The 230,686-nt window shown below is 54.9% G+C and carries 187 protein-coding genes, 2 tRNA genes, 1 pseudogene, 1 CRISPR repeat array and 1 riboswitch (2 of these 192 only partly in view); of the genes and pseudogenes, 95 read left to right on the forward strand and 95 right to left on the reverse strand.

Annotated elements, in window-relative coordinates; all coding sequences use genetic code 11:
• Both LHF31_RS00505 and LHF31_RS00510 read right to left on the reverse strand, forming a co-directional pair.
• A protein-coding gene (locus LHF31_RS00505; protein ID WP_298010714.1) for an extracellular solute-binding protein crosses the window boundary here: on the reverse strand, nucleotides 1-551 show its beginning. The gene continues 787 nt to the left of window position 1, outside the view; 551 of the gene's 1,338 nt are visible here — the first part of the coding sequence; its start codon is at nucleotides 549-551; its stop codon lies beyond the left edge, outside the window.
• A gap of 71 nt (nucleotides 552-622) precedes the next feature.
• Entirely contained in the window at nucleotides 623-1,816 is a 1,194-nt protein-coding gene (locus LHF31_RS00510; RefSeq protein WP_298010711.1) for an ROK family transcriptional regulator, read from the reverse strand.
• A gap of 228 nt (nucleotides 1,817-2,044) precedes the next feature.
• Between LHF31_RS00510 and LHF31_RS00515 the strand changes: the two genes are divergently transcribed.
• The 4 genes from LHF31_RS00515 (at nucleotide 2,045) to LHF31_RS00530 (ending at nucleotide 7,343) form a co-directional block, all read left to right on the forward strand.
• Nucleotides 2,045-4,426 (forward strand): ATP-binding protein, encoded by a 2,382-nt coding sequence (locus tag LHF31_RS00515; protein WP_298010708.1) that lies wholly within the window; start codon nucleotides 2,045-2,047, stop codon nucleotides 4,424-4,426.
• A complete protein-coding gene (locus tag LHF31_RS00520; RefSeq protein WP_298010705.1) occupies nucleotides 4,423-5,268 on the forward strand; it encodes a LysM peptidoglycan-binding domain-containing protein in 846 nt (281 codons plus the stop codon). The genes LHF31_RS00515 and LHF31_RS00520 overlap by 4 nt, the downstream gene beginning before the upstream one ends.
• Nucleotides 5,269-5,280: 12 nt before the next feature.
• Nucleotides 5,281-6,351, forward strand: coding sequence for an LCP family protein (locus tag LHF31_RS00525; protein ID WP_298010702.1), 1,071 nt, complete (start codon nucleotides 5,281-5,283; stop codon nucleotides 6,349-6,351).
• Nucleotides 6,352-6,434: 83 nt separating this feature from the next.
• Complete coding sequence (locus tag LHF31_RS00530) at nucleotides 6,435-7,343, forward strand: site-specific integrase (protein ID WP_303773137.1); 909 nt, start codon at nucleotides 6,435-6,437, stop codon at nucleotides 7,341-7,343.
• Here LHF31_RS00530 and tilS read toward each other — a convergent pair.
• Entirely contained in the window at nucleotides 7,340-8,770 is a 1,431-nt protein-coding gene (gene tilS, locus LHF31_RS00535) for a tRNA lysidine(34) synthetase TilS (protein ID WP_298005104.1), read from the reverse strand. The two genes, LHF31_RS00530 and tilS, sit on opposite strands and share 4 nt — an antisense overlap.
• Nucleotides 8,771-8,867: 97 nt before the next feature.
• Between tilS and LHF31_RS00540 the strand changes: the two genes are divergently transcribed.
• From LHF31_RS00540 to LHF31_RS00595, 12 genes and pseudogenes are all read left to right on the forward strand, one after another.
• Complete coding sequence (locus LHF31_RS00540; protein WP_303773139.1) at nucleotides 8,868-12,131, forward strand: ATP-binding protein; 3,264 nt, start codon at nucleotides 8,868-8,870, stop codon at nucleotides 12,129-12,131.
• A gap of 115 nt (nucleotides 12,132-12,246) precedes the next feature.
• Nucleotides 12,247-12,633 carry a response regulator gene (locus LHF31_RS00545; RefSeq protein WP_298003301.1) on the forward strand — a complete coding sequence of 129 codons (387 nt, stop codon included), beginning with the start codon at nucleotides 12,247-12,249 and terminating at the stop codon, nucleotides 12,631-12,633.
• Nucleotides 12,630-13,646 (forward strand): ABC transporter ATP-binding protein, encoded by a 1,017-nt coding sequence (locus LHF31_RS00550; RefSeq protein ID WP_298003298.1) that lies wholly within the window; start codon nucleotides 12,630-12,632, stop codon nucleotides 13,644-13,646. Before LHF31_RS00545 ends, LHF31_RS00550 begins: the two co-directional genes overlap by 4 nt.
• Nucleotides 13,647-13,763: 117 nt before the next feature.
• Nucleotides 13,764-15,935 (forward strand): ABC transporter substrate-binding protein, encoded by a 2,172-nt coding sequence (locus LHF31_RS00555; protein WP_298003296.1) that lies wholly within the window; start codon nucleotides 13,764-13,766, stop codon nucleotides 15,933-15,935.
• Nucleotides 15,936-15,998: 63 nt separating this feature from the next.
• Nucleotides 15,999-16,997, forward strand: a complete 999-nt coding sequence (locus LHF31_RS00560) for an ABC transporter permease (RefSeq protein ID WP_298003293.1) — start codon at nucleotides 15,999-16,001, stop codon at nucleotides 16,995-16,997.
• Between the two features lie 20 nt (nucleotides 16,998-17,017).
• Complete coding sequence (locus tag LHF31_RS00565; RefSeq protein WP_303773141.1) at nucleotides 17,018-18,148, forward strand: ABC transporter permease; 1,131 nt, start codon at nucleotides 17,018-17,020, stop codon at nucleotides 18,146-18,148.
• 10 nt (nucleotides 18,149-18,158) lie between these two features.
• Nucleotides 18,159-19,187, forward strand: a complete 1,029-nt coding sequence (locus tag LHF31_RS00570; RefSeq protein ID WP_298003285.1) for an ABC transporter ATP-binding protein — start codon at nucleotides 18,159-18,161, stop codon at nucleotides 19,185-19,187.
• Between the two features lies 1 nt (nucleotide 19,188).
• Entirely contained in the window at nucleotides 19,189-19,551 is a 363-nt protein-coding gene (locus tag LHF31_RS00575) for a DUF4870 domain-containing protein (RefSeq protein ID WP_298003282.1), read from the forward strand.
• 23 nt (nucleotides 19,552-19,574) lie between these two features.
• Nucleotides 19,575-20,912: an alpha-glucosidase/alpha-galactosidase gene (locus LHF31_RS00580; RefSeq protein WP_298003279.1), complete on the forward strand. Its 1,338-nt coding sequence runs from the start codon at nucleotides 19,575-19,577 to the stop codon at nucleotides 20,910-20,912.
• A 29-nt stretch (nucleotides 20,913-20,941) separates the two neighbouring features.
• Nucleotides 20,942-22,342 carry an alpha-glucosidase/alpha-galactosidase gene (locus tag LHF31_RS00585; protein WP_303773143.1) on the forward strand — a complete coding sequence of 467 codons (1,401 nt, stop codon included), beginning with the start codon at nucleotides 20,942-20,944 and terminating at the stop codon, nucleotides 22,340-22,342.
• 141 nt (nucleotides 22,343-22,483) lie between these two features.
• The gene (locus LHF31_RS00590) at nucleotides 22,484-23,989 is read left to right on the forward strand and encodes an SH3 domain-containing protein (protein ID WP_298006438.1); all 1,506 of its coding nucleotides are present in this window, start codon (nucleotides 22,484-22,486) and stop codon (nucleotides 23,987-23,989) included.
• A gap of 70 nt (nucleotides 23,990-24,059) precedes the next feature.
• Nucleotides 24,060-24,281: pseudogene (locus LHF31_RS00595) on the forward strand (response regulator transcription factor); the annotation flags it as partial.
• A 55-nt stretch (nucleotides 24,282-24,336) separates the two neighbouring features.
• Here LHF31_RS00595 and glyS read toward each other — a convergent pair.
• The 4 genes from glyS to LHF31_RS00620 all read right to left on the reverse strand — a co-directional run bounded on the left by glyS (nucleotide 24,337) and on the right by LHF31_RS00620 (nucleotide 32,566).
• Entirely contained in the window at nucleotides 24,337-27,333 is a 2,997-nt protein-coding gene (gene glyS, locus LHF31_RS00600; protein WP_298006433.1) for a glycine--tRNA ligase subunit beta, read from the reverse strand.
• 63 nt (nucleotides 27,334-27,396) lie between these two features.
• Nucleotides 27,397-27,882, reverse strand: a complete 486-nt coding sequence (locus tag LHF31_RS00610; protein WP_298006430.1) for a LysM domain-containing protein — start codon at nucleotides 27,880-27,882, stop codon at nucleotides 27,397-27,399.
• Nucleotides 27,883-27,986: 104 nt separating this feature from the next.
• Nucleotides 27,987-29,888 carry a DNA primase gene (dnaG, locus tag LHF31_RS00615; RefSeq protein WP_298006426.1) on the reverse strand — a complete coding sequence of 634 codons (1,902 nt, stop codon included), beginning with the start codon at nucleotides 29,886-29,888 and terminating at the stop codon, nucleotides 27,987-27,989.
• Nucleotides 29,885-32,566, reverse strand: a complete 2,682-nt coding sequence (locus LHF31_RS00620; RefSeq protein WP_298006423.1) for a right-handed parallel beta-helix repeat-containing protein — start codon at nucleotides 32,564-32,566, stop codon at nucleotides 29,885-29,887. The genes dnaG and LHF31_RS00620 overlap by 4 nt, the downstream gene beginning before the upstream one ends.
• A 286-nt stretch (nucleotides 32,567-32,852) precedes the next feature.
• On the opposite strand from LHF31_RS00620, the gene LHF31_RS00625 reads away from it, so the two are divergent.
• From LHF31_RS00625 to recO, 8 genes are all read left to right on the forward strand, one after another.
• Nucleotides 32,853-33,296: a copper chaperone PCu(A)C gene (locus LHF31_RS00625; protein WP_298006420.1), complete on the forward strand. Its 444-nt coding sequence runs from the start codon at nucleotides 32,853-32,855 to the stop codon at nucleotides 33,294-33,296.
• 3 nt (nucleotides 33,297-33,299) lie between these two features.
• Nucleotides 33,300-33,878: an RNA 2',3'-cyclic phosphodiesterase gene (thpR, locus tag LHF31_RS00630; RefSeq protein ID WP_298006417.1), complete on the forward strand. Its 579-nt coding sequence runs from the start codon at nucleotides 33,300-33,302 to the stop codon at nucleotides 33,876-33,878.
• Between the two features lie 94 nt (nucleotides 33,879-33,972).
• A complete protein-coding gene (gene rsfS, locus LHF31_RS00635; protein ID WP_298006415.1) occupies nucleotides 33,973-34,290 on the forward strand; it encodes a ribosome silencing factor in 318 nt (105 codons plus the stop codon).
• Between the two features lie 68 nt (nucleotides 34,291-34,358).
• A tRNA-Gln gene (locus LHF31_RS00640) sits at nucleotides 34,359-34,429 on the forward strand.
• A gap of 139 nt (nucleotides 34,430-34,568) precedes the next feature.
• The gene (gene glmU / locus LHF31_RS00645) at nucleotides 34,569-35,927 is read left to right on the forward strand and encodes a bifunctional UDP-N-acetylglucosamine diphosphorylase/glucosamine-1-phosphate N-acetyltransferase GlmU (RefSeq protein ID WP_298006412.1); all 1,359 of its coding nucleotides are present in this window, start codon (nucleotides 34,569-34,571) and stop codon (nucleotides 35,925-35,927) included.
• Nucleotides 35,928-35,931: 4 nt separating this feature from the next.
• Nucleotides 35,932-37,227, forward strand: a complete 1,296-nt coding sequence (locus tag LHF31_RS00650; RefSeq protein WP_303773153.1) for a hemolysin family protein — start codon at nucleotides 35,932-35,934, stop codon at nucleotides 37,225-37,227.
• Entirely contained in the window at nucleotides 37,211-37,627 is a 417-nt protein-coding gene (gene cdd, locus LHF31_RS00655; RefSeq protein WP_298006406.1) for a cytidine deaminase, read from the forward strand. Before LHF31_RS00650 ends, cdd begins: the two co-directional genes overlap by 17 nt.
• A gap of 16 nt (nucleotides 37,628-37,643) precedes the next feature.
• The gene (gene recO, locus LHF31_RS00660) at nucleotides 37,644-38,420 is read left to right on the forward strand and encodes a DNA repair protein RecO (protein ID WP_298006403.1); all 777 of its coding nucleotides are present in this window, start codon (nucleotides 37,644-37,646) and stop codon (nucleotides 38,418-38,420) included.
• 10 nt (nucleotides 38,421-38,430) lie between these two features.
• Here recO and LHF31_RS00665 read toward each other — a convergent pair whose 3' ends face one another.
• Complete coding sequence (locus LHF31_RS00665; protein WP_298006401.1) at nucleotides 38,431-38,958, reverse strand: polyhydroxyalkanoate synthesis regulator DNA-binding domain-containing protein; 528 nt, start codon at nucleotides 38,956-38,958, stop codon at nucleotides 38,431-38,433.
• Nucleotides 38,959-39,294, reverse strand: a complete 336-nt coding sequence (locus LHF31_RS00670) for a phasin family protein (RefSeq protein ID WP_298006398.1) — start codon at nucleotides 39,292-39,294, stop codon at nucleotides 38,959-38,961. It abuts the gene before it with no gap.
• Between the two features lie 116 nt (nucleotides 39,295-39,410).
• Between LHF31_RS00670 and LHF31_RS00675 the strand changes: the two genes are divergently transcribed.
• Nucleotides 39,411-43,685, forward strand: coding sequence for a GAF domain-containing protein (locus LHF31_RS00675; protein ID WP_298006396.1), 4,275 nt, complete (start codon nucleotides 39,411-39,413; stop codon nucleotides 43,683-43,685).
• Nucleotides 43,686-43,808: 123 nt separating this feature from the next.
• Complete coding sequence (locus LHF31_RS00680; protein ID WP_298006393.1) at nucleotides 43,809-44,240, forward strand: YccF domain-containing protein; 432 nt, start codon at nucleotides 43,809-43,811, stop codon at nucleotides 44,238-44,240.
• Between the two features lie 77 nt (nucleotides 44,241-44,317).
• On the opposite strand, the gene arsB is transcribed toward LHF31_RS00680, so the two are convergent.
• From arsB to LHF31_RS00695, 3 genes are all read right to left on the reverse strand, one after another.
• Nucleotides 44,318-45,400, reverse strand: a complete 1,083-nt coding sequence (gene arsB, locus LHF31_RS00685; RefSeq protein ID WP_298006390.1) for an ACR3 family arsenite efflux transporter — start codon at nucleotides 45,398-45,400, stop codon at nucleotides 44,318-44,320.
• Nucleotides 45,401-45,442: 42 nt separating this feature from the next.
• Nucleotides 45,443-45,820, reverse strand: a complete 378-nt coding sequence (locus tag LHF31_RS00690) for a metalloregulator ArsR/SmtB family transcription factor (protein ID WP_298006386.1) — start codon at nucleotides 45,818-45,820, stop codon at nucleotides 45,443-45,445.
• A gap of 151 nt (nucleotides 45,821-45,971) precedes the next feature.
• A complete protein-coding gene (locus tag LHF31_RS00695) occupies nucleotides 45,972-46,469 on the reverse strand; it encodes a rubrerythrin family protein (protein WP_298006383.1) in 498 nt (165 codons plus the stop codon).
• Nucleotides 46,470-46,625: 156 nt separating this feature from the next.
• On the opposite strand from LHF31_RS00695, the gene LHF31_RS00700 reads away from it, so the two are divergent.
• Entirely contained in the window at nucleotides 46,626-47,555 is a 930-nt protein-coding gene (locus tag LHF31_RS00700) for an NAD-dependent epimerase/dehydratase family protein (RefSeq protein WP_298006380.1), read from the forward strand.
• A gap of 9 nt (nucleotides 47,556-47,564) precedes the next feature.
• On the opposite strand, the gene guaB is transcribed toward LHF31_RS00700, so the two are convergent.
• A complete protein-coding gene (gene guaB / locus LHF31_RS00705; RefSeq protein ID WP_298006377.1) occupies nucleotides 47,565-49,004 on the reverse strand; it encodes an IMP dehydrogenase in 1,440 nt (479 codons plus the stop codon).
• 47 nt (nucleotides 49,005-49,051) lie between these two features.
• Here guaB and LHF31_RS00710 point away from each other — a divergent pair, with 47 nt between their 5' ends.
• The 9 genes from LHF31_RS00710 to LHF31_RS00750 are packed head-to-tail and all read left to right on the forward strand — an operon-like array spanning nucleotide 49,052 to nucleotide 57,416.
• Entirely contained in the window at nucleotides 49,052-49,645 is a 594-nt protein-coding gene (locus LHF31_RS00710) for a DNA-3-methyladenine glycosylase (RefSeq protein WP_298006374.1), read from the forward strand.
• Between the two features lie 7 nt (nucleotides 49,646-49,652).
• Nucleotides 49,653-50,615, forward strand: a complete 963-nt coding sequence (locus LHF31_RS00715; RefSeq protein WP_303773157.1) for a NeuD/PglB/VioB family sugar acetyltransferase — start codon at nucleotides 49,653-49,655, stop codon at nucleotides 50,613-50,615.
• Nucleotides 50,578-51,003, forward strand: coding sequence for a polymer-forming cytoskeletal protein (locus LHF31_RS00720; RefSeq protein ID WP_298005113.1), 426 nt, complete (start codon nucleotides 50,578-50,580; stop codon nucleotides 51,001-51,003). The genes LHF31_RS00715 and LHF31_RS00720 overlap by 38 nt, the downstream gene beginning before the upstream one ends.
• Nucleotides 51,004-51,008: 5 nt before the next feature.
• The gene (locus tag LHF31_RS00725; protein ID WP_298005116.1) at nucleotides 51,009-51,764 is read left to right on the forward strand and encodes a CPBP family intramembrane glutamic endopeptidase; all 756 of its coding nucleotides are present in this window, start codon (nucleotides 51,009-51,011) and stop codon (nucleotides 51,762-51,764) included.
• Complete coding sequence (locus tag LHF31_RS00730; protein ID WP_298005119.1) at nucleotides 51,761-53,413, forward strand: YbaK/EbsC family protein; 1,653 nt, start codon at nucleotides 51,761-51,763, stop codon at nucleotides 53,411-53,413. Before LHF31_RS00725 ends, LHF31_RS00730 begins: the two co-directional genes overlap by 4 nt.
• Before the next feature lies 1 nt (nucleotide 53,414).
• Nucleotides 53,415-54,392 (forward strand): hypothetical protein, encoded by a 978-nt coding sequence (locus LHF31_RS00735; protein WP_303773160.1) that lies wholly within the window; start codon nucleotides 53,415-53,417, stop codon nucleotides 54,390-54,392.
• Between the two features lie 50 nt (nucleotides 54,393-54,442).
• A complete protein-coding gene (locus tag LHF31_RS00740; RefSeq protein WP_303773161.1) occupies nucleotides 54,443-55,624 on the forward strand; it encodes a DegT/DnrJ/EryC1/StrS aminotransferase family protein in 1,182 nt (393 codons plus the stop codon).
• Nucleotides 55,625-55,627: 3 nt separating this feature from the next.
• Nucleotides 55,628-56,536: a PH domain-containing protein gene (locus LHF31_RS00745; protein WP_298007901.1), complete on the forward strand. Its 909-nt coding sequence runs from the start codon at nucleotides 55,628-55,630 to the stop codon at nucleotides 56,534-56,536.
• Between the two features lie 7 nt (nucleotides 56,537-56,543).
• Nucleotides 56,544-57,416 (forward strand): DUF92 domain-containing protein, encoded by an 873-nt coding sequence (locus LHF31_RS00750; RefSeq protein WP_298007903.1) that lies wholly within the window; start codon nucleotides 56,544-56,546, stop codon nucleotides 57,414-57,416.
• Between the two features lie 77 nt (nucleotides 57,417-57,493).
• Here LHF31_RS00750 and LHF31_RS00755 read toward each other — a convergent pair whose 3' ends face one another.
• The 14 genes from LHF31_RS00755 to LHF31_RS00820 are packed head-to-tail and all read right to left on the reverse strand — an operon-like array spanning nucleotide 57,494 to nucleotide 71,790.
• On the reverse strand, nucleotides 57,494-58,942 hold the full coding sequence (locus LHF31_RS00755) for an NADH-quinone oxidoreductase subunit N (protein WP_303773165.1): 1,449 nt from the start codon (nucleotides 58,940-58,942) through the stop codon (nucleotides 57,494-57,496).
• Nucleotides 58,943-58,952: 10 nt separating this feature from the next.
• On the reverse strand, nucleotides 58,953-60,452 hold the full coding sequence (locus LHF31_RS00760; protein ID WP_298007275.1) for a NuoM family protein: 1,500 nt from the start codon (nucleotides 60,450-60,452) through the stop codon (nucleotides 58,953-58,955).
• A gap of 9 nt (nucleotides 60,453-60,461) precedes the next feature.
• Nucleotides 60,462-62,459 carry an NADH-quinone oxidoreductase subunit L gene (gene nuoL / locus LHF31_RS00765; protein WP_298007273.1) on the reverse strand — a complete coding sequence of 666 codons (1,998 nt, stop codon included), beginning with the start codon at nucleotides 62,457-62,459 and terminating at the stop codon, nucleotides 60,462-60,464.
• Between the two features lie 19 nt (nucleotides 62,460-62,478).
• Nucleotides 62,479-62,781 carry an NADH-quinone oxidoreductase subunit NuoK gene (nuoK, locus tag LHF31_RS00770; protein ID WP_298007271.1) on the reverse strand — a complete coding sequence of 101 codons (303 nt, stop codon included), beginning with the start codon at nucleotides 62,779-62,781 and terminating at the stop codon, nucleotides 62,479-62,481.
• Nucleotide 62,782: 1 nt separating this feature from the next.
• The gene (locus tag LHF31_RS00775) at nucleotides 62,783-63,322 is read right to left on the reverse strand and encodes an NADH-quinone oxidoreductase subunit J (RefSeq protein WP_298007269.1); all 540 of its coding nucleotides are present in this window, start codon (nucleotides 63,320-63,322) and stop codon (nucleotides 62,783-62,785) included.
• Between the two features lie 30 nt (nucleotides 63,323-63,352).
• The gene (nuoI, locus tag LHF31_RS00780) at nucleotides 63,353-63,844 is read right to left on the reverse strand and encodes an NADH-quinone oxidoreductase subunit NuoI (RefSeq protein ID WP_298007267.1); all 492 of its coding nucleotides are present in this window, start codon (nucleotides 63,842-63,844) and stop codon (nucleotides 63,353-63,355) included.
• A gap of 14 nt (nucleotides 63,845-63,858) precedes the next feature.
• Complete coding sequence (nuoH, locus tag LHF31_RS00785) at nucleotides 63,859-64,872, reverse strand: NADH-quinone oxidoreductase subunit NuoH (protein ID WP_298007265.1); 1,014 nt, start codon at nucleotides 64,870-64,872, stop codon at nucleotides 63,859-63,861.
• A 5-nt stretch (nucleotides 64,873-64,877) separates the two neighbouring features.
• Entirely contained in the window at nucleotides 64,878-67,367 is a 2,490-nt protein-coding gene (gene nuoG / locus LHF31_RS00790) for an NADH-quinone oxidoreductase subunit NuoG (protein WP_303773169.1), read from the reverse strand.
• Between the two features lie 16 nt (nucleotides 67,368-67,383).
• Entirely contained in the window at nucleotides 67,384-68,661 is a 1,278-nt protein-coding gene (gene nuoF, locus LHF31_RS00795) for an NADH-quinone oxidoreductase subunit NuoF (RefSeq protein WP_298002837.1), read from the reverse strand.
• The gene (gene nuoE, locus LHF31_RS00800; protein ID WP_298002840.1) at nucleotides 68,658-69,179 is read right to left on the reverse strand and encodes an NAD(P)H-dependent oxidoreductase subunit E; all 522 of its coding nucleotides are present in this window, start codon (nucleotides 69,177-69,179) and stop codon (nucleotides 68,658-68,660) included. The genes nuoF and nuoE overlap by 4 nt, the downstream gene beginning before the upstream one ends.
• Nucleotides 69,176-70,405 carry an NADH dehydrogenase (quinone) subunit D gene (gene nuoD, locus LHF31_RS00805; RefSeq protein WP_298002843.1) on the reverse strand — a complete coding sequence of 410 codons (1,230 nt, stop codon included), beginning with the start codon at nucleotides 70,403-70,405 and terminating at the stop codon, nucleotides 69,176-69,178. Before nuoD ends, nuoE begins: the two co-directional genes overlap by 4 nt.
• A 16-nt stretch (nucleotides 70,406-70,421) precedes the next feature.
• Nucleotides 70,422-70,934 carry an NADH-quinone oxidoreductase subunit C gene (locus LHF31_RS00810; protein ID WP_298002846.1) on the reverse strand — a complete coding sequence of 171 codons (513 nt, stop codon included), beginning with the start codon at nucleotides 70,932-70,934 and terminating at the stop codon, nucleotides 70,422-70,424.
• A 26-nt stretch (nucleotides 70,935-70,960) separates the two neighbouring features.
• Nucleotides 70,961-71,443, reverse strand: coding sequence for an NADH-quinone oxidoreductase subunit B (locus tag LHF31_RS00815; protein WP_298002849.1), 483 nt, complete (start codon nucleotides 71,441-71,443; stop codon nucleotides 70,961-70,963).
• Nucleotides 71,434-71,790: an NADH-quinone oxidoreductase subunit A gene (locus LHF31_RS00820; RefSeq protein WP_298002850.1), complete on the reverse strand. Its 357-nt coding sequence runs from the start codon at nucleotides 71,788-71,790 to the stop codon at nucleotides 71,434-71,436. The genes LHF31_RS00815 and LHF31_RS00820 overlap by 10 nt, the downstream gene beginning before the upstream one ends.
• Nucleotides 71,791-72,070: 280 nt before the next feature.
• Between LHF31_RS00820 and LHF31_RS00825 the strand changes: the two genes are divergently transcribed.
• Genes LHF31_RS00825 through LHF31_RS00835 form a run of 3 tightly spaced genes read left to right on the forward strand, consistent with a single transcriptional unit; the run spans nucleotide 72,071 to nucleotide 75,613 of the window.
• Complete coding sequence (locus LHF31_RS00825) at nucleotides 72,071-73,177, forward strand: Gfo/Idh/MocA family protein (RefSeq protein ID WP_298002853.1); 1,107 nt, start codon at nucleotides 72,071-72,073, stop codon at nucleotides 73,175-73,177.
• A 58-nt stretch (nucleotides 73,178-73,235) separates the two neighbouring features.
• Entirely contained in the window at nucleotides 73,236-74,408 is a 1,173-nt protein-coding gene (locus LHF31_RS00830; protein ID WP_303773174.1) for an MFS transporter, read from the forward strand.
• Nucleotides 74,405-75,613, forward strand: coding sequence for an MFS transporter (locus LHF31_RS00835; protein ID WP_303773175.1), 1,209 nt, complete (start codon nucleotides 74,405-74,407; stop codon nucleotides 75,611-75,613). Before LHF31_RS00830 ends, LHF31_RS00835 begins: the two co-directional genes overlap by 4 nt.
• On the opposite strand, the gene lysX is transcribed toward LHF31_RS00835, so the two are convergent.
• Genes lysX through LHF31_RS00860 form a run of 5 tightly spaced genes read right to left on the reverse strand, consistent with a single transcriptional unit; the run spans nucleotide 75,583 to nucleotide 80,613 of the window.
• Nucleotides 75,583-76,440 carry a lysine biosynthesis protein LysX gene (lysX, locus tag LHF31_RS00840; protein WP_369685042.1) on the reverse strand — a complete coding sequence of 286 codons (858 nt, stop codon included), beginning with the start codon at nucleotides 76,438-76,440 and terminating at the stop codon, nucleotides 75,583-75,585. The two genes, LHF31_RS00835 and lysX, sit on opposite strands and share 31 nt — an antisense overlap.
• A complete protein-coding gene (locus tag LHF31_RS00845) occupies nucleotides 76,440-77,465 on the reverse strand; it encodes an isocitrate/isopropylmalate dehydrogenase family protein (RefSeq protein WP_303773178.1) in 1,026 nt (341 codons plus the stop codon). The genes lysX and LHF31_RS00845 overlap by 1 nt, the downstream gene beginning before the upstream one ends.
• Complete coding sequence (locus LHF31_RS00850; RefSeq protein WP_303773179.1) at nucleotides 77,462-77,956, reverse strand: 3-isopropylmalate dehydratase small subunit; 495 nt, start codon at nucleotides 77,954-77,956, stop codon at nucleotides 77,462-77,464. Before LHF31_RS00850 ends, LHF31_RS00845 begins: the two co-directional genes overlap by 4 nt.
• Before the next feature lie 12 nt (nucleotides 77,957-77,968).
• Nucleotides 77,969-79,216: a 3-isopropylmalate dehydratase large subunit gene (locus tag LHF31_RS00855; protein ID WP_303773180.1), complete on the reverse strand. Its 1,248-nt coding sequence runs from the start codon at nucleotides 79,214-79,216 to the stop codon at nucleotides 77,969-77,971.
• An 11-nt stretch (nucleotides 79,217-79,227) separates the two neighbouring features.
• Entirely contained in the window at nucleotides 79,228-80,613 is a 1,386-nt protein-coding gene (locus tag LHF31_RS00860; RefSeq protein ID WP_303773181.1) for an Lrp/AsnC ligand binding domain-containing protein, read from the reverse strand.
• 329 nt (nucleotides 80,614-80,942) lie between these two features.
• Between LHF31_RS00860 and surE the strand changes: the two genes are divergently transcribed.
• The 3 genes from surE to LHF31_RS00875 all read left to right on the forward strand — a co-directional run bounded on the left by surE (nucleotide 80,943) and on the right by LHF31_RS00875 (nucleotide 83,326).
• Entirely contained in the window at nucleotides 80,943-81,731 is a 789-nt protein-coding gene (gene surE, locus LHF31_RS00865; protein WP_303773183.1) for a 5'/3'-nucleotidase SurE, read from the forward strand.
• Nucleotides 81,732-81,954: 223 nt separating this feature from the next.
• Nucleotides 81,955-82,164 carry a cold-shock protein gene (locus LHF31_RS00870; RefSeq protein ID WP_298002881.1) on the forward strand — a complete coding sequence of 70 codons (210 nt, stop codon included), beginning with the start codon at nucleotides 81,955-81,957 and terminating at the stop codon, nucleotides 82,162-82,164.
• A 181-nt stretch (nucleotides 82,165-82,345) separates the two neighbouring features.
• Nucleotides 82,346-83,326 (forward strand): NAD-dependent epimerase/dehydratase family protein, encoded by a 981-nt coding sequence (locus LHF31_RS00875; protein WP_303773186.1) that lies wholly within the window; start codon nucleotides 82,346-82,348, stop codon nucleotides 83,324-83,326.
• 73 nt (nucleotides 83,327-83,399) lie between these two features.
• On the opposite strand, the gene LHF31_RS00880 is transcribed toward LHF31_RS00875, so the two are convergent.
• The 5 genes from LHF31_RS00880 to LHF31_RS00900 all read right to left on the reverse strand — a co-directional run bounded on the left by LHF31_RS00880 (nucleotide 83,400) and on the right by LHF31_RS00900 (nucleotide 89,405).
• Nucleotides 83,400-84,605, reverse strand: a complete 1,206-nt coding sequence (locus tag LHF31_RS00880) for an ABC transporter permease (protein WP_303773188.1) — start codon at nucleotides 84,603-84,605, stop codon at nucleotides 83,400-83,402.
• 9 nt (nucleotides 84,606-84,614) lie between these two features.
• The gene (locus LHF31_RS00885; RefSeq protein WP_298004858.1) at nucleotides 84,615-85,883 is read right to left on the reverse strand and encodes an ABC transporter permease; all 1,269 of its coding nucleotides are present in this window, start codon (nucleotides 85,881-85,883) and stop codon (nucleotides 84,615-84,617) included.
• A gap of 10 nt (nucleotides 85,884-85,893) precedes the next feature.
• Entirely contained in the window at nucleotides 85,894-86,838 is a 945-nt protein-coding gene (locus tag LHF31_RS00890; RefSeq protein WP_298004861.1) for an ATP-binding cassette domain-containing protein, read from the reverse strand.
• 69 nt (nucleotides 86,839-86,907) lie between these two features.
• On the reverse strand, nucleotides 86,908-87,897 hold the full coding sequence (locus LHF31_RS00895) for a CPBP family glutamic-type intramembrane protease (RefSeq protein WP_303773191.1): 990 nt from the start codon (nucleotides 87,895-87,897) through the stop codon (nucleotides 86,908-86,910).
• A 29-nt stretch (nucleotides 87,898-87,926) separates the two neighbouring features.
• Entirely contained in the window at nucleotides 87,927-89,405 is a 1,479-nt protein-coding gene (locus LHF31_RS00900; protein ID WP_298004867.1) for a hypothetical protein, read from the reverse strand.
• A gap of 149 nt (nucleotides 89,406-89,554) precedes the next feature.
• Between LHF31_RS00900 and LHF31_RS00905 the strand changes: the two genes are divergently transcribed.
• The 7 genes from LHF31_RS00905 (at nucleotide 89,555) to LHF31_RS00935 (ending at nucleotide 97,565) form a co-directional block, all read left to right on the forward strand.
• Nucleotides 89,555-90,700, forward strand: coding sequence for an ROK family transcriptional regulator (locus LHF31_RS00905; RefSeq protein WP_298004870.1), 1,146 nt, complete (start codon nucleotides 89,555-89,557; stop codon nucleotides 90,698-90,700).
• Between the two features lie 4 nt (nucleotides 90,701-90,704).
• Nucleotides 90,705-92,111, forward strand: coding sequence for an ROK family protein (locus tag LHF31_RS00910; RefSeq protein ID WP_298004873.1), 1,407 nt, complete (start codon nucleotides 90,705-90,707; stop codon nucleotides 92,109-92,111).
• Nucleotides 92,108-92,995, forward strand: a complete 888-nt coding sequence (locus tag LHF31_RS00915) for a PIG-L deacetylase family protein (protein WP_298004876.1) — start codon at nucleotides 92,108-92,110, stop codon at nucleotides 92,993-92,995. The genes LHF31_RS00910 and LHF31_RS00915 overlap by 4 nt, the downstream gene beginning before the upstream one ends.
• Before the next feature lie 65 nt (nucleotides 92,996-93,060).
• The gene (locus tag LHF31_RS00920; protein WP_298004879.1) at nucleotides 93,061-94,428 is read left to right on the forward strand and encodes an ABC transporter substrate-binding protein; all 1,368 of its coding nucleotides are present in this window, start codon (nucleotides 93,061-93,063) and stop codon (nucleotides 94,426-94,428) included.
• 76 nt (nucleotides 94,429-94,504) lie between these two features.
• Nucleotides 94,505-95,659, forward strand: coding sequence for a carbohydrate ABC transporter permease (locus tag LHF31_RS00925; protein ID WP_298004882.1), 1,155 nt, complete (start codon nucleotides 94,505-94,507; stop codon nucleotides 95,657-95,659).
• A gap of 10 nt (nucleotides 95,660-95,669) precedes the next feature.
• Nucleotides 95,670-96,512 (forward strand): carbohydrate ABC transporter permease, encoded by an 843-nt coding sequence (locus tag LHF31_RS00930; RefSeq protein ID WP_298004885.1) that lies wholly within the window; start codon nucleotides 95,670-95,672, stop codon nucleotides 96,510-96,512.
• Nucleotides 96,513-96,530: 18 nt separating this feature from the next.
• Nucleotides 96,531-97,565, forward strand: a complete 1,035-nt coding sequence (locus tag LHF31_RS00935) for an SIS domain-containing protein (protein ID WP_298004887.1) — start codon at nucleotides 96,531-96,533, stop codon at nucleotides 97,563-97,565.
• Nucleotides 97,566-97,592: 27 nt separating this feature from the next.
• Here LHF31_RS00935 and LHF31_RS00940 read toward each other — a convergent pair whose 3' ends face one another.
• Entirely contained in the window at nucleotides 97,593-97,964 is a 372-nt protein-coding gene (locus LHF31_RS00940) for a NifB/NifX family molybdenum-iron cluster-binding protein (RefSeq protein ID WP_298004890.1), read from the reverse strand.
• Nucleotides 97,965-98,206: 242 nt separating this feature from the next.
• Between LHF31_RS00940 and LHF31_RS00945 the strand changes: the two genes are divergently transcribed.
• Nucleotides 98,207-98,911 carry an AAA family ATPase gene (locus tag LHF31_RS00945; RefSeq protein WP_298004893.1) on the forward strand — a complete coding sequence of 235 codons (705 nt, stop codon included), beginning with the start codon at nucleotides 98,207-98,209 and terminating at the stop codon, nucleotides 98,909-98,911.
• Nucleotides 98,912-98,990: 79 nt separating this feature from the next.
• Here LHF31_RS00945 and LHF31_RS00950 read toward each other — a convergent pair whose 3' ends face one another.
• A complete protein-coding gene (locus tag LHF31_RS00950) occupies nucleotides 98,991-110,456 on the reverse strand; it encodes a sortase (protein WP_303773196.1) in 11,466 nt (3,821 codons plus the stop codon).
• A gap of 128 nt (nucleotides 110,457-110,584) precedes the next feature.
• Nucleotides 110,585-112,678 (reverse strand): beta-galactosidase trimerization domain-containing protein, encoded by a 2,094-nt coding sequence (locus LHF31_RS00955; protein ID WP_298002894.1) that lies wholly within the window; start codon nucleotides 112,676-112,678, stop codon nucleotides 110,585-110,587.
• A 107-nt stretch (nucleotides 112,679-112,785) separates the two neighbouring features.
• Here LHF31_RS00955 and larA point away from each other — a divergent pair, with 107 nt between their 5' ends.
• Nucleotides 112,786-114,102: a nickel-dependent lactate racemase gene (larA, locus tag LHF31_RS00960; protein ID WP_303773198.1), complete on the forward strand. Its 1,317-nt coding sequence runs from the start codon at nucleotides 112,786-112,788 to the stop codon at nucleotides 114,100-114,102.
• A 73-nt stretch (nucleotides 114,103-114,175) separates the two neighbouring features.
• Here larA and LHF31_RS00965 read toward each other — a convergent pair whose 3' ends face one another.
• A complete protein-coding gene (locus LHF31_RS00965) occupies nucleotides 114,176-114,904 on the reverse strand; it encodes an endonuclease/exonuclease/phosphatase family protein (protein WP_298008635.1) in 729 nt (242 codons plus the stop codon).
• Nucleotides 114,905-115,072: 168 nt separating this feature from the next.
• Between LHF31_RS00965 and LHF31_RS00970 the strand changes: the two genes are divergently transcribed.
• Nucleotides 115,073-117,256: a hypothetical protein gene (locus LHF31_RS00970; protein WP_298008608.1), complete on the forward strand. Its 2,184-nt coding sequence runs from the start codon at nucleotides 115,073-115,075 to the stop codon at nucleotides 117,254-117,256.
• 188 nt (nucleotides 117,257-117,444) lie between these two features.
• Here LHF31_RS00970 and LHF31_RS00975 read toward each other — a convergent pair whose 3' ends face one another.
• The 6 genes from LHF31_RS00975 to LHF31_RS01000 all read right to left on the reverse strand — a co-directional run bounded on the left by LHF31_RS00975 (nucleotide 117,445) and on the right by LHF31_RS01000 (nucleotide 122,686).
• Complete coding sequence (locus tag LHF31_RS00975) at nucleotides 117,445-117,897, reverse strand: hypothetical protein (RefSeq protein WP_298008610.1); 453 nt, start codon at nucleotides 117,895-117,897, stop codon at nucleotides 117,445-117,447.
• Between the two features lie 22 nt (nucleotides 117,898-117,919).
• Nucleotides 117,920-118,438 carry a DUF4405 domain-containing protein gene (locus tag LHF31_RS00980; protein WP_298008613.1) on the reverse strand — a complete coding sequence of 173 codons (519 nt, stop codon included), beginning with the start codon at nucleotides 118,436-118,438 and terminating at the stop codon, nucleotides 117,920-117,922.
• A gap of 127 nt (nucleotides 118,439-118,565) precedes the next feature.
• Nucleotides 118,566-119,261 (reverse strand): hypothetical protein, encoded by a 696-nt coding sequence (locus LHF31_RS00985; protein WP_298008616.1) that lies wholly within the window; start codon nucleotides 119,259-119,261, stop codon nucleotides 118,566-118,568.
• A 19-nt stretch (nucleotides 119,262-119,280) separates the two neighbouring features.
• Entirely contained in the window at nucleotides 119,281-120,516 is a 1,236-nt protein-coding gene (locus tag LHF31_RS00990; protein WP_298008619.1) for an ABC transporter permease, read from the reverse strand.
• Nucleotides 120,513-121,268 (reverse strand): ABC transporter ATP-binding protein, encoded by a 756-nt coding sequence (locus LHF31_RS00995; protein WP_298008622.1) that lies wholly within the window; start codon nucleotides 121,266-121,268, stop codon nucleotides 120,513-120,515. The genes LHF31_RS00990 and LHF31_RS00995 overlap by 4 nt, the downstream gene beginning before the upstream one ends.
• Nucleotides 121,265-122,686, reverse strand: coding sequence for an efflux RND transporter periplasmic adaptor subunit (locus LHF31_RS01000; protein ID WP_303773201.1), 1,422 nt, complete (start codon nucleotides 122,684-122,686; stop codon nucleotides 121,265-121,267). The genes LHF31_RS00995 and LHF31_RS01000 overlap by 4 nt, the downstream gene beginning before the upstream one ends.
• Nucleotides 122,687-122,880: 194 nt before the next feature.
• Here LHF31_RS01000 and LHF31_RS01005 point away from each other — a divergent pair, with 194 nt between their 5' ends.
• The 5 genes from LHF31_RS01005 to LHF31_RS01025 are packed head-to-tail and all read left to right on the forward strand — an operon-like array spanning nucleotide 122,881 to nucleotide 127,442.
• Nucleotides 122,881-123,570 carry a response regulator transcription factor gene (locus LHF31_RS01005; RefSeq protein WP_298008628.1) on the forward strand — a complete coding sequence of 230 codons (690 nt, stop codon included), beginning with the start codon at nucleotides 122,881-122,883 and terminating at the stop codon, nucleotides 123,568-123,570.
• Between the two features lie 6 nt (nucleotides 123,571-123,576).
• Nucleotides 123,577-124,983 (forward strand): cell wall metabolism sensor histidine kinase WalK, encoded by a 1,407-nt coding sequence (locus tag LHF31_RS01010; protein ID WP_298008632.1) that lies wholly within the window; start codon nucleotides 123,577-123,579, stop codon nucleotides 124,981-124,983.
• Nucleotides 124,984-125,031: 48 nt separating this feature from the next.
• Nucleotides 125,032-125,919, forward strand: coding sequence for a DMT family transporter (locus LHF31_RS01015; RefSeq protein ID WP_303773202.1), 888 nt, complete (start codon nucleotides 125,032-125,034; stop codon nucleotides 125,917-125,919).
• Nucleotides 125,920-125,928: 9 nt separating this feature from the next.
• Nucleotides 125,929-126,456, forward strand: a complete 528-nt coding sequence (locus LHF31_RS01020) for a hypothetical protein (RefSeq protein WP_298006026.1) — start codon at nucleotides 125,929-125,931, stop codon at nucleotides 126,454-126,456.
• Complete coding sequence (locus tag LHF31_RS01025) at nucleotides 126,453-127,442, forward strand: LCP family protein (protein ID WP_298006029.1); 990 nt, start codon at nucleotides 126,453-126,455, stop codon at nucleotides 127,440-127,442. The genes LHF31_RS01020 and LHF31_RS01025 overlap by 4 nt, the downstream gene beginning before the upstream one ends.
• 16 nt (nucleotides 127,443-127,458) lie before the next feature.
• On the opposite strand, the gene LHF31_RS01030 is transcribed toward LHF31_RS01025, so the two are convergent.
• Nucleotides 127,459-128,214, reverse strand: a complete 756-nt coding sequence (locus LHF31_RS01030; protein WP_298006033.1) for a PIG-L deacetylase family protein — start codon at nucleotides 128,212-128,214, stop codon at nucleotides 127,459-127,461.
• 151 nt (nucleotides 128,215-128,365) lie between these two features.
• On the opposite strand from LHF31_RS01030, the gene LHF31_RS01035 reads away from it, so the two are divergent.
• Entirely contained in the window at nucleotides 128,366-129,451 is a 1,086-nt protein-coding gene (locus tag LHF31_RS01035) for a trypsin-like peptidase domain-containing protein (protein ID WP_298006037.1), read from the forward strand.
• Nucleotides 129,452-129,521: 70 nt separating this feature from the next.
• Complete coding sequence (locus LHF31_RS01040; protein ID WP_298006040.1) at nucleotides 129,522-130,475, forward strand: hypothetical protein; 954 nt, start codon at nucleotides 129,522-129,524, stop codon at nucleotides 130,473-130,475.
• A gap of 17 nt (nucleotides 130,476-130,492) precedes the next feature.
• On the opposite strand, the gene LHF31_RS01045 is transcribed toward LHF31_RS01040, so the two are convergent.
• From LHF31_RS01045 to LHF31_RS01100, 12 genes are all read right to left on the reverse strand, one after another.
• Nucleotides 130,493-132,148, reverse strand: a complete 1,656-nt coding sequence (locus LHF31_RS01045; RefSeq protein ID WP_303773204.1) for a VCBS repeat-containing protein — start codon at nucleotides 132,146-132,148, stop codon at nucleotides 130,493-130,495.
• Nucleotides 132,145-132,750, reverse strand: coding sequence for a class IV adenylate cyclase (gene cyaB / locus LHF31_RS01050; RefSeq protein WP_303773206.1), 606 nt, complete (start codon nucleotides 132,748-132,750; stop codon nucleotides 132,145-132,147). The genes LHF31_RS01045 and cyaB overlap by 4 nt, the downstream gene beginning before the upstream one ends.
• A 97-nt stretch (nucleotides 132,751-132,847) precedes the next feature.
• Nucleotides 132,848-133,270, reverse strand: a complete 423-nt coding sequence (locus tag LHF31_RS01055) for a hypothetical protein (protein ID WP_303773208.1) — start codon at nucleotides 133,268-133,270, stop codon at nucleotides 132,848-132,850.
• 14 nt (nucleotides 133,271-133,284) lie between these two features.
• On the reverse strand, nucleotides 133,285-135,498 hold the full coding sequence (locus LHF31_RS01060) for a glycosyltransferase family 39 protein (protein WP_303773209.1): 2,214 nt from the start codon (nucleotides 135,496-135,498) through the stop codon (nucleotides 133,285-133,287).
• A gap of 21 nt (nucleotides 135,499-135,519) precedes the next feature.
• Complete coding sequence (locus tag LHF31_RS01065; RefSeq protein ID WP_303773210.1) at nucleotides 135,520-136,350, reverse strand: NAD+ synthase; 831 nt, start codon at nucleotides 136,348-136,350, stop codon at nucleotides 135,520-135,522.
• A gap of 3 nt (nucleotides 136,351-136,353) precedes the next feature.
• Nucleotides 136,354-137,223, reverse strand: coding sequence for a nitrilase-related carbon-nitrogen hydrolase (locus tag LHF31_RS01070; protein ID WP_303773212.1), 870 nt, complete (start codon nucleotides 137,221-137,223; stop codon nucleotides 136,354-136,356).
• Complete coding sequence (locus tag LHF31_RS01075) at nucleotides 137,220-137,945, reverse strand: prolipoprotein diacylglyceryl transferase (RefSeq protein WP_303773213.1); 726 nt, start codon at nucleotides 137,943-137,945, stop codon at nucleotides 137,220-137,222. The genes LHF31_RS01070 and LHF31_RS01075 overlap by 4 nt, the downstream gene beginning before the upstream one ends.
• Before the next feature lie 170 nt (nucleotides 137,946-138,115).
• Nucleotides 138,116-139,435, reverse strand: coding sequence for an ABC transporter permease (locus LHF31_RS01080; protein WP_303773214.1), 1,320 nt, complete (start codon nucleotides 139,433-139,435; stop codon nucleotides 138,116-138,118).
• A 26-nt stretch (nucleotides 139,436-139,461) separates the two neighbouring features.
• Nucleotides 139,462-140,904, reverse strand: coding sequence for a COG1361 S-layer family protein (locus tag LHF31_RS01085; RefSeq protein ID WP_303773216.1), 1,443 nt, complete (start codon nucleotides 140,902-140,904; stop codon nucleotides 139,462-139,464).
• Nucleotides 140,905-140,938: 34 nt separating this feature from the next.
• Nucleotides 140,939-141,658: an ABC transporter ATP-binding protein gene (locus LHF31_RS01090; RefSeq protein WP_303773217.1), complete on the reverse strand. Its 720-nt coding sequence runs from the start codon at nucleotides 141,656-141,658 to the stop codon at nucleotides 140,939-140,941.
• A gap of 15 nt (nucleotides 141,659-141,673) precedes the next feature.
• A complete protein-coding gene (locus tag LHF31_RS01095; protein WP_303773219.1) occupies nucleotides 141,674-142,462 on the reverse strand; it encodes a Yip1 family protein in 789 nt (262 codons plus the stop codon).
• A gap of 201 nt (nucleotides 142,463-142,663) precedes the next feature.
• Nucleotides 142,664-143,185 (reverse strand): hypothetical protein, encoded by a 522-nt coding sequence (locus LHF31_RS01100; protein WP_303773220.1) that lies wholly within the window; start codon nucleotides 143,183-143,185, stop codon nucleotides 142,664-142,666.
• A 145-nt stretch (nucleotides 143,186-143,330) separates the two neighbouring features.
• On the opposite strand from LHF31_RS01100, the gene tyrS reads away from it, so the two are divergent.
• The 5 genes from tyrS (at nucleotide 143,331) to LHF31_RS01125 (ending at nucleotide 149,172) form a co-directional block, all read left to right on the forward strand.
• Complete coding sequence (gene tyrS, locus LHF31_RS01105) at nucleotides 143,331-144,611, forward strand: tyrosine--tRNA ligase (RefSeq protein ID WP_303773222.1); 1,281 nt, start codon at nucleotides 143,331-143,333, stop codon at nucleotides 144,609-144,611.
• Nucleotides 144,612-144,693: 82 nt separating this feature from the next.
• On the forward strand, nucleotides 144,694-145,719 hold the full coding sequence (locus LHF31_RS01110) for a class I SAM-dependent methyltransferase (RefSeq protein WP_303773224.1): 1,026 nt from the start codon (nucleotides 144,694-144,696) through the stop codon (nucleotides 145,717-145,719).
• 138 nt (nucleotides 145,720-145,857) lie between these two features.
• Nucleotides 145,858-147,258: an efflux RND transporter periplasmic adaptor subunit gene (locus tag LHF31_RS01115; RefSeq protein ID WP_298007682.1), complete on the forward strand. Its 1,401-nt coding sequence runs from the start codon at nucleotides 145,858-145,860 to the stop codon at nucleotides 147,256-147,258.
• Between the two features lies 1 nt (nucleotide 147,259).
• Entirely contained in the window at nucleotides 147,260-147,949 is a 690-nt protein-coding gene (locus tag LHF31_RS01120; RefSeq protein ID WP_298007680.1) for an ABC transporter ATP-binding protein, read from the forward strand.
• The gene (locus tag LHF31_RS01125; RefSeq protein ID WP_298007678.1) at nucleotides 147,946-149,172 is read left to right on the forward strand and encodes an ABC transporter permease; all 1,227 of its coding nucleotides are present in this window, start codon (nucleotides 147,946-147,948) and stop codon (nucleotides 149,170-149,172) included. The genes LHF31_RS01120 and LHF31_RS01125 overlap by 4 nt, the downstream gene beginning before the upstream one ends.
• Nucleotides 149,173-149,279: 107 nt before the next feature.
• Here LHF31_RS01125 and LHF31_RS01130 read toward each other — a convergent pair whose 3' ends face one another.
• Nucleotides 149,280-150,059, reverse strand: a complete 780-nt coding sequence (locus LHF31_RS01130) for an inositol monophosphatase family protein (RefSeq protein WP_298007676.1) — start codon at nucleotides 150,057-150,059, stop codon at nucleotides 149,280-149,282.
• Between the two features lie 300 nt (nucleotides 150,060-150,359).
• On the opposite strand from LHF31_RS01130, the gene LHF31_RS01135 reads away from it, so the two are divergent.
• Complete coding sequence (locus tag LHF31_RS01135) at nucleotides 150,360-152,084, forward strand: ABC transporter permease subunit (RefSeq protein ID WP_303773227.1); 1,725 nt, start codon at nucleotides 150,360-150,362, stop codon at nucleotides 152,082-152,084.
• 4 nt (nucleotides 152,085-152,088) lie between these two features.
• A complete protein-coding gene (locus LHF31_RS01140) occupies nucleotides 152,089-153,402 on the forward strand; it encodes a nitrate/sulfonate/bicarbonate ABC transporter ATP-binding protein (protein ID WP_303773229.1) in 1,314 nt (437 codons plus the stop codon).
• A 62-nt stretch (nucleotides 153,403-153,464) separates the two neighbouring features.
• On the opposite strand, the gene LHF31_RS01145 is transcribed toward LHF31_RS01140, so the two are convergent.
• Both LHF31_RS01145 and LHF31_RS01150 read right to left on the reverse strand, forming a co-directional pair.
• Entirely contained in the window at nucleotides 153,465-154,517 is a 1,053-nt protein-coding gene (locus LHF31_RS01145) for an NBR1-Ig-like domain-containing protein (protein ID WP_298007320.1), read from the reverse strand.
• Between the two features lie 155 nt (nucleotides 154,518-154,672).
• Nucleotides 154,673-155,368: a 1-acyl-sn-glycerol-3-phosphate acyltransferase gene (locus tag LHF31_RS01150; RefSeq protein WP_298007323.1), complete on the reverse strand. Its 696-nt coding sequence runs from the start codon at nucleotides 155,366-155,368 to the stop codon at nucleotides 154,673-154,675.
• Between the two features lie 354 nt (nucleotides 155,369-155,722).
• Here LHF31_RS01150 and LHF31_RS01155 point away from each other — a divergent pair, with 354 nt between their 5' ends.
• The 6 genes from LHF31_RS01155 (at nucleotide 155,723) to LHF31_RS01180 (ending at nucleotide 165,346) form a co-directional block, all read left to right on the forward strand.
• Nucleotides 155,723-156,064, forward strand: coding sequence for a metalloregulator ArsR/SmtB family transcription factor (locus tag LHF31_RS01155; RefSeq protein WP_298007326.1), 342 nt, complete (start codon nucleotides 155,723-155,725; stop codon nucleotides 156,062-156,064).
• A gap of 14 nt (nucleotides 156,065-156,078) precedes the next feature.
• On the forward strand, nucleotides 156,079-158,271 hold the full coding sequence (locus LHF31_RS01160; protein WP_298007328.1) for a cation-translocating P-type ATPase: 2,193 nt from the start codon (nucleotides 156,079-156,081) through the stop codon (nucleotides 158,269-158,271).
• A 280-nt stretch (nucleotides 158,272-158,551) separates the two neighbouring features.
• Nucleotides 158,552-162,385 carry an ExeM/NucH family extracellular endonuclease gene (locus LHF31_RS01165; RefSeq protein WP_298007331.1) on the forward strand — a complete coding sequence of 1,278 codons (3,834 nt, stop codon included), beginning with the start codon at nucleotides 158,552-158,554 and terminating at the stop codon, nucleotides 162,383-162,385.
• Between the two features lie 117 nt (nucleotides 162,386-162,502).
• A riboswitch (FMN riboswitch) is annotated at nucleotides 162,503-162,625 on the forward strand.
• A gap of 112 nt (nucleotides 162,626-162,737) precedes the next feature.
• Nucleotides 162,738-163,556, forward strand: a complete 819-nt coding sequence (locus LHF31_RS01170; RefSeq protein ID WP_298007333.1) for an ABC transporter permease — start codon at nucleotides 162,738-162,740, stop codon at nucleotides 163,554-163,556.
• 5 nt (nucleotides 163,557-163,561) lie between these two features.
• Nucleotides 163,562-164,539, forward strand: coding sequence for an ABC transporter substrate-binding protein (locus LHF31_RS01175; protein ID WP_298007335.1), 978 nt, complete (start codon nucleotides 163,562-163,564; stop codon nucleotides 164,537-164,539).
• A 12-nt stretch (nucleotides 164,540-164,551) separates the two neighbouring features.
• Complete coding sequence (locus LHF31_RS01180) at nucleotides 164,552-165,346, forward strand: ABC transporter ATP-binding protein (protein WP_298007337.1); 795 nt, start codon at nucleotides 164,552-164,554, stop codon at nucleotides 165,344-165,346.
• Between the two features lie 61 nt (nucleotides 165,347-165,407).
• Here the strand turns inward: LHF31_RS01180 and LHF31_RS01185 are convergent, their stop codons facing one another.
• The 19 genes from LHF31_RS01185 to LHF31_RS01275 all read right to left on the reverse strand — a co-directional run bounded on the left by LHF31_RS01185 (nucleotide 165,408) and on the right by LHF31_RS01275 (nucleotide 189,894).
• A complete protein-coding gene (locus LHF31_RS01185; protein ID WP_298007339.1) occupies nucleotides 165,408-165,845 on the reverse strand; it encodes a GNAT family N-acetyltransferase in 438 nt (145 codons plus the stop codon).
• On the reverse strand, nucleotides 165,835-167,235 hold the full coding sequence (locus LHF31_RS01190) for a hemolysin family protein (RefSeq protein WP_303773232.1): 1,401 nt from the start codon (nucleotides 167,233-167,235) through the stop codon (nucleotides 165,835-165,837). The genes LHF31_RS01185 and LHF31_RS01190 overlap by 11 nt, the downstream gene beginning before the upstream one ends.
• Nucleotides 167,232-168,077, reverse strand: a complete 846-nt coding sequence (gene amrB, locus LHF31_RS01195; RefSeq protein WP_298007343.1) for an AmmeMemoRadiSam system protein B — start codon at nucleotides 168,075-168,077, stop codon at nucleotides 167,232-167,234. The genes LHF31_RS01190 and amrB overlap by 4 nt, the downstream gene beginning before the upstream one ends.
• 10 nt (nucleotides 168,078-168,087) lie before the next feature.
• Nucleotides 168,088-169,299 (reverse strand): M23 family metallopeptidase, encoded by a 1,212-nt coding sequence (locus LHF31_RS01200; RefSeq protein ID WP_298007345.1) that lies wholly within the window; start codon nucleotides 169,297-169,299, stop codon nucleotides 168,088-168,090.
• A gap of 166 nt (nucleotides 169,300-169,465) precedes the next feature.
• The gene (locus LHF31_RS01205; protein WP_298007347.1) at nucleotides 169,466-170,362 is read right to left on the reverse strand and encodes an ABC transporter permease; all 897 of its coding nucleotides are present in this window, start codon (nucleotides 170,360-170,362) and stop codon (nucleotides 169,466-169,468) included.
• Complete coding sequence (locus LHF31_RS01210) at nucleotides 170,359-171,396, reverse strand: ABC transporter permease (RefSeq protein ID WP_298007349.1); 1,038 nt, start codon at nucleotides 171,394-171,396, stop codon at nucleotides 170,359-170,361. The genes LHF31_RS01205 and LHF31_RS01210 overlap by 4 nt, the downstream gene beginning before the upstream one ends.
• On the reverse strand, nucleotides 171,393-172,925 hold the full coding sequence (locus LHF31_RS01215; protein ID WP_303773233.1) for an ABC transporter ATP-binding protein: 1,533 nt from the start codon (nucleotides 172,923-172,925) through the stop codon (nucleotides 171,393-171,395). The genes LHF31_RS01210 and LHF31_RS01215 overlap by 4 nt, the downstream gene beginning before the upstream one ends.
• 89 nt (nucleotides 172,926-173,014) lie before the next feature.
• Complete coding sequence (locus LHF31_RS01220; protein ID WP_298002605.1) at nucleotides 173,015-174,049, reverse strand: BMP family ABC transporter substrate-binding protein; 1,035 nt, start codon at nucleotides 174,047-174,049, stop codon at nucleotides 173,015-173,017.
• Between the two features lie 250 nt (nucleotides 174,050-174,299).
• Complete coding sequence (locus tag LHF31_RS01225) at nucleotides 174,300-176,462, reverse strand: DNA polymerase domain-containing protein (protein WP_298002603.1); 2,163 nt, start codon at nucleotides 176,460-176,462, stop codon at nucleotides 174,300-174,302.
• Nucleotides 176,452-176,739: a hypothetical protein gene (locus LHF31_RS01230; RefSeq protein ID WP_298002600.1), complete on the reverse strand. Its 288-nt coding sequence runs from the start codon at nucleotides 176,737-176,739 to the stop codon at nucleotides 176,452-176,454. The genes LHF31_RS01225 and LHF31_RS01230 overlap by 11 nt, the downstream gene beginning before the upstream one ends.
• Nucleotides 176,740-176,747: 8 nt before the next feature.
• Entirely contained in the window at nucleotides 176,748-177,287 is a 540-nt protein-coding gene (locus tag LHF31_RS01235) for a hypothetical protein (protein ID WP_298002597.1), read from the reverse strand.
• Between the two features lie 72 nt (nucleotides 177,288-177,359).
• Nucleotides 177,360-177,776 (reverse strand): response regulator transcription factor, encoded by a 417-nt coding sequence (locus LHF31_RS01240; RefSeq protein ID WP_298002594.1) that lies wholly within the window; start codon nucleotides 177,774-177,776, stop codon nucleotides 177,360-177,362.
• Nucleotides 177,777-177,974: 198 nt separating this feature from the next.
• Nucleotides 177,975-181,445, reverse strand: coding sequence for a hypothetical protein (locus LHF31_RS01245; RefSeq protein ID WP_303773239.1), 3,471 nt, complete (start codon nucleotides 181,443-181,445; stop codon nucleotides 177,975-177,977).
• Between the two features lie 21 nt (nucleotides 181,446-181,466).
• Entirely contained in the window at nucleotides 181,467-182,255 is a 789-nt protein-coding gene (locus LHF31_RS01250) for a glycoside hydrolase family 16 protein (protein ID WP_298006585.1), read from the reverse strand.
• Nucleotides 182,239-183,078: a glycoside hydrolase family 16 protein gene (locus LHF31_RS01255; RefSeq protein ID WP_298006588.1), complete on the reverse strand. Its 840-nt coding sequence runs from the start codon at nucleotides 183,076-183,078 to the stop codon at nucleotides 182,239-182,241. Before LHF31_RS01255 ends, LHF31_RS01250 begins: the two co-directional genes overlap by 17 nt.
• Before the next feature lie 19 nt (nucleotides 183,079-183,097).
• On the reverse strand, nucleotides 183,098-183,943 hold the full coding sequence (locus LHF31_RS01260; protein WP_298006591.1) for a carbohydrate ABC transporter permease: 846 nt from the start codon (nucleotides 183,941-183,943) through the stop codon (nucleotides 183,098-183,100).
• Nucleotides 183,940-184,866: a carbohydrate ABC transporter permease gene (locus LHF31_RS01265; RefSeq protein WP_298006594.1), complete on the reverse strand. Its 927-nt coding sequence runs from the start codon at nucleotides 184,864-184,866 to the stop codon at nucleotides 183,940-183,942. The genes LHF31_RS01260 and LHF31_RS01265 overlap by 4 nt, the downstream gene beginning before the upstream one ends.
• 72 nt (nucleotides 184,867-184,938) lie before the next feature.
• Entirely contained in the window at nucleotides 184,939-186,279 is a 1,341-nt protein-coding gene (locus LHF31_RS01270) for an ABC transporter substrate-binding protein (protein ID WP_303773242.1), read from the reverse strand.
• Between the two features lie 165 nt (nucleotides 186,280-186,444).
• Nucleotides 186,445-189,894 (reverse strand): substrate-binding domain-containing protein, encoded by a 3,450-nt coding sequence (locus tag LHF31_RS01275; RefSeq protein ID WP_303773244.1) that lies wholly within the window; start codon nucleotides 189,892-189,894, stop codon nucleotides 186,445-186,447.
• 411 nt (nucleotides 189,895-190,305) lie between these two features.
• On the opposite strand from LHF31_RS01275, the gene LHF31_RS01280 reads away from it, so the two are divergent.
• The 14 genes from LHF31_RS01280 to LHF31_RS01345 all read left to right on the forward strand — a co-directional run bounded on the left by LHF31_RS01280 (nucleotide 190,306) and on the right by LHF31_RS01345 (nucleotide 205,144).
• Nucleotides 190,306-190,887: a DICT sensory domain-containing protein gene (locus tag LHF31_RS01280; RefSeq protein ID WP_298009925.1), complete on the forward strand. Its 582-nt coding sequence runs from the start codon at nucleotides 190,306-190,308 to the stop codon at nucleotides 190,885-190,887.
• 4 nt (nucleotides 190,888-190,891) lie between these two features.
• Complete coding sequence (locus tag LHF31_RS01285; protein ID WP_303773246.1) at nucleotides 190,892-192,337, forward strand: NAD(P)/FAD-dependent oxidoreductase; 1,446 nt, start codon at nucleotides 190,892-190,894, stop codon at nucleotides 192,335-192,337.
• 83 nt (nucleotides 192,338-192,420) lie between these two features.
• Complete coding sequence (locus tag LHF31_RS01290; RefSeq protein WP_298009931.1) at nucleotides 192,421-193,320, forward strand: CRISPR-associated ring nuclease; 900 nt, start codon at nucleotides 192,421-192,423, stop codon at nucleotides 193,318-193,320.
• A gap of 126 nt (nucleotides 193,321-193,446) precedes the next feature.
• Nucleotides 193,447-195,969 carry a type III-A CRISPR-associated protein Cas10/Csm1 gene (gene cas10 / locus LHF31_RS01295; protein ID WP_298009934.1) on the forward strand — a complete coding sequence of 841 codons (2,523 nt, stop codon included), beginning with the start codon at nucleotides 193,447-193,449 and terminating at the stop codon, nucleotides 195,967-195,969.
• A 13-nt stretch (nucleotides 195,970-195,982) separates the two neighbouring features.
• A complete protein-coding gene (csm2, locus tag LHF31_RS01300; protein WP_298009937.1) occupies nucleotides 195,983-196,414 on the forward strand; it encodes a type III-A CRISPR-associated protein Csm2 in 432 nt (143 codons plus the stop codon).
• A 30-nt stretch (nucleotides 196,415-196,444) separates the two neighbouring features.
• Nucleotides 196,445-197,257, forward strand: a complete 813-nt coding sequence (csm3, locus tag LHF31_RS01305; protein WP_298009940.1) for a type III-A CRISPR-associated RAMP protein Csm3 — start codon at nucleotides 196,445-196,447, stop codon at nucleotides 197,255-197,257.
• Between the two features lie 9 nt (nucleotides 197,258-197,266).
• Complete coding sequence (csm4, locus tag LHF31_RS01310) at nucleotides 197,267-198,385, forward strand: type III-A CRISPR-associated RAMP protein Csm4 (RefSeq protein WP_298009943.1); 1,119 nt, start codon at nucleotides 197,267-197,269, stop codon at nucleotides 198,383-198,385.
• On the forward strand, nucleotides 198,378-199,517 hold the full coding sequence (csm5, locus tag LHF31_RS01315) for a type III-A CRISPR-associated RAMP protein Csm5 (protein ID WP_298009946.1): 1,140 nt from the start codon (nucleotides 198,378-198,380) through the stop codon (nucleotides 199,515-199,517). The genes csm4 and csm5 overlap by 8 nt, the downstream gene beginning before the upstream one ends.
• 2 nt (nucleotides 199,518-199,519) lie before the next feature.
• Complete coding sequence (gene csx2, locus LHF31_RS01320) at nucleotides 199,520-200,857, forward strand: TIGR02221 family CRISPR-associated protein (RefSeq protein ID WP_298009948.1); 1,338 nt, start codon at nucleotides 199,520-199,522, stop codon at nucleotides 200,855-200,857.
• Nucleotides 200,858-200,867: 10 nt separating this feature from the next.
• A complete protein-coding gene (gene csx15, locus LHF31_RS01325; protein ID WP_298009951.1) occupies nucleotides 200,868-201,272 on the forward strand; it encodes a CRISPR-associated protein Csx15 in 405 nt (134 codons plus the stop codon).
• The gene (cas6, locus tag LHF31_RS01330) at nucleotides 201,269-202,126 is read left to right on the forward strand and encodes a CRISPR-associated endoribonuclease Cas6 (protein ID WP_298009954.1); all 858 of its coding nucleotides are present in this window, start codon (nucleotides 201,269-201,271) and stop codon (nucleotides 202,124-202,126) included. Before csx15 ends, cas6 begins: the two co-directional genes overlap by 4 nt.
• A gap of 30 nt (nucleotides 202,127-202,156) precedes the next feature.
• On the forward strand, nucleotides 202,157-203,170 hold the full coding sequence (cas1, locus tag LHF31_RS01335; protein WP_303773252.1) for a CRISPR-associated endonuclease Cas1: 1,014 nt from the start codon (nucleotides 202,157-202,159) through the stop codon (nucleotides 203,168-203,170).
• Nucleotides 203,170-203,460, forward strand: a complete 291-nt coding sequence (gene cas2 / locus LHF31_RS01340; protein WP_303773254.1) for a CRISPR-associated endonuclease Cas2 — start codon at nucleotides 203,170-203,172, stop codon at nucleotides 203,458-203,460. Before cas1 ends, cas2 begins: the two co-directional genes overlap by 1 nt.
• A gap of 214 nt (nucleotides 203,461-203,674) precedes the next feature.
• Nucleotides 203,675-204,743: a CRISPR direct-repeat array (repeat unit 36 nt; unit sequence GTCTGAATCAAAGAAGACCCGAAAGGGTATTAAGAC).
• Between the two features lie 269 nt (nucleotides 204,744-205,012).
• Nucleotides 205,013-205,144 (forward strand): hypothetical protein, encoded by a 132-nt coding sequence (locus tag LHF31_RS01345; RefSeq protein ID WP_298010032.1) that lies wholly within the window; start codon nucleotides 205,013-205,015, stop codon nucleotides 205,142-205,144.
• A gap of 122 nt (nucleotides 205,145-205,266) precedes the next feature.
• Here LHF31_RS01345 and LHF31_RS01350 read toward each other — a convergent pair whose 3' ends face one another.
• Together LHF31_RS01350 and LHF31_RS01355 are read right to left on the reverse strand one after the other, a co-directional pair.
• Nucleotides 205,267-206,676 carry a class II fructose-bisphosphate aldolase gene (locus LHF31_RS01350; protein ID WP_298010035.1) on the reverse strand — a complete coding sequence of 470 codons (1,410 nt, stop codon included), beginning with the start codon at nucleotides 206,674-206,676 and terminating at the stop codon, nucleotides 205,267-205,269.
• A gap of 4 nt (nucleotides 206,677-206,680) precedes the next feature.
• A complete protein-coding gene (locus tag LHF31_RS01355) occupies nucleotides 206,681-207,682 on the reverse strand; it encodes an aldo/keto reductase (protein WP_298010038.1) in 1,002 nt (333 codons plus the stop codon).
• Nucleotides 207,683-207,845: 163 nt separating this feature from the next.
• Between LHF31_RS01355 and LHF31_RS01360 the strand changes: the two genes are divergently transcribed.
• Complete coding sequence (locus tag LHF31_RS01360) at nucleotides 207,846-208,637, forward strand: kanamycin nucleotidyltransferase C-terminal domain-containing protein (protein ID WP_298010041.1); 792 nt, start codon at nucleotides 207,846-207,848, stop codon at nucleotides 208,635-208,637.
• Here the strand turns inward: LHF31_RS01360 and gatB are convergent.
• The gene (gene gatB, locus LHF31_RS01365; protein WP_298010044.1) at nucleotides 208,616-210,085 is read right to left on the reverse strand and encodes an Asp-tRNA(Asn)/Glu-tRNA(Gln) amidotransferase subunit GatB; all 1,470 of its coding nucleotides are present in this window, start codon (nucleotides 210,083-210,085) and stop codon (nucleotides 208,616-208,618) included. The genes LHF31_RS01360 and gatB overlap by 22 nt on opposite strands.
• A 52-nt stretch (nucleotides 210,086-210,137) precedes the next feature.
• Nucleotides 210,138-211,208 (reverse strand): redox-regulated ATPase YchF, encoded by a 1,071-nt coding sequence (ychF, locus tag LHF31_RS01370; RefSeq protein ID WP_298010047.1) that lies wholly within the window; start codon nucleotides 211,206-211,208, stop codon nucleotides 210,138-210,140.
• Nucleotides 211,209-211,262: 54 nt separating this feature from the next.
• Here ychF and LHF31_RS01375 point away from each other — a divergent pair.
• A tRNA-Leu gene (locus LHF31_RS01375) sits at nucleotides 211,263-211,344 on the forward strand.
• A 79-nt stretch (nucleotides 211,345-211,423) separates the two neighbouring features.
• Here the strand turns inward: LHF31_RS01375 and LHF31_RS01380 are convergent.
• On the reverse strand, nucleotides 211,424-212,062 hold the full coding sequence (locus LHF31_RS01380; protein WP_298010050.1) for a sulfite oxidase-like oxidoreductase: 639 nt from the start codon (nucleotides 212,060-212,062) through the stop codon (nucleotides 211,424-211,426).
• 144 nt (nucleotides 212,063-212,206) lie between these two features.
• Here LHF31_RS01380 and LHF31_RS01385 point away from each other — a divergent pair, with 144 nt between their 5' ends.
• Both LHF31_RS01385 and LHF31_RS01390 read left to right on the forward strand, forming a co-directional pair.
• Nucleotides 212,207-213,895 (forward strand): GAF domain-containing sensor histidine kinase, encoded by a 1,689-nt coding sequence (locus LHF31_RS01385; RefSeq protein WP_298010053.1) that lies wholly within the window; start codon nucleotides 212,207-212,209, stop codon nucleotides 213,893-213,895.
• Entirely contained in the window at nucleotides 213,896-214,603 is a 708-nt protein-coding gene (locus LHF31_RS01390) for a ubiquinone/menaquinone biosynthesis methyltransferase (RefSeq protein WP_298010056.1), read from the forward strand. It abuts the gene before it with no gap.
• Here the strand turns inward: LHF31_RS01390 and LHF31_RS01395 are convergent.
• The 8 genes from LHF31_RS01395 to LHF31_RS01430 all read right to left on the reverse strand — a co-directional run bounded on the left by LHF31_RS01395 (nucleotide 214,600) and on the right by LHF31_RS01430 (nucleotide 222,143).
• Nucleotides 214,600-215,046 (reverse strand): CBS domain-containing protein, encoded by a 447-nt coding sequence (locus LHF31_RS01395; protein ID WP_303773260.1) that lies wholly within the window; start codon nucleotides 215,044-215,046, stop codon nucleotides 214,600-214,602. The genes LHF31_RS01390 and LHF31_RS01395 overlap by 4 nt on opposite strands.
• A gap of 144 nt (nucleotides 215,047-215,190) precedes the next feature.
• A complete protein-coding gene (locus LHF31_RS01400) occupies nucleotides 215,191-215,712 on the reverse strand; it encodes a cytochrome c (protein ID WP_298007816.1) in 522 nt (173 codons plus the stop codon).
• Entirely contained in the window at nucleotides 215,700-216,239 is a 540-nt protein-coding gene (locus LHF31_RS01405; RefSeq protein ID WP_298007814.1) for a quinol:electron acceptor oxidoreductase subunit ActD, read from the reverse strand. The genes LHF31_RS01400 and LHF31_RS01405 overlap by 13 nt, the downstream gene beginning before the upstream one ends.
• A 12-nt stretch (nucleotides 216,240-216,251) precedes the next feature.
• Nucleotides 216,252-217,691 carry an NrfD/PsrC family molybdoenzyme membrane anchor subunit gene (nrfD, locus tag LHF31_RS01410; protein ID WP_298007812.1) on the reverse strand — a complete coding sequence of 480 codons (1,440 nt, stop codon included), beginning with the start codon at nucleotides 217,689-217,691 and terminating at the stop codon, nucleotides 216,252-216,254.
• Nucleotides 217,681-218,403 carry a 4Fe-4S dicluster domain-containing protein gene (locus tag LHF31_RS01415; RefSeq protein ID WP_303773261.1) on the reverse strand — a complete coding sequence of 241 codons (723 nt, stop codon included), beginning with the start codon at nucleotides 218,401-218,403 and terminating at the stop codon, nucleotides 217,681-217,683. Before LHF31_RS01415 ends, nrfD begins: the two co-directional genes overlap by 11 nt.
• A 30-nt stretch (nucleotides 218,404-218,433) precedes the next feature.
• On the reverse strand, nucleotides 218,434-220,560 hold the full coding sequence (locus LHF31_RS01420) for a molybdopterin-dependent oxidoreductase (RefSeq protein ID WP_298009093.1): 2,127 nt from the start codon (nucleotides 220,558-220,560) through the stop codon (nucleotides 218,434-218,436).
• Nucleotides 220,561-220,580: 20 nt separating this feature from the next.
• Nucleotides 220,581-221,123, reverse strand: coding sequence for a cytochrome c3 family protein (locus LHF31_RS01425; RefSeq protein WP_298009095.1), 543 nt, complete (start codon nucleotides 221,121-221,123; stop codon nucleotides 220,581-220,583).
• Between the two features lie 42 nt (nucleotides 221,124-221,165).
• Nucleotides 221,166-222,143, reverse strand: coding sequence for a c-type cytochrome (locus LHF31_RS01430; RefSeq protein ID WP_303773262.1), 978 nt, complete (start codon nucleotides 222,141-222,143; stop codon nucleotides 221,166-221,168).
• Between the two features lie 201 nt (nucleotides 222,144-222,344).
• On the opposite strand from LHF31_RS01430, the gene LHF31_RS01435 reads away from it, so the two are divergent.
• The 5 genes from LHF31_RS01435 to LHF31_RS01455 form a co-directional block, all read left to right on the forward strand.
• Nucleotides 222,345-223,574 carry a class I SAM-dependent RNA methyltransferase gene (locus tag LHF31_RS01435; RefSeq protein WP_298007744.1) on the forward strand — a complete coding sequence of 410 codons (1,230 nt, stop codon included), beginning with the start codon at nucleotides 222,345-222,347 and terminating at the stop codon, nucleotides 223,572-223,574.
• A 52-nt stretch (nucleotides 223,575-223,626) separates the two neighbouring features.
• Nucleotides 223,627-224,931 (forward strand): cyclopropane-fatty-acyl-phospholipid synthase family protein, encoded by a 1,305-nt coding sequence (locus tag LHF31_RS01440; protein ID WP_298007742.1) that lies wholly within the window; start codon nucleotides 223,627-223,629, stop codon nucleotides 224,929-224,931.
• Nucleotides 224,932-225,217: 286 nt separating this feature from the next.
• Nucleotides 225,218-228,556: a S8 family serine peptidase gene (locus LHF31_RS01445; RefSeq protein ID WP_298007740.1), complete on the forward strand. Its 3,339-nt coding sequence runs from the start codon at nucleotides 225,218-225,220 to the stop codon at nucleotides 228,554-228,556.
• An 86-nt stretch (nucleotides 228,557-228,642) separates the two neighbouring features.
• Complete coding sequence (hutI, locus tag LHF31_RS01450) at nucleotides 228,643-229,890, forward strand: imidazolonepropionase (RefSeq protein WP_298007738.1); 1,248 nt, start codon at nucleotides 228,643-228,645, stop codon at nucleotides 229,888-229,890.
• Nucleotides 229,887-230,686 carry the 5' end (the start) of a tubulin-like doman-containing protein gene (locus LHF31_RS01455; protein WP_298007735.1) on the forward strand. The gene runs 1,564 nt beyond the window's last position, so 800 of the gene's 2,364 nt are visible here — the first part of the coding sequence; the start codon lies at nucleotides 229,887-229,889; its stop codon lies beyond the right edge, outside the window. The genes hutI and LHF31_RS01455 overlap by 4 nt, the downstream gene beginning before the upstream one ends.

Genomic DNA, 230,686 nt, shown 5'->3' on the forward strand with positions numbered 1-230,686 from the left:
ACGCTTACGCCAGCCTTCTCAAAATACTCTTTGTTGTAGAACACGCCCACCAGTTCAGCGGTGATCGGCACGCCGTATAAATTCCCCTCGCCCATGGTTTTTCCGTCAGGGGTAAAGGAATTCCGCGCCACGATACCGGGGGAAAGTTTTTTGTCCCAGCCGTACTTCTTCGCGTAGGGGGTCAGATCCACCAGCAGATTGGCAGCGACCAGAGCGCCCATATCGGAATAACCCTGATTGATTTGAGCAACATCGGGACCATCTGCGGCGCTCAGTCCCAGTTTCGCCCGGGATTTCATCTGGTCAAAGGTCATGGTCTCGCGCTCCACCTTCACGCCGGGATGCGCCGCCTCAAATTCAGCGATCAATTGTTTGGCAACTTCATCTTCCGTCGGACTGACCAGAATATCCCACACCTTCAGCGTAACCTGTTGGGGTTGCTCTGGTTTGGCGGGCTCCGCAGGCTGTTGAGTGGTAGCCGCGGGAGAGCATCCCGCCAGCATTCCAAACACCAGCAAAACGACCAGCAGTGAACAAACAAACCGACTCATGTTTTCCTCCTCTTGTTTCAAACGTAAAATAGAACCGCTTTCCCTAAACCCCTCTCCCGCAGACCCGGGGATCAGGAAAACTTTTGAAGCAAATAATAGTTGGCGGTCACTCGCAACAGTTTGACTACAGCGCCTAACACTCCTGCCCGATATCCCAATCGGGATGGAATCAACACCGGTTGAACGGGAATCACCCCTTCCAAACGCTTCAGGACAGGATCAATCAACAAATCAGCAGAGTTTGAAACGCCGCCGCCCAGCAGGATTAATTCTGGATCCACTACCAGCTGGATGGCAGCAATGGCTTGCGCCAGCCAGTCTACCGTCTCTTCTACCACTTCCATTGCCCAGAGTTCCTGAGCACGAGCGGCTTCAAAGACATCCTCGGCGGTTAAAGATGCAATCATCTCCGCCGGGCGCCTGCCAGTGAGTTTTTGACGGGCACGCTCGGCAATCCCGGTGCCTGAAGCCAGCTGTTCCAGCGCCCCAAATCCGTCCACGGGCTTACCCAAAAAAGAACGGTCTGGAACGAGGTACCCGATTTCCCCCGCCATGAAGTGCGCTCCGGCGTAAAGGCAACCATTTACAATCACACCGGCGCCAATGCCGGTTCCCACTGTAATCAGCACAAGGGTATTGACATCCTGTCCAGCGCCATACCACAGTTCTCCCAGGGCAGCGAGATTCACATCATTCTCCACCACCACGGGCAGACCAAAATAACGCTCCAAACGCGGGCGAAGAGGAAAATCATTCCAGTTCAGAGCGGGCGCCAGCCCCACTTCGCCGCTTTCTGGATGAACCACCCCGGGAACGCCTACGCCCAACCCAAGCAAGTGCTTTCCAGAAGAGGTGGCAATCGAACTGAGATTTTCCAGTAATTTCACCAGCAGGGCATAACTGTCTTCTCCATGGGTCATATGCCCGGTTACATTGACCTCATGGAGGATATTTCCCGCCAAATCGGCAATGGCGCCGTGGACTTTTGTCCCGCCCAGATCCACTCCAACCACCAGATGCCCTGAGGCGTTAAATTCCAGCAATTCCCCCCGGCGTCCTCCCGTTGCCAGGCTGGTTTGAGAGGGGCAAATGAGATCTTCGGCAAGCAAATCATCCACCAGCCGCATTACCGTGGGGAGAGAGATTCCCAGCCGGTTGGCAATCTCCACCCGGGAGATAGGGGCATACTGGCGAATCACCTCCAGGACCGCAGAGCGGTTGATGGCTCGCATTTCACTGGCTGTAATTGTGGCAATCGTACGCATGGCAGAAAATTAAGAAACTAATTAATGATTAATAAGTATTGTAGCCCTTCAAAACAAAAAGTCAAGATGTTTTTGGGATTCTTCCGGAACTGGTTTACCTCTCTTCCGGGTTTTCAAAATCCAGTCTGGCACAATCCTTGCATGATGAGATTCAGAAATGTGTCCAATTTCAATACAAAAATAAGGAACGCAGGGAACGATGCTATAATTTTTAAAAGTCAAACCTCCATGAACACAATCTCTCAATCGCTCCTTGGTTTGTTGATTACCCCGCCAGGTAACCTGATTTATCACCTGGTGCTGGCATTTGTTGTATTTGCCACCCTGCAGGTCGCATTGATTGCCCGGCGGAGTCACGCTCCAGAGGGCAGCGGACGCCTGCTGTTGGGGTTAAATCTGCTCCTGTTGGGGCAATTGGGGTTGTTTGTAGCCAGTGGACTGGCCTGGCAGGGGATAATTTCAGCCACCATTTTTCTGCCAGTGCTGGATCGGGTTATCCTGTTCTGGAGCGTGGCGTGGCTTGGCTGGCTCTGGCTTTTCCCAACCCCATCGCGCCTGGGAGAAATCCTTGTTGGTGTTCTCAATCTGGCGGCAGTGTTTATGTTTTTGCTGTTCTACACCACCTGGCTCCAGGAAGGCAACGGCACTCCCTTTAACGGCTCATGGCAGGATTGGAGCGTTACTCTGGCTATTCTCCTTCTGCTGGTTGCCATGATCATCGGATTAATCTTCCAGCGTAGGGGCAACTGGGGAGTTGGGATCGCCATGTTTGCCCTGATGGGACTGGGAGCGCTTGCCCAATTGTATTTACCCCCAACAGGGGAGCACTTTTCCGGGTATTTACGTCTGGGATTTCTGGCAGGATTGCCGCTATTGCCCAGTCTGCTGGTTCATGTCCAGGTTCAGAGTCAGGTGACTGAATGGGAAGCGGCAGAGCCATATCCAGAAGAACACCTCTCCCCTGCCCATCAGCATGCGCTGGACATTCGCATCATTCATTCCTGGCTGGATTTGAGCCTTTTACAGGACAAAGAAAAACTGCACAGCGGGGTCGCGCGAGCCGTAGCCCAAACCATGCTGGCAGATTTATGTTACGTCGCCCGCATCCCCGACAATGAATTTGCCCCCATCCCGCTCACGGGTGGGTACGACATGGTCAAAGACGAACCCATTCCCCCAACCTATATCGAGCGCACCAAAATCCCTGCCATCACCGCCTCGCTCACAAAAGGGAAGGGACTGCGCGTCAACTTCAGCGAATTTGAACTGCCTGAACTGGATGCGCTTGCTCAAACTCTGGGACTGGAGCGGGCAGGAAACTTCCTGTTGATTCCTCTGGAACACAATCACCAACCCTGGGGTGGACTTTTCCTGCTCACGCCATATTCCGGCAGGGTATGGACAGCCGATGACAGTACTTACCTTGCTACCGAAACCGAAGAGATTGTGCGGTTGCTCCTCGAACGAGAAAAATCATCGCGCGGAGATGATGAACTCCAGCGCCTGCGACAGCAGAATACCCTGCTACAACAGGAACTGGAACAGTTACGCCAGTCTCACCAGAAGATCCTTGAGGAAGTACAATCTCTAAGGAAATCCGCCTCTCCCGAAAGTGCCGGGGCTTCGGCACAGATCGAAACCCTGCTGAAACATCAACGGGAGATGGAAAAAGTGCTGGAAGAACTGCGGGCTGAAAACCGCCGATTGAACGAAGCATTGCGTAGCGCCCAGGCATCGCCGGTTTCGTCGCCCTCCAGTGCTTCCACTCAACTGGAAAAGGAATTGCGCCTTACGCTGGAAGAGGTGGCGCATTTACAAAACCAGTTAGCCAGATCCAATCAGCGCATTCTGGAACTGGAGCGGCGGCTCAGCCTGTCTACCAGCGCCACCCAGGATGATACCGAAGCCATTGCCGTGCTGATTCAAGAACTGCGCCGTCCGATGTCGGCAGTAATGGGGTACACGGATTTACTCCTCGCCGAAACGGTTGGCATCCTGGGCGGGTTACAGCGCAAGTTTCTGGAAAAAGTGCGCAATGCTGCGGAACAAATGCGCACCCTGCTGGATGATCTCATCCAGTTAACCCTGCTCAACCGCGGACCGCTGGAACTGGTCCAGCAGACAGTGGAACTGGATCAGGTACTGGATAATGCCCTGCAAGAACTGGGCTCATTCTTGACCGAGAAGGAACTGCAAATCTCCATTGAATTGCCTGAACATCTACCGCCCGTCTATGCTGACCGGGACGCGCTACACCAGATACTGATCGAACTTCTGAAGAATGCCATTCAGGTCACGCCGCCCCAGAAAGATATCCGGCTGAAGGCAATTCTCCAGCAAGAGGACAGCAGTCATTTTGTGGTGCTTCAGGTGAGCGACCGCGGCGGGGGGATAGCCCCAAAAGATCTACCCAGAGTCTTTGCGCACCGAAAGGACGTTGTTCTTCCCGGCATTGCCGATAGCGGCGTAGGGCTTTCCATTACCAAAACCCTTGTAGAAGCCCATGGAGGGCGCATCTGGGTAGAAAGCAATTTGGAACAGGGAAGCACCACGTTCAGCGTCCTGCTCCCGCTCCATGCGGCAGGGACAAAGGGGAATCCTGAAGAATGAGCAGTCTCAGGCAACTGGTTTCAGGTTTACTTACCGGATTGCTCTCCACCGTGCTGGTGCTGGGAGCACTTTCTCTTTCGGTGATTGAGGGGGGAAATATCATTTTTCTTCCCACCCCAACCGAAACGGCTGTACCGGTAACCCTGCAACCCGGCGAACCCAGCCCCACCCCATACCCTACGGCTACCCCGCTTCCTCCAACCCAGTGCCCCCCGCCCTCTGGATGGGTGCCTTTGACCGTTCAGGGCGGTGACACCCTCATGGATCTGGCTGCTCAGTTTCAAGTTTCCGTAGAAGATTTGAGCAAAGCCAACTGCCTGTTTACTTCACAGTTGACGCCCGGCACGGTGATCTTTGTTCCGCCCCTGCCTACCCCAACTGCCACGCGAGCCTCCGAACCTGAACGTCCCACCGCCACCGAGCCCCAACCCACCGTAAAGGTGTGCGGACCGCCTCCCGGATGGGTGATTTATATCGTCAAACCCGGAGATACCCTTTACCGGCTCAGCCGCATTCTGGGCGTTACGGTGGCAGATCTGCAACTGGCAAATTGCCTGAGCAACCCCAGCGCCATTCAGGCAGGCATGCCCCTTTACGTGCCGTTCCTGCCCATCACGCCAACCTTGACCCCTACACGCACATCCACGAAAACGTCTATACCGCCCAGCACAACCCCGGTACCTCCTTCCCCAACCTTCACCCACACCCCGGTGCCGCCCTCCTTCACCCCTGTTCCACCCAGCCCAACCTTCACCTCTGAACCGCCTACAGCGACTTATACCCCGTCTCCCATCCCCACCGATACGCCTGTCCCCAGCGAGACACCCTCATCCACTCCCTGAACGAGAGATTTTGTGAAGAAAGTACTGGTATTCACCCTCATTCTCATCTTTATCACCCAGGCCTGCGGCCTGCCCATACAGTCTGTTGAAATGGCTTCTTCCACGCCCATGGTCCCCGGGAAACCTTACCAGTTGATCACCCCCGCCCTGGATGCCACGGCTACCCCCACGCCCTTCCAACCTCTTCCCATTACCCCCACTCCAATTCCCACCGCCACCCCAACCCCGGAACCCACCCCCACCCTGGGTATTGAAGCCCCCAACGTGCAGATGACGCGTTCTCCCTTTGGCATTCCCGAAGGAGGAGTCATCTCCAGCGATGTGGTGAACATCCTGATCCTTGGCTCAGATGCCCGTCCCGGCGGGGGATTTCGCACCGATGTCATCGTCCTGGTTTCCATTCACCGCGACGATAACACCATCCGCATGGTGTCTTTCCCCCGGGATCTGTATGTAGATATTCCCGGATGGATGACGAACCGAATCAACACAGCGTTTGCCGCAGGCGGCTTTCATACGCTGGCATCCACCTTCGAATACAACTTTGGCGTGCGTCCCACCTATTACGTGATGACCAATATGCAAGCCTTTGTCAGCATCATTGACAGTATGGGCGGCATCAGCGTCAAAGTTCGGAAGTCGCTCTCGGATAAGTGCGATTTACCGTGGGCTGATGGGCGAGGGTACTGCACCATTGAGGCGCCTGCAACGGTTCCCATGGACGGCAAAACGGCTCTGTGGTACGTGCGCTCACGGTATTCTTCCAGCGATTTCGACCGCCTGCGACGGGCTCAGGAAGTGCTTTACGGGATTTTCCAGAAACTGATGAGTCTGGATGGCATCAGCCGCGCTCCGGAAATTTACGCCGCCTATGTGAATTCTGTGGAAACCAATCTCACCCTGGATTCCCTGCTTACCCTGGTCCCTGTTGCCCAGGAAGTCATGCAAAATCCGGAACGCATCCGCCGGTACACACTCACCCCTGCCGAAGCCGCCCCATATATCACGCCGGAAGGTGCATGGGTTTTATGGCCCAACCTGTATGCCATTCGTGCCATTGTGTACGAAGCGGTGTACCGCTGAAAATTCATCCTTTGGGAAATTTGACAAAAAATCATCCCCGGGGTAGACTAATCTCACCTATACGCAAAGGTTAAGGAGTCCCCATGATACCGGAAACCACTTCCTCCCCGGTTGCCCACCTGACAGTCCATACGCCGCTCATGCCGGCGATTTTAACATGGGAAATTTTCCTGAAAGACCAGGGAAGGTCGCCTCATACCATCAAAGCCTTCATGGGGGACCTGAATTTGCTGGCATCGTTTTTGCCTCCGGATAAAACCCTTGGCTCGATCACCACACAAGATTTAAACCATTTCCTCCAGTGGCTGGAAAAAGGACGCGGCGTTCCCTGCAGTCCAAAGAGTCTGGCAAGGCGTATCACCTCCATCAAAGCCTTTTTCCGGTGGCTTCAACGCAGTGGGGTGCTCCTGAACGATCCCGCCTTACGGGTGATCCAGCAGTCCGTCATCAGCCCATTGCCGGAAGTGCTTACCCCTGAAGAAGTAGATGCCGTTCTGGAAGTAGCACGCACCTGGCGTACTCGCTCCAAACCCGATGCACGCCCTTACACCCTGGTCAAACTTCTGCTGGAAACCGCCATCAAGAAGAGCGAATGTCTTGCCATCACCCGCAATCACATCGATCCGGAAGGCAAAGAGGGTCCGGTCCTGTATGTGCGCTATGCCAGCCCCTCGAACCGTTATAAAGAGCGCAATCTTCCCCTCTCTTCGGAATGGATTGAGGCTTATCAGGAATATCTGGCTCAATATCAGCCTGCCGAGCATATCTTCCCGTGGTCTCCACGGCGTCTGGAATACATACTGGAAGATTTAAGCGAGGCGGCGGGAATTTCCAAACATCTCTCATTCGACATGTGCCGCTGGACCAGCGCCCTGATGGATTGGAAAAACGGGGTAGAAGGGGATCAAATTCGCCAGAAACTGGGGGTTTCCAAGATTCAATGGCGTGAAATTTCCATGAAATTGCGCCAGCTGGCAGAGCAGGGTGGTTAACTTCCCTCTCGCCTCACCTTCAGGTGGTAAATCTTTCCCGTCCCGGGAGTGATTCTATAACGGTGATCCAGCCGAAACCCCGGAATCCAGACCACCTCTCCACGGGCACAGACCAGGGGCCAGCCGTTTCGTAAGCGCCGGGGAAGCCCTGCATCTACCCAGAAATCGGAAATTTTGCGTGATTTTCCCCCCATCCCCAGAGGTTGAAAGCGCTCTCCACGGTGATAGGGACGCACCTCAAACACATCACCGGTTAAATCGCCATCCACAAAGGCTTCCCATCGGCTGACATCATCCCAGGAATCAGGCAAAGCCTTCACTGCCTGAATTTCCACCACCCAATGATTGGGTAAATTCACCCTGCCAGGAACGGAAAGGCTCAATAGCCCGCCATGCAGTATTTGCGGAAATTCGGCAGAAATCTTCTTCGAAAGGGTTTCGTCTTCCAGAATAAGACGCTCTCCCTCCAGACGCATTCCCAGTCCCGCCATGAGATGAATGTGGCGCGATTGAGTCGGCTGACGGATAAACTGCAAAGCCCGTTCCACGGTCTCAAAATCCACATCGCGAATCGCCGGGCGAAGCAAGGGCAAAGCCCAGCGGATCACCCCTCGCTGAAGCCCGGGCGAGAGTTTTTTCAAGCGTTCCCCTGTAAACACAATCTGTGTAGATGACTGCTCCAGCACACACTGATTCCATGCCTGCTGGAATGCATCCTCCAGAATTTCTTCTTCATCTGCCAGAAGCATCGCCGTACGCCAGATGGCTTCTTCGATGCGTGGATTGATGCGCTGCAGAAGAGGCAGAATTTCATAGCGCAGGCGGTTACGGGTATAGCGCAGATCTTGATTGGACGGATCCTCAATCCACACCAGATGACGTTCCCGACAGTACGCCAGCACTTCTTCCCGCCAGATGGAGAGCATGGGACGCACCAGCGGGATGGTAGTCGAAAATTGATTCAGAAAGCCCCGATAGGGCATGCCCATTAACCCCCTGCGCCCGGTACCGCGAATCAGATGCATGAGCACTGTCTCCACCTGATCGCTTGCCGTATGGGCAACAGCAACCGCCTGCGCACCGGTACGCTGAGCCAGCCCAAAGAGAAAAGCGTAGCGGGCTTCTCGCGCGGCTTCTTCAATGGACATGCGTTTTTCCTTTGCCAAAGCCTGCACATCCCCCTGCCCGATTTCCACCCGAAGCCCTCTCTGCTCGCCCTGGTCTCGCACCCAACCGGCTTCACGGGCAGATTCTGGACGCAACTGATGATCAAAATGCGCCACAATCAGGTGAAAACCGGCGCGATGAAGCACATCCATCAGGCAGACGCTATCGGCTCCCCCGGAAACGCCCAGAACCAGTGGCACTTCTGGGGAAATCTGACATACCCTTTGCGCGTTTAGAAGTACTTTTTCCTCAAGGGACATAACAGAAATGATTATATACCGTTTCCCTTAACCTTGAATTTAAGAATGCTATAATCAACTTGATCAAGCGGTATCCATTCTGTCCCAGGTCGAGCCTATGCAACCGCCCGTCATTGGAATCCTGATTTACCCGGGAGACCCTTTCTGGATCCAGACTTATGAAGCCATCCAGCGTGCGAACGAGAAAGTAGGCGCTGAATTCAAAGTATTTAACTTTGCGGAAAACTTTAAAGCGGTTCGCTCGTATGATCCTTATGCCGTTGCGGAGGAAATTCTGGCGCATCGGCTGGATGCCTTCATTTCCACCATCCTTCCTCAGGCAACCACACAGACCCTGTTGAATGCCGGATTACCCATTATCCAGTTGGGTGAAACCACACTGCGTCACCCTCTGCTGGTCACCCCCATCGGATTGCGTGAGGCTGCAAACCTTGCAGGGGAATTTATCGGTAAACAGTTGAATGGTAAAGGGCGGGTGCTGTTCATCGGGGCTTTTATGGAAGACCCGCTTGAAGAAGACCGCGGCGAGAGCCGTCTGGAAGGCTTCAGCATTGCCATGAAGCAATTCCCCGAGATTCAATTCGAAGTCATTGGAGCATACTGGAGTTATGCTCCCGCCTGTGAGGCTTTGCGAGAAGCATTTCAGCACGTGCGCGGACCCGTAGATGCCATCTTTGGCGCCTCGGATTGGGTGGCACTGGCGGCGCGAGATGTCGGACATGAGATGGGCATCTTTGCTCCGCATACTCTTCTGGTAGGGCTTAACGGCGATCCTCTGGCACTGGAAGCCATTGCCAATGGAACCATGACTGCCACTGTGGAAACCTGCGCTGAAGACTTTGGAACGCGTGCGTTACTCATCGCTCGAGACGCCGCCAGCGGAAAACCCTTCCCACCCCACATTTTCCATACTATTCGACTCATCACAGCGGAAAACGTTGCCGCTACGGCAACCCGGAAACTGATTGCCATTGCAGGACTGCCGAACCGGCTGGTCGGTTTCAACCGCGAAAACGAAGTTTTTCGCTTTCATCATCTCGAAACCAGCGCCCGGATCATCCAAAAAATTGGCGCCATTCTCGATCAGGATCAACTGGTCAGCACCATTGCCGATTTGATTCGGGAATCGTACGGCTTTAACGATGTACAGGTGTATCTTCTCCGGCAGGACACGCAAAGTCTGCAACCTCTGATTGGCAGTGAGGCACACATCTCACTCGAACACAGCGGACTGCCCGGAGAGGCATTAAGACGCAATGAAGCCATTTTGATCCCCGATTTTTCATTCAGTCAGCGTTATCAGGCTGACCCCAGTCATCCATGGATACGCTCGCGGGTGCTCCTTCCCATTCATATCGCTCAGGAAGCAATTGGCGTGCTGGACTTGCGCAGGGACCAGCCGACCCCCTCGTTAATTCAACAACAGCAGGGATTACAACTGCTGGCAGATATGCTGGGAATCGCCATTCAAAATGCGCGTCTTTATCAGGAAGCCCGCAACGCCCAGAACACCGCTGAGCGAGCCAATCAGTTAAAAACCCGCCTGCTGGCAAATGTAGGACATGAGATGCGCACCCCGCTCAATGTGATTTTAGGCTATGCGCAATCAGCCCTCACCCGCCACAAGCGCAGTGGACATCACGACGAAGAACTGGAGCGGGATTTGCAAACCATTTCTCAAAGCGGAGAGCACCTTCTGCGCATGATCAACGATTTGCTCGACCTTTCCCGGGCAGAAATCGGTGCTTTGAACATGTACTTCGAGTGGATTGACCCTCGTCCGATCATCCTGGAAGCCTTTGAGACGTTTGCCCGCTCGGATGAGCATCATCCTTCTATCCGATGGCGGGTGGAAGTTCCCGAACGCCTGCCCATCGTACAGGTAGATTCGGCACGGTTGAAGCAAATTCTGTTAAACCTGCTTAGCAATGCGCGCAAATTCACCCACGCGGGAGAGATTGTATTAAGCGCGCAAATTGAACCGCCTTTTTTGCGCATCTCCGTGGCAGATACAGGCGAAGGCATTTCGCTGGAACAGCAAGAACGATTGTTTGAGCCTTTCAGCGCCAGCATGGGAAAGCGCCGTCCCAGCGGCATTGGGCTGGGGTTGAGCATTACCCGTCACCTGATTGCCCTGCACGGGGGAACGATGACGCTGGAAAGCCAACCCGGCAAGGGAAGTACATTTTACATTTATCTGCCCCTGCCAGGTTTAAGCGGCAAAGCCAGCCAGCACCACGAAAAACAAAACCACCTCCCGCCAGCCATGTTCATTTTGAGCACACGGGGAGAAATTTCACCCACCATCCGGGAAATTTGCGCTAACCAGAATTTCGTTCCGGCGTTCATACGTTCCCCCAAAGACCTGGAAGTTCACCTTGAGCATTATCACCCGGTAGCCCTGGCGTGGGATCTGGACTGTGCCAGCACCGAAGACTGGATGCTGTATCAGTGGTTGCACACCCAGGTGGATATGGGAGATCTCCCCTTTCTGCTCTTCCACCATTCCCCGACAGAAACCGGACTGGTGCAGGTGCTGACCAAACCCACCCGTTCCGAAACCCTGCTGGAATGGATTACCGCCCTTGCTCCCAGCCAGCCAGGCAGGCGCGCTTTCCTGATCGTGGATGATGATGCCCAGGCTCGAATGACATATCGCCGTCTCATTGAAACGTATTTTCCTCAAACCGCGGTTCTGGAAGCCTCCAGCGGAGAAGAGGCAATCCAGTGTCTGCAATCACAGACCCCTGCATTGATTCTGCTGGATTTGCTGATGCCGGGGATGAGCGGTTTTGAATTACTGGAACGATTACGCCGCCAGCCTCATACCCGCACTGTGCCGGTGATTGTCATCAGCGGCAAGTTGTTAACCCACGCCGACATTCAGCGGTTGAATTATCCTTACGTCTCGTTCCAGAGTAAGGAAATTCTCACCCCGGAAGAGTGGAAAGAGGTGCTCCAGGAGATTCTGGGACATCCCCACAACGGAGAAAACTCCAGCCCGCTCATCCGGCAGGCACTCGCATTCATTCACCAGAATTACATGCTCCCCATCAGCCGCAAAGACATTGCCCGGTCCGTCAACCTGAGCGAGAATTACTTTACCTCGCTGTTCCGGGAGGAAATGCACCTGACACCATGGGAGTACCTGACCCGTTTGCGCATCCGGATTGCCTGCCGTCTGCTGCAGGAAACCTCATTGAATATCAAAGCCATTGCTTTGCAGGTGGGATTCAGCGATCCTGGCTACTTTACGCGCGTCTTCACCAGATTGATGGGAGACACCCCCCAGAATTATCGCCGGGATGCCTCACGTCAGCCTTTCGCGCGAACGGTGAATTTTCCTAAACTATCAACTTAAAATCCAATTCTGGCGGCAACAATTTTCCTATACTGAAACTGGTAATCTATTACCCCCTGATTTTCTTTTGTATCTCAGGGACAGGCGCTAAAGGTTCCATTCTGGAGGAACATAGATGAAGCCTGCCGTTCTCATTCTGGATGATGACCATCCAACGCTTGAACTGTACACACGGGAACTTTCCGATGAATATGTGGTATTTCCCTGTTCTTCCATCCCAGAAGCCATTCCTCTCCTCACCCAGGAGCATCTTGCGGCAATTGTCTTTGAACCGGCAATGGAGAATGGCGAAGGCTGGGATTTCCTCCAGAAACTGGCAGAATTTTGCATTCCACGGCATATTCCCATCATTTTCTGCAGTACACAGGACGAACACCGTGCCGAAATTCCCCCGGCGGCAGGGAAGTTTCTGGTTAAACCTGTCCTGCCCAATCAACTGGCACAGACGCTTAAGCAAATCCTTCACCAATCTTCTCCTAAATCTAAGGAAATCAGCGCATGAATGGGACTTCAACCACTGACTCGCTTCCTTTGCTGGAAATCAAAGACCTGCGAACGTACTTCTTCCTGGAAAAAGGCACTGTCCGTGCCGTAGACGGCGTTAACCTGTCGCTTCAACGAAAGACCACACTTGGGCTGGTCGGCGAAAGCGGTTGCGGGAAGAGTATCACCGCCATGTCCATCATGCGATTGATTCAGGAACCGCCCGGGAAAATTGTCTCGGGGGAAATTCTGTTGCGCTCCCGCACTTTTGGGCAGGTTCTCGATCTTGCCAAACTGGACCGGCACTCTCAGACAATGCGCGCCATCCGCGGTGGAGAGATTGCCATGGTCTTTCAAGAGCCAATGACGTCTTTGAATCCACTCTACACCATTGGCGACCAGATTGCTGAAGCGGTACAACTTCACCAAAAGGTAAGCAAAAAAGAAGCACTGGAACGTGCGCTGGAGATGCTGGTTAAAGTCCAGATTGCCATGCCCAAGCAACGCCTGCGGGAATATCCCCATCAACTATCGGGGGGCATGCGCCAACGGGTAATGATCGCCATGGCGCTGTCCTGCAATCCTTCCATTTTGATTGCGGATGAGCCCACTACCGCGCTGGACGTGACCGTCCAGGCACAAATCCTCGACTTGATGCGCCAGTTGCAGGAGGATATTGACTCATCCATCATCATGATTACCCACAATCTGGGTGTGGTTTCCCAGATGGCGCATTTTGTGGCCGTGATGTACCTGGGTAAGGTAGTGGAATATGGAACAACCAACGATATCTTCCACCGCAGTCTGCACCCATACACAGTAGGGTTGTTAAATTCTGTGCCCGTTTTGGGAAGAAAAGGGAAGAAAGTCCTCGTCCCCATCGAAGGCATCGTCCCCAGTCCCATGAACATCCCCCCGGGCTGTCCATTCGCCAGCCGCTGTCCCAAAGTCATGCCTAAGTGCCGCGAGGTCAATCCTGAATTGCAGGAAAAAGAGAGCGGGCACTGGGTTTCGTGCTGGCTTTATGAGTAACAACCGGAAAAATCCAGCGTGCGAGGAGGTGATGAAGTCGGAAGAAACCAGAAATTTGAACTGCTTAAGCACCTTTCACCTGTCAAGTTCTTTCGTTCTAAAGGAGAGAGTAAGGATATGAAAAAGAGCATTTTAACACTCGTTTCCCTGCTGGTGATCGCAGCCATGTTGATTTCCTGCGCACCACAGGCAACCCCCACCCCTGAGAAAGTGGTGGAAACGGTCGTCGTTGAGAAAGAGAAAGAAGTCGTCAAGACGGTCGAGGTAGAGAAACTGGTCCTCGCCGGTCCCATCCCCTATCCGGATGCACCCTTGATGGCAGGCATGCGCGAACCCAAGAAATTCGAGATCAACGAAATCGTTGAATTCAAGAAACTGGATAAGTACTGCGAGCCTGACTGGGTGGCCGATCTGGTAAAGGCTGGGAAACTGCCGCCGGTAGAAGAACGTCTGCCCAAAGAGCCGTTTGTGTACAAAGCCGGCTTCATGTCAGATGGGCTGGGCAAGTACGGCGGTGTGTGGCGCGGCGTGTGGGCAGCCCCTACCGAGGGCTGGAACTGGGCGGCTGGCGTGAGCCAGGGATGGTTCGGTATTGAAGCCATTGTTCAGGAAGAGCCGTTGATGACCGGTCCCATGTTCCTGACCAAGAACGTTGAGCCCATCCCGCAACTGGCGAAATCGTGGGAATGGTCGGCGGATGGCACTGAACTGATCATGCGCTTTGTAGAAGGTGCCAAGTGGTCGGATGGCGTGGAATTCACCACCGAAGACATCATGTTCCTGTGGGAAGACAACATCCTCGACCCCAATGTGAACTCTTGGACTCAGGCATCCTTCTGGACCATCGAGGGCAAGCCGATCAAACTCGAAGCACTGGATAAATACACCGTCAAGTGGACCTTCCCGGTGCCCTACCCGCTCTCAATGCTCTACAACATGACCAACCTGATCTTCTCGCCGGGTCCCGCGCACATTCTCAAACCTCTGCACCCGAAATATGGCGGCAAGGATTACCAGTCCTACCGCGATGCCCTGCCCCCCAACAAACTGCCTATCGTTACCATGGGTCCCTGGGTGCCGGTGGAATACAAGACCGACGAGTTCATGGTCATGCGCCGCAATCCGTACTACTGGAAGGTGGACGAGAACGGCTGCCAGTTACCCTACCTGGATGAGGTACAGTGGACCTACTCCAAGACAGGTGTCACCCGCACCCTCAACACCATTGCCGGTACGGCGGATCATTCCAACGTAGAGAACCCCGAAACCTTTGATGAGACAGTCAAGCAAGCCAGCAACCCCAACGCGCCCTTCCGCGTGGAGTGGGGACCTGAAACCCTGGGCTTCTGGCTGGAAGTCAACCAAGCCAAATATACTGGGGTGAAGGATGAACGCGATGCGGCTGTGCGCGACCTGCTGCGCGATGTACGCTTCCGCCGCGCCCTTACCCAGGCGATTGACCGCGATGGTCTGGCGCGTTCGCTGACCAACGGCCCATTCTTCCGCCCCTGGCCCGGCGGTCTGTTCCCCGGTTCCGACTTCTTCAACAAGGAATCGGTGGTGTACTATCCGTTCTCGCCCGATACCAGCCGCGCGTTGCTGAGCGAAATTGGGCTGAAGGACACCGATAACGATGGTATTCTCAACTGGACCGAAGGTCCAATGGCGGGCAAGAACGTCGAAATCAGCATGACCACATGGGAAGACATCTCCGCCGGCGCTACCCTCGGACAGGCGCTGACCCTGCTCTTCCAGGACATTGGCATTAAGGTGAACTTCCGCATCCTGACCAACACAGCCATGGCCGACGCCAATACCAATGGCGAATGGGAAATGCGCATTTCCCGCCCGGGTCAGGCGTTCGCGACACCGAACGTGCGTTGTAAGGAAATTGCCCCCGTCGTCAAAGAATTCTCCTGGCACCGCGAAGGAAGCCAGCCCGAAGAATATGCGGACTATGAGAAGAAGATGGTGGAAATTGCCAACGCCTTCTGTCTGGAACGCGACCCGCAAAAGATGCAGGACCTGATGTTTGAGTACAACAAACTCCACACCGAAAATGTGTACACCATCGGTCTGGTGGTGGGTCGCTACGGGCTGATGCTGAACAAGTACTTCAAGAACGTTCCCATCGGCACACCGCCCTTCCTGTATCAGTGGGACTTCAACAACTTCCTGCCCGAGCAAATCTGGCTGGATGAGCCCGACCGCTGGGTGCTGGGTCAGAAGGAAATTTACCCCAAGAAACTGCCGGGTGTAGATTTCCCCTATCCCGATTTTAGCCAGTAACCTGTAGTTTCCGGGGGGAGGGCAATCCCCTCCCCCCTCATCCTCCTCTGGACTGGAGCCGGTATGATCAGTTACATCTTGCGCCGCCTGTTGCTTTCCATCCCTCTATTACTGGGAATCAGCATTGTTTCCTTTGCTATCATTCAACTGCCACCAGGAGACTTTGCCACCACCTATCAGAACTTCCTGATCAATCAGGCAAACATGTCGCCCGTAGATGCAGAAAAGGCGGCAAACGAGTACCGAAAAATCTACGGTCTGGATCGCCCTGTCTATGAGCAGTATCTCAACTGGATTAAGGGGATCGTCACTGAAGGAAAGTTCGGGTATTCCTTCGCCTATAAGCAAGATGTAGGGCAATTGATTGCCGAACGTCTCCCCCGGACGCTCTTTCTGGCACTCTCTGCCCATCTCATTTCTACCATCTTTGGTATTGTCATCGGCATTTATTCTGCCACGCACAAATACAGCATCGGCGATTACGCAGCCACGGTGTTTGCTTTTATTGGCACAGCGGCGCCGCGGTTTTTTCTGGCAATCATTGCAGTGTATTTCCTGGTCATTGAATTGAAATCTCCTTACGTCAATCGTTTTGTTTCCCCTGAATATTCCTTTGCACCGCTCTCGTGGGCAAAGTTTGTGGACATCCTGAAATATTCCTGGCCCGTCATCGTCATTGCAGGGTTTGGCGGCATTGCCCGCAACATGCGGGTCATGCGCGGGAATTTGCTGGACGTGCTGAACATGCAGTACGTCACCACAGCGCGTTCCAAAGGGCTGAGGGAAGATGTGGTCATCAACAAGCATGCCGTGCCAAACGCACTGCACCCTATCATCATGTATCAGGGTACCGTATTACCTTACATGCTTCAGGGAGAACTGGAAGCCGCCATCGTGCTCAACATGCCTTCGCTGGCACCCATGTTTTACAGTTCGCTGGTTAATCAGGATATTTATGTTTCGGGAGGCTTCCTGCTTATTTACAGCGTCCTGCTGGTGCTCGGCAATTTGATTGCCGATGTCGTACTGGCACTGGTTGATCCGCGCATCCGGTTGAGTTGAGAAAACTTGCGGAGGTTCACATGGCAAACAAAAAACTAAAATCCGCTTCAGCCGTTATCCTGCGCGCCAGAGAACATGAGTCCTATGGAACACTGGTCTGGCGGCGCTTCCGCAAGAGCAAAATCGCCATTTTGGGCGGTTTGATGGTGATCATGTTGATTGTCCTGGCGATTTTTTCCGATTTCTTTGCACCATACGACCCCGTTAGACTCAACATGCGCAGCGGGTACATTCCCCCTCATCGGGTACATTTTATTGATGCCGAGGGTAAATTTCATCTCCGTCCATTCATTTATGGATGGAAACAGGTGCTGGATGAGAACATGTTCCCTAAATGGGTAGAAGACACCTCCAAAGCCTACCCCATTTACTTTTTTGTCCGTGGCTGGGAGTATAAACTGCTGGGCTTTATCCCCATGAACATTCACCTGTATGGCTTGAAAGATCCTGAGGGGATGATCTTTCTGCTCGGCTCGGACAAATTTGGGCGCGATATCTTCTCCCGCTCCTGTCTGGCAGGGCGGATTTCGCTCTCCATGTCCCTGTTCGGTACCATTATCAGTGTGGCAGTGGGCTCTGTGCTGGGGGTCATCTCAGGTTACTTTGGCGGTGCTGTCGACACGTACATGCAACGATTTGTGGAGTTTGTGCAATCCTTCCCCCAGTTGCCATTATGGATGGCGCTGGCAGCAATCATTCCCGACACATGGGATCAGTTTGCTGTCTTTGTGGTCATGTCTTCTATCTTTGCCCTGCTTTCATGGACTCTGCTGGCGCGTGAGGTGCGCGGAAAAGTCCTGTCTCTGCGGGAGACCGATTTCGTCCTTGCCGCTCGAGAAATGGGCGCCTCAGACTGGCGCATCATCTTCCATCACCTGTACCCCAACACACTCAGCCATACCATTGTCGTGCTCACCCTCACCATTCCGACCATCATTCTGGCAGAAAGTTTCCTGAGTTTCCTGGGAATTGGCATTCAGGAACCTCTGGTTTCCTGGGGAGTGATGATGCGCGAAGCACAGACCATCCAGACACTGGGCTTCAATATCTGGATTATCTCTCCGGTGTTCTTCATATTCATAGCGGTGCTGGGGTGGAACTTCCTCGGCGATGGTTTAAGAGACGCCGCAGACCCCTATACCATCCTCTAGAGGCAATCATATGACAATCAGTTCGTTTTCGGACCCAATTCTCGAAGTTAAGAACCTGAAAATGTACTTTCCCATCCGCGGAGGGTTTTTCCAGACCATTAAGGGGTACGTCAAAGCGGTGGACGGCATCAGTTTTTCCGTTCGGGAAAATGAAGTGCTCGGGCTGGTTGGGGAAAGTGGATGTGGAAAAACAACAGCGGGGCGCACCATCCTGAGGTTGTATGACCCCACCGATGGGGAAATCTGGTTCCGCAAGAAAGACGGGGAACGGGTAGAAATTTCTAAATACACCCAAAAACAAATGATGCCCCTGCGCCGTGAAATGCGCATGATCTTTCAAGACCCGTTCAGTTCACTCAATCCGCGCCGCACGGTTAAGGAAATCATCGGCGAACCGCTCATCATCCACAACATTGCCAGGGGAAGAGAACTGGAAGATCGGGTGGCGTATTTGATGACTGCCGTGGGTCTCGACCCCGCTTACATGGATCGCTACCCGCACGAGTTCTCGGGCGGACAACGCCAGCGCATCGGGATTGCCCGTACCCTTTCTCTCAGCCCGCGCCTGATCGTTGCCGACGAACCCGTATCTGCGCTGGATGTGTCCATTCAGGCTCAGGTTCTAAATCTGCTGCAGAATCTGAAAGAAGATCTGGGTTTGACCCTTATCTTTGTGGCGCATGATTTGTCGGTCGTGGAACACATTTCGGACCGCATTGCCGTGATGTATGTGGGAAAAATCGTGGAACTCTCCGAAACCGAAAATGTGCTCTACCACCCCCTCCATCCCTACACTGAAGCACTGGTTTCCGCCATCCCTCCTGCCGACCCCGATATCAAAATGCACCGCATTCCTCTCCAGGGGGACGTACCCAGCCCTGCCAATCCGCCCAAGGGTTGCGTGTTCCACCCACGCTGTCGGTACGCCCGAGACATTTGCAGTCAACAGGAACCCACCTTGCGAGAAGTAGAACCCGGACATTTTGCTTCATGTCACTTTGCCGGAGAATTGAGTCTACGAGGAATTGGAGGAGAATGACATGGACCGGTCACGCATCACTGCCTTTCTCAGTTATTTCGTGCTCTTTTTGGGAAGCCTTTACGTGTTGATCTTTGAACGCCATGATGACTACGCCCGCTACCATGCCCTGCAGGCTCTCGGTCTGGTGTTCTTTGCGGCAGGAGTTTTTTTGGGTTGGGCAGTTCTGGGCTTTCTGGTAGCCTGGATTCCCCTGGTGGGACCTGTGTTGAGCATTTCCATGTTTGCGCTGGTAATTGCAGCATGGATTTTTGCGGTAGTTGCATGGGTGATCGGCATGGCAAACGCCGTACGCGGGTTGATTGCTCCCCTCCCGCTGATCGGACGCTGGGCGGAAAAACTGCCCTTTGGGCAAATTGCATAACTGGATAATGAAAGGATGACTGCATGGCAAAAATTGTACTGATTGGCGCCGGAAGCACCGTCTTCACCCGCAACCTTTGCAACGATATTCTGCTCACCCCGGCGCTTCAAGAAAGTGACATCGTCCTGATGGACATTAACGCCGAGCGATTAAACGCGGCTTACAAACTGGTAGAAGCCTTAATCCAGCAGAGAAAGTTGAAAGCCCACGTTGAGGCGACCCTGGACCGCCGGGAAGCCCTTACCGGCGCGGATTACGTCATCACCACTTTTCAACAAGGGGGATTAGACGCATATCGGCTGGATATTGAAATTCCTCTGAAATACGGCGTTGGACAGTGCGTAGGAGATACGCTGGGACCGGGTGGCGTCTTCCGGGCGTTGCGCACTATTCCGGTCCTGCTCGATATTTGCGATGAGATGGACGATCTCGCTCCAGACGCTTTGCTTCTCAACTACGTCAACCCCATGGCGGCAAATTGCTGGGCAGTGAGCGCCGGTTCAGGACGTCCTTTTGTAGGGTTATGTCACTCGGTACAGGGCACCAGCGAGATGCTGGCACAGTGGGTTCAGGTACCTTATGAGGAAGTGAACTTCCTCTGCGCCGGAATCAATCACCAGGCTTTCTTCCTGGAATTTCGCCGTGGGAAGGAAGACCTTTACCCGGCGCTGTGGAAAGCCATCGAAAAACCTGAAATTTACGAGACCGAACCGGTACGATGCGAATTAATGAAGTATTTTGGTTACTTTGTCACCGAATCCAGCGGACATGCCAGTGAGTACGTGCCCTACTTCCGCAAATCCGTGGAGATGATTGAAAAAGATCTGGTGCCGCGCTTCAAGAGTCCACAGGACTTCTGGTTTGACTTCGGGCGCACCGGTGGCTACCTGCGCCATTGCGAGCGCACCGCTCAAACGTTCCAGCAGGAATTTCAGGAACTGCTCGACGGCGTGCGCACCTTGAGCACTCAGCGAAGTCATGAATATGGTTCGTATATCATCGAAGCCATCGAGACCAACAAACCTGTCAAAATCAACGGCAATGTACCTAACTTTGGGCTGATTACCAACCTGCCGCATGGATGCACGGTAGAAGTGCCCTGTCTGGTAGATGCCAGCGGCATTCAACCGGTCAGCATTGGCGATTTACCCCCTCAACTGGCGGCATTAAACCGCACAAACGTCAATGTACAGGAATTAATTGTGGAAGCCGCCCTCTCTGGCGAAGTGGATGCCGTGTATCATGCCGTGATGCTGGATCCGCTGACCGCGGCAGTGTGCACCCTGCCGCAAATCCATGCCATGGTTCGGGAAATGCTTGAAGCCCAAAAGCCATGGCTGCCACAATTTTCAATCCAATAATTGAACTCAAAAAGAGAAAGGAGACTCGTATGCCCAAAATTGCTTTTATCGGAGCCGGAAGCACGGTCTTTGCTAAAAACCTGCTGGGAGATATCCTCAGTTTTCCGGAACTCGCCAACTCCACCATCGCTTTGATGGATATTGACGAGACTCGCCTGAATACCACCCGGCTGGTCGCAGAACGAATTGCCCGCTCACTGGGAGCCCATCCCACCATAGAAGCCACTACCGACCGACGCAAAGCCATAGCAGGGGCAGATTATGTGATCACCATGTTCCAGATTGGCGGTTACCGCCCCAGCACAGTGATTGACTTTGAAATTCCCAAAAAGTACGGCCTGCGCCAGACCATTGCTGATACCCTGGGCATTGGCGGGATCATGCGCGCCCTGCGCACGATCCCTGTCCTGCTGGATCTGGCAAAAGAGATGGAAGAACTGTGCCCGCATGCCCTCCTGCTTAACTACGTCAATCCCATGGCAATGAACATGTGGGCACTCAACCGCGCCAGCAAGATTCGCAATGTGGGCTTATGCCACTCTGTACAGGGGACGGCAATGCAAATTGCCCATGATATTGGCGTGCCTATCGAGGAAATCAACTACCTGTGCGCAGGCATCAACCACATGGCGTTTTATCTGAAATTTGAGCGCAAAACCCCTCAGGGGGTGGAAGACCTGTACCCGCGCATCCACCAGGTGTACAAAGAAGGACGCGTGCCCGACTGGAACCGCGTGCGCTACGAAATGCTCAAACGACTGGGGTATTTTGTCACCGAGTCCAGTGAGCACTTCAGTGAATATGTGCCGTGGTTTATCAAACGCGATCGTCCCGACCTCATCGAGAAGTTCAACATTCCGCTGGATGAATACATCCGCCGTTGTGAGGTACAAATTGCGGGCTGGGAAGCCACCAAGGACGTGGTGGAGAACCCCGGTTTACCCATCAACATCCCGTTGATTCAGGAAAAACTGCGCGCGGCAGGCGCCACCGATTGGGATATCCAGTGGGTGACCGAGATTGCTTCCAAATTTGACCAGATCGAGAAATCTCACGAATACGGCTCTTACATCATCCACTCTCTGGAAACGGGCATTCCACGGGTAATTTACGGGAACGTGGAAAACCGCGGCTTGATTGACAACCTGCCGCAAGGTTGCACCGTCGAAGTACCCTGTCTGGTGGATAAGAACGGCATCCAGCCCACCAAGATTGGCATGCTCCCGCCGCACCTTGCCGCGCTGATGCAAACCAATATCAACGTGCAAGCCCTGACGGTGGAAGCCGCCCTGACCGGCAAACGCGAGCATATCTACCATGCCGCCATGCTCGATCCGCACACCGCCGCCGAACTGGATCTGGATCAGATCTGGAACCTGGTAGATGATCTGATCGAAGCCCACGGCGATATGTTACCCAAATTCCACTAGCCAACCCCCTTACTCCCCCCACGCGGAGTACTGTCCAAGCGGCGGTACTCCGCATTTTTTCCCAACAGGATGGAATACAGGTAAAATAAACTTCAATATGCCACATCCTGTCACAGGATGAAACATGAAACAGGGACTCTCATGACGCATTGCCATCCTGTTGCCCGCATGATATTGAAATCCCCACCCCACCAGGGTTACCCCCTTCAAAGCAAGGTGACGGTCTGGCTTCTGGGCATCATCCTCCTGCCCGTTTTGCTCTCTGGGTTGACTGCCTGCTCACAAGCCAACCCGCTTTCCGCTATGTTAATGACCCCTGTCATGCCTGTAGAAAGCCCCGTGGTGGATCTCCAGCCTTCGCCTGAGGTTGAAACTGGTTCAGGCGCCACTCCATTCCCTTCGCCATCCCCCACGCCATCCCCCACTCCATCCCCGATGGAATGGGTATGGACGGCAAACTCCATCAGCGGCGACCTGCTGGTGATTGACCCTGCCAGCAACAGCATTGCGGTGATTATTCCCACCGGGCATCAGCCGGACATTATTGCCCCTGGCGAAGGCGCCGTGTGGGCGCTTGACCGCACTACTGACCAGGTCCTGCGTTTCAACCAGACCACTTATCAGATGGAAGCAGTTATTTCCATTCCTCAGGGGGAAACCACCGCACTGGCATGTGGCGAGGGGGGCGTTTGGGTGGGCATAGAAGAACGTCCCCTTACCAGTGTGCTGCGTCCTTATGAAGAATACATCCCCAATGGTGGAGTTATTCGCATTGACCCGGGTACCAGTCAGGTAAACGGGTATGCTGAAGTAGGGAGCGTTATTCGATTAACCACCGGACTGGGGTACGTCTGGGCGATTACCCGCAATACTGTGGATACCCCGTTGTACCGCATCAACCCGCAAACCCTGCAACGGGATGAGATTTCCCTGCATGGTACCCACGACTGGCTCCTGGAAGATGCCATTTTTGCCGATGATGAGAGCCTGTGGATGTTTTCTCAGGGATTCGCCCGCCTGTATCGCATGAACCCGGAAGGCAGGCTGTACAGTATCTTCTCTCTGCGCCAGCAAAAGCCCATTGGCTACGCCGATTTGCGGTCCGCCTACGGTTCATTATGGCTTGCCACACCGTGGGGAGATATCCTTCAATTCGATCCCTCCACCGGCGCGGAGCGGTCCCGAACATCCCTGCGCGTGCCTTTGCAGTCCATCACTGCTGCCGCGGGTTCGATTTGGGTACACGCCCCGGCGGATGGCGCGGTGTACCGACTGGACGCACAGAACGGTGAGGTTCAGGCGCGCATCGAAACGGGCGAGAAACTTCCCCCAACCCCGGTAGTCACCGCAACTCCCATCCAGCGGGCAACCCGCCCCTGCGAGGATGCCCCATACTCCCGGCTCCAGGTGGGGATGCGGGCATTTACTCTGAAAGAACCTGACCTTCCCCAGCGCCTGCACAAAGAACCCGGCAAAGAGAGCGAACGGGTTGGCTGGATCCAGCCCGGCGAGACCGTGACCATTCTGGAAGGACCGACCTGCGCTGAAGGCTGGGTGTGGTGGAAAGTACGAACCGAGCGCGGCGGGTACACAGGCTGGGCGGCAGAGGGAGATGAGAACGAATACTTCCTGAACCCTCTGCGGTAAACAAAGCCGATTTGCGAAGCAAACCCATCTCAAGAAGGGTCAGGCGAAGCCATCCGCGCTGCGGCACGCTGAGAAGCCCAACCCCTGCACCACACTGACTGAACGTGAGCAGGAAGTGCTGAAGTGCATTGCTCATTCCATGAGCAATGCCGAAATTGCCGCTCATCTGGTGGTAAGCGAAAAAACGGTTAAAGGACATGTGAGCAATATTTTGAGCAAACTTCACCTTGCCGATCGAACGCAAGCAGCAATTTATGCATGGAAAGAAGAACTGGTACGCAAGGAAGAATGAAAAAAGGGCTGGGGAGTAATTCGTCCCAGCCCCTTCATTTCCCGTAAACCCGGATTTAGAACCCTTCCAGTTTGGAAAAATCTGCCACCCCACAGGCAAGTGCAGCAATGCGCTGAAGCAATCCCAGACGGTTGGCACGCAAATCGGCATCCTCCGCCATAACCAGCACGGTATCGAAGAAACGATTGATGGCGGGGATCATCGGCAGGAAAGCGGCGAAGAAATCATCCACCGAGCCTGACTGCCGGGGGGCGGCTTCGGCTTGCAACAGGGCATCGTAAAGCGCCCGCTCCTCTACCTCAACAAACCGCTCGGGGCGAACCGGAACCTGTTCTTTCTGATCCCGGGTGATGCGCACACAACGGGCATAAGCCGGAAGAATGACATTCCAGTCTTGACGCTGTACCCAGGCTGTCAATGCCTGAGCGGCTCGGAAGGCTCCATACGGATTGTGGGCTTGTTCCGCCATGACCGCATCCACCACATCATACCGGAAGCCGTAATCTTCAATGAGATGGGTGCGCAAACGCCCATAGATAAATTCCAGGCAGGCATTCTGGCTTTCTTCAGTAGCCTGAATGGGCAATCCCTGCGCAGCCAGCACCAGCCCATGGCGAAGATCGAAAGGAATCTGACGTCCAATCAACACCTGAACCAGACCCAATGCGGCACGACGTTGCGCAAAAGGATCTTTGGTGCCGCTGGGAGCCAGTCCGGCGGCAAATAACCCGGAAAGAGTATCCAGCCGGTCGGCTACGCTCAACAAAATGCCCGGCAGGGTTTCGGGGAGAGCATCCCCCGCATAGCGGGGCAGATAATGCTCAAAGATGGCATCGGCAACACCTTTGGGTTCGCCGGAATGTTCGGCGTAATACCGTCCCATAATCCCCTGCAGGGAGGTCATCTCAATCACCATGTGGGTGACCAGATCGGCTTTGAGCAAATATGCAGCACGGCGGGCAGTAGCCAGGTCCGTTGAGTTTAACCCGAAGAACGGTGCCAGTTTGTCTACAAGCGCTTCAACCCGGCGAGATTTGTCGAGCATCGAACCCAGTTTATACTGGAAGGTTAAAGTGCCCAAACGCGGTAGACGTTCTTCCAGAGTGTACTTTAAGTCTTCCTGAATGAAGAAAGAAGCATCGGCAAAGCGCGCCCCAATCACCTGCGCATTGCCATCGGCGACGACATCCAGATGCTGATCATCTCCATTGCGCACGGCAATAAAGTAAGGCAACAGCCCGCCCTGAGGAGCATACACCGGGAAATAGCGCTGGTGCTTCTTCATCACCGAAATCAAAACCTCCACGGGCAGTTTGAGGTATTCAGGATCAAAATTACCCCGAAGCGCGGTGGGGGCTTCGACCAGTTGGGTCACCTCATCGAGCAAACCTTCATCCAGTTGTGGCAAGCCACCCACTTCGGTCATCAAACGCTGAACCTGCCCGGCAATTGAGGCGCGGCGCTCTTCCGGGTCAAGGAGAATACCCTGAGACCGCAAGGCACTTTGATAATCCGAGGCGGATTTCAGGGTAAAGGTTTCGGGCTGGTAAAAACGCAATCCGCGGGTGATACGATCAGCGCGCAATCCGGCATACTCGAACGGCACCAGCGTATCCCCTAACAATGCCACCAGCCAGCGGATAGGGCGGGAGAACGCCACCTGACTGGCATTCCAGCGCATGGTTTTTTCAAAGCGCAGGGAGGCAATCAAACCGGGCAGGGCTTCGCCGAGCACATCCACGGCGGAACGCCCCTTCTCAAACACCTCAGCCACCACATATTGTCCGCCGTCCATTTCCTGGATTTTGAGGGCAGACACATCCAGACCGCGACTACGGGCAAATCCCTCAGCGGCTTTGGTGGGTTGGCCCTGAGCATCAAAGGCACGGGCAGCAGGCGGTCCTTTTACCACGGTTGTGCGGTCAGGTTGAGCCGGAGATAAATCTTCTACCAGCACTGCCAGCCGGCGGGGTGTTCCCCAAACGCGCACATCGCCATGGCTCAGGCGCAGTTCCTCCAGCAGAGCCGGCACTTTCTCCCGTAACTGCTCCAGCGCGGTCTGCAAATCGGCGGCAGGAAGTTCCTCGGTGCCAATCTCCAGAAGGAACAGTTCCGGCTGGCTAACCCCGCCGGTCTGTACCGCCGGGGCAGATTCTGCCTGAGGCGTTGTGTCTTCTTTGAGCCACGGGAACCCCAGACGTTCGCGCTGTTCCACGTAGGCAACGGCGATTCGGCGGGCGAGGTCACGCATGCGCCCAAAGAGCGCCTGCCGTTCGGTCACCCCGACTGCGCCCCGGGTATCCAGGACGTTAAAGGTGTGGGAACACTTCAGCACATAATCATGAGCAGGCAACACCAACCCTTGCTCGAGCGCAGCATTGGCTTCGGCTTCGTAGAGATTGTACATTTGCCAGAGACGATCTACGTTGGCAACCTCAAAAGAATATTTGCTGTGTTCGTACTCTCCCTGAAGGTTGACATCGCCATACGTGCGGCTGGGGCTCCACTGAATATCGCGGAAATGACGGACCCGCTGGAGCGCCATGGCAATCCGTTCCAACCCGTAAGTAATCTCTACCGATACCGGCTCGAGGACAAAACCGCCCGCCTGCTGGAAGTAGGTGAACTGAGTAATTTCCTGACCGTCCAGCCAGACTTCCCAACCCAGTCCCCACGCACCCAGTGCTGGCGACTCCCAGTTATCCTCGACAAAGCGGATATCGTGTTCGCGCGGATTGATACCCAGCGCCATCAACGATTCGAGGTACAGTTCCTGAGGATTACCCGGATCGGGTTTGAGAATAACCTGAAACTGGTAATGCTGGTTAAGACGGTTGGGATTTTCGCCATAGCGTCCGTCATCGGGACGAACCGACGGTTCCACATATGCCACATTCCAGGGTTCCGGACCCAGCACCCTTAAGTAGGTGGCTGGATTCATGGTGCCTGCGCCAACCTGCTGATTGTAGGGTTGCCAGATAAGACAACCCTTCCTGGACCAGTAATCCTGAAGTTTGAGAATAATTTCTTGAAAAGTCAGCGTTCGATCCATGCCTGCTCCACAACAAAAAATTGCATCCGGATTATACCAGAGGGGAAACTCTGGAAGTTGTTATCAGTTTACGCGACGAATAAATCCCGCCCAGAGTGTCCAGATCAACCCGACGGCGCACACCACCACCATCCCAACCAGTAAAGGACGACGGTTGGTTTCCACAAAGCCATTTACCGCCTGCAAAACAGGATGAGGCGTGGCGGTTGGTGTCAGCGTGGGCATTGGTGTCCTGGTAGGAGAAAGCGTGCGTGTCGGGGTGACAGGTGTAGGGGTACGCGTTGGACGGGGAACAGTGGGGGTAATGGTAGGGGTTACCGTCGCTGTTGGCGCTAAACGGATGATGAGGCGCTGTCCAGGGAAAATCAGGTTTGCCGTTGGGGCTAAACCGTTCAGTGCGCGAATCTCCGCCATACTGACCCCGTAGACTTCTGCAAGGGTGGCCAGGGTCTCGCCTTCCTGTACGATATGGACAATTGAGCCATCCGGCTGTGGGGTAGCGGTGACAATCCCTTGCTGGAATCCCTCCGCATACACAGGAGAGGTCAAAAAGGAAATCCCCAATATGAATAAAACAGTAACCATCCACAAGCGCAAGCGCATGTGCACGATTATAAGCGGAAACGCCTCAATTGGGAAAAGGTCAATGGATTTCAGGGCAAAATCATCGGTTGTCTTTGAGCCTGGTGGATGTAGCGGAGAATCTCGGTAGATTGATTCATACTCTCCAGCAAGCCCGACTGCAATTCCCCATCCGCTTGACCTTCGGCGGCAAGAAATCGAATTTGATCCATTGTTTCTCGAACGTGCAATTCGCGCAGGCGCAGGAGGGTGCGCACCAGTTGTTCAAAGGCTTCCTGCGAGGAAATTTCCTTCTCCCCCAGGGGCTTCAGGTATTCATTCAGTTTTTCCTGAAGGGGTTCGGGGACGAACTGCCGGATGTACTCATCCACTTCGTACTCATCCTGATTCAGTGCATCCAGAATCAATCGTGCCAGTTGCTGATGCTCGGCTTGCTCAAAATCCATGATTCTAAAAGGCGCCAGCCGATTTTGCTGGAGGAATCGATCCAGATCCGGAAGCAGGTCGAGAAAATGCAACAATAGACGCAAAATTTGTTCTTCCAGAGCGCGCATCGGAGGCACCGGAGCCATTGTGGGCGGCTGGCTGGCAGATGGACGAGCCTCCGCGCGTCTGCGGGTGGAAGCACGCTCCGTCCTGGTCATGCTGAGGCCAGCAAAGGCTCGCTCATCTACACGCAAGAGACGAGCCAGGCGCTGACGGTAATCTTCCCGCTCAATGGGACTGGCGACATCCTCAATGAGAGGAAGCACCTGAGCGGCAATCTGGCTTTTGACCTTGGGATCATCCAGATTTTGCCCTGCCGCCAGCGTTTCCATAACGTGAATCACCACCGGACGGGCACTGGCAATCAGGTTTTTCCATGCCTCCGGGTCGCTTAATACCAGATCATCGGGGTCTTTACCTTCCGGCAAAGTTGCCACGCGCAAATCGGCCTGCAGACGGGCTTCGTGGCGCAATAAACCACGGGCATCAAAAACCACTTCGGTGGACTGATCCATTGCCTGGCGGGCAACCTCCAGCCCGCGCAGAGTGGCTTTCTGCCCGGCAGTATCGGGATCAAGCGCCAGCACAATACGGCGGGTAAAACGCTTGAGCAGGCGCAGTTGGTCCTCCGTCAAAGCCGTACCCATGGGCGAAACAGCGTTTTCAAATCCCGCCTGATGGAGTGCAATCACGTCCAGATACCCCTCGACAATGACTGCCTGATCCATCTGACGGATGGCTTTCCGCGCCCTATCCAGCCCATAGAGCAGTTTCCCCTTATCAAACAGTGGCGTTTGCGGAGAGTTGAGGAACTTGGGTAAATCCTGCGGGTTGAGAATGCGCGCACCAAAGCCGGTCATCCTGCCATTGACATCACGGATCGGGATCATGATGCGATGACGGAATCGGTCAAACACACGTCCCTCTTCCGATTCGCTGAGCAATCCCGCCTGGCGGAGATCCTCGATGGAATACTGTTTTGCAGTGAAGTACTTAAGGGCATGATCCCATCCTTCAGGAGCATAGCCCAACCCAAAGGCTTCGATGGTTGCCCGGGATAAGCCTCGCTGAAAAAGATAATTCAAAGCCGGTTTTCCCGTGGGAGTTTCCAGTAAATGGAAGCGATAAAACGTGACCGCTTCTTCCAGCAAAGCGCGCAGGCGTTCGTACTCCTCCCGCTCTTCTTCTTTCTGCGGGGTGATGGCTTCCAGTTTTACCCCCGCTTTTTCTGCCAGGAACTGCAAGGCTTGAGGAAAGTCCCAGCCTTCTTTCTTCATCACAAAGCGGAAAATATCTCCGCCTTCGTTACAGGCTCCGAAACAGCGCCAGGTTCCTGTTTCTGGAAAAACAACGAAGGAAGGCGTACGCGTATTGGGGTGGAATGGACAAAAACCCGTATAGTTCTTTCCGGCGCGGCGCAACTGCACCGTTTCGCTGACTAAATCAACAATGTCAATGCGGGATTTAATTTCATCAATCGCGGTCATGGTTCTGAATCATTCCGGTTGTCTTTCCGCAAGAACAAATACCACAAAAAGCCCAGCCCCACCCCTCCGCCAAAGAGCAGTCCCAGCACCAGACTGATCCAGTCGGATGCATTTTGCTCTGGCAAAGAAGATTCCTGCGAGGATGTCGGAGAAGGTGTGGCAGAATTCTCCGGTTGAACAGAAGACGGTGTACCGGTGATTTCCCCCGTGGTGGTTGCAGTCGCCTCACCCGTTTCTTCCGGGAATAGAGGAGTAGATTGTTCAGGGGGAAGATATCCGCCCTCTGGAGTAGGAAGCACAGTGCCCTGATCGGGCGGTAAATACCCTTCAACGGTAGGCGTAGGCGCTCCGGGGGTACCTGCAGTCAGAGTCAGGGTGCGGGTAGGTGTGCGCGCAGTGCCTGTGCCCGGGGTAGCGGTGCGGGTAGGGGTGAGCGAGAGAACGCGCGTGGGGGTGTTTACCGGTCGAGTGGTGGCGGCGCGGGTGGGAGACGGGAACGGGCGGAATGTGGCAGTAAACGTGGGAACAGGCGTCCAGGTGCGGGTACGGGTAGGAGTAAAGGTGGGCGTAGGCGTATTTGGAACAATCGAAAGGATGTCTGAGTACACATACCCGCCATCCGGTCGCATCACTTTGATACGGTAATAATTCATCACGCCATTGGTACGCCCGCCATCCACAAAGGTGTAATCACTGCCGCTCGTTGCTGAACCTCTGCGGGGGATTAAATCGGAAATGGGGTCAAATGGACCGCTGGCAGACAGGGAACGCAGGACATAAAAACCGCTGATATCGGCTTCGGTGGTGGTGGACCACTGCACCGTCACAGTTCGATCGCTTGCCAGCAGGCGGAAGGTGGCGGGAATGGGCAGACCCACCATGAATGGCGTAAATCCCAGTTCGGTAAATGAGGGTTTTCCACTGGTATCTATGGCAACACGGATTTCATCCTGCTCCATATCGCAGGTAGTGGACTGCCCACTGACACCGCCTGCACCGCTTCCTGCGGGGTTTTGCCCGGTGGTATCCCATCCGGCGGTCAACACGCCAGATGGATCCAGCCACCAGAGGGGGAATTTGCTGGCATTTGAGGACAGTTCACAGTACTGTGTGGATTCAATCACCGCAATACACGCCGCAGAGCGGTTGTACTTGAAGGACAATTCCAGAGTACCGGAGGGCGCAGTGTTCTCCGCAAGGAAGACATCAAAAGCATACCCGCAAGGGTTGGGACTGCCTGTACTGAAAGAGAAGGATGGAATGCTGGAAGGAACATCCGCACCGTGGTTGACCACGTACACATCCACATCACTGCCATCGGAGGAACGCTGAAGTGCAATTTGATTATCGAAAAGGTAGGTTTTTGAGGCTGTCACCGTCAGGCGGGTAGCCCGTACTCCTGCCGAAGTGCTGTTCCGGGCAATCGGCGCGCCCAGGCGGCGGGCAGGATCCAGCGTGCAGTGCGTCTCACTGGCAGACGGTATCACGCCATCGCCCCAGTAATTGTGATTGGCAAGGCGGCTGGCAACCGGCGCTGAAGCGCCTGCCGCGCATTCTACCGCTGAACCACTTCGGTTCTGATGAAGGTTGTTTGCCACCAGCAAAAGCGGCGCTGAACTGGCGCTCCCCCAGTAAAGTGCGTACCCGCTGTTACCAGTGATGTGGTTGTAACGCACGGTAAGAGAAACGCCCACATTTGCTACTGAAATAGCGTCTGCTCCATTCAGTAAATCATTGCTCTCAATCAAGACCGCATCGGTGGTGTTCACCAGAATCAAAGTACGGCTAGGTGATGTACAGGTGCCGTCGTTGATGGTTAAACCGCGCAGGGTTACTCCGGCAGTTACCTCCAGCAAAGGACTGGCGCAGAGACCATCCTCTGCCGTCAGGACAGCGTTTGCCCCACCCTCCAGGGTCATGGGTTTGTTCAGGGTTACACTTTGCTCTTTGAGCATCACCGTACCCAGCACAACAATACGCCCGCCGGCAGGCAGTGCATCGATGGCATCCCGCAAGCCCGTACCCAATCCGCCCACAAAATCGCCCGCGCTGTTCAGGAAACAGGGAGATTGAGTACAGGCAGAAGGAGACCCCGCCAGATACGCCGTCGAACCCGACCATGCCAGCACATTCATCTGGGAGGTGAAGGCTTGACCGGTGCGCGCCCAGGTGCCCGTGCCGGTTGTGTCCTCAAACACACGCATCAACACGCTTCCCGGAGCATTAGCCGTGCGAGCAATACGAAAATGGAGATTCAACGTATCGAAAAAATACCCGGCATTCATCTGCGTTTGTACCGCAACCGCCAGGGAGTAACCGGTCGGAGGAAGCGGATCTTCAGCACAACCGGCTGAAGTGACGTTGGTGTATGAAAGACCGGTAAAACCGCCCGTGCTGTCCACCTGCACAGACGAAGCATCCAGCCAGTTGACAGGCAAATACACACAGACCTTGACATTGGGATTGCTGGAGGCAGGCGCATACTGCCCAACCTCAAAATTCAGGCGGTAACTCAGGCGCTGTCCGGCGGCACACCCCCCTGAGGGACACCCGGAGGGAGCCAGCAAGACCAGCGAGGTAGAGGATTGTTGCGGTGGACTGGCATGTGTCAGCGATGCTCGAAGGAGCATCATTCCCAGTAAAACCAGACCCACCGCCCAGATACGTTTGAAAGGCATAACCTTTTTTCCCTGTGTGTGAGAACTCTATTTTCCTATTGTACCCGGGATTAAGAATGGCGAAAGGAGGTTTTCTGGCACGAAATCGGTTGTAGCACCTTATGAAAACAGATGATCAACCGGATGATACGTTCGACTGGATGGCATCATGACAAAACTATCACCTCTCAATCACAATGGTAAACAATGATGAGGAAACTGTGAACAAATCTTTAAGGAAACTTGACGAAGTGTGTTTGTTCGTTAAAATGAAAACAGATCAATTGCTAAAGGAGTCATTGCCACGATGGGACAACGTCCTGTAAAAATCATCCCGATATTGTTATTGATGACATTCCTTTTCCTGAGCGCGTGTTCTTCCCGTCAGTCCAGCCTGACGGTTAAAGAGCCCTGGGCACGGCTGGGAATTTCCGGTGGAAACAGCGCCATTTATCTGAAAATCGAGAACTCCACCGGAGAAGATGACGCCCTGGTCAGCGCCTCCTGCGATGCGGCAATGATGACCGAACTGCACATGACCCAGATGATGGATGATGGCACCATGAAGATGGAGCCGCAGGAAAAAATCCCTCTGCCCGCCGGGCAAACCGTGGAGTTGAAACCAGGCGGATTGCACATCATGCTGATGAACCTGAAAAAGGATCTGAAAACAGGTGACACATTGACTCTGAAATTGAAATTTGAGAAAAGCGGAACCATTGAAGTCAAAGTGCCCGTGAGAGAACCGTGATCCATGAATGCGATTCGCGCTTTCATTGCCATTGATTTGCCTGAAGATCTGCGCCATCAACTGGGAGACATCATTAATTCTCTTAAGAAGAAAACGCCGCGAGCAGTGCGGTGGGTACCTCCTGAAAACATTCATCTGACCCTGAAGTTCCTCGGGAATGTCTCCCCAACCAACCTGAACACCCTGACGCAGATGCTCCGTCAGGAAGCCTTGCGACACACGCCCATGCAGTTCTCGGTGGGCGGGCTGGGCGCATTCCCCTCCAGACAACGTCCCCGCGTGATCTGGGTAGGCGTGCATGCCCCACCCGCATTGATCGAGTTACAGCGCTGTGTAGATCAGGAAACCGAAGCCCTCGGTTACCCGATGGAGGAGCGCGAGTTCAGTCCACATCTTACTCTGGGAAGGGTAGCCCAGAATGTCACACCCCAGGAATTACGCCAGATTGCCGAGGCATTGTATTACACCCAGGTGGGAGAATTGGGCGTGGTGAGGGTTACTGAAATCCGCCTGTACCGCAGTGATTTACAACCTGGCGGCTCGGTGTACACACCGCTTTTTACTGCCCCCTTAAAACGATAGGAAAACGAAGTTCTCAAATTGTGCTAGAATCATACTCAATCAAAATTTTTGCTACGCGAGGTGAAATCTGGACGCACTGGAAGTTGCCCGCGCAATGGTGCGCGCACTGGAAGAAAAAAAAGGCGAACAAATTGTCTTGATGGACATCCATGAAATTGCCGTTTTTGCCGATTATTTTATTTTATGCAACGGCACCAGCAACCGCATGATTGAAAGTCTGGTCGAAAGTGTCTCTGAAGCCGCACACAAGCAGTTCCATCTGGAAGTCAAGGTAGAAGGATTACCCGATGACGGCTGGATGGTTGTAGACCTGGGGGATGTGGTGATTCATCTGTTTTCTCCCGATCAACGAGAATATTACCGGCTGGAACAACTGTGGGATAAAGGCAAAGTTTTATTGCGCCTGCAATAGTTTTTTCAATCAATCGAAGCATTTTCATTGCCAATCGCCAAAAAACCGGGTAAAATCAACCCTGCAATTGGGGCGTGGTGCAATGGCAGCACACCAGACTTTGGATCTGTGGATCTTGGTTCGAATCCAGGCGCCCCAGCACATTTTTTTAACCCATCCGGTTTTCCAGACAGCAATCTACTGGAAAACCGGATTATAATTTTAATGAAGAGGCACCCTCCCCAACCGCATCTTCGGGCGAGGGTGAAATACTCTCTGGTAATGGAGAACGAAAACGCATGAAGGTTTTACCTATTATTCTTGCCGCTGGTCAGGGGGTGCGCATGCGATCCCGCCTGCCCAAAGTACTGCACCCGCTGGCGGGACGCCCGTTAATTCACCATGCCCTGCGGATTGTGCAACAGGTTGCCGATGTCGCTCCGGTTGTGGTCATTGGTCATCAGGCTGAACAGGTGCGCGCCGCGCTGGATGAATCGGTGCGCACCGCCTTACAGGAAGAACAACTGGGCACCGGTCACGCGGTGATGTCTGCCGAGGCACTGGCGCGCGGCGCAAGCGATCTGGTGTTAATTACCTATGGGGATATGCCCCTCTTACGCCCCGAAACCCTGCGGGCATTGATTGAGGTGCAGAAAAACAATCCCGGTCCGCTTTCCCTGCTGACAGTCGAAATGGAAGATCCGCACGGTTTTGGGCGCATCATCCGAGACGAAGAGGGACGGGTAACTGCCATCGTCGAGGAAGCGGTTGCCACCCCGGAACAGCGTGCCATCCGTGAACTGAACACCGGCGTGTACTGCATCCGCAACGAGTGGCTGTGGGGTGCCCTGCGCAAGATTCAGCGCTCTCCCAAGGGGGAATACTACCTGACCGATCTGGTAGAGATTGCCGTTTCGGAGGGATTGGAAGTGCAAGCCGTGTGCCTGGCGGATTCTGAAGAAGCCTTGGGCATCAATACCCGCGTGCACCTTGCTGAAGCCGAAGCCGTCCTGCGCAAACGCATCGCCCGCCACTGGATGGAAGCCGGCGTGACCATTGTGGATCCTGATTCTACTTATATTGAAGCCGATGTGACCATTGGTATGGATACGGTCATTTACCCCAACACCTACCTGCGCGGAAAAACCAGCGTCGGAGAAAACTGCGTGCTGGGACCGGATACCATCATTGAGGACAGTCAAATCGGTAACAACTGCACAGTTTTAGCATCCGTCATCGAAAGTTCTCTGCTGGAAGAGGATGTGCGCATGGGTCCCTTCTGCCATCTGCGTCCCAAAGCCCATCTTGCCAGAGGGGTTAAGATGGGGAATTTTGGCGAGGTCAAAGCCTCTTACCTGGGACCCGGGGTGCACATGGGGCATTTTTCGTACATTGGCGATGCCGTCATTGGCGCGCACACCAACATCGGTGCGGGAACCATCACCTGCAACTTCGATGGGAAGAACAAGCACCGCACTGAAATTGGCGAAGATGCCTTTATCGGATCAGACACCATGCTGGTGGCACCAGTGAGAATTGGAGCGCGCGCCCGCACTGGCGCTGGCTCGGTAGTAACCCATGACGTGCCCGATGACGAAACAGTGATTGGCGTGCCCGCTCGACCCTTCAAGAAATCCTCGAAAGAGAGTGAACATTAAGGCAATGATGCTTCCTGAGGAAATCCTTTTTCTAGTTGGAGTCATTCTTCTGGATCTGCTCTTTGCGGCAGTGCGGGGAAGCGTGGTCAATGCCCGCCTGCCTTCTTTAATGGAAATGGGCGAGGAACAGCCCGAAAAGGTGCGCGACAGCATGGCTGTTCTGCAAAAACCGCGTCTGCGCACCACCGTTCGGGTGATGCTCTTCTGGTCACATCTTTTCATTTTCTTCCTCGGGCTGATGCTCATGCAGAATCTCTTCCCGCACTCAGGGGTGGGTATCTGGCTGGCAGGACTCTTTTTGATTGGGCTGGTGGTGCTTTTCCTGGAACATCTCATTGAAGGCAGCGTGCTGGAACACGCTGAGGAATGGGCAATGCGATTCACCCCCCTTCTCCGTTTTCTGGATGGACTGTTCAGCCCCTTGACCATTCCCCTGCTCCATCTGCTCGGCTCCCCACAGGCTCTTCAGCAACGCTTTATCTCGGTAACCGAAAGTGAACTGCGTACATGGGTTAAAGAAGGGGAACCGCAGGGAAGCCTGGATCAGGACGAGCGGGAAATGATTTATTCCATCTTCCATTTTGGCGATAAACTGGTGCGCGAGATCATGATTCCACGCATTGATATGTCAGCCGTGGAAATTCAGGCTTCGCTGGAAGAGGTGATTCAAATCCTCACCCGTACCGGGCATTCGCGTTTACCGGTGTATGAAGAAACTGTGGACAATATCGTGGGTTTGCTGTATGCCAAAGACCTCTTAAAAGTGCGATCAGAAGAAGGACAAACTCTTGAAAGGTTGCGGCATCTTTTACGTCCCGCTTACTTTGTCCCGGAAGCAAAGTACGTCAAGGATTTGCTGGAAGAGATGCAGGAACGCCGTATCCATATGGCGATTGTGGTGGATGAATACGGCGGCGTAGCCGGACTGGTGACGCTGGAAGATATCGTGGAAGAGATTGTCGGCGAGATCCGCGACGAATACGATCAGAGTGAGGAACAGCCCTACCAGAAACTTTCAGACGATGAATATCTGTTTCAGGCGCGCATTGATCTGGACGATTTTAATGAGATCATGGGAACGCAGATTGAAAAAGACCTGGCGGATACCATCGGAGGGCTGATGTATGGTCTGATTGGACAGGTGCCTGCGGGAGGGGAAACCGTCCAGATTGAAGATGTCCTGTTGAAAGTGGAGCAGGTCACCGGCAGGCGCATTCGCACGGTGCGGGCAACCCGCATTCATCCTTTGACTGACGAGCATCCCCCAAGCGGAGAAAATAGCCATGAAACTGAGCGATGAACAAAAGCAAACTCTAATTCAAGCCGCGCTTCAGGTTCGGCGCTGGGCTTACGTACCTTACTCGAACTATCGGGTAGGAGCGGCGTTGTTAACTGAGTCGGGAAAAATTTACGATGGGGTTAATGTGGAAAATGCCGCCTATCCAGCAACGATATGCGCGGAACGCACCGCCGTTTTTAAAGCGGTATCGGAAGGAGAACGCCATTTCGTTGCCATTGTTGTGGCGACCGAGAACGGCGGAACCCCCTGTGGGTCCTGCCGACAGGTGCTGGCGGAGTTTGGGCTGGATATTCAGGTGATTGTGGTGGATGCTCAGGGTACCATTCACCTGGAAACCACAGTGAACGAATTACTACCCGGAGCCTTTACCTCCAAACAACTGCCTCCACACGAGTCCTGATTGCTTTTCCGGCAAAATGCCTGCTCCCCCGCGAACTCTTTCTACCGAAGCCGTAGTGTTGCGCCATTCCGACTGGGGAGAAGCCGATCGGGTACTGGTGCTGTTCACCCGCGAACAGGGAAAAGTGCGTGCGCTGGCGAAAGGCGCACGCAAGATGCTCTCCCGTAAAGCAGGACACCTGGAACCATTCACCCATGTGAAAGTCCTGCTGGCGCTGGGGAAGGATTTCTGGATCGTCACGCAGGCAGAAACGCTGAACGCCTTTCTCTCAATTCGGTCTGACCTGTTACGCACCGCTTACGCCGCTCTGGTCATTGAATTGCTGGACCGCTTCACCTCAGACGACGGGGAAAACCCTGCCCTCTTTCAACTGCTGGTAAATACCCTCTCACGCATTGCCAGCCTGGAGGATCCGTTCATTGCCGTTCAATACTATCACCTGCGACTGCTGGATTTAACAGGATTTCGTCCCCAACTCTTCAACTGTTTACGCTGTGGAAAAGAAATTCAACCGGAGAATCAATTCTTTGATTTTCAGGAAGGGGGCGTGATCTGTCCCCGCTGCGCACCACAGGTTCCCACTGCGAGAAGTGTCAGCCTCAACACCCTGAAATACCTGCGCCACCTGCAGCGTTCCCCATTTGAGACAGCCCAACGGGCTGATCCAGCGCCATCCGAACGGAATGAAATGGAAACCCTGTTAGAGGGGTATTTCACCTATCTGCTGGAGCGCAGGCTCAACACCCCTCATTTTTTAAACGAAATTCGCCGCGAAATTGCCTCACGGAGGTAAAGATTTTTCTTTACAACTTCTGTGAGGAATGTTGCAAACGCTGAAGTTCCTCTTCCAGTTGGCGCAATTGTTCCCGTAACTGATCCAGCCTTTCGCCAGGGGAATAAGACGAAGGTTCTGAAGGTTGCTCTGCCCGAAACGGTTCAGCAAACCATCGGGTTAAAAATTTTTCCGCTTCGGCGGCAGACATTTCTCCCTGCTCCACCCATTGACGAATGCGACGTCGCACTGCAAGGTTGAGAAACCCTTCGGGATCAAATGCCGCCAGCAAACGCTCGCGTAACGAATCCAGGGTTTCTTCCCCGGAACGTAACAGACGCAGTAAGACCACCTGGGGAAATAATTCCCCTACCCGCTTCTGTTCCTCCAGCAGGATTTGCATGAATACCAGCGAAGTGATATCCCGCCCGCTATCGTGATCAATCACCTGAACGTCTTCGCCCGATCGCACCATGTGGGCGATCTGTTCGAGGGTAACATAGCAGCGGTTGGCACTGTCGTAGAGTTTGCGATTGCTGTAACGTTTAATAATGGACATTTACGAACCGCCCTGCGCTTTTTTCAGTTCTTCGATTTGACGGCTCAATTCAGCAATACGCGCAGTCAGGGCTTCAATATCGGCTTTGGTCACTCCCTCGCCTGCGGCCTGTTTTTCCATTTGCTGTTTGCGTTCCCTCTCCAGGCGCTCTCGCCGATCCATCACCTCTTTGACCAGTTTCCGGGCATCGGATTCTGCCATTTCTCCGCGCTCTACCAGGCGATCTACAAAGTGGGTGAGTTCATCCTGCGCCAGTGAAGCCGCGCCTACCGCTGCCAGCAGAATGGTGCGGGTAACATCATACAGAGTGCCGCGAGATTTCTTTTCCTCAGACATGATTCACCTCCATTTCGGAATAACGCAATGCGTCATATTCATTATAACGCAATGCGTCATTTCGTCAAGTATGATACAATCAATGCTATCAAGAGGATTCTCCTCATTTTTATAGAATGAAAATCCGAACACTGTATCTCATTCTGGGTGCAATCTTTCTGGGGGTCATTGTCGCGCTGGCAGACTCCTCCTTTCGCAGTTACTCCGAAATCCAACGTTACCGCGAAGTCATCGTCACGGGGGAAATTGCAACCAGCCGGGCGCTCCTTGAGGCTATACGCGAAGAGGTCATACACGAAGACTGGAATACAGCGGGTGCCCTACTGACAGACCTGCTCAGCGTAACCCGTTCCCAACAAATTGCTATCATTGAGTCAGATGGCAGTATTCCTGTGCGGGTGTACACACAACTGGATTTAGAACCCCCCTCTCCCGATTTTATTGAAAGATCTCTCAAAAATCCGGAGTGGGTGGTCTGGGATTTCCAGCAAGATACCGCCTGGATTGGAGTCTCTTTCATTCCTACGCTTTCTTCTCAACCGGTGGTGCTGGCACGCCAGGTCAACCGTTCGCAATCGCTTGAAATGCTGCGGGCTACACACCGCCGCAATATCCTCCTTTCCCTGCTTACCTCGATATTTATCGGGATTGTGATTTATGCCATCGTTCGCATCATCGGCACCAGACCCCTCGAACGGCTGGAAGCCCTTGCCACAGCCGTTCAACAGGGGGATTTGAAGATTCGTGTGCCGCCGCTTCCTTTGTATGAACTGGACCGGCTGGGGAATGTTTTCAACCAGATGCTCGACCGGATCCAATCCCAGCACGAGCAGTTAACCCAAATCAACCAGAATCTGGAACTTGCCGTGCAAGCCAGTGTGGCATCTCTGCAAGAGGTCAACGAGCAGTTGAGCCATCGGGCTGAACAACTGGAATCTCTGAACACGTTAACCGGTATTGCCACTTCTTCGTTGAACTTACAGGAACTGAGCGAAAAAGCCATTCAGTGGATTGTGGAACTGTTCAACGCCCAGATGGGTTGGATTGAAATTTTCGAAACCAGCAGGCTCTATCACGTTCCAGAAGAACTGAAACAGTACCTGATTGCACATGAAAGCGCACTGGAAAGTTTGCGCTATCAAAGCGGTTTAATTTCTGACTGGGGGCAGATCAACCCCGAAAACCCCCTTTATGAGTTGAGAGACACTCTCGCAAAATACGGGATCATTTCCACAATGAGCGCTCTCATCCCCTCTCAGGATGAAATCATCGGCAGGGTGATCATCAGCCACACACAGGCAGATTTCTGGCGGGAGCAGGATTTAGCCATCTTACAGATTGCCGCTGCTCATCTGGGGCAGGTTGCCCAGCGAATTCGTTACGATGAACAAATCCTGGAAAGCAACCGTCTGCTTTCTCTGCTGGTGGAATACACCCGCACCATCAACCGGCAATTGCACACCCCACAGATCTATAGAACCATTCTCAACGAAGCCATTAACCTGACTCACGCCAGCGCAGGGGCTATGCTGAAGTTTCGCAACGGAGAAGCCGTATGCCTGTCTCACTGGGGGATTTCTCATTCTGCCACCCAAAATCAATTACCTGCCCTGCTGGGGAATAAGTTTTCTCTGGAAAAAATCCCCCCCAACGGTTATGCTGAGATTTTCCTCCATCCTGAAAAAGGTTCTCCGCTTGCCGAATTTCGCCATGCTATGGTATGGAATGTTCACCTTGACCCGGAAAATCCCATTTTGCTCATCAGTTTGTATTCAGAAAGCCCTCCACGGATCTCTGCTGCGGTTCGGGATGTAATGCAGGCATTCGCCCGGCATACGGGAACCATTCTGGAAAACGTGCATCTGTTTGAAGCCGAACGGGAACAGCGTGCCATTGCAACTGCCCTTCGGGATGTCTCGGAAGCCCTGACCTCTACACTGGATCTGGATCAGGTCTTCGACCGCATTCTGTTACATCTGGAAAAAATTCTGGATCACGATGCTGCGAACATTATGATGCTCGAAGGGGATACGCTGGTGATGGTGCGCAATCGGGGCATTTCCACCGGATATTTATCCCCCCGTCCTAACTGGCGCAGTCCGCTTACGGCTTTCCGCACCCTGCAAGAGGTAGCCCAGAGTGCCAAAGCCCTCGCCATCCCCGACACACAGCACGATACCCGCTGGGTTTCTTTACCCACTTCGGGTTGGATTCGATCGTTTGCCAGCGCTCCGATTTTGCTCCATGATCAGGTCGTGGGTTTTATCAATGTAGGTAGCAAACGCAAAGGACAGTTCGATCAAAAAACTGCGGCGCTCCTCCAATCGTTTGCCACCCAGGCCTCAATTGCCATTGAAAACGCCCAGTTATATACCCGTGCCCAGCAAACCTTGATGGAAAACAGCACCCTTTTCCGCGCGCTGGAATCCCTCTTCAGCGGTGGCGAGTCACTGGATGAGATTCTGGAGAAGATCGTCGCAACCGTGGTTAACGAGTTTTCTCAATCTCATTGCAGTATTCTACTTGTAAATGAAGATCAATCCCACCTCATGCTCGCCAGAGAAGCAGGCATGATTACCCTGGGATACCATCATCTTCCCCTGAACGGGAAGGGACTTACGGTGGCGTGTTTTCGTTCCGGCAGAATGGTTTATGCTCCTGATGTAAAAGCCGAACCAGATTATTATGAAGCCATCCCCGCGATTCAGTCAGAACTGGTACTGCCGCTTGTTGCCCGGGGCGAGGTGATTGGCGTCCTCAATCTGGAAAGCCCTCACCTGGATGCCTTTGACGAGCGTTCTCGACGTTTACTCAGCATGTTTGCCGACCGCGCGGCACTGGTGATTTCCAATGCCCTGTTCCACGAGAAAACCCGCCGGTATGCCCATCAAATGGCTTTACTCAACGAGATTATTCAAATCTCCTTAAGCCATTCCCGCTTTGAGGATATGCTGAGCGCTATTGTCGAGCGAGTAGCGGCGCTGGTCTCTGCGGATGGCTGTTATATCACCCGATTTGACGAAGAATCTCTTTCTGTGATTCCTGTTGTGGCGTTTGGTCCTGGTTCTGAAGCCTATACCACCATTCATCCAGAGCCTGGAGAACCTAACCTCACCCTGGCATTGATGCGGGAAGGGAAGCCTATTGCCATCGAAGATACGCTGAAAACCTCTTACATTTCCCGGCAGGTGGCAGAAACCTTCCCCGTTCGATCCCTGCTGGGAATTCCCTTAATCATCGAAAATCAAAAATTCGGTGCCATTCTATTCGGAAACAAAGAAGTGTATCGCTGGAGCGCCTCCCAGATTGCCCTGGCAGAGCAAGCGGCATCTCAAATTACCCTGATTCTAGCCCGCCTCCAGTCGCAAAGGCTCGCTGAACAACAGGCGCAGGAATCCGAAAAATTGCGCCGTGTCACAGCCGCTCTGACGACAACCCTGGATAAAACCGAACTCAGCCGGATGATCCTGGAACACCTTGAAAGTCTGTTTGAATGTGACAGCAGTATCCTTTTCCTCATTGAAAGCGAGGGAATGAAGCCCATCGCCTGTCGTAACATTCCTGAGGGAGAAGAGATGTTGAGTCGGGTTTATCCCCTCAGTGATGCCCTCTTTCAGGAAATTCTGCAAACCGCCCAGCCTGTCCTTTTACGAGATGCCCAGTCAGATCCCCGTTTTGAAAACTGGGGCGGCACGGATCAAATCCGTTCATGGATGGGAGTGCCCCTGTTTGCGGGGGATCGAATTTTAGGGACAATCGCCATCGGCAGGTTCAAGATTCGTCCTTTTACTCACCGCGAGCAACTTCTGGCACAGGTTTATGCCAACCAGGCAGGCATGGCGCTGCAAAATGCCATGTTGCATGCCTATCAGCAAGTGCTTGCCATCACCGACCCGCTCACCAACCTGTACAACCGCCGCGGGTTCTACGAACTGGCACGCCATGAAATGGAACGCAGTCGCCGGTTTGGCAGTCCACTGGTAGTGGTGATGGCAGATATTGATCACTTCAAACAGGTCAACGACCAATACGGGCATTCGGTAGGGGATCAGGTGTTACAGGAACTGGCACATCGCCTGAGGGAAACACTCCGGGAAGCCGATTTAATTTGCAGGTATGGGGGGGAAGAGTTTTGTCTGCTGCTTCCTGAGAGTGATCTGCAAAGTGGATACAGCGCGGCTGAACGGGTTCGCCTTGCGATTGCCGAAACACCCTTTCCAATAGAAGAACATCTCATCCCCATCACTATCAGTCTGGGAGTGTCTCGGCTGGAATCTCCCCAGCAGACACTGGAAGAGTTGATTGAACAAGCCGATCAGGCGCTTTTACACGCAAAAGCCTTTGGACGCAACCGCGTGGAAATCTGGCAACAGGATTTGCTTCCTTCCTGAAGGCTTTTGAAGCGCAGGAATCCCCCTTTTTTGCCATCCATCTTCACTGGGATCTGACATTCAGGTTGCAACTTTTTCCCTTGCCTCTCGTATTCATTATGAGACATGGAAAAGGAGGAAAACATGACCAACGAACCTGTGGTTGTGGAAACACGTCGTAACCCTGGCTGTTTGATTCAATTGCTCTGGTTTGCATTTATCGGTTGGTGGCTGGGACAGGCATGGATGGTGATTGCCTGGCTGTTCATGATCAGCATTGTAGGGATCCCCATCGGGATTGTGATGCTGAACATGCTTCCAAAGGTAATTGCCTTACGGGAACCTGCGCGAGAGGTTGCCGTGTATCGCCGTGCTGACGGTACGCTCGTCAAAAGCGAACTGGAACCCCGTCAACTGCCCTTGCTGCTGCGGGCGCTGTATTTCATTCTGATCGGCTGGTGGTTCTCTGCCGTGTGGATGGAAGTGGCTTACCTGCTGTGCGCCACCATTATTGGACTTCCTCTGGGGTTCTGGATGTTTGACCGCATTCCTGCGGTGTTAACTTTAAAGCAATAACCGACTCACCAGAACCACGAAAAACAGGGCAAGCCTTTCATTGAAGGCTCGCCCTGTTTTGATTTCAGCATAAAACCTTATTCCGCCGGGGTGGCTTCTGCCGCCGCTTCGGCTCGAGCGGCAAAGAGGCGCTTCTGCAACCAGAAGGCAACATTGACCAGCCCAATCATCACCGGCACTTCCACCAGCGGTCCAATGACGGCAGTGAAGGCTTCTCCGGAATTGATGCCGAAAACCGCCACCGCCACCGCAATGGCTAACTCAAAGTTGTTGCTTGCTGCAGTGAAGGACAGAGTGGTGGTTTTGCTGTAATCGGCGCCGACCAGTTTGCCCATGCCAAAACTCACCAGGAACATGAGAACAAAGTACAGCAACAACGGCACCGCGATTCTCAGGACATCGCCGGGGATGGTCACAATCAGGTTTCCTTTGAGGCTGAACATCACCACGATGGTGAAGAGAAGCGCCGCCAGCGTAATCGGGCTGATGCGGGGGATAAAGCGGCGATAATACCATTCATCCCCTTTCATCCGCCGCAAGACCATATTGGTGATAAAACCGGCAATAAAGGGAATGCCCAGATAGATGAAAACACTGCGGGCAATTTCGCCAATGGTGACATCCACCACACTTCCCTGCAATCCAAACCAGGTGGGCAGGATGGTAATGAACACATACGCATACACGCTGTAAAACAGCACCTGAAAGATGCTGTTAAACGCAACCAGCCCTGCGGCGTACTCCGTATCACCCTTTGCCAGTTCGTTCCACACAATTACCATGGCGATGCACCGCGCCAGCCCGATCATGATCAGTCCAACCATGTAATGCGGGTAATCCCGCAGGAAAATCACCGCCAGCAGAAACATCAGGATGGGACCAATCACCCAGTTCTGAATGAGCGAGAGAGTGAGGACTTTACGATTACGGAAAACATCTCCCAATTCGTTATAGTGGACTTTGGCAAGAGGCGGGTACATCATCAAAATCAATCCAATGGCAATGGGGATGTTGGTCGTCCCGACTGAGAAACGATTGACAAACTCTTCTACGCCGGGCAAGAAATAGCCGATTCCTACACCTGCTGCCATTGCCAGGAAAATCCACAATGTCAGATAGCGATCCAGCACAGACAATCTTTGAGTGATCGGTTTCTCCATGTTCAACAACTCCTTTGATTTGAATTTTGAATTATGAAAAGATCAGCACATATTTTTTTCATTTTGGGGGTTACACAGGGAGCACAGGCATCCCTCCGCTGGCACACGGGTAAAGACGTCCATTTGTTCCGGAGATATGCCCTGCATCCTCGCCACATCAAAAATGAGGGACAACACTTGAGGATCTTTGAGCCTATAGTAAACAAACCTGCCCTGACGGCGGGCAACAACCATTTGACTTTGCTTCAGCCGCTGAAGGTGCTGAGAAATTGCCGCCTGACGCAGGTGCAGCACGGCTTTAAGGTGACATACACAAACTTCCCGTTCTCCAATTGCCAGTAATATCCCCAGACGGGTTGGCACGGAAAGCACCTCAAAAAATTCGGCAATTTGATCTGAAACCAGAAGGGATATATTCATGGTCAGGAATATATTACAGGAAAAGCACATTGCCTGCAAGCGTCAAAAGGCATATCGAAGTTAAGAAGTTGTTAACAGGTGAATGAGAGTGAGGGCTTCGCGCTCATCAGACGGAAGCCCTCACCACGGAGAAGGAACCCGGTAATGGCAATCAGGACACTTTGATAAACTTGCTCCCGGGCGCTCCGCAAACCGGGCATTTCTCCGGTGCGTTGCGCGGATGCGTGTGACCACAAACCGGACACACATAATAATCATATTCTTCCATGTCAGGACTCAACGACTCCAACGCCTGACGATACAAATTCTCGTGAGTCTTTTCGACCTCCATGGCATACTCAAAAGAAGTCCTGGCGCGTTTATTTCCCTCACGCTCTGCCTGCTCCACAAAAGGCGGGTACATATTCACCCACTCATAGTTCTCACCCTGCATGGCAGACTTCAGATTTTCGGCGGTACTCCCAATGACTCCCATTGCCCGTAAATGATTGAGGGCATGAATCCATTCGGCTTCGGCCGCAGCACGGAACAAACGAGCCACCTGAGGATAGCCCTCTTCTTCGGCTTTCCGGGCAAACGCCAGATACTTGTTACGAGCCTGCGACTCTCCAGCAAAAGCCTCGGCAAGATTTTTCAACGTTTCATCCATTGTACACCTCCCGTATTCTGTATTTGCCTTCATTATGAAACACCTTTTCTTTTCTAACCGGTAACAGGTGTCATGCTTTCAAAAGAACAAAATCATCAAGCGTGCTATAATCGAAACACCCACTTTTGGGAAACGATTTCACGAAGAGCAAACGCAATGAGATTTCTCATCACTGGCGCGGCTGGATTTCTTGGCTCAGCACTGGCAAACCGTCTGGTGCGCGAAGGGCACAGCGTGCGTGGACTGGATGATCTGTCTACCGGCTCGCCTGATGCCCTTCTTCCCGAAGTTCACCTGACCCGGGGCGATATCAACGACCGTCCCAAACTTTGGACGCTCTTGCAGGATGTAGATTGTGTGTACCACCTTGCGGCGCGGGTATCCGTGCCGGAATCGGTTCTTTACCCGAGAGAGTACAATCACGTCAATGTAGGCGGCACCGTAACCCTGATGGAAGCCATGAGAGACGTGGGCGTCCGCAGAGTGGTGTTGATTTCCTCCGGAGCAGTGTATGGCGAGCAGGAACATCAACCTCTTTCAGAGGATGCCCGTCCACAACCACGCTCTCCATACGCCGTGTCCAAACTCTCCGCTGAGTATTATGTAAACACCATTGGCAGGCTGTGGGGCATTGAGACGGTGGTCTTACGCGTGTTCAACGCTTATGGTCCGGGTCAGCATTTACCACCGGTTCATGCGCCGGTCATTCCACACTTCCTGAGACAGGCATGGAACAACGGCACCATTGTGGTTCACGGAGACGGCAATCAGACCCGCGACTACGTCTTTGTGGATGATGTGGTCAACGCCATGGTTGCAGCGGCAAATGCCTCCCGGGTCAATCAGAGAATTATTAATGTGGGGAGCGGCACCGAGACCAGCGTGCGGGAACTGGTTCAACTGATTCTGGAAGTCACCGGCAGTCATCCGCAGGTCATTTACAACCCCCGGAATGACGGAGGCGTTCAGCGCATGTGCGCCGATATCTCTCTGGCGCGGGAGTTGCTGGGATACGTTCCCACCATTGGACTCCGGCAGGGGCTCCAGTTAACCCTTGAACGTGATTCCCGTATCCGCCAGCGTTAATGCCCGGGTTTAGATCTTATTCACATCATGAGCGCCCGATTCGCGGTATCCTGCCTGAGTGATGGGAACAAACTCAGCGTTTTGCCAGAGTTCTTCAATGGTGTGGGCACCGGCGTAACTCAGCCCGGAACGTAATCCGCCCACAAACTGATGCAGGATATCCACCACCGTGCCTCGAGCCGGTACAATGGCTTCCACACCTTCGGGGACAACTTCGCCCCAATCCTCTTCACTGACCTCGCCTTTATCAATGGCTTTACGCTGAATGTTGGCAGTAAGCGAAGCCATACCCCGGACCACCTTATAACGGCGACCTTCACGCACCACCGCAGCGCCAGGACTTTCATCCGTGCCAGCCAGCGCACTTCCCAGCATGACCGTACTGGCGCCTGCCGCCAATGCCTTGACCAGATCGCCTGAATTCCGCACCCCACCATCGGCGATAATGGGCACACCCAGACGGTGTCCTTCGCGGGCACATTCCAGAATAGCGGTGAGTTGAGGAATGCCAAACCCCGTCACCACACGGGTGATGCAAATCGATCCTGCCCCCACGCCCACTTTGACAGCATCGGCTCCGGCTTCTGCCAGATCCCGCACCCCTTCGGGAGTTGCCACATTTCCGGCAATGACAGGAACGGAGAGGCTTTTCTTCAACGTTTTCAACATATCAATCACCAGGTCGGAATGACCGTGGGCAATGTCAATTACCACAACATCTGCCCCGGCTTCTACGCAGGCTTGAGCGCGTTCAACATCTTCAGCACGCGCGCCAACCGCCACGCCCACCATCAAGCGCCCGCGGGCGTCTTTGGTGGCATTGGGATGTTCCTGAATCTTGACAATATCCTGCGCGGTAATCAATCCAATAACCCGATCCTCTTCATCCACCAGAGGCAATTTCTCAATGCGGTGTTCGTGCAGTTTTGCTCGCGCCGATTCCAGGGATTCGTCTTTCCCCGCCACAATCAAACGCTCCCGGGGGGTCATCACCTGACGAACCGGAGCCCCGGCATCCGCCGCCAGCAAGACATCACGGGTGGTCACCATGCCCAGCAATTTTCCTTCGGGAGAAACCACCACCAGACCACCTACTTCGCGTTCTGCCATCAATTCTCGCGCCTGCTGAACCGTGGCATCAGGGTGGATGGTGATGGGATGATCCACGATCATGCTTTCAGCGCGTTTTACTCGCTCTACCATCTCCACCTGCTGGGGAATGGTCATAAAGCGGTGTAAAATGCCAATGCCTCCCTGCCGTGCCATGGTGATTGCCATGCGGCTTTCGGTAACGGTATCCATATTGGCTGAGACAATGGGAATTTTCAGGCGGATTTGCCGGGTGAGATACGAGGAAGTATCCACCTGTTTTCGACTGCGCACGTCCGAGCGGCGCGGCACCAGCAGTACATCATCAAACGTTAAAGCAAAATCTGAGCGAATCTTCATGGGCACACCTCTCCAGAGGAACGCGAAACTTGTTGTACAATACCCACATGTCTGATCAAGCGCTCCCTGTAGAATTTTACGACAGAAATACACTGGATGTAGCCCATTCTTTGCTGGGAATGCGGTTAATTCGTAAATTTGATTCCATCCGACTGGTTGGAGTCATCACTGAGACCGAAGCCTACCGTGGCGAGGAAGACCTTGCCTGCCATGCCCGCGCAGGGCTCACCCCGCGAACTCAGGTGATGTACGGCAGAGCCGGACATGCCTACGTTTATTTCACCTATGGCATGCACTGGCTGTTAAATGTGGTCACCGAAAAAGAAGGATTCCCTGCAGCAGTGCTTATCCGGGCAGTGCGCATTGTGGAAGGTGAAGCGTGGGTTCGGGAAAGACGCAAAGGCGTTCCCCCCAGAAACTGGACGGATGGACCTGCCAAACTGTGCCGCGCTTTTGATATTGATGGCAGCCTCAACGGCGCAGATTTAACAGTAACCGATAATGGCTTGTGGATTGCACAGGGACAAACGATTCCCGAGGAATTTGTCGAACGTACCCCGCGAATTGGCATTAACAGCGTGCCGGAGCCCTGGCGTTCCATCCCCTGGCGATTTCGCGTGCGCGATGAATTCATGGTATAAAAAGAACATGCAATCGGTTCCCGTTTGCGCGCCTGCATTGCCCACTCCCCGACAGTTTGTTGTGAAAGCCCTGCATGTCCGCGAGGGTGCATGGCTTTCCGCCGGTCAGCCGGTGGCTACGCTGATTTCCGGCACAGAAGAGCATACCGTTATGGCACCCCAAGCAGGTTGTATTGCAGGGCTGCATCATCAACCCGAAGATATTCTTCTGTCTGGCGCCGTCATTGGATGGATTCAACAGAACAATTTTATCCGTGCAGACGATTTTGACCCCGACGCCGTGCTGGTATATGGCGGCGGCGGGCACGGGCAGGTTCTGCTGGATCTCATCCGTCAGGCTGGTCGTTTTCATCTGGTGGGTGTGGTGGATGACCGCCTCCCCCGCGGAGATTATCTGCTGGGCGTGCCGGTACTGGGCGGCGGCGAATGCCTGATAGAATGGCGTCAGAAGGGTGTTGCGCTGGCAGTGAACGGCGTAGGAGGCATTGGCAACCCCATGGCGCGAGAAGGGGTATTCACCCAACTGGAACAGGCGGGCTTTTTCTTTCCCACTCTGGTACACCCGCGCGCGCTGGTTGAAGCCGCCGCCACCCTGCATCCGGGTGTGCAGGTGCTGGCAATGGCATACGTGGGACCCTGCGTGGAGGTCGGTTTTGGCTCTCTGCTCAACGTGGGGGCAATTGCATCCCACCACTGTCGTCTGGGACGGGTCACCAATCTATCGCCGGGAGCCACCCTGGCCGGTGGGGTTTCACTGGGAGACTACACGCAAATTGGAATGAACGCCACCGTCAACGTCAACCTGAACATTGGAAAGCACTGTTTAATTGGCAACGGCGCTACCGTGAAAGCCGATGTGCCGGATGGAACCCGGGTCCGCGCCGGTCACATCTGGCCGCCTCTTCATACAACTTCTCAAACCGGAGGTACACATGTTTCGCAAGAATCCCCCACAAACTCCCCCGCCTAGCCCCAATGTTCCCATTGAACGGGTTACCTCGGTTCTGGGACCGGGAATCCTGTGGAAGGGAAACCTGCGCGGCACCGGCGGTATTCGCATTGAAGGGACATTCGAAGGCGACATCACCCTGCGCGGTCTGGTGGTGGTGGGTGAGACCGGCAAAGTGGTGTGTCAAACCCTGCAAGCCAATACGGTGATTGTGGCGGGCACCGTGACCGGCAACATCACCGCTGAAAAACTGGAAATCCGAGGAACCGGGCGTGTGTGGGGCGATGTCATCATCAGCGCACTGGCTACCGAAGAAGGCGGATTTCTGCGGGGTCAGGTGCGAATGGAAGAAAAAATCGAGTTTCCCCTTGAACCTGCCGCTACTGAATCTTCATCGGAGTCTGCCTGAGTCCCATGGAACCTTTCCCTGCCTGGATTGTTATGATTACCGAGTGGCTGGGCGTTATCGCCGTAGCCTGGCTGCTTTCCGCTACCCCACGATTTCGGAAACGCACAGTGGGATTTCGGTATGCCCGCCGTGATGGCATTGTCGCCCTGACTGTGGGCATCGTCCTGGCGCTGATTGGATGGACCTTTGCTTCATCAAGCCCTGGCAGAAGTCTCTGGGAACTCATCCGCCTGCCCGAAGCCGCCCGAACGCTCAATCCCCTGTTCATCCTTTCCCTGATCAGTCTGCTGATCGCACTGGCAGCCCTTTTTCTGCGGGGACAACCGCTTAAGGGCGCTGGCTGGGATCCCATTAACCTGCGCCTGGGGTTGCAAACCGGGCTGGCACTTGCTCTGCTGACTCTCTTCCTGCGCAATCGCGTCATGGATGTGCTGAACGGGCTTTCCCGGGAGGAAATCATCTATCTCCTGGTGGTACTGGGAATTGCCTTAGCCGAAGAAACCGTCTTTCGCGGGTATGTGCAAATGCGGCTGTGCTGGTGGCTGGGAGAAAAGCAGGGGATTCTGGCAACAGCCGCCTTCAACACCCTGTGGCGGCTTCCCCTGCTTCTGGCAGTCGGGGCATACACATCCTTCTGGATTTCTCTGGGAATGATGCTGGGGCAGGCCATTCTTTCCGGATGGCTGATGCAAAAAACCGGCAGTGTGCTGACCACGGTTCTGTATCGTGCAACTTCTCTGTGGATGAACTTTTACCCATGAGTCCTGTCACTTTCTATTCTCAATTATTTACCCAGACGCGGCGGCAGGCGCCCGCCGACCTTGAACGTCCGGGACAACAGTTTCTGGTGCGGGCTGGATATATCCATCCTGTGGCAGGCGGAACGCCTCTTTTACCGCCGCTGGGCGCGCGTGCAATGAACCGCATGCGGGAGAGGTTGCGTGCCGGACTGGAGGCACTGGGAGGAATGGAAATTCTCCTGCCGCCCGCAAGCGACACACAGAACGGAAATGCAGTCTTCCAGTATGATGCCCTGCTGGACTTCCTTTCCGTTCACCTGCGCTCACACCGCCAGTTACCCGCCTTGTGGTATGCAATCAATCAACGCCCTCAAGAAACACCTCAACGCGGAGGGGGATTGCTTTCTTCCCGCTTCCATACCGTGCTGGAAGTCTTCCATTTGAACGGCGAGGAAACCGCGCTGGAACGCGGTTCCGCAGACCTTACCGGTGTTCTGGTGGGTTTTCTGCGAAGACTATCTCTGCCCCTGACCGGGGGAGAAGACCTTCCTTTCGCTGGATTACAGGCCGGACAGGCGTGGATGATTCCAATGGATATTGGCGAAGAAACCATGCTGACCTGTGAGGAATGCGGATACACAGCCGCCCCCAGCACGGCGCGATTTGCCCGTCCTGAGCCTGTTACGGCTTCACCGCTGCCGCTGGAAAAAGTAGCAACCCCGGAATGTAAAACCATTGCAGATCTGGCAAAGTTTCTGGGCATTCCCGAATCTCAGACTGCCAAGGCGGTATTCTTCACTGCCCGGCGCCAGGGGAAAGAAGAACTGATTTTTGCCGTCGTGCGCGGCGACCGCGAGGTCAATGAAGCCGCCATTCGAAGGGTGACCGGCGCTGAAGCACTTTTTCCTGCCCCGGAAGAAGCCATTCGCGCTGCTGGAGCAGAGCCCGGATACGCTTCTCCCATCGGGCTGAAAAGTGTACAGGTGATTGTGGACGTGGAAATTTCCCAAACCCCCAACCTGGTAGCCGGTGCCAACGAGGCGGGATACCACCTCCTCAATACCGTTTACGGGCGCGATTACACTGCCTCCCAGGTTGCCGAAATCGCACTGGCACAGGCTGGATACGCCTGTCCTGAATGCGGTGAACCGCTGAACGAAACTCATGGGCTGATCGTGGGGCGCAGCATGCGCTTTTCTGCTGATTTCATCCGCGAACGGGGATTGAATTATTTCGATACCAGCGGGCAAGCCCGTCCTTTATGGCTGGAAGTGCACACTTTGAATCTGACGCGTGCCTTTGCCTGCCTTGCCGAATTGCAGCAGGATTCCTACGGGTTGATTCTGCCATCACCGGCATCCCCCTTCGATGTTCATGTGGTTGTCCTGCCAGGAAAAGAAAACCATGTGCAAGCGGCTCTGCCCGCCCTGCTGGAACGTCTGGAAGCCATGAATCTGGATGTACTGGTGGATGACCGCGCTGAAAGCCCGGGAGTAAAATTCAACGATGCGGATTTAATCGGCATTCCTGTGCGCCTAACGTTGAGCGAACGCTCGCTTCAGCAGGGTGGCATTGAAGTACGCAGGCGTTCTGCCGGTGAACGCGAGACGATCCCCCTGGAAGATCTTACCCGGTGGATTCGAAATACCATGTCAGCGGGAGAATCATAAGATGAAACGCTACCTGCAGATACTCATCGCCGGACTGAGCATTCTGGCTGTAAGCCTGGCCTGTGCACTGGACACCCCCACCCCATCTCCAACGGGTTCCTCACAGGAAGGCCAGTCCGTCCAGCGCGGTCTGGAGTCTTTTACCAGTTACCGCCGTCAGGCAACTCTTCAATTCAAGGGACAGGACGAAACGGGTGCACCCTTCGAAGCCCAGATGGATTTTCTTGAGCAGGTTAACCGCGACGAAGATGCCACATATCGCATGAGCCGTATTGTTCTTCCCAACCTTCCTCCCGGTTCATTCGAGATGTACCGAATCGGGAAACAGCGATATTTGGTCAGTTCGGAAATCAGCGAGACATTTCCCTGCGTGGCGCTTCCCGAAACAGCAGAGCAGGAAAGTTCAGTTTTGACTTTTGATCGTTTATTTGAAACGATCAGTCTGGGGGAAAAACTGGGAAACCGCACCACATTCAACGGCGTTGAAGCCGACCATTTTAAGGTGGAGGGCCTGAAAATCAATCTGGGAAGCCCGCAGCAGTGGAGCGCCGAGGTATGGACTGATGCCAAACATGGTGCAGTACTGTACTTTAAAGGCACCGCCGATGGAGAATTTGCCATCGAGGGTCACGCTGCCAAAGGCACGCTGACCTGGGAATACTTCCTGCTCGACCTGCAAAACACCCATGTTACCCTTCCCCGGGAATGTGAAAACCTGACCCTGAAAGACTTACCTCTCCCCTTGAAGATCCTGTCGGCAGGCTGGCAGGGCTCTCAATTAACCTTAGAAATTACCCAGTCAGCAGAGGAAGCGGTCAACCAACTCCGCAATGCCCTGAGCCAGAATGGATGGGAACTGACTGCCGACGCTGGAACGGGAGAAATCTTTACCCTCAGTGCCAGCAAAGAAGGGAAAACCATTCAAATCACCATTCGAGCATCCGAAAAAGGCAGCCGGGTGGAAATCACCCTGCCCTGAAAGGTTGTTCATCGTTTCGATTTCTTGAGAGAGGCGTTAAAATTCAACCCATGAGTTCAAAACAACCCCTTGTCCCAATGTCTTCCCCCGACCTGAGCGATGTGGAGAGGGAAGCCGTCCTTGCCGTTCTGCACACGCCCTACCTGAGCATGGGCGAGCGCATCCGACAGTTTGAAGAAGCCATTCGCGCGTTCACCGGGGCGCGCTACGCCATCGGGGTCAATTCAGGCACGGCGGGACTGCACCTGTGCATTCGCGCCGCAGGCATCCAGCCCGGGGATCTGGTTGTTACCACGCCTTTTTCTTTCGTCGCATCCACCAACGTCATTCTGTACGAAAACGCCATCCCCATCTTTGTGGATGTTGACCCGCAAACGGGCAACATGGATGTGGAACAAACCGCGCAAGCCTTACACGACCTGAGCAAGGGTGGTAAAACTGCACAACACTGGCTTCCCCGTCACCTTCCCGTATCTCCGCAACGATTAAAAGCCATCCTGGCAGTGGATGTTTTCGGGCAACCTGCCGATATGGATCCGCTCCGACAGCTTGCCGATCACTATGATTTGCACCTGATCGAAGACGCCTGCGAAGCACTGGGAGCGGAGTATAAAGGACGAAAAGCCGGTATGCTGGGCGATTGCGGGGTATTTGCCTTTTATCCCAACAAGCAAATCACCACTGGCGAAGGCGGTATGATCGTCACCGACGACGAGGAAGCCGCCATGCTGATGATGGCTTTGCGCAATCAGGGTCGCGCTCCCGGCGATACCTGGCTTCAGCATACCTATCTGGGATATAACTACCGCATGGATGAAATGAGCGCAGCCCTGGGCGCGGCGCAGATGACACGGATCGAGGAATTGCTCACCAGGCGCGAACAGGTTGCCCGCTGGTACATGGAGCGCCTTGCCGAAATTCCCGCGGTAGAATTACCTTACGTTGCTCCCCAAACCACCCGCTCTTCCTGGTTTGTGTTTGTGATTCGCCTTGCTCCCGGTATTCAGCGCGAGGAAATAGCCCGGAAACTTGAGGAAAGGGGCATTCCGGTGCGTCCTTACTTCCTGCCAATTCATCTGCAACCGTATCTGGTAGAACGGTTTGGTTACCGACAGGGAGATTACCCCATCACCGAAGATCTGGGAGCGCGTGGACTTGCCCTGCCCTTCTCCGGTGTAATGACCGAAGAACAGGTCGAAATGGTTTGCCGCACCCTCCAATCTGTATTGTAGGGAATGGAACTTCCTGCGCTGTTCAACCCTCCCCGCCGTCGTGGCTTGGTTTTCTTAAGCCTTACTGCACTGGTATTGACCGGTGCGGGGTGGTTAAGCATTGCATTGAGCACCACTCAGCAGGAACAAACCCGGTTTACGGGATTGCTGTTGTTCGGGGTGGTCTTGCTCATCCCCGTGCCGTTAATTCTGTATGGCGCGTACAGTTTACTGCGCGGACAGTACATCCTGGAAAGGGAGGGACTGCGTCTGCGCTGGGGATTGCGCGCCGAGGACATTCCCATGTCCCGCATTGAGTGGGTGCGTCCCATCAAGGAACTGGGGTTTCGCGTTCCTCTGCCGTTCCTGCGTTTTCCCGGGGCGATTCTGGGGAATGTACGCACGCATGAACTGGGTGAGATTGAATTTCTGGCATCGGATGCCGATTCCATTCTGCTCATCGCCACACCAGAGAAAATCTATGCCATTTCACCGGAAAATGTCTCCGCTTTCATGCGCGCCTACCGATATGTTGCCGAACTGGGCAGTTTACAGCCCATCTCCTCACAATCCATCCGTCCGATGGTCTTTCTGGCGCAAATTTGGGACGATCCGCTGGCTCGGCGCCTGATTCTTGCTGGCGGGGCGGCGTTCCTGCTCCTGCTGGCAAGTACAGGCATTGCCATTCTCACCCGCACAAGCATTCCACTGGGATATTCCCCGCAGGGAACCCCGCTGGCACCTGTTCCCTCCATTCAACTGCTTCTTTTACCCGTTCTGGGCTTGATGTTTCTGGGTACGGACTGGATTACAGGCGTGTATTTTTACCGTCAGCAACATACCATCCCTGCGGCTTATCTGTTGTGGGGAACCGGGGCAGTAACGGCTTTCCTGTTTCTCCTGGCTCTGTGGTTTTTTTTATTGAGGGGATAACATTTTTATGCTTGTCAAACTCATTACAGGCATCATCCTTGCAGGTTTAATTTCAGGTGCGGCATATCGAGTGCGCTCGCTCAACCAATCCGGCTTCTGGGCGGCGCTAATCCTTGGAACAATCATCTTCGGTATGGGTGGGCTTGCATGGGCAATTGCCCTGCTGGCTTTTTTTGTTTCGTCCTCGCTCCTTTCCCGGGCAGGAAGACAGCGGAAGAAAACACTGGAAGAAAAATATTCCAAAGGGCATCAGCGTGACGCATGGCAGGTTCTCGCCAACGGTGGGCTGGCAGGTGGGATGGCGCTTCTCCATGCCTTTATGCCCCACTCTCCCCTTCCCTGGGTAGGCTTCATTGCCGCGCTTGCCGCCGCCAATGCAGATACCTGGGCAACAGAACTGGGCTCCCTCAGTCCTTCTGCCCCTCGCCTCATTACCAGTCTGCGCCCGGTGGAACGCGGTACTTCAGGGGGCATCAGCCCGCTGGGAATGCTGGCGGCGCTGGCGGGATCAGCCCTGCTGGCTGTAGTTGGGGTGATCTTCTGGAACGGCTTTATCCTGCCCATTCCTGCAGGGGTACCTTTTACGCTGGTGGATTTGCTGGGTGGTGTGCCTGTTCTGCCTCCCCCCGGCGGCAGGGAGATATGGCTGGTGATCTTCACGCTGAGCGGATGGATTGGCTCTCTGGTGGATTCGCTTCTGGGGGCAACCGTGCAAGCCATCTACTGGTGCCCTGCCTGCGAGAAAGAAACCGAACAGCATCCCTACCATACCTGTGGCGCCCACACCCACAGTTTGCGAGGCTGGACATGGATGAATAACGACATGGTTAATCTGATCTGTACAGTTTCTGCGGCGATATATGCCGTCCTCTTCCTTTGAAAAGGTTATTCGCCGGTGATAAATAAAACGGGCGCTCTCCCAGAAAGCGCCCGTTTTTTCCTCCCATTGAGGTGAAACTAGGGGAAACGTAAAAACGCCGTGGAAGCCAGATCCAGCAATTGCCAGGGGATGAACGCCAGTAACAGAGTTGCCCCTGCCGATACCACTGCCAGCAAATTCACCCACACCTCCCGGCGCGCTTCCGTTTCGCCCGGCTGCATGAACATGACCACCACCACACGCAGGTAGTAATAAGCAGAGAAGAGCGAGGTCAGCAAACCAATCAGCGCCAGCCAGACCAGCCCCCCTTCCAGTGCGGTGCGGAAGAGATAAAACTTCCCCCAGAAACCCAGCGTGGGTGGTACGCCAATATAAGACACCATGGCAATCATCATGGCTACTGCAAGCCATGGGTGTCGCCGCGCCAGCCCGGCGTAATCGGCAATTTGCAAGCCCTTTCCATCCTCTTTTTCCACTGCCGCCACAACTGCCCAGGCAGCAAAACTGGCAAAGAGGTATCCAATCATGTAGAACAGCCCGGCGGCAATGGAATCAGAAGCCACCTCACCCTGTCCGTAAGGAACAAATGCCATGAGTAAGTAACCGGCGCTGGCAATGCTGGAATACGCCAGCAGACGTTTGATATCGGTCTGAACCAGTGCAAGCACATTTCCCACAATCATGGTCAGCGCCGCCAGAACACCCAATACAGGCGAAATTTGCGCTGCAACCGAGGGAAAGGCAATGACAAACACCCGTAGAAGCGCTGCCAGCGCGGCAATCTTCACACTTACCGACATCCAGCCGGTCACCGGCGTAGGCGCTCCCTGATACACATCCGGCGCCCAGGAATGGAACGGCACCACCGCCAGTTTGAATGCCAGTCCCACCAGCAGCAATGCCACCCCCAGCATCAGGAAGACCGTCTGTACAGCCCCGCCCTGAATGGCTGAGACTATGCCCGCCAGGTTAGTGTGCATCGTGGCACCGTACAGGAAAGCCACCCCGTAGAGGAGGAATGCCGAAGAGAAAGCGCCAAGCAGGAAGTATTTGAGCGCGGCTTCTTCCGAGGATATTTTGCCGCGCACCAGTCCAGACATGACATACAGCGGGATTGAGAACAGTTCCAACGCCAGGAAGAGAACGATCAGGTCATACGCCTGGACCATGATCATCATGCCCGCCGTAGAGATAAGCATCAAGGCGCAACACTCACTGCGCTCGATATTCATACGGCGCATGTAGTCATACGAAAGCATGATGGCAAACAGAGAGGAAATTAACAACAGGGTATTGGTGAACGAAGCAAACCCATCCAATACCACCATACCGTTAAAGCCCGTTTGAGAATACCCCGTCAGGGCAAAATTAACCCCCAATCCTGCGGCAGCGCCTATGCCTGATAGAAGAGGGGTGATCCCTTTGCGATTGGTGGGGAGGAACAAATCCACCACCAGCATGATCACGCCCCAAGCCAGCAAAACAATTGCCGGAAGGAGGGTAAGGAAATCGCTCAAAGTCATCATCGTCGCCTCCTTAGCGGATTGCCATCGCCGCAGTCTGAACAGTTGCGAGCAGTTGCGAGACGGTTGGGTTCATCAGGTTGAAGAAGAATGATGGATACAGCCCGATCCACAAAATTACCACCAGGATGGGCAACAGTGTCAGCACTTCGCGGAGATTCATGTCTTTGAGGGAGAGATTCTCAGCGTGTTTGATCGGTCCAAGGAAAACACGCTCAAACATCACCAGCAGATAAACCGCGGCAAGAATGACGCCCAGCGCCCCCAGACCCGCAAACCACGGCGAGCCCAGCGTGCTGGAAGAGAAAGACCCCAGCAGAATGGTGAATTCACCCACAAACCCGTTGAGCGCGGGCAATCCCGCCGAAGAAAGGCTGACAAACAACATCACCGCGCCGAGAACCGGCACTACTTTCCAGATGCCCCCGTAGGCAGACATCTGGCGGGTATGCCGCCGTTCGTACAACATCCCTACCAGCAAGAAGAGCGCGCCGGTGCTCAACCCGTGATTGACCATCTGTAAAATGCTTCCCGCCAATCCCTGCGCTGTCAGGGCAAAAATCCCCAGCATGACAAAGCCCAGATGGCTGACCGAGGAATAAGCAACCAGTTTCTTGACATCCGTCTGAGCAAAGGAAACCACTGCGCCGTAGAGAATGCCCACAACTGCCAGCGCCGCCATGTAAGGCGCCAGTTGGAGCGTGGCTTCCGGAAAGAGGGGGAGGTTAAAGCGCAGGAAACCATAGGACCCCATCTTGAGGAGCACCCCCGCCAGGATGACCGAGCCAGCCGTAGGGGCTTCCACGTGAGCATCGGGCAACCAGGTATGGAGGGGCCACATGGGCACTTTGATGGCAAACGCCAGGGCAAATGCCAGCCACAGCCAGACCTGGGCGCCGGCAAAGGCTTCACGGGCATGAGTCAGTTCACTCAGCGAGAATGTCCCTGACGTCAAGCCCAGATAGAGAATGGCAAGGAGCATTAACACCGAGCCAAACATGGTAAAAAGGAAAAACTTAACCGCGGCATAAATCCGGCGTTCGCCGCCCCAGATGCCAATGAGGAAATACATGGGGATGAGGGTAAATTCCCAGAAGATATAGAACAGCACCAAATCCTGTGCCGTGAAGACGCCCAGCATGCCCGTTTCAAGAAGCAGGAAGAACATCATAAACCCTTTGACCCGCTCCTGAACGGCACTCCACGTCGAAAGCAGTGCCAGCGGCGTAAGGAATGTGGTCAGCAGGACCATGAGCATGCTCAGCCCATCTGCACCCATGGCAAAAGTAATTTGCGAACCAGACAGGCGGAACCAGGGCTGATCAAAGACCAGTTGCAAGCCCCCCTCGCCCATGCGGAACTGTGCCAGTGCCCAAAGCGACAGTCCAAAGGTTACCAGCGAAGTCAACAGCGCCACCCAGCGCAGGGCAGATTTTTGTTCCTCTTTGAGGAAAAGGAGAACCAGAAATCCCACCAGGGGGGAGAAGGTCAGCAAAATCAACGTGTAGTCCATGGGCTCTCCTTAACGCATCCAGATGAGATAAGACAGTATTGCCGCCACACCCAGAACGATGAGCAGGGCATAAGAACGCAGAATACCATTCTGAACCACCCGTAAACCCTCACCGGCACGTACAGAAAGCCACGCCAGCCCGCCAGAAACGGCATCAATCACACCCTGATCCACCGGTGAGGCGAGGAAGTGTGCCAGCGCTTCGTAAGGACGCACAATGATAGCATGGTACAGTTCATCCACTTTCCATTTGTTCGCCATACCGCGCCACAGCACACCCAGACGGGTTAACGGATCGGGTTGTCTGTAATCTGTAAGCGGTTGAATCACAGCATAAATGGCGTAGGCTAACCCCAATCCTCCTAAAGCCACCAGCACGGAAATGAGCGCGGTGAGCGGGGCAAACTCAGAAGGTTGAATGCCTTCCAGAGTGTGCTCCAGCCAGTGCTCCAGCCCCCAACTGCCGGGGAAGTTCAGCAACCCGCCCAGCGCAGAGAGGATTGCCAGCCCCACCAGCGGCAGGGTGATAATGGCGCTGTTTTCCCGCGCCGCGCCTGCCGCGCGCGTGCGCACCGTACCGCCAAAGACCATCACCAGTTGACGCCCCATGTAGAAAGCCGTCAGGAAAGCGGTAATCAGCAAAATCCAGAAAATTGCCAGATGATCCTTCTCTGCGGCGTGCAAAATTTCATCTTTGGAGAAGAAGCCCGACAGAGGAGCAATTCCCGAGAGAGCCAGCGCACCGATCAGGTACACCCAGAAGGTTAAGGGCATGCGATCCTTCAAGCCGCCCATGTTACGCATGTCCTGCGGGTCAAAGTCATCATGCCCGTGCTCATCGGTATGGGCATGTGCGCGGGCATGCCCTGCCTCTATCCCCAGAATGACAGAACCGGCGGCAAGGAACAGCAGGGCTTTGAAGAAGGCGTGCGTGGTAAGGTGGAACATTGCTGCCACACCGGCGCCCATACCTGCCGCCGCCACCATGAACCCTAACTGAGAAATGGTGGAGTACGCCAGAACCCGCTTGATGTCAAACTGGGCAATGGCAATGGTTGCGGCAAAGAACGCCGTCAGCGCGCCAACCCACATCACCACCGTTTGGGCTTCTGGAACCAGACTGTACAGCGGTGTGGAACGTACCACCAGATAAACGCCCGCTGTCACCATCGTGGCGGCATGGATGAGGGCTGAGACTGGCGTCGGACCAGCCATGGCATCGGGCAACCAGACATAGAGGGGAATTTGCGCTGATTTACCCGTCACGCCAAGAAGCATGAAAAGAGTCATTGCCAGAAGCACGCCCGGAGTCGCCGCCGCCAGCACAGGAGCCTGTTCGAACACTCCGGCAAACTCCAGCGTACCAAAATGCTGGAACATCAGGAAGAGTGCGATGAGCAAGCCAAAATCGCCCACACGGTTGACAATGAAGGCTTTCTTCGCCGCCTGCGCGTTGGCAATGCCATCTTTGCCTTTCTCAAACCAGAAGCCTATCAAGAGGTAAGAACATAAGCCAACGCCTTCCCACCCGACAAAGAGCATCAGGTAGTTATCGGCGCTGACCAGAATCATCATCATGGCGATGAAGAGGTTAAAGTACACAAAGAAACGACGATAGCGTCCCGGGTCTCCATTGTGACGCACGTCTTCATGCATGTACCCTGTGGCGTAAATGTGGATAAGCAACCCCACCCCTGAAACCACCAGCATCATGGTCACCGAAAGGGTATCCACGCGGAACGCCCAGTTGACCACAAAATCACCCACCTGAATCCACTGCAGGAACGGCACGCTGGCTCCCTCTGGATGGGCTTGCAGGGCAAAGAAGAGAGACAAGGCAACCCCGAAGGACGCCAGCGTAGCCAGACTGGCTACTGCACCGGAGAACTTCTCACCAAAGCGTTTTCCAAACAGCAGATTCAAAATCAAGCCGATGAGAGGAAAGAAAACCACCCACGGGACGGCTTGAAAGGCAGGCAAAATTTCATTCGCAGTTGAAAGCGGCATGATTCCTCCCAAAATTGCCTTATCCCTTGAGGGTATTCATCTGGTCAATGTCCACACTGCGTTTAGAGCGGAAAATTTCCACCATCAACGCCAAGCCAATGGCAACTTCTGCCGCTGCCACCGTCATTACAAAGAACACTACCACCTGAGCCGAAAGGGCGTTGTACATGCGAGCAAAGGTGATGAAAGCCAGATTGGAGGCGTTAAACATCATTTCAAGCGACATGAAAACCACCAGCGCGTTTCGTCGTAAAAGGACGCCCAGCGCCCCCAACACAAAAAGCACGACAGAGAGGATGAGATAATAAGATGCGGGTACCATGTCACTCCTTTGCCTCCGGTTTTCGATAGAGTTCCCGTCTGTGTGAAATTTCTTCTGAACGGGAAAGCACCACAGCGCCCACCACGGCTACCAGCAAGATGAACGCCACAATTTGAACCGGCAATACATATTGCGAGAACAAGACGCGCCCCACTTCAACCGGTGCGCCAAAGCCTTTTTCCGGCGCCGCCAGCATTCCCAGATCACCCGCCTGTTGGGTGATCGCCAAACCCAAATTTACTGCCAGCACCAGTCCCAGCGCCATGGCAATAAACCGCTGCCAGCGCAACGGTTCTCCCCCGGGCAGACGTTCTGCTCCCAGAAGCATCACCACAAAAAGGAAAAGCACGATCACCGAACCGGCATACACGGTGATTTGAGACAGCGCAATAAACGGAGCCCCCAGAATCAGGTACAAAATGGCGACGGTAGCAAAATTCAGCACCAAAAACAGCGCGGAGTAGATCGCGTTGCGGGTAATCAGCATGCTGATGGCACAACCAACCGCTACAAACGCCAGAACAAAGAAAACGATGATCATTCCATTCCCCTCCTGAAGGAGATACCCCGCCTAATCTTGCGGGTCTTGCATGGCAGGAACTGCGCGCACATAAACCCCCGGCGGCGTTTGCTGAGGGGTGGGTTTTCCACCCTCCGGCACCGGCTCAAGCAACATCTCTTTGGTGTAAATAGACTGATGCCGGTCGGTAAAAGACAACTCATAATTATCGCCCAGCACAATGGCTTCGGTTGGACAGGCATCTTCGCAGAAACCGCAGAAGATACAGCGAAGCATGTTGATTTCATAAACCCGCGCATACCGTTCACCGGGAGAATAGCGCTCTTCGTCGGTGTTCTCCGCTGCCTCAACGAAAATTGCATCTGCAGGGCATGCCGCGGCGCATAACGAGCACCCGATACATTTCTCCAGACCGTTTTCGTAGCGTTTAAGCACATGGCGTCCTTTAAAGCGGGTGCGTACCGGGCGTTTTTCTTCCGGATATTGAATGGTCACTGGCTTTCCAGCCCATTCTTTCAACGTGGTCAGCAAACCTTTGAACATCCACCACCTCCTGATTACTTAACCAGTAAAACCATCGCCGCTGTGACCAGCACTGAAAGCAGAGAAAGCGGGAAAAGCACCTTCCAGCCAAATGCCATCAGACGGTCGTAACGGATCCGCGGCAGAGTTGCTCGAACCCAGATGAACCCAAATAACAACACCAGCGTCTTTGCCAGCAGAACAAAGGGACCCAGGTAAGGTCCAATGACCGGGATCTGATCCACAAAGGGGAAGTGGTAGCCCCCCAGGAACAGAGTGGCGAAGATCATCGAAACAGCAATCATCTTGATGTATTCTGCCATGAAGAACAGGGCAAACTTCATACCGGAATATTCCGAGTGATACCCGGCAGTGAGTTCCTGCTCTGCCTCAGGCATGTCAAACGGCGCCCGGTTGACCTCGGCGTACATGGTAATTGCGAGAATGATTGCCGCTCCCGGCTGGAGAAAGATGAACCAGATTTTCTTCTGCGCTTCAACGATATCCACCAGACTCAGGGAACCAGCCAGCAAAACCGGTACAACGAAACAAAAACCCATCGCGATTTCGTAGGAAATCATCTGTGCAGTGGAACGCAAACCGCCCAGCGTGGCATATTTGTTGTTTGAAGCCCAACCCGCCAGCGTGATGCCATAAACTGAAATCGAAGTAACCGCCATGATATACAGCAAGCCAACATTCACATCCGCCAGATAAAGGGGGACTTTCCTGCCAAATAAATCCACCACCCCACCCCACGGTACCACAGCGGTGACAATCAGCGAGGGAATCACCGTGATAACCGGAGCAAGCACAAACATCACCTTATCGGCATGTGCCGGGATGAGTTCCTCTTTGAAGATGAGTTTCAAGCCATCGGCTACGGGTTGGAGCAAGCCCCATGGTCCGGCGCGGTTCGGCCCAATGCGCGCCTGAAACTTGGCAATCATGCGCCGTTCGAACAGGGTAGTATAGGCAAACCCTGCGGTCATGAACAGCAAAATAAAAACCGATTTCAACACCCACTCAAGGATCATTGCGCCATCCATGTCTGCTACCCTTCCTGTACCTCTGCTTTCACGGCATGAAGTTTTACCCCTCGCGGCGCCAGCGCCGGCACGCCTGCACTGCGCGGATAGAAAGCCACTCCCTGCGGGAGGGTTTCATCCAGCACCAGCGGCAGGGGACCATCCAATCCTTCAACCTGCACCTTCTCCACCCCGCTTAAGCCAACAGCCCGGGCTGTTTCAGGATGGAGGGCAATATGAGCAGAAACCATGCGCTTTTCCAGCAATTGAGAAGGCTTCACTGTTGTTCCGCGGTCGTAAAGGCGATTGAACGGCACCAGCCAGACCATTCCCTGCTGATTCATCGCCGCCAGTTCAAAGGTTCGTTCAGGCAGGCGGTCGTTCCAAAACATCGGGAGTTGCCAGCCTTGCTGTTGACAGAGAGCCGGAAGCGCCACCCCCATGCCCTGACGGTTGTCATACGCCGTTCCGCCGTAGTAGAGGTCACTGCGTCCTACGGGGGGCCATTGCTCTTCCACTTCCGCCAGACGAGGGTAAGTCAGCCCCTGATAGTGAGAGATTTCCGAAGCAATCTGGAGGAAGACTTTCGCAGGTGATGCCATTTCCAGAGCATGTCCTAACTTGCGGGCAACCTGTGCAGTGATGACAAAATCCGCGCGGCAGTCCGGTACAGGATAAATCACCGGGTAGAAACGCTGAACCCGACGTTCGCCGCTGGTAAATGTGCCTTCACGCTCCGCAAAGGATTGGGCAGGGAAGACCACATCTGCACGGCGGGCAGTCTCGGTCAGGAAGAGTTCCTGAACCACCACAAACCCTGCCCGATCCAGCGCCTGTGCCAGAAGCGGGTCATCTCCGGCAGGGTCAGCGGCAGCGATGAGCACAGCCGCAGCCTCGCTCAATGTGCGGGTGTAATTTCCTACCGTATGGAAGCCCATATCCCAGGCACCCTGAGCGTTCCCTTCTTTCCACACCCCCACCAGGCCATTGTTCGGGCGTCCGTAATGTCCGCTCCTGTACAGCAAGGTGGCACAGGCTTGTGCCAGCGCATTGGTACCCAGCAGATCCAGACCCTCCGCTCCATAGAATACCACCAGGTTTTCAGCCTGTGACAACTCCGGCACAGCCCCATCCATGAGCGACTGGATGATGTTCAATTCCTCACCGTAACGGTAGCGCATCACTTTAGCGGCGTAGCGTTCCAGGCGGGTCGGGCGCGCCCCGGCCACCACCAGAACCGCTCCGCGTTCAGCGGCGGCTTTCAGGCGCATCCACCAGATGGGGGCTTCCTCGTGCAGGTCTGCGGCAATCACCAGCACCGCATCCCCTTTGCCCAGCGATCCCAGGTTGCTTCCAGGGGTCAACCCCACCTGTTGAGTCAAATCTCCGCCGCCCATGTGGGTATAGAGGATGGCTTTACCGCGCTGAGCATCTGCCAGTTTACGCAGATTGAACAAATCTTCGTTAGAAAGGCGTCCACCAGCCAGCACCACCAGGTTTTCCCCTGCCTGCTTCAAACCCTGAGCGGCTGCCTCCAGGGCTTCTTCCCATGAAGCCGGGACCAGTTCGCCATTTTTCCGCACCAGTGGCTGGGTGAGACGCTGTGGGCTTTCGACAAAGTGGTAGGCAAATCTACCTTTATCGCAAATCCAGATTTCATTGACCAATTCATTCTGGCGGGGCATGGCGCGTTTGATCACCAGTTTGCCGCCCGAAGCGGCTTCCCGGCGCACGTTGAAGGTCAGGTTGCACCCCACCGGGCAATGCGTACAAATGGACGCCACCGGCTTGAGTTCCCACGGGCGGGCGCCGAAGCGGAAATCTGCCGTGGTCAGCGCACCGACCGGACAGATATCGGTGGTATTGCCCGAGAAATAAGAATCAAAGCCGGGCTCCGAGTAAGTCACAATCTCCAGCGACCTGCCGCGCTGATAAAAACCAATCACCGGGTCATCCACCAGATCCTTCTGGAAGCGCACACAGCGGGCGCACTGAATACAACGCTCGCGATCCAGGTAAATCAATTCGCCCAGCGGAACATGCTTGGCAAGGTGCATTTTTTCCTCAAAGAGGAAGCGGCTCTCAGCGGGACCATACCCCATGGTGAGATTCTGGAGAGGGCATTCGCCGCCCTTGTCGCAAATAGGGCAGTCCAGCGGATGCGAGGTAAGCAGGAACTCCAGCACCTCACGGCGTGCGCTGGCAACCTTCTGATTCTGGGTAATGACCACCATGCCTTCAGAGACCGGCGTGGTGCAGGCGGTTTCCAGTTTAGCACCGAAAGCAATTCTTGGGGTGCCATCGGCTTCCAGAACGGGCTGATTGGTTGCCCGATCCATGACCGGACGCCCGACCTCCACCAGGCACATGCGACACATGCCCACCGGTTCCATCTTGGGATGGTAACAGAACACCGGCACATCAATCCCGATTTTCTTCGCCGCATCCACAATCAACGTGCCCTGGGGGACACGAACCGTTTTACCATCAATCGTCAGGGTTACTTCGTTTGCCATGAAGCCCTCGCAATCCTCAGTCGCCCTGTGTTGCAGGCGCTGTTTGTTTCACCTGATTGAGAAAATCCACACGGAATTGCCCAATACCTGTCTGCACCGCCATGACGGAAAACTCACCCAGCGCGCACAGACATTTTCCGGCAATTTGATTGGCTACGGTTTCCAGTAAATCCACATCGCTTTCGGTGGCTTTACCCGCCATCATGCGCTGAGCAATACGGTTCATCCAGAACGTTCCTTCGCGACAGGGGGTGCACTTTCCACAGGATTCGTGCTTGAAGAAATTGACCGTTCTGGCAACCAGCCATGCCATATTGACCGTTTCGTCGGCAACAATGACCGAAGCCGAACCCAGTTGCGAGCCTATAGCCGCCACGGATTCGTAATCCATGGGGGTATCCAGAATGGTATCATCATTGACAGCAATGATGGCGGAAGAAGCGCCCGCAGGCAATATGGCTTTGACCTTTCTGCCTTCCGGAATGCCGCCGCCGTGAGTGTAAATTAATTCGCGGAAGGTGGTACCCAGCGGCAGTTCGTAATTGCCGGGGCGATTGACATTGCCGGAGAGGCAGAAAATCTTCATTCCGGGGCTTTTCTCGGTGCCAAACCTGCGGTACCACTGCGCCCCGTTTTCCAGAATCGGGGGCAGATTGGCCAGTGTTTCCACATTGTTAACCACCGTGGGCTTACCGTATAATCCATACACCGCCGGAAAAGGCGGGCGAAGGCGAGGTTGCCCCAGTTTTCCTTCCAGCGATTCCAGCAGAGCGGTTTCTTCGCCGCAGATGTATGCCCCTGCACCCAGATGGGTGTAAATACGCAAACTATAGGCTGTGCCAAACAGGTTATCCCCTAACAAGCCGGCTTTTTCCAGTTCGGCAATCTTCTCATCCAGTTGATGAGCAATCTGCCAGAATTCTCCGCGCAGGTAAATATAGGCTACATTTGCCTGCACGGCATAACTGGCAATCATCAGTCCTTCAAGCAACTGGAAAGGGTTGCTTTCCAGAATCTCACGGTCTTTGAACGTGCCCGGCTCAGACTCATCAGCGTTACACACCACGTAATGGGGCCAGATGTTGTTCGGCAGGAAGGACCACTTCACACCGGTCGGGAAACCTGCTCCACCCCGTCCACGCAGTCCGGAGGCTTTGACCTCATTGACCACATCGGCGGGCTGCATTTGAGTGACTACTTTTTTAAGTGCCTCAAAACCGCCGTGTTTCAGGTACACATCCAGTTGATCCAGATTGGGAATCTCGCGATGGCGTAAGAGGATATACTGGCTCATGATTGCGCCTCCTTCTCAGCGCGCACTTTCTCACGCACCTGTTCCATCCACGCCAGGGTCAGTTCCACCGTCTGATTCTCGTGGTATTCGATTTCTCCATCGCCCTGAACCTGAAAGACCGGCGCGCGATGGCATGCCGCCAGACACTTCACCGCTTCCACAGTAAACAGCCCATCCGGGGTGGTTTCCCCTTCGCGGATGCCCAGACGCTGACACAGTTCCTCCAGGAAACGATCAGCACCGCGCAGGGCGCAGGGCAGGTCCGTACAGACCTGAATGCGGTAGCGTCCGGCAGGTTGATCATAATAGAGGGTGTAAAAGCCCACAATCGAGGCGACTTCAGTGGGAGTGATTTCGAGGATTTCAGCGATATCCTCCAACGCCTGACGGGGCACATACCCTTCCTTGCGTTGAGCCAGATACAATAACGGCATGACGGCTGAACGCTTATATTCAGCCGGATACTTTGCCAGAATTTGTTTTACTTCTTCAGGGTAGGTCTGCAATAACTCGTTCACCGGTCCGCATCTCCCAGAACAATGTCAATGCTTCCAATTGCCGCAACCACATCGGCAATGAACTGTCCACGGGTCAAAATGGGCATGACCTGCAAATTGGCAAAAGTCGGCGTGCGGTAATGCACCCGATACGGTTTGGGGCTGCCATCGCTTTCCAGGAAGACTCCCAATTCCCCACGGGGTGATTCGGTTGCCACATACACGCTCCCCCTGGGTGGATAAAAGCCTTCCGTCCAGAGTTTGAAGTGATGAATGAGTGCCTCCATGCTCACGCCAATTTCCGAGCGCGGCGGCGGCACATATTTTCGGTTGTTGCTGCGTACGGGACCATAGGGAAGTTTATCCAGCGCCTGACGGATGATCTTCAGCGATTCATCCATCTCGTCCATGCGCACGGCGTAACGGGCGTACACATCGCCTTCTGTGCGGGTTGGGATGTTGAAATCGTACTGATCATACCCCGAGTAAGGAATGGCTTTACGGATATCATAAGCCATTCCCGCCGCCCGCAATACCGGTCCTGTGACGCCGTAGGCGAGGCACTCTTCCTTCGTAATCACCGCAACGCCTTTGGTGCGATCCAGGAAAAGTTCATTCTCATCCAGCAAGTCATGGTACTTCTCAATTTCGCGGGGCAGTTCATCAATAAATTTGTACACCGCGTCTTCAAACTCCACCGGCACATCCCGCCACAAGCCACCGGGGCGGATGTAGGTGGTCATCATGCGCTGTCCGGAGACCATCTCGAAGATATCCAGAATTTTCTCGCGTTCGCGCATGGTGTAAAGGAAGACGGACATCGCCGCGAGATCGAGTGCCGAGGTACCCAGCCAGAGCAAATGAGAACCAATGCGGGTCAACTCTGCCAGAATAACCCGAATGGCTTGCGCGCGGGGAGGCACATCCAGATCCAGTAGTTTTTCCACCGCCAGGCAGTACACCAGGTTGTTTCCAATCGGGTTGAGGTAATCCAGCCGATCGGTCATTACCTCGGCTTTTTGATAGGTCTTGCTTTCCATTGATTTCTCCACCCCTGTGTGGAGAAAGCCAATGTCGGGAATGCAGTTGACCACGATTTCCCCATCCAGTTCCAGCAACAGACGCAAAACCCCGTGCGTTGAGGGGTGCTGAGGTCCCATGTTCAGCAACATGGTTTCGCCCTGCAATGCCCGCTCGGAAACCAGATGCCTGAGTTCGTCCACCGATACTTCACGGATATTCGTCATAACCACTCTCCGCGATTCATTCCTGAGGGCGTAATTTCCGCTTCAGGACTTCGTCAATATTGAATGAGAACTGCACTTCCTCATATCCCAGAGGATAGTCCTTGCGCAACGGGTGTCCCTGCCAGTCATAGGGCATGAGGATGCGGCGTAAATCGGAATGTCCTTCAAAGGTGATGCCAAACATGTCATACACTTCGCGCTCATACCAGTTGGCGCCCGGGTACACCTTCTCTACCGTCGAAACCGAGGGGTAGTTGCCATTCAGCGGCACACGCAGGCAGATGATGAGCGTTTGAGCCAGTGAGCGAATGTGATACACCACGTGGAAACGCGGCTCCAGTTGCGGGAAGTAATCCACCGCAGTCACATCCACCAGTTGCTCAAATCCATAGTCATCCCGCAAAGACTGTGCCACAGAAACAATGTGCTCGGGAGGCACAATCAGGGTCACCTCGCCCCGGAATTCCTGCACGTCAAGGTTAAAACGGCTCTGTAAGCCTTCTACCACAGTGCGCATTTTCTCGTCCATTCTCAGCCTTCCTTGTCCCTCAGGCCTTAAGCCCACTTGGTCAGTTTTTCTTTGCTTACTTTATCGTGCAGGGTCAACACGCCGTGAATCAATCCTTCAGGGCGGGGGGGACAACCCGCCACGTACACATCCACAGGCACAATTTCATCCACGCCCTGGAGAATGGCATAGTTGTTGAAAACTCCACCACAGGACGCACAATCGCCCATGGCAATCACCCACTTGGGATATGGCATCTGGTCATACAACTGACGCAAAACGGGTGCCATCTTACGACTCACCCGTCCCGCCACAATCATCAAATCCGACTGACGCGGACTGGCACGCATCAGTTCCATACCAAAACGGCTCATGTCGTAATTCGACGCTTGAGCCGCCATCATTTCAATTGCACAGCACGCCAGACCGAACAGCATGGGCCACATGGCATTGGTGCGTGCCCAGTTGACCGCTTCTTCCAGTTTGAGGGTCACCACACCGGCATTTCCAAGTTTTTGCTCTACTCCCATTCCAGCGCTCCTTTCTTCCACGCATACAAATGCGCGACCTCTAAGACCACCACAAACGCAACCATTAAGAGAAAACCGGGAAGACCCAGGTCGCGGAAGGCTACCGCCCAGGGCAGGAAAAACACCACTTCAATGTCAAACAGGATGAACAAAACGGCAATCAGGTAGTAACGCACCGTCATGCGCCGCTGCCCGGGACCGTAGGGCACCATACCCGATTCATAAGGCATGGATTTCTTCTCGCTCGGTCGTTTGGGACCAAATAAGTGTCCCAATGCCACAACCAGAAAAGCGAGAATGACAGAAAACACAATGATGACAACAAGGGGGAGATAATCGGTGAGCATGAAAATCCTTCCAAGCCTTACCCAAATTCTCTACACCAGCAAGTATAACACAGGAATAAATCTGGTGGCAAATTTCACAATGATACGCAGTTCTTATGATGAACAATCAGATTTTTTGAATATGATAAAGAGAATCCTTATGGGTGCAAGCACATGTAGAAAGAAGACTTGCCTTTTTCCCGGGTTGAGTCTATAACCAATCCTGGGTTCCTCAAGCACACAGGGATCAGCAGGCTTTTCAGGGTGCAGGGATTGGAAAAATTCACAGGAGGATTCTGCCATGAAGAATACAGTACGTGTTGGAGTCATTGGAGTTGGACAGATTGGCAAACGTCATCTCGACCTGTACACCAGAGAAATTCAAGGAGTAGAAGTAATTGCCATTGCCGACATAAATGAAAATGAAGCCCGCAAGGTGGCGGAAACCTATCGGATTCCGTATGTGTACACCGATTTCCGTAAACTGCTGGAACGGGACGACATTGAAGCCGTAGATGTATGCCTGCACAATAATTTCCACATGCCGGTGACAGTTGCGGCTTTGCGTGCGGGCAAGCATGTGTACTGTGAAAAGCCCATGGCTGGCGCTTACGTGGATGCCCTGCAGATGTACCGCACCGCCCAGGAAACCGGCAAGATGCTTTCCATTCAACTCAACACCCTGTTTGAAGATGAAGCCAAAGCCGCCCGGTCCCTGATCGATCAGGGCTTGCTGGGACACATTTATCACGCCCGTTCGGTGGGCTTTCGCCGCCGTGGACGCCCATATGTGGATGGATATGGCTCGGCGCAGTTCGTCCAGAAAGCGGTTTGCTCGGGCGGAGCGCTGTACGACCTGGGGGTGTATCACATTGCCGCCATGTTGTGGTTGATTGGGAATCCGCGCGTCCTGCGCGTTTCCGGGGCAACCTATCAGGAAACGGAGATGGATACCGAACGCCGCACAAAGAGCGGGTACGATGTAGAAGAACTGGGTCTGGGGCTCGTGCGCTTTGAGAACAACCTGACCATGGATATCTTCGAAGCATGGGCAGTACACATGGACGGGATGCAGGGTTCAATGATCTTTGGATCGAAAGCCGGCATTTGTCTGCATCCATTTGGCTTTTTCTACAGTCTGGGCGACCTGGACATCAACGCCACTGCCAATATGGGGGGATTCAACTGGCGCCTGCACACCCTGCGAGAAAATGCCGATGGCTACGACAGCGCTCAACATCACTGGGTGGCGGCGCTTCAGGGGCGGGTCCCGCTCCTGCCGACCGCCGAACTGGCACTGAACACCATGTTGATTTCAGAAGGCATTTACCTGTCCCAGAAATGGGGACGGGAAGTCACTGCAGAAGAGGTGGTTGCCGAATCGGTATCTACCGCTGTACCGGTGTAATCTCTGTGTGGAAAATTGCCCGGAAAATCCAGAGGTCTTCATAGTAAAATTTGTGGATATGAACTCTCACAACGCCGCCGCTCATCCCAATCAAAAACCCTTGCGCACCCTGTGGTGGCTTTTCTTCCTGCTGTATGCAAGCATTGGGGTCAGTTTTACGTTTATCAACGTCTACTACGCCTCGATTGGACTTACGGGCACACAGATTGGCTTGCTCAGCACCATCGGCGCTCTGACCAGCATGCTGGGAGCAACACTCTGGGGATACCTGAGCGACCGCACCGGGCAGGCGCGCTTGATTTTATCCATTGGCGGGTTCCTGGCCGGTGGGTTATTTTTTCTTACCCCCTATATGAGAACCTTCACGGCACTCCTGGCACTCACCATTGGCATCGGCGTTTTTACTTCCTCGGCTTTTACCCTGACCGATGCCCTCACCCTTACCCTCCTGGGCGATCAGCGCGGTCACTACGGGCGCTATCGTCTGGGTGGTTCACTGGGATACATCCTGACCGCCTCGCTGGGAGGGTTTGTTTACCAGCGGTTTGGCTTGACGCTGATTTTCCCGGTTTATCTGGTGATCATGATTCTGCTGGGGATCATCGCCCTGCGCCTGCCGGTCATTCAAATTCCTGCCGCTACCCGGCAGAAAGCCTCGCTGAAAGGCATGGTGACCCAGCCAGCCTGGCTGTTATTCATCCTGTGCGTCTTTCTGGTATGGACAGCCAGCGCGGGCTTCCTCAACTTTCTGGGTGTAACCATTCAGGACATGGGCGGAACCAGCAGTTTGATTGGTCTGGCAGGAACCATCGCCGCCATCATGGAAATCCCCTTCATGTACTATAGCGGATGGTTTCTGCAACGCTTTGGGGTCACCCGCATCCTGTGGATTTCCATGGCGTTCTATGCACTGCGGCTGGGATTGTACTCAATCATGCCCTCACCTTACTGGGTGCTGGGAATCAGCGCTTTGAACGGTCCAACCTACGTATTTTTCTGGAACAGTGCTATCAGTTACGCGTTCCAACTGTCTCCGGCGGAGTATAAAGCCACCGCTCAGGGCTTGTTTGTCGCCACCACCAATTTATCTGCCATGGTGGGAGCCCTGCTAAGTGGATGGTTGTATGACACCGCTGGACCCTCGGGGATGTTCCGGATACTGACCCTGTTTTGTTTAGCCGCGTTTGTCCTGTTTGCCTTCAATCGTTCACCCCGGATATCCACTGTATGAGCATTTCACGGACTTCTTCCAACAGTCCAAATATTCTCTTTGCTCTGTACTTTTTAATGTTTGCGGCAGGAGGGATTTACTTCACCTACTTTCTCATTTTCCTGCGGCAAGCCGGATTAGCCAGCCCGCAAATCGGGATTATCAACATGTGCGGCGGGCTGGTAGCGTTTTTTGCCTCGACGTTGTGGGGGTATCTCAGCGACCGCACTGGCAAGGCACGCCTGTTACTGGCTTTTGCCATTGCGACAAATGGCGCGATTTCTTTGCTGTACCCGCTCGCGAAGGCGTTTCCGGCTTTTCTGGCAATTGCCTGCACATTTGCCTTCTTCAATGCCGCCATCATGACCCTGATGGACAGTCTGGCATTAAACTTACTGGGCGACCGCCGTCATGAGTATGGGAAATTCCGTCTTGGCGGCACCTTCGGTTACATCTCTACCACATTGACAATTGGATTTCTCTTTGAGCGCGTGGGACTGCGCTGGATGTTTCCCGTGTATTGCGTCATCATGGGATTGTACGCCCTGCTCACACTGCGTTTACCCGATACCAGCGCCAGCGCGTCCCGTTCGGCTTTGCCCTCGTTCAAAACCCTGGGTACACTCCTGCACCAGCCTGGCTGGGGGGTGTTTCTCATCACCACCTTTCTCATCTGGCTCGCCAGCAGCGGAGCCATCAGTTTTCTGGGCATTAAACTCAAAGGGATGGGAGCCAGCGACAGCCTGGTTGGGATTGTAGCCTCGGCGGCAGCCATTTTTGAGATTCCGTTCATGCTCTACTCCGGCAACATCATGCGCCGGCTGGGTATTACCCGCACCCTCTGGTTTGCTATCATCGGGTATATCGCGCGGGTGTCTTTATACACAGTCATCCCCACCCCGGAATGGGCAATTGCGGTCAATGGGCTGAACGGGGTTTCGTACGTGCTGTACTGGAACGCCGCTCTGCAATTTAACAATCAAAATGCCCCGGAAAATTTGAAAGCCACCGCGCAGGGCATTCTGGTTTCCACCATGAATCTGGCATCTGTTGTCAGCGCCCTGCTGACCGGCGGCTTGTACGACACCCTTGGGGCTAATCCCGTTTATGGCTTGCTGGCAGGTATTTGCGTGCTGGCGTTTATCCTTTTCACCACTGGCAACCACAAGATTTTATTTCCACCGAAAACAGAACCTCAAGCCGTTTCTTTATCCGACCGCACCTGAGCAAGCACATAATCCACCATGCGGGCGGGAATGTTCACTCCGGTGGTGGCAATGCTGTTGCGGAATTCCATGGTGTGGTTGACCTCGTTGACCGTCAACCCCTTTGGGGTTTCGAACAGGTCAATTGCCAGTAATCCCCTGCCCATAGCATGAGCAACCTTGGCGCAAATCTCCGCCAGTTCCGGGGTTACCGGGCAGTTGGTTGCCTGTCCGCCGCGAGCAGTGTTGGTGATCCAGTTTTCCGAATGCCGGTAAATTGCGCCAATGGTATCATCTCCCACCACAAAGGCGCGGATATCCCTGCCGGGTTTTTCGATGTATTCCTGAATGTAGAAAATTTGATGGTGAACCCCGCCAAGCGTGGCTTTATGCTCAATAAAGGCTTCCGCGGAAGAGCGGTCATTCACTTTTGCCAGCAACCTGCCCCAGGAACCCACCACGGGCTTCAGGACACAGGGGTATCCGACTGCCTCGCACGCCGCCAGAGCGGCTTCCTCCGAAAATGCCATCAGCACCCTTGGGGTAGGAATACCTGCCTGCACCAGAATCTGGCTGGTAACGTATTTATCGCCACAACGCTCGGCAACCTCAGGTGTGTTGACCACCGGCACCCCGTGTGCGGCGTAAATTCGGGAAATGTATAAGCCCCGGGAATACGAAACCGAGCGCTCAAACAGCACATCCATTTTCAACGGAGGATGAGCAATATCAAAGAACAAATCCCCATCATTGATCGGGACAACCTCCACATCCGGTCGGCGTGAAAGTTCCTCCAGCAGGTATTTTTCTTCCACCCGCAGACGAGTGTATAAGAAGCCCACCCTGATCATTCCTGCACCTCTTCTTCTAACAGCAATTGTTGAATCACCGCTTCAGCCACTGCCTGTGTGCCCAGCGTCCCGCCCAAATCGGGCGTCACCTGGCGGACTGCAATTACCCGATTGATGGCTTTTTCAAGACGCCGCGCCAACATACCTTCACCCAAATACTCCAGCATCATCGCGGCGCTACCAATTGTCGCCAGCGGATTGGCTTGATCCTTCCCCGCCAGAACAGGGGCACTGCCATGGACAGGCTCAAACACCGCCATTCGTTCTCCTATATTGGCGGAGCATGCCACTCCCAATCCCCCCACCAGCATGGAGGCTTCATCGCTGAGAATATCCCCAAAGAGATTGGTAGTAACGATCACACCGAACGACTGGGGAGCGCGAATCAATTCCATGGCGCAGGTGTCCACCAGCATTTCATCCACCTGTAGGTCGGGATACGCCCTGCCTACCTCCAGGGCTACCCGGCGAAACAATCCACTGGTCTGGCGCATGACATTGGCTTTATGCACAACAGTCACACGGCGCAGATTGCGCTGGCGAGCCTGCTCACAGGCTACGCGCATGATCCGCGCAGACGCCCGACGGGTGATCACCATCTCCGCCACAGCCATCTCTCCATCCTCTTCGACACGTTCCCGTCCCACATACAGGTCTTCGGTATTTTCGCGCACCACCAGCAGATCCACATCCGGGCGGGAGATGGGATGAGGAATGGAACGGCACGGGCGCAAATTGGCAAATAAATCCAGTTCCTGGCGCAGACGCAATACCGGCGAACGGTAATCGGGCACATCGGGTGGAGTCGTTACAGCGCCAAACAGGGCAGCATCTGCCCGACGAATGCAGTCGAGAGTTTCTGCAGGCAGAGGATCACCCCACTGCTGATACGCCTGCCAGCCAATCTCACCCTCCAGCCATTCCCAGCCAATGGGAAGCGCCTCCAATACCCGACGGGCGGCATGAATTACCTCTGGACCAATTCCATCCCCGCCTAACAGGGCAATCCGGTAAGTCTTCATGCCATCAATTCCTCGATATCGTGTTCGCGAAGAAAGCGCACCAGCCCGCCGGCATGGACAATTTTGAGCACAAAGTCTGGTAAGGCGTTGGTGTGGTACACCTTCCCCTGAGTGAGATTGTGAATCTCACCGCGGCTCAAGTCCACCTCCACCTCATCACCTTCCTCAATCTCGGTTGCCTGCGGACACTCGAGGATAGGCAAACCGATATTGATTGCATTGCGGAAGAAAATCCGCGCAAACGAAGGAGCAATGATACACTTCACGCCCGTACCGCGAATGGCTACTGCGGCATGCTCGCGAGAGGAGCCGCACCCAAAGTTCCCTCCCGCCACAATGACATCTCCCGGCTGAACCTGCTGGGCAAAATCCGGACGGATTTCACAAAAGGCTTTTGCTGCCAGTTCGCGCTCGTCAATAGTGATGTTAAACCGTGCGGGGATAATTTCATCAGTATTCAGGTTTTCGCCAAATTTCCAGACTCTTCCCATGTCTTCCTCCATCTACAAATATTTGCGGGGATCAGCAATGCACCCTTCCAGCGCAGTCGCTGCCGCTGCGGCAGGACTGCCCAGATAAATTTCCGCTTCCGGACTTCCCATACGTCCAATGAAATTGCGGTTCATCGTGGTAAACGCCCGCTCCCCCGGCGCAAGTACACCGCCGTGCCTGCCCAGGCAGGCACCACACCCCGGAGCGTTAACCGTACAACCGGCTTGCAGAAACACCTCGATGAGACCATTTGCCATGGCTTTTTCGTAAATTGTCTGACTGGCAGGTGTTACCAGCACGCGGGTAAAGCGATGAACCTGTTTACCGCGGAAAATTCCAGCGGCAATTTCCAAATCCTCATACCGCGCGTTGGTGCAGGTACCAATGTACACTTCATCAATGGGTAAGCCCTCTACCTCCCGCAACGGTTTGACCTGATCCACGTCGGGATGACAGGCTACCTGCGGCTCTAAGGTGCTGACATCCAGTTCCACCACCCGTTCATAACGAGGATGTTCAGCGGCAAAGAGATCAAACGGGGGGCGAGCGCGAGTTTCCCTCATCAGGTACTGGATAGTAACCTCATCGGGGGCAATCAATCCGCATTTTGCGCCCAGTTCTACCGACATATTCGAAAACACCAGGCGCTCGTGAACAGGGAGATTCCGGATATACGAGCCCTCAAACTCCAGCGCGCGATAAGTAGCGCCATCCATTCCCAGCAAACCAGCCAGATACAGCATTACATCTTTGCTGTAAACACCAGGGGCGGTCCTGCCCTCCAGACGAATTAAAATGGTCTCAGGGGTACGGAACCAGCACTTTCCGGTAATCCATGCTGCGCCAATCTCACTGGAACCCAGTCCCGTTGAAAAACAACCCAGGGCGCCATACGTCACCGTGTGAGAATCCGCACCAATCACCACTCCGCCGGGGCGGACAAAGCCCTCTTCGATCATCACCTGATGACACACCCCACGATGATAAAAATGACGAATCCCCTGTTCCCGTATGAAGCGCAGAATCTTTTGCTGGTTTTCAGCGGCTAACAAATTCGGCGCCGGGTAAGCGTGGTCAAAATGGATGACAATCTGATCCACATTGCGAACGGGTTTTCCAATCTCTCGGAAGGCTTTAATTGCCAGCGGAGTGGTGTTATCGTGGCTCATGATGTAGTCCACATCCAGCAAGACAATTTCACCGGCTCGTACCGGTCTACCCGCACGGCGGGAGAAAATTTCTTCCACTAACGTTCCCATGACCATTCCTCCTAAGCAAAACCGTTTTCTGCATGTTTCTTCAGCACCACCCGGGTCTCAGTTTGTTTGACCCCCGACATCGCGCGCAGTTCTTCTATAAAGTTGTTCAGTTCCAGGGTGTTCGGTACCTTGATATAAGCGGCAATATCCTGATCACCGGTAATTTCGTACACGCTGGACACGTATTTAAGGTTTTTCAAACGACGGACTACCGTCCCCGTGTAAACATGGGATTCTACGGAAATCATGACAATGGCATGGATATCTCGTGGAAAGATATCCAGGCGTTTGCCGGTCACCTGTTCGGCAATTTCAACGATATCGGCATCGTGGAGGATTTTGCGCTCATCCCCCACCCGTTTAATCTCTTCCACAATCTTCTCCAGCGATTCGTTGTCCACCTCCACCCCATACTCCGCCAGACGCGCCGCTACCGCCCGCTTTCCGGTATATTTGTCAATGACAATGCGTCGCTCACGTCCCAGAAGCGCCGGGTCAATGCTCTCATAGGTACGGGGGTCTTTCAGCACTCCATTCGTGTGCACTCCCGACTTATGGGAAAAGGCATTCAATCCCGTGACAGGTTTATTTGGGGCAAGGAAAAAACCGGAAACCCGCTCGACATACGCTGAAAGGTGAGGCAAAGCCTGTATATCGTAGTGCTGAACGCCCATCAAGTTGTGCAGGGCAAGGACGGTTTCCGCCAGATCCGGAATACCGGTACGTTCCCCCATACCGTTCACTGTGGTATGGATGCAATCTGCGCCAGCGCGAACGCCCTCCAGAGCATTGGCAAGCGCCAGCCCGTAATCGTTATGACAATGTAAATCCATTTTGCAGGGAAGCAGGCGCTGTTTCAGCGCCGTGATGCGTTCATACATTTCGTGCGGTCGAAGAATTCCCAGTGTGTCAGCAAAACTGATCCGGTCGGCTCCGGCTTCAATGGCGCTGTTGCAGGCACGCACAAGGAACTCAAAATCGGTACGGGAAGCATCTTCCGGGGTATAACGCACCTTCAACCCCAGACTGCGGGCAAATCGAACATGTTCTACAATGACATGGAGTGCCTCCTCCTCGCCCTTGCCCATCTTGGCTTCCAGATGAATGCGCGAAGTCGGGTAAAACACCACCACCCGCTGAACACCGCAGGCATGGGCTTTTTCAATGCCTGAACGGGTTGCCAGAGAGTGAGCCACAATTTCAGCACGCAACCCCAGCGAAGCAATTCTCCGTACAGCTTCAAATACATTTGGAGAGACACTTGGATCGCCCGCCTCAATCATCTCGACCCCCACCCGATCGAGCCAGCGGGCAATCTCCACCTTTTCCTCAACGGTGAAGTTGACGTAAGGGGTTTGCTCTCCCTCTCTCAACGTACTGTCCAGAATTTCCACCATCTCCGGTTCCTCCTTGGCGAGAAAATCAAAAAACTCCCCGGGCTTGGGGAGTTTTCGGCGTAAAAAGAAAGGTTCCTGCTAGTCTGCTTAAACGCCGCTAACCCACTCGCCCGAAGGGTGTGGGAAGGTTGCGCTTGGCGCGCTTATCGGCAGTCAGGCAAAACCAGTGAACCGGGAACATATTGAAGGCAAGTATATCGTCTCTGAAGAGATCGTCAAGAGGGAAAAAGGGTCATTTTTAGGGCAATTTTTTACCCGTTGATAACCCACTCTTCACTTTTTGTTAACAGGATAACGATAAACTTAAACAAAAGGATTGAGGATTTACTATGCACATCATGGTTACAAACGACGACGGCATCAACGCTCCCGGCTTAGTGGCCCTGGCAAATGCTGTAACATCGCTGGGACAGGTGAGTGTGCTTGCCCCCGAACGCAACTGGTCTTCCTCCGGTCATGTGCGCACCCTGGATCGTCCTTTACGGGTCAAGTCTGTTCAAATGGATCATGAACTGGTTGGATTTGCCTGTGACGGCGCCCCTTCCGATTGTGTTGCGCTTGCCAATGCCGGTTTTTTTGATGAGAAAATCAATCTGGTCATTTCGGGCATTAATTCTTCCGCCAATCTGGGGCATGACGTGACCTACTCCGGCACGGTCACCGCAGCCATGGAAGCCGCCATCTGGGGTATTCCAGCCATTGCCTTCAGTCTCGATATTCCAGAGACGCTGGAAACCCCACCCGATTTCTCCACCGCGGCGCAGGTTGCCCGGGAAATCGTTACTGCCACCCTTCAGTATGGGTTACCCCCACACCTTTTATTAAATGTAAACATCCCTTACCTGCCCTTTGATGAGATTCGCGGCGTGCAAATTACCCGTATGGGACTGCGGGTCTATCACGATCAACTGGACAGGCGACTGGATCCACGCGGGCGCCCGTACTACTGGACCATCGGGAGCAGTCCCACCGGCGTACCTGAACGCGGCACCGACATTGGCGCTATCCACGAGGGGTATGTCAGTGTAACACCACTGCAACTGGACCTTACCGCTTTTCACTTCATTCCAGAGATGAACACCTGGCAGTGGAACGGGCTTTCTTCCAGAAAGTTGTAGAAGGAATTTGACGAATTTGACACCAATTTCTCAAATTTCCTTGACTTAATTACAGAGGTGGTTTAGAATACTGTTCAGACAGATGCTGGTTCGTTCGCGTTGGGAAAGCAGGCGGTTCGAGGGCAGTTCATGTCCTCGGGCTTTTTTTATGTAAGAAGGCAGTACCGATGGAACACAAAAAGCATCACCCAATTTTTTTTTATGTCATAAGGAGACAAAAACAATGTCAGAACGTATCCTCGGTACCGTCAAGTGGTTCAACAGCGAAAAAGGCTATGGCTTCATTTCCCGTGAAAACGGACCCGACGTCTTCGTCCACTACAGCGCCATTGAAGGTAATGGCTATCGCTCCCTCAACGAGGGTCAGACCGTTGAATTCAAGGTCGAAAAAGGACCCAAGGGTCTGCAGGCTTCTCAGGTTGTAGTTCGCTAAGTCGAACCTTCCAAAACGGAACCAACACCCCGCCCCACAGGCGGGGTGTTTTATTTCACTCACCAAATCCAGCAAAATTCAGAGAGTTTTCTGCGTATCTATCGGGAAAACTGTGCTAGCATGGAATATCATTCCATGATTGTGCGGATACTTTCACAATTTTTGGATCTGGAGGCATAGCATGAAAGTTTGCGTAGTAGGTGGAAGCGGAAACATCAGCACCAGCATCGTGCGTCTGCTGGTTTCGCTGGGGCATGAAGTGTACTGTTTCAATCGCGGGAAAAGCCGCCCTGTTCCTGAAGGAGCAAAGACCATTATCGGCGACCGGAACGATCGCGAGACCTTTGAAACACTGATGCAATCCTATCGCTTTGATGCGGCAATTGACATGATGTGCTTTACCCGGGAGGACGCCGAGAGCAGTGTGCGCGCCTTCCGCGGGGTAAGCCATTTTGTCCAGTGCTCAACCGTATGCACTTACGGGATTGATTATGACTGGCTTCCTGTAAGCGAGGATCACCCGCTCCGCCCCATCACGCCATACGGGCGCGGCAAGGTGGAAGCCGACCATGTCTTCCTGGAAGCCTACCATCGCGAGGGGTTTCCGGTGACCATCATCAAACCATCCACAACTTACGGACCCATCATGGGATTGCCCCGGCAAATTGCCTGGGATTTTTCGTGGATTGGCCGCACCCGCAAGGGCAAACCCATCGTGGTGTGCGGCGATGGCAATGCCCTGCATCAGTTCCTGCACGTAGATGACGCCGCACCTGCGTTTGTGTATGTGCTTGGGCGGGAACGGTGCCTGGGACAGGTATATAACATGGTAGCACGGGGGTTCACCACCTGGGCAGAATTTCACCGCACCGCCGCAAAAGTATTTGGAAAAGAAGTCGAACTGGTGGGGATCCCGTTTGCCGATTTGAAACGCATGAATGTCCCCGAATTTGGCATTTGCGAAGAAATTTTTGCCCATCACGTCATTTACAGCGCTGAAAAACTCTTCCGCGATGTGCCGGAATTCCAGCCGCGCATCACTCTGGAAGAAGGAATGGCGCAGGTGTTCGAAGTCATGGAACGCGAAGGGCGCATCCCAAACTCGGATTCTTTAAAGTGGGAGGATGAAATCATCGCCCGCTGGAAGAAAATCTACTCGTAAGAGATGTTCTTTGATAACCAAAGGGCGGAGCGCAATCCAAAAGGCTCCGCTCTTTGTCTATACCACCACAGCACTATCTCAACTGACGGCGGAACCGCCAGATGCCCACCAGGAAGAATACCGCCGCAAACCCCAGTAAAACTCCGGATTCCAGCCAGATATCCCGTACACTTCCAGCCCGCAGGGTTAAATCCAGCATACCCTGCATTGCCCATGTGGTAGGGAGAATCTTCACCGCGGTCTGAACGGCTTGAGGGAACAGTTCCAGCGGATACCAGCACCCACCCAGAAGCGCCATGACCATACCCAGCATGATGCTGAGGTTATTCGCCTGTGAAGTTGAGCGCACCATCGTTCCCAGCAAAGTGCCCAGCGCCGCAGCGGAAAGAGCGCTTGCAGTCAGCAACAACGCCAGTCCCAGCGGCTCTCTGCCCCACGGCACCTTCAAAACAACCATCCCAAAGCCAATCAGCAGTGCCATCTGCACAAGTGCCAGAAACACCTGCCCTAAAATTGTGCCCGCCAGAAAAGTCCCCGCGGAGGTAGGGGTGGTCATCAGACGGGCAAGTGTATGACCTTCACGTTCTCCCACCATCAAAACAGAAATACCGAACAGAGGAATAAACACCCAGGTAATCAACTGACCGGCGGAAGAATTGGCGCGGGGATCATAAGGGACGGAGTCAGGCGTGTTTTCCCGAATGACCGCCAGCCGTTCAGGCGCTTCGTTCTGAAGGCGAATCGCCAGACTCCGCGCCTCTTGATAGTACGCCAGGCGCTGAGCCTCATTTTCAAACGGGCGCACCTCTTCTGCCTGTTCTACAGCGAACTGCGCCGCCTGCAGGCTCTGCGTCACCGCTCTTAAGGATTCCTGCACGGAACGACGAGCCGCCAGCGCAATGGTTTGATTGGGTTGTTCGTAAAAAGTCAAAGTAAGGTCTTCACCCTTTTGCTGACGCTCTTCGGTAACGCCCTCAGGGATGAGCATCCAGAACTCAACTTTGCGCTCGCGGAAACGCTGTTCGGCATCCTGGCGGTTTGTCTCTACCGGTCGCACAACAGACGACTTTTCCAGTTGCCGGAGAATCTCGCGCGAGAGAGAGGTTTGGGCTTCATCCACCACCAGTAAAACCGAGCGGTGATCCGCATTTTCAGAGGGCGTTCCCATAGAGAGAACAACTGTAAAAACAATGGGCAGGATCAGGAAGAACAACCACTCTGCCGGCGAAGAAAACCGCAAAAGGATATCTTTTCGAATGATTGCCAGGATCTTCTTCATATCTCCCCCCTACGACTGTAGCAGTTGACGGTTTCGGGAAAACGCCCACACAGACACCGCAAAGAGAACGCCCCCCATGACCAGCAAACCGGTAAGGGTGTGTGAGAGATCCGCAAGCCTGCCGCCGTTTGCCAGAATGGCAAAGCCATCCAGCCCCCAGGCATTTGGCGTTACCCGGGAAAGCAAGAGGAGGAACGGTGGGAATTGTTGGGTGTTGATAAAACTTCCCCCCAGAATGCCAAAGACCAGCATCATCACCGAGCCAACCACGCTCACCTGCCCCGGAGTGCGCGAAAATGCAGTGATCAGCAACCCCCAGCCGGTAGCGGCAAAAGTGGCACACAGGACAAGCGCCAGTACCCCCAGGGCATCGCCCCATTTCAAGCCAAAAATCAAAGTACTGGTTCCAATGAGAATGAGCACTTGAGCCACACCGGTAAGAAATATGCCCAGCATCTTGCCGCCAAAAATTTGTACCACGCTGGTGGGTGTGGTAAGCAGCCTCTGGAGAGTGTGCTGGCGGCGTTCCGCGAGAAACGAACGCCCCCCATAAGATGCAGTGAACATCAGGAACATCAATGCCATCCCCGGAGCCATGTAGGACATGATGTCAAACTGTACCTCTTCCCGGCCCTTCTGATCGCCAATCTGGAGGATGAATCCACCGGTACTGTCGCTTGCCTCCAGCCCCTGGCTCATCTGCTGAGTAACCGTTTCTAACCGGTCATACGGAAGGATTCCAGATTGAAGCATTTGAACAATCGCTGTATTTCCCTTTATACGCTCTGCTTCCACCCGGCTGAGAAATTCGCGCAAAATGGCTTCCACGATTCCTGCGCTGGTAGGGCGGGAAGGGTTGGCATAAAATTCAATCTGCACCGGCTCGGCAAATTGCCATGTGTTGCCACTCTGCGCCGGAATGATACTGCGGGTAAACCCGGCAGGGATGCGCACCACACCTGCGATCCGATCCTCATTGACTGCCTGGCGCGCCGCCTGGACATCCTGCACCACCTGCGGTTCCAGCAAATCTGCCAGTTCACTCGAGGTCATCATTTCGACCAGCGCATTTCCCAGTTCTGCCCCGTCCTCATTAATGATCCACACAGGGATATCGCGAATGCCGGTATTACTGCCTGAAGGCGTTGTCAGCCGACCGGAGATCAGCGCCATGCCCATAATCAGGGCAAAAGGCGCAACCAGCAAGAAAAGCAAGGCGGCGCGGTCACGGAACGCCAGTCGCAAATCTTTCACCGCAATCAACCAGAGGCGTTTCATGTTCCCTCCCTCAATCGCGAAGAGCACGACCGGTCAGATGAAGGAATACGGCTTCCAGGTCAGGTTCTTCTATCTGGAGAGAGCGAATCTTCAAACCGCGCTGGTGCCCCCATTGCATGACTTCGGGCAGAATCTCTTCGGCTTTGTCCACGATCAGGGTCACGGAATGGTTTTCGGCAATGACATGATTCACACCGGCTAATGCATTGAGATCATCCACCAGAGGCGCCAGATGTTGATCTTCACTGAACGAGAGGATGATTTTTTCCTGCTCGCCAATCTGGCGAATCAGTTCAGACAGTGTCCCGATGGCAATCATTTTTCCGTGATCAATAATGCCGATACGATGGGAAAGTTCCTGCGCCTCTTCCATGTAATGGGTGGTGTAGAGGATAGTCACGCCAGAACGATTCAAGTCTTTGACCATGTCCAGAATGGCACGCCGCGATTGGGGGTCAATGCCTACCGTAGGCTCATCCATAAACAGCAAACGGGGAGCATGCAACAATCCCACCCCAATATTCAGACGCCGTTTCATCCCCCCCGAATACGTCTTGACAGGCTGTCGGGCTTTTTCTACCAGCCCCACCCGTTCCAGAATTTCATCCACACGTTGTTTCAGGACTTTGCCTTCCAAGCCCACCATCTGTCCCCAGAAAAGCAGGTTTTCCCGGGCATTAAGATCTTCGTAAAGGGCAATCTCCTGCGGGATCACCCCAATCATGCGGCGAACCTGCATGGGCTCACGGGTGATGGAAAACCCGCCAATCCAGGCCTCGCCGCGTGTTGGGGGAAACAAAGTTGAAAGGATAGAAATGGTGGTCGTCTTCCCTGCACCGTTGGGACCGAGAAGGCTGAAAATCTCTCCTTCTTCGATAGCAAAGGAAATGCCATCCACCGCAAGGACATTCCCATAGGTTTTCACCAGTTCCTGAACCAGAACAATGGCAGACATGGTTCCTCCTGTAACTTCTCCGTTTTTATATACGTAGGAGAGACCAAAAAGTTGTTCTGAAATTTAGCCTTAGCCTGATTGAAACCCGGGAATGCGACGAACGTTCAGGGTTAATCCCAGTGCAAGAATGACAAGAAATCCTATACTCAGCGGCGTAAAATCAATAAACAGGGGTGTTACCAGCATCCCAGCGCGGAGCAACATGACTGGAAAAAGATTGCCCTGTAAACGCACGTACACCCACCCCAGCAGCACGGCATGAAGAAGAATCATCAATACCCGATACGCCAGTTCCTGCCACAGGGAACCAACTGCAGGATTCAACCCATTGAAAACCAGGGGCACCATCCAGAGGGCTTCCAATCCACCTGTCATCAAGACTGCCGCCCAAAAGGGCTGATGTTTCAACAGACGCGAAAAATACCAGCCGCGCCAGCCGGGTTCGCTTCCCAGTGTTCCTCCAAACAGAAAAAGATAAACCCAGGAAGTGAGCACAGTCAACACAAATCTGCCTGCTCCGCCCTCAGGGGAATGAATCTGCGCCGAACCCGTCGCCAGCGCCCAAATGCCCCAGCCTGCCAGCATCAGGAGAGGATATGCCAGAGCGGCGGTAATCCAGATGAGCCAGCCTTTAACAGTTTGTGGCAAAGACACCTGGCGAAGGACCATCCATAAAACAGCGCCGCCAGCCACAAAGAGGATCACCCGCGCTCCCCATCCCAACAGGGAAACCTGAAATGGGGTACTGGAAGCATAAGGCAGACAAATGAAGTACAGCGCGGCGACCGCAAGGATGCTGAGAAGAAGATCCTCCAGCCATCTGCCCTGCATCCAGCGCTGACGGGCTTGCTGATCTACGAACTGAAGCACCAGAACCATCAAAGCCGGCGCAAACGAACCCAACGCCACCCAGTGGCGCAGTGCAATGGCATCCTGTAGATTCAGCCAGCGCGGCACCAGCCAGATAGCCCAGGCAAATAAAAACGTCCCCAGGATGAAAGCGGGCATGGCAAAGTGCTGAACGGTTGGACAAATATCCGGTTTAGAAGAATGTTCCATCTTCCCACCCTCCCGCCTTTCTGACAAGGTTACGCTACCCGACGAATGTCATAAAAACGAACCCCGCAAGGAGGCAGCACATGAGACAGACGCAGCGTACCTTCCAGAACCAGTCGTTGATGGAAGCAGACATCCGGCTCCGCGGCTTGTTTTAATTGCTCCACCTGAACATGGGACAAATACTGCGGCGAGCCCATCGCCTGCCAGGCACGGAAGGCATTGCTGTGTTCTCGATCTACGCGATACCCGATGACTTCATATTCACCCCGCAAACCGTCCAGGATAATTTCCTCTTCGCGATCTCCGCCAGAAAGAGGGTAATCGGAATGGAAATCCGGGTTGACCGGCTCGACAAAATTCCAGGTCAGCACACGCACGTTCCCCTCGGGAGAACGGGTAACCCGCAAAGAAGGCGCCTCGCTCAGCAGTTCTTCATCGTACAACTGGCTGAGGAATCGAAAAGCATGATAAACAGGCTTCTTGATGCCATGCAGGTTGACCAGCCCGTACTTCCCGCTGAACGGCGTCAGTCCCGGACCGGACTCTTCGAAAACATCGGAAATCGCCCAGTAGGAATACACATCCAGTAAACCGCTCAGGTCTTTAATGGTTTGCAGGACAAATGCGGCAGTAAATTCAGAATCCTTGCCGTAGACATCTTCGTGAATGGGAGAGACATTCCACTCCGTGTAGAAGACGGGAAGATGAGGAAAAGCCGACTGACGCACCGCCTGCACGGTCCGCTGAACATCGCGGAGCATGGCTTTTTGCCCTCGCCAGTGAACGCCTGAAAATTCCCCCATCTCAAAAGCGGCATCTGCACAATAATGATGGGTGGAGATAAAATCAATCGGCACCTGATGAGCGGCGCAGTAATCGAGCATCTCTTTCACCCACAGATTGCGGGAGGTTGCCGGTCCACCTACTTTGAGTGAGGGGTGCACCCCCTTCAACGCGCGAGCAGTGAGCGCATACAGGTCAAAGTAGTCTTCCATGCTCCCGGTCCAGAAAATTCCCTGCAGGTCAGGCTCGTTCCAGACCTCAAAATACCACGTCTGTACTTCTTCCAATCCATAGCGCTCTATCAGATGGGTGGCAAATGTGTGGATAAGCAGTTCCCACTCACCGCGATCTCTGGGTGGGGTGACATTGGCACCGTAATGGAATACCGTATGATCACCGCTTGCCAGCGCCCGCGGGGTGAAACTGAGTTCCACAAAAGGTTTTAAGCCAATGGAAAGCCAGAAATCGTAAATTTTATCCAGGTTTTGGAAGTTGAAGACCCGCTCACCCCCCCAGGGGATCTGGTAAATACCAACCAGATCATGGAAAATGGCATGCGACCGTACCGCGCGGAAACCAATTTCTCGTTGAATGGCACGCGCATGCTCACGCCAGTCCTCTCGCAAGGTCAGATATGCATGACAGGAACCAATGCAATTCTGAAAATACCGATCCAGCGGCTGAGCCTCGCCATGAAGGTTGAGATGAATAGATTCCATATCCATACCTTTCTGCATTGGGAATATCAGAGGTGATTATACTTGCTCTTCTATCGGGAAGAAAGAAATAGAGATTTTGTCAAAAACCTATTGACTTTTTCCTGTATTTTTTATACAATAACTTTGTAAGTTCAATAAACAAACAATAACCCCCTATGGAAAAAGCCACCCATCAGCAAACCAAAGTCCATAATCGCAATCTGGTGCTCAAAACCATCTTTGAACACGATTCCATCAGCCGCGCCGAGATTGCCCGGAAAACGCAGTTAACTCGCGCAACGGTTTCGGAACTGGTGAATGAATTGCTGGCTGAAGGGATTGTCGAAGAAGTGGGCACGGGGGCTTCTATAGGGGGAAAATCACCCATCCTGCTCAGCCTGGTGCCCGATTCGCGTTTTCTCATCGGCGTCAATCTGGCGCAGGATCATTTCATCGCCTCAGTGGTGAACTTACGGGGAGATATTAAAGAGACCATTCAGGTTCCGGCTCTTCGACACAACCCCGAAGAAGCCCTGGCGCTGGTGATGAATCTGCTGGAAAGGCTGTTAGCGAAGAACTGGCGTCCCATTGTTGGCATTGGAATTGGCGCGCCCGGGTTGATTCACACCCGACAGGGAATCGTACTGCGGGCAGTCAACCTTGACTGGGAGAATTTCCCGCTGGCACATCTGCTGGAAGAGCGCTTTCACCTGCCCGTTTCCATTCTCAATGACAGCCAGGCGACCGCCATTGGAGAATTCGTTTACGGAAAACATGCCTCGCGCTCCAATCTGGTTGTGGTCAATATCCGCCACGGTATTGGTGCGGGGATTCTCATCAACGGGCGCCTGTTTCAGGGCGATGGCAGTGCGGCGGGGGAAATCGGTCATGTGGTGGTTCGTCCCGAGGGGGATATGTGCCGATGCGGCAAACGGGGATGTCTGGAAACGATTGCCAGCGCAGGAGCAGTCATCCGTCGGTCTGGGGTATCCTCACTGTCTGAAGCGCTGGAACGATGGGGAGATGGAGACCCTGCCCTTCAGTCCATCGTTGCCGAGGCGGGCAATGCACTTGGCGAAGCGCTGGCGCATCTGGTGGGCGCGCTGAACATCCACTGTATCGTGCTGACAGGCGAAATGACCCGTTTTGGCGAAACCTGGCTGGACAATGTGCGTCAATCCATGCAGAAAGCCGCCTTCCATCCACTGGTACAGGATACCTGTCTGGAAATTGGATCCCTGGATTATCGTGCTTGCATTTTAGGAGCGGCAGCATTCATGGTGCTGGAAAATTACGATGTCTTGTTCTTACAGGAGCATTGAAAAGATGAGTTCTACCCTGCCCTTTCCCGAGCCACTGATCAAACCGCCCCTGGATTCAGCCTTCCGACCGGCTGTGCTGGCAAACCATGCCTTTCAGAAACGGCTGAGCGGAGCAGGTGTACCGCTGGCAATTGCTCTGGAGCGAGAAGACGGGCAGGTTTCGCGGTTTGAAACCCGCGTTTTCCCTGATGACCATCCCCTTGCCGTTCAGAACTATTTCTATGTCGAACGTTTATTGAAATTTTTACTGTGGCAAAGAGGCGCTCACACCGTGTACATTGGGGGAAATCTTTCTCTTGCGCAGGAACTTGCCCGTACATATGGAGAGAACGGATCCCGTCATTTCGATGCCCGATTTCTGGGGGAGAAAGTCTATGCTCAGCCATTTCGTCTGCTCCCCTGCGCCTTCGAGGAAGTGCCCACCAGCCGGGAAACCCGCAGATCTCTTGGAAGGCATCTGGAAGGATGCCGCATTGGATTTGACCTGGGTGCATCCGACCGCAAGGTAAGTGCGGTGGTGGACGGCGTGCCGGTGTACAGCGAAGAGGTGATCTGGGAACCGCGCAAACACGCCGATCCAGCGTATCACTACCGCGAAATCCTCACTGCCCTGAAAACTGCCGCCAGCAAAATGCCACGTGTGGATGCCATTGGAGGAAGCGCGGCAGGCATTTATATCCACAACCGCCCACGGGTGGCATCACTCTTTCGCAGTGTACCCGAGGAACACTCTGGAGAAATTTACACACTTTTTGAACGGCTTCAGGCGGAAATGGGCGTCCCGCTGGAAGTCATCAACGATGGTGATGTGACCGCGCTGGCAGGATCCATGGCAATTGGCGAGAACGCTGTGCTGGGGATTGCGCTGGGTTCCAGCGAAGCCGCGGGATATGTGGATCCGCAGGGTGCCATTACAGGATGGTTGAACGAACTGGCATTTGCTCCCATTGATTACAGTCCTTCGGCTCCGGTCGAAGAGTGGTCGGGAGACCGGGGATGCGGCGCCAGTTATCTATCTCAACAGTGCGTATTCCGACTTGCTCCAATGGTGGGCATTGCCCTCCCTCCGGATGTTCCCGATGCCGAACGCCTTGCTTTCGTTCAGAAGTTTCTGCACGAAGGACACGAAGGAGCCGTCCGCATCTGGCAAACCATGGGCATCTATCTGGGATATGCGCTGGCGCATTATGCGGACTTTTACGAGATTAAACACGTGCTCATCCTTGGGCGCTGTACCTCTGGGGAAGGTGGCAATCTGCTCATGGAAGGCGTTCGCTCGGTGTGGCAGGCAGAGTTTCCCCATCTGCTGGAACACATTCAGGTACATTTACCCGATGAAAAAATCCGCCGTGTAGGGCAATCGGTGGCTGCCGCCAGTTTACCCGAACTCATCAAGGAGGACAAACCATGAAGTTCCATCAACCATCCGCAGAAATCTTCATTCCCGACGGTGCACCTGTGGAAGAGGCGCTCGCGCGCACCACGCATTTGTGCATTGCCGCGCATCAGGATGATGTGGAAATTATGGCGGCAGAACCGATTCTGTCCTGTTTTCAACGCCGCGATCAGTGGTTTACTGCCGTCATTGTCACCGATGGACGCGGATCACCGCGCGATGGTATATACGCTCAGACCAGCGACGAGGACATGCGCCTCATTCGTTTCAAGGAACAACGCAAGGCGGCTGTGGTGGGGGAATATTCGGCATTAATCTTCCTGGATTATCCCAGCAAAGCCATCAAAGACAGCACTCTGGAAGCGCCCGTTGCCGATTTGCTCGCTATCCTGCAAGCCACACATCCTCAACAGGTATACACCCACAACCTGGCCGATAAACACGATACCCATGTGGCGGTGGCCCTGAGAACCCTCTCTGCCCTGCGGCGTTTGCCCGTCGAGCAACACCCTCAGCGAGTACTGGGGTGCGAGGTCTGGCGTGGGCTGGACTGGATGGAGGACAATGATAAAGTCGTGCTGGATGTGTCTCAGCATGAAAACCTGCAATATGCCCTCCTGGGGGTGTTTGATTCGCAAATTGCCGGCGGAAAGCGTTACGACCTTGCCACCATGGGACGCCGCCGCGCCAACGCCACCTATTTCGAATCTCATGGGGTGGATCTCTCCACGGGCATGTCCTTTGCTATGGATCTCACCCCATTGTTGCAACAACCCCAACTCTCTCCCACCGAACTGACGCTTACGCTCATCCAGCACTTTCAGGAAGACGTGCTGAAGCGTCTGCAAAGACTGGGAGAATCCCCAACCCCGAAAGGAGGTGATTCCAGGCAACATTGAAGCGATCCATCCACATTTATCTCATCCTTTCACCTGTAACAAGAGATTCAGAAGGAGAAGGAACCATGAAAAAGCATTTGAGTGTTGGATTGACTCTGCTGGTGCTGTTGAGCCTGGTGCTCAGCGCCTGCGGTACGCCTGCCACTCCGACGGCAGAACAACCTGTTGAAAAGCCAGCCGAACCCACTAAAGTTCCTGAACAGCCCGCGGCGGGGGTAACCCTGAAAATTTACCTGCTGGACTACACTCCGGACACCATTGCATGGCTGAAGAGCGAAATCAACCCCGCCTTTGAAGCCGCTCATCCGGGTGTGAAAGTGGAAATCACCGAAGGGTCCTGGTCCGGATGGGATACCACTTTCAGCGGCTTCTTTGCCGCCGGTCAGGGACCAGACATCATCAACCTGGGCTCAGAGATGAACACCCTCTACGGCGAAAGTCTTGCCGACATGGAACCCTACCTGGGCGAAGCCGCCTGGCCCGAGATTAAGAATTTTGGCCCGGCACTGGAAAATGCAAAGTACAAGGGGAAATTACGCGGTTTGCCCATTTTCACCGCCCCGCGCTACGTCTTCTGCCGAACCGACCTGATGGAAAAATCCGGATGGACTAAGGGCACACCCAGGAACTTTGCGGAATGGGTCGAGTTCGCCAAGAAAGCCACCATCATCGATCCAGCAACCAACTCGCTGGTTCAGCAAGCCCTTGTGCCCGTGGATGCCGGCTCCATGGCAGACTGGCAGTGGTGGCTGCTGGTATTCTTCTCGCTGGGCGGAGAACTGTATAAAGCCGACGGCACTCCGAACTTTGACTCGCCAGAAGCCCTGGCAACCACCCGATGGATGCTGGAAATGCGTCAGGCAACTTACGGACCCTATGCCAATGCAGTGGGTTCCCTGCCTACCGGTCAGGGCTCTGTCATTGACGTAAACGATGAGACTGGAAAAGATAACGGTGCAGTCTGCCTGGCACACTCCGGCTGGGCAGCGCCCCCCTTCAACCGCCCGATCTGGGAGAAGATCAGCATTGATCCATTCTATGGCGATCCTGTGAACTTCCCCAAGAGCAAGCCGGTGGTTCTGGCGTTCAATGACTGGCTGGCAGTGCCGGAATACAGCCCCAACAAAGAACTGGCGGCAGACTGGCTCAAACTGGCGTTCACGAAAGAAGCCAACCACAAGTGGAATGAGACCATGGGCTTGATTCCTGCCCGCAACGATGCGCACTATGGCTACGTCACCGATACACCGCAATTGAAGCGGGAAGCCGAACTGGCATCGCAGTACGGGGTAGGATTTGCTGGTATCCTCGAATCGGCGAAGTTGTCCACCATCATGCAAGATGCGCTGGGTAAACTCATCACAGAAGAATTGACCCCCGAGGAAGTGGTGGCGAAGATACAGGAAGAATACTCCGCCGCGTTAGGGAAATAATCCCATGACCCTGATCCGGTGGGAGCAGTTTTTCCTGTTCCCACCGGATTCTTAACCCCGCAGGGAGGCTTGCCCCATGATGAAAAACCCTTACCTGGACACTCTGATGACTGCAGGTTTAACGGTAGTCTTCATCGTCCTGACCAGTTACGGACTGGCAGTACTGGCGCGGCAAATTCAACGCTGGCGTGGTGCATCCCCAAAGGTTCAACAGGATACCTTTGCAGGATACTTATTTGCCGCCCCATGGATTACTGGCTTTCTAATTTTCGTGGTCTTTCCCCTGCTGGCTTCGCTGTACTGGTCATTCACCGATTTCCGGATTGCCTCCGGTGCCAGCCCACAGTGGGTTGGGTTCAGCAATTACGCCCGCTTGCTGTTGAAAGACACCAGTTTTCGAGCCTCCATTGTAAATACCCTTTTTCTGGTCGTCGTTGGTCTGCCGTTACAAATCGCCGTTGCCCTGTTCCTGGCGGTTATTCTGAACCAGAAAGCGCGCGGTGAAAAAATCTTCCGCATGGCATTCTACCTGCCGGTCATTCTCGGTTTTAACGCCGCTGTTTTGCTGTGCTGGCGGCTTATGTTGAACACAGGCACAGGCATTATCAATCAGATCCTGCGCGCTCTGAGCCGTGCCTTTCCGCCCTTTGATTATCTTTTGCGGGCAGGCATCTTTATTCAGGAACTTATCAGCGCGGTTTTCCTCGGGATCGGGAGCGGAAAATTCAACCTGCTGATGAAAATCTGGGAAGCCGGATTCCCACCCCCTAACCGCGTGCCCCTGTGGATTCAAAGCCCGCTGTGGTCAAAGACCTCAGTGATTCTGTTGATGATCTGGGGATGCGGCGCAATGATGATGATTTTTCTGGCAGGTTTAAATAACATCCCAAAAGAACTGCATGAGGCGGCTGAAGTTGATGGCGCCAACCGCTTCCAGCGCTTCTGGAAGATCACCTTCCCTTTGCTCACCCCCTATATTTTCTATAACCTTGTGGTTGGAACCATCAATACCCTGCAGATTTTCGAGCCGATTTACGTGCTGTATCGCGATAACCAGCCACTGGTATCGTCCGCTATTTCCATGGTGTATTATCTCTGGCAGGTCAGTTTCCGTCATTTTGAAATTGGCATGGGGTCTGCCATTTCATGGCTGATCATGCTCCTTATTTTGATTGTCACCCTGATTCAGTTCCGCCTGCAAAACCGCTGGGTAACTTACGAACTTTATTAAGGGAGAAACCATGCGCACCTCTACTCATATTTTCCAGCGAGTTCTGTTGTATTTCCTCCTCACCGGCATGACGGTGCTGATGAGTTTCCCCCTCCTGTGGATGATTTCTTCCTCACTAAAAACTCTGGAAGAAACCAACGCCCCAGGCATCATCTGGATTCCTGCACACCCCACCTTTCAGGCATACCTGCGCCTCTTCCAGAACAGTGATTTCCTGCGCGCATATTTCAACACCGTGTTCTATACCGCGCTGGCGCTCACCGGCACCCTGATTTCCATCGCCTTCGTGGCATATGCTTTCAGCCGGGTGGAGTGGCCCGGCAAGAATCTGGTGTTTTTCCTCATGCTCTCTACCATGATGATTCCCCCCCAGGCTCTGATTGTGCCTCAATATGTGTTCTTCAATAAACTGGGCTGGGTTGGCACCTTCAAACCACTGATCATTCCGGGTTTCTTTGCGGGTGGTGCGGCAATGGTGTTTTTGCTCCGGCAAGCCATGGCGCAAATTCCCAAAGAGTTGGACGAAGCCGCCTTTGTGGATGGCGCCAGTCACCTGCAAATCTGGTGGGAAATCGTCATGCCGTTGATGAAAACCCCGCTGGCAACCGTCGCCACATTCCTGTTTGTTGGTTTCTGGAACAATCTGCTCACCCCGCTGATGTACCTGCAAACGGTGGACCTGTATACCCTGCCGGTGTACGTCTCCACGCTGTACAATATCAATCTGACCGTTCAGCAATGGCCCACCATCATGGCAGCAGCAGTGCTGACTACCGTCCCGCTGATGGTGGTATTTTTCTTCTCCCAGCGCTTCATCCTTGAGGGAGTCGTGGTATCTGGATTGAAAGGGTAGAACACTGAAGAGAGTCGTATGAATCTGCGAGAAGAAATTTTGGAACAACCCGAACGCCTCAGCCATCTGCTGGAAAGCCAGCAAGAGACCGCCCGAAAAATTGCACAAACCATTCGGGAACGGCAGATCCATTATGTGGTCATCGCCGCAAGAGGAACTTCAGACAATGCCGCCCGTTACGCCACCTATCTCTGGGGGGCGTTCAATGCCCTGCCGGTAGCGCTGGCAACGCCTTCCCTCTTCACGTACTATCAGAGTCCGCCGAAAATGCGCGCGGCGCTGGTGGTGGGCATTTCCCAGTCGGGACAATCTCCTGATATCGTGCAGGTTATCGAAGAAGGAAAACGCCAGGGATGCCTGACACTGGCAATCACCAATGCAGCCGATTCCCCCCTGGCACAAACGGCGGAATACCATTTTGACATTTGTGCGGGGGCAGAGAAAGCCGTTGCCGCAACCAAAACCTACACGGCACAGTTGATGGCAATTGCCATGCTTTCTGCCGCGCTTGCCGGCGAGTCTGCCCTCTGGGATGATCTGCACCGTTTGCCTGAATGGTCACAGGCTGTCTTCCAAAACGAGGAAAAAATCGAACAGGCGGTTCAGCGCTATCGCTACATGGAGCGCTGTGCGGTGCTGGGGCGTGGATATAACTATGCCACTGCCTTTGAATGGGCATTGAAACTGAAAGAACTGACTTATGTGGCAGCAGAACCCTATTCCTCCGCAGATTTCCTGCATGGTCCCATTGCCATGGTCCAGGAAGGCTTTCCTGTGCTCATTGCAGCCCCACAGGGAAAAATTTTTCCTTCGGTGTGGCAAACCTTCCAGCAACTGCAACATTTAAGGGCAGAGACGGTGATGATTTCCAACGATCGGCAAGCCCTGCGTCAGGCAACTACCGCCCTGCCCATTCCCGAGGGCGTGCCTGAATGGCTCTCCCCTCTGGTGAGCATCATTCCCGCTCAACTTTTTACTTTTTACCTCACGCTCGCCAAAGGGTACAATCCCGACCGTCCCCGCACGATTTTTAAGGTAACCCGTACCGAATAAAAAGCCCCGCGAGGCAGGTGCCAGGCATCAGTGTGCATGGACACGGCGCAGGTCAGAATGAAGCGTTCCTTGCAGATACGCCTGCAATGCCTTTTCAATGGAGCGCTCCCCTGTCAGAATCACTTCCAGACCCTGTTCCTGGGCGCGGTTAAAGGCAGGAGTACCCATCCCGCCTGCTATTAATACCTCACAATCTTTCAGCAAATCGAACATGGCGTGGGAATGATGCCCACCGTGTTCGTGATGAGGCTCATCCTCATGGTGCAGATGGACTTCTTTTTCACGCAATTCCGCATTCACCACAACCCCATCCTTCACCTCAAGCACTTTGAAAAAGCGCGCCTGTCCAAAATGGGAAAAAATCGTCTCGCCGTCCTGTGTGGGAAAAGCCAGTTTCATGAAAACCTCCGTATATGTTTCCATAAATTGGATGCAACTACCCTGACCTGGTTACATCATTCCTGGAAACACCCCCATAATGGATTGAATCTCTCGCCTGAATATGCTATTCTATGTATAGACAATTCCCCGGCATAGCACGGCTACAAAATCGGGCGGAGAATCAGCGTCAAGCCTGATTTATCAAATTGCCCCCGCCTTCCTCTTGGGTTCTTGAGCAGTGACTCAAATGGAGGTGTGGTATGGCAACGATCACCATTTCACGTCAGTTTGGCAGTGGTGGAGACGAAATCGCCCGCATGGTCGCAGACATGCTGAATTACCGCATGTTTGATAAATGGATGATTCTCAACGCGGCAAAAGAAAGCGGCCTTTCCGAACAGGAAATCATTGATTACAGTGAAGATAACTACCGGGTCCGCGGATTTCTGGAAAGATTATTTGCTCGCACCGCTCCCATTTCGATTACCTACGGGATCGTTGAGGAGCCATACAATGTGCATCTGCTGGAGCAGGAATTAAGCGAAGAAACTGCCCTCCGCCTGGTGCAGAGAGCCGTCCAGAGCGCCCATGCCCAGGGCAATGTGGTGATTGTAGGACGCGGCGGGCAGGTGATCCTGCAAAGCGAACCCAATACTCTGCATGTGCGCATTGAAGCCCCTCTGGAAGACCGCATCCTGCGCGTCAAACAGCAAATCCGTGAACAGAACCATCGTGGTTTTGCCGATATTCAACCCCGCCGTCAGGCGCAGAACCTGATTGAAGAGCGCGACGCGGCATCGGCAGATTATATCAAGCGCTTTTACGAAGCCAACTGGGCAGACCCCATGCTCTATCACATGGTGCTGAACACGGGCAAACTCTCGCTGGAACAGGCGGCTCATCTCATCGTTCAGGCCGTTCATGAACTGGAAAGCCGCTCCCAACAGGCGGCTCAACCCGCCTGATGTTACGCCCCCCGCGATTGCGGGGGGCGTTCTACATGATTCAAAACCAGACTTCAGCCCGGAGTGATTTCTCCTGCAATTACTTTACTTCTATCAGGACTGCCTGCACGACCACCCGGGAAGTATAGTCACGGGTGCGTTCATCATACCCCTGACAGGTAATGAGGGTCAACCACGCCCGTTCTTGATGGCTGAGCACGCTCAGGTCGTTGGGCTGGACACGCTTGACCACCCGCACGGCGTAGCGGTATTCCTGTCCGGCATAGCGGATCGTAATTGTATCGCCCCACTTGAGTTTGCCCAGATTCACGAAGGGACCGGGTTTTCCGTCTGGGCCATAGGCGTGCGCGGTCAAACCGCTATTGCCCTTCCAGGTCGGGAATGCCGTCCCTTCCAGATAGCCAACCTGACTGGTAAGCCAGGTCAAATCCCAGCCTTCCGCGGTCAACGGCACACCCATGATCGGCGCTTTCACTCCCAGCGAGGGGATTTCCAGCACCATGCCCTGATCAGCGTATTGCTTCTCCTGCGGTTGTTCGGGCAGGCGGGTCACCTGTCCAGGCGTAAAGCCAGTCCGGGGCAAAACCACCTCGGGTACCAGCAGAGAGACTTCTCCTGAAGCGCCATAGACATCCACCGACGAACCGGGGACATAAGAGCGTTCCGTCGAACGAGTATTGTACGGCGACTGCGGAATCCCGACATTGCCCGGCAAACTGCTCCAAACCACCTGTGCCACGTTGGTCACACTGTTCCCGGGTTTGATTCCGGTCACCCGCGCACGGAATTGCAGAACAGTTGCCGGTGCATCAGCGGGGAAGACATCCCATGTCGCCACCAGCGTCGGCGCGCCGCTATCCGTCAGCGTCGTGGGCGCCAGACCGCTGACAAACTGCCATGTACCGGGCACATAGGTCAAGCCATAAGGCACCACATCGCTCAATGTAACATCGTAGGCAGGACCTTCGTTATCGGGATGGCGGGAAAGGGTGATTGTGTAAGTCACTTCCTGTCCTTCCAGCGCTTCACGCGGGGTGACCGTCTTTTCCACCATCAGTTTCGGCTCAATGATGCGCACCGGTGTGGCTTCGGCTTCCAGCGATCCGCCTACCCAGGTCCACCGGGCATGGTTGTTGAGAGTCACACCACTCACGTTTTCTGCCGTGTTCAGCACCACCACGCGGTAACGCACCACCAGCGGTTGTGGATCGGGCGAGGTGTTGGTGACGTTGCCAAAATTCAACACCATCCTGCGTCCGGCATCGGCAGGATTGGCGCTTCCCGCCGGCTCAGTGACAATGCTGGCAGTATTGCAAATAGCCGTCAGCGGACCCGCAGAAGCCGTAACGGCGGGATCAGCAGTGATCGACTCACATCCGATGAAGGCAAGTCCGCGATCCAGGGTATCGGTCAGCACCAGATTCTGGACAGCACCGGAAGGAATGTCCAGCGCAATCTCGTAGGTCAGCACTTCGCCCACTGCAACTTCCGGATTCGTGGTAAAGTCCTGATTGGTTTCCACCAGCCGCTTGGCGCTCACCCCAATCTCATCCATATCCGTAGAGGTGTTGTTGTCAGGCGTGGGGTCATCGCCGTTTTCGCCATCATCCCGAACGGTAGCCGTGTTCCAGATGCGCAGAACTTCCGGGTTCAGCGGATCGTCCACCGCCACAGCAAACTGCGCGGTGAAGGTCGCGCCTGCCGCCAGAGTGCCCACATTCAGGGTACACACGCTCCCGGCGCTGTTATCCGGCGTGCAACTCCAGCCTGCTGTGCTGGAGGAAGGTACAAAAGTAGTGCCGCTCGGGACGGTTTCCTCAATCGCCACTCCGGTGGCATGCTGATTGCCCACATTGCGCACCGTCAGCGTGTACACCAGAGTTTCACCCGGTGAAACCAGATCCACGCCATCGCTCTTTTCAATGGTCAAATCGGGTGCTGCACCCAGGGGTGTTGTATCGTTTCCGGTGTTGTTCCCCGGCGTCGGGTCTGCCCCGTTTGCGCCGTCATCGGAGATCACCACCGTGTTCGCTATCTGCGTCACCCCCGCGGGCAGCGGATTGTCCACCGTCACCGCAAACACCGCCGTGCCACTGGCTCCACCCGCCAGCGTCCCCAGACTCAGCGTGCAGGTGCTCCCCGCATTGTTATCAGGCACACATGTCCATCCTGCCGTGCTCGCTCCCGCATTGAACACGCTGTGCGCCGGTACCGTCTCCGTCAGCACCACATTCGTCGCCGCCTGGTTGCCCACGTTCGCATAACTCAACGTGTACGCCACCACATCCCCAGGCGACGCCGTCACCCCGCTGTCTGTCTTGCTCACCGTCAGATCCGGCGCCGCCTCCACCGGTGTGTCATCACTGCCCGTGTTGTTCCCCGGCGTCGGGTCTGTACCATTCGTGCCGTCATCGGAGATCACCACCGTGTTCGCTATCTGCGTCACCCCCGCGGGCAGCGGATTGTCCACCGTCACCGCAAACACCGCCGTGCCACTGGCTCCACCCGCCAGCGTCCCCAGACTCAGCGTGCAGGTGCTCCCCGCATTGTTATCAGGCACACATGTCCATCCTGCCGTGCTCGCTCCCGCATTGAACACGCTGTGCGCCGGTACCGTCTCCGTCAGCACCACATTCGTCGCCGCCTGGTTGCCCACGTTCGCATAACTCAACGTGTACGCCACCACATCCCCAGGCGACGCCGTCACCCCGCTGTCTGTCTTGCTCACCGTCAGATCCGGCGCCGCCTCCACCGGTGTGTCATCACTGCCCGTGTTGTTCCCCGGCGTCGGGTCTGTACCATTCGTGCCGTCATCGGAGATCACCACCGTGTTCGCTATCTGCGTCACCCCCGCGGGCAGCGGATTGTCCACCGTCACCGCAAACACCGCCGTGCCACTGGCTCCACCCGCCAGCGTCCCCAGACTCAGCGTGCAGGTGCTCCCCGCATTGTTATCAGGCACACATGTCCATCCTGCCGTGCTCGCTCCCGCATTGAACACGCTGTGCGCCGGTACCGTCTCCGTCAGCACCACATTCGTCGCCGCCTGGTTGCCCACGTTCGCATAACTCAACGTGTACGCCACCACATCCCCAGGCGACGCCGTCACCCCGCTGTCTGTCTTGCTCACCGTCAGATCCGGCGCCGCCTCCACCGGTGTGTCATCACTGCCCGTGTTGTTCCCCGGCGTCGGGTCTGTACCATTCGTGCCGTCATCGGAGATCACCACCGTGTTCGCTATCTGCGTCACCCCCGCGGGCAGCGGATTGTCCACCGTCACCGCAAACACCGCCGTGCCACTGGCTCCACCCGCCAGCGTCCCCAGACTCAGCGTGCAGGTGCTCCCCGCATTGTTATTGGGCACACATATCCATCCTGCCGTGCTCGCTCCTGCATTGAACACGCTGTGCGCCGGTACCGTCTCCGTCAGCACCACGTTCGTCGCCGCCTGGTTGCCCACATTCGCATAACTCAACGTGTACGCCACCACATCCCCAGGCGTCGCCGTCACCCCGCCGTCTGTCTTGCTCACCGTCAGATCCGGCGCCGCGTCCACCGGTGTGTCATCACTCCCCGTGTTGTTCCCCGGCGTCGGGTCATTGCCATGGGTGCCATCGTCAGCGATATACACCACGTTCTGAATCTGCATTACCCCTGCGGGAAGCGGATTCACCACCTGTACCTGAACGGTCAACGTTCCAGATGCACCGGGATTCAAAGGGCCCAGGTTATATGTACACACACTGCCTGCATTGTTATCGGGCAAACAGGTCCAGCCTGCCGGACCCACAAAGGTAGTGTGATCGGGCACCGTTTCAGAAACCACCACGCCGGTAGCAACACCGTTGCCGGTATTGCTGTAACTCAAGGTGTAGGTCACCGTACCACCCGGTGTGGCGGAAACATCTCCATCGGATTTGGAAATTTGCAGGTCAGGACCGGTGCTGGTCAGAGTGACCGCAGAAGCGCGCACGTAATCATTGACGCCGCCACTTCCGGTGCGTTCGCCGCTATCCGAACCGGAAAGCGAAGTCCACACCAGTCCGGCGTTATTGGTCATGGTTGTGCCAAAACCGGGGGTGGTTACCTGCGCCTGATAGGTAATGACGCCGGTTTGCCCCAGCGGGAGGGTATCCCAGCGCACCAGCAGGTTAGGCGCGCCACTGTCATCCAGCACAGTCGGCGCATATCCGCTGGAAGACAGAGAACCCGGCACATAGGTCAACCCGGCGGGAATAACATCCGTCAAAACCACATCCTGGGCATCGGCAGTGCTGGCGGCGGAGTGCGCAATCGTCAGGGTAAACGTAACCACCTGCCCTAACCCCGGTGTGAGGGTGCTGGCAGTTTTGCTCAGGGCAAGGTCAGGTTCCACGAGCGTCATGGTCACCGGCGTTGCCTGCACCACAGGACCGCTTCCTGCCTGCAGACTGGCAGCGTTGTTCAGGGTCACCCCGTTCTGGTTTGCCAGTTCATTAACCACCACAGCCGTCAAGCGCAAGCGCAGAACATTGTTCGCCGGATCGTTGTCCGGGGCAACCTGAATCGGCTGGTTAAAGGTAAATATCACATCATCGCCACTACTCCCTGCCGAGGCGACAGTCGGATCGGCGCTGTCCACCGTACCGTTGAAACCGGTGAGATCCAGCACACCGCTTCCGCTGACATAGGCAAGACCGGAGGGAAGATCATCGGTAACCACCACAGGCGCCGGGATGGTGCCTTCAGGCAGGGAGACTGCCAGTTCGAAAGTGACCGTTTCTCCAATGGTCAGGCTGGCTCCAGAAGTGTGCCCGGCAGAAGTGGAGATCAATGCTTTGCTCAGGGAGTATCCGGCAGAGGTAAAGTTTGCTGAGGCGCTGGTTTGATAGTCATTAATGCCACCACTGCCATCCCGCTCCCCGCTCACCGTGCCGGAGAGAGAACTCCATACCCCATCGGCTGTATTGGCAACCGTCTGACCCGGGGTAAGTGTATCGTTAAGGGTGGCGGTAAAGGTCACCGTAGCGCTTCCTCCAGGCGGAATGACCGCAATGGTGATATCCAGTGTATTCCCGACAGAAGCATTGGTTACTCCAGAAGCGCCGCCCGCCAGGGTAACATTCACTGAGCCGGTATCCAGCGTCAAAACAGCAGGAAGGGTGTCGGTGAGACGGACATCATATGCCGGGCTGACGTTGGCGCCGCCTGGATTGCTCAGCACCAGAGTATAGGTTGCCACCCCACCGGCGTCGGCTGGCGTGGGCGGCACAACCGTTTTGCTCAGGGTAATGACCGGCTCCACCAGCGTGACCGGATCGCTGGCATTGAGCGTTCTGGATGCCCCGGAAGCGTCTGTGTACGTCAGCGAGGCAGTGTTATTCAAAGATACCCCCTGCTGATTACCCGACACGTTTGCCACCTGAGCGGTGAAGGTCAGGGTCACCGGGCTGGAAGAAATCACCGCGTCGCCAAAGTCAATGCTCAGGGTTACCGGCGCACTGCCGTCATTGGGTGAACTCACCGTAACGCTGACCGGTGCGGTGATTCCCGCACCCACGCTCAAACTGCCTGTCTGGTAAACCAACCCGGCAGGCAGCGTATCGGTGATGGTCAGGTTGCGCAAGGTGCCCAGAGGAGATTGCACGGTAAGCGTGTAGGAAATCACCTGCCCGATGGTAGCCTGAGTCAGACCGCCATCGCTCTTGGTAAAGACAGGCGCCGGACTGGTGAAGGCTGCGGTGGCAGTATCCTGCGTACCATCGTTGGGATAGGGTGTGGTATCGTCATACACCCGTTCGAAAGCGTCACTGCCGTCGTGAGACGACCAGTCAGCATCCACCGTATTGACATGCGCCCCATCCAGATGCAGAGAAGAAAGCGCCACCGCCTGGTAGGTGCACTCAATGAAAGCATCCGGATTCGTTGCCGGGATGTCCCAGGAGCCTGCCGGCACACCTTCAAAGAGCAAATTCGCGCCGTTATCCGTCACCGACACAGCAATGGGAGCAGTGCTTGTGCCATCAAAGAACTGGCAGGATGCCGAACCTGCCTGGTACGCCACCCCCTGCGCCAGCGTATCTACAGCAGTCACGTCATACGCAGGGCTGTTGCCGGTATTGGTGAAGCGCACCGTATAAGTCAATACGTCCCCTGCCTGCACATTTGCATTCGGTGTAACGCTCTTGGTAGTGGTAATGGTCGGTTCAATGATGGTCATGTTCGCGGAAGAAGACGGCACCGCAGGACCATTATAGGTTACCGTGCCGGTGTTGGTGCGAATCACGCCGTCCACATTCCCGGCGATGTTCAGCACCCGTGCGGTGATCTGGATCAGGAAGGCGTTGTTATTCGCCACATTATCAGCGGTTGTGGGCGTATCGCCAAAGTTGAAGGTGATATCGCCGCCGCTTCCACCCGCCTGCGTCACCGTAGGCACAGGCAGAGCGCCATTGTAATCTGCCGCCAGCAAGCCGCCGCTGGACGCGGCAGAGGTGATGATCTGGTACGACTCGACTTCCAAGCCCACAGGGATGTCATCTGTGACCACCAGCGCCTGCGTCACCCCTTCGGGGAGCGTTACCAGCAAGTTGTAAGTCACCAGATCGCCAATGGTGTAAGACGAGGGAGAGACGCTCTTGACAATTTGCGGCGAATTGGTTGCCACAATAACCGCCGTGCTGCTGGCGCGGTAATCATTGTTGGGGTTGGGCGTCTGTGAGCCATCGCGCTCCCCGTAATAATAACCGCCGGGTGGAACAGACCCCGCCAGGGGCGTGCCACTTCCGGGCAAACTGGTGTAGGTGAGGGTAGCCGTATTGTTGATGCTGAAGCCATTCGGCGCCGACGGGCTGATGGTAGCGTCTATGGTAATGGTAATGGTCTGACCGGGATCAAGACAGGTGGCATTCATCGTCATCACCTGTCCGGCAAAACTGGCAGTGGCATTGAAGGGCGTACCCCCTGCACAGGTTGCCCCCTGAGATGAAGTCACGCTGACCGTCCCCGGAACCAGATAACCGTCCAGCGTATCGCTAACCACCAGGTCGAAAGCGGTGACACGATTGGCACCCGATTGTGCCCCAACCGTAATGGTAAAGGTGACGGGGTCACCGGCATCGCCGGAGGCAACCGAAGCGCTTTTGCTGATGGTCAACAAAGGCTCAGCCACCACCACGTTGACCGTGCCAGAGATGGAGTTCGAAGTCCCATTGATATAAGTTCGGGCATAATTTCCTCGCGTATCTCCGGCATCATTCGAGCCGCCGCCGGTATTGTCCACAACAGCGTTGAATTCAATCACCACAAACTCGTTATCGGAATCCGAATCGGCATTGACCAGATTGCCCAGTTTGAAGTAAACATCATTCCCCGTCTGCGATCCACCTGCCAGATCGGCAAAGTTATCCACATTCGAAGAAGTGCTGGGCGTACTGCCGATATTCCCATCTGCCAGCGTGCAGGGCAAAGGCGAAGGCGGGTTTGTGGCATTGGCGGCATTACCGGTGATGGTACAGCCCACAGGAATCGCCGGAACAATCCCCACCCCGGTGGAAGTGAACCCCGCCCCGTTGGACACAAAGGCAATCGTCGCCGTACCATCGTTCAGGAAGGTTAATCCGAGAGGCAGATCATCAAAAACCTGAAAATTGTTCTGGGTTCCTTCGGGGACCGACACCACCAGGCGATACCGCACAATTTCGCCGATTGCCACAGCATTGCCTGAAGTATGCCCCTCGGACGTTGCCACCAGGAATTTGGAGGTCACCGTACTGGCAAAGGAGACATTTGCGGATGCGGAAGACTGGTAATCATTCAGCGGTGCGCCACTGCCATCGCGCTCTTCCGAACTGGTATTGTAGGGCGAGCGATCTCCCGGAGAGCCGCTCAGGCTCGTCCATGTGGTGACAGCCGTATTGGTCACTGCCGGGTTGCCTGCCCGCACCGTGTTATTGACTGTTGCCTGGAAGGTCAATTCACAGGAAGTGTTGCGAGGGAACACGGCAAAGGTCGCCGTCAGGGTAGGAGCCGCAGAATCGTTCAGCACCGGCGCGCCTGCCGAACAGGAAGCCACTGAAAAACTGCCGGGCACATAGGTTAACAGGGCGGGGACCACATCAGTCATGACCACATCGTAGGCATCAGTATCAGTGGCACCGTTGGGATTGGTCAGAGTAATGGTAAAGGTGACCACGTCGCCGGCATCCCGATTACCAGAAGGGAGGCGTGATTTTCCGGTAATAATGTTCGGTTCAATCACGGTCAGGTTGGGCGCAGAAACCGCCCCCAGACTGCCGCCGCTCCATGAAAGCCCGGCCAGGTTATTCAACTGCGTCCCGGATTGATTGCCGGTAACGTTCAACACCACTGCCGTGTAGCGGATGGTGAGCGTTTCCGCCTGAGCATTATCACGATTGGCATTGGTGATGGTGCCCAAATTGAAAGTTACCGTTCCGCCCCCGGCACTCACAGTTGGGTTGGTAGGATCATTACATGCCGCAGCAAACCCACCCGCCAGGTCGGTGGAGAGATCAGGCGAGGCGGCAATGCTGAGACAATCCACAAACGCCAGTCCGCTGTCCAGGGTATCGGTCAGCACCGCAGAGGGGAGCACCCCCTCAGGCACGGTCACAGTGACTTCGTAGGTGACCAGTTCACCGATCACTGCCTGGGTGTTGCCATTGGTCGCCGAATTGATCTCGGTCCCTACCAGCGTTTTGGCTGTGGATGGGCGCGCCACCGAAACGGAAGCCGTTTCGCTCACCCCCGAGGGGACATGATTGGCACCGCCCTCTGAACCGGCAAACGCTGTAAGACGCCCGGTGTTTGTCAGGGTGCTTTGCGCCTGCACCGTACCATCCAGAGTCACATCGAAGGTGATGACCGCAATGTTGCGACCGCTGGTCAGGTCGTAGGGATCCAGTGCGCCTGCCGGATTTGCCGTAGGACCCGGATCATTCAGCACAATACCGGTGGCAAACAGATCGGTTTCCGCTCCGGTGTAACCAATTGCCGCACCCGTTCCATCGGTTACACACAACGAACCCGGCACAAAGGTCATACCGACGGGCAGACTATCGGCTACACGCACATCAAAGGCGCCGTTCAAGCCGCTACCGGTGTTCTCCACCGTAATGGCAAAAGTCACGCGGTCGCCGGCATCCACTCCACCGGTGATATTGCTGTCTATGGGCTGAGAGGCAAGCCCGCTGGAATTCACCGTTCCAGTAAAGCGCGGGCATCCTGCACCGGAGAAGGTCACCCCTGCCGGGGCAACCTGCGCCGGGTTAAACACCGCGCCAGCGTTTTCGGACCAGACTACACCTTTGCGAACGTTCAGAACCGGCTCGGTGAGTTGAATCTGTACAACCGAATCCGCTACACTGTCACCTGCATTGGTTGCGCCTTCATGCCCGCGGACCTGGTTGGTCAGGTACAATCCATCTGCAAAGGGATCAGACCGGACCGTCACGGTGAAGAGTAAATCCACCACGGTGGACTGATTTCGGGTATCATCATAACTGCCATAGGTAAAGCGCAGACTGTTCTCCGAACTGTTGGTGAGGAGCGTGGGAACGATTCCGGAGTAGACGTAGAATGTATCTGCGGGACCAAACTTTGCCTGTCCCGGCGGCGGAGCCGCCGCGCTGACAGTGGGATCAAACGTGGTCACCTCGGTTGCCAGGAATACCGGCAGAGGGAGATAATCAATCAGATACAGATTTTCCACATCACTGGTGGGCAAAACGTAGCGCAGGCGGTACGTTACCGTATCGGCAGGCGCAACCCGCACTGCGGTACACGGCTGAGGGGAACAAGCCACCCCGTTGACGGCGTAAATGGTTTTTTCCACAGTTCCCCGTGGAATAGAGGTTTCTACCTGACTTGAATCCTGTTCATCCTCGCCGGTGGGGGTCAGATTCGCCACATTCAGAACATTGGACATGACCGTAACCAGATTGTTCAGAATGTCACCCTGGTCCACAGAGGGATCGCCAGAAGGATAATTCACCACGAAATTTTCCTGCACCACCGTGCGGAAACGCAGGGTCAATGTGGTGGCGCCGCCGTTAAAGGAGGCGCAATCTGGCGCAGGACCGCCCGTCCCACCGTCGGGAACGCATCCACCCAGCAGGATACGGTCCAGTCCGCGGCTCTGGAGTTCAGAGGACACGCGGAAAGTTACCTCACTGAAGCCTAAAAAGACATTCGGCAGCACGGTGTAGTTGGCGGAGTTCATCGGCGCGCTGGTAGTAGCACCGTGCTCGGTCACCGAGAGCACCGGCGTAAAGGTAGCATCCCACGCCTGACCATCAGAAAACAAATCGTCAATCACCAGATCGGTCAAGGCGAAGAAATCGGAGACCTGTACCTGTAAGGTGTACTCCAGGGTGTCACCGGGGGAGAGCGGCGCCGGAGAGAGATTGGACACTGATTTCTGGATGGCAATGGATTTCAAGGTCAGGGTGTAATCGCTGGGCGGCAGATTGGAGATCACCAATCCACTGGTATCACGCGGGTCCAGCGGTGTCCAGTTGCCCTCTCCACGTGAATCGTTCAGAGAAGGAACATCATCGCCCGTAACGGGGTTGAGAACGGGGTTACCGCCAGCATCATTCAAGGGAGCGTAAAAAGTAAACTCCACTACCGCATCGGCAGTGCCTGCACCACCCGTCACCGATGCCCACTGCACCACCAGATCATTATTGGGGGGGAGTTGCGCACCCGGGGTCACCGGCTGGTCAAGAATCACGGCTCCGCCCGGCGAAATTGAGGTAACCGCCAGAAAAGCCAGATTGGGAGGGAGCAAATCGGTCACCGTCAACCCCGTGATTGTTTGTCCAGCGGCAATGTCCACCGTAATGCGGTACGTACGAGGGAAGTTAGGTCCGGTAGCGGTTTCGTCTTCGGGGCCCAGGTAGGTTTTGGTCACCCGAATGAGAGTCGGAGTGGTGGAAGAGACAGTCCACGCGCCGATAATGGAAGGGTCAGTGGCAGGATCGGAGACAGGCGTCTCCCCAAATTGATAACCGCCGCGCGCCTGAATATTCAGGGGGGTACCCACATCGGCGTAATTGCTCATATTGACATTGACAACGACTTCTACCGGCGGCTGATCGGGAACAAAGGACCCAAACGGCAGAAGCAGCACCACCAGTTGATCGCCGGGGGTGCCGCACACCTGCACAGGTGCACCGCTGGTATCTACCGCATATGGATGTGCCACACATCCAGTCGGGGCAGGGAATGTCAGGACCACAGACGACAACGGCACACCCAGGTAGGTTGCGCCGTTGAATGTCAGTCCATCATCTCCATCCGCTCCGGTTGCCGGAAAGATCAGGTCAATGAAGGGACCATATCCCGGGACTGTGCCATTATTGTCAAAAGTGACCGTGAAGGTAAAGGGCTGTCCCAACATGGTCTCTGCAGAGATATTCAGGGACACGTCGGTGGTAGGCTGAGCCAGAGGACGAGCCTCTACCACCCCCAAAGGCAACACGGTCAACAGGATCAGGACGATTCCCCAGATTGACCCGATTCTCAAAACGGCTTTTCTGTCCATATCCCCTCCCAAGGCAGTTATAGTCTCTTCCGGACCGTATTCGATTTGGCATTAACAATTCAAGTTTACATAAGAACACTCTCCCAAACAGCCAAGAAAAATTACAAAAATATTACAGATATAATTACTTATTGACCTGAATTCATCACAATAACCCTTACTTCATAAGGAGAAAGCGTCAGGGTCAGTTGTTCCTGTGAACGCTCCACGGGGAAATGAAGCAAATCCTCCACCTGCCGGGCAGGGACAGAGACCTGAACCGTGACCGTTTCACTGGTTGGATTGGTCAGGAACCAGGCTTCCTGATTTCCCAAAACACGGCGGCGCAGCAACAAGTCTCCCACCCGTTGAGGACGCACCCCAAACCACCCCAGTAACCGGCGCACAAAGAGACGCGCCTCCGGTTCAATGTGAGCAAAGGCACTGTGCCCAACCGCTGTGCCAATCAGCCATGCCTGTCCGCGCACCCCCACCCGGAAGGCACCCGCCGGACGCCCACGGTACCAGAACACCGGCTGACTGCCCTGATTTTCAATCTGCTGAACCCATACGCTGGCACGCACACGCAAGCCCTCCATGGGTCCGCGCCCTTCGAGGTAGCCCGCTTCGTCCCTCTCCCGCCAATGATGCTCCAGAGGTGACCAGCGCGGAGACTCATCCGGCTCATCCACGAGACGTTGATTCACCACCCGCACGCCAAACAGGTAACGCAAGAGCGGAGAGAACTCGCCGGGAACTGCCCATCCATCTTCCGTCAACATTCCTGTTCCGACTTCACTGACCAGATTGCCTCCTGCAGAGACGTACGCCGAAAGGCGGCGGGCAGTTTCATTTTCCAGAGCCAGCGGCAAAGGCAAAATCAGCGCACGATACCGTTCTGCCAGGGCTTCATCCACAGCCTCGGCAGGAACAAAATCCATTGGGAAGCCCTCCTCCCAGAGCAACCGGTGCCACCCGCGCACACTGTAATGATAATGCTCTCCAAGACCGGGCAGGGTTTCACACACCCGCCGGTTGATATCATCCAGCACAATACCCACCTGTACATCCGCAAGGCGTCCCTGCATGAACAACTCCGCCTGGGATTGAAGTGCCTTTCCCAGCGAAGCAACTTCCCGCATCCGCGGTGAGGACTCCCCCTCACTCTCCAGCAAAGCAAAACCGCGCTCCAGAGGGTTCAGCCCGGGGCGCACCCCCGAAAGTCCTACCCCACTGGCCCCGGCGCTGAGGGCAGTCAGCACCCAGCGCCGCAATTCCTCCGGAGAGGGTGAACTTCCCTCCTGCCAGAGGGTTTGCTCAGGACCTGCCTGAAGCGGAACAACCCGGAACGGGCGGAGATCAGATCCCCAACTGCGTGCGCGGTCGCCCGCATACGCTACGGAAAGCATCCCAGCAAGCGCGGTTCCTCTCTGACGAACGCGCTCTTCCGGGTGCGCTGCAGCATCGTCCCAGCGATGTACAGCCTGACGCGAGGGAAAACAGGACACTCCCGGTAGATCAGCGGGCACACCGGGATGAGGGAACTGACCGGGTAGATCCAGCGAGAGCGCATGTACCGGTCGCTGGCGGGCATCGGCGGAGTGAACAGTCTGCATCAGCCGGTGGAACCACTCCAGACGCCAATTTTCCAGAAAGGCCTGCCATGCCACCCGTTGAGGCACATCTTGCGGCCGCCAGTATTCTGGACGGATCTCTTCCCAGGCGGTGTAAGCCGTCTTCCAGCGCTCGTTGAGGGCATTCAAATCTCCGTATTGTTTCTGGAGCCAGTGAGAGAAGGCTTCAACAGCACGGGCAGAGGGCAGGACATCCATCACGGCTTCGGTCTGGCGAAAATCGGGCACATCCACACCCCATCCGGCAATTTCATCCCAGGTGCTCCATCGCTCCACCACCCTTCCCACGAATTGCGCGAAGGATTCTACGGGGTCAGAGATGTGCCCGGAAACGGTCATCCACCATCCCGACAGAGATGAGACCTGGAATACCGGCAACAGGTCCATGGATAACTGACGGGCTTTGTTCAGCCAGGATTCATACACCTCCCAGCGCCAGTCCTCCTCGCGCGGGGACAGGATGGCGCAGTTGACAGGAAAGTACACCAGATGAATACCCTGCTGGTGAAGAATTTGCAGATCACGATCCAGTTCGCCGGACAAAGGCATCGGTTCACGGTACAGAACCACCCCAAGTGGAAAAAGGGAAGACGGTTGAGATACAGGCATGTTTTTTTCCTCGCGGCTAAGATTGGGAGTATTTTACCCTGCTTGCGGTTCAAAATGCATGTATGATAAAGAATATCCTCAAGTCGAACCGCTACAGGAGGAACTCCATGAGTCATTCTCCCATCTCTCTCCCCTGGGGAAAGGACTCCCTCACCCTGGAATTGCCCCCTTCATGGAACCTGATGGGTGTACTGGGACCCTCTCCCCTGCCCGGTGTAGCCAGTGCGGAAGATGAAACCGCTCGCAGACTGCAGGAAGTCATCGGCAGCCCGTCGCTGGCAGAACTGGCGCGCGACGCCCGACATGTGGTTGTGGTGATTGACGATGGCAGTCGTCCCACTCCCATTGCCCGGTTGTTCCCTGCGGTCATGGCAGAACTGGAGCGCGGCGGCGTTTCAGCAGAACAGGTCACCGTGATTCCGGCGCTGGGAGTGCACCGTCCCATGCAGGCAGAAGAAGTGGCTCAACGCATCGGCGGGGAGTGGATGAGCCGGGTGCAATGGGAAAGCCATGATTGCGATTCTCCAGAACGTCTTGCCTTTTTAGGGACAACCTCGCGGGGCACCCCTGTTTACCTGAACAGGACCGTTGCCGGGGCGGATTTAATTGTTTCCATTGGCTGTATTGAGCCGCACATCATCGCCAGTTTTGGCGGCGGTTATAAAAATCTCATTCCCGGGGTAGCCGGTCGTGCCACCATCGCTCACAATCATGCACTGAACTGCCATCCCTCCACCTTCAACATGGTCGGACAACCCATCGAGCGCAATCCCATGCGCCTTGACCTGGAAGAAGGTGCGCAAATGCTTAAGGGGAAGGTGTTCATTGTCAACGCCGTGCTGAACAGCGCTCTGGAAGTCGTCAAAGTTGTCAGCGGGCACCCTATCCATGCTCACCGCGCGGGTACACAGGTGAGTGCGCAGATTTACGGCGTTCCCATCCCAGCCCCGGCTGATGTGTTGATCACCGCATCCTACCCCATGGATCAGGATCTGCGGCAGGGGGTGAAAGCGCTGGCAAACACCATCCGCGCGCTCAAGCCCGGCGGGGTTATGATCACCACAATCCGCGCCGAAGAAGGGGTAGGCGTATTTGGACTGGCAAACCGCAAATTACCGGTTGGACGCAAAGTCCTCAGACTGCTGGCACCGTTGCTCCTGCCGCGCGTTCCGAAACTTCGCCTGAAAGGCATGGGAGAAGAGGATAAATTCTTCCTTTACTTTGCCCTGCAAGCCATGCTTCAAGGCACGCTCCTGCTTTACGCTCCCACCATCCCGCTGGAAATTCATGAACGGTTGCCGTTCGTCTCCTTCGTCCCCGATCTTCAGACGGCGCTTAACGTGGCAAAACAACGCTTCCCCGAAAAAGCCCATGTGCTGGTCTTCCCTCAGGGGGGAATGACCTATCCAATTCTTCCCGGGTAAGGGTATTGCTACTGGTAAAAGGTCTTTCAGGCGGGGTGAAAAGTCTTATCCCGCCTGAAGTTTTGATGATCGGCTAAACCATGCTGTACGGGCTTCTGGGAACGAACTCCACCACCACCGGACAGTGATCGCTGTACTCCAGCCATTCTGCTGAGGCACCCACCTCCACCCGTTTAAGGCGTCGAATCCAGCGCGCCGGGAAAAATACATAATCAATATGCCCTGCCTGTTCGGCTTTACGCCCCCGAAAAAAAGTGGGGGTCTTCTCCATGCCAGTCTTCTCTCCGGTGGCAAAATGGTAGGCACTGACCAGCCCCAGCGTTTGCAGGTTCGCCGCCAGAACGGCATGATTGCCAATCCGTCCCCGGGGAGTGGAACGTTGATTGCTGTTGAAATCTCCCAGAATGACCGTATCGGCAGAAAGAATGAACTCCCGGTACACCCCCAGCGCCCGGTAAGCCTGCCCGCTGTATGCCAGCCGCCAGTCGGCATGCTTCATTGTCCAGACGGCTATGAGATGAAAAGGGATCGGGGTTTTCACCTCAACCGGAATGGCATAGTGAATGGTGGGATCAAACATTTCGCTGACCTGAAACGACACTCCCGTCCATGAGAAGATTCCGACCCCCCGGGTGGGCTTTTCGCCATACCAGGTTGCACTTATCGGCGCATTTCCCTGCTTCCAGGGAATGCGCTCAAGGCTCTCGCATTCCTGCACCACCGCCACATCGGGACGGAGAGCGGCAAGAGCCGGGTATTTCTTGCGAAACGCCCCCTGACAGTTCCAGGTAACCAGTTTCATCAAGGGCGATTATACCGGTTTTGCTTTTTTTCAGGCACAGGTGAGAAATATTCCCCATATCTATCTCTTAAATTTTGTGCTATTATGATAAAGTAAATCAATTTTATTTATGTTTTCAGCCTTTTCTGAAGGTGAGAAAACAGCCAAGCCGCATAATGGAGGTGCTGGATGGTTGAAGAATTGAACAAAAGTAAATACCGGACGCTCCGCGTCCACGTGCGATTCCCGGATCGAGCAGAAGGTGACAAGACCCCGCCGATCCGGGTTTATTTGTTTGACTCGCAGGGAGCCCTCGCCGACAGTCAGCCTCTCAGTGAAGAAACGGTGAGTTTACGCATCCTGCCCGAACAGAACTACCGTCTGTACGTAGGTCCTGATTTACTGGGAGGTGAAAAAACCCCACCCCATGATTTGCTTTCTCAACTGGTCAAAGCCAGAGCCGTTTTACAGGATGTCATTGCCCCACTGAAGCCTTCTCTCATAGACATTGCCATCTCCAAAGCCATCTTTCGTTGCTGGTGGAAATACTGTGTGGTTGTGCGGGGAAACGTGCGCAAGCAACTCAGTGCGGGAAACTATACCACCATCTGCAAAGGCACAGTCAAAATCTACGAGGTAGATTTCCTGTGCTATATTCAACGCCTGCCCTTCCCCGAACTGGAGAAACTACGCGATGACCTGCTGGATCTGTTGCGGCCGCGTCCGTTCCCGCCCATTCCCGAACCATTTCCCTTCCCCATCCCCGAGCCTCAACCACCCATCCCGCCGATACCCGGACCCGGTCCCGACCCGGTGCCATTCCAGCGCATATCGCTGATTTCTCAGCCCGCAGCGGAAAGCGCACTGTCCAGCACAACCATGATGAAGGCTTCGGCAAATCTTTCAGAAGTAACCTCTCAACTTGCGGTTTTGAAAGGCGATGCCCTTCAACAGGCATTGGTTTCGAACAAGGCAATTCTGGCGCCATACCTTTGCCTCCTCCTGCCGGATTTCTGGTACTGCCTCAGACTGCTGGCAGAAGTGCCCATCCAATCTGATGGATCTTTTTACAAGGAATTGTGCTTCTGGTGCCCTTCGGACATCCCCGACCTGTACTTCCGGGTGACTCAAAACATCGGCGGTGTGGAGAAGACCGTTTACAGCCCGCCGATTTCGTGTAACACCTACTGGAACTACAACGGCACCCCGCCCATTCAAATCACCGTCACTGACCCCGAAGCGGTTGCCTGCCTGGAAGAACCCGACCGTCCTATCCCCGGCGATGAACTGTACGTCTGGCCCACCGCCATTGGCAACATTGACCTGCGCAACATCACCGACCTGGAAGGCAACCCTGCGGTCAGCACAGCCACCACCGGACTGGTCAATGGCACTACCCCCTGGGCGGGAACGCTGGCGTTGCAAATGGTGTTCGATCCACGTCTGAAGACCCACAGCAACGTGCGGTATTATCGCTGGTCTTACAAGTTTGAGGGCGACCCGGATTTCACCCCCATCCGCACAACGGTCACCCACCGCTACATGGTGGTGACCTATGCGCCGCTCACCATTCACCTGGTTCCTGTCACCCTGGGACCCAAAAAGGTCAACGCGACTGATCATCTCTTCGAGGTACCCGATGCCCATCCGGGAGACGGCTGGGTGAACATCAATGACCCGATAGACCGCCCCTTTGCTTACTTTGACAGCACCGGAAATCACCTGCCACCCTTTACCTATATTGACAGCGTCTCCGTGCCACGCCGCACAGGACTGGTGACCTTAATGCTGGAAATGTTTGACGCTAACGGCAATCTGGTATCCTGCTCCAACCTTGGCGGAAGCGGTCCGTTTAAGTTTGTCCTGCCCGACCTGACCACCCCGGACAAATACACCAGCGTCCTGACAGCCAACAACATTACCCCACAGGGTCAGTTGATATTCCGCGTACGGGTGGACAACAATGACACCATTGCACAACTGTCCAACGTGCGCACGCCTGCCGGAACGGCTGATTCCTGCGGCTTCCTGCGCTTCAATGCACTGACCGATCCGGTCAGCGTGGACTACGTGGCTCGCCACCCCAATTCCTTCCTGACATGGTCTTTGAGCATTTCACGCGGTTTGTGCGGTGGAGTAGCCTCCACCAGCGGGTCGGGTAGTTCGCCTGCTCTCCCGCCGCCTCCAACCGCCACCTTTGCCAACGCGGCATCGTACCTGTTGCGCAACCTTGGCGGCAGTTGCGCCGCCTGTAATGATGGCGCGGCGTTTGCCGTCAACCTCTTTACCTATGCCACTGCTACTGACGGGTACGGGCGTCAATCGCAATATGACCGTCACGCCGCCATCGCCTTTGCGCTCATGAAGAGTTAACAAAAAAAACCGATCAACGTGAAGCGACAGTCCTGTAAACAGGCAGGCTGTCGCTTTGCATTCCGGTAAGAGGAGGAGATGATGAGTAATGAAGGGGATATCTATAAATATGAAAGGGGTAATGTTAAAATGGCTCAGCCTCCCGGACATAGGAGGCTGAGCGTTCCGAAGGAGAGAGGAAAATTGGCTTAACTGGCTGGAGGTTCTTCTCCCTGAGAAGGCACAGGCGGTTCAACTGCTGGCTGAGATGACGATCCCGGAGAACCATTTCTGGATGAAGCCGGTTTGCGTTTCCCCAGCAAATACCCGGCGAGGAAGACTGCCGCGGTGACCAGCGCGAAAACCAGCAGACGGGAAGCAAATTGCAGTACACCCAGCCCAAAGGGGAGCGGACTGCCATGGAATCCGCCCTCACGACCGCCGCGGGGGCGCACACCATTCCCATCAGGAACGCCATCAAAGCGTCGGAATTCATCGCCATCCCAGCCACGCATGCGGTATCCTTCCTGCAGAGCAGGGCGCCCTGCCCGGAGCATTGAACCTGCCCAACCGCGATTAACGACCCAGATCACTGCACCTGCGATGACGATGATAGATGCCAGCACCACTAAAATTTTTCCAACCCATTTCAAGACTTTCATGTTTTTTACCTCCTGTTGTAAGTTATGATTTCCGAACCCGTTCCACTTCCACCATCACCGGTTGCGCCTGCGGGGTTGTGCCACGAAGACGCAGTGAGGCAATGGGCGAAACGATATACCGCTTGAACATGGAGACCACCCATTTCCAGTTGAGCGCAAAATGCAAAGCAGTCAGCCATAACACCAGATCTGCCGAGAGCGAATGCAGGATACGCCAGTCCTGATTTTCAATGACGGATACTCCCAGGGCAGGGAAAACCACCCGTGAGATCATCAGTCCACTGACCATCACCGTGACCATTGCCACGAGCAAAAGCGCATCCACCACAAATTTCAGCCGTGAGATATGGAAGAGTTTGCGGAAGAAGGTCTTCAGCACCCCAATCACCCAGTCCCAGTGAAGCAACATATGCACAATCAAAGTGCCCGCCAGCGCCACAGAAAGCCACTCATGAATCTCCAGTCCGGTGACCTCAGGTTCCAGTGCCATAAGGAAAGCGGCAAAAATTCCGGCATCAAGGATAAAGTTAGTTTTGTTCATTGTTTACACTCCTGAATTTTTTATCTGGTTCTGGCTCATCATACAGGCTGAAGATTTAAATTTCATTTAGAACCGATTCAGATTCAAGCAATTCTGGATAAAAACTCTCTTAATCTCTTTGGCAAGATCACCCCCCGGCAGCGCGGGTTTCCAGAAGTTGAATCAGTGGGTCCAGAAACAACCGATTCATCCCCAAACCGCGGCGCTGTGCCATGCGCGTGGGATCGGGTGTAATTTGCTGTCTACCCTCTCCCATCGTTCCCGGCGGCGCCCCGGCACCACCCAAACCGCCCTCCGGCGGTATGCCGCCCGCTCCTCCCGGAAAACCACCGCTACTTTGAACGCGCTGGGCAACGCGGGTGGCCATTTGATCCTGTGTCAATGTCCCGTTTTCTCCCATGGGAGCATTGAAAGAGATACCATATTGCTCCATTAAGGCGCGGAAATCGTCCTGTGTGAGACTCATCGCCTGAATCTGTTGAATCTGTTCTGCAGTCAGGACTTCCTGAATCTGCTCATAGAGTGCCTGAATCTCTTCCGAAGAGGCAGTATCGCTACTGCTGAGCGTTTTCACCGCTTTCCATAAAGGGAGCAATGTCTGGGCTTGCTCAGCGGTGACTGCCCACCGGGTTCCTTCCAGTTTCAGAATTCCAACCGCCAGACGCGTTTCTAAAGACATCTGGGCTGCGTTTTCGTTCCCTGCGGCAAGCGGTGTTTCCATAGCGCTAGACGGTTCCGATGCCCCCCCTGTCGTCGAACAGGCACTCAAGGCAATCTGCAAAGCCAGAACCAAACCCAACCAGACAAACCATTTTTTCGACATTTTTCCTCCAGAGATACAGTTATTCATGGCGCAAGGCTACAATGGGATCCAGATCGGCAGCCTGCTTTGCAGGCAGAAAACCAAAGAAAACACCCACCAGCGCCGCAGACAGGAATGAGAATCCAATCGAGTAAGGCAAAACCACCGTGCGCATCCCGCCCAAGCGTTCGAACAGATAGGCACCGCCGATACCTGCCAGAATTCCCAGCAACCCGCCTACCAGGCTGAGCAACAAGGCTTCCATGAGAAACTGCACCTGAATATCCGCAGGCGCCGCGCCTACTGCCTGACGTAAGCCGATTTCCCTGGTGCGCTCGGTGACGCTGACCAGCATGATATTCATAATGCCAATCCCGCCGACAATCAGCGAGACGCCGGCAACCCACGCCAGCAGGGTGCGGAACGATTCTGTAGTGGATTCCTGCGTGGCGATGATGTCCGCCTGAGTACGGATGGTAAAGTCCAGAGAGTCCAGCGTGACTCCATGGCGGTTTGCCAGCAAGAGAGTTATCTGTTCAATTACTTTATCCATGTCGGCATCCGGGTCCACGGATACAATGATCTGGCGCACGCGATCGCCCATGATCCGGGCAAACTGCGCTGGCATGAACTTTTTGAACACCAGAGTAATGGGTACGTAAATCTGCTGGTCAAAATCCACCCCGGCAACCAGCCCTTTTTCCGCCATCACCCCAATGACAGTCAGTTTGATGGAATTAACCGATACCGTCTGCCCAATGGGATCAGTTTCGCCAAAAAGTTCTCCGGCAACCGTTTTTCCCAACACCACCACCTTGGAGGCACGCTCCAGTTCCGTATCGTTGTAAAATCTGCCCTGTTCCACCCGCACATCGCGGACGGTTGGGAAGTCCGGCGTGGCACCGACCATCATGACATCTTCCAGCGAGGTGTTTTCATACTTGACCGTCACACTGGTCTGCTGTTCTACCGTCACCCCAGCCACACCAGAGATCCGTTCTCGAATAGCCGTCATATCCTCATATACCAGTCCGCCGCGCATGGTTTGAGGTCCGCCGGTAGGACCACCCCGGCTGAAGGCTGAAGAAATAAACACCAGATTGCTCCCCAGACCATTAATGGCTTCAGAGATGGCGGCTTCTGTACCGGCGCTGATGGCAACCATGACAATCACCGCTGCCACACCAATGATGACCCCCAGCATGGTGAGGAAAGAGCGCAGTTTGTTTGCCATCAAACTGTCCCAGGCAATCTTGAGCACTTCGCCGAATATCATGATGACCTCCCTTCACCGGAAGCAAGGCTTTGAGTTTCCCGATGATGACCATTTTTGCGATCTGAGGCTAATTTCCCGTCGCGAATCATCAGCACTCTCCGGGCATGGCGCGCCATATCGGGTTCGTGGGTGACCATGACAATGGTGCGTCCGCGTGAATTCAGGTTGATGAGTAACTGGATGATTTCCTCACTGGCATGGCTATCCAGATTTCCTGTGGGTTCATCCGCCAGAATGAGCAGAGGATCATTGATCAGCGCCCGCGCAATGGCAACCCGTTGTTGCTGACCACCCGATAACTGATTGGGGTAATGATGAGCCCGGTCCGCCAGTCCCACGCTTTCCAAAACGGCAAGGGCTTTTTCTTTCCTTTCGGTATGGCTCAAACGCTCTTCTCGCCGGTACAGCAAAGGCAGGAGAACATTTTCCAGGGCTGTGAGGCGGGGAAGCAGATTGTAAGACTGAAACACAAACCCCAGTTGCCGGCTGCGAATTTCCGCCAGTTGCGCGCGTTTATAGCCACTGACATCCTCACCTGCCAGAATGTACTGTCCCCTGGTCGGGCGGTCCAGGCAGGCAAGGATATTGAGCAAGGTACTCTTCCCGGAACCGCTTGGTCCCATGATGGCAACAAACTCCCCGGAATCGATGGTCAGGTCAATCCCATCCAGCGCAACCACCTGGTTTTCGCCCGAACCGTAAATTTTGACCAGTTGAACAGTCTGGATAATCGGCACGGACTCGCTCATCATTTCGTCTCCACAGTACCGGTGGTTACCACTTCACCCACTGCGATTCCCTCAAGGATCTGAGCATAGGTGGCGTCTTTAATCCCAACCTTCACAACCCGCAAGCGGGGTTTGCCGTCTGTCCCAACCACAAAGACACCGTAGTTGCCATCTCCCAGATCGCGCAGGGCTTCCACAGGAACCAGCACCGCGTCATCCGCGCGGGCAGCGATGATATCCACAGCAGCGTTTAAACCTGCCAGCAGGGGCTGGTTCAAGGTGACCTTGCTCAAATCCAGCGCCACAACCCCTTTCAGCACTTTGTAACCACCTTCGGTGACCAGACTGGGGGAAACCTGCTGAACCGTACCCGGGAAGGTTATGTCTGGCAGGGCATCAAAAATCACTTCAGCAGGATATCCCACTGCCACTTTATCCATATCGGTCTCATCCACAGCAAATTCCACCAGCGGATGGAACAGGTCAATCAGGGTGATGAACGTGCCCGTACCTGCCGGGTCTCCCACTTCACCAGCCACCGAAAGCACCGTACCTGCAAATGGCGCCCGCAGGATTGCTCCTTCGTAGTTCTTTTTCGCCTGCTCGTAGGCAACCTGTGCATTGAGCACCTTACTTTCTGCCTGTGCCAGGGTCGTGGGGTCTATGCCACTGTTGGCTTCCAGTGTTGCCAGTGTGACTCTGGCTTTTTCCAGATTACTCTTAGCAATGACGTATTCCGCCTGTGAAGCGGTGATCTCGTAATCGTAATATCCTGAGCAGTAACGGTAATTGGCATAAGCCTGATCCATGCTTTGTCTGGCTGGTAAAACGCGGGTCAGGTAATCCGCCCCACTGGATTTAAGATCTTCATATCGTTCTTTGGCTTTGAGATAACTATCGTAATAAGCCGTCGTGGTTTCCTCGGAACAGCGGCTCTGTCCCGACTGTTTGAGCGATGCCTGCGCCGTTTGCAAAGCCTTCTCCGCATCCGAAACTGCCAGACGCGCTTTCGCCAGGTTTTCTTCTCCGCTGGCTTTGAGCGTTTCCAGTTCCTGCCGGGCAAGCAAAAGGGTCACCTCGGCAGATTTCATTACCGCTTCCAGCGAGGTGCGGTCTGCCAGTTCAGCCAGCACCTGTCCCTCTTCCACCTGCTGTCCCACAGAGACGTAAACTGCTCCCACAGTCCCACTGACCGGGAAAGACAGTTCGGCAGTTTTTCCAGCGGTGAGGATTCCGGTACCCGAAGCCGAAACCACCAGACTTCCCCGGCGTGCCTGCGCTGTCTGTGTCTGCGGGGTAGCGGCGGCGCTGGCGGTTTGCGTACGGGGCACCCAAACAGCAAAATAGCCCCACCCTGCCAGAACCAGTACAATCACGATAATCAACCCGATGACGAACGGTGGAAGGCGCTTCTTCCCTTGAGACGTGGTTTTCATGGTCATTCCCTTTTCTCAGATTGCGAAATTTCGCCCTCATCATAGCGAGAAGAGATTTAGAATGGATTTAGAAAAAATGAATTTTTGATGTATAAGAAAGGGGAGAAACTTGTTCAGATCTAAACCGCTTCTAAACCAGATTTAAATTTTCGTGTGGTATCTTCGGGACTGACCAAGATTCATGTACAGGAAGGAACAGAATGAGCAAGACCATTTTGGTTGTGGATGACCAGTCCAGCGTACGGCAACTGCTTCAGGAATATCTGACCGAACAGGGATATCGGGTGCTCACCACTACCGATGGTCAGAGTGCTCTGTATCTGGCACGCCACGAAAACCCTGATTTAATCCTGCTGGATATCATGATGCCGCGCATGGACGGATATCAATTTCTGCGACAATTTCGACAGGAACGCCAGACCCCAGTGATCATTATCACCGCGCGCGAAGAAGAAACGGACGCGGTGCTGGGGCTGGATCTCGGCGCGGATGATTACATCATCAAACCCTTCCGCATGCGCGAACTGGCGGCACGCATCCGTGCGATTCTTCGCCGGGGAGAGGAACGTCCCGAACGGCAGGAGACCCTGCGAGCAGGGGATATTGTTCTGGATGAAAGCACCCACACCGTGACGGTAAAAGATCAGCCTGTGTCCCTCACCCCGATTGAATTTGACCTGCTGGCAACCCTGATGCGCTCTCCGGGTAGAGTGTACACCCGTGCCGAACTGGTGGAAATCCTTGCCGACAGTGGATTTGCAGGCATTGATACCACGCTCAACGTTCACGTGCGCAACTTACGCCTTAAGATCGAGCCAGACCCCAAAAATCCCCGTTACATCGAAACCATCTTTGGGGTGGGTTACCGCTTTCGCAAACAACAGGACTGATGCACCATGATGCGTTCGCTTTACTGGAAACTCTCTCTGGCAATCCTTCTGGCAGCGTTTACCACTGCCGGGCTGTTCGCTATTTTCATCCGCGTGACCAGCGCTGACCGGTTAATGCAGTTTGTCATTGACCAGCAACGCACCAAACTGGTGCAGTCGCTGAGCGAGTACTATCAAACTCATGGCTCATGGAAAGACATTCGCCAGAACTGGGGCAATGTGGAACGCCAAACCCTGCCCGAAGAATGGCAACACCCCATCGGCGAGGGGGAAAATCGCGACCCGCTGCCCCCTCAAGTCCGGGAACGTCGGGGATTATTCAGCCTGGCAGATTCCAGCGGGTACGTGCTGGTTTCTGGCGCTCCGGGATATCCAGAAGGCATCCTGCTCGATGAGCAGATGCTGAAGGAAGGCACTCCAATTACCGTGAATGGACAGACGGTGGGCATTCTTCTCTCTCCTCAACGGCTGGTCAATTTTCGTCCGGAAGAAGCCCGCTTTCTCAACCGCGTCAATCAGGCACTGGTAATCGGCGGGGCTGGCGCGTTGCTGATTGCCCTGATCATCGGCGTGTTCCTGGCGCGCACATTGACCCGTCCCATCAAAGATCTGACCCTTGCCGCCACCCGTATGGCGCAGGGGGAACTGGAACAGCAGGTGCAGGTACGTTCCAGGGACGAAATCGGGCAACTGGCACAGGCCTTTAATTTAATGAGCCAGCAAATCGCCCGCGCCAATCAACTGCGCCGACAGATGACCGCAGACATTGCCCATGACCTGCGCACCCCGTTGACAGTCATTGCCGGGTACATCGAATCCATGCGAGACGGCGTCCTGCAACCCACTCCCCAGCGGCTGGACCTGATTTATCAGGAAATCGAGCGTTTGCAGAAGATGGTCAACGACCTGCGGATGCTCTCACAAGCCGATGCGGGGGAACTCAACCTGCACCCACAGCCGGTTCAACCGGTTGCCCTGCTGGAACGCGCGGCGCAACTGTTTCAACACCATGCCAGCCAGGCAGGCATTACCCTCAAGGTGGATGTCCATGAACATACCGATTCCATTCTGGTAGATGAAGACCGCATGATGCAGGTACTGGACAATCTCATCAGCAATGCCTTGCGCTACACTCCTTCTGGGGGGGAAGTGACCCTGCGCGCCAGACAGGACGGCAAACGGGTGCTCTTGCAGGTTGCCGATACCGGTTCCGGGATTCCTGCGGAAGAACTGCCACACATCTTCGAACGCTTTCATCGCGTAGATCCATCCCGGCACAGCGAAAGCGGGGGAAGTGGACTGGGGCTTGCCATCGTGCGGGCGCTGGTTGAAGCACAGGGCGGCAGGGTGAGTGCAGAGTCGGAACCGGGGAAAGGCACCACCATTTCTGTCGAATTTCCCGCTCTGGATTGAGGGCTGAGCCTGTGGTATGATGAGCCGCAAAAGCATTGAGGATTCTTCATGGGCGAAATTGCGGCACTGCTGACATCGGTTTTCTGGGCTTTTTCATCTATTATCCACACATTTGCAGGGCGCAGGGTCGGACCGGGGGTATTGAACCGTGCCCGTTTGCTCTTCGCAGTGATCTGGATTCTGCTAACCCACTGGATTCTACAGGGAACCCCCTTTCCCTTTCACGCCACACCCGAGCGATGGTTCTGGCTGGGGCTTTCTGGCGTGGTGGGGCTGGTGCTGGGAGACTGGTTCCTGTTCTATTCTTACGTCACCATCGGCGCCCGGATGGGTACACTCATCATGGCAAGCGTCCCTATGCTCAGCGCCGTGCTGGCATGGATTTTCCTCGGCGAGACGCTTACGCCCGCCGAAATTTTCGGCATGGTGCTGGTTGTAGCGGGAATCTCCATGGTGATTCTGGACCGCACCAATGGCAATACCCATCTGCCACGGCGGGCATACTGGCTGGGGGTACTGGCAGGGTTTGGCGGCGCACTGGGACAGGCGGGCAACCTCATCCTTGCCAAACCGGGTCTGGCGGGCGATTTTCCTTCCATTTCAGGGGTAGCAATTCGCATGGTCACCGCCACAGTTGTTCTATGGGGGATAACCTTCATAAAGAAAGAGGTGCGCCCTACCCTTGACGCCTTGAAAGATCGGCGTGCCCTGGGACTCATTCTGCTGGGCAGCATGATTGGACCATTTGCCGGGGTGTGGCTTTCCATGGTAGCCATCCAGAACACACTGGTAGGAATTGCCTCTACTTTGATGGCGCTAAGTCCGGTGATTCTTCTGCCGCTCTCACGCTGGTTCTTCCATGAAAGCATTTCCTGGCGGGCGATTGCCGGAACCTTCATCTGCATGGCGGGCACAGCGGCGTTATTTTTGTTATAATTGCCTCTCGTGCATACACAACCTTCAGAGATTGTATTTTCTTCTACCCAGGAAGTCATTGTATATACGCGTCCGCGGGGAAATCCCGGCGCCGACTGGCAGGAACTGGACCGCGGTCCAGGCGTATTCCGCATTCCAGCAGGTCACGAGGTCATGCTTCGACTGCGCAATGTGGACGATGATGACCTGAAGACTCTGGTACGGGAAACAGCCGAATGTCCTGCCATTACCTTCCTGCATCTTGCAGAAAACCGCAAAATCACCGATGAAGGACTGCGCATCCTGCAGGCATTCCGCTTTCTCTCCGGTTTGAACCTGAGTTCCTGCGACCTGACTGATCAGGGGCTGAAAGCGTTGAGCGCATTCCCGCGCCTTTCCCACTTAAATTTATCCTTTTGCAACCGCCTGACCGATGCCGGGCTGAAACATCTGCGCGCTCTGCCCAACCTGAATTACCTGGACCTGCAGGGCTGTTTGAAAATCACCCACGGAGGCATTGCCCGCCTGGGAAGGCGTGACCTGACCATTCACAGATGAACAAAAACCCATCTTATCCTGAGCCTTACGATCCATTAGCCGAAACCCAACCTGCTCCCACCCTCGACTTCGACCCGTTAGCGGCATACCAGCCGATTCGTATCCCGAAAGAAGCGCCGCCCAGGAAAGTTCGCCCCAGAAAATCGCGCGGCTGCTTCGGGTGTGTGAGCCTGCTGGTAATCCTGCTGGTGGTGATCACCAGCGCCATGGTGTTCTTTGCCTTTTTACCCGGCAAAACCCGCGTGCTGATTCTGGGTATTGACCTGAACAGCGACCGCGCCCCCAGAGGAAGTTTTGTGGGGCGGAGCGATACCATCGTCATCCTGCAAGCCGACCCGCTCAAACCGCAGGTCAGCATGCTGTCCATTCCCCGGGATTTATGGGTGGCAATCCCCGGAGTGGGGGAAAACCGCATCAACACCGCCCACTTTTTCGCCGAAGCCAGCCAGGAAGGAAGCGGCGCGCAAGCCGCCATCCAGACCATCGAAGCCAATTTTGGTCTGCGCATTCCCTATTACGTGCGCCTGCGCTTTGAGGGCTTTTCTCAAATTGTGGATGCAATGGGCGGAGTGGACATCACCCTTGAAGAACCCATGGGGGGGCTGGATGCCGGCAAACACCACCTCAACGGCGAAGAAGCGCTGGCATTTGCCCGCAGCCGAAAAGGCGCAGATGACTTCTTCCGGATGCAACAGGGACAGATGGTCGTTGTGGCAGCCATGAAGAAAATGCTCAACCCGCTGACCTGGTGGCGTCTGCCGGTCATTGTTCCGGCTTTCTTCAGCGCGGTAGATACCAATTTACCCGTCTGGCAAATGCCGCGCATCGGCCTTGCCGTACTGCGGGTAGGGGTGGATCACCTGGATCACCGCACCATTACACGAGAAATGGTGCAGCCCTTTGTCACCGAGGGAGGAGCCCAGGTACTGTTACCCCGCTGGGAAGTCATTTTACCGCTGGTCCAGGAAATGTTCGGCATCCCCTAGACTTGCGAAAGAACGCTTAATCCTGCCCGCAGCAAATCCGAGCCCAGGTCTGGTCATCTACCAGCGTAACCACGCGGAACGACTCGGCATACAGCATTTCTTTGCCTTTTGCCCGTTCCGCCGCCCACTGACGGATCATCTCAGCGGGATCCCAGTCACCCATCTGGCTTTTGTGGGCACGCAGGGCTTCAATTTTTACTTCGATGGTCTCAGTAATGTCCACATACAGATTGGCATGATCCCAGGTCGTCGCATACACCTTGCGCACTTTATGGGCTTTGAAGCCCTCTTCGCGCTCAATCTCCTGAAAGAGGTGCGGTTGTCCGGCAGCGGGGAAAACCGCTTCCAGCGCTGCTAGCGAAGCCGCGCGATGATCGGGGTGATTGATGTACTCTTCTCCCGCCCAGACCACCGTGGGATCCCCCGTCACCACCACTTCCGGGCGAAAACGGCGAATTTCCCGCACCAGTTTTTTGCGCAGTTCCAGCGTGGGTTGCAGCATTCCATCGGGTTCGCGCAGGAAAACAATTTCTTTCACACCGGTAATTTCCGCCGCTTTTCGGGCTTCTTCTTCTCGAATCGCCGCAGCCTGTTCGCGGGTCAGGCTTAAATCGGCAATACCAACATCTCCGCTGGTGCAAAGCACATAACAAATGCGCGTCCCGGCGCGCGCCCAGCGTGCCATTGTTCCCGCACAACTGAATTCAATATCATCGGGGTGTGCGACAATCACCATCGCACTTTCCGGTACATAAAACGCTGAACCTGCCATGTTGCTTCAAAGCCTCCTGTTGTGAAACTGGCATTCATTCTACTCTGCCAAAAAAGAAATTGCAAACTTCAGGCTTTGACAGATTGGCTTTTCAGGAACAGGTTGAGTAAGATTAACACAGGCGGGAAACTTCTCCTGTAAGGAAATAGCCATGACAATTTCCAAATCGTTTTTACGAGAACTGATACACGGGCTTTCCAGCGCCCTTACCCTTGAAGAACTGGACAGCATCCTCCAACAGGAACTGAACCGCTCGCTGAACGATTTTGCCCCCGGACGCACCCCCAGAGAGATTCTGGTCAGCCTGATTCTCACCGCTGAGGAGGAAGGCTGGCTTCCTCTCCTGATCAGCGCCGCCCGCCGATCCCATCCCTACCACCCTGCCCTGGTTGACATTTCGCGCCGCTTCGGGCTGTCTCCCACCGTTACCATTCAGCACAGCGCCAGTACGCCCCGCCCGGCGTCCCGCCAGCGACTGGAGAAAATTTTACGCAATAACCTGCCTTTTCTCGACCCCGCCCGCTGGCGCGAACAAATGGCCCGGGTTGAACAGCAGGTGTGCCGGATTGAAATTGACCTCAACCCGCGGGGAACGGGCTTCCTCATTGCCCCCGAATGGGTGATGACGGCTTACCACGTCGTTCAGGAAATCCATGAAGGGAAAATCTCACCCCGGCAGGTACGGGTGCGCTTTCAGCATTTGCTTCCTCCCCATCAGGCGGTGCCTGCGGCAGGAGATGAATTTGCGCTCAGTAAGGACTGGCTGGTAGACTGGAGCCCGCCCTCACCGGCTGAAGAGGTAGATGCAGAAGAGCCCCTCCCCACTCCCGAGGAAATGGACTACGCCATTCTGCAACTGGCCCAACCGGCAGGGCTTTTGCCGGTTTCCTCCGCCGTTGTCTCTTCACCCCCGCGAGGATGGATTTCTTTACCCGTCGCCTTCCCCGTTGTGAACGAAGCAGACCCTTTGCTCATTGTCCAGCACCCCCTTGGCGCGCCGTTGAAAATTGCTCTGGATACCCAGGGAATTCTGGGATGGAATGTCAACCGCACTCGCCTGCTGTACCGCACCAACACACAGGCTGGCTCTTCCGGCTCACCCTGTTTTACCCTCGACTGGCAGATCATTGCCCTGCATCAACGCCGGTTGAACGGTGCCAATCAGGGCTGTTCCCTTGAAGCAATTGCCCGGCTGTTACAGGAACGCAACATCTCCCTGCCCGAAAGTCTTGACTGAATCTTGAGCCGTCCCAGCCCTCTAACCCGAGAAAACAGGATACAATGACCGTATTTCCATGGAGGTCAAAATGGACGACTCCGCGCTTGCACGTTTATCAGCAGAACAACTTGCCGGGCTTTCGGATGAGCAGAAAGCCATCTTCTGTACGCTTACACCCGACGATCAGGACTTTTTTGCCCGCACCTTTTCCCCAAACGATTTGCCCGGTGCACTGACCCGCAAAGGTGAAATCATGAACCGCCACGCCGAAGAACGAAAGCGCCTGGCTGAGATGCTCGAAGCCCTGCGGAAAGGCGCCCGGGAACATAAACCGGTGGAAGATGAAGCCGAAGGAGCGCTCACCGCGCTGGCGGCGGGGGTGCTGGGAGCAGGTGCAGTTGCCGCAGTAGCCACCGAGGGTTCGGCATCATATCAGGGGGTGGAACCAGATGACCTGATCGCCCCCCTGCAGGCAGAGTTCAACGGGCGCGGCAGTCTGATAACCTTCAGCGGCGATGCCAGCAACCTGACCGGCACCATCAGCCTGCTGACCAACGCAGGCGCCATCCCGGCAATGACCATTCAACTTGTGCGTACCCCCACCGGATGCGATGTAAAGATCAACGACCTCACCCGTCCCGGCATGATTGAAATCGTGAAACAAGGGGGGAAACGTCTGCTGGGACTGGCAGGCGCGGGTCTCTCTCTCCTGCGGGGAGACGTGCGCGGCGCGGATGACCTGTTCGAAAAAGCCAGCCGTGCCCTTTCTGAAGGCGCCGGACTGGCGGAAATTGCCGGTCACCTGCAGTTGAAAGAACGCGCCTGGAAGGTCATCCGCCAGGCTGCGGAAGCGCTGGAAGCGGCTTATCTCAAGCAAAAGCAAGCCGAACGCGCCGAACAACTGGCGCTGGAACGCGCCTGGGATGCCTATTATGCCTGTTCGACCTGCAGTGTTCCCTTTGGTGACGACGATACTGAATGCCGGGTATGTGGAAGCGCTCGACCGGCTCCTCCATCTCAACCCGACCCGCGAAGAAAATAATTTTATTCTTTCCCCTTTCAGGGAGAAGCCGTACGCTGGAAATTCCCCCGCCCGGTTCCCCACAGAATGCGGGCTCCGGCGGTTCCCGGCAAATCGTACACCACCACGCCAGAGTGAGCGGTCATCAAAATTACTTCCAGATCGGGATCAGAATCCACGCTGGCAAGGGTAGGCGCAGCTAACGCCCCGTTCCAGTTGGCATTGAACGGAGCCGGTAGCGATACCTCAAAGAGAGCCGTACCTTCAAAACTGACCATGTGCAGTTTTCCGGTGCGATTGGAACCCTTTGCCGCCCACGAGGCGAACAACACCTCGGCTTTTCCATCGAGATCCAGATCGGCTACCACCGGTTCGCTGGCAAAGCGCAGAACCCCTTCTGAGGGTTGATAAACCTCAAAGGGCCAGTTGCCGTGTTCGGTTTTGTCCAGCCAGAACGCATGCACACGCCCATCATACGACGCAAAGAGAATTTCTTTCACCCCGTCTCCATCCAGATCGGCAACCACCGGGTTGGGTTCAGCACTTTCAATGACGTTATAGTCTTCCGCAATCGGCGCCCCCGTATCCAGCGGATTGGAGCGCCAATCCCATACGCCCACACGGAATCGTGACCGGTCGGCGTTAAAGATAAACGGGGCAATATAACGGCTCTGATAGGGGGATCTGGAACAATCATACATGTTTCCTGCCACCACCACTTCACGAATGCCATCGCCGTTCACATCGGCAATGGCAGCGGGTCCATCGGCAAAGTTGGCACGGTAACTCTCAGCACGAACGCCATCACATGCTCCCCAGCCTCGTTTTTCCACATCCAGGTTTTCCCACACCCCCACCTTTCCCCAACCCTTACCGGGGTAATCGGTATTACTGGCAGGTAATTGATTACCGCTGGCATCATAAGCATTGATGTAATGCACATCCGAAGGTACAACCACCTCAAGCGCGCTGTTGCCGGTGAAATTTCCTGCCGCAGGGTTGGCGTTATATACCCCCCACGCATACCCGCTGTCATTGCTCAGTTGAGGCCAGTTGGCACGGATCTGCCCGCTGGCGTTAAAAACCCAGGTATTCACCGCGCTCCCGTATGCACGGGTAGCCAGAATTTCCATGGGACTGCCGTTGCCGTCCAGATCTGCCACCAGCAATCCGCGCCACTCACCCGTGTGAGGTTTTTGATACCAGCCTGGCTTAAAGCGCCCCTGCAGTGTGTACACCGATACCACCCCACCGGAGTGGGCAGTGATGATTTCCTGCATACCATCACGATCCACGTCCGAAACGGCAATGCCGGGCCAGGTGCGTCCAACGTTGCTCACCCCATCAAACCCTTCGGTGACATCATGCCCGGAACGGGTTTTCCAGAGGATTGCGCCGGTCTCTCCATCTATTGCCCAGATGGAGTAGGCAGAAGCCACAATATCCAGCCTGCCATCCCCATTGACATCCACCACGGCGGGCGAGGAATACCAGCCGGTTTCACACCAGGAGGAATAACACCCCAGGCGTTCAAACTTTAACACCGGCGCAGACAAGCCCCGGCTCACCAGCGGAAGATACAGCGTCGTTCCACCCCCGTTTTGCCCCCTAGCCAGGCCTGACAGGAAAAAAAGCAGCAGCAAACCGGTTCCCAGCACTCCCCATCTACCAAAACGCCGCAAGGATTGATTCATACGTCCGCTTCCTCCAGTCCAATGATAGAAAGGCGCACACTCACATCGCGCAACGCCTCAAAGGTCAAACAGGTGGGAGGAAGCCCATAAGCCTGCCTCACCCGCTCGAACAAGCCCAGGTAACTTTCCGCCACCCGCGCTTCCCAGCGCAGACCCAGGACGCTGGCAATGGCGTGAATTTTCTCTGCATTTTCACCCTCAATTTCCACAAAATTACCAAAAGGCATCTCATCCAGCACCACATGCGCATCCATCAGGCGATAGGTGGTGCGGTACTTCTCATACATTGTGCTCACCCGGTACCCCAGCGCTTCCAGAAGACGACGCGCCGCCTCAAAATCGCTCACCTCTACCTCGATTTCCTGGCGAACACTGACTTCCTGCCCGGGCTGAGCCGCGCCTTTATACGTCAGGACGGCACGGCTATCCCGCCGCAAACGGAGTACGCGCCGCTCGCGAGTCAATGTGCCTTCAGGGGTGTCAAACCGCAGATTGACCTCGTGCACGCGCGGCGCTTCCAGAACGGCACCCGCCTGTTCCAGACGTTTACGTACCGTCTCGAGGGAACGCACCGGAAATTTGGCTTCGACCTCTTGTTCCACCGGCTTAACCTTTTCTCGGGAAAAAATTGTTTTACATCCTGTTAAATGGCTGGCTTTCTTTGATTGTATCTATTTCTGGAATGGAGAGATGAGAAATCTATCTACGAAAACGAGATAAAATTTCCGGGATCATCTCTAACACAAAAGCCGCGTAAAGCAACCCGACCAGGGTCAACACGACAAGAAAACCCAGATTTAAAAGGGCTTCCCCCGAGCGGGAGAAGAACAACACATCTACCCAGTAAAGCCCTGCCCAGAGGACAATTTCGAAAAAGGCTATACGAAACCAGCGGGGTTTGCCCGACAATGTCAATCCTGCCGCACTCAGGGCTAACAGCGCCCATATCACACCAGTGAGTAGCAAATATTCCCAGCCGGGCTGAGCACTGTATCGAATCAGGAAGTCTCGATCCGTCCATGCCCAGATGGCGCGCCCAATGCTTGCCCATGCCAGCCCAAGCAGAATCAGGGTTAAAGCGAACCTGTGGATGCGTATTCCACAACCTCTCGTCGAGGACATCTTTTCACCTCCCATCAGGGCAAAGTCCCCCATTCCAGTTCCCACAGGTGCACATGTCCATCAGCAGAGTCGCTGGCATTCCACAGTTCCACCTGCAACATCGAAACTGACAGAGGATTTTCGAGCCGAAGGGTCACCATGCGTGGGAGAGGATCTTCCGGAAAATCCTGCTCCACCACATGAGGAGACTCTTCCGGCGTCTGCCACAGGCTCAAACGCACCCGGCTGGGTGTGCCGCCAATCCGAAGGCTGACCTGTTCAATGCGTTGAGGAACCGCGAAGGCAATTTTCAGAGTCAATGGGTTAATTCCTGCGGTGCGAATCAGTGTCGAGGGGTTGCGGTCGAATATATGCCGGAGTTCTCCCATATCCAGGCGGGTATGCGAAACCCGCAGGAGCATGCCATCAACCTCCAGCGATTCCTCGACTGGTTTCCTTCGCTCCGCCTGTTCCTGCGCCAGGAGTTCCTGAAAATCCGGGGCATAGCGCAGACGGACAAAGTAAAACCCCGGCGAACCGTCCGGACAGGGAAGTTCCTGTTCCACCTGAACTTCTGAAAAATACCGGCGGGGCAGTTCAAGATATTCCTGCGCCGTCATGACGAAGACCGTCTTTTCCGGGATAAATGGGCGGTAGGTTTCGGTATAAGCCAGATAAGAATTGATTTCCACCGGCGGCGGGTCCTGGGGCAGGAAAAAGCGAGCCAGCACATCCGTGCCGTTTGCCCAGGTGGGAGTCAGCACAACTTTCAAATCGGGTTCGTGTTTTAATCGGGTCTGGATTTCCGCAAACACCTGTCGAGCGCCGTACTGTACTCCATTCAAACCATAATCCCGGGTCCAAAAAGCGCCATGAGTGAGGGCATCGTTGAGCATTGAGACATTCCCTGCCGCCAGCGCCAGGTAGATCAGCACCAGTAAACCATTCCCCCGAACCGGCGCCGGGATGTGATCCATTCGCTGGTTGATGGCGTCAAGAATCTTTTCCATCCCCAGCGCAGTGAACAATGTCAGAGGGATCACCATGCATAGCACCCGGGTAATTCCTTCTCCAACCAGCACTGCCCCCAGGGGAGACACCAGCCACGCCAGGAACACCGTGCGCGCGCGTGTGTCTCCACGAAACATCTGGAATACCGCCCAGACAAAACCCATCACCGTGAAAGGCGCAAGCAGGCGCGGAAAATGTCCGTAGTTTTTCATCACATGGCGGATGATGTCAAAACGAGGCTCTCCCCACCAGTAAGCCGGGCTGAGCAGGTTGAGGTAAATCTCTCCGGCGCGGCGCAGTTTATCCAGCAGGGGTAATTCTGCCAGCCAGTAAGACCCCAGAATCTCCAGATGTTGATTCAAGCCGGCAGGGTGGAGCATCAAAAAACGGATGAAAGGGATGAGCCACACCACCGCCACCGCCGCACTGATGAACGTAACCCGCGGAGTACGCCAGTGCCAGCGCCAGTCCAGAACCACCAGCAGGAGCGACAGCACCGCTATGGTCAGACGCATGGGAGCATAGGCGTAAAACGTCAATGCTGCAAAGGTGACTGCCCACGGGAGCGAAGCCGGATGATCCTGTAAATACCACAGGTAACAAGCCAGAAAAGCCGCAAAGAACGTGGTCCCCAGCGCGGTCTCGAAGGCAGTGCGGGAATGCAAAAACCAGGCCGGTGTGAGGGAAAGAATCAGCACCGCCAGCCAGGGGATACGGCTGGCAAACACCTTATGCATGGTCAGTCCCACTGCCAGCGCAGCGAGGAGCGTCATTACCGCCGCCGTTGCGCGGGTCACCTCGATGGAACGGGGAAACAACAACGTGGGAATAACCTGTAAGTAAACCGACACACTCAGGTTGTACTGCCCACCATTGGGGAAGTAAGTGGGCAGAAATTCGCCGGTGTATCCATGAAAGCCATCGCGAATCAAATCCGAAGCCAGCATGGTCTGGATGGCTTCATCAGAAAAGAAGTACACCGGAAATTGCGCCAGACCGGTCAACCGCACTGCCAGGTAGATTGCCAGCGCCAGCCAGAAGGCAACTGCCGGGAGAATGGTGCGCCAGCGTCCTTCATCCTTTGAGAAGGTGGCTTCATGCCGTTCCAGCACTTCATCGGCTTCGGAACGAATTTCCACCACCAGATTCCCGGATTCCGCCAGTACCCGAACCCGCTTTGCTCCGGCAGGTAAAGGCAAATCCACTTGCAAGGGAGTTCGTCGGCGCAGGATGGACATCTTCGCCTTCAAAAGGATGGATCAGGTACCCCAATCGCGCAGGTAGAGGAAGTCGTATCCCACCGTGCGGTTGCTCACTTTGGCAATAGGCGGGAGCATGCGTTTAAACTGGTTTTTGCGAACCCGCTCGACCACTGCATGAACAAAGCGAGCCTCAAACCCGGCTTCGATGCATTCCTGCGGGGTATAGCGTTCATCCACCAGCAGGTAAAGCAATTTATCCACCTCGGCGTAAGTAAAGCCCAGTTCGCCCTCATCGGTTTGTCCTGTCCATAAATCTGCAGATGGGGGTTTCTGGATGATCACATCCGGAACACCCAAAGAGCGTGCCAGTTGTCGCACCTGCGTTTTGTAGAGATCGCCAATCGGGTTCAATGCACAGGCAGAATCTCCATAGAGAGTGGTGTAACCCAGAAGGATTTCCGTCTTGTTGCCTGTGCCTACCGCCAGCCCGTTGAACGCCGCCGTCTGATCGTAGAGGACAATCATGCGCATGCGCGCCATGATGTTGCCCTTACGCAGGGAATCCATCTCCGGAAAATGGGCAATGAGCGGGTCAACCATTTCAGTAATTTCAAAGGTGTGAGACTGCACCCCCGTGGCTTCAATGACCATTCGGGCATGCTCAAGCGATTCTAGCGAAGAGGTGCGATAGGGCAGACATAGCGCCAGCACGTTCTGCGGACCCAGCGCTTCTGCGGCAAGGAAGCAGGATACTGCCGAGTCGAGTCCACCGGAGAGGTTAATCACCGCCCGCTCAAATCCCATGCGGGTAATTTCACTGCGAATGAAACCGGTAAGGATGCGCCGCACCAGATCCGTGTTAATGCTCAGATTCACCTGTACTTTCATGGCTTACCTCCCGCTGAAATGGGTGCGGTCGCTGACAATCCGGTTGAGTTCCCGCTGAACCAGCGCTGTGCGCTCATCGCGTAACAGTGGCAGACGGGCACGGGTGCGATGCAGTTGATTCAGGTCTACTTCCACCAGTGTAAGGGCTTCTTCAAAGGCAGGACCTTCGGCAAGCAATTCACCGTTCGGATCATAAAGCGCCGCCTGTCCCCAAAAGTTCAAACCATCCTCAAAACCCACCCGATTGGTATGCGCCACAAAACTGGTATAGAGGCTGGCATAGGCACGCAGGATGTGATTGACCCAACGCGATGAGTCCAGCACGTCTTTTCCCGTTACCCCCCTTCCGGGCGAAGCCGACATAAAAATGAACAAATCGGCGCCGTCCAGCCAGAGCAGGTAAGGCGGCGAAGCGTGCCAGAAATCCTCGCAAATCAACATACCCACCCTGCCATAGGCAGTATCAAATGCCTGCACGCTGTCCCCCCAGGCAAAGAAACGTCCTTCATCGAACAATCCGTAGGTAGGCAGGTACACCTTGCGATGCACATGCAGCACCTTGCCGCGGGAAAGATACGCAGCCGCAATGTAAAAGCGATTGCGCACATCCTCTTCAACAAAGCCCACCACAATATCCAGCCGCTGACTTGCCGCCAGTAAAGGCGCAAAAACGGGGTCATCCACCCGCGGACGGCAGGCGACCATCGGGGTCAGATCCTGCAGAACGTACCCCGTCAGGGATAATTCTGGAAAAACCACCAGGTCTGCTCCCCGGGAATTGGCTTCCTCGATGATGGCAAGATGTTTTTCCAGATTTTTCTGCACGTTACCCAGCACAGTATTGATTTGAGCCAGAGCAAGGCATAATTTCATAGGTTTGTTGGTTTTCCTCCTGAACGGCGATGAGCCATAAAATGCAAAATGGTAAAACAGGATAAGAAGAGCAACTCCAAAACCAGATAGACCCACGTATCCACGCGAAGATTGTTCCACCGGGGCATGGGATCTGCCCGAAAGAGGGAAGCCACCAGCCCCACCAGGGTGAGCCAGGTCAATGCCAGACTGGATAGCCAGCCCGAAGGGCGAGGGATGGGAATCAGGGCTTCCATTAACCCGTAAAAAAGGATCAAACTGAACGCCGCGAAGGGCTGAACCGGCACCCGCCAGGTCACCCAGCCCGCCTCATCAGGTGCAGGAACACCCAGCCAGCCAGGCCGGGCAACCGCCCCGTAGGCACAACCTGCCAGCCAGCATCCCAGCCAGCAACTGACTGCCAGCGGCGGTAAGAGCGGGTAAAGCCGATCTGCCATGCGAAAATACGGAACACGAAAGAGCAGAGAAGCCGCCCCAACACCCAGTAATGCGCCGGTAATTGCCCCCGGCGCAGAAAGACCACCCAGCCAGAATTGAAAGATTTCCTGAGGAACCTGCCGAAAGTAAGCGAGATTGACCAGCACATACCCCAGACGCGCACCTGCCAGCGCCCCAAGAATTGCCAGGATGGCGCCATCCAGCCACTGCAGTTCGCGCTGACGGCTGACGCGCCACAGTCCTATTCCTCCGCCGATCATGAGCAGTAGACTGAATTCGTTCACCCAACCTCACCTGTGCGGGTATAACAAAATCATACCACAATCCCCCACCCACACCACGCAGCCATACGTCCGTCATACCAAATTCTGGACAACTTTCCTGTGTAAAAAACTGCGGCGTTCCCGCAAACCGGTGGCAGGAACACCGCAGTACAGCAAGCCTGAACCCGTAACTACTCGTACTTCAACGCCACCACCGGCACCATGGTGGCAGCGCGCAACGCAGGGTATAACCCCGAGAGAATGCCAACCAGCGTGGAGAAAACCAGCGCAAACAGTGGCAGCCAGGGTTCAATATATGCAGCCGGACCGGGCGGCTGCCCCCCAAACTGCACCGGATTGGTAAGGTAACTTGCTGCCAGCACATTAATCACCTGCGCCAGTCCCCATGCCAGCGCCACTCCACCCACACCTCCAATCAAACCAATGCCGCCTGCTTCTCCAAGAAAAATGCTCATCACATCGCGGTTGGTGGCACCAACTGCCTTCATCAAACCAATTTCGCGGGTGCGCTCAAGAATCGCCATGGTCATGGTATTGGCAATGCCAATGGCGGCAACCAGCAGGGCAATGGCGCCAATCCCGCCAAAGACAATCTGAATGATAGTGTAGAAATTATTCGCGCTCTGGATAAACTCCATCGGAGAGTATGCCTGATACCCCAGGTCGTTAATTTGTTTGGAAATCTCGGTGGTTTTTTTGGAGTCGGTGGTCTTGACATAGAGCATGTCATACCCCTCTTTATTGCGATTGATGCGCTTGCCCATCAACCACTCATTCATCTGGGTCAGGTCATCCATGCGCATGATCATACCGTAATCGGTCTCATCCATGCGTTGCTTAATGATGCCAGCAATACGAACCGAGTACACTCGCTCGGTCATGGTGCCATCCTGAGCAAATTTCTGCACCACCAGTTTCAATTGTTTTCCTAAAATTTCTGGTTGCTCCGGTTGAGGCTGTCCGGGGCGCCAGCGCGGATCGTTAAATCCCTTGGCAAGGTATTCTCCCACCAGGGCTTCCCCGCGTTTCAATTCGGCAACCCCTTCTTTCATCTGGAAATTGAACACGCTCAAGTCAGGCGTATCATACGCCATGATGAAAGGGTAGGTTTCCATCCTTCCCGCCACCAGCCGGGCGCCACCCCGCAAAGAATCGCGGGGAATGACCTGTGCCACGCCTTCAATGGCAGAGAGTTCTGCGATAGCCTGAGGGGTGAGCAGTTTCGTCTGAGGCTGCCCTGACCCTCCCGAGCCGCCACCGCCAACCGGTTGACTCATTACCTCTCCATATTTAGGGTACACGGTAATCAGGGTCAGATTGCCTACCTGTGAAAACTGGCGGGTGGCATTGCGCTGCAAGCCGCTGGCAAGTGCCACCAGCACCACTACCGCCGCGGTACCAATCACCACGCCAATCGCGGTGAGTGCTACCCGTCCTTTACGGCGACCCAGGTTATAGAAAACCAACCCCAGATAATCCAGGAATCGCATGGTTTATCCCTTTTCCTTAAATCCCATCATGGACCTTTGAGAGGCGGAACCGGCACGCTTTCAAATTCCTGCACCGGCGCTTCCCCTTCCGGCACAACCGGCTGGGGCAGGGCACTGTCCAGCCCTAACAGCCCACGCATGAAACGCCACACCTTCTGCCAGAAGGTTTCCTGAACAGGCTGCACCGGAATCTCTCCCTCTCCGGACGGCATCCCCGGCTCAATCACGGGCGCGCCTTCCTGCACCACCACCGGGATGATTTGCTCCACCTGACGGGGCTGATTGAAGTCATCGGTGTAATTCAACACCACCTTGATGGTCATCTCCCCTGCCTGCATGGGAGTAAAGGTGGTATCCAGCGTATAGAATCCACCCGGGTCCAGCGCGCCTACCAGCACCGTATTGTTCTGCAATTCCGCTCCTTCTGCGCTGACGGTCATATTGCCCAGCACCACAGTGGTCTTTCCCAGGTTCACCACCTGAATGGGCAGAATATTCGGCTGTCCAGAGAACAGCGGACCGGGATCTCGATAAAAATTCACCTCCAGTACGGGCAGGCGGTAGATCAGCAGCGTTATGATCTGGTCATCTACCAGCCGAAGCCCTTTTGGATCGGTGTACACAAAGGAGATTTTGAGCGTGTACGCACCAGGATTGGCAGATACATTGACGACCAGATCCGAGGTGGTACTCAGGGATGCTCCTGCCGGAACATCTCCCAGAAACACCAGGTTGGAAGACCCTACCGGCGCAAAGACGCTCAAATCGCCCCCAGCGCCGCTCACGCCGCCGGGTTGTGGCGTGCCGCCTGGATCAGGCGCCACGCCACCGCCTAGCACCATCGTCACCGAGCGGGCATCCGCATTCCCCAAATTTCGCACATCCAGAGATAACTTAAAGAGGGAACCGGGCTGAAGCGGGTTGACATCGGTACGATAACTTGAAACCACCAGTTGAGGACGAACCACCGGCGCCAGTGTGGGGGTTGGGCTGGGCGTAGGCGTAAACGCAGCGCGGTAGTAAATCCGCAATTGCAGGGTAATGGTAAAACGCTCGCTGTACTGCGTACCATCCGGACCTGTGTAGGACAGATTGAGCGGGATGGTACCGACCGGCTGCCCCGCAAGACTGGAACTGACCAGGAACCGCTGGGTGACTGTACGATCTCCGCCTGCCGCCAGCATTCCCAAAGCCACAACCCCACCGGTTTCCTGAGGAAGGAATGAGTCATTGATGAAAGAGAGAATCAGGTTGCTGGCATCCTGCGTGGCGCTGATGTTCTTCAACTCCACAAACAGGTTGAAGGAATCGCCAACAGCAATGGTATCTTTATCCAGATAGTAGCCGTTAATGACCACCAGGGGGCGATCCGTCACCGGCGCAGGCGTCTGGGCAAACACACCTTGCCCGGGCATGATCAGCATCAACAGCAAACCGACTAAGAGAATGAGATGGTACCGTCTGGTCATGTAAACACTCCGTTCCAAGAAAGACTGAATCCGTTCAACCCGCGCTCTTTTCTTCCTGCGGAAGCGCGCTGGCTTTCTCAAATTCTTCGCGAGAGACCACCCTGCCATCCAGCAAATAGACGGTGTGGGTGGCAAACCGTAGCATGCGCGGATCGTGGGTGACCACCATCACCGTGCGCCCCTGCTGGTGCAATTCGCTGAGCAACTGCATAATGCTGTACCCCGTCACCGTGTCCAGGTTTCCGGTCGGCTCATCAGCGAGAATCAGACGGGGGTTATGCACCAGCGCACGGGCAATGGCAACCCGTTGCTGCTGTCCACCGGACATCTCCGTAGGGCGGTGTTTCAGGTGGGTGGCAAGCCCTACCTGGGTGAGCAATGCTCGGGCGCGCGTGAGACGCTCGCCAGTGCGAATACCGCTGAAGCGCATTGGAAAAGCCACATTTTCCAGTGCGGTCATACTGGACACCAGATTGAACTGCTGAAACACAAACCCCACCGTACTTCGCCGATACAATGCCAGGGCATTTTCATCCATAACGCTCAAATCCCTGCCATCCACCAGAATCTGTCCACTGGTGGGACGTTCCAGACCTCCCAACAGATACAACAGGGTGCTTTTTCCCGAACCGGAAGGTCCCATCACCACCGTAAACGACCCGGCAGGGATATCCATATCCACCCCGGCAAGGGCATGAACGCGCACCCGTCCCATAATGTAGGTTTTGCGTAATTGACGAATTGAAATGAACACGTCGCCATTCATAGGCTAAAACGGGAAAAATCCGCCGGTTTGCAGTCCGCTTAACTGCGCGCCAATAAAGCCGGGCAACGCCTGTAACACCAGCAAAAGGACAACCGCCACCAGCACTGAAATCACTGTCTTGCCTGTGGAAAGTCCGGAAGTGCGTTTTGCACCCAAAACAAGCAATACCACCTGCCAGACCAGATACAGATCTACAAAGGAAAGCAGAGAAGCAAGGAATACAGCACCGCCGCCGGTTTCTGCCTGAATGAAACCAGAAAGCCCCGGTTTCTGAATGCTGTGTTGGGTGGAAAGCACCGCCACGAGATGCACCAGTTCCCTGACTGCCAGGGGCATCAGGCTCCAACCTGCCACGCTAAACTCAGCAACGCGCGAACCCCGTCCGCCTGCCAGCGTCAGCACCAGGTGCACCAGCGCCGCCAGAATCACCCACGAAAGCCACACCTTTACCACTGCCACCACGGCTGGCAACACATAAATCAACGCAGGAGAAGGGTCAGGCTGGGCATTTTGCATGTACTCCTGCTGCATCTCTGGAGACCAGTACTGAAAATCTGGCGGCGGCTCAACGGGTCTGGCAAGCAGTTCCTGCGTGCGCACCGGACCTGTTGCCAGCACCACTCCCAGAGAAATCACCGTCAGGAACAACACAGGCAGAATCCAGGTTGATACTTCTGTTTGGGCAATCTGATCAAATACCTGACGGGGACGCAGGAGGATGCGCCAGAGCCAGTCCCAGTGCCAGCGTTTCTGGGAGGTCTCCACTACCTCGATTTCTTCGATATTGGACATATCATTTTCCTCTCTGGAAACAGGAATACGAATGGTGGAATTCTCAATATATGTAAAACGAGTGTAACTATGAAAAGGTTCCCATGTCAATGGATTTCAGGTCAAGATTTACTAAAAAAATCTCCCCCTCCAGTTCAGGGGGAGATTTAGAGAGTTTCCCTGATTACCAAAAGGTCAATGGAATCGGTCCCACTGGAAAATTTATTTCGTCACCACCGGCAGGAAGGACAGATTGGTCACCAGCCAGCCGTGTACGCGCACACGTACTGAGCAAACGTTGCCGCCATTGGCTTCGGCTCTCAAAAAATGGGTTGCCTGCACAATCAAGGCAGGTGACTGGAAATGATCGGAAAAGGTTTCTCTATCCAATTCTCTCATGTGAATGCCGTCTTCATTGTAGGTAGTGCCTCCGGAAATGTAAGAATCGTGAATGTAGACATGCAGGAGCCCTTTATCCAATCCGCAGGTGGAGGCTGGCGTAATGAACACATCGGTCACTAGCAGATAGTATCCTGTGGGAACCTGCGTAAATGTCGTCCCTGAAGCATCATGGAAACAGGTAAGGTTTTCAGTACTTCCAGCATTAACATTCGGCACCAAGCAGTAAATCGGGTAACCTACATTTCCCAGAGCAGCCTGTCCTCTGGTCTGAAAGACAAGAAAAACCAGCACGAGCGCAACGATCAACGCCGCGCCCATTAAGCCAAACATTCGCCTGTTCATTTTTCCCTCCCCAAAAAATATACTTTTTAACATAATATATCCATAATTATTAAAATTCAATATCTTCAAGTCATTCCAAACCCTAAACTTCTGCGGAGAGGATACCCTGTGGTATACTCTCGAACGTAAGGAGGACAGAAGCATCATGAGTAACAATGCCTTTGAAGAACTGCAATGGCGCGGATTGATTTTTGATTACATGGAGGGTGTCCCTGAACTGCTGGCGAAGGAAAAGGTGACCGTGTACAACGGCTTTGATCCCACTGCCGACAGTTTACATGTTGGACATACCCTTCCATTGATTGCTCTGGCGCGCCTGCAGCGTTTCGGGCATACCCCAATTGCCGTTGCCGGCGGCGGCACGGGCATGATTGGCGACCCGAGCGGAAAATCCAGCGAGCGGCAATTGCTTTCCCGTGAGCAAATCGAGTACAACGTCTCGTGTATCCAGAAGCAACTGGCGCACTTCCTGGATTTCGAGGTCAAGAGCAACCCCGCCACACTGGTTAACAACGCCGACTGGTTGTTGAAACTGAATCTGGTGGACTTTCTGCGCGAAATCGGCAAGCACTTTACCGTCAATTACATGCTGGCAAAGGATTCGGTCAAAAGCCGTCTGGAACGCGAGGAAGGCATTTCGTTTACAGAATTTTCTTACATGCTTCTGCAGTCTTACGATTTCCTTCACCTGTACGATACCTTCGGATGCAAACTGCAAACCGGCGGCAGCGATCAATGGGGCAACATCACCGCAGGTGCCGAACTGATTCGTCGGGTACGCGGCGGACAGGCTTACGGTATGGTGTATCACCTCATCACCAAAGCCGATGGGACCAAATTTGGCAAGACCGAATCGGGCTCCGTCTGGCTGGATCCGAACAAGACCTCACCATACCGCTTCTACCAGTTCTGGTTGAATACTGACGATCGGGACGTGATCAAGTACCTCAAGTACTTCACCTTCTTCACCCGCGAGGAAATTGAAGGGATGGAGGTCAGCCTTGCCGAACGTCCGGAACAGCGTGAACCGCACCGCGCGCTCGCCCGCGCCATGACGCAGATGATTCATGGCGAAACCGCTCTGGCTCGCGCAGAACAAGCCAGTCAGGCGCTGTTTGGTGGCGAACTGGAAAACCTGAATGCCGCGGAAATCGCCGATATTTTCTCCGAAGTGCCTGCCTGCGAAGTTCCACGCCATCAACTTGAAGGAGAGGGATACCCGCTGGTCGACCTGCTGGTCACCTCCGGGGTTGCCCGCTCCAAAGGCGAAGCACGGCGCAATATTCAGGAAGGGGGCATCTATGTCAACAACCGGCGGGTGGAAGATGTGAACCGTGCCGTCAACCTTCAGGACGCCCTGCAGGGACAGTTTGTGGTTTTGCGAAAAGGGCGTAAAAACTACACCTTGGTTCGTTTGCTGGAGTAAACCTGCTATCCCTCCCAAATATGGGAGGGATTTTGTTTGTGCAAAACGGAAGAATTCAGTACAATAACAGTACTCTATCTGTATGGAGTCAGACCCACTTTCCTTACACCTGCCTGCCCTGAAAAGCGCTCTGGACGCCCGCTCAGGGCTGATTCAACCTCCCTACCGCTCTGCCATTCGCCTGTTCGCCGGTTTTTACGAGGGCTGGGAAGACCTGGTGGTGGATTTGTACGGCGCCACGCTCTTGCTGTGGAACTATGCCGACCATCCTGAGTGGCTCTCCCCTGAAATTCAACAGTCTCTGATCGATTTTTATCGCCAGCATTTGCCTTTCCTGAGGGCAGTTTGGCTCAAGACCCGCCAGGCGCCCGAGCACCAGGGACGCATCGGCACGTTGATCTGGGGAGAACGCCCCGACCGCCGTATTCAGGAACACGGTGTCTGGTATGCCATTGATTTGGGCATGCATCAGGATGCCAGTTTCTATCTGGATACCCGCAACCTGCGCCTGTGGCTCAAAGAGCATGTCACCACCGAAACGGAAGTGCTCAACACCTTTGCTTACACGGGAAGCCTGGGAGTTGCCTGCCTGGCAGGCGGTGCGGCGCGAGTGGTGCAGGTGGACATCAACCGTCAATTCCTCAATCTGGCAAAAGACTCGTACAGTCTGAATGGCTTACCCATCATCAAAGGCGACTTTCTGCAGGAAGATTTCTTCCATGTTGCCGCGCGGATGCGCCGCAACGGTTCGGAGTACGATATTGTCATTATCGATCCGCCCTTCTTCTCCCGCACCGCTGGCGGGGAAGTGAATCTGGTTGAGGAATGCCTGCGGGTGATTAACAAAGCCCGTCCGCTGGTGCGACAAGGGGGCTGGCTGATTGCCGTCAACAACGCCCTCTTCCTGAGCGGAAAGGATTATTACACCTCGTTAAAATCGTTATGTGCGGACGGTTATCTGGCAATTGAAGAACTGCTGGATGTGCCCGAAGATATTACCGGCTACACCAGCACCCGCATCAATCCCCCACCGGTTGACCCCTCACCCTTCAATCACCCCACCAAAATTGCCATTCTGCGGGTATTACGAAAAAAGCCTCTCCGATAATTGACTCTATACAGAGACTCTTTCCCCCTTGACACCCTCTCGAGATAAAATTATTATTCGATATCGTAATATTCGATATGTTTATATTTCCGGGCACTTAACGGAAATCTCATCTTTTACAGAAGACAGGAACAAGATATGAAACGAACTCTGCTCACCCTTCTCATCATTGTCGCACTGGGCATTGGAGGTTACTTTGCCTACACCACCTGGCAAAGCAACCGAGCCGGCACTGCCAATACCTGGCAAACGGTCACTGTAACCCGGGGACCTCTGGTTGCTGTGGTGGGTGCAACTGGAACCGTTCGTGCCAATCAAACTGCCGTGCTGGCATGGCAAACCAGTGGACGGATTGCCGAAATTCACGCTGCGGTAGGGGATGCAGTACAAAAGGATGAGGTGCTGGCAGTGCTGGATGAGAAATCCCTCTCGCAGTCCATCATCCTTGCCAAGGCAGATCTGGTAACTGCCAAACGCAACCTGGAAAACCTGAAAAATTCTCAACTGGCGCAAGCCCAGGCGTATCAAGCTCTGGTAGCGGCACGCAAGGAACTGGAAGATGCGCAACAGAACCGCGCCAGCAAGCAATATGCCCGTGCTCAATCTGATACCATTGAAGTGGCTCGGGCAAATCTGGCACTGGCGGAAGAAGAATTAAAGAAAGCCCAGGACACCTATGATATCTTCAAAGACCGCCCGGAAAGCGACCTGTTGCGAGCACAAGCCCTGACAGCGCTCAACGAAGCCCGCAAGAGGCGGGATCGCGCCAAAGCCAACCTGGAATACCTGACCGGTGGACCGGATGCGCTGGAAATTGAACAGGCCGATGCCCGCCTGCGCCTTGCCGAAGCCAGACTGGCTGACGCTGAACGGGAATGGGAACGGGTCAAGAACGGTCCGGACCCGGATGATATCATGGCGGCTGAGGCACGGGTTGCCGCCATTGAAGCCACGCTGGAACTGATTTCGCTCAAAGCCCCGTTTGACGGTACGGTTACTGAAGTTCGCAGTATGGTGGGCGACTCGGTCAACCCCGGGACAATTTCCTTCCGGATTGACGACCTTTCCCGCCTGCTGGTAGATGTGCAGATTACCGAGGTGGACATCAACCGCATTCAGGTAGGGCAAAATGCCACGCTGACCTTTGACGCCATCCCGGGAAAAGAATATCATGGCAGAGTCACAGAGGTAGGCAGAGTTGGCACCAATGTACAGGGTGTGGTGAACTTCTCCGTCACCCTGGAATTGACCGACCCTGACGAGGCTGTGCGCCCCGGCATGACGGCAGCCGTGAACATCGAAACCGACCGGGTGGAGAATGTCCTGCTGGTTCCCAATCGAGCCGTGCGTCTGCGCGAGTCCAAACGGGTGGTGTACAAACTGATCAACGGAACCCCCACCCCCTTTGAGGTGACGCTGGGATTGACCTCCGACGCCTACAGTCAGGTGCTGAGCGGGGTGAGCGAAGGAGATGTACTGGTGTTGAACCCTCCGGTGCAATTCCAGGCAGGTCCTCCAAGTGGTCGGATAGGGAATTAATATGAGCAGTGAATATGTCATTGAAGCCTACGATTTGACCAAAATTTACCGAATGGGCTCGGTGGAGGTACGCGCGCTGGCAGGGGTCAGCCTGAAGATTCGCCGCGGCGAGATGGTTGCCATCATGGGACCTTCGGGTTCAGGAAAGTCTACCCTGATGAACGTACTGGGTTGCCTGGATCGCCCAACCAGCGGACGGTACATGCTGGATGGTGAAGAAACTTCGAAACTCAACGACGACCAGTTAGCCTCCATCCGCAACCGCAAGGTAGGGTTTGTTTTCCAGTCCTTCAACCTGCTGCCGCGGGTCACCGCTCTGGGCAATGTAGAATTGCCTCTCCGCTACGCAGGGATGACCACAGGGAGAAGCGAGCGCGCAAAAGAAGCCCTGATTGCTGTGGGGCTGGCAGAGCGCCTGTACCATCGTCCCAGCGAACTTTCTGGTGGACAGCAACAACGGGTTGCCATTGCCCGCGCGCTGGTGAACAATCCTGCCATCCTGATGGCAGATGAGCCCACCGGTAATCTGGACTCAAAATCGGGGAAAGAAATCATGGAACTGCTGATCAATCTCAACCGCGAACGCGGGGCAACGGTGATCATCGTCACCCACGATCCCAACGTTGCCGCGCAGACTCAGCGAATCATCCGCCTGATGGATGGGTTGATTGTAGAGGATGGTGCAGTATGATTGTGCTTCAGTCCATCATCGAAGCCCTGCAGAGTTTAACCGCCAATAAACTGCGTTCGGCGCTGACCATCCTGGGCATCGTCATTGGGGTAGCGGCGGTAATTGCCATGCTGGCAGTGGGAAATGGCGCACAATCTGCCATTACCGGCTCGATTTCCGGCATCGGCACCAACCTGCTGTTTGTTTTTACCGGGAATCTTGAGGGGAACATCCGCAATGCCAAACCGCTCACCCTGGGTGATGTAGAAGCCATTCGCGATGCCTTCCAGGCGCCGCACGTCGCCAACGCCGCACCTGCCATTCAGGCTGACCGCGAGGTGTCTTTTGGCGGAGAACGCACCCGTCCCACGTTAATCGGGATTACGCCGGAGTATCTGGAGGTGCGCAATTTTAAATTGAGCGAGGGCGAACCCATTAACGAATCCCACATTCTGGAGCGCGCCTCGGTAGCGCTGATTGGCACAGAAGTTGCCGATAAACTGTTTGGCACACGCGAAGGCATTACCGGGCAGATCATCCGCATTGAGGGACAGCCCTTCCGCATTCTGGGCGTGCTCGAATCCAAAGGGGGTGGTGCCTTTGGCAGTCAGGACAACGTGGTCATGGTGCCTTTCTCCACCGCGCAGGAACGGCTTATCCGCCGAACGCGCGAACGGGTGGATATCATCTTTGTGCAGGCAGTGGATGCCAATTCCGTCTCTCTGGCGGCAGAGGAAGTGGCGCAAATTTTGCGCCAGCGCCACCGCACCGAAGTGGGTGCCGATGACTTCACCATTTTTACCCAGCAGGATTTCATCTCCACTGCGAGGCAAATCACCTCGGTGCTGACCATCTTCCTGGGGGGCATCGCCGCCATCTCATTACTGGTGGGAGGCATCGGCATCATGAATATCATGCTGGTCTCGGTCACCGAGCGCACACGGGAAATTGGCTTACGAAAAGCACTGGGAGCGCGTAAGCGCGATATCCTTATTCAATTCCTCACTGAGTCATCTCTGCTCTCGCTCATCGGTGGGCTGATTGGCATTGCCCTGGGCTGGCTGATCGCCTTTGTGGTTGGGCAGATTGCCGCCGCTAACAACACCGAGTTAAACCCCGTGGTGGGCATGGATGCTATCCTGCTGGCTACCCTCTTCTCTACAGCGGTAGGGCTGTTCTTTGGGATCTACCCCGCCAGCCGCGCCGCCAATCTGGAACCCGTCGAAGCACTGCGGTACGAGTAGTTCTATAAAACCTTTGCAAACGGAACAAAGCCCCTTCTGAAGAGAACATGGACCTCCAGAAGGGGTTTTAACATCTTGCTTTATCGCTATGGAAAGTTTCAGCCTGTCTAACTGGAAGATTGTAAGCAAGCCAGAACATCAGGGAGCAGAAGGTGGGTGGTTGCCAGCGCCTCGCCGCCGTAGATGGTCTCATTGCCCTGCCAGTCGCCAAAAAAACCGCCGGCTTCGCGGAAGATGGGCGGAAAAGGCGCACAATCCCACTCGTTCATGATGGGGTCCAGCATGACCTCGGCTCTGCCGGTTGCCACCAGCAGGTAGCCATAGGCATCTCCCCACCCCCCTCGATGATAAGACGCTGCCTGAATGCGCTGCCAGGCGGCATCCTTGCCGGTTTTCTGGAAATTGTACGGGTCGGTGCTGGTGACCCAGGCTTCTGAAAGACGGGTTACGGTGGAGACCCGTGCCCGCCGACCGTTCCACCAGCAGCCTTCGCCGTCCGCGGCGGCAAGCATTTCATCCATGGCAGGGTAATAGGCAACCCCCACCCGCACCCTGCCTTCAATTTCCAAGCCCAACAGGACGGCGTACAGCGGGATACCTCGCAGGAACGATTTTGTGCCATCAATCGGATCAATGAACCAGCGATGGGTGGCACCCTCGCTCTCCTGAACGCCAAACTCCTCACCCACAATGGCATGACTCGGGAATCGTTTTTCAATGCGCTGGCGAATCAACTGTTCGGATGCGCGATCAGCCAGGGTCACGGGGGAAGAATCGGCTTTGAACTCTGCCTGAACGCCTGTCTGAAAATAAGCCAGAGTGGACCGTCCCGCCAGATAAGCCGTCTCAACAGCGAAATCCAGATAATCGCGAAGTGAAGTGGACATCAAACCCTCCAGAGAGAGATTTTCTGGTGATGATAACATACGAAACAGATTCGGGAAAAGGGGTTGTCAAAATCTTTCCCGAAGAGTACAATTGCCCAAGTTATGGACAGTTCGGGAAGTAGTCGCTTACCTGAGGAACTGCCTCGAACAGAGGTTGCGCTGCAATCGGGCAAGGATTGCAAACAGGGAGTTTAAAGGCTTTCGCGGGATAGGGCTCCCTGCTCAAGATCAGCCGATGATTTGGAGCGCATCGCCTCTGGCGGGGCGCTCCAATCTTTTTAAGAGCGGAGGTGAAACACAATGACCCTATCCACGCGTTCGTTTTCCATGGGGGCGGGTTCGGAACGCCGCTTTGGAATTGCCGATGTGCTGGTGTTGTTTGGACTGGCAGCCCTCCTCTATGCGGGTGTCCGTCTGGCAATCAATGCCCCTCCCAGCGTTCAAGAACCCGTGATTTCCCTGCAACCGCATGTGCTGCCATGGTACGCTCTTCGCTCCGTGAGCCGCATGCTGGCGGCTTACCTGCTTTCGATGGTATTTACGCTGGTGTACGGGCGCGCTGCGGCTTATAACCGCCGCGCCGAACAGGTACTGATTCCTCTGCTCGATGTTTTACAATCGGTACCGATCCTGTCATTCCTGCCGGTGGTCCTGCTGGGGTTGAGGGCAATCTTCCCGGAGCGTTTGGCAGCAGAATTGTCTTCGATTGTGTTGATTTTCACCAGCCAGGTCTGGAACCTGACCTTTGCCTGGTACCAGTCCCTTCGCACCATCCCCAAAGAACTGCGGGAAGCCAGCGCGATTTTCCGGCTCAATACCTGGTTCCAGTTCAAAACGCTGGAACTTCCCTTTGCCGCCATTGCACTGGTATGGAACAGCATGATGAGCTGGGCTGGTGGGTGGTTTTTCCTGATGGCGGCGGAAATCTTTACCGTGGGTGAACAGGATTACCGTCTACCCGGGCTGGGGGCGTACCTGCACGAAGCCGCCAATCAGGGCAACATTACCGCGATTCTCTGGGGAGTATTGGCACTGATACTGACCATCCTGGTTCTGGATCAACTGGTCTGGCGTCCGCTCATGGCATGGACAGAGCGCTTCAAACTGGAGATGGTGGAAAGCGACAATCCCCCTACGTCCTGGTTTTACGACCTGCTCGGGCGCTCGCACATTTTGAACTGGCTCAACCAGCGGATTTTTACACCGCTGGATGAAGCCCTGGACGCGCGCATGGCACGCTGGTTTCCTCCCAAACCCATTAAACCCGTCAACGGGGGAAAACTTACTCCCGTAGAAATCCTCCTGGGTTTGGGGCTGCTGGGGATCATCCTGTACGGGGCAACACAGGCATTCCATTTGCTGTTCAGCATTTCATGGTCCTCGTGGGGGGTGATCGCTCTGGGTGTGGGAGCAACCTTCCTGAGGGTGATGATTTCTTTAATCATTGCGCTGGCATGGACAATCCCTGTGGGGGTTGCCATTGGCACGAACCCCCGCCTGGCGAGTTTCTTCCAGCCACTGGTGCAGGTCATTGCATCTGTTCCGGCAACAGCCATTTTCCCCATCTTTGTGCTTTTACTGATTCAACTACCCGGTGGGCTCAATCTCTCGGCTGTGCTGCTGATGTTGATGGGCACCCAGTGGTACCTGCTGTTTAATGTGATTGCCGGTGCCAGCGCCATTCCCCAGGATTTACGCTATACTGCCCGACTCATCCACCTGAACAAATGGGAACAGTGGCGCACCCTCATCTTACCGGCTTTATTCCCCTATCTTGTCACCGGGATGATTACGGCTTCCGGGGGTGCATGGAACGCCAGCATCGTCTCCGAGTACATCACCTTTGGCGGCAGAGTGGTGAAAACACTGGGGATTGGCGCATTGATTACCCATTCAACCGCCCAGGGAGATTACAGCATGTTGCTGGCATCCACCCTGGCAATGGTGGTCACTGTAGTACTGATTAACCGCCTGTTCTGGCGGCGGATGTATCTGCTGGCTGAAGAACGTTATCGCATGGAGTGAGACAATGAACCTGAATTCGCAAACTTCTCTGGTGGAATTGAAACATGTCCAACAGGTGTATGGCAGTGGCGCACGCCGCTTTACCGCTATTCAAGATATCAACCTGACCATTCGAGAAGGTGAGTTTGTCGCCCTGTTAGGTCCCTCAGGATGTGGCAAAAGTACCCTACTGCGCATCATCACCGGGCTCCAGTCACCCACCGAGGGAGCGGTGTTGTATCGAGGACAGCCCTTAAAGGACGTTAATCCTCACGCCACCATTGTCTTCCAGACCTTTGCGTTGTTCCCATGGCTTACCGTTTATGAGAACGTGGATCTTGCCCTCAAGGTGCGCGGCATTCCTGCTGAAGCGCGCCATAACCGTACCCTTGAACTGCTCGATAAGGTTGGGTTGGATGGTTTTGAAACAGCATATCCCCGCGAACTTTCCGGAGGCATGCGTCAGAAAGTAGGCTTTGCCCGCGCCATTGCCGTTGAACCGGAACTGCTATGCCTGGATGAGCCGTTCTCTGCCCTGGATTTGCTCAGCGCTGAGTCGCTGCGCGGCGAGTTGATGGAATTGTGGCTGAGCGGCAGTATTCCGACCCGGGCGATCTTAATGGTAACGCACAATATTGAGGAAGCAGTGTTTATGGCTGACCGGGTGATCTTGATGGACAAAGAACCCGGACGGGTGGTGGGAACCCTGGAGATTAATCTACCCCATCCGCGCCAGCGCAAATCCCCGGCGTTTCAGGCAGTGGTGGATCAGGTTTACGCTGCACTGGCCGGACAGACCCAACCAGAAGCCGTTGAACTGGGGAGTGCCCCCGGTGAACCCGGCACCACCCGCCGACTGCCGCAGGTGCGCATTAACGAGTTGACCGGTTTGCTGGAACACCTTGTCGAAATTCCCGGAAAGCGCGAGGATATTTACCGCCTTGCTGAGCCGCTTGGAGCCGATTCGGATCACCTGCTGGATCTGATCGAAGCCGAAGAACTGCTCGGGTTTGTTCGAGTGCAACAGGGTGATGTGATTCTGACCGATCTGGGTGAGACCTTTGCCGAAGCGCGCATCCTTGCCCGAAAAGAGATTTTCGCCACCCGCATCCGGCGCCTGCCTATCTTCCGCTGGTTGCTCAGTATGCTTCGCAAGGCGGATGAACAGCGTCTGGAATGGGATGTTGTGCAAGCCGCGCTGGAACTGGAATTCCCGCCGGACGAAGCAGAACGTCAATTGGACACGATTGTAGACTGGGGACGTTATGCTGAGGTGCTGGCTTACGACGACAATGAGGGGATGATCTATCTGGAAATGGAACCCACTGTGGAAAAATAATCTCATTCGTTAAGAGACCAGCCCCCTTGATCGGGGGCTGGTCCGTTGATTTTCAGCAAGATCTATTTCACCGTGATGGTGATGGGCAGGGTGCAGAGGGTTTTGTTCCCGGAAACAATTGACCACGTGGCACTGTACGTTCCCGCTTTGTCCGGCGCCAGCATATCCACGATGATGTTGACAGTTTCGCCGTTGCGGACGGTGGTTTTGAAGTCATATATTGACTTCTTGTGCATGGATGTGCCGCTGACAAACTTGTAATCCACCGAATGTTGATCCCAGTCCTTGCCGCTGGTGTTCTTCACCTGCCAGATGGCGTCAAAGTCCTCACGGGGTTTGAGCGCCTTGCTCGGGCTGGTACTGATGATCTGGCATACCGCGCCGCTGGATGGGGGCGGGGTCGGTGAGATCACCGTACCGCTGGAGACATTCCGGAAAGCATTGTAAGCATACTGCTTCTGTGGGCTGTCCAGCCGGATGGTAATCCAGTCCACGCCCTTGACCGACTCGGGCAAAGTAACCGTAAACTTGAAGGAACCGCCACTGCCGGAATTGATTTTGTCCACGACCACATAATCCTTGAAGAAAGTCTTGAATGGCCCAACCCGTACGGTAAAGGTCTGGTTGGCAGGGAAGCGATAGGCTTGAACGGTTACGGCTTTGTCTTTCTCTACGGCGATAATCTCGATGGAGGGTTTGCCTGTCGTGCTCTGGGTTGGCTGAGCGGTCGGCGTAGCAGTCTTGTTATCAAACCAGTTGTAACTGTAATAACCAGAAGCGCTGTCAATGCGCAGAGCAATCCGGCTCAAGCCTTTGAGGCTTTGAGGAATATTGAAGGTGGCTTCAAAGATTCCATCTGCCCCGGACTTCGCCGTGCCGACAACCGTGCCGCCGATGGCGTAGTTGCCCATCTTATCCATGCGAGCAGTGAATTCGGTGTTCTTGGGCAGATTGCTGGCGCGAATTTTCACCCACTCATCTACTTTCACTTCCAGAATGGTGATAGTGGGAACGCCATCTGCCCGAACAGTGGGGGCAAATGCGGTGAGCATGACCATACTCAACAAGAGCGCGCTCACCAGAAACGATAAGAATTTTTTCGATTGTGCAAACATACATCCTCCTGTGGAATACTCTCCAGAATATCCGTGTGATTGTGGATCAATCTTTATGACGAATCCATGAAGAAAAAGTTCCCCGGAAGTTTTCATTAAAAAAAAGCCCCTCAAGACCTGGTTTCTTGAGGGGTTGGATTTCGTCTGGTAAAAATTTACGCCGAAGCCAGCGTACCCAGCGCATTGGGGGTGCGCGTCAGGCGGATTTCGCTTTCCCGCGCCAGTTCAATGATATGATGCATGATTGTGCTGGAAACCGAACGCACCTGTTCACGGTCTTCGGCATCCCCATGGAAGAACAGGGGTTCGCCTGCGGTCATGGCATACGGGCCGCGCAAATACCAGCGTCCGTATTCCACCTGTCCTTTGACGGTTGAGCGCACGGTATGCACCCGGCTTTTGTCCAGATGAATGCCCACCGGGATCACCGGCGCGCCGCTCGCCAGCGCAAGACGAGCCACCCCTGTACGTGGTTTGCAAAAGCCACCCTCTTCCGGACTCAAAGCGCCTTCGGGGAAGATGATGATGTTGTAACCTTTATCCAGATACTCCAAAGCGCGGTCGATGGCTTGTTGGCCCTCGCCTGCTTTCACCGGGATGTGCCCGGAACGGCGCAGATATGTCCCCAGAATGGGCACCTGAAACAACAGATTGTTGATGAGAATGAAGGATTGCTCTCCCACCATGGCGGCTACAAAGAAGGGATCGGTTGTAGTCGGGTGATTCGGAGCAAAAATTTTGGCTCCGCCTGGAGGGGCGGCACGCCGCTCCACATCCAGATCCAGCATCACATTGGAATAGGTCTTAACGACCGGCTTGGAAGCCCAGTAGAGCAGTTTTTCAGATACCATTTTCAAATCATCTTTCCAGAGGCGTGACAAAATTTCGTTACCGATGACCCCAGCATAACAGACCTGACACGCCAGTGGAACTGCTCCGGGATACATCCTTTTTGAAACCGGTCATATGAGGTTCGAAACAACAGTGGGAGTAAGCCTATGACCTCAGGTTTCATGTAGTATAACCCGGTTTCACGAAATTGGATACGGGCTTGACCTTACAGGTTTGCAAAGCCATATAGATGAATTTCCGGGCATTGCTTCCTCTTGACAGAAAAGGTTCTCGCTCCTATACTTGAACATATGAACAATAATTCATATGTTTTCAAAAAAGAATCCCCAAATTTGCGTTGTGAAGATAACCGTTTGCACGAAGACGCCATCCAGCAGGCACAGGCAGACCTGATTGATGGCTTGACGGCAACCCGCCTGGCGGCGGCGTTCCAGGCGCTGGCAGACCCCAGCCGGGTACGTCTTATCTCGGCACTGCTGAAGCAAGAATTATGCGTCCATGACCTGGCAGCCGTGCTGGGGATGAGCCAGAGCGCTACTTCGCATCAACTGCGGGTCCTGCGCGCATGGGGATTGGTGCGCACTCGCAAAGAAGGGCGTATTGTCTATTATGCTCTGGATGATGATCACATTCGGGAACTGTTTCAACGCGGGCTGGAACACGTCCGCCACCAACATCCCGTTCAACACCCATAGGAGTCTTTCCAGGTATGAAGAAAACCTACCTCATCGAAGGCATGGATTGTGCCGATTGCGCACGACATGTTGAAGAAGGCGTCCAAAAACTTCCCGGGGTGCAGTTCGCCCGGGTTGACTTTGCCACAGCCACCCTGACTCTGGAGGGAGACTGGGATGAATCCGCGGTACATCAGCGGGTACAGGCGCTGGGCTACCGCCTGAAAGATGAGCATCAACCCCCAACCACAAAACCAGAACCCTTCTGGCTGGGGTTAGGACGTTATCTGATTGACCAGGCGGAAACCCGCCTTGCCCTGATCGGGGGTGGGTTGCTCCTTCTTGCAGCCTTGCTTCAATTACTTGCGGGATCGTCTCCGCTTGTTTACCCCATTCAGTTGCTTGCTCTGGGGCTGGCAGGTTATCCCATTGCCCGCAGTGCTCTGGCAAACCTGTTCATCAATCGCAGTATCAGCATTAACCTGTTGATGACCCTTGCTGCCATCGGTGCCGTCATTATTGGCGAGAGCGGAGAAGCGGCAACGCTCATCTTTTTATTTGCGCTGGCAGAAGCGCTGGAAGGCTACACCACCGACCGCGCCCGCCGTACGTTAAGCGGATTGCAAAACCTCACTCCCACCCATGCCCTGCGTCTGGAAGCCGACGGAGAACGCTGGGTGCCGGTGCAGACACTGACTCCGGGCGACCGCGTGCGGGTACGACCGGGAGAACGCATCCCTGCCGATGGCGTGGTGCAATCCGGCGCTTCTGACGTCAACCAGGCACCCATCACTGGAGAAAGTATGCCTGCCTGCAAGCAACCCGGCGATCTGGTCTTCGCCGGGACGGTCAACGGCAGTGGAGCGCTGGAGATTGAAGTTTCCCGCCCGGCAAAAGACAGCACCCTGGCGCGCATCATCCAGATGGTCACCGAAGCACAGGCACGGCGCGCACATCTCCAACGCTGGATTGACCGCTTTGCCGCAGTGTACACCCCCGCTGTGGTGGTCATTGCCTTGCTGGTTGCCATCATCCCGCCGGTGTTGTTCGGTGAACCGTTCTGGAATACCCCGGCAGGACACGGCTGGCTGTACCGCGCACTGGCATTGCTGGTGATTGCCTGCCCATGTGCACTGGTGATCAGCGCGCCGGTGACCATTTTGAGCGGGCTGACCGCCGCCGCCCGCCAGGGGGTGCTGATTAAAGGAGGAGTCTATCTGGAAACCCTCTCGCGGGTCAAACGGATCGCCTTCGATAAAACCGGCACCCTCACCCTGGGCAAACCCGTGCTGACCGACCACCGCGCGGTGGACTGCCCCGGCTGTGAGGACCGCTCCGCCTGCCCTGCCTGCCGTGACGTGCTGGCTCTGGCAGCAGCGCTGGAACGCGCCAGCGCCCATCCACTGGCACATGCCGTGGTTTCCGCCTCGCAAATGCAGGGGATACATCAGCAGTACCCCACCGCCCGGAATTTAATCACCCTCAACGGCGGGGGTATTCAGGGCATTGTCCAGCAGGATGTGATTACGCTGGGCAGTCACGCACTGTTCGACGGGAACTATCCTCACAGCCCAGAACTGTGCACGCAGGTAGAAGCCCTTGAACAACAGGGAGAGACCACCATGCTCCTCTCGCAAAACGGGACGGTGCGCGGTTACCTGGCAGTAGCCGACGAGGTACGCCCGGAAAGTCGTCAGGTCATGGAAGACCTGCGCCGGATGGGGATCCGCACCATCATGCTCACCGGTGATCATCCGGCGGCGGCACAGCGGGTTGCCGGACAGTTGAGTGTGGATGAGGTACGCGCCAGCCTGCTTCCTGAACAAAAGTTACAGGCAGTGGAAGAACTGGCACGTTCGGACGGGACGCTTGCCATGCTGGGAGACGGCATCAACGATACGCCGGCATTAAGCGCGGCGCAGGTGGGCATCGCCGTCGGCGGCACGGGAAACGCTCAAGCCATGGAAACTGCCGATGTAGTTCTGTTAAGCGGCGACCTGAGTAAACTGCCCTACACCCTGCGGCTGGCACGATTCGTCATGCGCATCATCCGCCAGAACGTGGCTTTCTCGCTGGGGGTGAAAGCACTTTTCCTGATTCTGGCAGTGATGGGCACCGCGACGCTGTGGATGGCAGTACTGGCGGACATGGGCGTTTCTCTCCTGGTGATCTTCAATGGTCTGCGTCCTCTGCGCTTCCCGCAAGGCACGTTTCATCCAAACGGGTGAGAGGCGAATCAACATTTTTGATGATGAAAAAAACGGATAAATCCGGTATCCTGTAAGCAGTTCAGGGATGCTTCTCAGGGTGTTTTTTCGGGGAATACTGGTGGAACCTTCTGAACGAACTTACAGGTGATTGGATGGGAGCAAAACGCCGGCAAGCCATGACCGGCGTTTTGCCATTTAACCGATGCTTAACATGGTTTGGACGTGACTTTTCCCGATTTATTCTATAATTCCCTTACCTTCTTTTCAATCCATCCAACGAGAGGAGTTTATGATATTTATGAAACCACAAAGATTTTGGGCGCGCCTCGCCCTGGGAGTGGTATTGTTTGCCTATGTGTTGCTGGGCGGCGTTGCCCCTGCCTTCGCCGACAGTTCAGCGCAAAGCCTGCCCTTTGCGCAGGACTGGAGCAACACCAGCCTGATTACAACAGATGACAACTGGTCGGGGGTACCGGGAATCACGGGGTACCGCGGAGATGGGCTTGTCTCTACAACCGGAGTAGATCCCCAAACGGTTCTGGTTGACGGTACCAGCACACCTGTAGATGTAAATGCCAACCAGACCAATCCCAACACCTTTACTACCGGGGGTGTCACCGAGTTTCACCTCACCGATCCCGTTGTGGCTTTGGCAGGATCGGGCACTGCCAGAGCACCATTTCTGCTCATCAACCTCAATACTACGGGATATGAGTCGATCCGGGTCATGTACAACCTGCGCGATCTGGAAAGCGGTGCAGATAATGCGATTCAGCCCATAGCCCTGCACTACCGCGTGGGCAACAGCGGCAACTTCACCAACGTCCCCGCAGCCTTCGTTGCCGATGCCACCGATGGTCCCAATATTGGCGGTAGAGTCACCTCTGTTGATGTTGTCCTGCCTGCGGCAGTGAACAGTCAACCGCTGGTGCAGATTCGCATCATGACCACCGATGCGGGTGGAAGTGATGAATGGGTTGGCATTGACGATATTCAGATCAGCGGAACGCCGTTAAGCGGCGACCTGGCGCCTTACGTAGCCGCCAGCACCCCGGCAAACGGAGCCAGCGGGGTAGCCCTGGATGCCAACCTGCAGGTGACCTTCTCCGAGCCGGTCACTCTCAGCGATCCATGGTTCAGCCTGTCCTGCAATCGTTCAGGCACCCACACGGCTGTGGTGACGGGGGGACCAACCGAGTACACCCTCAACCCGGATGTGGACTTTGTCTATTCGGAATCCTGCACCCTCACCGTGACCGCCAGCGCGGTTGCCGACCAGGACGAGCCCATCCAGACCATGAGCGCCGACTTTACGGCAACCTTCGCCACCACTGCGCCATCACTGGTATGCGGCGAGCCGTACATTCCCATCAATGCCATCCAGGGGAGCGGACTGACCTCACCTTACCAGAACAGTACCGTGACCACAGAAGGCGTGGTAGCCGCAGTGTTCCAGGGGACAGGCAAACTGGGGGGCTTCTTCCTGAATTCCCTCAACAGCGCTATTGACAGCAACCCGGCAACCTCAGAAGGCATTTTTGTGTATGCCCCATCGGCATCTATCAATGTGGGGGATCGGGTGCGCGTTTCCGGCACGGCGCAGGAATACTCCGGATCGTATGGCGCTATGGCACAGATGACCCAGATTGGCGATTCTCCCACCGTGAATGTATGCTCCAGTGGCGAAACGGTCACCCCCTTCCCGCTGATTCTGCCCCTGCCTGCAGAAGCCGATCCCCAGACCTATCTGGAACGCTATGAGGGTATGCTGGTGACCATCAGCCAGCCGCTCACCGTCCAGCAGAATTACTTCCTGGGGCGCTTTGGGCAGTTGACCCTGGGCACAGGAGGGCGCATCTTCACCCATCTCAACAGCGGCACAGGCTCTTATGCCGACAATCTGCGCCGCATGATCGTGCTGGATGACGGTGCTACGGCTCAAAATCCTGCCCCCATTCCTTACTACGCCAGCGATGGCGCTGTGCGTGCCGGGGATGTGATCCCAACCCTGACAGGCGTCGTGGATCAGGGACGGGTCAACAGCAGTAACACCGGCACTGTCTTCCCAGACGTGTTCTACCGCATCCATCCCACGCTTGCGCCCACCTTTGAGAGCCAGAATCCGCGCCTCCCAACCCCACCCCTTGTGGGCACAGGGATGAATGGCACGGTAAAAGTAGCCGCAATGAACGTGCTGAACTACTTTGTCACCCTCAATCAAACGCCATATCCAGCCGGTTCGCCCTACAATGCCAGCAACACTCCTCGCGGCGCCAACACCGCCACCGAATTCACCCGCCAGCAGGATAAAATTGTGCGCGCGCTGGCAGGGTTAAACGCGGATGTGGTGGGCTTGATTGAAATTGAGTCCTGGACAGGTGCCGATGCGGTCAACAACCTGGTCAGTGCGCTGAACACCTATCTGGGTTCGCCAGTGTACGCCGCTGTGCCCGACCCGGCAACGGGTGTGGGCGGCGATGCCATCAAAGTTGCTCTGATTTACAAGACTGCAACGGTGGAACGGGTGGGCGATTCGCTCAGCACCAGCGCTTCGCCGTTCAACCTGTACCGCTATCCGGTCGCGCAAGCCTTCCGCGACAAAACCACTGGGGAAGTCTTTACCGTGGTGGTCAACCACTTCAAATCCAAGAGTTGTTCCGGCACACCCACCGGCGGAGATGTGGATCTGGGCGAAGGCGTGGGGTGCTATAATGCCACACGCGTTGCCATGTCCAACGCCCTGCTGAACTGGATCAACACCACCCTCATCCCCACCACCGGAGACCCGGATGTCGTTGTCATGGGAGACTTCAACGCTTACGGTGCAGAACAACCCATTCTGACGCTGGAATCTGGCGGGCTGGTGAACACAGGTAAACAGTATGAGGGCGTGGATACCTATTCATACGTGTTCGACGGTATGGCAGGCGCACTGGATCACCTGTTCGTCACCTCTTCGCTGTCCGCCAGGGTCAGCGGCGCCGGGCACTGGCACATTAATGCCGATGAACCTTCGGTGATTGACTACAACACCGAGTTCAAGACGGTGGATCTGTACCAGCCCCATCCCTACCGTTCATCCGACCATGATCCCATTCTGGTGGGGCTGGACTTCCGGTCATACGGGGTAAGTCTTCTGCCCGATAACGATGCCAGATCTGGAGCGGTCAACAGCACCGTGACCTACACGCTCACCCTGCGCAACACCGGCAACATGAGCGATACCTACACCTTTACCTCCGAATTGCTCTCCGGAGAAAACTGGAGTGTGACCCTGCCCGATCCGGTGACTCTGGCAGGAGGCGCTTCCCGGGATGTGACAGTTCAGGTGAGCATCCCCGCTACTGCCAGCATCGGGCAGACCAGCCAGATTCGCGTGACCGCTACCTCTCAGTTCACCTCTGCCATAAGCGCCTCTTCTACCCTGACGACGAGTGTGGGAACTTCTTACGGGGTTACCCTTGCCCCCACCAGCGATGCAAAGAATGGTTTTCCAGGTGATACGGTCACCTTTACGCTCGCTCTGCGCAACACCGGCAACATGAGCGATACCTTTAACTTTAGTTCTGAACTGCTTTCCGGTGAAAACTGGAGCGTGATCCTGCCCGATCCGGTGACTCTGGCGGCAGGCGCCTCCCAGGATGTGACAGTTCAGGTGAGCATCCCCGCTACTGCCAGCGGCGGGCAGACCAGCCAGATTCGTGTGACCGCCACCTCTCAGGCAAACACTGGCACAAGCGCTTCTTCCACTCTGACGACAACCGCTCAGTCGCTGGGGGTAAACTTCATCCCCACCACAGATGAAAAGACTGGCAGACCCGGCGTCACCTTGACCTATATACTGACGCTGGAGAACTCCGGCACAGTGGCAGATACCTACACCCTCAGCGCAATTTATCAAAGCGGCGAGACCTGGGCGCCCACCCTCTCGGATAGTGAAGTCACTCTGAACGCTGGCGCCACCCGCACCATCACCGTGACGGTAACTGTGCCGGCAAACCTGTTGCAGACAAGGCAAAGTGTGTACCGCATCCGGGCGGTTTCTCAGACCCGTTCATTGGTCGTTGCCGAAAGCACCCTGACCAGCCGGGGAGAACCCTACACGTTGTTCATGCCGTTGATCATCCGGTAAATCCAATTTTCATCCTTCATCCCCTCACAAGGGAAAATTCATCCCTTTGTGAGGGGATTTTTTTGGTTTTCCTCTTGACATTGGTCCTAACTGAAACTATACTGTGTGAAAACAAAAACATACCTTCGGGGCAGGGTGAAATTCCCGACCGGTGGTGAAAACCCACGAGCCTGTTTGCCGCAGGCACGACCCGGTGCAATTCCGGGGTCGACGGTACAGTCCGGATGAAAGAAGGTATTCCTGTGAGAACAGTTCCTGTGCATCACAGGCTGAGAAATTGCCCCGAAACCCCTGGTTTCGGGATTTTTTCTCCCCGTCATCCTGCCCCGAAGGGAAACCTTCGGGGTTTTTCATGACAAAACAGGAAGCAACCTCTTTGCCGGTTTCTCATCTTCTGCGGAAGTATGTGCTTCAGCACCGCATGGGATTTGTACTGCTCTCTCTGGCGCTGGGCATCCTTATCTGGCAGGGCATCACCCTCACCGGATGGGTGCCTGCCTACCTTCTCCCGGGACCTTTTGAGGTTGCCGCACGCTTCTGGCGCGCCCTGCTGGATGGCACCATCCCGCGTCACTTCTTTGCCACTCTGCAGGAAGTTGTGCCGGGCTTGCTCCTCGGCAGTGTGACCGCTTCTGTGCTGGGTTATCTCATCGCCAAATCCCACGTACTGGAACGTCTGCTTTCCCCCTACCTGGTTGCCAGCCAGGCAGTGCCGGTTGTTGCCATCGCCCCACTGTTGATCATCTGGTTCGGTCCGGGCATTACCTCAAAAATTCTGATCTGCGCGCTGGTGGTCTTCTTTCCAGTGCTGGTCAATACGGTGGTTGGATTGCGGGCTGTGCCGCAAAACCTGCGCGATTTGATGCGCAGTCTCCGCGCGCGCCCATGGCAGATGGTATGGTATCTGGAAATCCCCGCGGCAATGCCGGTTTTTCTGGGGGGACTGCGCGTGGGCGCCACCCTCTCAGTCATCGGCGCAGTGGTAGGGGAATTTGTGGGAGCCGACCGGGGCTTAGGTTTTCTGATTAATGTGGCACGGGGGCAGTACGATCATCCGCTGGTGTTTGCCGCCGTGCTGACTCTGGTGGGTATGGCACTGGCTCTCTACGGGCTGGTGTTGCTTGCCGAACGCCGCTTTTTACGCTGGCAGATTCCCAATATTCCAAGGTGAGGTATATGAAGTCCAGAATTGTCTCTTTGTTGTTCATCGTTGTCCTTTTATTGTCCGCCTGCTCGCCGCAGCAAAATGCCACCCCCGAAACGTTGATTCCCATCCGTCTGCCCGTGGGGTACATTCCCAACGTTCAGTTTGCCCCTCTGTACGTAGCCATTGAAAAAGGTTACTTCCGTGATGAAGGGCTGGACGTAAGCGTAGATTACAACATGGAAGTGGACAACCTGGCACAGATTGCTGCCGGAAAACTGGATTTTGCCATGATTTCCGGCGATCAGGTCTTGCTGGGACGCGCCAAAGGCATGCCGGTGGTCTATGTCATGGCATGGTACCAGAAGTATCCGGTCGGGATTGTTGCCCCTGTATCGGAAAACATCTTCAAGCCCGAGGATTTGAAAGGGAAACGCATTGGCATTCCCGGGCTGTTTGGTGCCAGTTACATTGGCGCAAAGGCTCTGCTTTCTGCAGGCGGATTGAGCGAGTCGGATGTCACCCTGGACGCAATTGGTTTCAATCAGGTGGAAGGCATCACCTCAGGGCGTGAACAGGCCGCTGTGGTGTATATTGCCAACGAACCCGTGCAATTACGCGCGCTGGGATACGACCTGACCGTTCTGGCGGTTTCAGATTACATGGAACTGGTGTCCAACGGTCTGGTGACCAGTGAAAAAATGGTGCGGGAAAACCCTGAACGGGTAAGGCGAATGGTACGCGCGCTCATCAAAGGGCTGGACGCCACCATTGCCAACCCCGATGAAGCCTATGAGTTGAGCAAAAAACACGTTGAGAATCTGGCTCAGGCAGATGAAAGCGTGCAGAAAGCCGTGTTAACAAGTTCCATTGAATTGTGGAAAGCCGAGCGACTGGGCTATTCCAATCCCAGAGGCTGGGAAAATATGCAGGAAGTCCTGCTGAGCATGGGACTGCTGAGCGAACCACAGGACCTTTCCAAAGCCTTTACGAACGAATTTGTTCCCTGAAAGAGACACAAGATGAGCAATCGGACGATGATGACTTTCGAGGTAGCAAGCCCCTCAACGGCTCTCCAACCTTATCTGAGGGTGGATGACGTAGGCATGCGCTATCCCAACGACAACGGCGGGATAGAAGCCCTGCGTGGGGTGCAATTTGATTTGCATCCTCGCGAGTTTGTCTGTGTGCTGGGACCATCGGGATGCGGGAAAAGCACCCTCCTGCGCATCATCGCCGGTTTGCTCACCCCAACCCATGGAGAGGTGATTTTCTATGCTCCAGCCGCTTCGCGCATCAGTCTTGTTTTTCAGGATGCCAATTTGATGCCCTGGCGCAACGTGCGGGAGAACATCGCCCTGCCGTTGATTTTGCAGGGCATGCCGCGCGCCCATGCCCTCCAGAAAGCCGATGTGTGGCTGGAAATCGTTGGATTACAGGGCTTCGGTGATGCTTTACCGCGTGAACTTTCCGGCGGAATGGCTCAACGCGTTGCCATTGCCCGTTCGCTGATTCAGGAACCGGGCTTGCTCTTACTGGACGAACCGTTTGGTGCGCTGGATGCGCTCACCCGCGAGAAAATGGCAGATGAACTTCTGCGCCTGTGGCAGGAACACCGCACGACCGTGTTGATGGTCACCCATTCTATCAGTGAAGCCATTTTACTGTCTGACCGGGTGCTGGTGTTCAGTTCCCGTCCCGGGCGGGTGGTGCTGGATCTGGACGTCAACCTTCCCCGTCCAAGAGAAGAGGAAATGCGCTACACATCCGAATTTGGAAGGCTGGCGCGCGAATTGCGCCGCGCCATTACCGATTAACTCTCAGCGCTTTTTCGCCAGCGGAAAGAAGGCTGTTTCTGTCCCCCTTCTTTCCGCTTTTTTATTTCGGGGGAAGATAATACCGGTACACGTTGGTCTGGCGGAGTTGAAACCCAACGCGCTGGTACAGCCGATTTGCCGCCTCGCGCGCCGGTCGAGAAGTGAGATTAACCGAATCAGCGCCCAGTTCATGCGCCATGTCAATTGCAGTGCGCGTCAGGGCTTCGCCGAAGCCCTGCCCGCGGGAACCCGCATCCACCACCACGTCCTCAATCCAGGCATGTGTGCCGGAAGGGGTATGAAACACCACCAGAGTGAGCATACCGGTGATTCTGCCGGAATCATCCCGGGAAACCAGCAGAGTGCTGGCTTCGGAATGGACAATGCGTTCCAGCGCCTGCCGGTCAGGAACGGGATGTCCGGGATTTAACTGCGGCATCAGCCTTTGCATGGCTTCCAGCAATTCATCGGTGACAGCATGCACAACTTCAATGGGCATGGGCGGGTTCCTTTCGCAGAGGGGATGTTTTTTGAGGTACAGGTTCGCTCTGTAGAGCGGGTTTTGACAATCGGCGCATCAGCACCCGTGCAATCCGCAGACGGTCCATGGCTTCTACTCGCAGGCTGACGCCGTTTTCCGGGACCAGCACTTCCTCACCAACAGCAGGAATGCATCCCAGTTTTCCTAAAACGTATCCAGCAATGGTATCGTAATTGGGGTCCTGGAGGTGCAAGCCAAAAGTCTCATTGATGTCTTCAATCAAGGTCATACCGTCAATCAAAACACTGCCATCTTTGAGGGATTGAATGGCAGGAGGTTCAGCATCAAACACATCCTGCACATCGCCGACAATTTCTTCCAGCAAGTCCTCCAGCGTGACCAGTCCTGCCGTACCGCCGTATTCATCCAGCACAATGGCAATATGCTGACGACGTTCACGGAAAAGCATGAGCAAATCGTTGACGGGAAGGCTATCTGGAACGAACAGAGCCTCGCGCACCAGATCACGAGCGCACCCATTTTCCAGACGATTTTCAACCCAGCGCGCCATCAAATCTTTGAGGTGCAGGATGCCAATAATCTGATCCAGATTCTCCTCATACACAGGAATCTTGGTCACGCCTTCCCGCACTGCCAGTTCTGCCGCCTCCGTCAGGGGTTGTTCGGCTTCCACCGCGATGATCTCGGTGCGCGGCACAGCCACCTGCCGCACCACCCGCTCGCCAAAATCAATGACCGCGGTGAGCATCTCCCGCTCCGAGTCGTCCACCAGTTGTTCCACCTCCGGGCTGGTGACAATCTGACGCAATTCCTCCACAGAACTTACCAGAGCGTGGGCATGCCCGGTAGACGGGATTCCCAGGATTTTCAAGATGGTGCGGGTTGCCCAGTCGAGCAAATCAATGAAGCCCCGAAAAACACTGACAAACGCATTCATCGGACGCGCCGCCCGCAGAGCAAAGGCTTCGGGATCACGCAGTACCGCAACCTTGGGCACCTGTTCTCCCAACACCACATGTAATCCTGTGACAATGGTAAGGGAAAGCACCAGCGGCAAAACCTCCACCGCCTGCCGCAGGAACATCCATTGAGGTGGAAGCAGGCCCTGTTCAAAAAAAGGCTCAAGCCACGCCTCAAAGGCTTTCTCACCCACCGAACCGAGCGCCAGACTGACCAGTGTGATCCCCAGTTGGGAAGCGGCGATCAAACGGTCGCGAGCCGCTTCATCCTCCAACCAGCGATGCACCAGTTGAAGCGCCGGATGATTCGGATCAGCCAGCAAATCCAGGCGAGACCGGCGGGAAGCCACCACAGCAAACTCAACGCCCACAAAAAAGGCGTTGAGCGCAATTAAAAAGAAAATCAAACCGATCTGAAGAATACTCATACCGTGCGGAGTACTGCGGCGGCGCCATACCCCACTACGGCAGTGGAATCTCCCGTTTCATCCGCCGAGGTACTGTGATGAAGAATGACCACGCGATTCGCTCCCAAAGCACGCGCCGTCCACAGGGTTGCCGCAACCGCCCCCACCCCACAGGCAAAACCCTTTCCGGTCATTTCGGCTTCCAGCAGGGCGGCTGGATCGAACGATTCCAATCGTCGAAGCATCTCGGCATCCAGTTGATGGGCGATTCTCTCCGGATAAAAGTGAGACAGATCGGTGCTGGCAACCAGCAAGGCACAACGGTCTTTGAGGACTTTTGCCAGACACTGCCCCAGTGCCTCCAAAACCTTCGGGGAATGAGAACGCACCATCAACGGAAGCAGGCGGAAATCGCCCTGAAGCGCCACCTGCAGGAAAGGCAGTTCGATCTCCAGCGAATGCTCGCCATCGTATGCCACCCGCGTCAGCGCAAGATGATGCTCTGCCAGTTCCTGCTCCAGGGCTTGTACGGCTTCCCGATCGACGGGGACAACTCCCAGCGGTGTGGCATAGGCTTGATGCGCGGTGGTGATTAAATCGGCAGAGTGCATGGCATGGAAAGGAGAAAGTACCGCCACAACCTCAGGGCTTTGTCCGCGCACTGCGGCAAAGGCATGTCCGGCAGTGCGTCCGGAATAGCGGTGTCCGGCATGGGGAGCCACCACCCCGACCACTTCCCCCTGCAGAGAGGGAAGCCGGGCTTCATTGAGGTACGTTTCTACCTGATGGCGAAGGCGTTGAGCATCGCCGCTGTACCACGTCCCCGCAATGGGGGAAGGCCTGATGTCGGAAACTGCCACCATGGGAACCTCCTTACTGCAGGAAACTCCATGGATTGACGCGGACCCCTGACTCACTCATAATCTCAAAGTGTAAATGCGGACCGGTAGAACGACCGGTGCTGCCCATTGCGCCAATGGTATCTCCCTGAGAAACGCTTGCGCCGCATCCGGCGTAAATTTGGCTCAGGTGCGCGTACAGGGTCTGCCAGCCGTTGCCATGATCAATGACCACCACGTACCCGTAGCCATTCTCATTCCAACCGGAGTACACCACCACACCCGAATCAGCGGCGTAAATGGGATTGCCAATGCGTCCGGCAATGTCAATACCCCAGTGATTGGTTTCCGGGGAATAGTCATACCCCGAGAGCCAGCGTTCAGTGGTGGGCCAGACAAACGAGCCATTGCCGATATAGCCGTCCACCTGTGTGCCGCAGTAGCCGGGACCAAAAATCCTGGCTTTTGCCGGATCGCGGCGGCTGATGAAGGGCGCTGACCAGGAAATGAAATCGCGTTTTCCACCGGGGACAAACACCAGCGTTCCGGGTTCAATATTCGGCTTGGACAGATCGCCCAGTTTAGCGGCGTCCAGATGATTACCGGGCCAGTCAATGATGGTCTCGGGGGTCACACCATAAAATTCGGCGACTTTCAACAGACTGTCGCCTTCGTGCCAGCGATAAAGCACGCCATCCACCGGCAAAATGTTCAGTTTCATGCCAACCTGCAGGCGGTGAGGATCATCGGCAAGCGTTTCAAAGTTACCCCACAGGATGGATTGGGGCTTCAAGCCAAATTTTTCGGCAATTCCGAAAACCGTATCACCCTTTTGTACTTCGTAGGTGATGATCTCAAAACGGGGGCGGGACGGCACATAGGTATCCAGACGCGCCAGGCGGGTAATCCCGTTAGAAACAGAAACCGTAACCGGTTTGAAAACGGGAATTTGCACGGTAGGCGTTGGCGATGGAAGGGGAGCGGCAAGGACAGCCTGTTCAGCGGCTTGCACCTCACCCTTTAAATAGAAACGCGCCATCACCCAGATGACCAGCAAAATCAGGGCAATGGAGACAATTACCGTTCCGGCACGGAGGGCAACCTCCCCCAGTCCCAGACGTAAGATATTTTCCCAGATCAAAGCCCAGCGCGATGCCGGACGCGTTTCCTCTGCGGCTAACCCCGACTCCCCTGTCTCTTCTATCTCAGAAGAAAGGGAAGATGGAAGGTGAGAATCCTCAGTCATTGTTCAGTTGTTCCTCTGCCTAGCATGATAACACATGCAGCTAAGCGGGTCAAGTTAGGAAAAGCCAATGTGTACCCAATCAATCTCCAATAAAATCACCCCTTCACCAATTTGTTCACGATGAAATCGCGATTCTCCCAGATCTTCTGGAAAGCATCAGGGGATTTCAGGCAGATTTCATTTGTCTCTTTCGAGCGGCGTAGAAATACAGCGCAATCAAAGTTGCCACATAGGGCACCATGGCGGTGAATTGAGCAGACACCCGATAGCCCTGCAAAAGCAAGCCCAGACCATCTGAAAAACCAAACAGCAGAGAAATCAGGGCAACCCCCAGCGGGTTTCCGTTGACCAGAATAATCGCCGCCAGAGAAATCCAGCCCCGTCCGGCGGACATGTTTTCGGCAAACAGGTTTACGTATCCCAGCGAAAGAAATGCCCCACCCAGCCCACACAGCACGCCGCTGGCAAGCAAAGAAAGAGCGCGCATACGGCTGGAAGGCACACCACTGGAATCCAGACGGGCAGGATTATACCCCGCTGCGCGCAGGCGCAACCCAAAGCGGGTGTGGAAAATTAAAAAATAGGAGAGGAAGGTAGCAACCACAGCCACCCAGACCATCAGATTCTGCCCGGAGAGAATTTCTCCCACAACAGGGATGTTTTCGATCAGCGGAATGCGAACAGAGGGGATGGGCTGAATCCCGGCATTGGAGAATACCCCTTTGACACTGAAAATTTTACGCAGCATATAGGTGGTTGCCCCCACGGCAAACAGGTTAAGGGCAATGCCGGTGACAAATTCATCGGTCTTCAATATCACCGCAAACAGGATGAAAATCAACGCCAGCAACAAGGCGCCCAAAACCGCCAGCAGGATACCCACAAGCCACGACCCCGTGTAATAAGAACCCAGCACTGCAAAAAACGCGCCGGTCAACAGCATCCCTTCCATGGCAATGTTGAACACCCCGGCATAGAAAGTATAGGCTCCGCCCAGCGCCGCCAGCAAAATGGGCGTGGCGCCAGAAATCATGCCATTAATTAATCCGATGAGAATTTTCATGTACGCGCCTCCCGTGCCCTGCGCCGGGCAGACAGTTGCTCTACCAGCGTGTTGAGATATTCGCGGCTGGCGACAATCACCAGCACCAGGACTGCCTGTAAAACCTGAGAAATTTCATTGGGAACACTGGTGATGAGTTCCATCCCCAACGCACCGGTTTGAATGGCACTGAAAAATAAACCATACAGGAAAGTCGCCAGGATGCCGTTGTTGGCAACAATGGCAATCATGACCCCGTCCCAGGCGTAATTCGCGCCCAGACCCCGGATGAAACGATGCGTGCTTCCCATGACCACCAGACCACCTGCCAGACCTGCCAGAGCGCCCGTCATCAACATCACCGAGACAAAATTCCGGTTAATGTCGCATCCACCGAGCCGCGCAAACAAAGCATTTTGACCGGTGATGCGCCACTCGTAACCGGCTTTCCAGCGGGAGAAGACAAACCACGAAACCAGTACCGCCGCAAACATGAACAGAATCATCGAGTTGAATTCTCCCCATTTGGGCAACCAGCCGCTGGCAGCAATTTGCGGCGTCATGGGAGAAAAAGCGGAAGGGTCTTTGAATGGTTCTGTAATTGCCCAGGCAGTGAAATAATCGGCAATCATGTTGAGCATCAACGTGACGATGAATTCGCTCATATCGAAAAATCGGCGTAACAGCGCTGCAATCCCTGCCCAGATCATACCTCCCAGCATTGCCAGCAAGGCAAGCACGGGGATCATTAACGCGGGCGGCAAATCCAGATAAAGCCCTCCAACCGTGGCAAATAAAGCGCCCATTACCAGTTGACCGGGCTGTCCCAGGTTGACTACCCCGGATGCAAAGGCAATCGCCGCTGAAAGTCCGGGAAGCACCAGCGGCACAGCGTTGCGCAGGGTGGTGGCAAAAGGGTAATACCCGAATAGAGAAAACTGGAAGAGGGCTTGATAGGTTTCCAGCGGATTATAACCCTGCAGGACAAGCAGAACTGCCCCCAACAGCAAAGCCACCAGAATACCAATCAGAGCGTTCAACACTTTTTGTTTCATGGGCTTGTCCGGTGTCCTCCCAACATTAAGGCTCCCACTTCCTGCGGCGTGGTTTGCTCTACGGGCAGGTCTCCCACCAGTTGACCGCGATACAACACCAGAATCCGATCAGAAAGCAGGAAAATTTCTTCCAGATCAGCAGAAATCATCAACACCGCGCGCCCTTCGGCGCGAATTCGCAAAATCTGGTCGTGAATGTATTCCATTGAACCGACATCCAGTCCCCGGGTAGGCTGGTCGAGGAGGACAAAATCACTCTGGAGCATGAGTTCCCGCCCCACAATGACCTTTTGCTGATTTCCTCCCGAAAGGGTGCGAAAGGTGGCGCGCGGCGATGAGACCACCACGGAGAAAGCATCAATCAACTGGCGGGTAAACTGTTGCGCATATCGGGTGTTGAGCAATATCCCTCGCCAGCCCGAAAGGTTTGGATTCAGACGATGATGGGTCATGATGGCATTTTCCCAAACGGAAGCCGTCAAACTGGCACCCATCTTGCCGCGATCCTGCGGGACAAAGGAAATCATCCGGCGTCTCTCAAGAATATCGCAATGGGTGATATCCCTGCCACGGACGAGAATGCGCCCGCTGGTAGGTCGTTGAATACCCATCAGGGTGTTGACCAGTTCAAATTGCCCGTTTCCTTCTACTCCCGCCACGCCGACGATTTCCCCCTCGCGCACTTCAAAATTCAGGTTATCCAATCGGACGCGCCCATGATCTTCGCGCAGGGTGAGGTGCTCCACCTGCAAAACAGGATCGCCGGGAGTCTGCGGCTTCCTCCGGGTGGTGAAAATCACCTCACGTCCCACCATCATCCGTGCCAGTTCCTGGCGGTTGGTGCTGGCGGCATCTACCGTGTCCACCTTTTTGCCCTTGCGCATGACGGTGATGCGGTCGCTGAGTTCCAGCACCTCTTCCAGCCGATGGGAGATGAAGAGAATCGTATGCCCGCCATCCCGCAAGCGGGTCAATTCGGCAAATAATTGAGGAATTTCCTGCGGTGTGAGCACTGCCGTGGGCTCATCCAGAATGAGCACTTCCACATTGCGGTACAGGAGGGTAAGAATTTCCACCTTCTGACGGGCGGCAACAGAAATCTCTTCCACGCGGGCATCCGGATCCAGGTTAAACTGAAACTCATCAATCTTTTGCCGAACCAGTTCGCGGGCACGGCGGCGATCCAATTTGCCCAGCCAGTTAACCGGCTCAACACCCAGAACAATGTTCTCCCAGACAGTGTATTCGGGGATGAGAACGATTTCCTGATGCACCATACCAATGCCCGCGCGAATGGCTTCGCCCGGCTCGCGGAACGATACCGGCTTCCCTTTGAACCAGATTTCACCGGAATTCGCATGGGTCAATCCATAAAGCACCTTCATTAAGGTGCTTTTTCCCGCGCCGTTTTCTCCCACAATCGAATGGATTTCACCACGCCGAAACTCCACGCTGACATCGTCCAATGCCAGGACACTGGGAGGGTACACCTTGACCATGTGGCGCATTTCAATCAGGTTAGAGTCCATGCCCTTCACCCTTAAGCCATGTTTCAGGAAGATGGGTGAAGCACACCGGCTTCACCCATCGGAAATGCGGTATGAAGAGAACCGGCAACCTATTGCCAGACGTTCTGATTGTTGTACATCTCAATCTTCAGAGTGCCGTCCACAATTTGCTGACGGATTGCCAGAACTTTATCCACAATACTTTGAGGCAGCACCTGCACTTTGGCTTCCAGAGCAATATCCACGCCGCCCTGAGCAATGCCGTATTTCAGCACCTGTCCTGGCTTATACGTGCCTTCGTGGATGGTCTTGTACACGTCCTCAATGGCTTTGCCCACGTTTTTAATGTCACTGGCGATGACATAACCGGGTTCCAGGTCGTTCTGGTTGGTATCCACACCGATGGCGTATAACTGGCGCTCACGGGCGGCTTGCAGAACGCCAATACCCGCCGCCGCCGCAACCTGGAAGACCACATCGGCTTTCTGATCGTACAGTTGCAAAGCGGCTTGCTTGCCGCGCGCCGAGTCATCCCATGCGCCGCCGAGGGATTTCTTCAACACCTGAATTTCAGGATCCACCGATTTCGCGCCATTCTCGTAAGCAAAGACAAAAGCGCTCACCACCGGATCCACGTCACCACCCACCACGCCGATGATTTTGTCTGCGTTGATATTGGGAATGCTGGTGTCCAGGGTTGCCAGCCCGGCTACCACGCCAGCAAGATAAGCGCTCTCTTCCTCGATAAAATCCACCGAGGTGATGGTCTTCTTGCTGTTTTCCACCACCGTATCAATGTTGACAAAGATTTTATCGGGATACTGATCGGCAAATTCCTTGAGTTGATCCTCAAAGCCGTAGGAAATGACGAAGATCACATCGGCAAAATCCACCGCCGCGCGCAGAGAGGGTTCATATTTGCCGGCATCGAAATTGCACTCGAGGGTGCGGGTTTCCACCCCATACTGCTTGGCAATATTGTCAATGCCAGCCTTGCCGGAATCGTAGAAAGCGTTATCTCCCAGTGCGCCGTTAATCAGATACACCACCCGTTTGGGCTGTTCCTGGGTTTTAGCGGCAGGGGCACACGCCACCAGACTGAACACAAAAACAGCAATCAAAAGGACAAGAAGCGACTTTTTCATTTTGATTTCTCCTCACACACGAAGTTTGGAATCGAGCAAAACTCGCCAGGAATAAAAAAATTATACTCCCCTCATCCCCCTTTTGATATTGCCATTTGTCCCATTCATTTCACCCATTGGTACCCCCTGGATCCAGTGTTGCTATGATTTCACCTTAAACGCCAGAAAGAGGGCTCTCACCCTCTCCTGTTGCCGGATCCGGGGGAGATTGCCGCGCTCACTGCGCTTGCATATCCCCCTTCACAGTCTCTCATTGACCCTCAGGAATGGGAGCCAGCGGATGAACAGGCAAAGGCACAAACAGCAAACGAGGCTGAAAAGGAACAGGGGGAGGGCTTTCTAACGGCTGAAGGATTTCCTCTGCCGCTCGTTGTACCAGACGGGCATAACGGTCCACGTCCACCATCGAGGGGGCAGGCATGTCCACACTGACGCCCTGACGGGTAAACCAGAAATGCAGGCGCATCCCTGCCCGCACAGCAACTCCCCGCTCTGCCAGCAATCGCGCCGCCTGAGCGGCGGGACCGGGTTTCCGGAAACTCTCCGGCGCCCGGCTTAGTTTCACTGCCACTTTGAGCACCGCAGGAGGAATTTGCCCCCGGCTCAATCGCTGGAGTTCCCGCTGAACCAGGACTCTGGCATCGGCAACCCGCTCGCGGGGATCTTCTGCCTGAGCCAGAATACGTAAAATTTCCCCCTGAACACTGGCGGCAAACGCACAGGTGTCGTGACGGCGCAGGGCAAGCCCCCGCACTTTCAGAGTGCCATCTTCAAAGACGCCAAAGTACCGGTTGGGCACCGGCGTCCTGCCATCCTGCCGGGAGGGCAGGAAAACCAGCCAGCGGTAAATTCCTTCCAGCGTCACCCCAATGGAGGTTCTAGCTTGAATGGCTTCCAGCAGGGGGGCAACATCTTCACGGCACAGCCCACCCTCGCGATGCACGAATAAACTATCCACGTACATATGCAGAACGGTAAAGCCCTGTTCTTCTGCCAGTTCCTTGGCTTGCAGAAGCAGTTCCCGGCTCAGGGCAGTCACCTTTTCATGCGACTCCACCTTCCCAAAGCGCGCATTCTTATATCCCAGATAGCCAAAACACACCACCAGCAGCCATTTCAGCGCGGACTGGCGGGCTTTAAGCCCGGCAATGCGCTCATCTCTCGGATCAAGGGTTTGCAGGCGCTGTTTCAGCGCCAGCCGTTTGCGTAAGAGAGGGGTCAGGGTACGTGGAATCAAGCCGGGCGGGGCATCGGGATGTGCCAGCGTTTCAGGGGAGATATTGGCTTGCACCATAATCGAAGGGTACATGGAGGCAAAATCAATCTCAGCCACATGGCGATACACTCCAACCAGTGGCTGATAGATCATCCCCCCGCGGTCTGCACGAATCAAGTCGCTCAACGTGCGCGGGGATTCGGCTTGCTGTTTGACGGCAGGAATCAACACCCCTTCCTGGAGTGCGGTCAACATCTGCATGGCAGTAATGCCCGCCCCCGGCGACTTGCGCGCGGTTTCCTGCACCCCCAGTTGGGTCACCCGTGCCAGTTCCATGGCGCCTTCCAGCCCAATTTCACCAAACAGGGCAGCGTTGCGCCGGTCGATGTGCCAGCGTCCAAACAGGAAGGCTTGCTCACCGCGATAAAGCACCTGTCCATAGGCAAACAGGGTGCGAGCCGGACGCACTGCTACTGCCATCCCTGGGTCGCGATTGAGATTGAACTCTGGAAACACTTTCTGGAGAAAAGGGAAAAGCCAGGTATCTCCATAATCAGTGAGAATCACATCAGGATCAAAACGGGAGAGCAATGCGCGCAAATTTGCTCCAAACGCCCGCAGAGGCTCAAGGCTCAAACGGTACCGGAACGTCTGAAAGCGCAGATCCAACCAGGCAGGCGGGGACAGGTGAGGATCGTCCGGCAGTTCTACTTCCAGAATCCGCAGGGAGGGAGCAGACGGATCCAGATCCCAGGGCGAGTCCAGAGGACTCAGCATGAGAATCTGTTCGCCATCGGTGGTAAAGCGGCATTGACCCAAAAGATGCACGCCTGTATGCCCCGCCAGCCGGACACCCAGAGGCAGGTCGGCATCGTAGTAATCCAGCAGAGGGAAGTTTCGGCGCAGGTCATGGTACACAGCCTGCGCCGATGCGGGGTCAGGCAGGGTCACCGCCATCACAGGACACTGCCCGCGGAAGAGATCCTTTCGGTCCTGGCGCTCACACGACACAGAACGACTGCTAAGGTAGCGCCATGCCTGACGCAAGTCTGCCCGCCCTCCGGTAACGTAGAAAGTCACAGGGAGGTGCATACGCAAGAGCCAGCGTTTTCCGGTCTGGTCAATCAGCCACAGCATGGGAGTGCCATCCGGGCGCAGGTACACATCCATTAACCAGCCAAGGCATTCAACCTTCATGGTTGCGGCGCAAAAGGGCAATTTCCTGCTGAAGGTGCTGGACTTCCTGTTCCAGAAGCATCACCCGACGCGATTGCTCCAGGAGCATGGCCAGCAGAGCGGCTTCGAACGGCAGGAGCATCTCCGAAGCGGTGATTGCCGCCAGATGCGGGCGAGCAGAAGCCAGCAGAGCATCCAGCAGCAGTTGATCGCTGCGCCGCAGTGCCCGCCGAAAGCCCTGAAGAGCGGCTTCGGTCTCGTTCAACTGCCGGGTGAGCGTTGGTACAGTGCGTCCCATACCTGCTGTTAGAAGAGGGAAAACTGAACGGGCGGCGCAGAAGGCTGAGGTTCGAGCCAGAGCGCATCAGCGCGCTGACAGACGACCTCAAACAACGAATACCGACGCGGGGTAGGTGGGGGAGTCAGGGTGACAATCACCGGCGCCAGCACACGCAGGGAATCGCTCCGTTCTAAACAGCGTTTCAACAGGGATTGCGCCTCCTTCAACGGCAGGGTCTCATCGTAAAAACTTGCCAGCAGATCCAGCAGGATGCAGGGGACAGAGGAGGGAGAACTCTCTTCCAGCAATGCCAGCATCTGATATGCCGTGAACGCCCGCCGCACATAAATGCGCTGACTCACTTCTTCCACAGCAGGAGTATGACGGCGAATCAACCGCGTCAACGGGTAGGCTTGCAGGCGATTACCGCCATCCAGAACCTGTACCGTCCCGCCTAATGCCAGCCGGACAATCAGGGGGGAAATGTGGTCAGCGGCGGCGTGCGTCGCACAGATCACTGCCATCGAACCGGCAGGAAAGGATTGGGAAAGCATGATGTCGTTCATCGCTTTCCATGGTAAGCCATGAAAAGCCTTTTGCCCATTCCCTCTGGGAGGAGAAAGCAGGGGATTTTGTGGTTAACCCGTGGGGGGATTTTCCCAGGATGAAAAATCCCACTCCGCAAGCAGGCGGCGCAGTTCGCTTTTGCTGTGCACTTCAAAGTGAGCCAGCGCATTGCGCAGATGAGTCTTGACCGTTTCGGGAGAGATGCCCATGCGTTGAGCAATTTGCCGGTTGGTGTACCCCAGACAGGCAAGCGCAACTGCCTGCTGCTCCCGCGGAGTAAGCAGTAGCCAGCGCCGCCAGAGATCCTCGCGCAGGTGCATGGTCTGCAAAGCCGTATCAATGAGTTGTTCGGCAAGTTGCGACTCGGGAACTCCCGTCTGCTGTGCAAGCAGGCGCAACAGGTCTTCGGTGCGCTGAGAGACCTCAAAGGTGCGTGCTTGTTTTCCGGGCGCTCTCCACCACCCCCGCAGCCACTCCCACAGGTTCATGATTTCATTGTATTAGAACAAAAGTTCTATGTCAAGAAAAGAAACCCCGCATTTTCCGTATCCCCCTTCCAAGAGTTTTGGATGGCGTTTTCCCCATCGAAAACTTCCTCTACAGGCATTCAAAATGGGGTGTCCGCAGAGGAGCACCCCATTCCGTCATGACCTGTTCTGTGAACGAACTACTGCCGGTTCGGCACTTCACTGAGAAGCGCGGGCAAAGGTGACCACCAGGTGCTTGATTTCCCCATCCCGCCAGAAGATGTGGCGACTGGTCTCGACATCCAGGCGGCGCCCTGCCAGCCGGCGAGAGGTCTCATCGGCAAAGTGAATCTGGATTTCATCGCGCTCGCCCAGTTGCACTGTAACAGGCGTCTGGCAAACAAAAGAGGTGAGCGAACCTGCGGGCAGGTGCAGAGTCTGCTGTTCACCGGATACATCCAGATAGGTGAAAGTGCGCGGGGACAAAAGCAGTTCATCAGTATCCAGAAGAAACGGATTGAAGACCAGTCGCCCTTCTGCAAACTGGACTCCAACCTCCGCCTGACGGGTGAGAATCTCTTCTTTGACCGTACCGGTCATACCGGGCTGGCGAGCGCCGCGTCCTTTGGGGGTATGAGAATAGGGGTCGGTAGGGAAAGCGCCATACTCAGCAGGCGACTTGTGATACCCCAGTCCCGCCCGGATATCCCGGTACGCTGCGCGCAAGCCCTCTGCCGTCTCTTCATGCTGACAGCGCAGGGCAGTCTCCTGAACTGCCAGCAGGAGTTTACTCACCATGTGCCAGTACACGCTGCCCAACCCTTCATAGGCAAAGAAAGTACCGGAACGCCCGGTAAACTCTGCATGCCGGAAGGTAGTTTCAAACAGGTGCTGAATGGCTTCACCTTCCTCTTCTACCAGTTGGGCATACGCCGGATGGCGCTTCAGTGCCTCCAGCGCTTTACGCACATCCTTCACATTTCGCAGGTCACTGGCAAAATGATACAGACCGTGAATATCCCGGGTGAACAGGGTGGTGTCCTGATTCTCCACCAGCAAAGCCGGTAATTTCAAATGGCTGACCTGTTCAGGTACAAGTGTATTCTTTTTCAGGAAGGAAGGCAGTACGCGATCAGGGTAGAGAATGTACGTATGCTGATCGGCACGATAGAGAGCACTGTTACGCAGGCTTTGCAAAAGTTTGAGAGACTCCTCCCCGCTGAGCAAACCGGAAGATAGGATAGACACCTGCCCCTCAAGCATTTCGTACAGGCGGTCTACATAAGCCCGTCCCGGTTCGAGACGCAACAGGTTGTAGGAATGGTAGAGAAAATCTGGACGCCGATTGGCACGCAGGCTGTGATCCACATATTCCTGCGCCATCGCCAGGAACGCCTGTAATTCACTGGCAGACAACTGGCTCAATGCGCCGCTGAAACCGTGATGATAAAGACGCCAGCGGTACTCACTCCCCGACTCGCCCAGCGCATCCATCATGGCACGGCGTTGTTCAGGGGTAAATGTGCCCTCCAGAACAGGATGGAACTGCTTTAACACGGCGGCAATTGCATCGAGCAGGTCTTTCACCTCACTGTGCAGGGTAAAAGCGCCGCTTTCGTGCTGAATCAACTGGCGGAAAAAGGCGAGAAAACGGCGCAGGTATCCAAGCGTGACCACCGAGAGCCCGCGTCCCACCAGGGCATTGTTGGCATCGTTCCACTCAGGGCGCTGGGTATTCATCCAGATACCGCCCTCGGGAACAAAGTTGACCAGTTTTGCCAGCAGCAGGGTGAGCAGTTTCTCAGTGAAGGAAGCATGCACCACATTGCCTTCGGAATCGCACAAAAGACGCGCATCACTCCCACGCTGTTTCACCTCCTGCTCAATACGCCTGTGCAGGGCGTGATCGAACACAATCGTATTGTAAGGATCCTTCTGTAACTCGCTGTAGGGTTTGATGCGATAGGGAACATTGGCATAACTTAAGAACGGTTGATTGAGCCGTTCGCGGATTGCGCCGGGGTAAAACGCCTCGCTGGCTTCCATCAATTTTTGCAGATAGATGATCTGATGATCGCTCCAGTAGCCAATGTTTGCCCAGGGGTTGCCCTCTTCAGGGACTTCCCAATCCAGCCCGGCCCGGTTGATACGGTAGGGGTTATAGCCATCAGCAGTGGTAGCGCACAGGAAGGTGTTGAGCATGGCTTCAATGTATTGGGGATACGAATAAGCCAGCGCTTCCCAGTTCTGGAAGATATCGCGCCAGTTTCCTTCATAATCCAGGCGCAGAGAGCCATCCCGTTTTTTGATATTGATGAAAAAGCGATTCCACGGACGGCTGGGGTCACCATGTCGGCGGCTGAAGGTCAAAGGCAAATACGTGTGAATCAGCCGGCGAAGGTCAGGAGCATCGAGTTCTGCCACGCGGGCATACAGATCGGAAAGATGAATGTTGTCTGGCAGAGCGGCAAAAAATTCCGCGTATGTCTCTGTCAGGTTATGTTGGTGAATATGCACGAAATCCATCAGGTCGGCTTTTTCAATCCAGTAGGAACGGGCAAAAACGCCCCCGCGCATGATGTTGAACAGCACATTGGCATAGTGATGCGTGGTGGCAAGCCCACTTTCAGAGATCTGTAAACCGTCGGCGCTGGCAACAAACTTCTGCAGGTTAAATGTGGTGAAATCAATATCCTGTTCAATAGCCTGCTTTTGCTCTTCAAACGGCAACCGCAGGAAGTCCCGCAGGCGCGCCAGCGCGGCATGATCCAGATGGACATCGGCAACCTGATACCAGTTGATTTCCTCACCAGCCTGCAACCTCACGTGGGCATGGACAAAGTAAGCCCCGCGCTCCCCCCGGACTTCTTTTTCCGGTTCAATTTGCCCTCCAAAGCGGAAAGCGTCTAATTGATTGGAAGAAAGCAGGAAGCCAAGGGGATTAAGCCCCACCTGAAATACAGTGTTCGCCGCCAGCGATTCGCTGGGTTCTGCCAGGTCGGTCAGGCGGGAATTGAGGGTAAAAAGCCCCAGGTTGGTTTCTTCGTCCAATTCACTGCGCTTGTAAGCATCCAGCAGGCAACTGAAGATATTTTGAACACTGGCGCTGACATTGGCGGGCAGGATGTTTTGTAAACCGTCCAGCAACTCCACTTCGCAGGGGGTCTGGAAATGGCTCGCATTGCGCAACCAGGCAGTCTTCACGAAACCAAACCGGTCACTGGTGCGCCAGGCATACCGGAATACCAGTTCCAGAGAATGATTGATTTCTTCAAACACCAGGGCAGTTCCGGGAATATTTTTGTAGAGATTGCGCTCGACGTGGTACTGTCCCTGCTGACGGACGGAAAAGGGCTCCCAGAGCCAGGTTTGGGCGCCGCGGGTCACGCGCAGGATGGTTTTCGGTCCGGTGTTTTCGCTGTTTTCAGTGATTTTATCTTCGGTATAGTAAGGAAACAGCGCCTGATCGGCATGTGCGCGACCGGCAGTCACTCCGCCGGTAGAAGCGACAAACAGCCAGTGATCGGCGCCGCTGACAATGCTCATGAAGAAGGGCGGCATGGCGTCATAATGCTGAATTTTGTAATAAGTCTCCCTCAGCATGGGGACATATCCCCCGATTGGTTCAACAGGCGGGGGAGTGAGCAGGGTTTCTCCAATATAGGTGGGAACACGTTTAGATTTCAGCATGGCAGATTCTCCATCTCACACTCAAAGGGTGGTAATTTTGACCCAATCTACCACAAAGCGCACAGAGTGGTTTTGAATTTCCTGTACGGTAGCAGAAGGCAACCCATAATAGGGTTGATGGACGCCGTTCGTTTTGAAGGGATACGTGCCGCCCAGGGCAAGGTTGAGGATCAGGAATTTTTCATGATCAAAAACCCACGGCCCAAAAAATGAGACCATCGGGCGGGTGATTCGGTAAATCAACTCATCATCCACATAAAACAACAACATCTCCGGCATACACTCAGCCGTGTACACGTGCCATTCAGCAATGCTATCCGGCGGCTGAAAGTATTTTTTATTGACCAGACCAGCCTCACCGGAGTAATTGGGACCATGAACGGCTGCACTGACCCAATCCGGCTCCCCTACTGCCTCCATCACGTCAATTTCGCCGCAGACCGGCCAGGCGCCCTGTGTACCCAATGCCCAGAATGCCGGCCAGGCGCCGCTGATCGCCGGTATCTTCAACCGGGCAGAAACCCGTCCATAGCGAAAGGTGATTTTACCACGCGTGTGTACCCGTCCAGAAACAAAATCAACATGCGCACCCTGTGGCGTGCTGAAACCAGGACGGTAATGTGCCTGCAGAACCAGCGCGCCGTTGCAATCTGCCTCATGATGCGAAACATAGACGGTTTCGGGCGAATCAATGTAAGCCTGCTGTTCATTGTTATATATCTTGCCCGTGACCTCTACATTCCAGACATCCCGATTGAGATGCGTTGCAGTGAAATCGTCAAAGAAGAGTGTTTCAGGGCTGTCTTTCATAAACTCTCACATAATCCACCAGGTACTGGGCGGGGAAGACCGTCTGTGGGCTGACCATGCCACCCAGGGTTCCGCCAACCGCCAGGTTGATAATGAAGAAAAACGGCTGATCAAACACCCAGGGGCGACTGCCCACATCCTCGCGCGTGACGGTGTGGTAGGCTTCCCCATCATAGAACCAGGTAATCTGGTTTTCGTCCCATTCAATGGCATAGGTGTGAAAATCATCGGCAATGTTGTAGGATTGACGATACCACTTACTGAAACCCAGTGCGCCTGAGTAACCCGGACCATGCAGGGTCCCGATAATCAGGTCAGGTTCTCTGCCAACGTATTCCATGATATCAATTTCCCCGCAATCGGGCCATCCCACCTGCTTAAAATTTGAGCCGAGCATCCAGAAAGCGGGCCAGAAACCTTTCCCCTGGGGGACTTTCAGACGGGCTTCCATCCTGCCGTATTGGAATTCCTGCAAACCCTCGCTTTTCAGACGGGCAGAAGTGTAATAAGATCCGTTGTACTTTTCCTGACGCGCTTCAATCACCAGAAGACCGTTTTCAATGCGGGCATTTTCTGGACGATCGGTATAATACTGCATTTCCCCATTTCCCCAGCCATGCCCCCCAATGTCATAGGTCCAGTTGGCACGGTCTATTTTGTCGCCATCAAATTCATCATGCCAGCGCAGAGTCCAGCCTTCGAGCGCAGGAATGGGCGTGGGAGAGGGTTTGAAGAGTGCAGTAGAAGCACAACCTGCGGTATTGATAACCATCACAAAGCAAAGGAGAAGGAGGAGAAAGGTTGAAGTAAATGTGCGTTTCATTGCAAATTCCTGTGAGTGTTTAGCCCTTAACCGAACCGGCGGTCAAACCGGAGACGATATACCGTTGCAGGAAGAGGAACAGAACCAGCATGGGCAGGGTCAGCAGCAGAACTGCAGCAGCCAGCGTGGGCCAGTTGCTTCCATAAACGCCCTGGAAGACAATCAAGCCTCTTGTAATGGGGTAATAATTTTTATTCGTCAGGTAAATGGTAGGCGCAATCACCTCATTCCAGATACCGATGGCATGCAACACGATGACGGTGGCAACGGCAGGTCGAATGAGAGGCAACACGATGGTCCACACAAAGCGAGCATATCCACACCCGTCAATTGCGGCAGCCTCGTCCAGTTCCTTTGGAATGGTTTTGATGTAATTGACAAGGATCACAATCCCAATGGGATTGACAAGGAACAACAGGATATAACCAATCGGGTTGTTATACAATCCCAGATTCAGAATGAGCTGGAACTGCGGAATGAGCGCGGGAGGCAGAAAGAGAGCAATGACAAACAAAGTCAAAATGACCCCGGAGTATTTGACATAGCCGCGCGCTATCGGAAAAGCCACAAAAACGGCAGTAAGAATATAAATGATGGTTGCCGAGAAGGTGTAGAGGATAGAATTCAGCAGGTAGCGGGGGAAATTGGCTTTGATCCACGCTTCCCGGAAGTTTTCAAAATGCAGTTCGGTTGCCAGCGAAGTGGCGTCTTTCATAAAAGAAGGCGTGGTTTTCAGGGATGTATTCACCAGCATCAGAATGGGTCCAATGTACAGCAGTGCAAAGAAGATCATGACCAGATAGGAACCAATCACATCCCAGGGAATTCTTCGCGATTTGAATTTACTTGCGGTTTGAGTGCTCATCCCAGAATCCTCTTTTCTCTGCGCTGCAGGAAGGTTTGGAGCGTCATACCAATGACCAGTACCAGCAGAAACAAGACAATTGAAGCCGCGGCAGCATAACCCTGCCGAAAAGTGGAGGTTACGCTACCCGAGGTTTGGCCAAAGCCAGTCGCATAAATGAGGTAACCAAGCACCTGGGTACCGTTTCGGTAGCCCAGCAATACCAGAAAGAGTTGCCAGGCTTGCAAACTGCCGATTGCATTGAGCAACAGATTGGTATTGACACTGGGGGTAAGCAGCGGCCAGGTCACGTTCTTGAAAACCTGCCAGGCGTTTGCCCCATCAATCCGCGCCGCTTCATACAACTCCACAGGAATGGTTTGCAAACCCGCAATGAATATCATCATGGTGATGCCCATGTTTGCCCAGATTTGCACAAAGATCACCCAGGCAAAGGCTTCGGCAGGCTGACCGCCTAAAAATTCCGAGCGCATGCCGAAAAGCGCCAGAAGTTTTGCCATGGGACCCCCTAACGGGTAGAGAAACAAAGACCACATCAAGCCCTGAATGACTACCCCAAGAATGACCGGCATAAAATAAATGGTGCGGAAAATATTGGTGAATTTAAGTTTCTGATTGACAATCAATGCAACCAGCAGACCCAGCGCGAACTGCACCGTGGTGACCACGAAACTGAAGATCAGCGTTCGTTTAAGCGCATCCAGATTATCAATTGAAGCACGTCCCATGAAAAGAAATTCACGGTAGTTATCGAAGCCAATCCAGTTTACGGGCGCGCCTTTAATACCGGTAGCATCGGTAAAGGAGAAAAAAAAGGTTGCAATGGAAGGTCCAAGCGAGATTAAAAAATAGAAAAACAAACCGGGTAAAAGCAAAAGATAGGGGGTTAACTTCGACCAGCCGCGACCAAAATGGTAAGACATGCAATCACCTTTCCTTTCTGGAAAAAAGGCTGGGCTTCCTGTCAGAGCAGGAAGCCCAGCCTCTGGTAAGGATTACTTCACAGCATCCAGTCCGGCTTGCAGGTCTTCCTGAACCTTATTGGCGAGTTCTACGGGATCATCGAAGGTGCCAAACGGTTTGAAGTACGAAGCCCATGGATTGGCATACTGCCCGGCGCCTTTCGGAGCAACCCAGTACTGTTCGTAACCAACCCGGAAGTTGGCGAGGTAAGGAGCAATCTCCGCACCAATCTTGGTATTCAGTTTCGCGGTGGGCTGGGTGGGAATGAAACCAACAGCATCCACAAACGCCTGGTAATTCGCGGGCTCAGAGAATTCTTTGAGGTACAGCAAAGCGGCGTCTTTGTTAGGCGTGTTGGCGGCAATTGCCCAACCCTGGTCATATTTACCGAACCAGTACTTATTGTCTTCGGGGTTATCCGAACCGGGGAAGGGGATATAGCCCCAGTCGAAATCGGGCTGAGCGGCTTCAATTGCAGGAGCATACCAGCTACCGCCGGGGAACATCGCCACGGCGCCAGAAGCAAAGCGACCGGGCGCAGCATCGCCAGCGATACCGCTCGCGCCTTCTTCCATCATATCGCGAGCATAGACCTGCATCTTGCGCCACATTTCAAGCGATTTTTCGTCATTCCACTTGATTTTACCGGTCCACAACCCCTCTACCAGAGCGGCCTGATCTGGATAGATGGCACCAAGCAAACCATAGGCGCCCACGAAAATGGGCCAGCCGTCTTTACCGCCAGCGGTCATGCAGGGAATATTGGCGGCTTTGAAGATTTCGCAAGCGGTAACCAGTTCCTGCCAGGTGGTGGGAACTTTGACATTATATTGTTCAAACAACTTCTTGTTGTAATAAATGCCGCTGTAAACCACACGCCCAAGATTGACCGCATACACCTTGCCATTGTAGGTGCCGGCATCCTTGATCGCGTTAGCATCATAGTTCTGAACGAAATCCTGACCGGTCAGGTCCATCAGCAAACCGGCTTCGATCAACTGCTGCCAGTTGGGTGGATCAGCCTGTTTCATGTACGGCTGGACTGCATTGGCAAAGCCAAAGATGTCCAGGACATCAATGTCGTTTGCCGAGAGACGGGTCTGCGAAACCGTGCTGAGGTCATTGGCATTGACAACTGACATGTCAACGGTGATTTCGGGATGCCGCTCCTGGAATTGTTTGTTGAACGATTCCATGAAGGCAACCATGGGCGGGTTTTGGTGAACCAGCACGCGCAGAGTAACTTTTTGTGCAGGCTTCTCACCCTGGGGTTGAGCGCTCTCCGTAGCAGTGGCTTGGGGAGTGCCGCAGGCAGCCAGAAGGGTGGCAAAAACCACCATCAGGCTTAAGACGATAGATATTTTTTTGGACATTGCTTCTTCTCCTTCTACAAGGTTTGGAAAATAGGAGTGGGGTTGATGGAATGACGTACCCTGCTTTCCATTGTAAGGATGAGGCTTTGCCCTTGTCTTGGAGAAAAGCGGCTTTGGAGTGGATAAAACATAGAAACGGGTTTTCACGAGGTAGAGGCAAGAGCATTAAGCACGTCGGAAAGCCTCTGGGGAGCGACCGGTTTCACGATGGAAAATCCGACTGAAGTATCCACTATCACTGAAACCCACCCTCATCGCAATTTCAGTCACACTTAATTCGGTTTCCTTTAACAACTTTTTGGCTTGATGGATGCGGTAACGTTGTAAATACTTGATAGGCGTGGTCCCTAACTCCTGACGAAAGCAGAAGGTGAGATAATCCTCTGAAATATTCACGTATCGGGCAATATCGCTCCGCGTAATCGGCTGGGTGTAATTTTCATGGATAAATAGCATTGCCTTCCGCACCAGTCGCTGTGCTTCCTGGCTCAAACGGCGTCTGCGCTCCAGAACCGCACCGATATGTTCCATGGTTTCATCCATTGCAAACAAGCCTTTTTGCAACACAACTGCCACACCTTCATTCAATCGCGCCATATCGGCATCAGTCAGATCTTTACCCGTAATCACAATGACCGGGATGTTGCTCGCCCAGTGGGCTTCACGCATGGCTTGCAGCACAGCGAAGCCATCCATTTCCGGCATTTGCAGATCCAGCAGAACCAGGTCCACTTTTTCTTTCAGCAAAACATTGAGCGCCTCGCGCCCATTTTGCGCCACAAACACACGATTGGTGGGAGAATGCAGGCGAATCATGCGCACATACATATCCAGCGCATTGACATCATCGTCAACAACCAGAAAAGTGCGCACAGTTTGCGCCGGCGCTTCCGAAAGCGCCAGGTGTTGATCAATGGCGCGCAGGAGCGCTTCGGGTTCAATGGGTTTGGTCAGGTAATTCAGATTGAGCAGTGCTTCACCCTGACCGGAAGCATTGTAAAACATCACTGGAATTTCTCGCGCCGCTACCAGGCTTTTAATGGTCTTCATCGCGTTCCATGCCATGCTGGCTTCATTCTTCACATCCAAAACGATGGCATCTGGCGGGTTGAGTACCAGTTGTGCCTGCCACACTTTTGGCTGGTCAAGCGGTGCCTGAATCAGGTGCACGCCCTGCTGACGCAGCCGTTCTACCAGAGACTGACGGTCTTCGGGAACCTGAAACAACCAGAGAATGGTTTTACCAGTAGATGGCTTTTGGGCAGTGGGGAGAGCGTCATCCGTCGACGGGGAAATTTCAGGCAACTTCACTGTGAAAGTTGCCCCTTCCCCCGGAACGCCGCTCGAAGAGACCTCAATCCTGCCGCCGTGCATTTCTACAAGGGTTTTGCAAATTGCCAGCCCCAGCCCCAAACCGGGATAGCCCCCCTCAACACTGCGTTCGGAGCGGTAAAAGGTGTCAAAAATCCTGGCTTGCTCTTCAGGAGAAATACCCATGCCGGTATCGCGCACGCTGATGCAAACCTGCCCATCCTCTGTCGAAACAGACAGACTGACCTCACCGGTTGCTGTGAATTTAACGGCATTATTGACCAGATTCAGGGCAATCTGGCGCAATCGAACCCGATCGCCCCATACCCAGGGACCATTTTCGGGAAGTTCAGCGCGCCAGGTCAACCCCTTATCCAGAGCCAGTTGATTTCCACTTTCGGCTACCACCCGTAAAGTTTCGCCCAAATTAACGGCTTCAAATTGCAATCGTAACTGTCCCGCATCGCTGGAAGCCAGGTCAATGACATCCCCCAACAACCCGCCCAGGTGCTGGGCATAGGCATGGATTCGCTCCAAATCGCGACGAATGTTCTCAGGCAGGGAAGCGGTTTGTTCCTCGCTCTCTTCCAGAACAAGCCCGCTTAAGCCCACAATCAAATTCAGCGGTGCGCGTAATTCATGGCTGATGGTGGAAAGGAACCGGCTTTTCAGACGATTGGCTTCTTCAGCGGCACGCCGTGCTTCGGTGGCTTGACGGTAGAGACGAGCCGCATTCAGCGTACTGCCCAGTTGTTGCACAATCGCCCCGTATAAATCCATGTGCTCGGTACCGAACGCCATAAAACCAATTTGCCCGCCCGGGATCATCAAAGGAATCAGAGACAACTGAAAAGAGCGATCCTGTGGAAACAGCCCCTCAGGAGGATAATCCTGACTGCGAAAACGACGCAGAGGTTGTTCAGGATCAAGAGCATTACGCAACACACTCCAGGCAAAGGGGTCATCGCCTTCCGGCTCAAATGTAATCACATGGCACAGGTCAATGCCCAGATCAGGCAGGTAGCGAGCAAGGGTCTGGTAAATTTGCTCTTCTTCCAGAGCGGTCAGCAACCGGGCAGTGAGTAAACTTAACCGGCTGGAAGTCCAGCGCTCATGGAGCCCATACAGACGATACTGTCGCTGCATTTGTGCGCTGATTGCCACGCGGGCTTCATCCAGCAACGACTGTCCGAAGGGGTTATTTCCGCGTTCCTTGAGGCTCTGACCAAGCAGGGAAATCGCATCCTGCCAGATATGCGCATCGTCCTGAGTCTGGACGGTGCGCTCCAGGACTTCGCTCAAGGTTGAGAGAAAGGCACGCGGATCTCCAGTATTCAGGCTGGTCTCAAATGCCTCCGTTAAGTTGCGGCAGAGGATAATCGTTTCCTTCTCAGACAGATCGAACACCTGTTTTTGAATGTGCGCGGCAATTTGCTGGAACAGGGGCTGCTGGGGTGAGATGGAAACAGATGCCGCCGATCCTGATCCACAACCACAGGATTGCCGAACGACCAGAGACGTGTTCACCTCAGATAACAGGGGGAGAGGATTGCCAAGAGTCAGATGCTGCCACATCTGTTCCACTGCCTGATAACCCATGTTGAAAAGGGGAACGTGCACGCTCGTCAGAGGAGGCTGCTGAACGGTTCCCTCAAGGCGATTGTCAAAGCCAATCACAGCCACATCTTCGGGAATGCGCAATCCAGCCTGTTTCAAAGCATCCATTGCCCCAATTGCCGATTCATCATTGCTGGCAATCAGGGCATCAAACTCAGCGCCGCTTGCAAGGATTTGTTGAGCACCGGTAAAGCCGCCGTCGTACACATGCCGTCCAAAGACAATCAGTCGCTCGTCCTGCGCCAGCCCAAATTCCGCACAGGCTCTCCGAAACGTATTCAAACGCCTTCCCGTATCCCCTTCCAGGTCGTCCAGAGAACCTGCCAGAAAGGCAATTCGACGGCGTCCGTGTTCGATGAGATGCCGGACCACCGCCATCATTCCAGCAATATTGTTCGCCATGATAGTGGGACCGGACTCTCCAGACCCGATGAATAAAATCGGGAACCCGGTGGCTTGTAATTGTTGAAGGTATTCCGATCGTTCCGGAGAATGCAGAGGGGTGAGAACAATTAAGCCATGCGTATTCCATGGTCCAACAGGGACAAAATCCTGATCCTTTGCAGCAAAGGGCCAGGCTGGACGGTATGGATCGCTGGGACTGGCTGAAGGACCAATACCGCAGCCAAGCAACAAATTGCACTCCAATCTCTGCGCGGCACGACTCATTCCGCGAAAGATGGGCATTAAGTAACTCAGATTTGTGGCTGTACGATAAAATTGCCAGCCGGCTAAAACGCCTATGGTAGGTCGAGAAGTGAAGGAAAAACGCGAGGGATAGCGCATATTTTATCTGACGCAGGGTGTTTTTACTCACCTTACATTTAAAGAATAACATAGAGTACTGACTGGTACAATCTTCTGAAGAGACTTCAACCCTTCTGGCGGGTGAAAGCAATCCGGGCGCAATCCATCCATAGATTTTGTGAGATTATGACGGACAAAACCGATGGGAAACGCTTATGTCATCTGGGGCAAAAAGGTTTTCAGAAAGCCCTGCCATCCCCCTGAAAAGCATACACAAACATGATACAAGCACCCCTCGAACGGTTAAATCCCATGTATATTATCATCAGAAATCAACAGGAGGAACCTGATATGACTCACCCCCAACCTGCGGAATTATTCATCCAGTTTTTCCACAAAGTCCTGCCGGCTTATTCTCCTCAGGCGGATAATCTTCTTTCCCAGATTGATCCCGAAACCCTTTCCTCTTTGAATTTCCGCTACATTTTCTCAGTAGAAAAAATGATTGAAATCAGCCATATGATTGAGGACGCTGTTATGCATGCTCAGCGCCCTGCAGATTTTCATGTCTCCTTCCAACTGTTCTCCCGTCTCCAGGATCAAATAACCCGCTACCAGGAACTTGCCGGGAAGGTTGAATGCTTACGGATATATGGCGTTCCGGATGTCCCTCCCGTAGAATTGCCGAATACCGTTTATATTGACACCTCAAACACTCCTCTCACGAAATACTGGTTTCTGGTTGCCTACGCCCCTGATTTAAGCATGACGCTTGTAGCAGAAGAGATCCCCTCTCCCCTTTCTGCTCCTGCTCAGCGGAGTTATGAAGGGTTTTATACCTTCGAAACCGAGATTGCCTATAAGGTGCTCAACCTGATACATCAGATTTTCCCGGAATCCATTCCTGCTCCCATCCCTCCTGAGTTACTTTAATCTCATGCAGATTGTGGTCATTGGCGCAGGGATAGGCGGACTCACAACTGCCGCTTTGCTTTTGAAAGCCGGGCATCGGGTTACCGTTCTGGAAGCCCAGACCTATCCCGGAGGAAGCGCCGGAACCTTCTTTCACAAAGGCTACCGGTTTGACGCCGGGGCTACCCTGGCTGGAGGATTTCAACCCGGCGGACCTCATACCCGGTTAGCGGAGATACTCGATCTGACCTATCCCACCCGCCCCATTCAAGACGCCGGCTGGGTGGTGCACCTTCCCCATCGCCAGATATTCCAGTGGAGCGACCCGCAAAAGTGGCAGGAAGAAATGAACCGTCATTTTCCCTACAGCCGCTCCTTCTGGAAACTTCAGCGTTTTCTGGCAAACCGGGTCTGGGATTTATCCAGCCGCAGTGTGCCTCTTCCTCCCCAGTCGGTCCGTGAAGGGATTGCCCTGCTGAAAGCGCTCCGTCCCGACACTCTCGGCACAGTTCCTTTCTTTTTCTCCCGTGTTAAAGATGTGTTCCCACGCCAGTGGACGGCTGAGTTTAAGACCTTTGTGGATGCCCAGTTGCTCATTTCTGCTCAAACCACTTCCGAGCATGCCTCCCTGCTGTATGGGAGCGCCGCCATGGATCTGCCACGCCGGGGCATTCACATGGTAGAAGGAGGAATGGGAACACTGTCTTCAGTCCTGGTGGACTGGATTCGCAACCATGGCGGGAGGGTTCTTTTCCGGGAAGAAGTCACTCATGTTGAAGTCCAGAAAGGGCGTGCCCATCAAGTGCGTACCCGCAAGGGAAACACCTATCCCTGCGATGCACTGGTTGCCAATATGACGCCATGGGGTTGGGCAAAGGTACTCGGCGATTCACTTCCAGAGGCGATTCAAAAAGAGATCCAGCAAACCCGGCGAATGTGGGGAGCATTTGTCATCCATCTGGGCGTGGATGCCAGCACAGTCAACACCCCCATCACACACCATCAAATCATCGGCTCCATCGAACAACCGCTGGGAGAAACCAACTCCATCTTTCTTTCCCTCTCCCCCCTGGATGACCCCAGCCGGGCGCCTGAAGGCATGCGCGCGGCAACGCTCTCCACCCACACCGAGCCGCTGGGTTGGTTTTCCTTAAGCGAAGAAGCCTATCAGCGGCGAAAGGCGCAGTACACCGAACAGTGTCTGAGCCTTGTGGAACGGGAATTTCCCGGTTTTCGCTCCGCAATTCGCCTTTGCCTTGCCGGTACGCCCCGAACTTATGCATTCTATACCCGGCGTCCCTGGGGGATGGTGGGAGGTTTTCCACAAACGTCTTTGATCCACATTCGTGGGCCGCAAAGCGGTCTCCCCAATGCATGGCTGGTGGGCGACTCGGTATTCCCGGGGCAATCTACCGCAGGGGTCACACTGGGCGCCATGCGGGTGGCAAATCTCATCTTACAATCCCTGTAACAAAGCATCTGATTTCTGTGTCTCACATCACTTGACCCGGTGTGGGTTTGTTCTATACTGATAAGGAAAGGTGACACTCCCTGATGATGCCGTTCCTGCACCATCACCCATCTACGCTTATCGCAACGCTGGGGAGCGAGCCACAGGTGATTACCGCGGGGCTGGATGTATTGCTGGCAAAAGGGGAAAATATTCAGCGAGTAGAGATCATCCACACCAGCGCATCCGCAGGTCACCCCATCCATGAAGCGGTTGAACGACTCCAACAATCCCGTCAGGATTACAGCGCACCCTTAAGGGAAGCATTCTATTTTCATCCTGTACGGGTCAATGGCAAACCCGTTGTGGATGTGGAAAGTTCCGCTGCCAGTCAGGCGGTATTTCGTTTGCTGTATACCTGTGTGTGGGAAGCCAAACAACGCGAGGATACCGTGCACCTGCTGATTGCCGGCGGAAGGAAGACCATGTCCATTTACGGCATGGTTGTGGCGCAAATGCTTTTTGACGAGACAGATCACCTCTGGCATTTGTTCTCCGAGGGAGAATTTCTGACCTCCAAACGCCTGCACCCTCAGCCAGGCGATCGAGTGGAATTGAGCGAAATTCCGGTCATCCGCTGGAGTGAGATTTCTCCCATTGTAAGCAGTTTGCGTACCATCCGGGATGCTGCCATGGCACTGGAGAGCATCCGCTCTTTCCAGATGGAACGCCGGAGCAAAGAAGTGGAGCGTTTTGTAGAAAGCCAATTGACCCCAGGGGAAAAGCGGGTGGTGGCTTGCCTCCTGGAGGAAGGCGAAGGAGATGAAGATATCGCCGCCCGCCTTCATCTTTCTCCGCGCACGGTGGAACAACACCTGCGATCGGTGTATGCCAAAGCACAGTCCTTTTGGGGGTTGGAGCGAGTCACCCGATCCAGTTTAATTGTGTTGCTCAGTCCATACCGATGGACAAATATAGGGGAAAACCCGCATGACAAGTCATAAGAAATTCGATACACTCAAAATGCTTATGCTGTTCGTCGAAGGGCTGGAGGGGGAAGGACACCAGCCAGGGGGGAAATGACCGACGAGCAGCATTTCCTTTACTATGTGGACTTAAGGAGGGAACGCATGAACGAACAGGTTTTCTACGCGGCGCTGGCAGGACTGTTGCACGACATTGGAAAGTTTGCCCTGCGGGCAGGAGAGGGTGCCACCCGTGTGTGGGATGATTCGGCACAGCGCGACTACAAATACAAACACGCCCTGCTCAGTGAAGATTTTGTTCAAAAATATGTCCCCGAGGTCTGGCAGAGCCAGATTAAACTGGCAGTTGGCGGGCACCACACTCCGCACAACCGTCTGGCGAATGCCGTAGCGCTGGCTGACCGCCTTTCGGCAGGGGAGCGCGCCGACCCCATCCCCAATGAAGAAAAGCGAGACAACCACCCGGCACAGTTGGTCTCCATTTTCTCAGATGTGCATCTTCAAGCAGATAAGGTGGAGGATGTCTACTGGCCCTTAAGAGCCCTGGAATTGAGTGAGAAGAGTCTCTTCCCTACCGGTAAGAAAGATAATCCCTGGAAGGAGTACGAGCAACTGTATAACGATTTCGCCCAACGGGTAAGCAGGTTAAAAGATGCTTTTCAGGGCAGCAACCATCTGCCTCTCTATCTCGAAAGCCTGCTGGCAGAAATGCAGACAGCGCTATGGTGTGTTCCCTCGGCATATTACAACACCAGACCAGACATCAGCCTTTACGATCACAGCCGCATGACCGCCGCACTGACAGCGGCACTGTATGACAGTTCGATGCTGACCGATGAACAGTTGAATGAATTTGCCCGCCAGCCTGAAGCAGTTGACCAGGAACTGGTGGTGCTGGTTGGCGGTGACCTGACCGGCGTGCAGAGTTTTCTTTACACCATCACCTCGCGCGGCGCAGCCAGCGGCCTGCGCGGACGTTCGTTTTATCTGCAATTGCTGGGGCTGGTGATTGCCCGCTTTGTGCTGAATCAACTCGATCTACCCATCACCAACCTGATTTACGCTGGCGGCGGCAATTTTTACCTGATTGCCCGCCGGGAAGACGCTAAAAAACTGCCCGAAATTCAGGCGCAGGTCTCCCGTGCCCTCTTCAACGAGCATCAGGGCGAATTGGGGTTGATTTTGCAGGCACGCCCGCTGAATGGCCAGCACTTTTTCAATGGCAACATTCGCACCGAATGGGACGGGCTGATCGGCCAAATTAACGCCGCCAAGTTGAAGCGTCTGGAAGGGCTGGAGGCGGATCTTGCCCGCGTCTTTGAGCCACATGGTGTGGGTGGAAGTACGCCGCAACAGTGCGCCGTGTGCGGACGGGAGCACTCCGGGGTCAAAGTGAGGCAGGTGGATGAAGGTGTGGCGCAAACGGTCAACAAATGCCCGGTGTGCGAATCCTACGAAGAACTGGGCAAACTGCTGCGCAAGGCACAATACCTGGTGTTACAGCCGTGCAAACCTGACCTGCCAGATCAGATTACCCTGCAAGCCGGACGCGGATGGCAGGAAATGACCCGCCGCTTCGGTTATCAGGTAGAGGTGCTGGAGGAACTCAAGCATGAGCCGCAGGGAATTGTGTTTGCGCTGAACGACAACGCCTGGCACGCCCGCACGCCGCACCCAAGCCGCGCCATTGCCCGCTACCTGCTGGTCAATGTGACGCCGATTCTGACCGAACAGGAGCATAAAGATCTGTACGGCAAGGTAGATGATCTGCCCGTAGCGGGTTCGGTCAAGCCGCTGAGCGTTCTGGAGGAGCAGGCACACGGCATCCGGCGCGTGGGAGTTCTGCGCATGGATGTGGACAACCTCGGCAAAATCTTTGCTGAGGGATTGGGCAAAAATGCCACCCTTTCGCGAATTGCATCGCTCAGTTTTACCATCAGCCTGTTCTTTGAGGGCTGGGTGGGGCAGATTGCCGAACACATGAAGAAAGAATATGGCGAACGTCTGTATTCCATTTACTCCGGCGGTGATGATCTGTTCTTTGTGGGCAGTTGGGATGCGGTGGTGGAATTTGCCATCCGACTGCGGCGCGACCTGAGCCGGTTTACCGGCAACCACCCCGATATTCATCCAAGCGGCGGAATCGTGCTGGTGGGCGGCAAATACCCGCTGTATCAGGCTGCCGAAGAAGCCGGCGCTGCCGAAGAACAGGCAAAGGCATACCGGTGGTGGGAAAACAGCAAAGAGCGGGAAAAAGACGCGCTCAGTTTTCTGGGACAGGCGCTCAACTGGCAGCGGTTTGGCTACCATGACTGTGAGTCACCAGACGAAAATACCGCGCATGCCCTGATGCACCGCTTGAAGGAGATGGTGCAGGATAATCAGAACCGCGCCCTGATTGGCAAACTGATTCGCCTGCACGAGTTATACCTGAACGCCCTGGAAAAACGGCAGAAGAAGGGCGAGGATGTCAACCGGAATCATCAACAGCAGGTCTTGTGGGGGCCCTGGAACTGGCTGGCGGAGTATCACCTCAGCCGCATCAAAGGTGTACCCAAACAAGATGTGGATGAACTGCGCGAACGCCTGAAACGGGATCAATTCCGTAGCATTGAATGGATTGGATTGGCTGCCCGCTGGGCAGAGTTGATAACCCGCAAATCTTGACAGGAGGAATGAGATGAGTGCAATAACCGAAAACGACGTAAAAAAGATCATCACCCAGGATGCAACCGGTGAACTGCTGGTGCGAATGGCAGACAATTTCGGAAAGGAGTTGAAAGAACTGAATCTTTCCACCAGCCAGATTCGCAGCCTGTTCGGAGAGGTGCGTCAGATTCAGGGCGAATGGGCGGTTGCCCGCCAGAAAGGACCGCAGGCAGAGGCTGAGCGCCAGAAGGTGCTGCGCCGGCTGATTCTGCTCAAACCCAAGATGGAATACCGCGCCCGCCGCGAGCGCGGTCAGGCGGTGCGCACGCTGGTGGACGTGCTGAAACCGGCACTGGATGCGGTGACCCAGGCACCAGCCGACAAGCAGGATGAGTACTTCAACCGCTTCGTCGAATTCTTCGAAGCCATTCTTGCCTACCACAAAGCCTATGGCGGTAACTAATACCCCGCACAGTTTCAATTTCAGGAGGTTATGATGAACAACAACAGCATTCAACTCAAAGGGCGCGTTTTGATTCGTTTCGATGTGGTTGCCAAAACCGGGCTGCACATTGGCGGCACCGAATCCGGCATTGAAATTGGCGGGGTGGACAAAACCGTCATCCGCGACCCGCTGACCAACCGCCCCTACATCCCTGGCTCCAGCCTGCGCGGCAAGATGCGCAGTTTGCTGGAAAAGTACAAAGGGCTGAAGCAAAACCAGCGCATTGGACAGGGATACATCCATTCCTGCGGAGCAGACAAGAGCGATACCCTGCAAACCTATCTGAATTGTGATGTCTGCACCACCTTTGGCGTGCCGGGCGAACGCGACTTTGCCACCCCCACCCGCCTGATTGTGCGGGATGTCTTCATGAACGAGGACAGTGCAAGACAACTGGAAGATGCCGGCACCGACCTGCCCTATACCGAGGTGAAGACTGAAGTTTCGATTGACCGGGTCACATCGGCAGCCAACCCACGCCAGATGGAGCGTGTGCCAGCCGGTACCCGTTTCAGCGGGGCGGAACTGGTGTACTCCATCTATGATGGGGCGAACTGCGACGCCAGAAAGGATGTGGAACGCCTGAAAGTGATTGTTGAAGGGCTGCAGTTGTTGCTGGATGATTACCTGGGCGGGCTGGGCAGCCGCGGTTCCGGCAAGGTGGATATCGAAGAGATTTGTGTGGAATGGCGCGGTAAGGATTACAGCGCCAAACCGATCGAACTGGGCAAATTTAAAACGGTTGCAGATTTTGCTGGCGGGCTGGCTTCGCTCCAGCAAACCATCCTTTCTCAGTTATAGGAGGGTGTTATGCCACCCTTTGAAGTGTATGCCCTCAAACTGAAGGGCGCTATACGGGTTGGAAGGCGCGGACTGGAACTGGAAGATACCCTTGCAACCATTCCTTCGGATACGCTGTTCAGTGCGTTGACGTCTGCGCTGACCGCCTGTGGGGAGGATCCAGCGGCTTTCTTACAGCCTTTTCTCAGCGATCCGCCCCAGCCGCCCTTTTTGCTGACTTCCACCTTTCCATACGCCGGCGGGGTACGCTTTTACCCGGCGCCGCTGGACTGGACAGGCACGCTCAGCACAGATAACCTGCGCGATTACGGAAAACGAATCAAAAAAGTCCAGTTTCTGTCTGAAGGGTTATTCCGGCGTCTGCTGCAGGGTGAGCCGCTGGATGAGTTCCTTTTTCCGAAGGAGGAACATCAGCCGCCCGAGAAGGGAGTCACCCTGCAGGGCTGGCAGTTGTGGCTGACGGTGGAAGAAGTCAAATTCCTGCCGCCCGCCATGCAATTGCCAGAAAATAAACGGTTTGCCCTGCGGCGCCAGAAGGTGTGGCAGCGCGCCCGTCAGCCTCACGTCACCGTGGACCGCATCCGTCAAGCATCAGATATTTTCCACACTGTGCAGATTCATTTCCAAAAAGGGTGCGGGTTGTGGTTTGGCGTGCAGTGGCTGGTAGATGAACAGCATCCCAGCCGGGCGCTGTTGCGGCAGGCGGTTGACTATCTGCAATTGAGCGGGCTGGGCGGTAAACGCTCCATCGGCTTTGGCGGATTTGAAGTGTGCGAGGGCTTCCCGCAAAACCTGCCTTGGGAACTGCCCACCGTCCGTCCTGGTGAAGCGGTTTTCCTGCTCAGCCGCTACCACCCGCGCCCTGCGGAACTGCCGGATGCGCTGAAAAATGGCCGCTATCAGTTGATCAGCGTGGGCGGCTGGAGCGACCCCTCTGGCAGGGAAAATTTGTTGCGCCAGCGCGTACTGATGGTCAGCGAAGGCAGCCGCCTGTTTCTGCCCGAATACCCGGCCGGAAATGTATGCGATGTTTCGCCGCGTCAGGCGGGCAGTCTGCCGCACCCCATTTACCGCTACGGGCTGGCTTGCGGGGCAGGGTTGAAGGCGCAAGGAGGTAAACATGCCTGAATATACGCTCTTCGAGGTGCAGGTTTCCACGATCACCCCGTTGCACATCGGCAGCGGAGTGGAACTGCTCAATCAGTATGATTACGCCATTCACAGCGGTCAAACCTGGCGAATTGACCACAACCGTCTGCTGGAAGCGCAGAAGATTGACGACCCGCGCCAGCTGGCGATTATCTCCCAACGACCACCGCAGGAACTGCTCGAAGAGAGCGACTACCGTCCGGACAGCCCCTTCTTCCGCTATGTTCTCAAGGGCGTGCCGCGCGCTACCGGCGAGGGTGCCGTGCTGCGCGAGCAACTTAAGGATGTCTATGACCGCCCGTACCTGCCCGGCAGTTCCCTGAAGGGCGCCCTGCGCACCGCGCTGGCGGCTGGTCTGTGGAAACAGCAGGGCTTACGGTTGGACATCAGCCGCCTGGGTCGGAACCCCAAATTTGCCGCGCAGGAACTGGAACGCTCTCTGCTGGGCGCCAATCCCAACCGGGACCTGCTGCGCGCCCTGCAGATCAGCGACAGTTTGCCATTGCCTGCCAGCCAGACCTTGATGGTTGTGAACGCGCGGGTGATTAACCGCGGCGGCAAACTGGCTTCGCCCATCGAAATGGAAGCCATTCGTCCGGATGTAACCTTTGAACTGACCATGAAAGTGGACACGGCGCTGTTTTCCGAGTGGGCAAAACACGCCGGACTGAAATTCAACGCCGAGAGCGCCCTGCTGGGGCTTCCGGCACTGGTCAACAGACGATCGCTGGAACAGGCGCGCCGTGAAAAAGCCTGGTTTGCGAATATTCCCAATGCCGGGGGACTGATCTCATTCTACGACCAGATCCTGAAAAGCAACCTGAAGCCCAACCAGATGCTGGTGTGTCTGGGCTGGGGCACCGGCTGGGAAAGCAAAACCTTTGGGGAGCAGATGTTTTCCAGCCAGCAGGTGCGCGAGGCGCTGCTGCGGCAGTTCCACATGGCGCGCGGACGACGCAAATCTGAGGACCCCTTCCCCCTCTCACGCCGGGTGGCGGCCTCTTTTAAGAAAGCCGCAGACGGAAGGGTGTATGAAACTCCTGCCCTGCCGCTGGGATGGGTGCTGGTGCAGTTTAAGGTGGTTAAGGGAAACCAATCCCTGTGGAGGTGAATATGACGCATACGGTCATTACGTTTATGAGCGCAACCCCGCGTGAAACTACCTATCAATTTGCATACGATCCAGAAACTTATTCCGGCATGATATTTGGTGAAGCCCTCTTAAGTCGTCGCAGAAAAGAAAAAATGCCCTTTGACCGTCTCTTGTTGTGTGTCACCGATAGTCTGTATGAAGAATTGGAAAAGTTTAATAAAGGGCAGATTGATGATGAAAATAGGCTGCCCTATCTTGAAAAAGTCAAGAAAATATTGAACGATCTCGAAAATGAACCAGATGTTGAAATTCTCAAAATAAAGACAGGCAGAAACACAAACGAAGTTTGGGATATTTTCAACACGGTGACCGAGAGAATTGAAAAGGAAGAGCAGGTTTCGTTTGACATTACCCATGGGCTGCGTTCAATTCCTTTCATGGTCTTTCTTTTTGCCGCATTTCTGAAATCTGCAAAAGATGTGGAAATTAAGGCAATTTTATACGGTGCTGCTGACTTGACGGATAAAACTACAAACGTTGCTCCGGTGATTGACCTGACCCCCTTTGTGGAAATGCTGGACTGGATCAACGCAACCGAGTTCTTTGTAAAAACCGGCAATGCAGAACCGATGGCACACCTGCTTGAAAAGAGAGGGGAGAGAAAACAAAACGAAGCGGCTCGTGTGCTGCGCGATATATCTAAGGCTGCTTCCTTATGCCAGCCTTTCAGCCTCGCAGAAAAAGCTGCCAGATTAGATCAATCTCTGAAAAAAGCCGCCGAATCGTTTTCTCATACCTCTAAACCGTTTTCTATTTTGGCAAATCGCATCGTAGAAGTTTATCAACCGTTCGTCTTGCCAAAATCGATCAATAAAGACCAAATTTTATCAGACAAGGATGCGCTGGATTTTTTGAAGCAGGAATGGCATTTGATTGAATGGTATCGTAAGAATGGACAAATTCTTCAAGCATTTACGCTGGCACGCGAGTACGCTGTTGATCTTGTCATGTGGCGAATTCGAAAATCTATCCATTTTGATCTGAAAAAGCGTGAAGAAACCAGTCAGACCATTACGGAGATAGCCAAACTTTCTCAAAAAGATAGTCAAATCTCTTTGGGCTTGCAATGGCTTCAACAGAATGAAAACGAGGCTAAAGAAGTATCCCAATTCCTTAACGAAATCTTTCAAACGAGAAATGATTTGGCTCACGCGGGACATAAATCCAGCGGGATGAGTTTAAGCACCCTTGAAAAAAAAGAAGCTCTTCTAGACAAACTTGCCCAACAATGCGAGTGCTGGGGCATTCCCTCTCCGGTCGAAGTCCCGCCCTCCGATGCGGGTACACACCCTGATTAGAGGTATTCCCATGCTTTTACTCAACTTTTCTCACCCGCTTACCCCTGCGCAAATGGCGCAGATCGAAGCCCTCACCCAGCAACCTCTGGAAAAGGTGCTGGACTTTGCCGTGCATTTTGATAACAACGAACCTTTTATCCCGCAACTGCGCGCGCTGATGGAGCAAATCCCGCTCACCCCCGCTCAGTGGCAGAATGAGGCGGTTCTCGTCAACCCGCCTTCGCTTAATTTCATCACCGCCCTGCTCCTTGCCGAACTGCACGGGCGCATGGGGTACTTCCCCCCCATCGTGCGTCTGCGCCCCAGGGCGGGCAGTCTACCCCCTCAGTACGAGGTGGCAGAAATCCTGAACCTGAACGAGGTACGCGAACGCGCCCGCGCCAACCGCTACATCTCCGGAGGCAATGGAGCATGAGCGCGGTTTCCCCACTGCTCTCGCTGGTGCTGACCCTGCGCCCCGTGGATAGCGACCGTCCTGAGGGAACTTTGCCGCGCTGGTGGGGACGCGCGGCGCATGCCCTGCTGCTGGACACGGTGCGCCGCGCCGATGCCGCGCTGGCAAAATCGCTCCACGATGAAAGCGCGCTCAAGCCCTTCACCGTCTCCAGTTTGATGGGGCATTTCTCCGGCGGAAAACTCGATTCCCGGCAAACCTGCACCCTGCGCTTCACCGCGCTGATCCCCGAACTGGCGCACATCCTGCTGGACTCCTTCCAGCCCGGGCGCGAAGTACAACTGGACTATCAGAGGTTCCGCATTGAAGCCGTCGCCCAACAGCCCGGGGAACATGCGTGGGCGGGAAACAGCGCCTGGGAAGTCCTGGCAGGAAATTCCATTATGGGGAACACGCCGCCGCGGCGCGTCTCCCTGCTGTTTGCCAGCCCTACCACCTTTCGAGTGAACGAGCGCCTGATCCCCCTGCCACTGCCCGACCTGGTTTTCAACAGTTTACTGCAGCGCTGGAACGCGTATGCCCCGCTGGCATTTCCCGAGGAAGTGCGCCGATACGCCGCTGAATGTCTGCAAATTTCCGCCTACCGCCTGAACAGCGCGGCAGTGCGTACGCAGGAAGACGCCCTGCGCATTGGAGGGGTGGGGCAGGTGACCTTCACCGCCCGCCCCTACGACCGCTACTGGATGAGCATCATCCACACCCTGGCGCAGTTTGCCCTGTATGCCGGGGTGGGAGCCTCCACCACAATGGGACTGGGACAGGCGCGGATGATGATGCCCTCCGAAGATCAACACCGAGAACATTCTGAACCTTAACAACCGAATTTTTTCAAGGGGGAGAAAGACATGCCTCCACTGTATGTCGTCCAGCAAAACAGCAAATTACGCCTGAACAACCGGCGCGTGCAGGTGGAACAGGAAACCGATGAAGGTACGCAGGTGCTGGTCCAGATTCCCATCGGTCAGGTCTCTGAAATTGTGCTGTTCGGCAACATCGGGCTGACCACGCCGCTCATTGATGCTCTGCTCTATGAAGGGATTCCGGTCATCTTTCTGACCCGCGATGGCGATTACCGCGGCTCGCTGAACGGAACGCTGACCCCGCATGTGCCTCTCCGGCGGGCACAGTACCGCGCCCTGGAAAAGCCGGCGTTTATCCTCGAAATGGCAAAAGGGTTGGTGCGCGCCAAGTTGCGTCATCAACGCACCCTGCTGCAACGGCACAACCGTCCCCCGCAATCGGATCCAGAGATTGCTCAAGTGATCGAGCGGATGGGGCAAGCCATAGATGAGGTCGAACGCAAAACCAGTCTTTCCAGTCTGCGCGGGCTGGAAGGAGCGGCTACAGCGGCATACTTCAGCGGCTACCGGCGGCTCTTTGACCCCGAATGGAAGTTTGACGCCCGCCTGAGACGCCCGCCGCCCGATCCGGTCAACGCCCTGCTTTCACTGGGGTACACCCTGCTGGCGCAGGACTGCGCCGCCGCCGTACAGGCGGTGGGACTGGACCCTTACGCCGGTTTCCTTCACGAGGTGGCATACAACCGTCCGGCGCTGGGGTTAGACCTGCTGGAGGAATTTCGCCCACTGGTGGACGGGGTCGTGCTGTGGGTATGTCGTTCGGGTAAGATTCGCCCCGATCAATTTACGCCGGGACCTCCCGAACGCCCGGTTGTGCTGGATGAGACCGGAAAACGCGACTTCATCTACGCCTTTGAAGAACGTATGGACACGCGCTTCACCCATCCACTGGCAAAACAGTCGTTAACGATGCGCCAGTGCCTCATCGAGCAGGCACGCCAGATTGCGCACCGCATTCTGGAAGACCGACCAGGCTATGAGGATATGGGCTTCCGCTGATGAGCGAAGGGCGCAGTTTTTACGTGCTGGCATACGATATCAGCGACGACCGCCGCCGTCTGAAACTGGCGCGGCTGATGGAATCGCTGGGGGTGCGCGTGCAGGGCAGTGTGTTTGAAGCCTACCTGACCGCGCGCGAACTGGAACATCTTTTGCGCCGATGCAGGAAAATCATGAAGACGGAAGAAGACAGTTTGCGCATTTACCGCCTGTGCGCCGCCTGCCGGCAGGAAATCCGAACTGAAGGAAAAGGACATGTGACCCCACCACCGCAGGTCACCGTGATTTAAAAGGATTTTGCGTACCCCCCCTCCATTTCAGGGCATTTCGGGGCATTTTTTCAGGGGGGGTACGCAAAAATCGGGCAGGTGGAAGACGAAACCACTCTGCCGGAGAGAAAGGCATGGAAAAAGACTTGATTTTTGAAAAAAGATGTGCTATTCTGGAAACAGTTCCCCCTGCGGGGGCACTTCTACCGGCAGGTAGTGGATGGGCAAAAGTGCAGTCTGAATCAAAGAAGACCCGAAAGGGTATTAAGACGCATTTCGTGACCAGGTAGAACGGGAACTTCTGGCATTTGGTCTGAATCAAAGAAGACCCGAAAGGGTATTAAGACGCTCCCGCGATTTTCACAGTCTTTAAATCTTTGAAGGTCAGTCTGAATCAAAGAAGACCCGAAAGGGTATTAAGACTCCAGACGGACTGGAAGACGTCTTTCACGTGGCTCTTGGTCTGAATCAAAGAAGACCCGAAAGGGTATTAAGACAGATGAGATTGCTGCATGGTGGCGCAGTCAAGGGATTGTGGGTCTGAATCAAAGAAGACCCGAAAGGGTATTAAGACATCACGGCGGTGAACAGGATGTCACCCCTAGCGTCTGTTTGTCTGAATCAAAGAAGACCCGAAAGGGTATTAAGACATTCTCTCGAAAATTGGGAGAAGGCTTGGCGTGTCGGTCTGAATCAAAGAAGACCCGAAAGGGTATTAAGACGCACGTGACACGGGCTCGCGCGTCGCAAAGCCGCCCATGGGTCTGAATCAAAGAAGACCCGAAAGGGTATTAAGACTTTCTGAGAGGATTTTTCTCAAGTGCTTCCTTGTACAGTCTGAATCAAAGAAGACCCGAAAGGGTATTAAGACGGATAGGGTTTGGAGCGAAATCCTGAAGAGGTGCGACGGTCTGAATCAAAGAAGACCCGAAAGGGTATTAAGACATAAACATCAACCCAATATCTTTCATAGTCTTGCGCAATTAGTCTGAATCAAAGAAGACCCGAAAGGGTATTAAGACTGCAATGAGTAATTCACGCTTTTCGTCCATGTTGCCTCAGAGTCTGAATCAAAGAAGACCCGAAAGGGTATTAAGACTTTATATATAGCGCGATTTTTTTCGTGAGTTCCATTTTTTGTCTGAATCAAAGAAGACCCGAAAGGGTATTAAGACACTCTTATCTCGTCCACGTCATTGCCCCAGTAGGTCGGTCTGAATCAAAGAAGACCCGAAAGGGTATTAAGACGGTTTAGCCGTAGCCGGTGTGTCTGAATCAAAGAAGACCCGAAAGGGTATTAAGACATTTGAGCGATTGCGCTCAAATCATAGCGACCCACAATATGTCTGAATCAAAGAAGACCCGAAAGGGTATTCAAGTAAAAACGGCGAAGGGGGAAAATGACAATCGCCGTCCTGTTCCACAAATATTCAAACCAATCTGATTGGAAAACCTCTTGAAGACCGCGTCGAACACAAAAAAAAAACGGAGCGTGCTCTCCGTTAAGATTCAAAACACGAAAGGAGTTTTCAAGAATGTCTGAAGAACTGCTTTATGAGGCTCAACTCACTGCGTGCACTGCGAAGCGCTGATGGAAGCAGATTACGATCCGCCGTTTCATAACTGTGCAATCTGCGACGAATGCTCCGAGACATACCACAATGATCCACCCGACGAAAACGATCTGGAAGAGTTTGAGGCGTGACCATTGAATAAGCGGAGAAACGATGCAATGCGTCCCCCCGAAAGGAAGTTTTCATGAAAGAGGGCAGAAAAGCGGGGAGGGATGACCGTCTCCGTTACCGGGATCGTTCTGACCCGTTGCCCCTACCCTGCCAGATCGGACATATCCTCTGAGGGCGTGGATTGCATCCAGTAATCTTCCAGGTAAAACGGCACTGCACGGGGATCAACCCACTGGCTGACCAGGGATCGCGTTCCGGCGCATCCCAGGCGTTCCATCAATACGACAAACTGTTCTTCCCAGTCCTGCATCACCGCCTCATGGATCTCCTCCGGCAGACGCAGGAAGGTCTCTTTAAAAGGCGCCAGCGCGTGCATACGCACCGCGGCGTAGAACTGGGCATCGCTCTGATCGGCACGGCGTTCGTTGCGATAACGGGCATCCAGCCATGCCTGAACCGCCCGGAGATGATCCTCGGGCAGGTGCTCAAAAAATGTGTTCATGAAAGCCGTTGCCAGGTGCACCTCCAGCGTGCCGTAACGCACAAATGCCGGAAAAAGATCCAGCGGCAGGGTCGAAGCGCCATGCTGAACCACCCCGCCCATCCCGTAAACCTGCCGTGCCACCTGACCGAGACGCTGGATAGCCTCAAAATCAATGTTCACCGGCGCAAAAGAACCATCCGCAAGGACAATCCCGCCGTGGGCAGAGCCGGTGTGAATGCTCACCTTGCTCAAACCCGCCGCATCGCCGGAAAGCGCGTGGAGCGCGCGCCGGAAAAGATGCATGAAGGCATGCAGTTCCTCTTCAGTAGTGACATGCCCTCCCACCTCGCCAATCTCCCCTCCGAGAGAAAAAGAAACCCCTTCAGGTTGTAGAGAACGGGCAAATGCCACCAGACTGGCGGTCAGGACGGCATTATCGAACTGCTGATCCTGCACCTGAGGATGGCGGAGATCCACCAGCGTGGAGGCATCCAGATCCATGTTGAAGAACCCCGCCAGCACCGCCTCGCGGATAAGCGCCTCAAGGGTGGTCTTTTCCTTCCAGCGCGGACGGTTTGCCGAGGCTTGAAAATGGTCTCCCTGCAGAAAGACCGCACCGCGGTAGCCTTCGGCAATTGCCGCCGCCAGCACGGCAGTGGCATACTCCGCCAGACTTTGCCCCGTCCAGTCCAGTTCCACGCGGGCGATTTCAAAAATGAACATCCCGGCATCCAGGCGGCGGGCAGCGCGAAAGACGGCTCGTGCCCCCTCAAAGGGCAGCACGCGCAAATTGAAGGCTGGAGCAGTCCATGTAGCCAGGACCTCCCCTCGCGCACGCGCCCGGTACAATGCCTCTATGGAAGCAGGAAAAATGCCCAGAGATTGCGCCGCTCCGCGCACCAGAAAACGCGCCCATGCGGCGCGTTCCCCTTTTTCCAGCGCAGAAACTTCCACCAGGCGGTGAACGGTGCGGCGCAGGCGCGGCTCACTGCGCACCTGCACGGTCAAGCCGTCCCATGCAAGGCTGTCTTCGACCAGCGAAAGCAAACCCACAGGTAACAGGCTCATAGGCTCAATCCGTAATTCGGGCTTTCATCCACTCATTGCTGTTGTGGAAATCAGCAACCGCATTCCCGGGATGAACAAGCGCATCAAAGAGCGGACGGTCTTCATCGCTCAGACGCATCTCCAGCACAGGCAATAACTCTTCCAGGTGCTCCAGCGTGCGCGGGCCAATGATCGGCGAGGTAATGCCGGGCTGATCCTTACACCACAACAGCGCCAGTTGAGAGGGGGTCATGCCGCGTTCCTGCGCCATTTGCGCCACTTTCCGGGCAACCTCCACTCCCCGGCGGGTAATGCGCTCCTGGAACATGGCGCCCATCCGTTCGGCGCGGGAACCGCCGGGAATTTCCCCGCTGGAATAGCGTCCGGACAAAATACCGCCCGCCAGCGGCGACCACGGCAGGAGCGCCAGTCCGTACTTTTGCGCCAGCGGCACCAGTTCATTTTCGATGCGTCGGTCCAGCAGGTTATAGGGGGGTTGCTCGCTGATATAACGCGCCAGACCGTACTTCTCGCTAACCGCCAGTGCCTCCATCACCATCCACGCGGGATGGGTGGAGCAACCGATATAACGCACCTTGCCCGAGCGCACCAGATCGTCAAAGGCGCGCAGGGTTTCATCTACAGGAACCTGTAAACCCGGGCGGTGCAGTTGATACAGATCAATATGATCAGTTTGCAGACGGCGCAGGGAGTCTTCGCAGGCTTTCAGAATGTGCAGCCGGGAAACACCGCTCTCATTGGGACCTTCCCCCATCTTCCCGTACACTTTCGTTGCCAGCACAACCGAGTCACGCCTGCCGCTCTCTTTGAGCGCCTTGCCTACAATCACTTCAGACTGCCCGGCATTGTACACATTCGCAGTATCAATGAAGTTAATCCCGGCATCCAGTGCCCGATGAATGATGCGAATAGAGTCCTCTTCTGCCGTAGGACCGCCAAAGTTCATGGCTCCAAGACAAAGCGGTGAAACCATCACCCCAGTTCTACCCAGCATGCGATAGTCCATTTTTGACCCTCCTCAAATAAAGCAGTTACAATTTTAATTATAAGTCAATATTCAAAAAGTTTTCTCACGGCTCTCCTCGTTTCCAACCTGAAATTCACGCCTGCTTCCCTCTTTTTGGACACACAGGCCAGAACCGTTAAAACCAGAGAAAGGAAAATGCCACATGATTGCCGGTCCGCAACCCTTTTCCCATGAAATTCGCATGACGCGAGCGCTGGAAATTGCCCGCAAAGTGCAGGCGCACTTTGGCAGGCGCACCCTTGCCGCGGGACTCTACGGCTCGCTGGCACGCCAGAGCGATGGTCCCTTTTCAGATATTGAGATGCACGTTCTGATTGAGGGAATGGAGCCCGAACAGACGCTGGAATGGTCGGAAGGTCCCTGGAAAGCAGAAGTAAACCTGTACAGCCCGGAAATCTTCCTGGCGCAGGCGGCAGAACTGGACAGCGACTGGTCCATCACCCATGGAGGCTATGCGCATGTGCTGCCGCTTCTGGGGGATGCACAATGGTTTGCCCGGGCTCGAGAGCGCGTCTTCGACCACCCGGAAGAGGAAATCCGCACAGTGCTGGAAGAAGCCCTCATCGGCGATTTATACGAAATCATCGGAAAACTGCGCAACGCACGGGCGACCGGCAGCACCCACAGCGTACCCACCTGTGCCTTTTACGCGGCGCGCTTTTCTGTGTGCATTGCAGGATTGTGGAACCGCCATCTGTACACCAGCAGTTCGGTCCTGTATGACGAAGCCTTACAACTCCCTGACCGCCCGGCAGGGTTTGACGCCTTTCTGCGGCGCATCCTTCAGGGCAACCTGAACGATGCTCAAGCCATTTTCGAAGAAGCCGATGCACTCTGGCTGGGGTTTGAAGAATGGGCAAACGCACACGGATTGACCCTCTACCGTAGGCTGGACGACCTGCTTGCAGAAGTTCAGGATTCTCCGCGAACCTGATCCTCCAGGCAACGGGTCAGTTCCTCGCGCACCATCTGCGGATTGGCTTTGCCCCGCGTCAGGCGCATCACCTGTCCGTAAAACCAGTTGAAGAGGGTTGATTTTCCCGAGCGGTATTTGTCCAGTTCTGCAGGATTTTCGCGCAACACCTGCGCAACGATGCGGGCAATCCACTCCGGATCAGACACCTGTTCCAGCCCCCGTTCTGCAATGATTTGCACGGCAGGCTTGCCCGACATACACATTTCCTGCAAAACTCCCTTGGCAGTATTCAGGTTGATTTGCCCTTCCACCGTGCGATCCAGCAGATCCGCAAAACCCTCCGGAGAAAGGCGCAGGACTTCCAGGGTTTGCCCCTGTTCATTCAGCCGGGCAAGCAATTCCCCCGTCACCCAGGTTGCCGCCATACGTGCGGGGGCTCTTTTCAAGGCACCAACAACGCGGTCAAAGAAATCTGCCAGCGCGGGATCGCTGACCAGCAGGCGCGCTTCAGCGGGAGCCAGCCCCAGGGCTTCCACATACCGGCGTTGACGCTCCCATGGCAGTTCCGGTAAAGCGGCACGAATGGACTCCACCCATTCCGGAGTCACCACCAGCGGAGGCAAATCCGGTTCGGGAAAATAGCGATAGTCGTGGGCTTCTTCCTTGCTTCTCTGAGAAAACGTGATTTCCTGCGCTTCGTCCCATCCCACCGTTTCCTGCTCTACCACCTCACCCCGGGAAAGTTTTCCCACCTGCACCTCAATCTGATAGGCTACAGCGCGTTCGAGGGAGCGAAAACTGTTCAGGTTTTTAATTTCAACCCGCGTGCCCAGGGTGGAACTTCCAGCCGGACGGACGGAAATGTTGGGCTCAATCCGCAGTGCCCCCTTTTCCATATCCCCGGAACTGGCTTGCAGGGTGCGCAACAGGATGCGCAGGGTTTGAGCGTACGCACGCACTTCCTGTGCCGAACGCAAATCCGGCTCGGAGACAATTTCCAGCAGGGGCACTCCGGCGCGGTTCAAATCCACCAGAGAGTACACTTCTCCATCGGCATGAACATGGCTCAGTTTACCGGTATCTTCCTCCAGATGAACCCGGCGAATGCGAATTTCACGCCATCCCGATTCGGTTTCAATGGGCAGAATCCCGTTCACTGCCAGCGGTTGTTCGTACTGCGAAATCTGATACCCTTTGGGCAAGTCGGGATAAAAATAATTCTTCCGGGCAAACACGCTGACCGGATGGATCTGGCATCCCAGCGCCAGAGCAACGCGCAGGGCAAGTTCCACTGCCTGGCGATTGATCACCGGTAAAGTGCCCGGCATTCCGGCACAGATTGGACAAACCGCCACATTGGGCTCCGCCTGTGTCGAATCGACCACCGGGCAGGAACAGAACATTTTGGAACGGGTCAGCAGTTCTGCATGAATTTCCAGACCAATTACAGCCTCAAAGGCGACCATCTTAAAACAAAAGGGAGCGCAAAGGGATTCCCTCCGGCTCCCTTCCTCCTTTCTAAATATTGAAACGGATGTTTAAAATATCGCCATCCTGAACGATATACTCTTTGCCTTCCAGGCGCAGTTTACCGTGGGCTTTGACCTCGTTCACCCCGCCCAGCGCCATGAGATCGTCATACGTCATCACCTCGGCGCGGATAAAACCCTTCTGTAAATCACTGTGAATGACCCCTGCCGCCTCGGGAGCCGTCGCGCCCTTACGAACCGTCCACGCCCGGCATTCATCGGGACCGACGGTGAAGAAGGATTGCAACCCTAACAGGTCGTAGGACAGGCGAATCATCTTATTCAAACTGGGCTCGTCAATGCCGTATTCTTGCAGGAAAGCCGCGGCTTCCTCCGGAGGCAACTGGGCAATTTCCATCTCCAGACGGCACTGTAAAGCCACCACCTTGCTGTGGCGGTGAGGGTAATCCACTACAGGTGGCTGCTGTCCCTCGGAGATGTTGAGAACCACCAGCATGGGCTTACGGCTCAGGAAGCCAAAACTGGAGAGCATTTTTTCTTCTTCGGGGTCCACATCCACATCGCGCAAAGGCTTTTCTGCCACCAGGGCTTCGTGGAAACGCTCAAACAGGGCAATCTCCCGGTCGATGGTGGCTTTATCGCGCCCGCCGCCCTTTTTGCGCTCCTCGTTCAGGCGCTCAAGTTTGCGCTCCACTGAGATCAAATCGTTGAGGATGAGTTCGCTCTCCATGCTCGCCAGATCACGCAAGGGATCAACGCTTCCGGCAGGATGAGGAACGTTTTCGTCCTCAAAACAGCGCACCACCTGAATGAAACCGTCCATCTGCGTCAACTGGTTGAGCAATGCCCCGGAGATGCCCGTTTTTGCCGCGCTCCCCTCCAGCCCGGCAATATCGGCATAGGTCACTTTGGCGTAAATGGTCTTTTTGGGTTTAAACATCTCCGCCAGACGATCCACACGGGGATCCGGCACATCCACCACAGCGGTATGCACCTCCAGTTTACCGGATGCCATTCCGGTAGGCTGATTGCCCCGCGTTAAGGCATTGAAAAGGGTAGTTTTTCCCGATTGAGGTAAGCCAATGATACCTAATTTCATAAATTCAGAACCTTGACCCTTCTGCAAATTTTGTTTATACTCAGTACAGACCGAGCCGAAGTGGCGGAACAGGCAGACGCGCGCGACTCAAAATCGCGTTCCGAAAGGAATGTGGGTTCGATTCCCACCTTCGGCACTGCAATTATAACAAACTACCCATGAAAAACCGCGCGGAGTTGCCGCGCGGTGCACATTTTTAAGAGCCTGAGTCGGGATTAACCGTAACGCTCTTCCTTCCAGACGTCCGCCTCATTGTGATAACCCGCCATCTCCCAGAAGCCGGGACGGTCCTGCGCCATAAACTCCAACCCTCTCAGCCATTTTGCCCCTTTCCAGAGGTAAGGGGTTTTCAGGTCGGGGCGGTCAGGGATAAAACCGATCACCCCGCGCAGAGGGTAACCATGCTCCGGCTCGAGCGGCTTGCCGTCATAGTGAGTAGCCAGCAGGAAATTATCCTGCAAAACCACCTCCAGCGGCAAATTTGCGGTAAAGCCGTATTCAGCGTGTTGCATGACGAAACGCGCGGTCGGCTTCAGACGCAACAGTCCTGAATCAATCAGGGAGCGCACCGAAACCCCTTCCCAAACGGTATCAAATTTGCTCCACTTGGTCACACAGTGCAAATCCATTTTCACCTGCGTTCGGGGCAACTGATTAAATTCCTCCCAGGTCAACCTCAAAGGCTGTTCCACCTCACCCCATATCCGAAAATCCCAGGTAGCAGGATTAAATGTAGGCACCGGTCCGTAATGCAGGACGGGGAACTTCTGGGTCAGCGCCTGTCCGGGGGGTAAACGCCCCGCGGCGCGCATGGCTTCCTCTTCTTGTTTTCGCTTCAGGATGTGATCGAACATGGCAACCTCCAATGCTGATTATACCGGACTCTTTCGCTCCATTTCCAGCAATTCCCGCAGGAAGGCTGTACACCCGATTGTGAAATGTAGAACAATCGTGTATTAACAATCTGGACAATATCAGGTAAAATAAAAGAAACCTTTATGGAAACCAGCCTGCTTACCCGGGAACAATTATTAGATCGTCTGGCAGCATTACACCGCGCCAGTCTTGAACTGGTAAGCGATATCAGCATTGACTCCCTGATTGAACGGATTGCGCATCTGGCTCGCGAACAGGTTGGCGCCCGGTATGCCGCTGTTGGCATTCTGGACGAGAACGGCAACCTTGCCCGCTTCATCCCGGTAGGCATGAGCCATGAAGAGATTGCCCGCATGGCGCACCCGCCGAAAGGTCTGGGATTGATTGGCGCACTGATGCGCGGCACCCAGAGCATTCGCCTGGCACGGATTTCCAATGATCCGCGCAGTGTGGGTTTTCCGCCTCACCACCCTCCCATGGAATCTTTCCTCGGCGTACCTATCCGCCATGCGGATCAGAACCTCGGACAGATTTATTTGACCGACAAAATTGACGCGCCGGAATTCACTGCTGACGATCAGGCGGTCATCGAAATGCTGGCAGCCTATGCCGGAGTAGCCCTTGCGAATGCCCGTCTGTTGCAGAAAATCACCCAGCGTGAAGCGGAACTGACCCGACGCAATGAAAACCTGGCACTGCTCAACGAGATGGCAAGTACGCTGGCAACCTCCAGCGATGTGCGTCAGATTCTGGGCAAGGCGCTGGAGCAATTGATGGACTATCTGGACTTAGAGGTAGGAGAAATCTATCTGCGCGAGGATGACAGCCCGTTCTTAAATCTATGTGTCCATCAAGGGGAAGCCGTTCCGCACTTATGGTTAAGCACCTCTTTTCGTCTGGGTGATGGGATCGTCGGAAATATCGCCCTGGCGCAAACGCCCCGCATTATTGACCTTGCCAGGCCACAAAATCCTGCCGAAACAGAGACCTTCCACCCGGCACTGCTGGAAAGCGATGTCCGCTACCTGGCATGTTTCCCCCTGCAGGGACGCACCGGAACGCTGGGCGTGCTCTGTGCAGGCATCAATCATACCCTCCCCTTTGATGAACTGGAAACCCAGTTCCTCTCGGCAATCAGTTTCTGGGTCAGCACCGCGCTGGAAAACACCTACCTCAACGTGCAACAACGCCGTCTGGCGGTGCTGGAAGAGCGCGAGCGCATTGGCATGGACCTGCACGACGGCATCATCCAGGACATTTACGCAGTCGGGTTGACTCTGGAACACGCCCGCCTGCTGATGAACGACGATCCCGAAGCCGCCAGACAGCGCATTGATCAGGCTATCACCGACTTAAACAACACCATCCGTGATATCCGCGCCTATATCCTGGACCTGCGCCCGCGAAAACTGCACGAAGAGAATCTGATGGACGGATTAAGGCGGCTGGTGGCGGAATTCCGCGCCAACACGCAGGTAGAAGTGCAGTTGCAGGCCATCCCCAATGAAAGTATCAATTTGCCCCAGCCGGCGGCACTGGCGCTCTTTCACATCTGTCAGGAAGCGCTGGCAAACATTGCCAAACATGCCCATGCCCGCCATGTCAGCATTACCCTGTGGACAAGCAATCAGCGCACCCTGCTGGAAATTAACGATGATGGCGTGGGCTTTGACGTAAGCAAAACGCGGCAGGTCATTGGACATGGGTTAGCCAACATGCAAACCCGCGCCCACCAGGCTGGTGGTGAAATCGAGTTTTCCTCCGAGCCCGGAAACGGCACAACCATCCTCGTCTGGGTACCCAACCGATAAATGGCACAGCACCTTCAAGGTCCAGAACGCGCTCAAGCTGTCCGTGGCATGTTCACCCGCATTGCACGGCAATATGACCTCATGAATCGGCTGATGACTGCTGGCATGGATTTGCGCTGGCGGAAAGAAGTCATCCGCCGCGCCCATCTGCGCCCCCACAGCCGGTTGCTGGATCTGGGAACGGGAACAGGCGACCTGGCGCGCGAAGCCCTGCAGCAGGAACCCACCTCTCAGGTTGTGGCTGCCGATTTTACCCTGGAAATGATGCGGGTGGGTCAACAACGCCATTCCCAGCCACAGCAGTGGTGCGATGCAGACGCTCTGCATCTCCCCTTTCCCGATCAAACTTTCGATGCAGTCGTCTCCGGATTCCTGTTAAGAAACGTCATCGATCTGGATACCGCGCTTAAAGAACAGGTGCGGGTGCTCCGTCCGCAGGGATGGATTGTAGCGCTGGACACTACCCGCCCGCAGGAAAACTTTCTTTCTCCCTTTGTGCGCTTTTATATGAAACGGATTATCCCCCTCCTGGGAAGGCTGATTGCCATGGCTCCCGATGCTTACACCTACCTGCCAGAAACCAGTACGGCTTTTCTCAGTGCAGAAGCATTGCAGGCTCGTTTTGAGCAGGCAGGATTGACTCACGCCGGATTCCGCCGGTTGAATTTTGGTACCGTCGCCATCCACTGGGGACAAAAACCGGCTTAACGCCCGAACTTATCGCCGGTGATATACCCCTCCAGGTCATCAATCATCGTCGCCTGCCCTTCGATGACCTTCTTCACCACATCCCCGATAGAGATCACTCCCACCAGTTTCCCTTCCTGAACGACTGGCAGGTGGCGAATGTGAGCACGGGTCATTAATTGCATGCATTCTTCCACCGTCGTCTGAGGGGTAACAGTAATGACCTCTTCGGTCATGAAGGCTTTGATGGGCGCATCCAGCACACAGGCACGATGACGGGCGATTTCCCGGACAATATCGCGTTCAGAGACAATCCCCGCAACACGATCCCCATCCAGGACAAGCAAAGCCCCCACATTCTTCTCTGCCAGCCGCAGGATTGTGGTCAGCAAGGTATCGTCGGGAGAAACCGCCCAGACCTGGCTTCCCTTTTCCCGCAGGATATCCTCAACTCTGGAATACATCGTTCCCTCCACTCCAAAAGATTAATTTATATTATATACAAATCCGATTTTTTGCACCCACACAATCCATTTTGTGATGTTTTTCACAAAAAAATTCCCCCACCGTACAATCACGGCGGGGGAATAAGAGGGGGGACTTGCGCCTCAAGGATTGGCCTGTTTCTGGAGGAAACGCACGTAATTCACCACATCCCAACGCATCTGGGGTTCCGGCAAATTCTGGATGAGGGATGGCATGGCGCCTTCCACCCCATTGGTGATGGTCAAGAACAGTTCCCCGTCGGAGAGGGTAACCGACCTGCCTTCCAGTAAACTGACCGGTTTGCGGGGCTGGAGGAATGCCGCAAAGGGACCATTGCCCTTACCGGTGGCTCCATGGCAGATCTGGCAGTTGATTTCGTACTGGGTTTTGCCCCGCTGAAGAGAGGCTTCATCGGCAGGGACAGGATTGGTCGGCGCACCCAGTTCAGGAATATACGCCGCGCCCTGAATCGGCACCGAGCGGGCAGGCAACGGTAGAGGGTCTTCCTGCGTCCCAAATGAGGGCTGGATTTCCATGAAACTGACCCACTCAATTTTGATGATGTCGTAAGTAAACAGCAACCCCACCAGCAAAGGGGTTACAGCAAGCCCCAAGACAATCAGCAAACGTTTCAGAACAGCCATAGTTTCTTTGCCTCCGCTCGATGAACAATCTCAGCGCCCAGGGCGGTCAGGGCTTCGTGCATTCTGGCATCCAGTTCCGCCGGAGCAGAAAACAACACCCCAATATACCCATCGCTGATGCGCTCATCATATCCCTGCGGCCCATAAGAGGGAGAAATTGTCTCCACAAACACGCCAATGAAGGTGCTGATGAGCAAACCCAGCATGGTCAGTTCAAAAATGGTCACAAACGAGGTCGGGATGGTCTGAAATGCCATACCGCCTACCCGAATGGGATACAGCAAAGGCGTACCGAAGTTGAAGAACAACGCGGTAAGGAAACCCACCAGCGCTCCGGAAATACCAATCAGTGGAATGCGCGTCCAGGTCATGGGACGTCCAAGCATTTTTTCCTGAAGAGGCGCTCCGGAGATGACCGAAATCTCGTGGTCGGAGATGCCCATCTCCCGCAACACCTGAATGGCTTCTGCGGCTTCGTTTAACTGTTCTTCTTTGAACAGCGCCAGATGAACAATGTCTCGCGGCATATCTCCTCCTTTTTATTCCAGTTCCGAAACCGTTGGAACTCTGGCTTTTCCAATCTGGCGAATCATGTGGGCTTCCTGACCTTCCCGCACTTCCCAGACCGGCACCATGGGGATGAAGCGTGAAGCCAGCATGTAAAGCAGGATGAACAACGCCAGCGTGCCGATGGAAATGATGATCTCAATGCGCGGGACATACGTTCCCCAGTCAAAGGGGAAGCGCTGATGGGCAAGTGTCATGGGAACGATGGTGTAGCGCTCGAAGTACATACCCACGTTGATCAACAGGGTGATGATGAGCATTACCCAGGGCGTGCGGCGAATCCGGCGGTTCCATAACGTCAACCATGGAATCACCACGTTGAACACGATCATTGACCACCAGATCCACGCATCAGGACCGCTGGAATGGAAGAAGAGCACCTTCCGCACCGCTTCGTAGCCGCCATACCAGGAAACCAGATAGTCGTTGAAGAAGAAATACGCCCATGCCATGGAGAACACCAGCAACAGTTTCCCGAGCGCGTCCAGATGTTCTTTGCGGATGAAGTAATCCATGTGCTTGAGCGTGGCGCGCAGGATAACCAGAATGGTCACCACCGCCGAGACACCGGAGAGAATTGCCCCTACGATGAAATAAGGGCCGAAAATGGTAGAGTTCCATACCGGCGTTTGCGAAACAGCAAAGTCCCACGAAACAATGGTATGCACCGAGAACATCACCGGGATGATGGCAAAGGCGAAAATGGTGATGGCTTTACGTAACCGCGCCCATTCTGCCTCGGTGCCTCGCCATCCCAGCGCCAGGGCCTTGTACACCGCATGCCGCCATCCCTTGGTGCGGTCACGCGCCATGGCTAGATCGGGAATGAGCGGCAGATACAGATAAATGGTGCTGGACAACAGATACGTGGTGATTGCCAGAAAATCCCACACCAGTGGAGAGCGGAAATTGGGCCAGAGCCAGCGCGCATTGGGGTAGGGAATCATCCAGTAGAACACCCATACCCGCCCCAGGTGAATGAGCGGGTACAGCGCACCCGCCGCCAGACCAAAGGTGGTCATTAATTCTGCGGCGCGGGTAAACGGACGGCGAAATTCAGCCTTGAAGACCCGCAAAATGGCAGAGACAAACGTACCCGCATGACTGATGCCAATCCAGAACACAAAGGTGACGATGAATACCCCCCAGTACACGGGTTTACGCACCCCGGCAAGCCCGATACCGGTTGCGATCATATAACCCCAGGCGCCGAAGAGGCATACCAGCACTACCACCGCCAGAAACGCCACCACAGCCCAGTAGCGTGGGGTGGTATGCACCATGGACTCCATCACCATGCGGTTGAGTTCCTCGCGAGGGCGAGGGTCAAACATCAACTGCTCACGCAGTTCGGCTTCTTCATCATCAACGCCGTGGATAGGGGTGGACAGAGATTTTGCTTCAACCGCCATAGGTTCCCTCTCCCTTCAAATAGGTGACTTTTGGCTCAGTGCCCAGTTCCTCCAGCAGGGTATAACGCCGCTGATTACGCGCCGCCTTGCTCACCCGGCTGTCCGGATCGCTCAAATCGCCAAAAATAATCGCATCAGTTGGACAGGCCTGTGCGCAGGCAGGGACAATTTCGCCATCCCGGACAGCCCGCCCTTCGGCTTTGGCGCGTTCCTGCCCTTCGTAAATGCGCTGGACACAGAAGGTGCATTTTTCCATCACACCCCGCCGCCGAACGGTCACGTTTGGATTGAGGTAATAATTCATCGGCGTGGGGATTTGCTGACTGTAATCGAACCAGTTGAAACTGCGGGCAATGTAGGGACAGTTGTTGGCGCAGTAACGGGTGCCGATACAGCGGTTGTACACCTGCAGGTTGATTTGTTGTTCTTCGCTGTGCACGGTGGCAAATACCGGACAAACCGGTTCGCAGGGAGCGCGTCCGCACTGCTGGCACATCACCGGCTGATAATGGGGAGAAATATCTGGATACTCCCCCTCCCAGTACCGTTGAACGCGAATCCAGTGCATCCCGCGTCCATAACCGGCATCTTCCTCGCCCGTCCAGGGGATGTTGTTTTCCATGGCGCAGGCGGTCACACAGGCGTTGCATCCCGTGCACACATCCAGATCAATGACCATACCCCAGCGACCTGTTTGCTTTTCTTCAGCCATATTGCTCCTCCTGATGACTTGCTGACACCTTTAATGTTCTCCGTAAACCCCGCTCTTCGATTCCAGCCGGGACAGCGGGCGGCGTTTACCGGTAGGTTCGAGGCGCACTTTTGTATCGCCCACTGCCAGATCTCCGACAGTGTTGGTCAGACTCTGAATGACCTCTGCCGGATTCACTCCGCGCCCCTCAGCAAAACGCCCCAGCGCCGTGTGCCCCTGTCCAAAGGGGACGGCAACCGTATCGGGACGAATGGCGGGGTAGAGATAGGCTACCGCTTCAATCTGCCCGGCAGAGGATACCAGCCGCACAATATCATCGTTATGAATACCCAGTTCTTCAGCCGTTTTGGGGTTAATCTCCACCCAGGTATTCCACATGACTGTGGTCATCGGGTCAGGGGTTTCCTGTAACCAGGGACGGTTGGCGCCACTGCCATCGCCCATCTGCGTGGGATACACCACCAGATGGAAAGTCTTTTCTCCGGCACGCTCGGGTAAAAGCACCTTTGCCGGGACAGTGCTGAGATCCGCCGAATCCGGAGACTCTCCCACATCCTCCCAGTAGCCGCCCTGTTGAAGGAAACGCGCCCAGAAGGTCGCCAGTTCTGGAGCACCACTGCGCTGGAAAACCGGTTGAAGTTTCTGCTGGATGAAGTCTACCTCGTCGGTATAGGGCAAACCCGAAGCGGCGATCAGCACATCCACGGTCGCGCGCGTATCGTACAACGGAACCACCACCGGCTGTGCCGCAGAAATGGCAAACCGCGGAGTGCCCGCCAGCACGCGAACATACCCAAAACCTTCCAGCGGGCTGTGATCGGGGAAGACGTAATCTGCAAACAGGGAAGTCTCATCGGGGAAAGTGGCAAAGGAAATTACCTGCCGGACCTTGCTTAAGGCTTGTTCAAACCCCAGCGATTTGGGGAGTTCAAACAGCGGATTGGCGCCATGGATGAAAAGCGTATCCACCTCTCCCGCCTGCATGCGCTGAATGAGAGTTTGAACCGATTCCAGGGAGTCGGCTTTTTCTTCTCCGGCAATCAGGAACACGCCGCCCGGCTGTCCAACCCGACCCAGCGCCACATTAAGAGCGAAAATTTGCAGGGCGTTTTCAAGCCCACTGGCATGTCCCAGTGCCCCGCCACCCGGTAAAAAGAGGGGACGCTCTGCGCGGGCAATCAACTGCGCCAGATGCTCCAGTTTTTCCTGCGGAATACCGGCGGCTTGAGCGACTGCCTCCACATTGACGCCGCGGTAGTTGTTTTCCAGCATTTCCGGCATACGCACAGCGCCGCTTTCGACAAGCAGTTTGCCCAACGCCATGGCAACCGCGCCCTCTGTGCCTGGGGTGAGGGGGTACCATTCATCTGCGCTTCCGGCAGTGAGGGAAAGACGAGGCTCAAACGCCACCAGATAACCCCGCTTTTTCAGAGGCTCCCCCCTGCGGCGGAAATCGCCGAAGGCACGGCTGTAAGCCACCGGCGAGAGCCAGGTTTCCAGGAAATTCGCGCCAAACGACAGCACCAGATCGGCGTCAGCCAGATCAAAGAACGGTAAAGTGGCTTTCCCAAACACCTGACGGGCGGCTTCTACCAGCGTCGCGCGGGCTTCAAACATGCCCAGAGCACCAAACCGCACAGGCGCAGGCATCCCTTTCGTCCGGGTGAGTTCCTCAACGAAATCAAACACATGATCGGCATTCAAGCCCAGATAAAAGGCTACCCGCTGAGGGTCACCGTTCAATGCAGAACGCACGATTTCAATGGCTTCATCCCAGGAAAGGGCTTCCGTGCGAGCATCTCCGCGCCGGGATCTGCGCACGGGGGTTTTGTAGCGGTCCGGGTTGTACAGCCCCTGCACTGCTGTGAGCCCTCGCGGGCAGAGTTTTCCACGGTTGACCGGGTGCGCCGGATTGCCCTCGGCTTTGATGGCACGTCCCTCAAAGGTACGCATGATCATCCCGCACCCTGCAGGGCATTCGCGGCAGGCGGTGGCATAATAGGTGCTTTTGCCAATCTGGCTGTATTCCGGCATCTCGGTATAAGGGCGCCGCAGGACATAACGGGAAGCCGGACCGCATCCCGTCAGTACCGCTGTGGCGGCAATCCCCAATCCGGTGAGTTTTAGAAAATTTCGGCGGGTAAGTTTCTCGCTCATACCTGTCCTTTCGCGGCTTTTTAGTAATGGCAAAGCGAACAGTCGGAAAGACGCGCCCACTTTTCTTTGGGCTGTTTGCTGTGACAATCCAGACACCAGCCCATATTCTGGCGGGGAATGGGTTGAGCAACGGTCACTTTTTTCATATCCCCGTGGCAGGTTTCACAAGCCACGCCAGCAGCAACATGAGGACGATGATTAAACCGGACGAAATCAGGTTGAATGAAGACCGGCACCCAGGGGATTTCCTCGCCGTTAGCCACATACTGCGCCAGTTTTTGCAGTTCGGGGGAAGTTTTGGTCTTGGCAACCTGCTGATGGCATCCCCAGCACAGACTGGAAGAGGGTAACCCTGCACTTGCCCCCCATTGCGCCCCGGGATGGCAATAAAGACAGGGGATGCCCGCACCCACATGGAAGTTATGCGGAAATTGAATCGGTTGCGGAGGGGGTTGTTGCGTCAGGTAAATACCGCCGACAGCGCCCCCCAGTAAAATCAGCACCACGATGCCTATCGTAATGCGAAACCACGGCTGCAAGTACCATGGAATAAGTTTGGACATGAAACGAGGCTCCTTTCTTCGTCAGGCTCGACTTGCAGAGAATTACTGTTTCTTTCCTCGAATGACCCAGACAATGACAAAAATCACACCAATCAGGAAAACGCCCAGTACGAGCGCAAACCCCAGCCCGGTGAACAACGCCCCAAAGGCGGTGAGCACCCCTGTAAGGACATTTCGGGCAGGACCGCCCGGCTGAGCCGCCGGCGCAGGAGTGGCTTCACCCAGAGAGGGGGACTGCTGGACTTCCATGCCGGAGGGAAGACTCTGGGCATACAGCAAAACATCTCTTCCCTGTTGAGCCGTCCACCCCAATTCATATCCGATCACCATCTCCGTTCCGGGGGTACCGAAACGCGTCTTGTGCAGAAAACGCCACGGATCAAGTTGTGCCAGAGTGCCCAGGGTCGCATCCCGTCCTTCAAAGCGGAAACGCAGGGTGGTGCCATCTTCTCCGTGACAGCGTGCGCATTGCGCCTCATACAGGGCTTTACCACTGGCGGAATCCCCCCCGAGGACTTTGAAGGTCTTTGGGTCAATATACTCGTTGTCGTTGATCAGTGCGGTTTTGAGGAAATGCGCCAGGGCTTTTAAGTCCGATTCAGAAAGATAGGGAGAAAAATCGTGCTGGGGATCTTTTTTACCGCTCAAGGTTGCCACAATGTCCTCTTCGGTGCTTTGAGTGACGGCAGGAAAAACCCCCGGAAAACCGGTATAGCGGTCGCTTCCCTCGCGGTAGGCGCCGTCTTTGCCCTGATAATCCCATCCATGGCAGGAAACACACCGCCACGTTTCGGCTCCACTGCGGGTATTGGTCGTCTGGCGATCCCAGATGGGCATGTTGCCCTGCGGCGGTTGAACCCCTAATGCCGCATACCAGTTATCGTAGAGCAGAGCGCCGCGGGTCACGTCTGAATCTTGCCCCAACGCCCGTGCCTGCACCTGCTCCATCCAGCCAACCAGCACAACCAATCCGACGACCAGAAACAGCAAACCTGCCTTTATCAAGCCCTTGCTTTTCATGGGATGCTCCTTGGCAATGGTCTATCGAATGTTCTTCTCTTCACAAAATTATAACAATTTTGCTCCGAACTATCGAACATTAAGGGGTGATTAATGGGTGATTGGGATGTATGATGTTTTCTCGCCCTGCTGTGATGAAACCCGCCTTTATGAATCTGTAATCATTATGACTCATTTTTGAAAAACAGGTAAAATGAAACTGTGGGCGAATTTCATCTGGTCGATTTAACGCAAATGACCTATGGCGGCGAAGCCATGGGACGTCTGCCCGATGGGCGGGCGGTATTTGTACCGTTTGCACTTGCCGGAGAACGGGTACTGGTGAAGTTAACCGAAGAAAAACGCGGTTTTGCCCGCGCTACCCTGATGGATGTCGTACAGCCCTCGCCGGCACGCATTCGACCCCGCTGTCCGCACTTTGCGCAGTGCGGCGGATGCCATTACCAGCACATGGATTACTCCCTGCAGTTGACGGTCAAGCAATCTATCCTGACGGAGCAACTGCAGCGCATCGGTGGTATTGCGGACCCGCCTGTGCGGTTGATCATCCCCTCACCACAAGCCTGGAACTACCGCAACACCGTGCAGTTTCACCTCACCCCGGATGGGCAACTGGGCTTTCGCGCCACCGACGACCGCACAGTTATTCCCGTTCAGGAATGTCATCTGCCGGAAGAGGCGCTGCTGGAGATCTGGAAGCAAATTCAGGCTGAACCTCTGCCGGACCTGGAACGTCTCTCCCTGCGGCTTGGCGCGGATGGGGAGATTCTGCTGGTTCTGGAAAGTCTGGAGACGAACCCGCCTGCAATTTCAGTAGAAGAACTGCCTGTTTCTGTGGCGCATATGGGACCAGCCGGAACGCTGGTGCTGGCTGGCGATGACCATGTGGTGATGGAAGTGCTGGGACGCCCCTTCCGCGTATCGGCGGGATCTTTCTTCCAGGTGAATACCCCCATGGCAGAAGCCATGGTGAAACATGTCCTCTCTCTGCTGCCTGCAGATCAACCGGGGACGGTGCTGGACGTGTATTGCGGGGTTGGATTGTTCAGCGCATTTCTGGCGCCGCGCGCGCGGAATCTCATTGGCATCGAGTCGGCGCCCAGCGCCTGCGATGATTTTGCCGTCAACCTGGACGAATTTGATCATGTGTCGCTGTACATGGGAACGGCAGAGGAAATTCTGCCGTCCTTACAGGTACATCCCGAAGTCATTGTGGTGGATCCGCCCCGCGCAGGGCTGGAACTGGCAGCCCTGGATGCCATTCTAAGCATGGGCGCCCCCACGATCATTTACATCTCGTGCGACCCCGCCACCCTGGCACGGGACGCCAAACGGCTGATTCGCGGCGGATACCGGCTGGAACAGACTACTCCGTTTGACCTCTTCCCGCAAACCTACCACATTGAAAGCATCAGCCTGTTTCAGCGTTAATCTTCCATAGCCTTTCAGCGTTTTGGGGGTTGACTCTATCAGGAGGTGCAAAATGGTTTCTCCAACCGTTCAACAGCAGGTTTACGCACGGGATATTACCCTGTCGCTTTTAGAACGCTTATTTCCAACTGATCGGTTGGATAGCGTTCGTTTCCGATTATGGGACGGCACTCACTATCCTCAAGGGGATTTTCCCGGTAGTGCCACAATTGTGCTCAACCATCCCGGCGCCCTGCGCGCCATGTTGTTGCCCGGTACCGAGGTCGGGCTGGTGGAAGCCTATCTGTACAATGACTTTGATATTGAAGGGAATATTGAAGCAGTGTTCCCTCTGGCAGAAATACTGGCAGAGCGCACCAACCAGTGGCAGAAGAAACTGGATATCGCCCGGGACCTCTTGCGCCTGCCCAACCAGCAGAATCCGCGCATCAGCAAACGCGGAGCGGCACGACTCTCCGGAAAACCCCATTCCATTGAACGAGACCGACAGGCAGTACGCTACCACTACGACGTTTCCAATGATTTTTACAGCCTCTTCCTGGGGAAGCGCATGGTGTATTCCTGCGCATACTTTGAATCGCCAGACCGGGATCTGGACACCGCGCAGGAACACAAACTGGAATATATCTGCCGAAAATTAAGATTGAAGCCGGGACAAAAGATTCTCGATCTGGGATGTGGCTGGGGTGGACTGGTGATCTACGCCGCCGAGAAATACGGAGTGGACGCCACCGGCATCACCCTCAGTGAACCACAAGCCAGCCTGGCTCAGCAACGCATTGCCGAAGCAGGGTTACAGGCGCGCGCCCGCGTGCGGGTTCAGGACTACCGGGAAGTGGAAGAATGGGAACAATACGATGCGCTGGTCAGCGTAGGGATGTTTGAACATGTGGGCGAGAAACTTTTACCGGTCTATTTTGAGCGGGCATACCGACTGCTCAAACCGGGTGGAGTTTTCCTGAACCACGGGATTGCCCGGCGCGCCATCGAAAAAGGCTGGAATCCGCAATCCTTCTCGAATGCTTACGTCTTTCCCGATGGTGAACTGGTGCCCATTTCCACCACCCTGCGCGCCGCCGAAGAGGCTGGCTTTGAAGTGCGCGATGTGGAAAGCCTGCGCGAACACTATGCCCTGACGCTCAGACACTGGGTTGCCCGTCTGGAGGCGCATCACGCAGAAGCCCTGCAGTTTGTGGAAGAGCCCACCTACCGGGTCTGGCGCATCTACATGTCCGGTTCGGCGCACGGCTTTGCCACCGGGCGATTGAACATCTATCAAAGTTTGCTGGTGAAACCTGCCGCTCAGGGCGCAAGCGGGTTCCCCCTGACCCGGCGCGACTGGTATGATGCAGGGTGATGAAAAAAATAATCCTCAAAGAAACTTGACTTGAAACCCAAATCTTGCTAGGATGAATACGGTAAACATTTCATTTCTGCAAGGTCAGGGAAAACCTTTTCCACTGAAAGCGTCTGCGTTTCGATCATCTTTTCTCTCCCGGCAAGAAGAGCACCTCTCTTCTTGTTTTGTGGTGTCCCAGAAAGGAGGTGGTTCAGCGAAATTCCCGGCAAGGCGTGCCTGCATCATCACCTGATTCAATCTGTTTCTCTAGTAATTCTTTCGCTAAACGAGGAGACACTCACGTATGAAACCCCAAAAACTTCTTTGGAATGTTCTTTCTGTCATCATGGTTGTGGCGCTGGTGTTTGGGTGGAACTCCCCTGCGCCGGTCGTAGCGCAATCCAGCGGTCCGACGGAACGACCGCAGTTTAAGGCTGAACGCCTTTCTGGCGAAGTTTCTACCGATGCGGTGGAGCGGCTGAGTCAGAAGAGCGGTATTGTGGATATTGTCGTTGAACTGGAAGGCGAACCAACCGCGGTGACCTTTGCCAAAGCCCGCGAGACCATGGGTCTGGAAAGCGCTAACGAACTGGCTGCCAGTCGTCTGCAGGCTTTGCAGGCGGCACAGGCAACCCTGCTTTCCAGAATGACCGCGGCGGGCATTGGGCAAAAGGTGCTTTTCCAGACCCAGCGCGTCTTCAACGGCATTTACATGAAAGTCGATGCCAGCAAAGTGCGCGAAATTTCCAGACTGCCGGGCGTCAAGGGCGTATATCCGCTGGTGCCCAAGGAACTGGATAACAACTACAGCGTACCGCTGATCGGCGCCCCGCAGGTCTGGCAGAATTACTTTGTGCGAGGCGAAGGCGTCAAGGTCGGCATCATTGATACCGGTATTGACTACCTGCACACCGACTTCGGTGGTCCAGGCACCGGTTATGACACCAACGACTTCACCGTTGATGAACCCGGCTTTGCCGATGGTTACCCCAGTGCCAAAGTGGTGGGCGGCTACGACTTTGCGGGCGATGCCTACGATGCCAGCAATCCTGCCAGCGTGCCTCAACCCGACCCTGACCCGATGGACTGCAACGGACATGGTTCGCATGTAGCCGGCACTGTGGCTGGATTTGGCACCAACACCGATGGCACCACCTACACGGGTGGTTACAGCACTACCACACCGTTTACCACTGCCATGGACATCGGTCCGGGCGTAGCGCCGCTGGCAAAACTGTATGCCCTGCGCGTTTTCGGGTGCAGTGGCTCCACCAATCTGACCGATGCTGCTATCGAATGGGCAACCGACCCGAACGGTGACGGTAAATTCGATGACCGCCTGGATGTCATCAACATGTCACTGGGGTCCTCCTATGGGTCCGAATTTGACACCTCAGCGGTGGCATCCAACAACGCCGCGCTGGTGGGGGTAATTGTGGTGGCTTCGGCAGGCAACAGTGCGGATACCCACTATATCACCGGAGCGCCGGGCGTGGCAACCCGCGCCATCAGTGTGGCTTCGTCACAGGATGCCGGAAACATCAACACCACCAGCCAGTTCCGTGTGAATACCGGTAGTCTGGCGGGCCTTCACCCGGCTCTGGAAGCCGCCTTTGGGCCTGATCTGGCAGTGGTAGGCGACGTTACCGCCGATCTTGCTTACGATTCAACCAACCCCCTGGGGTGCAACGCATTCGCCCCGGGAACCTTTACAGGTAAAGTTGCCCTGATCAGTCGTGGAACCTGTACCTTTGTTGCCAAGGTCAAGAATGCCCAGAACGCTGGCGCTGTAGCGGTGATCGTGTTCAACAATGCAGCGGGTGAACCCTTTGTCATGGGCGGAAGCGATCCCACTATCACCATTCCTTCGGTAATGACCAGCCTTCCTGTTGGAAATGCATTGATTACCGCACTGGGCTCTGAAACCGTAAACGTGACCCTCTCCGCGCAGTGGCGATACACCCGCCGTGCCGATGCCGGTCCCAATCCTGCGCTGGTTGACCTCCCATCTTCCTTCACCAGCCGCGGGCCGCGCCGGGTGGATTCCGCCCTTAAGCCGGACATCTCCGCCCCCGGCGATACAATTTACTCGGTTGCGGTGAGAACCGGAAAATACGGCACCAGCATGAGCGGCACGTCCATGGCGGCGCCGCACATGACCGGCGTGATGGCTTTGATGCGCCAGTGGAAACCCACCTGGACGGTGGAAGAACTCAAAGCCAATGTGATGAACACCGCCAGTTATGACATCACCCCCGGAGCCACTAAATTTGCGCCGCAACGGGTAGGCGCCGGGCGGGTGAATGTACCAGCCGCATTGACCAACGAGGTCGTCCTCTACAACGCGCAGGATGCAGGCGCCGTGAGCGTTTCGTTCGGTGCGCCGCAGGTTACCGCGCTGACCTCCTGGACCAAGACGGTGCGGGTGGTGAACAAGGGCGGCACTGCCGTGACCTACACACCCTCGATCGTCCAGCGCACACAGGTTCCCGGCGTGACCTTTGAACTGCTCGATAGCAGTGATGCGCCGCTGACCAGCCTGACCGTGCCGGCAGGCGGAAGTGTGGAATTCAAACTGAAGATGACCGCAGACCCTGCCGGAATGACCCACCCGCGCGATGCCACGATGAGTTCCGCCCAGACGATCTCCAGGTTCTGGATGGCAGAAGCCAGCGGGTTGATCGTATTGACCCCAGCCAGCGGTACGGCGTTGCGCCTGCCTTACTACGCCGCCCCGCGCCCGGCTTCCACCCTGCGCGCCGCTTCGAGCAGTGTGACAGTGGACGGAACTGGTTACGCTGAGGTGACCACCACCGGTACGAATGTTGATACCAGTAGCATTGCCGCACCGCCCGTCGGAGAAATTGCTCTGATCACCGCCTTTGAACTGATGGGTACCAGCCCCAACGAGAATCTGAACACCGGCAATCCGGCACTGGAAGCAGTGCTGGACGGCGCCGACCTGAAGTACATTGGCGCAATGACCGATGCCCACCTCTACCCGACAACCGGTGTGGAAGATCCTGATGCGGTGATGTATTTTGGCATTGCCACCCACGGGCAGTGGTCCACGCTCAACGAAGTTGAATTCGACATTTACATTGACGTGAATCAGGACGGTGTTGACGACTACGTGCTCTTTACCTGGAACTACGGGCGGGCAACAGGCGGTAGCAACCCCACCGATACATTTGTGACGGTGCTGTACAATCTCTCTACCGGAAGCATGATGGTCGAATCCTATGTGAATGCCGTATCCCCCGCTTATCTGGACACCGTCGTTTTCAATAACAGCGTGGTGGTCCTGCCGGTGTACACGGCAGATTTCCTCACCAGCGCCGACAGCGAGTTCGACTTCTACGTGGTCACCTTTGCCCGCGAAGCGGATAACGCAGTGGATGTGAGTGACGTCATGACCTATGACGCAGCCCATCCGGCGCTGGATACCTCGGGTGGATTCACGGGCTTGCCGGTCTGGTTCTACGGTGACGACATCCCCGTGCAGGTGGACTACACCGTCGGACGTGATGCTGGCGACCTGCTCCTGCTCTACCATCACAACGCCGAGGATGCCACGGTCAAACGGGCTGAGGTGGTAAAGGTATTTGACCGCTTCACCTATGTGCCGGTTATCCTGAAGTAATTCCTCTTGTATTTCACCTCAATCCCCTCGAGAATTCCCTCGAGGGGATTGATTTTTTTCATCCGGATTCGGTCTATAATCTTAACATGCTCATCCACTCTGCCCGTCAACTGCTCACGTTTGCCGGGGGACCGCAACGGGGAAAAGCGCTGGGAAACCCTGGCATCATTGAAGATGGCGCACTGCTCATTCGGGGTGAACAGATTGCCGATGTTGGCACAACTGCCGACCTGCTGGCAAAATATCCCACCGAACCCCGCCTGGATGCCCGGGGAAAAGTGGTCATGCCGGGGTTTGTGGACCCACACACCCATCTGGTTTTCGCCGGCGACCGCGCTGTTGAGTTCGAGATGCGCCTGCAGGGCAAAACGTATCTGGAAATCCTGCAAGCCGGCGGGGGAATTCTCTCCACCGTGCGGGCAACGCGCTCTGCCAGCCTTGAAACACTGGTCGCCTTAGCCGCCGAACGCGCCGGGGTGATGTTACGTCACGGCACCACCACTGCTGAAGCCAAAACCGGGTACGGGCTGGAATGGCAATCTGAATTGCGTCAAATGGAAGCCCTGCTTCGTCTGGACGAACTTAACCGGCTGGAAATTCACCCCACCTTTCTGGCGGCGCACGCCATCCCTGAAGAGTACCGTGACACCCCCAATGAATACGTCGATCAAATTTGTAATATGATGTTACCGGAACTGCGCCGCTGGTGGATTCGTCACGCCAATGCCCGCCCGCTCCCTTTTGTGGATGTATTCTGTGAACGGGGCGCGTTTACTCTGCCGCAGTCCCGCCGGATTCTCGAAACCGCCCGCGCATTGGGCTTCCCGCTCAAAATCCACGCGGATGAGTTTGAAAATCTGGGCGCCGCAGGCATGGCTATGGAACTGGGTGCTGTCTCGGTAGATCATCTGGTGAAGACCTCACCCGAGGAAATTGAACGCCTGGGCACAAGCCAGACCGTTGCCGTAAGCCTTCCCTGCACACCCTTTGGACTGGCAGAATCGGAATACACCCCTGCCAGAGCCATTCTGGAAGCCAATGGCATCCTTGCGCTTGCCAGCGATTTCAATCCCGGCACTGCCTGGTGCGGTAACATGCAGTTCGTCATTGCGCTGGCGTGCCGGTACCTGAAACTCACCCCGGCGCAAGCCATTGCCGCGGCAACCATCAATGCGGCGGCGGCAATTCGACAGGAACACCGCATCGGCTCGCTGGAGGTGGGCAAGCAGGCGGACGTGCTCATCCTCTCCGTGGACGATTACCGTCATCTGGGGTACCGCTTCGGGGTCAATCTGGTTGAACAGGTCATCAAACGTGGGAAGGTCATGAAATGAACCGTGGAGCGTTAGTCATCGGGTTGGGCGGAATCGGCGCGCAGATCGTAGCGCGCCTGCGCCAGAAACTTGCCATTGAGCCATCTTCCCTGGAAACGCGGATTCAAATGTTAGCCCTCGATCGGCACCAACCCACAGGGACGACCGGCAAACTGCCGCAAACTCACGCTTTTCTGACCCGCCTCGATGCGGCGAAAGGTCAGGCAGAGTCAGCGCAGCAAACCCGCGGTGGGGTAAGAACCCTGTTTGTGGAGGATCTTCAGCGGGGCAGCGCTTCCCAGGTCCTGGGGATTCTGAACGAAGCGCTTGAAGCCCTCAAACAAAAAGAAGTACACCGGCTGGACGTATTCATTGTCGCCAGCACTTTTGGCTTGACGGGAAGCGCCTGGGCTGTGGATATGGCGCACCTGTGCCGCTACCTTGCTTCCGGGATGAAACCCCGGGTGACAGGCGTCTTTCTGACACCGGAAGCCCTGCAAACCAGCCTGCCCATCCAGCGCGAACACCGCCTGCGTCACTTTGTGGTGCTTAAAGAACTGGAAGCCTTGCAGCGAGAACGCCCGTGGAACAAACCCTATCCGCTGTATTCCTCCTCTCCTGTGGAGGAGGTCCCCACTGGGCTAAACCAGCGTCCTTTCGATAGCGTGCAGATTCTGGATTGCAACGCCCGCGAATTGCCTGCCGAAGTGCACGCCATCCCGACCGCTGCCGACATCCTTTTCTACCAGATGGATGCTCAGGTCAGCGCTGTGCTGGAAGAAGCCGCTGAATATTCGCCCTATCGGGGAAACGCCTG

Source organism: Anaerolinea thermophila (genome assembly GCF_020723905.1).
Taxonomy (GTDB): domain Bacteria; phylum Chloroflexota; class Anaerolineae; order Anaerolineales; family Anaerolineaceae; genus Anaerolinea; species Anaerolinea thermophila_A.

Bases quoted from the DNA above. Each gene is read 5' to 3' on its own strand.
- LHF31_RS01255 (WP_298006588.1), bottom strand. From the start codon at position 183,078: ATGAAACGCACATTTACTTCAACCTTTCTCCTCCTTCTCCTTTGCTTT.
- LHF31_RS01400 (WP_298007816.1), bottom strand. From the start codon at position 215,712: ATGGCTGTTCTGAAACGTTTGCTGATTGTCTTGGGGCTTGCTGTAACC.
- nuoH (WP_298007265.1), bottom strand. From the start codon at position 64,872: ATGGATGGCGCAATGATCCTTGAGTGGGTGTTGAAATCGGTTTTTATT.
- gatB (WP_298010044.1), bottom strand. From the start codon at position 210,085: ATGGTCGCCTTTGAGGCTGTAATTGGTCTGGAAATTCATGCAGAACTG.
- LHF31_RS01440 (WP_298007742.1), top strand. From the start codon at position 223,627: ATGGTTTCTCCAACCGTTCAACAGCAGGTTTACGCACGGGATATTACC.
- LHF31_RS00695 (WP_298006383.1), bottom strand. From the start codon at position 46,469: ATGGATGAAACGTTGAAAAATCTTGCCGAGGCTTTTGCTGGAGAGTCG.
- nrfD (WP_298007812.1), bottom strand. From the start codon at position 217,691: ATGGCGGTTGAAGCAAAATCTCTGTCCACCCCTATCCACGGCGTTGAT.
- LHF31_RS00735 (WP_303773160.1), top strand. From the start codon at position 53,415: ATGAAACGCTACCTGCAGATACTCATCGCCGGACTGAGCATTCTGGCT.
- LHF31_RS00775 (WP_298007269.1), bottom strand. From the start codon at position 63,322: ATGATCATCGTTTTCTTTGTTCTGGCGTTTGTAGCGGTTGGTTGTGCC.
- LHF31_RS01145 (WP_298007320.1), bottom strand. From the start codon at position 154,517: ATGTTTGCACAATCGAAAAAATTCTTATCGTTTCTGGTGAGCGCGCTC.
- LHF31_RS00745 (WP_298007901.1), top strand. From the start codon at position 55,628: ATGGAACTTCCTGCGCTGTTCAACCCTCCCCGCCGTCGTGGCTTGGTT.
- thpR (WP_298006417.1), top strand. From the start codon at position 33,300: ATGAATGCGATTCGCGCTTTCATTGCCATTGATTTGCCTGAAGATCTG.
- LHF31_RS00680 (WP_298006393.1), top strand. From the start codon at position 43,809: ATGACCAACGAACCTGTGGTTGTGGAAACACGTCGTAACCCTGGCTGT.
- LHF31_RS00825 (WP_298002853.1), top strand. From the start codon at position 72,071: ATGAAGAATACAGTACGTGTTGGAGTCATTGGAGTTGGACAGATTGGC.
- LHF31_RS00860 (WP_303773181.1), bottom strand. From the start codon at position 80,613: ATGGTGGAAATTCTGGACAGTACGTTGAGAGAGGGAGAGCAAACCCCT.
- LHF31_RS01025 (WP_298006029.1), top strand. From the start codon at position 126,453: ATGAACAAAAACCCATCTTATCCTGAGCCTTACGATCCATTAGCCGAA.
- LHF31_RS00885 (WP_298004858.1), bottom strand. From the start codon at position 85,883: ATGAAACGCCTCTGGTTGATTGCGGTGAAAGATTTGCGACTGGCGTTC.
- LHF31_RS01005 (WP_298008628.1), top strand. From the start codon at position 122,881: ATGAGCAAGACCATTTTGGTTGTGGATGACCAGTCCAGCGTACGGCAA.
- nuoK (WP_298007271.1), bottom strand. From the start codon at position 62,781: ATGGTACCCGCATCTTATTATCTCATCCTCTCTGTCGTGCTTTTTGTG.
- LHF31_RS00710 (WP_298006374.1), top strand. From the start codon at position 49,052: ATGTCTGATCAAGCGCTCCCTGTAGAATTTTACGACAGAAATACACTG.
- LHF31_RS00670 (WP_298006398.1), bottom strand. From the start codon at position 39,294: ATGTCTGAGGAAAAGAAATCTCGCGGCACTCTGTATGATGTTACCCGC.
- LHF31_RS00545 (WP_298003301.1), top strand. From the start codon at position 12,247: ATGAAGCCTGCCGTTCTCATTCTGGATGATGACCATCCAACGCTTGAA.
- LHF31_RS00570 (WP_298003285.1), top strand. From the start codon at position 18,159: ATGACAATCAGTTCGTTTTCGGACCCAATTCTCGAAGTTAAGAACCTG.
- LHF31_RS01125 (WP_298007678.1), top strand. From the start codon at position 147,946: ATGATTGTGCTTCAGTCCATCATCGAAGCCCTGCAGAGTTTAACCGCC.
- LHF31_RS00625 (WP_298006420.1), top strand. From the start codon at position 32,853: ATGGGACAACGTCCTGTAAAAATCATCCCGATATTGTTATTGATGACA.
- LHF31_RS00565 (WP_303773141.1), top strand. From the start codon at position 17,018: ATGGCAAACAAAAAACTAAAATCCGCTTCAGCCGTTATCCTGCGCGCC.
- LHF31_RS00720 (WP_298005113.1), top strand. From the start codon at position 50,578: ATGTTTCGCAAGAATCCCCCACAAACTCCCCCGCCTAGCCCCAATGTT.
- LHF31_RS01140 (WP_303773229.1), top strand. From the start codon at position 152,089: ATGAACCTGAATTCGCAAACTTCTCTGGTGGAATTGAAACATGTCCAA.
- LHF31_RS01190 (WP_303773232.1), bottom strand. From the start codon at position 167,235: ATGAGTATTCTTCAGATCGGTTTGATTTTCTTTTTAATTGCGCTCAAC.
- LHF31_RS01150 (WP_298007323.1), bottom strand. From the start codon at position 155,368: ATGGTATCTGAAAAACTGCTCTACTGGGCTTCCAAGCCGGTCGTTAAG.
- LHF31_RS00990 (WP_298008619.1), bottom strand. From the start codon at position 120,516: ATGATATTCGGCGAAGTGCTCAAGATTGCCTGGGACAGTTTGATGGCA.
- LHF31_RS01220 (WP_298002605.1), bottom strand. From the start codon at position 174,049: ATGAAAAAGTCGCTTCTTGTCCTTTTGATTGCTGTTTTTGTGTTCAGT.
- LHF31_RS00520 (WP_298010705.1), top strand. From the start codon at position 4,423: ATGAGCAGTCTCAGGCAACTGGTTTCAGGTTTACTTACCGGATTGCTC.
- LHF31_RS00580 (WP_298003279.1), top strand. From the start codon at position 19,575: ATGGCAAAAATTGTACTGATTGGCGCCGGAAGCACCGTCTTCACCCGC.
- LHF31_RS01385 (WP_298010053.1), top strand. From the start codon at position 212,207: ATGGAAACCAGCCTGCTTACCCGGGAACAATTATTAGATCGTCTGGCA.
- LHF31_RS00540 (WP_303773139.1), top strand. From the start codon at position 8,868: ATGCAACCGCCCGTCATTGGAATCCTGATTTACCCGGGAGACCCTTTC.
- LHF31_RS00970 (WP_298008608.1), top strand. From the start codon at position 115,073: ATGGTTGAAGAATTGAACAAAAGTAAATACCGGACGCTCCGCGTCCAC.
- LHF31_RS00935 (WP_298004887.1), top strand. From the start codon at position 96,531: ATGAATCTGCGAGAAGAAATTTTGGAACAACCCGAACGCCTCAGCCAT.
- LHF31_RS00895 (WP_303773191.1), bottom strand. From the start codon at position 87,897: ATGGAACATTCTTCTAAACCGGATATTTGTCCAACCGTTCAGCACTTT.
- LHF31_RS01040 (WP_298006040.1), top strand. From the start codon at position 129,522: ATGGACGACTCCGCGCTTGCACGTTTATCAGCAGAACAACTTGCCGGG.
- nuoG (WP_303773169.1), bottom strand. From the start codon at position 67,367: ATGGCAAACGAAGTAACCCTGACGATTGATGGTAAAACGGTTCGTGTC.
- LHF31_RS00585 (WP_303773143.1), top strand. From the start codon at position 20,942: ATGCCCAAAATTGCTTTTATCGGAGCCGGAAGCACGGTCTTTGCTAAA.
- LHF31_RS01165 (WP_298007331.1), top strand. From the start codon at position 158,552: ATGAAACCACAAAGATTTTGGGCGCGCCTCGCCCTGGGAGTGGTATTG.
- LHF31_RS00945 (WP_298004893.1), top strand. From the start codon at position 98,207: ATGGCAACGATCACCATTTCACGTCAGTTTGGCAGTGGTGGAGACGAA.
- LHF31_RS01420 (WP_298009093.1), bottom strand. From the start codon at position 220,560: ATGAGCGAGAAACTTACCCGCCGAAATTTTCTAAAACTCACCGGATTG.
- LHF31_RS01115 (WP_298007682.1), top strand. From the start codon at position 145,858: ATGAAACGAACTCTGCTCACCCTTCTCATCATTGTCGCACTGGGCATT.
- LHF31_RS00925 (WP_298004882.1), top strand. From the start codon at position 94,505: ATGATGAAAAACCCTTACCTGGACACTCTGATGACTGCAGGTTTAACG.
- LHF31_RS01100 (WP_303773220.1), bottom strand. From the start codon at position 143,185: ATGAACAGGCGAATGTTTGGCTTAATGGGCGCGGCGTTGATCGTTGCG.
- LHF31_RS01260 (WP_298006591.1), bottom strand. From the start codon at position 183,943: ATGAGCACTCAAACCGCAAGTAAATTCAAATCGCGAAGAATTCCCTGG.
- csm5 (WP_298009946.1), top strand. From the start codon at position 198,378: ATGCCTGAATATACGCTCTTCGAGGTGCAGGTTTCCACGATCACCCCG.
- hutI (WP_298007738.1), top strand. From the start codon at position 228,643: ATGCTCATCCACTCTGCCCGTCAACTGCTCACGTTTGCCGGGGGACCG.
- LHF31_RS01080 (WP_303773214.1), bottom strand. From the start codon at position 139,435: ATGCGATTCCTGGATTATCTGGGGTTGGTTTTCTATAACCTGGGTCGC.
- LHF31_RS01030 (WP_298006033.1), bottom strand. From the start codon at position 128,214: ATGGCAGGTTCAGCGTTTTATGTACCGGAAAGTGCGATGGTGATTGTC.
- LHF31_RS01355 (WP_298010038.1), bottom strand. From the start codon at position 207,682: ATGGACTATCGCATGCTGGGTAGAACTGGGGTGATGGTTTCACCGCTT.
- LHF31_RS01060 (WP_303773209.1), bottom strand. From the start codon at position 135,498: ATGTCCATCCTGCGCCGACGAACTCCCTTGCAAGTGGATTTGCCTTTA.
- csm4 (WP_298009943.1), top strand. From the start codon at position 197,267: ATGCCACCCTTTGAAGTGTATGCCCTCAAACTGAAGGGCGCTATACGG.
- LHF31_RS00530 (WP_303773137.1), top strand. From the start codon at position 6,435: ATGATACCGGAAACCACTTCCTCCCCGGTTGCCCACCTGACAGTCCAT.
- LHF31_RS00955 (WP_298002894.1), bottom strand. From the start codon at position 112,678: ATGCCTGTATCTCAACCGTCTTCCCTTTTTCCACTTGGGGTGGTTCTG.
- LHF31_RS00850 (WP_303773179.1), bottom strand. From the start codon at position 77,956: ATGGGAAGAGTCTGGAAATTTGGCGAAAACCTGAATACTGATGAAATT.
- LHF31_RS00730 (WP_298005119.1), top strand. From the start codon at position 51,761: ATGAGTCCTGTCACTTTCTATTCTCAATTATTTACCCAGACGCGGCGG.
- LHF31_RS00515 (WP_298010708.1), top strand. From the start codon at position 2,045: ATGAACACAATCTCTCAATCGCTCCTTGGTTTGTTGATTACCCCGCCA.
- LHF31_RS01395 (WP_303773260.1), bottom strand. From the start codon at position 215,046: ATGTATTCCAGAGTTGAGGATATCCTGCGGGAAAAGGGAAGCCAGGTC.
- LHF31_RS01185 (WP_298007339.1), bottom strand. From the start codon at position 165,845: ATGCCCATTGAAGTTGTGCATGCTGTCACCGATGAATTGCTGGAAGCC.
- LHF31_RS01035 (WP_298006037.1), top strand. From the start codon at position 128,366: ATGACAATTTCCAAATCGTTTTTACGAGAACTGATACACGGGCTTTCC.
- LHF31_RS01350 (WP_298010035.1), bottom strand. From the start codon at position 206,676: ATGAGCCTGTTACCTGTGGGTTTGCTTTCGCTGGTCGAAGACAGCCTT.
- LHF31_RS01445 (WP_298007740.1), top strand. From the start codon at position 225,218: ATGAAACCCCAAAAACTTCTTTGGAATGTTCTTTCTGTCATCATGGTT.
- nuoF (WP_298002837.1), bottom strand. From the start codon at position 68,661: ATGAGCCAGTATATCCTCTTACGCCATCGCGAGATTCCCAATCTGGAT.
- LHF31_RS00980 (WP_298008613.1), bottom strand. From the start codon at position 118,438: ATGAACAAAACTAACTTTATCCTTGATGCCGGAATTTTTGCCGCTTTC.
- LHF31_RS00750 (WP_298007903.1), top strand. From the start codon at position 56,544: ATGCTTGTCAAACTCATTACAGGCATCATCCTTGCAGGTTTAATTTCA.
- LHF31_RS01120 (WP_298007680.1), top strand. From the start codon at position 147,260: ATGAGCAGTGAATATGTCATTGAAGCCTACGATTTGACCAAAATTTAC.
- LHF31_RS00830 (WP_303773174.1), top strand. From the start codon at position 73,236: ATGAACTCTCACAACGCCGCCGCTCATCCCAATCAAAAACCCTTGCGC.
- cas10 (WP_298009934.1), top strand. From the start codon at position 193,447: ATGAACGAACAGGTTTTCTACGCGGCGCTGGCAGGACTGTTGCACGAC.
- tyrS (WP_303773222.1), top strand. From the start codon at position 143,331: ATGAGTAACAATGCCTTTGAAGAACTGCAATGGCGCGGATTGATTTTT.
- LHF31_RS01055 (WP_303773208.1), bottom strand. From the start codon at position 133,270: ATGTCCTCGACGAGAGGTTGTGGAATACGCATCCACAGGTTCGCTTTA.
- LHF31_RS00575 (WP_298003282.1), top strand. From the start codon at position 19,189: ATGGACCGGTCACGCATCACTGCCTTTCTCAGTTATTTCGTGCTCTTT.
- ychF (WP_298010047.1), bottom strand. From the start codon at position 211,208: ATGAAATTAGGTATCATTGGCTTACCTCAATCGGGAAAAACTACCCTT.
- LHF31_RS00760 (WP_298007275.1), bottom strand. From the start codon at position 60,452: ATGGACTACACGTTGATTTTGCTGACCTTCTCCCCCCTGGTGGGATTT.
- LHF31_RS00675 (WP_298006396.1), top strand. From the start codon at position 39,411: ATGAAAATCCGAACACTGTATCTCATTCTGGGTGCAATCTTTCTGGGG.
- LHF31_RS00880 (WP_303773188.1), bottom strand. From the start codon at position 84,605: ATGAAGAAGATCCTGGCAATCATTCGAAAAGATATCCTTTTGCGGTTT.
- LHF31_RS01240 (WP_298002594.1), bottom strand. From the start codon at position 177,776: ATGAACCTGTGGGAGTGGCTGCGGGGGTGGTGGAGAGCGCCCGGAAAA.
- LHF31_RS01380 (WP_298010050.1), bottom strand. From the start codon at position 212,062: ATGTTCGATCACATCCTGAAGCGAAAACAAGAAGAGGAAGCCATGCGC.
- larA (WP_303773198.1), top strand. From the start codon at position 112,786: ATGAGTCATTCTCCCATCTCTCTCCCCTGGGGAAAGGACTCCCTCACC.
- cas1 (WP_303773252.1), top strand. From the start codon at position 202,157: ATGCCTCCACTGTATGTCGTCCAGCAAAACAGCAAATTACGCCTGAAC.
- LHF31_RS00900 (WP_298004867.1), bottom strand. From the start codon at position 89,405: ATGGATATGGAATCTATTCATCTCAACCTTCATGGCGAGGCTCAGCCG.
- LHF31_RS01175 (WP_298007335.1), top strand. From the start codon at position 163,562: ATGAAGTCCAGAATTGTCTCTTTGTTGTTCATCGTTGTCCTTTTATTG.
- LHF31_RS00560 (WP_298003293.1), top strand. From the start codon at position 15,999: ATGATCAGTTACATCTTGCGCCGCCTGTTGCTTTCCATCCCTCTATTA.
- LHF31_RS00715 (WP_303773157.1), top strand. From the start codon at position 49,653: ATGCAATCGGTTCCCGTTTGCGCGCCTGCATTGCCCACTCCCCGACAG.
- LHF31_RS00690 (WP_298006386.1), bottom strand. From the start codon at position 45,820: ATGAATATATCCCTTCTGGTTTCAGATCAAATTGCCGAATTTTTTGAG.
- LHF31_RS01250 (WP_298006585.1), bottom strand. From the start codon at position 182,255: ATGAAAGACAGCCCTGAAACACTCTTCTTTGACGATTTCACTGCAACG.
- LHF31_RS00755 (WP_303773165.1), bottom strand. From the start codon at position 58,942: ATGATGACTTTGAGCGATTTCCTTACCCTCCTTCCGGCAATTGTTTTG.
- LHF31_RS01135 (WP_303773227.1), top strand. From the start codon at position 150,360: ATGACCCTATCCACGCGTTCGTTTTCCATGGGGGCGGGTTCGGAACGC.
- cdd (WP_298006406.1), top strand. From the start codon at position 37,211: ATGAAACTGAGCGATGAACAAAAGCAAACTCTAATTCAAGCCGCGCTT.
- csm2 (WP_298009937.1), top strand. From the start codon at position 195,983: ATGAGTGCAATAACCGAAAACGACGTAAAAAAGATCATCACCCAGGAT.
- tilS (WP_298005104.1), bottom strand. From the start codon at position 8,770: ATGTCCCTTGAGGAAAAAGTACTTCTAAACGCGCAAAGGGTATGTCAG.
- LHF31_RS01205 (WP_298007347.1), bottom strand. From the start codon at position 170,362: ATGAAAATTCTCATCGGATTAATTAATGGCATGATTTCTGGCGCCACG.
- LHF31_RS01425 (WP_298009095.1), bottom strand. From the start codon at position 221,123: ATGTCCAAACTTATTCCATGGTACTTGCAGCCGTGGTTTCGCATTACG.
- LHF31_RS00920 (WP_298004879.1), top strand. From the start codon at position 93,061: ATGAAAAAGCATTTGAGTGTTGGATTGACTCTGCTGGTGCTGTTGAGC.
- LHF31_RS01095 (WP_303773219.1), bottom strand. From the start codon at position 142,462: ATGTCCAATATCGAAGAAATCGAGGTAGTGGAGACCTCCCAGAAACGC.
- nuoI (WP_298007267.1), bottom strand. From the start codon at position 63,844: ATGTTCAAAGGTTTGCTGACCACGTTGAAAGAATGGGCTGGAAAGCCA.
- recO (WP_298006403.1), top strand. From the start codon at position 37,644: ATGCCTGCTCCCCCGCGAACTCTTTCTACCGAAGCCGTAGTGTTGCGC.
- LHF31_RS01285 (WP_303773246.1), top strand. From the start codon at position 190,892: ATGCAGATTGTGGTCATTGGCGCAGGGATAGGCGGACTCACAACTGCC.
- LHF31_RS01430 (WP_303773262.1), bottom strand. From the start codon at position 222,143: ATGAAAAGCAAGGGCTTGATAAAGGCAGGTTTGCTGTTTCTGGTCGTC.
- LHF31_RS00905 (WP_298004870.1), top strand. From the start codon at position 89,555: ATGGAAAAAGCCACCCATCAGCAAACCAAAGTCCATAATCGCAATCTG.
- LHF31_RS00700 (WP_298006380.1), top strand. From the start codon at position 46,626: ATGAGATTTCTCATCACTGGCGCGGCTGGATTTCTTGGCTCAGCACTG.
- LHF31_RS01045 (WP_303773204.1), bottom strand. From the start codon at position 132,148: ATGAATCAATCCTTGCGGCGTTTTGGTAGATGGGGAGTGCTGGGAACC.
- LHF31_RS00815 (WP_298002849.1), bottom strand. From the start codon at position 71,443: ATGGGAGTAGAGCAAAAACTTGGAAATGCCGGTGTGGTGACCCTCAAA.
- LHF31_RS01015 (WP_303773202.1), top strand. From the start codon at position 125,032: ATGGGCGAAATTGCGGCACTGCTGACATCGGTTTTCTGGGCTTTTTCA.
- guaB (WP_298006377.1), bottom strand. From the start codon at position 49,004: ATGAAGATTCGCTCAGATTTTGCTTTAACGTTTGATGATGTACTGCTG.
- LHF31_RS01210 (WP_298007349.1), bottom strand. From the start codon at position 171,396: ATGAAACAAAAAGTGTTGAACGCTCTGATTGGTATTCTGGTGGCTTTG.
- LHF31_RS00940 (WP_298004890.1), bottom strand. From the start codon at position 97,964: ATGAAACTGGCTTTTCCCACACAGGACGGCGAGACGATTTTTTCCCAT.
- LHF31_RS01280 (WP_298009925.1), top strand. From the start codon at position 190,306: ATGACTCACCCCCAACCTGCGGAATTATTCATCCAGTTTTTCCACAAA.
- LHF31_RS01110 (WP_303773224.1), top strand. From the start codon at position 144,694: ATGGAGTCAGACCCACTTTCCTTACACCTGCCTGCCCTGAAAAGCGCT.
- LHF31_RS01085 (WP_303773216.1), bottom strand. From the start codon at position 140,904: ATGACCAGACGGTACCATCTCATTCTCTTAGTCGGTTTGCTGTTGATG.
- LHF31_RS01225 (WP_298002603.1), bottom strand. From the start codon at position 176,462: ATGAAGGTTGAATGCCTTGGCTGGTTAATGGATGTGTACCTGCGCCCG.
- LHF31_RS01270 (WP_303773242.1), bottom strand. From the start codon at position 186,279: ATGTCCAAAAAAATATCTATCGTCTTAAGCCTGATGGTGGTTTTTGCC.
- nuoL (WP_298007273.1), bottom strand. From the start codon at position 62,459: ATGCCGCTTTCAACTGCGAATGAAATTTTGCCTGCCTTTCAAGCCGTC.
- LHF31_RS00965 (WP_298008635.1), bottom strand. From the start codon at position 114,904: ATGAAACTGGTTACCTGGAACTGTCAGGGGGCGTTTCGCAAGAAATAC.
- LHF31_RS01230 (WP_298002600.1), bottom strand. From the start codon at position 176,739: ATGGGACGCACTGTACCAACGCTCACCCGGCAGTTGAACGAGACCGAA.
- LHF31_RS01415 (WP_303773261.1), bottom strand. From the start codon at position 218,403: ATGGCTGAAGAAAAGCAAACAGGTCGCTGGGGTATGGTCATTGATCTG.
- LHF31_RS01290 (WP_298009931.1), top strand. From the start codon at position 192,421: ATGATGCCGTTCCTGCACCATCACCCATCTACGCTTATCGCAACGCTG.
- LHF31_RS00985 (WP_298008616.1), bottom strand. From the start codon at position 119,261: ATGTCGAAAAAATGGTTTGTCTGGTTGGGTTTGGTTCTGGCTTTGCAG.
- LHF31_RS01170 (WP_298007333.1), top strand. From the start codon at position 162,738: ATGACAAAACAGGAAGCAACCTCTTTGCCGGTTTCTCATCTTCTGCGG.
- LHF31_RS01360 (WP_298010041.1), top strand. From the start codon at position 207,846: ATGATTGCCGGTCCGCAACCCTTTTCCCATGAAATTCGCATGACGCGA.
- glyS (WP_298006433.1), bottom strand. From the start codon at position 27,333: ATGGATCGAACGCTGACTTTTCAAGAAATTATTCTCAAACTTCAGGAT.
- arsB (WP_298006390.1), bottom strand. From the start codon at position 45,400: ATGGAGAAACCGATCACTCAAAGATTGTCTGTGCTGGATCGCTATCTG.
- LHF31_RS01070 (WP_303773212.1), bottom strand. From the start codon at position 137,223: ATGAAATTATGCCTTGCTCTGGCTCAAATCAATACTGTGCTGGGTAAC.
- LHF31_RS01390 (WP_298010056.1), top strand. From the start codon at position 213,896: ATGGCACAGCACCTTCAAGGTCCAGAACGCGCTCAAGCTGTCCGTGGC.
- LHF31_RS01265 (WP_298006594.1), bottom strand. From the start codon at position 184,866: ATGTCTTACCATTTTGGTCGCGGCTGGTCGAAGTTAACCCCCTATCTT.
- LHF31_RS00510 (WP_298010711.1), bottom strand. From the start codon at position 1,816: ATGCGTACGATTGCCACAATTACAGCCAGTGAAATGCGAGCCATCAAC.
- cas2 (WP_303773254.1), top strand. From the start codon at position 203,170: ATGAGCGAAGGGCGCAGTTTTTACGTGCTGGCATACGATATCAGCGAC.
- LHF31_RS00915 (WP_298004876.1), top strand. From the start codon at position 92,108: ATGAAGTTCCATCAACCATCCGCAGAAATCTTCATTCCCGACGGTGCA.
- LHF31_RS00855 (WP_303773180.1), bottom strand. From the start codon at position 79,216: ATGGGAACGTTAGTGGAAGAAATTTTCTCCCGCCGTGCGGGTAGACCG.
- LHF31_RS00995 (WP_298008622.1), bottom strand. From the start codon at position 121,268: ATGATGAGCGAGTCCGTGCCGATTATCCAGACTGTTCAACTGGTCAAA.
- LHF31_RS01215 (WP_303773233.1), bottom strand. From the start codon at position 172,925: ATGGACTCTAACCTGATTGAAATGCGCCACATGGTCAAGGTGTACCCT.
- nuoD (WP_298002843.1), bottom strand. From the start codon at position 70,405: ATGACGAATATCCGTGAAGTATCGGTGGACGAACTCAGGCATCTGGTT.
- LHF31_RS00845 (WP_303773178.1), bottom strand. From the start codon at position 77,465: ATGAAGACTTACCGGATTGCCCTGTTAGGCGGGGATGGAATTGGTCCA.
- amrB (WP_298007343.1), bottom strand. From the start codon at position 168,077: ATGGTGGCAGTTTCCGACATCAGGCCTTCCCCCATTGCGGGGACGTGG.
- LHF31_RS01160 (WP_298007328.1), top strand. From the start codon at position 156,079: ATGAAGAAAACCTACCTCATCGAAGGCATGGATTGTGCCGATTGCGCA.
- dnaG (WP_298006426.1), bottom strand. From the start codon at position 29,888: ATGACCGCGATTGATGAAATTAAATCCCGCATTGACATTGTTGATTTA.
- LHF31_RS00930 (WP_298004885.1), top strand. From the start codon at position 95,670: ATGCGCACCTCTACTCATATTTTCCAGCGAGTTCTGTTGTATTTCCTC.
- csx2 (WP_298009948.1), top strand. From the start codon at position 199,520: ATGACGCATACGGTCATTACGTTTATGAGCGCAACCCCGCGTGAAACT.
- LHF31_RS00835 (WP_303773175.1), top strand. From the start codon at position 74,405: ATGAGCATTTCACGGACTTCTTCCAACAGTCCAAATATTCTCTTTGCT.
- LHF31_RS00665 (WP_298006401.1), bottom strand. From the start codon at position 38,958: ATGTCCATTATTAAACGTTACAGCAATCGCAAACTCTACGACAGTGCC.
- LHF31_RS00810 (WP_298002846.1), bottom strand. From the start codon at position 70,934: ATGGACGAGAAAATGCGCACTGTGGTAGAAGGCTTACAGAGCCGTTTT.
- glmU (WP_298006412.1), top strand. From the start codon at position 34,569: ATGAAGGTTTTACCTATTATTCTTGCCGCTGGTCAGGGGGTGCGCATG.
- LHF31_RS01200 (WP_298007345.1), bottom strand. From the start codon at position 169,299: ATGACTGAGGATTCTCACCTTCCATCTTCCCTTTCTTCTGAGATAGAA.
- LHF31_RS01275 (WP_303773244.1), bottom strand. From the start codon at position 189,894: ATGCCCATCTTTCGCGGAATGAGTCGTGCCGCGCAGAGATTGGAGTGC.
- LHF31_RS00870 (WP_298002881.1), top strand. From the start codon at position 81,955: ATGTCAGAACGTATCCTCGGTACCGTCAAGTGGTTCAACAGCGAAAAA.
- LHF31_RS00875 (WP_303773186.1), top strand. From the start codon at position 82,346: ATGAAAGTTTGCGTAGTAGGTGGAAGCGGAAACATCAGCACCAGCATC.
- LHF31_RS00725 (WP_298005116.1), top strand. From the start codon at position 51,009: ATGGAACCTTTCCCTGCCTGGATTGTTATGATTACCGAGTGGCTGGGC.
- csx15 (WP_298009951.1), top strand. From the start codon at position 200,868: ATGCTTTTACTCAACTTTTCTCACCCGCTTACCCCTGCGCAAATGGCG.
- LHF31_RS00550 (WP_298003298.1), top strand. From the start codon at position 12,630: ATGAATGGGACTTCAACCACTGACTCGCTTCCTTTGCTGGAAATCAAA.
- LHF31_RS01235 (WP_298002597.1), bottom strand. From the start codon at position 177,287: ATGAACGACATCATGCTTTCCCAATCCTTTCCTGCCGGTTCGATGGCA.
- LHF31_RS00890 (WP_298004861.1), bottom strand. From the start codon at position 86,838: ATGTCTGCCATTGTTCTGGTTCAGGAACTGGTGAAAACCTATGGGAAT.
- LHF31_RS00740 (WP_303773161.1), top strand. From the start codon at position 54,443: ATGAGTTCAAAACAACCCCTTGTCCCAATGTCTTCCCCCGACCTGAGC.
- LHF31_RS00975 (WP_298008610.1), bottom strand. From the start codon at position 117,897: ATGAAAGTCTTGAAATGGGTTGGAAAAATTTTAGTGGTGCTGGCATCT.
- LHF31_RS00910 (WP_298004873.1), top strand. From the start codon at position 90,705: ATGAGTTCTACCCTGCCCTTTCCCGAGCCACTGATCAAACCGCCCCTG.
- LHF31_RS00620 (WP_298006423.1), bottom strand. From the start codon at position 32,566: ATGCCTTTCAAACGTATCTGGGCGGTGGGTCTGGTTTTACTGGGAATG.
- LHF31_RS00590 (WP_298006438.1), top strand. From the start codon at position 22,484: ATGACGCATTGCCATCCTGTTGCCCGCATGATATTGAAATCCCCACCC.
- LHF31_RS01245 (WP_303773239.1), bottom strand. From the start codon at position 181,445: ATGCTGAAATCTAAACGTGTTCCCACCTATATTGGAGAAACCCTGCTC.
- LHF31_RS01000 (WP_303773201.1), bottom strand. From the start codon at position 122,686: ATGACCATGAAAACCACGTCTCAAGGGAAGAAGCGCCTTCCACCGTTC.
- LHF31_RS00950 (WP_303773196.1), bottom strand. From the start codon at position 110,456: ATGGACAGAAAAGCCGTTTTGAGAATCGGGTCAATCTGGGGAATCGTC.
- LHF31_RS00820 (WP_298002850.1), bottom strand. From the start codon at position 71,790: ATGCTCACCGATTATCTCCCCCTTGTTGTCATCATTGTGTTTTCTGTC.
- LHF31_RS01010 (WP_298008632.1), top strand. From the start codon at position 123,577: ATGATGCGTTCGCTTTACTGGAAACTCTCTCTGGCAATCCTTCTGGCA.
- LHF31_RS01130 (WP_298007676.1), bottom strand. From the start codon at position 150,059: ATGTCCACTTCACTTCGCGATTATCTGGATTTCGCTGTTGAGACGGCT.
- rsfS (WP_298006415.1), top strand. From the start codon at position 33,973: ATGGTGCGCGCACTGGAAGAAAAAAAAGGCGAACAAATTGTCTTGATG.
- csm3 (WP_298009940.1), top strand. From the start codon at position 196,445: ATGATGAACAACAACAGCATTCAACTCAAAGGGCGCGTTTTGATTCGT.
- cas6 (WP_298009954.1), top strand. From the start codon at position 201,269: ATGAGCGCGGTTTCCCCACTGCTCTCGCTGGTGCTGACCCTGCGCCCC.
- LHF31_RS00650 (WP_303773153.1), top strand. From the start codon at position 35,932: ATGATGCTTCCTGAGGAAATCCTTTTTCTAGTTGGAGTCATTCTTCTG.
- LHF31_RS01405 (WP_298007814.1), bottom strand. From the start codon at position 216,239: ATGCCGCGAGACATTGTTCATCTGGCGCTGTTCAAAGAAGAACAGTTA.
- LHF31_RS00555 (WP_298003296.1), top strand. From the start codon at position 13,764: ATGAAAAAGAGCATTTTAACACTCGTTTCCCTGCTGGTGATCGCAGCC.
- LHF31_RS01065 (WP_303773210.1), bottom strand. From the start codon at position 136,350: ATGAAAGTACAGGTGAATCTGAGCATTAACACGGATCTGGTGCGGCGC.
- LHF31_RS01180 (WP_298007337.1), top strand. From the start codon at position 164,552: ATGAGCAATCGGACGATGATGACTTTCGAGGTAGCAAGCCCCTCAACG.
- surE (WP_303773183.1), top strand. From the start codon at position 80,943: ATGCACATCATGGTTACAAACGACGACGGCATCAACGCTCCCGGCTTA.